The following is a 180,343-nucleotide window of genomic DNA, read 5'->3' as shown; positions in this document are numbered from 1 at the left end:
AAACTCGAAGCTATAAAAACGCATAAATCAAAGAAATATGCATCACAGCGTCCAAGCAGGCATCAATCAAACCCAGGCTAAACCCAGATCAAAACCAATCCCTAACAACCCGTTTCCACAGGCCGCCAGAACGCCGCCAACATATCCCTTCCATTCCATATTCTATTGTCAAAGAACAACTTCTAATCCCATCCACCCCAGAAGGGCCAAAGAAACTAGCAGATCATCCCCACCAGGTCAAGAACCTCAGCCCGGCGGTGAAGAGCGATCTACACCCCACCCCATACACCGTCAACACAGGAGTTCAAAAAAAATCAAAAAAATTGCTCAGGCAGGAAAAATATCCCGGAAAACCGCCATTCCTGATTTAGAGCCATCCAGACCGGCGGGGCCCGTCCTACCCTGCGAAGAGTGATTTTGCATCACCGCCGCCTTTCATGTTCTTACTCCACCGCCCTATCTGACAGGTGCCGGCCGCTTTCACGCGGCCTTCTTCATCCAAATCGAAACCGATAAAGCAGGCTCCATCTCCTCGTGTCCGCCGCCTCACCGATCCAAGCCTCCCCCAACGAACGACGCGGCCTTCGGCGCGCCTTCCGCAATCTGGGGGTTTTGCTTGGCGGAAGGGCCCTCAATGCTCCGCTCAGTCTGCTGCATGCTTCCCTCGCCATCCACCTGCTGGGCGGTTACGGCTTCGGCCTGGTGGTCATGCTTTACGCCTTCGCCCGCACCATCGGCGATCTGGTGGATTTTCAGTCATGGCAGACCCTGCTGCAGTATGGCTTTCATCCCTTGGGCGACAGGGATCTGCCACGCTTCCATCGCGTCCTGCGCTTCAGTCTGATCCTGGATCTGATCGGAGGCATCGCGGGCTGCGTGATCGCTGTCATCGCCAGCCTGACGATGGGACAGATCCTGGGCTGGCCGCCGGTCCTGCACCCTATCGGCACATTCTACAGCCTGACCCCCCTGTTCATGGCCGCCGCCACACCGACGGGCGTGCTACGCATCCTCAATCGCTTCGATCTGCTGGCCCTGCAGGGCAGCACGGCGACGCTCGTGCGTCTACTTGGAACATTGGCCCTGCCGGTGATCGGCCCCTCTTTCGAGCATCTGGCACTGGTCTGGATGCTGGCCGAGATCCTGTCCTTTACGCTGCTGTTCGGCCTGGCATGGCACGAACTGCACAAGAGGGAACTGATGGCCGGCTTCTGGACAGGGATGGCAGACATCATCCCGGATCTGATGAAAGGCAGAATCGCCGTCGATTTTCCCGGGATCTGGCGCTTTGCCTTCATCACCAATGCCAACGCCACCCTGTCACTGGTCTTCAGCCATGTGACGACGCTGATCGTCGGCAGCGTGCTGGGCCCCGTCAGCGCGGGCTATTATCGTATTGCCAGCCAGATCGCCGCCGGCATCGCCAAGCCCGGAACGATGATGCAGCAGACCCTCTATCCCGAAATGGCCTCCCTATGGCGGGAGGGCGCGACCGAACGGATGTACCGTCTGGCATGGCAGTCCAGTCTGGCAGCGGGAGGGATCGGATGCCTGCTGATGGCCTTTGCGCTCCTGCTGGGGCGCCTACTGTTGGGGCTGGTAATAGGCACACAGGATCAGGCAGCCGTCAGCATTATGCTGTGGATGCTCGGTGCCGAGATCGTGGCGATTTGCGGCCTGCCGCTGGAGCCGTTGCTGATGACATTCCGCCGCGCGGGCGCCGTTGTGATCGCACGCTGTGTGGATGTCGTTTTCTTCCTGCCGATTCTGATGATTCTGATCCATTTCTATGGACTGGAAGGCGTAGGCCCAGCCAATGTCGGCGGAGCGATTGTCCTGGTTCTCATGCAACTGGCCATGGCGTTGCATGCACGCCGAACGCTGACGCCCAACACCGCCTCCCCGAGCGCGTCCAATCCGGGGCCGGCCTGATCCCAATGCGCATCGTCTTTCCCTATATCGCCCAGCCCCACCAAATCGCCCATTCCCTGCCAGTCGCTATGGAAATCGCGCGCCGATATCCGGAGATCGCGGTCCATATCGCTTGCCTGACCGACGAGCAGGAAGCCTATATACGGCGCCTGGCCAGCCTCTATCCGGACTCGCAGGTCGCTTATGAACGGCTGACCCTGCCCGGACCGTTACGACGACAATTGACCCGTCGCGGGCCCAGCGTCCTGACCAAGCTGGCAACCCTGCTTTTCAACAAGAATTATTTCGAGACATTTCAGGCGATTGTCGTTCCCGAGCGCACATCCCTCTATCTGCGCAGGATCGGGCTACGCGCACCCCGCCTGATCTGGACCCGACACGGAGCCGGAGACCGCGCGGTGGGCTTTGCCCGGGATGTCCGACATTTCGATTTTATCCTGATGGCAGGAAGAAAGCTGGAAAATCGCCTTCTGACCCAGGGCTCGCTGCGCCCCGGACATTACGTCACAGGGGTCTATGCCAAATTCGATCTCGTGCGCCTGATGCATAGCAACGCCCCACCATTGTTTGGCAACAGGCGCCCGACAGTTCTCTATAATCCGCATTTCAATCCCAAGCTGACATCATGGTATAAGTTGGGCACTCAAGTTCTGGACTATTTTGCCAATCAGGACCGATACAATCTTGTTTTCGCGCCGCATTACCGGCTGTTTGACGCACATCGCGACAAAGCTGCGAGCATCCTGCGCGCCTATGAGGGAATACCGCACATGCTCATCGATCCGGGCAGCACCAAGAGCGTCGACATGACCTATACCATGGGTGCCGACCTCTATCTGGGCGATGTCAGCAGCCAGGTGGCCGAATTTCTGATCAACCCGCGTCCCTGCCTGTTTCTTGACGCGCATGAGACGAAATGGCACGACAATCCCGACTATCTGTTCTGGTCCCTGGGGCCGGTGATCGACACGGCGGCCAGCCTCGGTCAGGCTCTGGATGGCGCCGTCGCCGGGCACCCGGATTTCCTTGACCGGCAGAAATCGTATATACGCGAGACCTTCGGCCTGGCGGATATCGGGCCAACAGCGCCGATTGGCGCGGATGCCATCGTAGAATTCCTCCGAAAGGCGCATTCATGAACGCCTTCGCCATCGCTTTGAACCTGCCTTGATTACATGCTCCAGGTGGAAGATTCGTTACCTGAAATGACACTCTCTCCGACTCCGACAGATTCTGGTCAGACGCGACGCCTCGGCGATTTTGCCACGTTTCCGGAAGCTCTGGATTACGCTGCCCTCGGGGAAGCGGGATTCAACGTCTATTCCGGCCGTGGCCAACTGCTGGAGTCCCTCCCCTACCGAACACTGCGCGAACAGGCGCTGGATGTCGCACGACGGCTGCTGACACTGGGGCTGCGCCCGGGTGAGCGGGTGGCAATCGTCGCGGAAAGCGATGGTGATTTCGCCCGAATCTTTTTCGGCTGCCAATATGCAGGGCTGGTACCGGCGCCGCTGCCGCTGCCAGTCGCGTTCGGCGGACGCGAAGGCTATGTGACAACCCTGCGCGGCATGATCGAGAGCGCCGGCGCCGTCGCCGTCATCGTGCCCGACATCATTGCCGGCTGGACGGGCGAAATCGTCGAAGGCTTCGATCTGCGTTTCGGCGGGCGTCCAGCCGACCTGATGGCCCTGCCGGTCGGCCCGGTCGCGCTGCCGACCGTCTCCCCCGACGATCTGTCCTATCTCCAATTCTCCTCGGGCAGCACCCGCTTTCCGATGGGGGTCGCCGTCACCCAGCAATCAGGCATGGCAAACGCCCGCGCAATCGCTCGCGACGGCCTGAAGGTCCGCGAAACCGGCGACCGGTGCGTGTCGTGGCTGCCACTGTATCATGATATGGGCCTCGTCGGCTTCTTCCTCACGCCGGTCACCTGCCAGTTGACCGTCGATATGCTGCCAACGCGCGAGTTTGCCCGTCGTCCCCATGTCTGGCTGGATCTGATCAGCCGCAATCGCGGCACCATTTCCTACAGCCCCTCCTTCGGTTTCGAACTGTGCGCGCGCCGTGCTTCGACGGTCACGCTCGAACTGTCGTGCTGGCGTGTCGCGGGAATCGGTGGCGACATGATCCGTCACCATATCCTCGAGGAATTTGCCGAACGCTTCGCGGCGTCCGGATTCGACGGACGGGCGTTCACCGCCAGCTACGGCATGGCCGAGGCCACGCTGGCCATCAGCTTCGTGCCGCTCCATACTGGCATCCAGACCGATACGGTCGATCTGCGTTTCCTGGAGACGCAAGGTGTGGCACGCCCCTCAAACGACCCCTCGCATGCTCTGAGAACATTCACCCTATGCGGCAAGGTTCTGCCCGAGCATGAGCTGGAGGTTCGCGACCCTGCGGGGCGGCCTCTGCCGGACCGCAAGGTCGGCACCATTTTCGTCCGTGGCCCCAGCCTCATGCGCGGCTATTTCAACCAGCCCCAGGAAACCCAGCGCGTTCTGGATGCCAGCGGCTGGCTGAATACCGGCGATCTCGGTTACATGATCGACGGGCAGGTGGTCGTGACCGGCCGCGCCAAGGATCTGATCATCATCAATGGCCGCAATATCTGGCCGCAGGACCTGGAATGGTCCGCCGAGACCGAAATCGGCGCCCTGCGCAGCCGCGATGTCGCCGTCTTCTCGATCGATCAGGAGAAGGGCGAAAAGGTCGTGGCCCTGATCCAGTGCCGCGCGTCCACCCCCGAGGCCCGCGAAACCCTGCGCAATGAAGCCGCCAGCCTGTTCCGCCGCCAGCATGGGGTCGATGTCTCCGTGATCCTGATCCCACCCCATACGCTGCCGCAGACTTCGTCGGGCAAGCTGACCCGCGCACGGGCCAAGGCCATGCTGCTGTCGGGCGCTTTCGATTCGGTCAGCGAGACCGCATCGGTCGCATGATCCGCTGGGGCCTGCCCCGCGACAGGCCCCAGCTTCAATACTGGCCAATCGACCGGATTTCGATATAAGGACATCCTCTTTGTTGAGAGGGGGCGCAAGCAGTCCGCCAGACTGCCCCGCTCCCCGATATGGCAGGCGGGGTTCGGGCACGTCACACGGGGACGGCTCCCGCAATAAGGATGCATTTATAATGAGTGAAACGGTCGCGGACGTCTCTGCCCTGATCATCCAGACGCTGCTGGCGAATCCCAAGGTTCCCCGCGACATCAGCGGCAGCAGCAAGATCGTCGAGGATTTGGCCTTCGATTCACTCGCGGTCATGAATTTCGTAATGGAAATCGAGGATTCCCTCGACGTATCCGTTCCGCTCGACCGGCTTGCCGACATTCGCACCATCGACGACCTGGCCAACTGCATCGTGTCGCTGAAGCAGGGCGACTGACTCCATGTCGATCTTCACCAAATACGAGCCGCTGGCCCGTTCGCTGGCGGCCGTGACCAATGGCGGAGGCCGCAACCCGTTTTCCGTCGTGATCGACCACCCCGTGTCCTCGACCGTGGGCGTGATCGAAGGGCGTGAGACCCTGCTGTTCGGCACCAACAATTACCTGGGCCTCAGCCAGAGCGAAGCGGCGATCGATGCCGCGATCGACACACTGCGTACCCATGGGGTCGGCACCACCGGATCGCGCATCGCCAATGGCACCCAAGGCCTGCACCGCCAGTTGGAAGAGCGTATCGCCGCCTTCTTCCGCCGTCGGCATTGCATGGTATTCTCGACGGGCTACCAGGCGAATCTGGGCATGATCTCGGCCCTGGCCGGCAAGGACGATTATCTGCTGCTGGATGCCGACAGCCACGCCAGCATCTATGACGGCAGCCGGCTCAGCCAGGCGCAGGTCATCCGTTTCCGCCATAACGACCCCGAGGATTTGCACAAGCGCCTGCGCCGCCTGGACGGCACACCGGGCGCCAAGCTGATCGTCGTCGAAGGCATCTACTCAATGATGGGCGACGTGGTGCCGATGGCCGAGTTCGCGGCAGTGAAGCGCGAAACCGGCGCCTGGCTGCTGGCGGACGAGGCCCATTCCGTGGGTGTCATGGGCGAACACGGGCGCGGCGTCGCCGAAGCCTGCGGGGTCGAGGACGATGTCGATTTCGTCGTCGGCACCTTCTCCAAGAGCCTGGGTACGGTCGGCGGCTACTGCGTTTCGGACCAGGACGGGCTGGACCTGATCCGGCTATGCTCACGGCCCTATATGTTCACCGCGTCGCTTCCGCCGGACGTCATCGCCGCCACCATGGCAGCGTTGAGCGAGCTGGAGCAGCAGCCTGAGCTGCGGCACAGGCTGATGGACAATGCCCGCCGCCTGCATGCCGGCCTGAACGCGATCGGCCTGCGTACCGGTCCGCAGGCCAGCCCCGTCGTATCGGTGGTTCTGGACGAGGTCGCCCAGGCGGTACAGTTCTGGAACCGGCTCCTGGATCTGGGCGTGTATGTCAATCTCAGCCTGCCGCCCGCAACCCCCGATCAGCACCCGCTGCTGCGCACCTCGGTGATGGCGACGCATGACGCGGCGCAGATCGACCAGGCCATCGAAATCTTCGCTACGGTGGCCCGCGAAATAGGAGCCGGTCACTAAACGCCCAGCCCCGCACCCGTCGTCCTCAGGCGACGGGGAAGCCCCCGACGCTCTTCAGCGCCGGAATATCCCAGCCCCTTTCAGCCGCCAGAGCAGCCGGGGCAGACAGATCAGCGGATGTCTGGCCTCGAACGGGGTCAGCGCAAGGTCGAACCCACTATGCCGGCGCACCTTCCAGGCGATGTAGCGCGCCCCGCCGGCGAAGGTGAAGGCGGCCTTGAACAGACGTGCCGCATTCAACGGGCGCCCCAGATCGGCCCGAATCCGCCATTGGCGACCCGCCCGTGCGCGCGCGTCGGTCGATACTGCCGGACACAGCATGTCGCCCTCCCGCACGAACGAAAGGCCGGACGCAGCCCAGGCGGCCGGCAGCAGCACGTCGAAGCGCGCCCCCAGATCACCGGCCAGCAGCGTGGTGGGACGATCCCCCCCTTCGACCCGCAATTCCGCAGCATAGGTCCGGCGGAACAGGCTTTCCCAATAGGCCTGCGCCGTTCCGCTCTCAGGGCCTAGCAGAGCCGCCCACCAGGCGGCCACAGCCACGGCGCGGATCAGGCAGCCCAGGATCGCGTCGGCCGCCGCCGCGTCGCGCACCCAGACCAGTCGCACCGGCTGGCAGAAGCGTGCCCAGATCGTGGTGTCCAGATTGCCGCGCGCCGTCAGCGCCCGGAACTGCGCGACGGTCAGGATGGCGACCTTGGCCCGGACATATCGGCCATCGATGGTGCGCTCATGATATTCCACATTGGGCGGCAACAGCGCATTCGCCTCGCGCGCCGCCCTGCTGCGCGGCCAGTCCGCCTGCCGATCCAGCACGACGTAGAAATCGAGAATGCCCTCCGGGTCCACCTGCCGCAGGCCAGATCCATAGAACAGCACCCCCAGTACCGGCGCATCCCCGACCAGTTCGCCGACAAAAGCCGTCACCGCCGGTTCCACCGGCCGAACCAGCTCGTCCGTCAGGATACGGGCGACCCGCCCGGCGGCGAAAAGATCGTATCGCACGTCATCCATGGGGATCAGGCATTCCGGATAAAATCGAAAGCCGGCCCCGCCGACAGATAGGTCTGCCCATCCGGACCGGAATCCAGGATTTCGCCATCCAACACAAAGTCGCCTTCCAGTTTCAGGGCCAGACGATCGGTACGGCCACGCCGGTAGGATGGCGAATGATCCAGCCATGCGGCGGACTGCCCGCGCAGTAACGACCATGTCGCGGAAAGCAGATGTTCGGGAAAGGCTGCGACGCTGAGATAAGACAGGCCATGCCCCTCGCGCGACGCAAAAGGCCACATGCCTCCGGGCAGGCATGCCAGCGTGGAGGCGAGGAACAGGAAACTGTCCGCCATCCGCGACACCTCGTCCCCGACCGCAAGCGTCACGGGATCGCCGGCCAGCCATTTACGGCGGGTCGAGCGGAAAACAAGCCGCCCCAGCGAGGACGCGATCGCGACCCCGACCGCGAGATCATGCGAAAAGCGGTTCAGGATGACCGGCCGATGGGCGATACGGATTCCGCGCGTGAAGGCCGCTGCACCATGAAACATCCCCAGCACGGCCGGACGCGCCGGATCGGACCAGCGAACGGCCAGCACGTCGCGCCGCAGGACGCGGCGTCGCAGGGCGCCTTCGCCGGCCAGGACGCTCAATCGTTCAAGCGCCACCTTGCCACGCAGACCGAACCCCACATCGGCAGCGATCAGATTGGTATTCCCCGACGGCAGCACGGCAAGTGCGGGCAACGCGTCCGCCGGATAGCATTGATGAATGGCGGACATGACATCGCTGACAGTGCCATCCCCCCCGTCGATCGCAATCACCCCGACCTCCCGTCGGGCCAGTTCGGTCACGATCTCGACCAGGGCAGGCTTGGACGCCGAATGGAAGAACAGCGGCCCCAACGCCTGGGACGCACGCCGACGGAACGAGCCGTCTTCACGGCCATTGCGGCGGCTGCGCGGGTTGTGAATCAGGGCGAACCGCTCGCTCACTCCCTATCGACCTTTCTCTCTGGCACCGACATTCTCAGGGTCATAAGCCGCGTTCCCGGCATTATTGCAAGATCGTGAACCCCCGCGGGACATGGAGGCCGACGACAGTGCGGAGGAAACCGTGAACGATATTACCCTGGCCCATCTGTCCGATCTGCACCTTGCGCACGATGGATTGCGGTTTCCGACCTGGGCCCTGCTGAACAAGCGCATGACCAGCCAGCTCTCCTGGCGGCGAAAGCGCCGTTTCCTGCATGTCGACACCGTTCTGGAATCCCTGGTCACCGATATCCGCGCCATGACACCGGATGCCGTGGCCCTGACGGGGGACCTCACCAATCTGGGCCTCGCGGTGGAATGCCGCCGGGCGGCTTCATGGGTGTCGGCGCGCCTGCCCCAGCAGACGGCGATCATCCCCGGCAATCACGACATGCTGGTGCGCGCGCCCTGGGGCACCACGCTGGGGCTCTGGAAACCCTGGATGGCGGCCCGGCCGGATGATTTTCCCTTTGTCCGACGGATCGGCCCGCTCGCGCTGATCGGCGTCAATTCCGCCTGCCCCACCCCCTGGTTTTCCGCCGCCGGGCGGATCGGGGCGGCGCAGGCCACCCGCCTGACCGACATACTGCATGAAACCGGCCGCGAGGGCGCCTTCCGCGTGGTCATGATCCATCATCCACCGGTTCCCGGCATCGTGTCCCGCCGCAAGGCACTGCTGGATGGCGGCCTGTTCGCCACCGCCATTGCCCGGGCGGGGGCCGAACTGGTCCTGCACGGCCACAGCCATCGCTCCGGCCTGTCCTCCCTACCCGGCCCCACGGCGACGGTGCCGGTGCTGGGGATCGCCTCGGCCTCGATGCTGGCCCGGGGCCAGGAACGCATGGCCGCATGGCACCATATCCGCATCGCCCGCACCGGGCGCGGCTATGCCGCCGAAATCCGCCGCCGGCTGGTCGTACCGGGCCTGCCGGTCCAGGAACTGCCGCCCTGGCGCTTCGATGTCTATCGCCTCCCCTAGGCGATGCTTGTATGTGTGGGCCGACATGATGCGCGCGCCTCGCCCTTCCGCCTTGCTGCAAAGGATCACGCCGGGAACCCTCGACCGTTATCTGGTGCGGCAAATGGCACCGCCTTTCCTGATCTCGCTGGCCGTGGTGATGACAGCGCTGCTGCTGGAACGGCTGCTGGTCCTTCTGAACGTACTGGCAGCGGATGGCGGCACGCTCAAGATCTTCGCCGGGCTCCTGGCCGACCTCATCCCCCATTATCTGGGCCTGGCCCTGCCGGCAGCGATCTGCGTCAGCGTCTTTTCGGTCGTTCGGCGGATGAGCCAGAACAACGAGATCGACGCCCTGATGGCCAGCGGCATCTCGCTGCTGCGGATCGCGCGCCCCTTCGTCATGGTGGGCTCGGTCATGGGCCTGGTGGGGTTCAGCCTCTATGGCTTCATCCAGCCTTATGCCCGCTACGATTTCCGGCAGGCGATGTATTTCGCCGCCCATGCGGGCTGGGCCCCCCATTTGCAAAGCGGGATGTTCGCAACCCCCGCCGACACGTTGATGCTGACTGCGGACCGGGTCGACGGGGCCGGCACGCGCCTGCACCACGTCTTCATCCGCGACCGGAGCAGCGGGCTGGAACGCGACATTTCCGCCGAGAGCGGAACCTTGCGGATCGCCGACGACCGGACCTCGGTCCGGCTCGACCTGGCGCATGGCATCATCGTCACCGACCGGCAGGACACAGCACCGACCCTGGTGCAGTTCGACACCACCACGCGTATCTTCCAGACCGTCTCGCAGGCCCACACCTTCCGCTGCCGCGGCAATGACGAGCGGGAACTGACCCTGCTCGAACTGCTGCGGGGCGTGCATACCGGCGATCCGGCAATCCGCCGGCCCCATCTGGTGGCCGAACTCCATTTCCGCCTCGCCCGCGCCCTGGCCATTCCCTTCATCCCGATCCTGGCCTGTGCACTCGCGGGCGTGGCCAAGCGCCAGCGGCGCAATCTGGGGCTGGCCATCGCCGCCATCAGCCTGGTCGGCTTCGATCACGCGCTGCAACTGGGGCTGAGCCTGGTCGCCAGCCGCTCGATGTCGCCCTGGCTCGTCATATGGGGGCCATTCTCCCTGTTCTGCGGCGCCTGCGTCTGGCTGATCATGCACCGGGCCGGATCGGCGGGGAGTGGCCGGATCTGGCGACGCCCCTTCACCCGGCTGTCGGCCAGCCCCTCACCATGAGGACGCCGTCCCCCTCGCCGACGCGCAACGTACTGATCGGCTACCTGACGCGCGAACTGGTCGGACGAATCCTGACGACGGCGGCCATCCTGCTGGCGCTGATGGAGATCCTGGCGCTGCTGGAACAATTGACGCCGATCCTGGAACGGCACCAGGGCGCGCGCGGCATCGGCTATTTCATGATGCTGCACGCCCCCATGCTGGTGGGCGGCATCCTGCCGCTGGCAGTGCTGATCGGCTCTCTGGTCCTGCTGGTACAGATGACGACCGGCAGCGAGATCGCGATCCTGCGTGCCGCCGGCCTCACCACCCCCGGCCTGACCCGCCTGATGCTGCCCGCGATCATCGCACTGGGCGTGGCCGGGGCCCTGGTCGATGACCAGATCACGCCGCGCTCGGAACTGGCGCTGGCAAGCTGGTGGAACCGCACCGATCCCCATCCCGAAACCGGGCACGGCTTCTGGTTCCGCGCCGGTACGACACTGGCCGATATCGGCTATGTCGCCCATGGCGGCACCACCGTCACCCATGTCGACCTGTATCAGCGGGGGCCGAACGGCCGCCTGCTCCGCACCGTTCATCTCGACACACTTCGCTATGCGGACGGTACATGGACCGACAATGGCGGACGCAGCCTGGAGCCGACCGGCGCCACCGTCCGTACGGCCACGCTGTCCCCCGCACCAGCGCTGGCGCATGGCTGGCCTGCCAGGATTCGCCCCGCCGACATGATCCGGCTGTCGATGGACACGCCCCCACTTTCGGCCGCCACCATCATCGCGATCCTGCGCGGCCGCATGCCCGCGTCCCAGCCGTCGGCGGCCCTCCGCACTGCACTGCTGGCACGGGTGCTCACACCCTTCAGCTTCGCGGTAATGCTGTTATTGGCCTTGCCGGTGGTCTATATCCCACCACGAAGCGGAACACGCAGCTGGCTGCCGGTCTGGTGCCTGGGGGCCGGCCTGCTGTTCGTGGTCTTCCAGGGCATGCTGCGGGCACTGGGCAACGCCGGCACGCTGCCCGCCCCGGCGGCAACCCTGCCCGGCATCGTGATCTTCACGCTCGCCGTCTGTGCCCTGGTGTTGAGGATTGAAGAGAGATGATCGGCACGACCTTACACAACACGAATCTTCGCACCGGCCGAAGCTTCGACCTGGGGAAAATGAATCTCCGCCAGTTGTGGATCGCCTACCTCACTTATCCGACGATCCTGCTTTATATCGTTCTGGCCGTGATCAGCTTCGTGGTCCTGGCGCGGCAGTTCCCCGGCATCGGGCCGACCCTGGTCGCCGCCGGTGCCGTCGTCGCGGTCTACCCGCTGGCGTGGTACATGATCCACCGCTTCATCCTGCACGGCCGCTTCCTCTATCGGATGAAATGGACGGCCACGCTGTGGAAGCGCATCCATTTCGACCATCATCAGGACCCGCATCTGCTGGATGTGCTGTTCGGCTCACCGCTGAATACCATCCCCACCATCGCCATCATCACCCTGCCGATCGGCTACCTGATCGGCCATGTCGGCGGCGCCGCGGCGGCAATGGGCACCGGGCTGGTCATCACCTGCATCTATGAATTCTTCCATTGCATCCAGCACCTGAACTACAAGCCGCGGATGCGCTGGATTCAGAAGATGAAGCAGCGCCATGTCCTGCATCACTTCCATGACGAGGACGGCAATTACGGCATCACCAGCTTCGTCGTCGACCGCGTCTTCGGCACCTATTACGTAGATGCCCGCGCCCGGCCGCGCAGCGCGCATGTCTTCAACCTGGGCTACGATCTGGAAGAAGCCGGCCGCTATCCCTGGGTGATGGAACAGACCGGCGCGCCACCGCGCGACCGGCCGGACGGGGCGACACCGCAGCGGAACGCAGCGTGACGTCCGATACCCCGCCGGTCGCCCCCCTGACCGTCCTGGTCCTCGCCGGCACCCGCGCCGGCGCCGAGGATCCGATGGCCAGCGCCGCCAACGTGTCGCACAAGGCGATCTTGCCCGTGGCCGGCCGGCCGATGATCGCGCGGGTGCTCGACGCGCTCGCCGCCAGCCCCCGCGTCGGCCGCATCGTCATCAGTATCGAAACCCCCGGCATTCTGGCGGGCCTCATGCTGGAGCATGCGGTGGATTTCCTGCCGCCCGCCGCCGGCCCCAGCGCCAGCGTGATGGAGGCCCTGCGCACGCTCGGCACCCCGCTGCTGGTCACCACCGCCGACCATGCGCTGTTGCGCCCGGAATGGATCGACGCCTTCCTCGACTCCGTCGACGCACAGTGCGACATGGCTGCCGCCGTCGCCATGGAGGCCGATATCGCGCGCGACGTCCCAGGCACGAAACGTACGATGATCCGTCTGGCCGATGGCGCCTTTTCCGGCTGCAACCTGTTCCTATTCCGCACGCCGGCGTCGATCGGCGTGGTGCAGCTGTGGCAGCGGATCGAGCAGGAACGCAAACGGCCGCTGCGCATGGCGCACCTGCTGGGGATCGGCACCCTGCTGCGCTACGTGACTGGCGGCCTGACCCGCGCGGCCCTGTGCGCAAGGGTCGGCAGCCTGAGCCAGGCCTCGGTCAAACTTATCGCCCTGCCCGACGGCCGTGCCGCCGTAGATGTCGACAAACCCGCCGACCTGCTCCTAGTGGAATCCCTGCTCCGGAAATCCCCCGAATGAAGGGCGCCTCTCTGTTCTTTTTTGAAAAAAAGAACCAAAAAACTTTTGATTCCTTAAGGGAAATCCTGCGGGCATCGTCACAAACCAAACGAATAAAAGTCTTTTTGCTTCTTTTTCTTCAGAAAAAGAAGAAAGAGACCGCACGGTTCGCATAACTCCATGCGCATCGCCTACATCATCAACTCACTGGAGGGCGGCGGCGCTGCCTTCCCAGTGCCCGACATCACCGGCGTCCTGCGCCGCGCCGGGCACGAGGTGGCCATCTTCGCGCTGCTCCGCCGCGACGGCCGCGCCCTGGCGGCGATGCAGGCAGCCGGCCTCCCGGTCGAAATCTGTCCCGAAGGACGACGCGACCACCTGGCAGCCCTGCGCTGGCTGGACCGCCAGATCGGAGACTGGCACCCCGACCTGATCTGGACGTCCCTGACCCGGGCCACCGTGATGGGACAGATGGTGGGGCTGAAGCGCCGCCTCCCCGTCGTCAGTTGGCAGCACTCCGCCGGCCTAAGTCCCGCCAACACCCGCTTGCTGCGCAGCCTGCGGGGACTGAGCCGGATCTGGGTCGCCGATTCCAGCTGCGTGCTGGATTTCATGCGCCACCGGCTGCGGATTCCGGCAAACCGCGCCGCATTGTGGCCAATCTTCCGCGCCGATCCCACCTGCCCGCCCGCCCGCGCCTGGCAAGCCGGCGAAATCGTACGGATCGGCTCGCTGGGTCGGCTGCATCCGGTCAAGGGCTATGACGTACTGTGTCACGCCCTGGCGCTGCTGAAGAACGACCTGTCCCTGCCACCTTTTCAGGTCACCATCGCCGGTGAAGGCGACGCACGCCCCCAACTCGAAAGTCTGATCCGGGAACACGGCCTGACCACGCTACGCCTGGCAGGATTCACCAGCGCGGTGGCCGACTTCCTGTCCAGCCAGCACGGCTACGTCCAGCCCTCATTGCATGAAGGGCTGTGCATCGGCGTGCATCAGGCCATGCAGGCGGGCCTGGCCCCCATCGCCTCCGCGGTCGGCGAGATCCGCTACACCGTGCAGGACGGCGTGTCCGGACTGCTGGTTCCCCCCGCCGATCCCACCGCCCTGGCCGAGGCCCTGGCAAGGATGCTGCGCCAGCCCCACGCCATGGCCACCATGGGCCAGGCCGCACGAACCCACGTGCTGGACCTGTTCGCCCCCGAACGGTTCGACGCCGCCGGCGAGGCAATCCTGGCACGAATCACGGCTCCTCGGCGCGACTGAGGCTCCTATCGGCCCTTGCCGATCCTCCGCCGGCTCAGACGAGCCAGTTCGATCGCGATCCGGCGCGGCGAGCGGCTGATACGCTTCGCATCCACCAGCGTCACATCCCCGGCTGCAGACAAGGTATGCAGCCCATCGGTATAGGGCTTCCAATCCGCCGCCGCGACGATGGGTGCGCCGGCCCGGGCGGCAAAGTGCTGCGGCCCCAGTTCGGTGATCGTCAGGGGCACGATCGCCCCGCCATACGTGCCCGTGCAATCCTGGGTCGGCAGCACCACCCGCCCATCGACCAGGATCGGCGTGCCCCCCGGCCGCGCACTCCGACGATCCCGCCGCACCGGATTGCCGGGATGCAGATGCCACGGGCCGCGCAGCGTATCGGCCCAGGCGACATGCAGCAGGCTCTGCTTGTCTTCCGCCGACCCGCTGGAGGGGCTGTAGAACATCCACCACCTGCCATCGATCCGCACCGGCGAGGCATCGATCGCCGCTTCGGGAAAGGCGAAATCGGGGACCTTCTCCCATCGATCGGGAAAGGAGACGGCGCGATACAATGTCAGCCGACCGGACCGATAGGCTTCGGGCAGCAGATAGATCTCATCCCCCTCCGCGACCACCACCGGATAGGACAGATGCCACGGCTCGGACAGCGCCGACCGTGCATCCAGAAGATTCATGGACCGATCGAAGACGAAGACGTCGATCCGCCCGATCCGGTCGCGATAGTCATAGGCCTCGGCAAACAGATACAGCCTATCATCCCGCCACAACCCGAACGGATCGGCCAGAAAACGGAACGGGCCGGGGTCCGGCAGCCAGGTCACCGGCAACCCGTCAACGCCGCCACGCGCCAGGATTTCGGGCAACGCGCAGGGCAGAATGCCCGTCCGCCAGATATCGGTGCGCAGGATGCCCATGCCGCTCCCCATGCTGCAAGGCCACCCCATGACGGCCGCCGAGCGGTCTATCCCATCAGGCCGCATTCGCAAACCTCGGCGACCGTGACGCGCCGACCTACCCGTGGCATGGTGCGCAGGATGCCCATCGACCCCGTCCAGAACCAGATCGCCATCCGCCGCGCGGTCAATCATCTCTGCGGCCAGATGGGCTGGGCGGCACTGAACGAACTGGTCCTGCCGGATGGACGCCGGGCGGATGTCATGGCCCTGCGGCCCGATAACGGATTCGTCTGCATCGAAATCAAATCCGGCCCCCGCGACTTCCTGACCGACAGGAAATGGGCCAGCTACCGCGATTGGTGCGACCAGCTTTTCTTCGCCGTCGATCGCACTTTCCCCATCTCCCTGCTGCCCGAGGCGACCGGGATCATGGTCGCCGACACCGATACCATCCCCGACGGCCTGAACGTGATCGCCGAAGCCGCCATCCTGCGGCCACCGGCCACGACTGCCCTGCCCTCCGCACGGCGACGGAAGCTGACATGGCTGTTCGCCACCCAGGCGGCCGCACGGCTGGCCCGTCTGGACGACCCCGCCATCACCACGGCCCTGCGGACGGCGCTGCGGGCCGAATGATCGCGCTCCGCCCCATCCAACCACCCCTGAAAGGTTTCCCGATGTCCGATGCCGCCATCCTGTGCCGGTTCGAGGCCGCGCGCTCCATCGTCCGCGACGCGGCCGATCTGGCCATGGCGATGCGCCCGCCGCCGGGCGGCCCCTCGGGCAAGCAGAAGAGCGCCCAGGACTGGCTGACCGAAGCCGATGGCGCGGTCGAGGCCCTGATTTCCGAACGGATCGGCGCCCTGTTCCCCGAGGACGGCTTCCAGGGCGAGGAAGAAGGACGCACCCGTACCGGCCAGTTACGCTGGGTGGTCGACCCCATCGACGGCACATCCAACTACGCGCGCGGCCGTCCGCGCTGGTGCGTCTCGCTGGGCCTGATGGATGGCGACCAGCCGGTCGCCGGCATCATCCATGCCCCGGCCCTGAACGAGATCTATACCGCCGTGCGGGGCCACGGCGCCTTCCTCAACGGCCGGCCGATCCAGGCCTCGCCGGTGACGGATACAAGGTCCGCGATGGTCGAGATGGGATGGAGCAACAAGGTCCCGGACGGCGTCTATGCGGCCAAGATGGCCGCGATCCTGGAACTGGGCGCCATGCCCCGCTCCGGCGGCTCCGGCGCGCTGGCCCTGGCCGATGTCGCGTGTGGCCGACAGGACGGCTATCTGGAAATGGTCATCAATCTGTGGGACGTCGCGGCGGCGCTGGTCATGCTGGAGGAAGCCGGGGCCCGCTTCTCCCCCTTCCTGCGGGATGGCGGGCTGGACGGCGGCATCACCCTGCTTGCGACGGCACCCGGAATCGCCGACGATCTGGCCGCGGCGCTTGCAGTACCGCTGGACTGATCGACTGCCGCCAGCCATGGTTACGCCATAAAAATCCGGCAGAAGTGGGCGTGGGTCGGTGGCCCACCGCACGCCCAGCCGAACATACGGAGCATGCCCTTGCGAGACGGTCTTTCCCGCACAACCCTGGCCCTGGCGGCCATTGCGCTGGCACTGCCGGCGGCGCCGGCCCTGGCTGCGGGCGAACGGCAGCAGGCCCTGGTTGACCGCGCCACCCTGACGGTGCGCGAGATGTTCAACGGCGCCGGCCCGAACAGCAAGATCACCCGCTACATGACCCAGGCCCGCGCGGTGATGGTCTGCCCGTCCATCTTCCGCATGTCGATCGGCTTCGGCGGTGCGGGCGGCGGCTGCGCCCTGCTGTCGCGCGACGCCAGGGGATCGTGGTCCGATCCTGCCTTCTACACGCTCAGCTCGGCCAATGTCGGAATCCAGCTCGGCATGCAGGATTCCCAGATGATGTTCTTCGTCATGACCGATCGCGGCCTGCAGGCGCTGCTGGACAGCCAGTTCCAGTTCGGCGCCAACGCCGCCGCGTCCTTCGCGACGATGGGGTCCGGCATCGAAAGCGGCACGGCGGGCGAGCGCAATACCGACATCATGGCCTTGCAGAAATCCAAGGGCCTGTTTGCCGGCGCGGCGCTGGGCGGTTCGAAACTGACGGTCAACAGCGGCGCAAATCGCGCTTATTACAACCAGATCGTCGGCCCCGAGGACATCGTCGTCTCGATGCGGGTCAACAATCCCGGTGCCGACCCCCTGCGCGCCGCGCTGAGCGAAGTGCAGGCCAGGGCCACCGCCGGCGCGCCGTCCATGTCGCCTCCGGCCTATGCCCAGCCCGGCGCGGGCGAGCCGTCACAGGTCAATGTCCCTGCATCCGGCCCCGTCAGCAGCCAGCCTCTTTCACCCCCCTGAAGTCACTTGCCCGGAGCCTGGCGGGCGCGCCAGGCTCCGACATTGCGATTATGCTCCGCCAGACTGCTGGCGAAGGCATGCCCCCCGCTCCCATCGGCCACAAAATACAGCGCATCGCTCTCGGCGGGATGCGCCACCGCATCCAGTGACGCCCGACCGGGCGAGCAGATCGGTCCGGCCGGCAGGCCCGGCAGCGTGTACGTGTTGTAGGCACCCGGCGCTTCCAGTTCGGCCCGCGTCAGGGCATGGCCCAGCGGCCCGGCGCCCCGATTGATCCCATAAACCACGGTCGGATCGGATTGCAGCCGCATGCCAAGGCGCAGCCGGTTGATGAAGACGCGGGCCACCAACGGGCGCTCGCCCGCAATCGCGGTCTCACGCTCCACCATCGAGGCGAGGACAAGCAACGTCCGCCGATCGGGAATTTCCGGCACGGGCGCCCGATCACGCCAGACCGCATCCAGCGCCGCCTCCATCGCCGCCTGCATTCGCCCCAGCAGGACAGCGCGCGGCGTTCCCCATTCATAATCGTAAGTCTGCGGCAGGACAGCACCCTCGGCCGGCGGCGAAAGCGGCGGGCCAGCCAGCACCGGCGCGCGGTCGATCAGTTCCGCCACCTGAAGGGCGGAAAGGCCCTCGGCCACCGTCAGCCAATGCACCACCGGCTTGCCATGGCGCAGCACGAGCAGCACGTCGCGAAGCGAAGCATGGGCCGGAAACTCCAGTTCCGCCGCATGCAGGACACCATCATGACGCGTAAGATGAACGGCCACGCGAAACAGCAGGCTGCCGACACGGCCCGGCGCGATCACGCCTTCATGCTGCAAGGTTGCCGCCGTACTGGTCAGGCCGCCACGGGGAATGACCACCGCGCGGGATTCGGGCGCCGGTCCAGGCGCGCCATATTGCCACCATCCCCAGGCGGCAATGCCCCCGCCTGCCGCGCAGATTACCAGCAGCAGACTCAGGCTGAAAATCAGAAGACGCTTGAGCATGATGCTCTTCTTCCGCGTCACGATGCCAAAGACAAGAACCCCGGACGCGGATCAGGCCGGCAGCCCGATCCGTCTGTCCGGGCCAGACCGGCCCGGGAGCAGGTCAGACGCCGCGTACAATGATGCTGGCGTTGGTGCCACCGAAGCCGAAGCTGTTCGACAGGGCAATGTCGATCTGGCGGCGCTGGGCTTCATGCGCCACCCGGTCGATCACGCTTTCAGTGGACGGATTGTCCAGGTTCAGCGTCGGCGGCGCGACATTGTCGCGGATCGCCAGGATCGAGAAAATCGCTTCGACGGCGCCGGCAGCACCCAGCAGATGACCGATGGCCGATTTGGTCGACGACATCGCAACCTGGCTCGCGGCGTCACCGAACAGACGCTCGACCGCCTGCAATTCCAGATCGTCCGCCATGGTCGACGTCCCATGGGCGTTCACATAGCCGATGTCGGAGACCGCAATACCGGCGCTGCGCACAGCCGACTGCATGGCGCGATACGCACCCTCATGCCCTTCGGCCGGCGCGGTGATGTGGTAGGCGTCGCCGGACATGCCATATCCGATGATCTCGCCATAGATCTTGGCGCCGCGCGCCTTCGCGTGCTCGTATTCTTCCAGCACCACGATGCCGGCACCTTCGCCCATGACGAAGCCGTCGCGATCACGGTCCCAGGGGCGCGAGGCCTTTTCCGGCGCGTCATTGAACGCGGTGGACAGCGCACGCGCCGAACTGAAGCCCGCAATTCCCAACGGGCAGACAGCCGCTTCGGCACCGCCCGCGACCATCACGTCGGCATCACCGAGCATGATCAGACGCGACGCATCGCCGATCGCATGCACACCGGTGGCGCACGCGGTCACGACCGAATGGTTGGGGCCCTTGAAGCCGTATTTGATCGAAACATGGCCGGAGACCAGGTTGATCAGCGCCGACGGAATGAAGAAGGGCGACAGGCGGCGGGCCCGTCCCTCATGCACCGTGATCGACGCATCATAAATCGTCTGCAGGCCACCGATGCCCGAACCGATCATCACGCCGGTCCGGCACCGATCTTCCTCGGATTCGGGCTTCCACCCGGAATCCTCGACCGCCTCGGTCGCCGCGACAAGGCCCAGATGGATGAAGCGATCCATCTTCTTCTGGTCCTTGACCGGGACCCAGTCGGACAGGGTCAGGCCGCCCGCCTCGGTCGGCCCCCCCGGCACCTCGCCGGCGACATGCGCCGGCAGGTCCGATGGATCGAACGAGGCGATGCGGCCGATCCCGCTTTCGCCGGCGATCAGGCGCGACCAGTTATGTTCGAGCCCGAGCCCGAGCGGGCTGACAATGCCCATACCGGTAACAACAACGCGTCGATGTCCCGACGCTCCTCCGGCAGATTGTATCAACCCGCACCGCTCCCTGATCACAAAATCCGACGTTCGGTAATAGCAGCCTCAGGCGGCCTTCTGCTTCTCGATGTAGTCGATCGCGTCCTTCACGGTGGCGATCTTCTCAGCCGCATCTTCCGGGATCTCGACGCTGAAAGCCTCTTCGAAGGCCATCACCAGTTCGACCGTGTCCAGGCTGTCCGCGCCCAGATCGTCGATGAAGGAGGCCTCCGGCGTGACCTTGCTTTCCTCGACACCGAGGTGCTCGACCACAATCTTCTTAACCTTGTCAGCGATTTCGCTCATCTGTCTTCGCTTCCTGTCTGCCCCAATGAGATACGGGCGGTTCGAAATTCATTCGTCCTGTCTGACGTCCCGCGAAGCGGAACCGCCGGAACATGCCCAGCCCGCTTCCGGACGAAGCAGCGGCGGATTAGCACGGTTCCCCGGCAATAGCCAAGGCGGCGGATCTTCTTTCCGTCACAATCCGCTGCCAAACCCCGAAACCGGCCCCGCAAAATCGGATTGTTGTCCGCCATATCCCTGCCTGCGTCCAGCGGAATCAGCGTGCTCCCCCGGCGATCAGGGCATCGCCATCCCGCCGTTGACGTTCAGCGTCGTGCCCGTGATCCAGCCGGCCTCGTCCGACGTCAGATAGGCGACGGCGGCAGCAATATCCTCGGGCTTTCCCATGCGACCCAGCGGAATGCCGCCCAGCAGCTTCTCGCGCTGCCCTTCCGAGAGCACATCGGTCATCGCGGTCTGGACGAAGCCCGGCGCCACGACATTGACGGTCACGCCGCGCGACCCGGCTTCCTGCGCCAGGGACTTGGTCATGCCGATCATGCCCGCCTTGGCCGCCGCATAATTCGCCTGGCCGGCATTGCCGGTCACACCGACGATCGAGGCGATGCTGACGATTCGCCCGGCCCGGCGGCGCAGCATGCCCTTCAGCACGGCGCGGCACAGGCGGAAGGGCGCCGCCAGGTCCACCTCGAGGACGCGGTTCCAGTCCTCGTCCTTCATGCGAATCGCCAGCCCGTCACGCGTCAGGCCGGCATTGTTGACCAGGATGTCCAGCGGCGCGCCGGCCGCGACCTCGGCGGCCGACACCAGCGCATCGGCCGCGGCCGGGTCGGACAGGTCGGCCGGGCACACATGGACCCGCTCGCCATCGGGCGCGATCTCGGCCGCCACCGCGGCCAGCACGGCCTCACGCGTACCGGAAAGCACCACCCGCGCCCCCTGGGCATGCAGGGTCCGCGCAATCGCGGCGCCGATCCCCCCCGATGCGCCCGTCACCAGCGCGGTCTTGCCATCCAACCTGAACATCAGCCCGTCCTTGCCTGAAAAACCACTCATCACAGCCTCGCCGTCAGAGAGACGCGAGGAACGCCTCGATATCCGCCGGGGTGCCGACCGAGCGTGTCGCCGCTTCGGGTGCGATGCGCCGGACCAGCCCCGACAGGACCTTGCCGGCCCCCAGTTCCACGAAACTGTCGACGCCCATCGCCGTCATGGCCTCGACACTCTCGCGCCAGCGCACGGTGCCCGTCACCTGGCGCACCAGCAGGTCGCGAATCGCCTGCGGGTCGGTCACCTTCGCCGCCGAGACATTGGCCACCAGCGGCACCACCGGCGCGGCGATCTCGGCCCGTTCCAGCGCCTCACCCATCGCATCGGCCGCCGGCGCCATCAGCGAGCAATGGAACGGCGCCGAAACCGGCAGCACCACCGCCCGCTTCACCCCGCGCGCCTTGGCGACCGCGATCGCGCGCTCGATGGCCGTCGCCCGGCCCGAAATGACGATCTGCCCGCCGCCATTATCATTGGCGACCTCGATGATCTCGCTCCGGTCCGGCTCGCCCTCCACGCGCAGGATCGCGGCCTCGGCGCAGATCGCACGCGCCTGCTCAAGGTCCACACCAATCAGCGCGGCCATGCCGCCTTCGCCCGCCGGCACCGCCTTCTGCATCGCCGTGCCGCGCAGGCGCAGCAGGCGCGCCGTCTGGGCAATCCCCAGCGACCTCGCCGCCGCCAATGCCGAATACTCACCCAGCGAATGACCGGCCACCAGCGCGGCCGCGCGCTTCAGCTCCAGCCCGCCTTCCTTCTCCAGCACCCGCAGCACCGCCAACGACACCGCCATCAGGGCAGGCTGCGTATTTTCAGTGCGGGTCAGTTCCTCCATCGGCCCTTCGAACATCAGGGTCGAGAGCTTCTGCTCCAGCGCGTCATCGACTTCCTCGAACACCTCGCGCGCCGGTGCGAAGGCAGCGGCCAGTTCGGCCCCCATCCCAACGGACTGGCTACCCTGACCGGGGAAGATGAAGGCGTGAACGGTCATGCTGTCCTCATTATCCAAAAGAAATCTCGCGTTCCGGTCCGCGAGATGCCGACAGGACGCGGCGCCTGTCAATCGCGGGGCACGCCATCCCGGCGACGGCACAGCAGCAGCAAGGCATCCCACGGCAGGGCCGGGACCTCGCGCAGGCGCCAGAACCACCGGCGCGCCAGCCGCCGGGCGGCCGGCACGGGCGGCGGCGGCACCCGCACCACCCGCCAACCGGCCAACCGCATCAGCACCAGGCAACGCGGCAGGTGGTACGCGCTGCTGGCAACCGCAACGGGGCCGCGATAGCCCCGCGCCCGCAGCAGCGCGGAACAGGCCAGCACCGAATCCAGCGTATCGCGCGCCGTCGCCTCGATCATGATCGCCGTGTCCGGAATACCCGCCCGACGCAGCAGGTCCGCCATCACGGGCGCCTCGGCCGGGCGCCCATCCAGGCTGCCGCCGGTCGGCACGAACAGCGGCGCCGCGCACATCCGCCCGAAGGCGACCGCGGCCGCCACCCGGCGACGCAATGTCGGCGTGGGCGTACCATCGGGACGCACCGCCGCCCCGAAGATCACGATGGCGAACGGCGCATCCGGCCGCCCGGTCACGGCGGTGCCTGAAGCAGAAGCCGGTTCAGCCCCGCGAAAGTGGCAAACATCGTCCGCCAGACCTGCCGGAACTGATCGGCTTCCACGCCCCGATTGTCCAGAATCGCCATCAGGTCCCCAATCGTGCGCCTGCCATCGATCAGTGGCAGCAGCCCGCGCGATTGCGACGGTACCGGCACCAGCACCACATGGCCGCCCAGACGAACCGGCAGGCGGTTATCCGGCCGCATAAGCCGTGAAAGGGCGAACCCGTCCCCGCCATGCAGAACCGGCACAGCATCCCGGTCCATCGGATCGGCCCGCCGCACCCAATCCCCCACCCGGCGGACATAAGCCACATGGAACGCCCGCTCCCCCGCCCGCGATTCGGTCAGACAGGCCCGGGCGCGATCAGGCTGGAAATCAAGGTCGGTACAAAAGGCTGGCTCAGCATCCAGCAGCGCGGGGTCATATTCCAGCGGCGCCATCAGGCAGACTGGCGCCAATCCGACCGCCGCCAGCAGGTCGAACAGCCCCGCGACATCGTAGCCGCCACCACGCCCATCCGGCGCGGCGACCGCGATCCGCATCCCCCCGCCGGGCGCCAGCAGGCCGGCCAGGGCTCCCAGTCGTGCCCGCGGGTCCGCATCCGCGCTCAGGTCGCAGTCGATATAGTCATGAACAGAATGCGCGGGCTGCGCGCCGGGCGCGAGAAAGGCAACCGCACCGGGCCGTCCTCCGGCACCGAATGCCTCGGCCAGCCGGGCCGCAACGGCGGCGTCGCCCCCGGCAACCAGCACGCACAACGGGCATGAACGCGGCCGTATGGCCCCGAACAGCCAGTAATCGGCTTCGCTCAGGTCGCCGGCCGTTCCAATGGTCAGATAATCAGCATGCTCCATGGCCCTAGCGGGGCAGAAGCTTTCCGCGCTGCCAGGCCTCAGCCGCCTCGTCGGTGCTCATGCCGTCGCAGCGAACGGCATATTCCAGCGCGCTCACCACCTTGTGGCCCAGCATCAGCTCGTCCAGCTCGTCCAGCAGGTCGGAATCCAGTTCCGCGCGTGCCTCCCGGCGCACCAGCATCCGGGCGGCCTGCTCGCCGGCCAGCACGTTCCTGGGGTCCTCCAGCGGCCGCAGCCGGCCGCCATGATGCAGGAAATGCGGCTGCCACAAGGGCAGGATCGACGCCTCGCCGGCTTCGATCGCCTTTGCCGCGTGCTGATAGGCTTCCTCATCGGGACGGGCCTCGATGGTAAAGCCGCGCTCCGTCAGCCCATAGGCCCCAACGCCGAGCCGAACCCGTTCGAGAGCCGATTCCGGCGCCACGATATTGCGATTGACCACCCCGTCATCGCGTCCCAGATCGGCAATCGAGGCCACATCCGGCGCGCACCCTTCGGGCATGAACCAGCCGAAGACGGGCTTGTACAACTCACCCAGCACATCCATGCCCAGCGACGGGTCCAACCACCGGGCATCGACATCGGGCAGCCATGCGGACACGAACAGGTCGATCCCGCCCGCCTTCATCGCGGCCGTCAGTTCGTCCTGGCTGCCGGTGACATATTCGACCTCCAGGTCATAGGCTTCCAGCACACGCACCACCGCCGCCGCGGCTGCCGCATGCAGGATGGTTTCCGGATGGCCAAGCGTCACCGTCGTCATCGCACCTCTCCCCGATCACGAGGTGGTTCCAGCAGGTGGCACCCGTTTGCGCAAGGGGCGGAACGCCAAAAAACCGTCCCTGCATGCCCCCTGCTCCCGGCGTGCGAGGCTCCCCGCCGTTACCAGATCTTCACCCGGTCCTCGGGCTTCAGATACAGCGTGTCGCCCGGCTTGACGTTCCAGGCCTTGTACCAGGCATCGATATTGTGCATGGGGATATTGACCCGCGCCTGCGGCGGCGAGTGCGGGTCCGTCATCACCCGCTGGCGAACGGTGTCGTCACGCAGCTTCTGCCGCCAGACCTGCGCCCAGCCCAGGAACACGCGCTGGTCCCCCGTCAGGCCGCCGATCACCGGGGCCGGCTTGCCGTGCAGCGAGGCATGATAGGCATCCAGCGCCAGGGTCAGGCCGCCAAGATCGGCGATGTTCTCGCCCATCGTCAGCTTGCCATTCACATGCGCGCCCGGCAGCACCTCAAACGCGTCGTACTGCTTGCCGAAGCGATCGGCCAGCTTGTTGAAGCGGGCCTCGTCGTCCTTGGTCCACCATTCCTTCAGGCGGCCCAGATAGTCGAACTTGCGCCCCTCATCGTCGAAGGAATGCGTCATCTCGTGGCCGATCACACCGCCGATCGCACCATAATTGATCGCCGGGTCAGCCTTGGGGTTGAAGAAGGGCGGCTGCAGGATCGCGGCCGGGAACACAACCTCGTTGAACAGCGGGTTGTTGTAGGCATTGACCGTCTGCGGGGTCATGTCCCACTCGTCCCGATCGACCCGGTGGCCCAGATGGCCCAGCCAGTAGCGCCATTCGAAGCCCACGGCGCGCCCGGCATTGCCATAGGCATCCCCCTGCTTGACGACGAGCGTCGCATAATCCCGCCAGCGCTTGGGATAGCCGATCTGGATGGTGAAATGGTCCAGCTTCTGCACAGCGGCCGCACGCGTCTGCGGGCCCATCCACGCATTATGCTGCAACCGCACGCGGAAGGTCGCCTTCAGCTCGGTGGTCAGCGACTCCATCATCTGCCGGTATTCCGGCGGGAAATAACGCGCGACATAGGTCTGGCCCAGCGCCATGCCCATCGCATTGCCGGTGGCGGTCACGCCGCGCTTCCACCGGTCGGGCAATTGCGGCTGGCCACCCAGCGTCTTGTCGTTGAAGTCGAACGACGCCTGGACGAACGCCTTGGGCAGGTAGTGCGCGGCATTGTCCACCAGATGGAAGGCCAGCCAGGCCCGCAGCGTATCCAGGGGCGTTTCCGACGCAATGCGGGCCTCGCCGATAATGGCATCAGGTTCGCCGACGATCAGCGTGCCCGATTTCACGATCGTCTCGGGCAGTTCGGCGCCGGTCAGATAGGCCGTCCAGTCGAAGCCCGGCGCACGCTTGGCCAGGTCGACGACCGTGATCGGGTTATAGATCTTGTCGGGGTCGCGCAGGTCCTGCCGCGCCCAGTGGACCTGCGCCAGCCGCGTTTCGAATGCCACGATGGCCTGGGCCTGCCGCGCGGCATCCGGCCAGCCGATCAGGGTCAGGGCCTGCTGGACATAGGCCTGGTAGGCGGTCTTCTTCGCCGCCAGCTCAGGCTTCAGATAATAATCCCGATCCGGCATGCCCAGGCCCGCCTGGTCCAGCATCAGCGCGTAGACGGTCGGGTCCTTGGCGTCCGGCTGGATACCCAGCCCGAACAGCGAATACTGGAATCCCGTCTGGGCGCGTCCCAGCAGGGCGGCGAAGGCTGTCCGGTCGCTCACCGCGCGCACGGCATCCAGATCCGACGCCAGCGGCCGGGTCCCCAGGGCTTCGATCCCCTTCTCGTCCATGAAGGTCGCGTAGAAGGTGCCCAGCTTCTGGTCGACCGTCGCGGGCTCGGCCACCGGATGGGCCGACAGGTCGTTCAGAATGCCCTGCACACGCTTGCGCGACAGTTCGTGCAGCATGTTGAACGGCCCATAGGCCGTCATGTCGGGCGGGATGACGATGTCGTGCACCGCCTGGCCGTTGGCGTAGCCGAAGAAATTGTTGCCCGGCGCGATCGACAGATCCCGTCCGGCCACGTCGAAGCCCCAGGCGCCATAGGACGGCGCGTCGACCCCGTCGGCCACCTTCGCCGCCACGGCCTGCTCGGCCGCCCGCGCCCCGCCACCCCAACTCGCCGCCGTCAGCAGCGCGACGCCGCACAACCATGCGCGCCGCGCCGAACCGCTCCGCCCATATCGCCTGGAATCCGACATCCCGTTTCCCTTAATTCTATTACGAACGGGATACAGTATGATGGTTTATTTGCGGTGCCCAGCCCGCGATCCAGCGGTTTTCACAGGCTCCGGCGGACGCGCCAGCGCCGCCACGCGATAATCGAACGTCATGACGCCAGCCAGGTACGGCGCTGCGAAGGCCTTGAAGGCATCATGCGCGGGATCGAAGAATCCCGGCTGGGTCACGACCGGACGACCGACATAATAATTCCGGTCCCCTTCCGAGCGGAAACTGACCAGGAACCCCATCTGGTACCCCTCATCCACGCCCTCGCCACTGTTCTGAAAACCGGTCTCGATCGATTCAACCACCGGCCGACCGTCGGGACGGCGGGAATCGGCCGCCAGCTCCAGGAAACGCCGGGCGATCTCGGCCTTCTGAAACGGCGTCACGTCCTTGAGAAAGCGGAACAGCACCACATGCCGGATCAGGGCCGGCCGAAAGGCGGGCGCGGTAAACGCGGCAACGCCGACCTGGGCCAGGTCCTGCTGCACCGCGACAGCGGCGGCATCGGGGGGCGGCGGCGCTGCGGGCGACGTCGCGATCGGCAGGGAATAAGGCTGGGCCAGCGCGGCCCCCGCCGGGCATAATACCGCCGCGGTCAGGCCGAGGCTCGCGGCCGCGATCATTTTGCGCACCAACATCGTCACTCCCTCCAGGTTCCCGTCCCCGTCAGGCCAAGGCCGCCTGACGCGCGAATTTCTTCTGCCGTATGCGGATCAGATGATACATGCCCCGCGCGACCAGTTCATGCACCCAGCCATGCGGCGCGATCCCGATGGTCTTCAGGACCATGCCGGTGACGCGCACGGTGTGCCTGGGCTGATAATAGCGCATTGCCCGCGCCATATAAGCCGCAATGCATCGGCCATGGTCGTAGGGCATGCCGGCCGGCTCGTTGGTGGTGTGGTAGGCCGAGGCCAGCTCGTCGTCCTCGCTCTCCGTCACCCGGCCCAGCGCGATACGCATACGCTGCCACACGCCCAGCTTCTCGCGCTTCAGGTAACGGTTCATGTGGTCGTAGAACAGCTTGAAATGCCTGTATTCGTCCGCTGCGATCTGCCGGCAGATCGCCTTCAGCAGCGGCTCCTCCGTGGCATCGGCCAGCGCGGTATAGAAGGACGACGTCCCGGTCTCCACCATGCAGCGCGCAATCAGTTCCCCGGTGCGCGACCCGCGAATGGACCGATCGACCTCCAGCTCCAGCTTGTACGATTTGCGGTAGCGTTCGAACGCCTGCGGATAATCCCATGACGGATCGGCCAGCATCGCCCACCGCCCCAGGGCGTCGCCATGCTGCACTTCCTCGATCGCCCAATTGTCCGCCGCCTCGCGGAAGGCCGGGTCATCGAAGAACACATTGTTCAGATAGAGCGCGTAATCCACGCCGTTCCGCTCAACGACCGATGCCGCCTTGACCAGCTGGACGATGTCGGGATCGACACGGGCCGGATCGAAACTGTCCCAATCCATCTGCTCAATGCGCCAGTGTTTCATCGTGCTCCGTCTTTCATGCCATCATGCCCCGTTTCCCTCTCTCCCGCCCTTCCGTGCAGAAGGGCATATACGAAGCCTGAACAAGTCCTTTTCAGCCTGGGAGATGGCATAAACCGTCCGATTATGCCATGCAGACGATAGTCGGCGCATACGCGACCGGCACACCGCCCGGCCTCCCCCTGGCGCAATGACAACAAACGCGGATCATAACCGTATGAACATACATGAATATCAGGCGAAAGCCCTGTTGAAGGGATTCGGCATGCCCGTGCTGGACGGGCGGGTCGTCCGTTCACCCGACGAGGCCCTGGTGGCTGCCCGCACGATCGGCGGCCCGATCGTGGTCGTCAAGGCGCAGATCCATGCCGGCGGCCGTGGCGCCGGCCATTTCGCCGACGATCCCGGCGGCAAGGGCGGCGTCCGCCTGGCCCGCACCCCCGACGATGCGCAGCAGGCCGCCGTCGCGATGCTGGACAGCACCCTCATCACCCGCCAGACCGGCCCAGCCGGACGCGTCGTCCGCCGCCTCTATATCGAGGCCGGCTGCGAGATCGCGCGCGAACTCTATCTCTCCCTGCTGGTCGATCGCGCCACCGGCCGCATCGTCATCGTCGCGTCGCAGGATGGCGGCATGGCGATCGAGGACGTCGCCGCCGCCACGCCCGAACGCATCCTGAAGGAATCAATCGACCCCGCCACCGGCCTGTCCGACTACCAGGCCCGCACCCTCGCGGCCCGGCTGGACCTGCATGGCCGCTCGATCCGCGCCTTCACCACCGTGCTGCGCGCGGCCTACGAGGCCTTCGTGTCGCTGGACGCCGCGATCGTCGAGATCAATCCGCTGGTCGTCACCGGCTCGGGCGATCTGGTGGCGCTCGACGCCAAGATGAGCTTCGACGACAACGCCCTGTTCCGCCATCCGGAACTGGAGGAACTGCGCGACGAGAACGAGGAAGACCCCCGCGAGCGCGAGGCCGCGCGCCACGGGCTGGCCTATGTCGGGCTGGACGGCACCATCGGCTGCATGGTCAACGGGGCCGGCCTGGCCATGGCGACCATGGACATCATCAAGATGGAGGGCGAGGAACCGGCCAACTTCCTCGATGTCGGCGGGGGCGCCTCGCGCGAGCGGGTGGCGGCGGCGTTCCGCATCGTGTTGTCCGACCAGAAGGTGCGCGGCATCCTGGTGAACATCTTCGGCGGCATCATGCGCTGCGACATCATCGCCGAAGCCATCGTCGCCGCCTCGCACGAGACGGGCCTGCGCGTGCCGCTGGTGGTCCGCCTGGCCGGCACCAATGTCGAGCAAGGCGAAGAAATCCTGTCCCGCTCCGGCCTGAAGATCATCCCGGCCAGCGACCTGGGCGATGCGGCCCGCAAGATCGTTTCCGCCGTGCGCGCGGAAGGAGTCGCCTGATGTCCATTCTGGTCCATAGCGATACGCGCGTCATCACCCAGGGCTTCACCGGCGCCCAGGGCACCTTCCATTCCGAACAGGCCCTGGCCTACGGCACCAGACTGGTCGGCGGCGTCACCCCCGGCCGGGGCGGCGAGACCCATCTCGGCCTGCCGGTCTTCGATACGGTGGCCCAGGCCTGCACGGCCACGCGGGTCGATGCCAGCGTCATCTACGTGCCGCCCGCCGGCGCCGCCGATGCGATCCTCGAGGCAATCGCCGCCGGCGTGCCCCTGATCGTCTGCATCACCGAAGGCATTCCGGTGCTGGACATGGTGCGTGTGCAGCAGGTGCTGCACCGGTCCGACAGCCTGCTGATCGGCCCCAACTGCCCCGGCATCATCACCCCCGGCGAATGCAAGATCGGCATCATGCCCGGCGCGATCCACCGCCCCGGCAAGGTGGGCATCGTCTCGCGCTCCGGCACCCTGACCTACGAGGCGGTGGCCCAGACCACAGCGGTCGGGCTGGGGCAGAGCACCTGCGTCGGCATCGGCGGCGACCCGGTCAAGGGGATGGATTTCACCGACGTGCTGGAACGCTTCATCGCGGACCCCGACACCGATTCGATCATCATGATCGGCGAGATCGGCGGCACGTCGGAAATCGACGGCGCCACCCTGATCCGCGACAGCGGAACCCGCAAGCCGGTCGTGGGCTTCATCGCCGGTGCCACGGCCCCGCCGGGGCGCCGCATGGGCCATGCCGGCGCGGTCATCACCGGCGGGCACGAAACGGCGGCCGCCAAGATCGAGGCCCTGCGCGACGCCGGCATCCACGTCTCCGCCAGCCCGGCCCTGCTGGGTCAGACCCTGCTGGACGTGCTGACGGGCCGCGCCTGACACACCCCCCGGTCCGCCCCTCGGGGCGGACCGATCAGGCCTCCCGGCCCCGGCGAACGGCAATCCGCCCGCCTTCCGAGAAATAACGGAAAATCGCGTCCAACTGGCCGTCCAGCATGGCCCGCCCCGCATGAATGGCAGCCCCCCGCCGGGCAACCGCGTGCAGTATCGGCGTGATCTCCGGCGTCATGATCACCTCGGCTACCAGAACACCCGGCCCGATCTGCTCCGGATCGAAAGGCAAGGGATCGTCCTCCCGCAGACCGAGCGAGGTCGCATTGACGACCAGATCATGTCCTCCGACATGCTCCCCGATCACGACCTCCAGATCCGGAAACCGCAATCTCAGCCGCTCGTGAAGCGCCAGAAGCCGTTCCCGCGAACGGTTGATCAGGGTCAGCTTCGCAGGCTGCCGTTCGGCCAGTGCCACCGCAATCGCGCTGGCCGCCCCGCCGGCCCCCACGATGCAGATCCGTCGCCCGGCCACCGAGTGCCCGGCAGCAGCCAGTCCGACGACAAAGCCCTCGCCATCCAGCATGTCCCCCGCGAATGCATCCTCGCCGACACGGCGCATGACATTGACGGCCCCCGCCAGCCTGGCACGGGGCGTCAGATCCCGGCACAGCGCGATCGCGGACATCTTGTGCGGAACCGTAACCACCATCCCCTGAAAATTCCCGACGCGCGACAGGCTCGCCAGACAGCGCGCCAGATCCGTCCCCGGAACGTCAAACGGCACCATGACCGCATCAAGCCCGTTGCGTTCGAAGAGAGCATTCATCGCCTGAGGCGTGCGGGCATGCGCGACCGGATGCCCCACCAGGCCGAAAAGCTTCGTTGCCCCACCAATCATCGTCCGCCCTCCGGACATTCTTCACGCAAGGAACATCAGATATTCAGACACCGATCCATCCGGCCAGAAAAGCCAGTCACATTTTCCGCATTCGACCCGACGCCGAGACCAGAACAGCACATCGTCATCGCGATAATGGCGCGCGCTGCCGGCAATCCAACACGCTTCGCACCTGCATTTCACCTGAAAGAGCGGGCCCTGCCGCCGAGGTCGCCTAAATCCCCGAAGCAGCCAGATCTACCAATCCGAACCGCATTTCTGCACTGAGGGGACACGCGGCTAAAGAGAATGGAAGCCAGTAAAGATCTATTTTGTCACGGAGCGGATAGCTGCACCTGTGCCAGACGAATATGCGCCTCACCAAGCTCACCCTTGCGGATCATATTCTTCACTGTCGCCACGGATACGGCAGGCGACTTCATCTTGGAGCGCGGATTCGTCTCGTTGTCGTCCTCGATAAAGGCATTGGTTGACGGATCGAGATAGCCATAGGCACAGAGATATGGGTTACGCACATCGGCCATGACGGCTACGACATGATAACGCGTCCTCCCGACCCAGTCCTCGGCGATCGAGCTCTGATCGACTCCAGGGTAGTTAAAAGTCACCCCGATGGAATGGAAATAATCAAAAATACCACCCATGAGAGCGTTTACCAGACGCATTTTCTTCGGATTGAATTCAAACCCGTAGTAAAAATAGTCCTGATAGATCGTTTTTTCTTTTGGGAGAGAATTTTTATTAACCAATCCCAGGATGCTCTGCATCGTGGAGGGGGTGGGCTTTACCCTGAGCGGCCGATCACGGAAAATCATGGCACCCCGATGGTTGTAAAAGATCGGGATAATAATGTGTCTCGGATCATTACTCATAGAATCGCCTCCCAGGATACGAAATATCAGACTTTTCCCATCCCGGGCAATGGCCTGATCCCTAAGGATATCTTCGCTGACCGGCCTGTGAAGTGTAAAGAGAGCAATGAGAGGCAACGCCTTTCCATCGGCACGCGCCTGAAACGAATCACCCGTCTTGTGGCCCTGCGAATTGCCCTCCCCGACCCGCTCGCCCATCCCTTGACGCTCCGCCGACGGCCTTATATTCAACATTCGGTGATTTAATGTGCGCGAGGGAGCGCCCGCATGCAGCAGGATAAGACGGCGGGCACCTCCTTCCTCACGGAGCGCGGCGTGCGATTCAGCGTCCATCGCTACGAATATGATCCCGCCGGCACCCTGATCGGCATGCAGGCCGCCTCCGCCATCGGCGAAGATCCCTCATTCGTCTTCAAGACCCTGATGGTGCGGGTCGACCGCGAAAAACCCGTGTGCCTGATCGTTCCCGCCGCCGGCAAGGTCAATCTCAAGCAGGTCGCAGCCCTGTTCGGCGGCCGCAATGCCCGCATGATCCCGGCGGCCGAGGCCGAGGAATTGACCGGTTTCCAGGTCGGCGGCATCAGCCCGTTCGGCCAGAAAACGCAGGTGCCGGTGGTGATCGACGCCGCCGCGTCCAGCAAGGACTATATCTACGTCAATGCCGGCGCGCGGGGCCTGGTCGTCAAGATCGCGCCGGACGATGCGCGCAGTGCGGTCGACGCCACCCTTGCGCCGATTTCCTCGCCGCAGGCCGGCTGGAAAAGCAACTGAAAAGGATCAGCCAGAATGCGCGTGACGATCGAAACATTGACAGGCGAGCGCATCATTCCGGTTCTTCCGAATCTCGCCCGCCTGCGCATCGGCGTCTTCCGCGACTGGCCCTATCTGTATGACGGAGACGTAGCCTACGAGGAAAAATACCTCCAATTCTATGTCCGCAGCGAAGGGGCAGCCGTCATCATCGCCCGCGACGGCGACAGCGTGGTCGGCGCCTCCACCTGCCTGCCGATGCGGGACGAACAGGAGGCCATTCGCGCGCCTTTCGAAACACGCGGCCTGTGCGCGGACGATTTCTTCTATTTCGGCGAGTCCGTGCTTCTCGATGCCTATCGCGGTCAGGGGCTGGGCGTACGCTTCTTCGAAGAGCGCGAACGCCACGCGCTGGCGACGAGCCTGGCCAGTTTCGCGACCTTCTGCTCGGTGCGCCGCCCGGACGATCATCCGGCCCGACCGCCTGGCGCCACAACGCTGCACGCCTTCTGGGCCCGCCGCGGCTTCCGCCCCCTGCCCGGCGTGACGTGCGAACTGGACTGGAAAGAGCCGGGCCACGCCGACGAAACACCCCACACGCTCGATTTCTTCATCAAACCGCTTCGCGGCACGCCGATCCCCGCCAGCCTCGAAACGCAGGAGCATGATGCATGAACAAACCAATCCGACTGGGCGTGCTGGCCTGGGAAGTCGCACGCAATCACACGATCGAGGATTACGCCCGCCATCTGGACGCCCTGGTGGCAGAAGCCGCACCGCACGCCGACCTGCTGCTGATGCCGGAATATTCCTGCATGGAAGCCGCCGCCGCACTGACCGACCGACCCGATCCGGCGGCGGAACTGGAGGCCGTCTGCCGGTACAGCGACGCCATCCTGAACATCATGCGCGAAACGGCGCAGCGCCATAAGGTCTGGCTGATGCCCGGCACCCTCCCCCGGCCGGAGGCCGCAGGCGTGCGCAACCGCGCTCCCCTCATCGCCCCGGACGGCCAGGTCGCGTTCCAGGACAAACACGTCATGACCCGGTTCGAGAACGAATCCTGGGGTGTCCGCGCGGGCAATCCGCCCGGCGTGTTCGAAACCCCGTGGGGCCTGATCGGCACCTCGGTCTGCTATGATTCGGAATTCCCGATGCTGGCACGCGCCCAGATCGAGGCCGAGGCATGGCTGATCCTGGTGCCCACCTGCACCGATTCCATGCACGGCTTCAACCGGGTGCGGATTTCGGCGCAGGCCCGCGCGCTGGAAAACCAGTGCTTCGTCGCGGTCTCGCCGACCGTGGGCGACGCGCCCTGGCTGGCCACGCTGGACGAGAACCATGGCTGTGCCGGGGTTTACGGCCCGGTCGATCGCGGTTTCCCGGCCGACGGCATCATGGCGGAAGGCAGGCTGGACCAGGGCGGGTGGATCTTCATCACGCTCGATCCGGCCACGCTGGACGCGGTGCGCGAAAACGGCGCCGTGCGCAATTGCCGCGACTGGCCGGTCACGGTTCCCGTCGCCCGCCGCATCCCCTTCTCGACCTAGGAAAGAAAACCCATGTCAGCCGAACAGACCCAGGCGCTGATCCGCGCCTATTACGACGCCTTCAATCGCGAGGATATCCCGGCCGTCCTCGACCTGCTGACCGAGGATGTCGTCCATGACATCAACCAGGGCGGGCAGGAAATCGGCCGTCCGCAATTCGAGACCTTCCTGCGGCACATGGAAGGATTCTATCGCGAGGAGTCGAAGGATCTCGTGATCATGACGACACCGGACGGCACGCGCGCCGCGGCAGAATTCGTCGTCCATGGCGCCTATCTGAAGACCGAACAGGGCCTGCCCCCGGCAACAGGCCAGACCTACGCCCTGCCGGTCGGTGCCTTCTTCGTAATCCGGGGCGGCAAGATCGCGCGCGTCACCAACTACTACAATCTTCCATTGTGGACGAAACAGATCAACGCGGCACCCTGATCGTCCCAGCCTGACGGCGTTACCGCGCCCTCTCAGGCCGCCAGTACCATCGGCAACACGTCCGAGATCAGCCGGCGCGACAATTCCGCCTCGTCCCCCTTCGAAAGCCCCCGCCGGCGCATCATCAGCAACGGCAGCATCACGGCCCCCATGACCATCATCAGGGTCAGTTCGGGCGATCCGTCATGGCGCAGCAACCCGTCCGCCCGGGCCTCCTGCAACAAAGGCAGCATCGCGTCCTGATAGGGTTCCCAGATTTCACGCACGATATATTCCTGCCGCTCCCCGGGCAGGCTCATCTCGTCGGAGAGAAATTTCGCCAGTTCGGGAATATCGCAATTGGCCGTGATGAAACGCGTCAGCCCTTCGCGCACCCGTTCTTCGGTGGGCCCCGATGCGCCATGCAATTCCTCGATCGACCGGCGCGCCGCGGCCAGGCGCAGCGCAATCTCGTCCACCACCGCTTTCCACAGGGCGAATTTCGAGCCGAAATGATGGGAAATCAGCGCGGGATCGACGCCCGCCTCCTCCGCGATCTCCCGCAGCCCCGTTCCGTCATAGCCCTTCCGCGAGAATCCATGCAGGGCCGCGCCGAGCATGGCGTCGCGCGCCGCGGGCGTTCCCTTCGCCGGGCGTCCCCTGCGTCGACTGAGCGGAGTATGATGGAACGGCACCAGATCGTCCTTGTTCAGTGTCGAGCCGTCCACCCTAGCACCGCCGGAGCGAGCTTTCTATTCGTTAGCCCAGGAAAACGGGGCATAGCCACGGGCCGCCCCACTTGTTCAACGGTCAACGATTTTTTTCCGCAAGGCCCTGCCTGCCTCCTGGACGATCGAAACAAGCCCCGACAAACCGACATGGGTGACATACCCCCCGCTTCTGTGGCACAGCGTTGTCCCTTCGAGGCTGTTTCAAAAGCCCCGCTGGCGGCGGCCTGACGGCGATTTCCTGCGCTTCGGGGCGCGCGGCCATCAAGGCCGCTCCGCTTCGATGCCTGAAAACCACCGCCCGCTCACCAGCGGGGCTTTTGAAACAGCCTCCTATCGCCAACAGTCCAGGAACCCGCCCGATGCCCGATGGTCTCATGCCGGCCGCATCGCCCGCTTTCGCCGATCCGTCCCTTCCGCCGGTCCGCACCGACTGGACGCGCGACGAAATCGCGGCGCTGATCGCCCTGCCCTTCCCCGAACTGCTGTTCCGGGCCCAGAGCGTGCACCGCGCCCGCTTCGACCCCACCGAGGTGCAGATCTCCACCCTGCTCTCGATCAAGACCGGCGGCTGCCCGGAAGATTGCGCCTATTGCCCGCAGAGCGCGATGCACGAGGATGGCGGCGTCAAGGCCAGCCGCCTGATGGCGGTGGAAGCCGTGCTGAAGGAAGCCCGCGCCGCGCGCGATGCCGGGGCCGCGCGTTTCTGCATGGGCGCCGCCTGGCGCTCGCCCAAGGATCATGATCTCGAGACTGTCTGCGCCATGGTCGAGGGCGTGAAGGCCCTGGGCCTGGAAAGCTGCGTCACCCTGGGCATGCTCGACGCCCGTCAGGCCCAGCGCCTGCGCGATGCCGGGCTGGACTACTACAACCATAATCTCGACACCTCGCCCGAGCATTACGGCAACATCATCTCCACCCGCACCTATCAGGACCGGCTGGACACGCTGTCCAATGTCCGTGACGCCGGGATCAATGTCTGCTGCGGCGGCATCGTCGGCATGGGCGAGGACGAAAGCGACCGCGCCGGCCTGATCGCCAGCCTGGCCAGCCTGCCCAAACACCCCGAGAGCGTGCCGATCAACCTGCTGGTGCGCGTGGCCGGCACCCCGCTGGCCGAGGCGGAGGCGGTCGACCCGATCGATTTCGTGCGCATCATCGCCGCCGCCCGCATCGCCATGCCCGCCAGCCGCGTCCGCCTGGCCGCCGGGCGCGAGGACATGACGGACGAAGCCCAGACCCTGTGCTTCCTGGCCGGCGCCAACTCGATCTTCTACGGCGAAAAGCTGCTGACCACCCCCAACCCCGAAGCCAGCCGCGATGCCCGCCTGCTGGCCCGCCTGGGCATGCACACCAGCCTCGTCCAGGCCTGACAGGCCGGGCCGCCGACGATCACCGATCGACCGGCGGCTCCCTGACAATCACGGGCGCATTGCGCACCGGAAAATTCACGGATCGGGCGATAAAGCACAGGCCATGGGCCTTCTCATGCAGCGCCCTGGCCTGCTCCACATCCGACCCGGCCGAAACCGTCACCCGGGGGCGCAACGTGACGGAGGTGAATTGCCCGCCCCCGTCCGCCTCTTCGATCATGCAGCCTTCCGCATCGTCTTCATACGCCGTCACCACGATACCGGCCTGCGCGCATAGGCCCAGAAACCACAGCTTGTGGCAGGCGGACAGCGACGCGACCAGCAACTCCTCCGGATTCCACCGGCCGGCATCGCCCCGAAAAGCAGGATCGGACGATCCCGCAATGACAGGCTTGCCCTCCGCGACGATGTCGTGGGCACGTTCATATCCACGATAATTCTGCGTTCCAGCACCGGTATTGCCGGTCCAGCGCACCGTGACCGCGTAGCGATGCGTCTTGTCCGCCATATGACGTGTCCCTTCATGCCCCTCGAAAACCGTCCGCATCCCTATCATGCACCCCCTGTCGTCACACGCAGCCATTCCGGCCCGACGCAGGACGAACCACCTGCCACCCCCTGCGCACATCGCACGACCAGCGCGGTACCATGATTTAACGCTTGCGTCCGGGCACCGCCTGTCCGACATCACCCCCATGGCCTATATGATCAAGGAGATGTTCGCGACCCTCCAGGGTGAGGGCGCGTATGCCGGCCGCGCCGCCGTGTTCTGCCGTTTCGCCGGATGCAATCTCTGGTCGGGGCGGGAGGCCGATCGCGCGGGCGCGACCTGTCGTTTCTGCGACACCGATTTCGTCGGCACCGACGGCGAAGGCGGCGGCCGTTTCGCCGATGCCGCCTCCCTGGCCGACGCCATCGCCGCAACCTGGGCCGCACCGGGCCGCGACCACGCCTTCGTCGTCTTCACAGGCGGCGAGCCGCTGCTCCAACTCGATGCAAAGCTGATCGCGGCGGTACACGCACGCGGCTTCGAAATCGCCATCGAGACCAACGGCACCCTGGCCGCCCCCGAGGGCATCGACTGGATCTGCGTCAGCCCCAAGGAAGGTGCCGCGCTGGTCCAGCGCAGCGGCCACGAACTGAAACTGGTCTACCCCCAGCCCGGCCTGCTGCCCGAAGCGGTGGCCGATCTGGACTTCCAGCAATTCTGGCTCCAGCCGATGGACGGCCCCGACCAGGCCCGCAATACCCAGCAGGCCGTCGCCTATTGCCGCACCCACCCACGCTGGCGCCTGTCCCTGCAGACCCACAAGCTGATCGGGATTCCCTGATATGGCCGCAACGCTGACCCCCGCCGACCCGAAACAGGAAAGCGCGATCGTGCTGTTCTCCGGCGGCCAGGATTCCGCGACCTGCCTGGCCTGGGCGCTGTCGCGCTTCGGCCGGGTCGAAACACTGGGCTTCGCCTACGGCCAGCGCCACGCGGTGGAACTGGAATGCCGCGACACGCTGCGCGCGGGCATGGCCGCGCACGATCCCGCCTGGGCGGCCCGGCTGGGCGAGGACCATACGCTGGCGCTCGACGCGCTGGGCGCGGTCTCCGACACCGCGCTGACCCGCGACGCCGCCATCACGATGAACGAGAACGGCCTGCCCAGCACCTTCGTGCCCGGCCGCAACCTCATCTTCCTGACCTTCGCCGCCGCCCTGGCCGCCCGCCGCGGCGCACGCCACATCATCGGCGGCATGTGCGAGACCGATTATTCCGGCTACCCCGACTGCCGCGACGACACGATCAAGGCCATGCAGGTGGCGCTGAATCTCGGCATGGCCAGCCGGCTGGTCCTGCATACGCCGCTGATGTGGATCGACAAGGCCGATACCTGGCGCCTGGCCGAAAGCCTGGGCGGCCCCGATCTGGTCGCGCTGATCAACCGCGAGAGCCATAGCTGCTATCTGGGCACGCGCGAGACGATGCACCCATGGGGCCATGGCTGCGGCACCTGCCCCGCCTGCGACCTGCGCCGCGTCGGGTGGGAGCGCTACATGGCGGGTCGCGCCGATGCTTGATCTGGTCTTCACCCGCCGCTTCTCGATGGGCCACCGGCTGATCCACGGCGCCAGCGAAAGCTGCGCCCTGCCGCACGGCCACAACGAATTCGTCACCGTGCGCCTGCGCCCTACCGCGCCCCGCCCGCTGGACGGGTCCGGCAACATGGTCGTCTCCTTCCAGCGCGCCAAGTCGCGCTGGCACCGCTTCGTGGACGAACGGCTGGATCATGCCCTGCAACTGGCCGAGGACGACCCGCTGCTGGCCTGGTTCCGCGCGCACGAGCCCGAACGCGCCCGCCGCATCGTCGTCACTCCCGGCGACCCGACCACCGAACTGATGGCCTGCCTGATGATGGCCAAGCTGAACGCGCTGCTGGACGACGATGGCGGCCTGCTGCGCTGCGCGGAGATCACCTTGCAGGAAACCCCGACCAACACCGTCCGCTACGAGGGCGACCCGCTGGAAGCGCTCCCCACCCCGCGCCCCGCGACCAACTGCTGGTGGCGGCGCGCCGACGACAGTATTGCCGATGTCTGAAGCACCGATGGCCGCATCACCCCTCACCGGTTTCGCCCGCTACCGCGCCGAATGGCTGGCCAATCCGGTGCGCGAAATCCTGGCCGGCATGGTCGGCACCTTCGCCCTGATCCCCGAAGTCATCGCCTTCTCCTTCGCCGCCGGCGTGGACCCGGAGGTCGGGCTTTACGCATCGTTCGTCATCAGCGTCGTCATCGCCATCGCCGGCGGCCGCCCGGCCATGATCTCCGGCGCCGCCGGCTCGGTCGCACTGGTGGCGGCGGCGCTGGTGCGCGCGCACGGCGTGCAATATCTGCTGGCCGCCACCCTGCTGGCCGGCCTGTTGCAGATGCTGGCCGGCGCGGCGCGGCTGCACCTGCTGATGCGCTACGTCTCCCGCCCGGTCCGCACCGGCTTCGTCAACGCGCTGGCCATCCTGATCTTCTCGGCGCAACTGCCGCACATGCTCCATGTGACATGGCACACCTACGCCATGATCGCGCTGGGCCTAGCCATCATCTATGGCGTGCCACGCCTCTTCAGCGCCATCCCCTCCCCCCTGATCTGCATCCTGGCACTCACGACCGTCGCCACGATATGGCCGATGCCCCTGCATACGGTGGCCGATCTGGGCCGCCTGCCCGACAGCCTGCCGCATCTGGTCTGGCCGCTTGTGCCGCTATCCCTGTCCACGCTGGAAACCATCCTGCCCTTTGCCGCCGCCATGGCGATGGTCGGCCTGCTGGAATCGATGATGACCGCCAGCGTGGTGGACGACATGACCGAAACCCACAGCAGCAAGCGCACCGAATGCGTCGGGCTCGGGCTGGCCAATGTCGCCGTCGGCCTGTTCGGCGGCATCGCCGGCTGCGGCATGATCGGCCAGACGGTGGGCAATCTGCGCTATGGCGGGCGCGGGCGGCTCTCGACCTTCGTCGCCGGGGCGTTCCTGCTGCTGCTGATGGTGGCGCTGCGGCCGTGGGTGGCCCGGGTGCCGGTCGCCGCCCTGGTGGCGATCATGATCATGGTCTCAGCCAGCACCTTCTCCTGGTCGTCGCTGCGCGACCTGCGCACCCACCCGCGCGGGGCCAGCCTGGTCATGCTGGCAACCGTGGCGGTGGTGGTGGCAACCCACAATCTGGCGGCGGGCGTGCTGGTGGGCGTGCTGCTCAGCGGCCTGTTTTTCGCCGCCAGCGTCTCACGTCTGGTCACGGTCGAAACGCGCTACGACGCCGCCAGCGACACCCGCACCTACAGCGTGACGGGCCAGATCTTCTTCGCCTCGGCCGACCTGTTCGCCGAGGGGTTCGACACGCGCGACACCGCCCGCCACATCCGCATCGACCTGCGCCACGCCCATTTCTGGGACATCACGGCCGTCGGCACCCTGCGCGACATCGTCGCACGCATGGAAAGCCATGGCCTGACCGTCGAACTTCTGGGCCTCAACAGCGCCAGCGCCACCCTGATCGATCGCCATTCAGATCTCAACGTCGCGCCCCAGACCTGAGAAGTAGGCTGTGAATGCGGGCTGGCCGCACCCGCTCACCAGCCCACATTTCCAGCCCGGTTCCGTGAGGCACCACACGCCTCAGATCGGCGGCGCCGGCTCCGCAAACGGGTCCGGCGCCCCGGCGACAACCGGCGCGCTGGCCGATTGCGCGTGCTGGCTCTGCGCGGCCTGAAGCGACAGAGCCGCAGCCCCACCGGAATCGCCTGCCTGCCCCGCCGCGCGGGCGGCCAGGGTCAGCGCCCGCGCCATGCCGCGATAATCCACAAGCTGCCGCCGCAGATCGGCGGCATGAACAGCCAATTCCTGCGCCGCCGCCGGCTCCTGCGCCAGCCTCAGCCGGGCCTGCAATTCATCCTCGTCCGCCTGCCATTTCGCCGCCACGGGGCGCACATGCGCCAGATGCGCCACCGCCTGCGCCAGCGTCGCCCTGTCGCCCCTCGCGTCCGCGATCAACCCGGTCAGCAGGCTGGCCTGCTCGGCAACCGCCGGATCGGGGCTCGCCATCGCACCGGCGGCCAGCGGCGCCGCCTCATCGTCCCGCGACAGGCGATGCAGGGCGGCCGCCTGCGTCAGGTCCAACCCGGCATCGGCCCCCTGACGCCCCCGCACCGCCAATGCGGCCCGCGTGGCCGCAATGGTGGACAGCGCATCAGCCGGGCGACCCTGCGCCAGTTGCACCACCGCCAGATTATACCCCGCATCGCCGATCGCCCCGGCATCGTCCCGCGCCAGCGCGCGCGTGCCTGCCAGCCGGTACTGGGCTTCCGCCACCGTCAGCCGCTCCAGCCCTGCCGACTGATGCCCCGCATCCATCGCCTGATCCAGAACGGTATCGCCAGCCGGCGCCACCTTGCCGCCTCCGCACCCGGCCAGCACCGGCATGGCCAGCACCAACAGTAGGGCGGCCCGCCCGCATCCACCCATCATGGCGCGATCCTCCCGGCCGGCAGGCGGTTCGAGGGCGGCGCTTTCGCCCCGCCGCCGCCCAGCAGCCACAGGCCGCGTAGCTGGTCGGTCAGTTTCTGCAGGCTGGCAGCCGTCGTCTGCGCCTGCGTCAGCAACACCGGCAGTTCGGCCGATGTCTCCTGCAGGTTGCGGGTGATCGCGGGCATGCTCGGGCTGGCCTTGCGCAGATCGGCGGACATGGCGCGGACATTGGCCATGCTGGCATCGGCCTTCGCCATGACCCCCGACAATTGCCGCTCGATCGGCGTCAGCCGCGTAACGGCCTCGTTCAGCGACGCAACCAGCGTCTCGGCCTGCCGAATCAGCTTGTCGTCGGTCATCAACTGTCCGGCGGTGCCCTTCCCGGCATGCAGGTCCGTAACCGTGGCATCCAGCATCGACATCATATGCTGCGAACTGTCCAGCACCGGCAGGACGCGCGCACGGATATCGGCAAAGGTCTGGGTGATCATGTCGGCCGGATTGGGCGCGGGATGCGCGGTCAGCACCGCGTAATGCCAGTCCATCGGCTGGCCCGCGCCGCGTGTGATGTCGATATAGTTCGCCCCAGCCACCACGAACCGCTTGCGGATGGTGGCAGTGCTGTCGCGGCGGATGAAAGGCTCGATATCCGGATCGATATCCGCAATCGCATACATGCCGCCCGTCGGGTTGATGCGGATGCGCCGGATGGTGCCGGCGCGAATGCCCACCACCTCGACATCGTCGCCCGGCGACAGGCCGCTGACGCCGCCATCGGGCAGGACGATCTGCAACCGCCCGGCCGGCGTCAGCCAGTTATGCAGGATGCCCGCCTCGATCACGGCGGCCGAACAGATCACCAGCGCCAGCAGAACCAGCAGACCGACCCATTCGTCGGCATACCGCACGCGCACCAGTTGCCGTGTCAGGCCCTTCACTTGATCCTTGGCCATCAGACCCCCCGCACCGGGAAAAGACCTTCATCGAGAAGGCGCAGATGAACATTCACCGCCGGCCGATAGTCGGCCCAGGTCGCCGCATGGCGCGCGAACCACATCACGGCCGCGCCCCGGTCCCGGGCCGCCGTGATCGCCTCCAGAAATGCCACCGTCGCGTCCGGCGGCAGCATGTCGGAGATGTCTTCCAGCACCAGCAGGTCGGGCCGGCCGAGAAAGGCCCGCACACAGGCCGCCCGGGCCAGATCGGCCGCCGACAGGCGCCCCGGACCGGTCAAGGGCAGGCCGGGAAAACCGAATGCCATGCCCAGCCTCATCGCATCCGCCACCACATCGTCGGTCGGACGGGTGGTATGATGCAATTGCTGGAGAATGATGTTCTGGTGCGTACCGAACAGGTCCAGCCATGACCCGCGCCGGGTGATCCGCCCGATTCGTCCGCGCAGGGCATAAAGCTGCCGATCCCCCAGTTCGGTCCAGTCCAGCCCCATGAACCGCACGCTGCCCGACGCCAGGGCGATCATGCCGCTGCACAGGTCGGCAAACAGCGTAGCCCGCGCGAAATCCCGGCATTCGATGACGGCGCAATCGCCGGGCATCAGCCGCAGATCGACCGGCACCGGAGCCATGCCGCTCTCGTCGAACGAAGGCTGGGCGGCACGAATATCCAGGACGGGTCCATCTTGCGCCATGGCTCAGCCCCCCATGCTGAACAGGATATTGACGACCAGCACCGTCATGATCCCCCGCGCGAAACCACGCGGCATCAGGGTCGCGATCGTATCCTCAGCATCCACCAGCAGCCCGGTCATGCAGGCCCCCAACCCGACGAAGAATCCGACCAGGATGAATTTCAGCGGAATGACCAGGAAATCCCACGACGACATCGCCATCAGCACATTGGCGAAGAACGTCCACACCGAGGTCGTGATCACACCCGCCGAGTGAGTAATGATGAAGCCCATCAGCAGCGATATGGTGGCGAACAGTATACCCAGCGTGAAGCCGCCGACCATGAACGCGCAGGTACGCGGCAGCACCAGCAGCAGGAACGGGTCCATGCCCTGCGCCTGCAACGCGCGGATCTGTCCCCCCAACGTCAGGATGCCGATCTCCGTCAGGACCAGCATGCCGCTGCGCCCCAGCAGGATGATTCCCACCAGCACCGGCGCGATCTCGCGTACCAGCACCGACACCAGAATCGACCCGGTCATCTGCGCCATGCCGGCAAAGCCCAGCCAATAAACCGCCTGCCACACCACCATCAGCCCGGTCAGCGTGGCGGTGATCAGCGTACTGAGTAATCCGCCAGCCACCACTTGGCGCAGACACAGGCGGAATTCCTCACGCACTGTCCGCCGCCAGGAATTGGGGCGCATGCTCTCGCGCACCACCCCCCAGGCCGCGCCCACCAGCGCCAGCACGAACCGCACCTGATGGCGCGTCAGACGGCCAACCCACGCCAGCACAGGACGTACGCGCGCCAGGATCGACATCAGCCGGCCCAGCCGACCGTCCGGCGGGCTGTCCCCCGGCGCGTCGGATGGTACCGGCGCGGCCGTCATCGCCGCCCCGCCAGCACGTACGTGCGCGTCATGCCCGCATGCGGCACGAAGAAACGCCCCCGCTCACGGAACAGGAACCGCCCGCGCAGGACCTGATAGACCTCCTCCGACACCTGGATGGTGCCGACATCAGGCGCGCCCTGGGCCATCATCTCGGCCATGCCGATGGCATCGCCCCACAGGTTGAAAACCTTCGGGTCCTCGCCCAGCAGGCCGCCGAAAACCGGTCCGACATCGATCCCCATGCGAAAGACCGGGTCCAGATCCGCGCGCGACAGGATCGACAGCGACGCCTCGCGCATCACCAGCGCCGCATTCGCCATCCGTTCGGCGGCACCGGGATCGGGCGTGTGCGAACAGCCCGCCACGCAGACCAGCCGGTGACCCAGCATCTTGATCGAATACAGGCCATAATCCCGCGCCACGGTCTGAAGCTGGACCGCCAGCGCCTCGACCAGCGCGATGATCCGCGCCGGATCGGCCCGCGAGGAGGTGATGATGTCGGCAAAGGTAATCACCATCACCGCCACGGCCGGAAACAGCCCTTCCACCACGCCACCCTGCCCATCATGCCGGGTGCTGCCCGGCGGGATCAGGAACCCGTCGCCCAGCGAATGCTCGGCTTCCTCGGCCGGCGGCGCGGCCAGCTCTTCGGCTGCCGCCGCCACGGCGCTGTAATGCTGGGCGGAGAATCGCGCCGCCACGATGCCCGCGATCATGGCCACGAAATGCGACACCAGCCCGGCACGCGGCGCATCCTCCAGCGTGATCATCCCGACCGGCCCCGAGGCCCCCAGGATCGGCACCAGGAACAGGCTGCGACTGCCGAAAGCCCGCATGAACAGCCGATGAAAACTGACCGTCCGCTCATCGGCCCCTGCATCGGGCACCGTGATCGCATCACCATGCGCCACCAGGTCGAAGAAGGCCTGAAGATCGTTGCGCGACAGTTCGAAACCGCCCGAATGGGCGTCATGACGCGAATCGTAGGAATCGACGCACAGCAGCGTGGCCCCGTCATGCATCAGGCGCCACACCGACGCCCGCCGGGCCGACGCCATCTCCGCCAGCCCGCGCGTCAGGATCAGCGCCTCGTCGGTCGGGTCGAACAACGCCGGATAGCTGGCCACCGTGCGGAGCATCTGGCTTTCACGCCCCGAGACCGCGCGCAGTCCCTCCAGCTCCGCCGACACGCGATCGGTCCGCCGCCCCTGGCGGAACAGCAACGCCCCCAGCACGGCCGCAAGGGCGACGATCAACAGCGAGAACATCAAATTCTGCCGGCCGTCCACCATCGCGAAATTCGCAAAATCGCTTTCCGGCGCAACCAGGATCAACACCCATTTCTTCGCCGTCGACGGCAGGGGCGCCGCCATGGTGACGAAATTGCGCTTGCGGTTGCGGATCGAATGCGGACCATAGCCCTGCACACGATAGACATCGAACGCCTGCGCCAGCACCGGATAGGTCGTGGGGTCGAGCACCATCTTCGCCGGGTCCCAGTTCGCCTTCTTCGCCACGTCCAGCATGTGCCGGCCGGCCAGAAGATGCCCGTCCTGGTCGAGGATCAGCGCATGGCCGCTCTTGCCGATCTGCAGGGAATCCAGAAAATTCGTCAGCTCGTTCATCGACAGGTTGACGGCAAAGACGAACCGGCGGCCATCCTGCCCCTGATAGGCGATCGAGGCCGTAATGATCATCTGGCCCGTCTGGGTGATCAGATAGGGCGCCGACCAGTACAGCTTGCCGGATTCGGTCGCGCCCCTGAACCAGTCGCGGGTTCGCGGGTCGTAATCGCCCGTGGGATTGCTCTCATTGCGCAGCACCTCGCCCTTCTCGTCGTGGAACTGATGGACGAACTGCGCCCCCGCTCCCTCGCCGGTCAGTTGCGTCGTCTCCAGCCCCTTGCCCTTGGGGTCGCGCTCGATCAGGTCGAAATGCCCGTCGGAATCGGCCAGATAGAAGGAATGGACCTGCGGCACATGCCGCAGCATGCTGCCGCCATAGGAATTGAAGATCTTGATGATCGCCGTCTGCGACCCATGCTCCAGCATGTCGCGCGCGATCACCGTCCCCGCCGTGGCCGGGCCCAGATAATCGCCCACCTCCTGCGCGATATAATTCTGCTCGCTGACCAGCAGGTCGTGGGTCAGCGCCAGCGCGCCGGATCGGATCGATCGGTACGAATGCAGTCCGATCCCGCCGATGACCGCAACCACCAGCACGACGCCGAAGATGGGAACACCGACATGCAGCAGAAAGCGCCTGACCTGGTCCGAGCGGGCATCGGCAGGGTCCACGATTTCGTCAGCGTTCAACGATCTCTTCCCGGTCTGTTGGCCCAGAGCGCACGACGGTTGCCTCACGAGGATAGGGTACCGTCACCGTAAAAACCAACCCGCCAGATGCGTGCCTGCCATCCACGGTCAAGCGGACCAGATCGGCTCCTTGATCTTTTCCAGAAAACGGCTGTGCGCGGCCAGTTCCTCGGGTGACGGCACGATCGGCCGGGGCGTGCGGCCAGTCACGCGCTCGTAGCTGTGCGCGGCCGGGCCACCTCCCCCATCCTCGACCATCAGGCCCAGCCCGCGCTGCCGGCCGCCCATCAGTTCCAGATAGACCTCGGCCAGCAGGCGGCAATCGAGCAGCGCATTATGCGTGGTGCGCGCCGACAGATCGATCGAGAAACGCCGGCACAGCGCGTCCAGGCTGTTGGGCAGGCCGGGATAGCGCTCGCGCGCGATATCCAGCGTATCGACCATCCGGTCCAGCGACAGCACCGGCCGTCCGGCACGCTCCAGCTCCGCGTTCAGGAAGCCGAAATCGAAACGCGCATTATGCGCGATCATCTCGTCCGGGCCGATAAAAGTCAAGAATTCGTCTGCGATTTCATGAAACCGTGGCTTGCCCTCCAGATCCGCCAGCGTAAAGCCGTGAACCTTCGTCGCCTCCTCCGGAATGTCCCGCTCCGGATGGATCAGCACCCGGAAATGCTCCCCGGTCGGCAGATCGTCGATCAGCTCCAGCGCAGCGATCTCGATCACCCGATCCCCTTTTCTGGGGTCCAGACCTGTGGTTTCGGTATCGAACAGGATCGATCGCTTCATGACGTTTTTCCTTCCGCGCGCAGCCGCATTCCATCTTCCGCGCGCAGCCGCGCGACCAGCCGCCGCACCCGGCGAATCGTATCATTCCGCGACAGGCCGGTGCAGATCACATCGTCCGCCCGGCGCCTCTTCTCCCGGTCGGGCATCTGGCGCGCGATCACCGCCGCCACCTCGGCCGGCCCCATGCCCCGCCGCTTGGCCACCCGATAGGCCTGCACCTCCGGCGGTGCCGAGACCACGGCCACCCGGTCGCACAACCGGTCGCCCCCGGTTTCGAACAGCAACGGCACATCCAGCACCGCCCAGGAATGACCCGCCCGCCGCGCCCGCGCCAGAAAACGGTCGCGCTCCTGGCGCACCATGGGATGAATGATGCGCTCCAGCCCCTTCAGGACCGCCCGATCGGCAACGGCCGCGCGCCGCAGCACCGCGCGATCCAGCACCCCATCCCGCACCGATCCGGGCACCAGGCGCCCGATCGCCGGCAACGCCCTGCCACCGGGCGCCTGCAACGCATGAACCGCCGCATCGGCATCGAACACCGGAAAGCCGGCTCGCCGCAGCATCCGCGCCACCGTCGACTTGCCCATCCCGATCCCGCCCGTCAGGCCGAGGATACGCATCGTCACCGCGCGAGGTCGGCGTCGAACAGCGCCTGGATATCGGCATCGACCTCCGGATCGACACCGAACCAGCATTTGAAGCCCAGCCGCGCCTGATGCAGCAGCATGCCGGTACCGTCCACAATCCGCAGCCCCCGCGCCGCCGCGGCGGTCAGCAGCGGCGTCATGCGCGGCACATAAACAATGTCCGACACCACCATGTCATCCGGCGCACGCGTCAGGTCGGGCGCAAACACATCACCCGGCCCGCCATGCATGCCCAGCGACGTGGTGTTCACCAGCAGCGCATGACCCGGCAGATGATCCGTCCAACCCGCCCAGTCGATGACCGAAATCGGCGCCGGCCCCTCTGCCGACAGCGCCTCGGCCAGCGCCACGGCCCGGGCGGTGGTGCGATTGGCGACCGAGACCGCCACGCCACGATCCAGCAGGCTGGCGGCGACCGCCCGCGCGGCCCCCCCGGCCCCCAGCAGCAGCACCGGCCCGCGCGTCACATCCACGCCCTTCGCCTCCAGGCTGCCAACAAACCCGTCGCCATCGGTCGAATGGGCTTCGATCGTCCCATCCTGCGCAAAGACCAGCGTATTGACCGAACCGGAGCGCACGGCCGAGCGATGCAGCCGGTCGGCAATCGCGAACGCCGCCTCCTTGTGCGGAATGGTCACGTTCGCACCCCGGAACCCGGCGGCACGCAGACCATGCACCGCGACGTCGAACGCCCCCGGCCGCACCGGCAACGGCACATAGGCACCGTCGATGCCATACCGGGCCAGCCAGAAATTATGCAGCAGCGGCGAGCGCGAATGGGCCACTGGCCAGCCGATCACCCCGGCCAGCCCCGTCGTCCCGCGAATCGTCAGCCGGCCGGGCTCAACCCGCGCCGAAGAAGAAGCATCCACCACGTTATTCATGCCGCACTCACGCCGTGTATCGCGCCCAGGCCAGCGGCAGCAGCCGCGCCAGCCGATCCGCCCATTCGCGCTGTCCTGCCGCATCGGCCACCAGATCCTGCCGGATCTCCAGTTCCACATGCGGCAGGCCACGCGCCTCGCCATGGAACGGCACCGTATGGTCGCTGGTATCGGTCAGCGCATAGGGCTCGTTGTCGCCGACCAGCAGACCAGGCTCCCGGTCCAACAGATCCTTCAGGATCAGCCCAAAGCGCGGACCATGATTATGCAGAATGCCCGCATGCCAGCGCCGCGCGATCCCATCCATCTCGGGCGTAAAACTGTGCAGCGACACCAGCACCGTCGGCTGCCCCTCTGCCTGCCGCGCATCCAGTTCCTCGGTGATCCGCGCGTGATAGGGCCGGAAGATCCCCTCAACCCGCTCCGTCACCGCCGCCGCATCCAGCTCCGCATTGCCCGGCACCAGCGTCCCGTCGCTGATCCGCACGATCGAGGTCGGGTGCCCCGGCGCGCGATTGCAGTCGATCACCAGGCGTGAATAGACCTGCTCGACCAGAATCGTCTCCAGCCGCTCAGCCAGCAGACGCCCCATCCCGGCCATGCCGATATCCCAGGCGATATGCCGGTCCCATTCAGCAGCCGGCACGCCCAGATCGCCCAGCCGGGCCGGCACCGCGCGTCCGGCATGGTCGCTGACCAGAACGAAGGGCGACAGGCCCGTCCGGCCATGCACCCACACCGGCCGCGGATCGTCCGCGCCCAGCAGCGGCCCGTCCTGTCGCATCGTCTCGTCCCTCACTTGATCATCCAGCCCCGGCCGGTTCTACCCCGCGTCCCGCCATCACGAAAGGAGTCGTGCCTCACCTACCGGCCGCCAGCCCGCGCACGCGGTCCGGCGTCGATGTCGGGTCCCAGCGCACCGGGCCGACGACCCGCGCAACCTCGCGCCCCGCCTGGTCGATTACCAGCGTCACCGGCACCCCGTCCTCGCGCAGAGCGGTTGGAATCTGCATATGCGGATCACATAGCACCGGCAGGTCGGCGATCGCATGAGTGCGATAGAATCGCCGCACCAGTTCCGTCCCCCCATGGTCGATCGAGACCGGCAGCACCGCGATATCCCCCTCGGGCGCCATCTGTCGCGCCAGCGCGGCCAGCGCCGGCATCTCCGCGACGCAGGGCTGGCACCAGGTGGCCCACAGATTCAGGACCACGATCCGGCCATGCCAATCGGCCAGATGCCGCGTGGCTCCGGCTTCATCCAGAAAGGTCAGGTCCGGCAGCGCGCGCGGCGCGGTCGCGCGATGCTGCGGCAGGTCCACCGGCTCCGGCCCTTCCGCCCGCGCCGGCGGCGCAAGGATGGAATTGCACCCGAGCCATGCGGCCAGTAGGGTGCCGCCATCCGCGAGCAACGCTCGCCGACCGACGGTTTTCGACAGGATCTGGGGCATGGCATGTCTGTGAACGAAGAACATGCGACCGACAATGACTCCGCACGGGCGAATGTCCAGTGGGGTGGTCGGTTCGCGGGTGGCCCCTCGGCCATCATGCAGGACATCAACGCCTCGATCGGCTTCGACAAGGCCCTGTGGCGGCAGGATATCGCAGGCTCGCTGGCCCACGCCGCAATGCTGGCCAAAACCGGTATCATCAGCACCGAAGACGAGGCCGAAATCCGTCACGGCCTGACCGGAATCGGCGAGGAGATCGCAGCCGGCCAGTTCGATTTCAGCCCCCGGCTGGAAGACATCCACATGAATATCGAGGCCCGCCTGTCCGACCGGATCGGCGAGGCCGGCAAGCGCCTGCACACCGCGCGCTCGCGCAACGACCAGGTGGCCACCGATTTCCGCCTCTGGGTCCGCGACGCCATCGACGGGCTGGACGGGCAGATCGCCTCCCTCATGCGCGCCCTGTCCCGCCGCGCCCGCGAACACGCCGCCGACCCCATGCCCGGCTTCACCCATCTGCAGACCGCCCAACCCGTCACCTTCGGCCATCATCTGATGGCCTATGTAGAAATGCTGGCCCGCGATCGCGGCCGCCTGGCCGACACCCGCCGCCGCCTGAACGAATGCCCGCTCGGCTCCGCGGCCCTGGCCGGCACCTCCTTCCCGATCGACCGGCGGATGACGGCGCAGGCGCTGGGCTTCGACCGCCCGACCGCCAATTCACTCGACGCCGTGTCCGACCGCGATTTCGCGCTGGAATATCTCTCGGCCCTGTCGATCATGGCCATGCACCTGTCACGCCTGTCCGAGGAAATCGTGATCTGGTGCTCGGCGCCGTTCGCCTTCATCCGCCTGTCCGACGCCTTCACCACCGGCTCGTCGATCATGCCGCAGAAGCGCAACCCGGACGCGGCGGAACTGGTGCGCGCCAAGATCGGCCGCGTCACGGGCGCGCTGGTCGGGCTACTGACGGTCATGAAGGGCCTGCCGCTGGCCTATGCCAAGGACATGCAGGAAGACAAGGAACCCGTCTTCGCCGCCACCGACGCCGCCGCCCTGTCGCTGGCCGCCTGCGACGGCATGATCCGCGACCTCAAGCCCAATACCGAGCGCATGCGCGCCTATGCCGGCTCCGGCTTCTCCACCGCCACCGACCTCGCGGACTGGCTGGTGCGGGTGCTCAAACTGCCCTTCCGCACCGCCCACCACGTCACCGGCCGCCTGGTGGCACTGGCCGAAAGCCGCGGCGTGGACCTCTCGGACCTCTCCCTAGCCGACATGCAGGCCGAAGAGCCCGGCATCACGCAGGACATTTTCTCGGTCCTCACCGTCGAGGCCTCGCTCGCCTCGCGCACCAGCGAGGGCGGCACCGCACCCGACAATGTCCGCGCCCAGGCCGAACGCTGGCGGGCCGCCTTAGGCGATACGCCATGATCCGGCGCATGGTACGTCCCGTCGGCACCATGCTGGGCCTCGCCCTGCTGCTGACGGGCCTCGCGGCCTGCGGCAAGAAGGGCTCGCCCTCCGCCCCCGGCCCGGCCTCGCATATGACGTATCCCCGCACCTACCCCATGCCCGACTGAATTTGTGTGTGGAAACGCGCGCTGGTGGCGATCCGGCGCGTGTTTCCTGTGCTTCGGTGCTCACGGCCATCAAGGCCACTCCGCTCCGATGCTCGGAAACGCACGCCGGCCGCGGCCCTTCGGGCCGCTCTCGCTCACCAGCCCACGTTTCCCCACACAAATTTGCGAGCCTCACGCCAACCGATGACGATCTGGCGTTCGCGGCCTGTTGGCCGCTCCGCTTCGATGCGTTTCAGAACGGTTTCAGCAGGCGGTCCAGATATTCCAGTTCCTCGCGCGGGCGGGTGCGGTCGGAATCGCGGCGGCGTAGTTCCTGCTCGATCTCGCGGGCCCGCTCGCGCGATACGGCGTCGGGCACATGGGTGTCGGCATCCATGCCTTCCTTGCCCTCACCCGTCCGCCGGCCCAGCGGGTCGCGATCACCCTTCTGGTCTTCCTGCGCACTCTCCCCGGATTCGTCGCCCTCGCCCGGCTTGCCGCCACCCGAACCGTTCGAGAAGCCCGGCAGGAAGCTGGCCATCCCACCGCCGCCCGATCCCTTCATGGCCTGACGCATCTGCTGGTCGCCCTTCTGCAGATCGGCCAGAGCCTTGCGCTGTGCCGCTGCGGCCGCCGCATCGTCGCCACCAGCCAGGGCCGTGCGCGCGTTCTTGATCGACTGCCCCGCATCGGCAAAGCCCGACGGCGCATCCTTCCCCGTCAGCCCCTTGAATTCACGCCCCAGTTCGTCCAGCGCCCGCCCCAGCGCGCGCTGCACGGTCCGGTCGTCCCGTCGCGCCGTCTCGTCACCCGGTGCGTCGCCGCCATGCCGATCCGGGCCGGCCGATGGCGGGCCACCAGCCCCCTCCGCCGAAGCGCTTCCCTGCGGCGGGGGCGGACCACCCGGCTGACCGTCATGCCCGGACTGCTCGTCCTGCATGCCCGGCAATGGCCGCAGGCCAAGACGCCGCATCAATTCGGCCGCCGGCATCGTCGCCAGATCACCATCCGAATCCGGCGCCTCTTCCTCCTGCCGCGCGCGCCGCTCGGCTTCGGCCTTCTCGCGGGCGCGCTGCTCGCGGTCCAGGCGTGCCTGGCTGTGATCCAGCAACCCGGACTGGCGGCCAATCAGGTCCCGCAGCGCCTCCTGCTGTTCGGCGGCCTGCTGGCGCGCCATCATCTGGGCGGCCAGATTCGCCAGATCCTGTGGCGAGGCCGTGCGCATATGTTCCAGCATGTCTTCCATACGCTGCATCATCTGCATCGCATCGGCAGACCGGCCGTTCTTCGCCGCATCCTGCATCTGCTGCATCATCTTCGACAGCGCCCGGTCCCCATCCTGGGTCATCCCCGGCAGATCCGGGATGGCGGTATGCGATTGCAGCGCCTGCTGGGCCAGCGCCTGCATCCGGCGGGAAATCGCCTGACGCAACGCCTCCATCCGCCGCTGCAATTCACTCTGCTCGGCGGGCGACTGGCCCTGCGCGCCCAGTGCCCGCATGCGGTTCAACTGCGCGGTCACGGCATCCTGCGCCGCGCGCACATCCAGCGCCGCCTGCGCACCGGCCCGCCCGCCATGCCGGATATCCTCGATCTCCAGCGCCAGATACCACAGCCGCGACACCACCTGATCAAGCGCCGCGTGGGGCTCCACATCGGTGCTTTCCAGCATGTCGGCGGCCGATGCCAGGTTCAGCAACATACCCTCATCGGCCTGGAACGGATCAGGCATCTCGCCCAGCGCCGCCAGATCGGCGGCACCATCGGCCGGTTCCTCGCGCCCCAGCGCCAGCCGGCGCCTGATATCCAGCACCGCCTTCGCCACCGGGCTCGTGAACTTGCGCGCGCCGAGACGGAACCGCGCCACCGGGCTCGTACCCGGCTGCCCGCTGGTGCTGGTCGCCACCAGCCGGCCCACAACCTCCTCGCCGGCCCACGGATCAGCCGACAGATCGGGCGTGGCAACGCCGGTCGCATCACGCGGCTGGCCATCAAGCGGAATCGGCACGCTCAATACCCGCGTGGCCGCCGCTCCCTTGCCCTGTTGCGCCAACCGCAGCTCGGCGTGCAACGACGCGATGCCATAGGCCTGCTTCGCGGCATAAGGCAGCCGCGTGCGCCATTCGCCCGGCGGGGCTCCGGGCCGCGCACCCCACGCAATCGTCGGCGCCGCATCGGGCAGAACCGTGACAGTCCAGTCGCTGAAGGTCCGCCCCCGCCCGCGCAGGGCCAGCGTCGCGCTGCCCAGCAGCCTGACCTCCGCCGACCAGCTTCCCGGCCCCAGCGCACGGAACCGGTCATCTGCTACCGCAGGCCCCGACGCCATCGCGGCCACACGCAAGCTCGGCCGCCCCCGCAGATCCGTCACGCTGACGCTCAGCACCGATCCCTGCGGCACCGTCGCCCGACCGGTGCCCTCATCCAGAAATACCGGCGCGCCGGGCGCATAGGCCGGCGGCGTGATCCAGGCCTGAATATGCGGCCGCGCCGCACCCGGATCGTCCAGCCCCGGCCAGAAGGCAGCCGCCAGCCGTCCCGGCGCCTCCGGTCCGGCCCAGCCCAGCGCCGCCAGCAGCGCGACCGGAAGAACGATGCCCAGACGCCACGGATCATGCGCCCCCGCCCACAAGCGCGGCCACCCGGCGCGCAACCGCCCTATGGTCAGCCCCGTGCGCCACAGATGCGCAGCCCACAATCCCGCCTGTTCCGCCCCGCCAACTGCCGGATGGTCGGCCAGCGTCTGCAGCGGACGATGGGCAAGGCCGGACGCACGCTCGATCCGCCGGTCGATGTCATCCGGCGTCGGGCCCGTCACCCGCCGCCCCCGCCAGACGATCCACCCCACACAGGCACCGGCCAGCAGGACCAGAATCGTCCCGCGCGACAGGTCGGACAGAGTCTGCGGCACCCCCAGCAGACCCGCGATCACATAGGCAACCAACATCCCCAGCACCGGCAGCAGGACAGGCCGGATCGCCTCGATCCACAGGACGAGCCGCGCCCGATGCCGCGCCGCCGCCAGACGGACCGCAAACGGCACGATGGAAGCCGCCGGCGCCCCGTCGTCCCGCAGGGATGTGGACCCGCCTGCCATACCGGGCTCAGCCGCCCGCCGGAACGGGCGTCACCCAGTCGGGAATCCGGTCCGCCGCCCACAGGCTCTCGACCGGCTGGCGTTCGCGGATCACCGACCACCGCCCGCCATCGACCAGCACCTGCGCCGCCAGCGGCCGGCCGTTATAGGTGGAGCTCATGACCGCGCCATACGCCCCGGTATCCAGCAGCGCGACCCGCGCCCCCTCGTCCAGACGCGGCAGAACCCGCCCATCCGCAAAGGAATCCGCACTCTCGCAAACCGGCCCGACCACATTCACCGCCTCCACGGGCCGCGTCGCATCGCGGGCCGAAACCGGCAGAATGCCATGCCAGGCCTCATAGAGGCTGGGGCGCATCAGATCGTTCATCGCCGCGTCCAGAATCAGGAAGGATGGCAACCCATCCTCACCCGCCTTGCGCAAGATCACCCGCGACAGCAGCAGCCCGGCCGGCCCCGCCAGCCAGCGCCCCGGCTCGATGGCCAGCCGCACGTCCAGATCGCCCAGTTCGGCGCGGATCGCGCCGGCCAATGCCTCCGGCGCCCCTTCGGCCTCATCGCGATAGCAGATGCCCAGGCCCCCGCCGCAATCCACCAGACTGACCGGCAGACCACGCGCCCGCACCGTGCGCACCAGCTCCGCCACCCGGGCAAACGCGGCCCGATAGGGCGCCATCGCGACGATCTGGCTGCCGATATGCACCGAGAACCCCAGCGGCTTCAGCCCCGGCAGCCCCGCCGCACGTTCATACAGCGCGGCAGCGCGGGCGTAAGCGATGCCGAACTTGTTGGTCGACAGCCCGGTGGTGATCTTTTCATGCGTGCCGGCATCCACGTCCGGATTCACCCGCAGCGTGATCGGCGCCACCCGGCCCGACGACGCGGCGACGTCGGAGAGAATGTCCAGCTCCTCGGCACTCTCAACCGCGATATGGCCAATCCCCTCGGCCAGGGCCAGCGCCATTTCCTCGCGCGTCTTGCCGACACCCGAAAAGACGATCCGCGCCGCCGGCACCCCGGCCGCGCGGGCCCGGCGCAACTCGCCGCCACTGACCACGTCGGCGCCGGCCCCTTCCGCCGCCAGAATGCGCAGCACGGCCAGATGATCGTTCGCCTTCACCGCGAAATGGATCGACGGCGCCAGCCCCGCACCGCGCATCGCATTCTCCAGCAGGCGATAGCGCGCCCGCAGGGTCCCCGCCCCCATCACCCAGGTCGGGGTGCCGACCGCGTCGGCGATCGCGTTCAACGGCACGTCCTCCAGCACCAGGCCGTCAAGGGCGTGCATCGACAGATGCGGTCGCGCGGCCAGCAGGTCGGCGACGGTCGGGTCCTGCTCGGCAGGCGAAGAAGGGCAATCCAGCATGCACCGAGAATACCGGGACGGCGCCCCGGTTCCAAGCGCCACAGGCCCCCGATGCTGTTCTTTCGCCATACGATCCGATAGAGCATTCATCAGGCTGGACAAACCCAGGGAGGCCGCCATGTCCGACGACAAGCTGATCGACGCCGCGATCGCCGTTCGCAACAACGCCTACGCCCCCTATTCGCGCTTTCTGGTCGGCGCCGCGCTGCACGACGCCGACGGGCGCCTCTTCGTCGGCTGCAATACCGAGAACGCCGCCTACCCCCAAGGCATCTGCGCCGAAGGCGGAGCCATCTCGGCCATGGTGGCGGCCGGCGGCCGGCGCATCGCCGACCTCGTCATCTGCGGCGGGGGCGACCGCGCCTGCGCGCCCTGCGGCGGCTGCCGCCAGAAAATCCGCGAATTCGGCACCCCGGACCTGAGAATCCGCATGGTCGGGCCGGAAGGCGATGTCCTGCTGGTCCGCACGCTGGCCGACCTGCTCCCCGACGCCTTCGGCCCCGAGGATCTCGACGCGGCCTGAACCGGCCAAAGCCTGCCAGATCGGCACCAGCCCGATCAGAGCCGACGCTCGGCCCTTCTCTCCCCCGCGATATCGGCCGAGGCCGCCAGCCCCCAGCCGACCATCAGGAAGATCCAGCCCGCCGTCCGTACGGTGAACAGCGCGCTGCTCGAGGCCAGCGGCCACAGCATCACGCAGCATGCCACGCACAGCATCGCCTGCTGCGGCGCCTGTGCCGGCGACAGGGCACGGATCATCCGCCACAGCCAGCATGCCACCATCGCCAGGAAACAGGCCAGCCCGGCCAACCCCGCCGTAGTGGCAACCTCCAGATAGATATTGTGCGGATGGATGTTGCACCCCAGCGCAACATCGCGGGTCGGGAACGTATGGCCGAACAGCACAAGGTCACGGACATAGGCCGGGTCGGCACATGCCCCCCTGAACCCATCCACCCCCACGCCCAGCCAGGGATGCCGGTCCAGCATGACCCCGGCGCGGATATAGATCTGCCCATACGGGCTGTCGGAAAAATGCCGCATCTGGTCCATGAAATGCACCACGAGCTTGGCATAGGCAGGCGGCGACAGCACAGGCAGCAATGCCAGCCCCACGGCCCCGACCAGCCCGGCAGCCAGGACCGGCCAGCGCAGCCGACGGATCAGCACGGCCATGACGGCCAGCCCCAGGCCGAATAGCAGCGCGGGCATGCGCTGGCCGATCAGGATCATCGTCAGCGTCAGGAACATGATCAGGCCGATCCCCGCCAGCCGCGCGCGCCACGATGACGCTTCCAGCCAGCGCGTGGCGAACACCATCAGCCCCGGAAAGACGACCATCAGCAGGGCCGCCCCCGCGCGGGGCTTGTAGAACGGCCCGGTCAGCGCGCCATCCACCCAGCGCGGATAGCCCCACAGATTGGTCCCCAGCAGATATTGCTGCCAGCATTCCACGACCAGCCACAGGGCCGCCAGCGTCACCGACACGCCCAGCCAGCGTCGCGCGTCACCATCGCGCAGCACCCAGCGTTCCAGCGCCACGCAGAACAGGAAGAACCGCCCCAGCACGACGGCCTCGGCAACCGCATGGCCGGTGCCATGCATCACCGACGACAGGATGGCCAGCGCCCAGAATGCCAGGGCAAACACCGGCCATCCACGCCACCAGCCACGATCCCGGGCGCGCAGGCAGTGCAGAAGAAACAACACCGCGATACAGGACATGAATCCGTCGCTGATCGCCCGTCCCCGCAACTGAAAGAACGGCAGCGTCAGGGTCATCGCCAGAGCGATCCCCCGCATCACACCATCGGGCACGCCCCAGCGCCCGCTTACCTTTTCAACCATCATCCACACATAACGCCGCTTGCCAGTCCAGGCTTCCCCATACAGGCGCGGGCGCATTCCTGGCGATCAGACTCTCCGGCACGAATTGTTTCAGAGCCTGACCGAAAATGCACCCTGGCGGCGATCCGACGTGCGTTCCTGCGCTTCGGGGCTCATGGCCGGCAGGGCCGCTCCGATGCTCAAAAACACACGCCGGGCGCGGCCCTGCCGGCCGTTCTCAATCGACCGGCGCCTCGCGGCTGGTCAGGCGGCGTACCCAACTATCGGCATGGGGATTGCCATAATGGAACAAGGCGGTGGCCCGGATCTGGTCGCGATCGCAGGGTTCGTTCGCATGCACCGACCGGTATCCCCAGAAGAAATAGACATTCCCCGGCTTCATGCGAAGCCGAGTGAACCGCAGACGGCCGGATGTGGCACCCCATCTCAGGACGATCTGCGTCAGGCGGTTATCCAGCAGGACCTTGTCGAGCAGATTGGCCAGATAGGTCTTTCTGATGCCGCGCAGGTTGGGAAACATGATCAGGTCGCCCGCCTTGCCCACCGACGGCATCAGGATCGGCACCAATGCGGTAATGACGTACGAATCGTAATGGAAGAAATAGGCATGCTTCTCACCGGTTTTGCCCGAGAGACCGCGCAGAACCTGGTAGAACGGCACATCCGGACCCACTCGGCCCGTTCCCATCCGGTAGATCGTCCGGCAGGCACGGTTGAATTCCGGCGACAGGGACAACGCCTCCAGCATGGTGCCGCTGACGGCTCCCCGGCCCGTGAGCGCCACATATTCGCCGCCCACACCGGCAATCTTCCCGGCAACAAAATCCTGCAGGGCCGCCAGACGCGCAGGGTCGATGCAATCGTAAGCCACACCAAAGCCGTTCCGGTGCATGTCCTCGACAATGCGTGCCAGCACACTGTCCGGCAAATAGGGAAAGACCGGCTCGGCCAGCGTCTCCCCGACCCCGGCTGGTGCCGTTTCGGGAAGCGTTAGTCCGATATCCTCCATTTCGAAAGCAACAGTCGCAGTCTCATCCCGGCTGATAGCCGCTGCCTCATCGCTGTTCATTGTTTCTTCTCCGGAACGCGGAGATGATGAACGATATGAAATAATCCCGGTTTCAGGGAAACGATCCGCATCCGCACGACGCCAGCCGGATTCGGAGGGCGGACACGACGGACCACCATCGCAGGAAAATCGTCCAGACCATTCCAGATAAAGAATACAGCCTCTCGCAACCTGTCCCGCAGCCCAGGCCGCGCGTTCACATTCCGCCGCAAATCTCACAAGATTGTGATCACCAACGACCGAGCCTACCGGACACCTGGCCAGTCGCAGCAAGCAGAAAGGCAATGCTTCTCCCGCTTGAGACGATGAACCCGTCGAAACGTTAGTGCCCGGGAGGCAAGAGTGGCCGAACCGGAATGTTAAGTATTGTAACACTGTATCAAGTCGTTACTTGAACAGACACAACTCTCCCTTATTGAATCACTACAAATATTTGATGGAGGCGTCGCCTCACAGCACGAACAGGTTGGGACCTTGTTCATGTAGCCGCCCGAGCAAAGCCCTCTTTTACTGCTTCCGGCGCATGCTCCCTGTCCAGCTTCCCGACCATGTTCCGACATATGGAGACATTTTCATGCTCTTTTCTCTTTCCTGTCGCTCCTGACAGTAATGCCGCAATGGAACGATCCGGCGTGGCAGAACGCATGGCAGGCAGTCTTGCCGCATCTGTCGAAAGACGATCGCGTTCTGGTACCCGACGGCCATTGGCCCTCAACCGAAGTCGCCGACATGCGAACCTATCGGTATGTCATAGACATCGGCGATGCCACGGTCCTCTTTCTTTACAAAGGGCGGATGTCGGGCATTTCTCCCACTGTTCTGAAGAAAATCTACAATACGTGGCCACCGATTTACGCCAATGATGTTTTTACCTGCTTCAAGCGACGCAGATCACCGGCCCTGCTGCCCCATTTCCTGAGTCGGGAACGCCGGCAGGATCGGGAACGCCGACGTGCGGCGCATTATCGGCCCGTCAGCGAGTTCCTGAATGCGCGAAAACTCAAGCGATGCCGGAACACCACTTTCTTCGTGCATATTCCCAAAACGGCAGGCACGACCATCTGGGAGGGCAATCGGCAACCAGGTGCCTGCCAAGCTCTATTGCGAAAATTATGAGGCGTTTAACCGCCATCCACCACAGGCACGCAATTTCGACCTGATCGGCGGCCACATCTCCCTGCCGATCCTCGCACGCGCGGCGGCGCCTGAAGATCGTTTCGCCGCCCTGCTCCGCGATCCCATTACCCGCTTCCGCTCGGCATTCCTGCATTGCAGGCGTTCAGACGAGGACCCGGAGACGTTCACCAGCGCGATGCGCCTGATGCGGGAGCGGCCTCTGGCGGAATTCCTCTCGGACCCCGGTGCGCCGATGGAAATCTGCCAGCAGACAATCGTGCTGGGTTTCGCGTTCGACAGGATCTACGGCCCAGAAGTGGAGCAGGATATCTTCGATCGCGCCCGACTCGCTCTCGAACAGGAGGGGAATGTCTTCGGGACAACACGCCGGCTGCCCCATTTCATCGACACGATGTGGGCACGGCTGCGACTGCCGCCTCTCGGCGCCGCCCCCGGGTCCCGCAACGCCTGCGACATCACGGCCCAGGCCCGCGATATCGAAGAATTCGAGGCGTCGCTGCCTCAAATCCGCACAATGATCACGATGGAACAGGCCCTGTATGACATCGTCGCCGGGCAGGAAATCCCGTAACGCGTCTCGACGCAGAGGCGCACGGCGTCTCTCGCCCACGAGCCTGATAAATCATATGTTTTTGGAAGTGTTGGCGGAGGGGATGGGATTCGAACCCACGGTACGGCTTGACACCGTACAACGGTTTAGCAAACCGCCGCCTTCAGCCACTCGGCCACCCCTCCGCCGAGGAGCGTGTTTGTTAACACGGCGTTTGCAGCGCTGCTTGTAGACCGTCACCGCAGCGCCGTCAAACCCCAAACTGCTACCTCTCCAGCGATTACAGCACTTTCTTCAGGGCTTCGTTCACCAGCGCCGGATTGCCCTTGCCAGCCATCGCCTTCATGACCTGACCGACGAAGAAGCCGAACAGCTTGTCCTTGCCGCTGCGATATTCCGCAAGCTTGTCAGGGTTCTTGTCCAGCACCGCCTGCACGGCGGCGTCGATCGCGCCGGTATCGGTGACCTGCCGCAGCCCCTTGCGCTCGACGATCTCCGCCGCCGATTCGCCGCTCTCCAGCATTTCCTCGAACACGTCCTTGGCGATCTTGCCGTTGATCGTGCCGTCGGTGATCAGGTCCAGCATGCCGCCCAACGCGTCGGCGCTGATCGGGCTGTCCTGGATCGTGCGGCCGGTACGGTTGAGCGCCGCGAAGAAATCGCCGATCACCCAGTTCGCCGCCAGGCGCGGATCGCGGCCGCGCGCCACCGTCTCATAGAAATCGGCGGTCGCCTGTTCGGCCACCAGCACCCCGGCATCATAGCGCGGGATACCATACTCGTCCTGGAAACGCTGGCGCTTCGCATCCGGCAGTTCCGGCAGATGCGCGGCCAGATCCTGCACCCACGCCTCCTCGATCACCAACGGCAGCAGGTCCGGATCGGGGAAATAGCGGTAATCGTGCGCATCTTCCTTGCTGCGCAGCGACCGGGTCTCGGAACGCGCCGGGTCGAACAGGCGCGTCTCCTGATCGACCGAGCCACCGCTTTCCCAGATCTCCACCTGCCGCACGGCCTCGACCTCGATCGCCTGCATGACATAGCGGATCGAGTTGACGTTCTTGATCTCGCAACGCGTGCGGAACGGCTCGCCGGCCTTGCGGACCGACACGTTCACGTCGGCACGCATCGAGCCTTCTTCCATGTTGCCGTCGCAGGTGCCCAGATAGCGCAGGATCATGCGCAGCTTGCGCAGATAGGCCCCGGCTTCCTCCGGCGAGCGGATATCCGGCTCACTGACGATTTCCATCAGCGCCACACCCGCCCGGTTCAGGTCGATGAACGAGCGCGCCGGGTCCTGATCATGCATCGACTTGCCGGCATCCTGTTCCAGATGCAGGCGGGTGATGCCGATCATGCGGGTCGAACCATCGGCCAGTTCGATCTCAATCGCGCCCTCGCCGATGATCGGATGCGTGAACTGGCTGATCTGGTAGCCCGTCGGCAGGTCCGCGTAGAAATAATTCTTGCGGTCGAACCGGCTTTCCAGATTCACCCGCGCCTTCAGCCCCAGACCGGTACGCACGGCCTGCGCCACGCATTCACGGTTGATGACCGGCAGCATGCCCGGAAACCCGGCATCGACCAGGCTGACATGCGTGTTCGGCTCACCACCATAGGAAGCCGAGGCGCCGGAGAACAGCTTGGACTGGCTGATGACCTGGGCATGGACTTCCAGCCCCACCACCAGTTCCCACGGGCCGTCGCGCCCTTCGATCAGATAGGTCATCACACCACCTCCGCGCGCACGGCCGGACGATGCGTGAAGCCCGCCGCCCGCTCCAGGGCGCTGGCCGCCGCGAAAACCGATTCCTCGTCGAACGAACGGCCGATCACCTGCAGGCCCAACGGCAGGCCGGACGCGCTCAACCCGGCGGGCACCGACATCGCCGGCACACCGGCCATGCTGGCCGGCACGGTAAACACGTCGTTCAGATACATCTGCACCGGATCATCCATCTTCTCGCCCTGCGCGAAGGCGGGCGACGGCGCGGTCGGCGTCAGCAGCACGTCTACCGTCTGGAACGCGTTCTCGAAATCCTTGCGGATCAGGTTCCGCACCTTCTGCGCCCGCAGATAATAAGCGTCGTAATAGCCGGCCGACAGCACATAGGTCCCCATCAGGATACGGCGCCGGACCTCGGCCCCGAACCCTTCCCGCCGGGTCGCTTCATACAGCTCGTCCAGCGACGCACCGGGAACGCGGCGGCCGAAGCGCACACCGTCATAGCGCGCGAGGTTCGACGAACATTCCGCCGGCGCGACGATATAATAGGTTGCCAGACCATATTTCGTGTAGGGCAGCGAGACCTCGACAATCTCGCATCCCGCGTCGCGCAGCCAGGCAATACCCTGCTCCCACGCCACCTCGATTTCGGCGGGCATGCCGGCCACTCGGTATTCGGCGGGAATACCCACCTTCATACCCTTCAGCGACCGGCCGCAGGCGGCGCGATAATCCGGCACCGCGATATCCACGCTGGTGCTGTCGCGCGTGTCGAAGCCCGCCATCGATTGCAGCAGGATGGCACAATCCTCGACCGTGCGCGCCATCGGCCCGGCCTGATCCAGCGAACTGGCGAAGGCAATCGTCCCCCAGCGACTGCACCGCCCATAGGTCGGCTTGATCCCCGCGATACCGCAATAGGACGCAGGCTGGCGGATCGACCCGCCCGTGTCGGTACCGGTCGCGCCCATGGCCAGCCGCGCGGCCACCGCCGCCGCCGATCCGCCGGACGACCCGCCGGGAACCAGCACGGTCTCCGCATCCCCAGCCCGCTTCCACGGATTTTCCACGGAACCGAAGGCCGAGGTGATGTTGGCCGAGCCCATGGCGAACTCGTCCAGGTTGGTCTTGCCGACAAAAACCGCGCCATCGGCCAGCAGGTTCGCCGTCACCGTGCTTTCATAGGGCGGGACGAATTCTTCCAGCATCCGGCTGGCCGCCGTGGTCCGCACGCCGTCGGTGCAGAACAGATCCTTGATCCCCAGCGGAATCCCGGTCAGCGCCGGCGCATCCCCGCCGCCGGCCAGAATCGCATCGGCGCGCCGTGCGGCGTCCAGCGCCTGCTCCGACGTCACGGTGATAAAGGCATTCAGCCGGCCATTCAGCCGGTCGATGGCGGCGACATGGGCACCCACCAGTTCCTCGGCGGAGAATTCGCGGCGACGCAGCCCCCCCTGGGCCGCGGCGATCGTGAGTTCGGTCAGCATCATTCCACCACCTTCGGCACGGTATAGTACGGCCCCGCCGCATCGGGGGCATTCGACAGCACGGCCTCGCGCGCGTCGCCATCGGTCACCACATCCTCGCGCATGCGCAGGGCGGCATGCCCGGTGCCGACCATCGGTTCGACATTGTCGATATCGACTTCGTTCAATTGCTCGATCCAGCCGAGAATGCCGTTCAGTTCCCGCTGAAGGGCGGGCAGGTCGGACTCATCGATACCGATCCGTGCCAATCTGGCGATACGTCGGACCGTCGCGGGGTCAAGCGACATGAAGCACAACTTTCCATTATCATCTGGGGGGAATATCCTGCCGGTCAGGACACCGCGCGGACCATAGACCCAGACCATGCCCCTGTTCAACATGCACCAGATCCGCACCCATCTGGGTCGCGGCCAACGCCTGCTGGGCATCGATCCCGGCCAGAAGACGATCGGCCTGGCCCTGTCGGACCCGCTGCTGATGCTGGCCTCGTCCTACGGCACGCTGAAACGCGGCAAACTGTCCGTCATCGCCGCCGAAATCGGCCGGATCGCAGCGCGCGAAGAGGTCGGGGGCCTGGTCTGCGGCCTGCCGCTGTCGATGGATGGCAGCTTCGGCCCGGCCGCACAGGCGGCCCATGACTGGATGCTGAACCTGTCAGACCTGGTCGGCCTGCCCGCCGCGATGTGGGACGAGCGCCTGTCCTCCAGCGCCGTCAACCGCATGCTGATCCAGGACGCCGACCTCACCCGCCAGCGTCGTGCCGAACTGGTGGACAAGCTGGCCGCCGCCTACATGCTCCAGGCAGCGCTGGACGCCTCGGCCACACGGCCGGAAACCGTCTGAACAATCGGCCTGCCGGGCGGGCCGCTACGCGGCACGCTCACCCGGCGGACCATCTGTTCAAATGGTCTTCAGCAATTTCAAGAAAGGGAGCCCGAAGGATGGTGGGCGCAACAGGGATTGAACCTGTGACCCCTACCATGTCAAGGTAGTGCTCTACCGCTGAGCTATGCGCCCATCCGTTCGGTGAACAGGCTTCTAGCCGGGCAACCGGCGTTGCGCAACCCATCCGTACGGAAAAAATGACGAGCCGGTGACCGTTTCCAGCAACACATTAAAAAACAAGGATAATATCCTTCCCTTCGCGCCGGATAACCCTACGTGATGCAAATGGAATCGCGGGTGGCCCCCGGGTCAAATCCTGGATCAGACCCACCCCCGGCCACGCCTCTCCCTTTCATGGTGGTACCGCCCACGGTTGCCGACGTGCCGCTGGTCGTCGCCTCGCCCCATTCGGGACATGAATACCCGCAGGAATTCCTCGCGCTGTCGCGGCTGGACCGCCCGGCCCTGCGCCGCAGCGAGGATTTTTGTGTCGATGCCCTGCTGACCGGCGCACCCGGCGTGGGCGCGCATATGCTCCACGCCACCTTTCCGCGCATCTATTGCGACGTGAATCGCGATTCGGACGAACTCGACCCCACGATGTTCACCGAGTCCCTGCCCCCCAACCATACGAGCATCACCCCAAGAGTGCGTGCCGGCCTGGGCGTCATTCCCCGCATTTCGGCATCAGGCACCCCGATCTATCGCACCCGCCTGCCGCTCCGCGAGGCCACGGACCGAATCGCCCGCTTCTGGCGCCCCTATCACAACGCTCTGTCGGCACTGATCGAAGCCCAGATCGCAGCACACGGGGTCTGCGTGCTGGTCGATTGCCATTCAATGCCCGGCGCCGGATTGCGGGCCTACGACATGCCCGATTTCGTGCTGGGAGATGCGTGGGGATCGTCCTGCGCGCCTGGCATCACCGAGGCGACCGAGGCCTGTCTGCGATCCTATGGGTTCAGGACCAACCGCAACGCCCCCTATGCCGGGGGATATGTCACCCGGCATTATGGCAGGCCGGCCACGGGACGACACGCCTTGCAGATCGAAATCAGCCGCGCACTCTATATGGATGAGAACAAGCTGACGCCGAACGCCGGATTCAGCGATATCCGCACCGTCATGACCGCCCTGCTGCGCGCGCTGGCCGACATTGCCACCAACCTGGCTCGCACGTCCGCAGTCCGGGCCACCTGACGCGACAAGGGCGCGCCTGCCCGCAGAACGATTTTTCAGGCTGCCGGAGGCGCGCCGCCCGGCGTCTGATGATCCACCGCCGCCGGCAGAAACTGCGCCAGTGCCGGCAGGATCGTCGCCGCCGGCAGGCCCGTCTTGTCGACCAGGGCCTGCACCTGCTGGTTCGAGAGAATCGAACGCAGCTCATCCGGAGAGACCGGCAGGTTCTGGCCATTGCCGATCCACGACCGGACCTTGTCCCCCAGCCCTGCCTGTTCGGCCTGGGCAAGCAAGGTCGAAATGCCGCTGGGCGAGGTCAGGTCGGCCAGATGCTGATGCACCGTGTCGGTCAGGCCCGTGCTGTCCGCCAGTTCCGTCAGCTTGTTCACCAGTCCGTCAAAGAATCCCGCCATGATCCACCTTCAATGCTGATTGCTTCAGTAAGCGCCGATCATAAGGGATCGACCAAGGTGCCCGGACAAAAAAAAGACGGTGCCGAAGCACCGCCAAGTTTAGGGAGGAAACGTCCAAGAAGCAGCTGTTCAAACGAAACGCTGCAACGTGATTTTGATGACTCAAATCACTTTTAAGTGTCAAGAGAAATCGCGACAGCACACGCGCGGCCAGGGCCGGCTGCGCCGCGACGCAGCAACGATATTCGATAGATAAAGACAGGATTTAAATGGGATTTTCCCGGTCGGATGGTGGGTGCGACAGGGATTGAACCTGTGACCCCCGCCGTGTGAAGGCGATGCTCTACCGCTGAGCTACGCACCCATCCGTGCCCGGTGGGGACCTCTTAATCGATCTCCCTCCGGGCTGCAAGATACCCCGTCACACATTCTTCAAAAGCCGAACATATGGTCCAGCGAGAAGGCGCCATCGGCCCGCATGACACCGTGATAGCCGAACAGCCGGCACGTGACGTCGCGGATCATGACATATCCGCCCATGCCGGCACGCTCGATGGCCGCCGCGCCGAACAGCCGATGCGGCCAGACCATCGTCGATCCCGAACAGGCGATTTCCAGATCCACCTTCGCGACCATCCGCCCCCGCCCGTCATGCAGGCTGAGCATGGTCTGCGACCACGGGCGCCAGGCGGCCGACGCCGGATAGATCAGGCAGCAGAACGCCTCGCCCAACCCGTTCCCGCCCTTCAGGAACAGGCGCGTGGTCAGCCCCGGCGGCGGCCCGGAATAGGATTGCGGCTCGCCCCGATAGGTCATCACGGTATTGAAGATATGGGCCCCGAAACTGGTCTCGGCCGCATTCCCGCCCTGCCGCGCCGTAAAACGGATCAGCGCATGCAGCCAGCCATCGGCCTCACCCCCATCGCGGAAATCATAGACCAGTTCCCCATGCCCCTCCGGCACACCCAATTCCGCCACATCCTGCGCCAGATCATGGTCGCGCGGCAGGCAGCCCAGGAATTTCCGGCCGGTCAGCCGCCCTTGGGCGTCGAAACAATCCAGACGCAGCGGCAATGTCACCTGCGATTCGGCCATCGGCGACGGCTGGATGACGGTGCGGAAGCGCTCGGGGTCCAGAATCGGGAACGGCAACAGATAGCCTCGCCCCAGGCTGGCCGGCAGGTCGGCGATTCCCGGATCGGGGCGCAGATCCGCACGCTCCACGTTCAGGTGGGCAATGCGCGTCCGCGCGGCATGCGTCACCTCATAGCGCGGGCGCACCAGATACCGCCCCGACCGCAACTCGATCTGCGCCGGCCAGCGCAGCTCCGGCAGGCAGTCGGCAACAGGGATCGCCACGGTCTCATAGGGACCAATCCCACGCAGAATCGGCACCCGCCGCTCATCCCCCATGCGATTGAGCGACATCGCACCAGGCGGGATCGGCACCGCGTGGCTGTTCTGCACCCACAGCACGACCTCATCGCCCTCATCCGGCGCCGGCAGGTTGGCATACCGGTCCGACGGCCAGGCATTGGCATCATGCGTGACCGACAGGCTCCGATTATCGCCGGTGCCGTAGGTATCCAGCGCATATTTCACCACATCATGCCCGGCCACGCCGATCGCATGCACAAACAACTGCCCGACAAAGGGCGGCAGGCCAAAACGCTCGCGCACCTCGCGGCTGTCGATCACGATGGCACTCTCGCCGTCGGGCACACGCTCTTCCCAACTGGCCAGCACCTCGCCCCCGGCGCCGAACAGCCGCAGCCACAACCTCACCTCCGACGCGCCATAGCGCGCCCAGTAATTCGCCGTGACCAGACGGGTCGACAATCCATCCGCGTCGCGGAAGAAGGCATGGTTGGTCGCGAAATTCAGCCGGTCGAGATAGCGCCCAGGCACGGTCAGCAGCGTATCGGGCAACCGCACACCATCCAGCACGAAGACCCGCGCGCCGTCGGGCAGCAGATGCGCGATCCGGTCGCGCACGCGCGCGCCGTCGAAACTCACGGCCAGCACCGCCCCCACCGATGCACGCGGCAGATCCACCAGCGCCCGCGCCGGACCGGCCGCCGTGGGCTGGCCGACGCGCTGCGTATCATGGACATACACACCCTCGATCGCGCCCAGTCCGGACACGCCGCCCGCGCCGCCGGGGCACAGCGCCAGCACCATGGCGAACATGCCCTCGGGATCGTACACCGCCACCGGCCCGGCCGCGCGGACCGAAGCCGCCAGCCCCGCCAGCGCCTCGGCCGCCAGCGGATGGGCCAGCGCCTTGTAGAGAACATTGCCGCCCGCCTGGGCGTCATAGGTATGGATGTCCAGCATAGGGAATCCATACCGCATAATCCCGCGCCCAGAAATCATGCCGTTTGGCAGAAAGTGTCAGCGCAGCCCCAACCGGCGGCACATGCTCTCCGCCACCTCGATCGTGTCGTCCAGCGGCGTCACCGGCCAGTCTTCCATCCGCCCCGCGAAGCGGCGAATGCGCCCGGCAGCAGCCAGTTCGCGCAGGAACAGCCCGATCCGCCGGGAACGTCCCGGCAAATCCACAACCATCACCGGCGCCGTGCCCGCCACGGCCTCGGACACCATCGAGACACTGTCCTGCGTCACCACCACGGCATCGGCACAGGCCAGCAATCCCAGATAGGGATTGTCACCCTGCATGTCCCACACCCACCCGCCCAGAGGCGACAGCGCCTCACGGACGATCCGGCACACGCCCTCGCCGGTTCGCCGAGACGGCGTCACCGCCACCCCGACCCCATCCGCGCGCATCATTTCCGCCAGTTGCCCGGCCAGACGCGCCGCCACCACCTCGTCCAGCCGGAACCGCCCGTTCGATCCCCCCAGCAGCACGGCCACCAGCGGGCGCGGCAGATGCGCCAGACGCGGCTGCCATTCCGCCCGCGCCGCCGCCAGCCGCTCGGACGAGACGCCATGCAGCGCGGTACGTGACAGCAACACATTGGGGCCGCTGATTTCATCATGCCGATTGGCGACCACCAGATCGAACCGATCCAGCCGCATGCGCGGATTCTGGATCTGCACCACCCGCCGCGCACGGTCCCGCAACGCGGCCCCCACCGCCCCTCCGGTTCCGCCGACGCTGAAGACCAGCCCCGCCGCCCCGGCATCCAGCGGAAGCGGATCGATGGCACGCAACGGCGCCGGCCACCACGCGGCGGGCATCCGGCCCCACAGCCCCCGCGCCCGCACCGGGCAGAAAAACGGGTCCAGCCCCGCACGTGCCGCCAGCCCGAAAGCCTGCGACCGCATCCCGGCCAGATCTTCCGCCACGACCGCCACCGCGCGATCTCCATGAGGCAGAACAGATGGGGTATCGCGCATGCTCATCGCGCCATCTGCCGTCCATCCCCGCCGACCGTCAATGCCACCGCCCGGCTGCCGAACATTCGCTTTCTTCCCCCCGGCCGCCACACACGGTATCCCCTCATACGATGACCAACGTTCCACCCCCTGCCGACACGCCCAGCCCTGACGCCCCCTCTTTCGCACAGCTGGGCCTGCAACCGCGTATCCTGGCCAATGTCGCCCGCGCCGGCTACGCCACCCCCTCGCCGATCCAGGCCCTGGCGATCCCGCCGATCCTGGCCGGAAAGGACATCGAGGCCCTGTCGCGCACCGGCAGCGGCAAGACCGCCGCCTTTGCCCTGCCGCTGGTCCAGAGGCTGCTCGCCGCCCCCCGCCCCGCGACGGACGACCAAAAGGCACCGCAGGAAGGGGTGCCGGGCGTGGTGCGAACGCTGATCCTCTCGCCCACCCGCGAACTGGCCAGCCAGACCGCGAATGCCATCCGCACCTGCGCCCATGGCTGCCAGTTGATGATCGGGCTGGCGATCGGCGGCGTGCCCAAGGACCGCCAGACCCGTACCCTGCGTGGAGGCGCCGACATCCTGGTCGCCACCCCCGGCCGCCTGCTGGATCACCTGACCGACGGCACGATCGCCCTGGACGAGACCACCTGCCTGGTCCTGGATGAGGCAGACAGAATGCTGGAACTGGGCTTCGTCGAAGATATCCAGACCATCGCCGAGCGCCTGCCGACCCGGCACCAGACCCTGCTGTTTTCCGCCACCATGCCGCCCGCCGTCGCCACCCTGGCCCGCCGGCTGCTGCACAGGCCGCTGCACGTCGCCCCGCCGGAGGCCACATCCCCGCCGCCCCGCATCCGCCAGCAGGTCGCCTTCGTCGCGGCCGCACGCAAGAACGCCACCCTGATCGCGCTGCTGAAGCGCGACACGCCGGACAGGGTCATGGTGTTCACCCGCACCAAACAGGCCAGCGACAGCGTGGCCCGCGCGCTGGAATCCGCCGGCCTGTCGGCGGCGGCCCTGCATGGCGACCATAGCCAGGCCCGGCGCGACCGCACGCTCGCCACCTTCCGGCGCGGCACGCTGCGGGTGCTGGTCGCGACCGACGTGATGGCACGCGGCATCGATATCGAAGATGTGACGCTGGTGGTGAATTTCGACATTCCCGAGCAGCCCGAGACCTATATCCACCGGATCGGCCGCACGGCCCGCGCCGGGCGGCGCGGCACCGCCCTGTCGCTGTGCGCGCCGGAGGAACGGCAGTTGCTGCGCGAAATCGAACGGCAGACCAGCGCCAGGATCACGGCTATCGATCCATCCTGAGCGCCCCACGGCATTGCAGGTCCGGCGCGACGCTATAAAATCGTCTCCATGACCTGTCCGACCGCTCCCATGGTGCATGACGATGGCCTGTCCGGCACTCTTACGCCGGACGCGCGACGCGGGTCGCCGCCGCGCGGAGGCTGACGGGATGAGCTGCGGCACAGGCTCCCGCCCGGGCTCTTCGCCACGCGTGCGTGCGCGCCCGAAATTTCTCGAGACCCTGCCACCCCCGCCCCAGGCCCTGCCCACTTTCGCGCAGGAAATCGCCCCGCCCGACCTGTCGCCGTGGCTGACCGATCATTGCGGCATTCCCGGCGTGGTGCATCACGAGGCCACCCGCCCCGGCCCCCACGTCGTGCTGACGGCGCTGGTCCACGGCAACGAGTTCGCCGGCGCCATCGTGCTGGACCGGCTGCTGCGCGAGCAGGTCCGGCCGGCATGCGGCCGCCTGTCCCTGATCTTCGCGAACCTGGAAGCCTTCGCCCGCTTCACGCCCGACAACCCGGTCGCCTCGCGCTTCATCGAGGAAGACATGAACCGGGTCTGGAACCGGCAGATCCTCTCCAGCCCGCGCCATTCGGTGGAGCTGGACCGGGCACGCGCGATCCTGCCGGTGATCGAAACCGCCGATATCCTGATGGACCTGCATTCGATGCTCTGGCCCGGCGCCCCGCTGATCCTGGCCGGTGCAACCGAGAGCGGCCGCCGCCTGTCGACGATGATCGGCGACCCGCCCCTGGTGGTCTCGGACCACGGCCACCAGGCCGGCCCGCGCCTGATCGACTATGAACGTTTTTCCGACCCCGCCAGCCCGTACGCCGCCTGCCTGCTGGAAGCCGGCGCCCACTGGGCGGCCCACACGGTCGAGACGACGGACAGCGCGGTGCGCGCGCTGCTGCGGCATTGCGGATTGCTGCCCGCCGACACGGCGCCGCCGGCCGCCATATGCCGGCACCTGGTGGTCACCGATATCGTGACGGCACAGACACCTTGCTTCCGCTTCGTCAGGCCTTTCGAGGGGGGAGAAGTGATCCGCCGCCGGGGCACCCTGCTGGCCCAGGACGGCCCGGACGAGATCCGCACCCCCTACCCGGACTGCATGCTGGTGATGCCCAATCTGCGCCCCAGCCGCGGACAAACCGCCGTCCGCCTGGCCCAGACAGTTCCCATCCGGCCATAAGCCGCCTCCCGACAACCGCCGTTCGGCAGGAATTCCTAAAGGTTGGGCTATCGACCGGCGGGATAAAAGCGCAAACCAAAAAGAACACAACGAGACAGACCACAAAATAAATGAATTTTAGTTTTAAATATTCAGCTTTCCCAACGTCGAGCCGATATGCAAAATCAAGAGTGAAAATTTTATTCACAAGACATCGTATATAATTTTTTAGTGTTATGGAGTTTGCCGTGAAACGACCCTCGTCGACCCGACGCCGCTTCATGGGGGGCCTCCTGGGGTCCGCATCCTTCTGGCTTTACAGCGATCATGAGGTCTGGGCCGATGCTCTGACCGCCGTCGACGCCGGTCCCTACACACCCCGCTATTTCAACCAGGAGGAATGGCGCTTTCTGAATGCGGCCTGCGAGCGGATCTTTCCGACGGACGCACACGGTCCCGGCGCGCGCAGCCTCGGCGCGCCCGAATTCATCGACCGTCAGATGGACACGCCCTACGGACACGGAAAACTGTGGTACATGTCAGGACCTTTCCTGAATGCGCCGGAAAATCTCGGCTATCAGCTTTCCCTCCCCCCACGCGACATCTATCGGCAGGGCATCGCGGCCGCCGACGCCTATGCCCGTCAGCACCATGACGGCCGCAGCTTTGCCGACCTTGACGCATCCGCCCAGACTGCTGTGCTGAAAGATCTGGAACATAGCGAAATGCCGCTCGGCTCCGTTCCGGCGCACTTTTTCTTCGAACAGTTGCGCCAGAACACGCTCGAAGGCGTTTTTTCCGATCCGCTCCATGGCGGCAACAAGGGTCTTGCAGGCTGGACGCTGCTCGGCTTCCCCGGCGCCCGTGCGGATTTCATGGATTGGGTCAACCAGCAAGGTGCTCCCTACCCGTTTGGCCCCGTCTCGATCTCCGGCGAAACGGCCTAAGGATTTTTCATTATGAACGCAAGGAAGACCGACGCGATCGTTATCGGCGCAGGTTGGGCCGGCTCGATTCTCGCCAAGGAACTGACCGAAGCGGGCCTCTCGGTCACCGTCCTGGAACGTGGGGATGATCGCGCAACGGCGGTGGAGGGCGATTATCCCAGTTCCATCGACGAACTCAGGGGCGCTATCCGCCATCGCCTGTTTCAGAACCTGTCACAGACAACCGTCACCATTCGCAATACAGTCGGACAGGTGGCGGTGCCCTATCGTCGCCTCGCCGCCTTCCTGCCCGGCGAAGGCGTCGGCGGGGCCGGACTTCACTGGTCCGGGGTCCATTTTCGCGTCGCACCGGACGATCTCGCCCTGCGGACCAACGTCATCGCCCGATATGGCAAGAGCTTCATTCCCGAAGGCATGAACCTTCAGGATTACGACGTGACATATGAAGAACTGGAACCCTTCTTCGACAAGGCGGAGAAGGTCTTCGGCACGTCGGGCGAGCCCTACACCATCCAGGGAAAGATCGCGGGCAAGGGCAATCCCTTCGCACCCGACCGGTCAGACGCCTTTCCCCTACCCGCGATGAAAGACGTCTATTCCGCAAGCCTTTTCAAGACCGCCGCGGCCAATGTCGGCTATCACCCTTATTCCCTGCCTGCGGCCAATGCCTCGGCCCCGTACACGAACCCCTATGGCGTGCAGATGGGGCCCTGCAATTTCTGCGGATATTGCAGCGGGTATGATTGCTACATGTATTCCAAGGCATCCCCCAACGTGAATATCCTGCCCTCACTGCGCCAGGACCCGAAATTCACGCTGATCACCAAAGCCCATGTCCTCAAGGTCAACCTCGACAGCGAGAAGAAAAAGGCGACGGGCGTCACCTATCTGGACCTGCAAACCAGACAGCAGGTCGAACTGGAGGCCGATCTCGTCATCGTCAGCGCCTTCCAGTTCCATAATGTTCATCTCATGCTGCTGTCCGGGATCGGCCAGCCTTACGACCCGGTCGCCAATACCGGAACCGTGGGACGGAATTTCGTCTACCAGACGATCACGACATCCCGCGCCTGGCTCCCCTCCACGCACTATACCAATCAGTTCATCGGCGCCGGCGGCGCCGGCGTCGCCATCGACGATTTCAACAGCATGAATTTCGATCACGGCCCGCTCGGTTTCGTGGGCGGCTCACCCGTCTGGGTCAATCAGGCTGGTGCGAAGCCGATTGCCGCCGCCATCGGCGGCCCAGGCGGCAAGGCGCCGGCCTGGGGCGAAGGCTACAAGGACGCGATGGTGGAGACATACCGCCATTCGCTCACAATCGACGCGCACGGCAGCAACATGGCGTACCGCGACGTCTATCTGGACCTCGATCCGACCTATACGGACGCCTACGGGCAGCCTCTGCTCAGGATGACGTTCACGTGGAAAGACAACGATATCCGCATGAACCAATATGTCGTCAGCAAGATCGAGCCCATCATGAAGGCAATGGGGGCAACGCGCTATTCCCTCGAGAAACTGGCGACGGACCAGCTCTTCGATACGCGCCGCTATCAGACGACCCATCTGGGTGGCGGCGCCGTCATGGGCGCCGATCCACAGACGAGTGCCGTCAACCGCTATCTCCAGAGCTGGGATGTCCCGAACGTCTTCGTCATCGGCGCCAGCGCGTTCCCCCAGGGCATGGGGTACAACCCCACCGGCATGGTCGCGGCACTGGCCTATTGGTCGGCCCATCACATCCGTACGACCTATCTGAAAAACCCCGGCCCCATGGTGCGGGCATGACATACCGCGTGTTCTCGCGCGCGACGGTTCTCGGCACCGCCGCCCTTCTCATGCTTGGTCACCTGCCGCAGGCACACGCGGACAATGCGGAAGACCTGATCACCAGGGGACGCTACATCGCCGACGCTTCCGACTGTAGCGCATGCCACACCGTCAAAGGCGGCCGCCCGTTCGCGGGCGGAATGGCATTCAAACTGCCGACGGGGTCGATCTATTCGTCCAATATCACACCGGACCCGGCCCACGGCATCGGCGGCTGGTCCGAGGCGGAGTTTTCCCGCGCCGTGCGTGAAGGGACCCGTCAAAATGGGGCAAGTCTTTACCCGGCAATGCCCTTCCCCTCCTACGCCCGCATGAGCGACAGCGATATTCACGCGCTCTACGCCTATTTCATGAAAGGCGTGCAGCCCGTCGCCGAGGCGCCTCCTGCCAGCGACATTCCATGGCCCCTGTCGATGCGCTGGCCGATGTCACTCTGGAGGGCCGCATTCGCCCCCTCCGTCCCGTCCGCGCAGAAAGACGTCACGCGCCCATTCCCGGACCCCGCCATCGCCCGAGGCGCCTATCTGGTGGAAGGGCCAGGCCATTGCGGCGCCTGCCATTCTCCGCGCGGAGTCGCCCTGCAGGAGAAAGCCCTGTCCGGCAGCGGGGGCCCCCTCTTCCTGTCAGGCGGTGCGCCGATCGACGGTTTCGTTCCGACAAGCCTCCGCCAGGATCAGCGAACCGGCCTGGCGTCCTGGTCGGAAGACGACATCGTGGCGTTCCTGTCCACCGGACGGAACCGGAAGGGTGAAGCGTTCGGAGGCATGACGGACGCCATCTCCCACGGCACGCAGCATCTCAGCCAGGAGGACCTGCACGCCATGGCCCGATACCTCCTCTCCCTCGACCCCGGCCATCCCACCGCAACGGCCTGGCATTACGACCCGGCGGCCGCGGCGGCGTTGCAGCGGGGTGACACCACGGCCCAGGGGGCCAAATTATATGTCGATCATTGTGCCGCCTGTCACCGCACGGACGGCCGCGGCTACGCACCGGCCTTTCCTCCGCTTGCGGGCAACCCCGTGGTCATGAGCGACAAGCCGGATTCCCTGGTCCATGTCGTTCAAAGCGGCGCGGCACTCCCCGGCATGGCCAAGGCACCTTCGGCATTCGTCATGCCGGCATATGGCCGGATGCTGAGCACACAGCAGATTGCCGACGTCGTGACGTTCATTCGCGGGGCCTGGGGCAACAATGCCTCACCGGTCGATGCGGCGACCGTCGCCGGCCTGGAGAAATCGGCGCCACGCCCTGTCCTTCAGGACAAGCCCGCTCCCCTGAACTGAAACGCCGGCAAACACCGTCGTTCCCGGCATCTATGGCCAGCAGGGCCTCCACGCGCACCGAATCGCAACCCAGCGCGCGTGGACGGATGGAAGATCAGCGATAGATCGGGAAGCGGGCGCAGAGCGCCTTCACCTTCTCATGCACCGCCTGCTCGGTCGCGGGGCATCCCTCGTCGCCCTTCTCGGCCACGGCGGTCAGAACCTCGTCGATCATCACGCCGATCGCGCGGAATTCCTCGACACCGAACCCGCGCGCGGTGGCGGCCGGGCTGCCGAGACGAATGCCCGACGTCACCGCCGGCTTCTCCGGGTCGAACGGCACCGCGTTCTTGTTCGCCGTGATCCCGGCGCGCTCCAGGGCACGCTCGGCGGCGCGGCCGGTCACCTTCTTGGGGCGCAGATCGACCAGCAGCAGATGGCTGTCGGTGCCGCCGGTCACGATGTCGAAGCCCCGCGCCAGCAGCGTCTCGGCCAGCACGTTGGCATTCGCCGCCACCGCTTCCTGATAGGTGCGGAATTCAGGCTGCAGAGCCTCGCCGAACGCCACCGCCTTGGCCGCGATGACATGCATCAGCGGTCCACCCTGCAGGCCAGGAAACACCGCCGAATTGATCTTCTTGGCCAGGTCGGCATCGTTGGTCAGGATCAGCCCGCCGCGCGGACCGCGCAGCGTCTTGTGCGTGGTGCTGGTCACGACATGGGCGTGCGGCAGCGGCGAGGGATACAGGCCGGCGGCCACCAGCCCCGCGAAATGGGCCATGTCGACCATCAGGAAGGCCCCGACCTCATCCGCGATGGCGCGGAAGCGCGCGAAATCGATCACGCGCGGATAGGCAGATCCCCCCGCCACGATCAGCTTCGGCCGCTCGGCGCGGGCCAGGCGCTCCATCTCCTCATAATCCAGCAGGCCGTCCTCGCGGCGGACGCCATACTGCACGGCATTGAACCACTTGCCCGAATAATTCGGCGCCGCCCCATGCGTCAGATGGCCACCGGCCGCCAGGCTCATGCCCAGGATGGTGTCGCCGGGGCTGACCAGCGCCATGAAGGCGGCCTGGTTGGCATTGGCGCCGGAATGCGGCTGCACATTGGCGAACCCGGCCCCGAACAGCGTCTTCACCCGCTCGATCGCCAGGGCCTCGACCTTGTCCACCTCGACGCAGCCGCCATAATAGCGGCGGCCCGGATAACCCTCGGCATATTTGTTGGTCAGGACGCTGCCCTGGGCGTCCAGCACGGCCTGCGAGACCATGTTCTCGCTGGCGATCAGCTCGATCCCGTCACGCTGCCGCTCCAGCTCGCCCGTGATCATCCCGGCCACCGCCGGATCGCGTTCGGAAAGGGAAGCGCGGAAATAGGACTGCAACCCGCTCTGGCTCAACTGGTCCGGCATCGTTATAATCTCCAAACTTTCATGCAACGCTTCAGCCCGTCCCCCAGAAGAGTTCCAGTGGCCCCTGTCCGCACGTCATTGATCCGCGCGTCATTGCAATTTTGCGCATTCTAGCGTCTCCACGCCGGAGAGGCCACACGCCGAATAGCCGATACCCGCCTGCCGGTCGCGCCGCGACCCGGTTTGTTCCCGTCCGACATTCCCTTATCAGGAGACGCCCTGCATGGCGCAGCCGCCCGTCACTCGTTCCAGCTCGAGCCTGCTACGCCGCAAACGAATCGAAATTCCGTCCGATACGCAGGGCCTGCGGCGGGTCCTCGGCCCGGCCAGCCTGATCGCGCTGGGAATCGGCTGCACCATCGGCGCCGGCCTGTTCTCACTCACCGGCATCGCCGCGTCGGAGAATGCGGGCCCCGCCGTGGTGCTGTCCTATATCGTCGCCGCCATCGCCTGCGGCTTCGCCGGGCTGTGCTACAGCGAACTGGCCAGCATGATCCCCATCGCCGGCAGCGCCTACAGCTATGCCTACATGGCGCTGGGCGAGGTCGTGGCCTGGATCATCGGCTGGGACCTGGTGCTGGAATATGCCGTCGGCGCCGCCGCCGTGTCGGTCAGCTGGTCACGGTACGTCGCGTCGTTGTTGGGCAGTTGGGGGATTTCGCTTCCACCCAGGCTGCTGGCCTCGCCCTTCGAAACCGTCGCGCTGCCCGACGGCAGCCACGTGGCGGGGCTGATGAACCTGCCGGCGGCCTTCATCATCTGCGTCGTCTCGGCGCTGCTGATCCGGGGCGTGTCCGAATCGGCGCGGGTCAATGCCGTCATCGTGGTGGTGAAGCTGGCGATCATCGTCGCCGTCGTCGCGTTCGGCGTCCCCTATATCAAGACGGCGAACTACATCCCCTTCATTCCGGACAATACCGGCACCTTCGGCCATTTCGGCTTCTCGGGCATCATGCGCGCGGCCGGCACCATCTTCTTCGCCTATGTAGGCTTCGACGCCGTCTCCACCGCGGCGCAGGAAGCCCGCAATCCCGGGCGCGACATGCCGATCGGTATCCTGGGCAGCCTGCTGATCTGCACGATCGCCTATGTCCTGTTCTCGCTCGTGCTGACAGGGCTGGTGAACTACAAGGACATGCTGGGCGACGCGGCACCGGTTGCCACCGCGATCGACCAGACCCCCTTCGCGTGGCTGAAGCTGGCGGTGAAGTTCGGCATCATCTGCGGCTTCACCTCGGTCCTGCTGGTCCTGCTGCTGGGCCAGAGCCGCGTCTTCTACGCCATGTCGCGTGACGGGCTGCTGCCGCGCCTGTTCGCCTCCATCCACCCGCGGTGGCGCACGCCGTGGTATTCCAACCTGCTGTTCATGGTCCTGACCGGCGCGCTCGCGGCGTTCCTGCCCATCGACCAGCTCGCCCACATGACCTCGATCGGCACCCTGCTGGCCTTCGTCATCGTCTGTATCGGCGTCATGTTCCTGCGCCGCAGCGCCCCGGACATGGAGCGCCGCTTCCGTGTGCCCGGCGGTCCGACCATCCCCATCCTCGGCATCGTCTGCTGCACGGCGGTCATGCTGTCGCTGGACGGGCTGACCTGGATCCGGCTGGCGGTCTGGCTGGTCATCGGCATGGCGATCTATTTCGGCTACAGCCGGCGCAACAGCCACCTGGCCCAGGATAGCTGACCCGGCGGCGGGCGCGGGGGCATATCGGCCCCCGCCCCGCGCGTCTGGCCACGCTGGTGAACGCGTTCCATAATATGCCGGTCATTTCCGGAGACCGCATCATGACGCTCGGCCAGTTTCCCACCACCCGCCTGCGCCGCAACCGCCAGGACCCGTTTACCCGCCGCCTGGTCGCCGAGACGAAACTGACGGTCGACAACCTGATCTGGCCGATCTTCGTCATGGAAGGCACCGATAGCCAGACCGACGTGGCGTCGATGCCCGGCGTGCGCCGCGTGACGCTGGACCGGCTGGCCGCCCATGTCGAACCGGCGGCGAAGCTGGACATCCCGGCCCTCGCCCTGTTCCCCATCACCCCCACCAGCCAGCGTGACGAAAAAGGGTCCGAGGCCGTCAATCCGGACAATCTGATGTGTCGCGCCGCCCGCCTGCTGAAGCGCGAATTCCCCGAAATGGGCCTGATCGGCGACGTGGCGCTGGACCCCTATACCGACCACGGCCATGACGGGCTGATCCGCGACGGCTACGTCGTCAATGACGAATCCGTCGATGTGCTGTCGCGACAGGCGGTCAACCAGGCGGCGGCGGGCATCGACATCATCGCCCCCTCCGACATGATGGACGGCCGCATCGGCGCTATCCGGCGCGACCTGGACACCCAAGGCCTGGTCGGCACGCGGATCATGTCCTACGCCGCCAAATATGCCAGCGCCTTCTACGGCCCGTTCCGCGACGCCCTGGGCTCGGGCGGCCTGCTGAAAGGCGACAAGAAGACCTATCAGATGGACCCGGCCAACAGCGACGAGGCCCTGCGCGAAGTAGCGCTCGACCTGGCCGAAGGCGCGGACATGGTGATGGTCAAGCCGGGCATGCCCTATCTGGACGTCATCCGCCGCGTCCACGAGCGCTTCGCCGTACCCACCTTCGCCTACCAGGTGTCGGGCGAATATGCGATGCTGACCGCCGCCATGGAAAATGGCTGGCTGGACCCCGAACGCACGATGCTGGAGAGCCTGCTGGCCTTCCGCCGCGCGGGTGCCAGCGGCGTGCTGACCTATTTCGCGGTCGAGGCCGCCCGCCGCCTGCGCGACGGCTGACCCACCAGGGGCCGCCAGCAGGCCCCCGTCATGCACACGTCACAAATCGTCATCCTCATGGCGGTTTGTGATGCAAGCCGGTTCCTTTGCCGTTACCATCGGTTCGGACCGCTGCCTCGTGACGCTTCAGGTTATGTACGGGGCGCGTTGTCATCCCCGGCCCGTATGGGGCGCTGAAGCCAGTCGAGGAGGCGTATGACCTATACATCGCCGCGTCGTCCGCAGCTTTTCTACACGACCGCTCCCATGCCATGCCCCTATGTTTCCGGCCGCATGGAACGCAAGGTCGTGACCGATATCGGCGGCCCGGACGCCGAACGGCTGCACAACCGCCTGTCCCGCGCCGGGTTCCGGCGCAGCCACACCATCGCCTATGCCCCGGTCTGTCCGTCGTGCAATGCCTGCGTGCCCATCCGGGTCCCGGTTGCCACGTTCAGCCCCGACCGAACGCAACGCCGCACCCTGCGCCGCAACGCGACGATCGAAGGGTTCGAAGTCCCGGCCCACGCCACGACCGAGCAGTTCGTGCTGTTCCAGCGCTACCAGTTCGCCCGCCATGCGGAAGGCGACATGGCGGCGATGAATTTCTACGATTACCGTGCGATGATCGAGGACACGCCCGTCGATACGGCGATGGTCGAATTCCGCACCCCGGAAGACCAGCTTGTCTGCGTCAGCCTGATCGACCGGCTGGATGACGGGCTGTCGGCGGTCTACAGCTTCTACGACCCCGGCATGGAAGAGCATTCGCTGGGATCATACGCCATCATGCACCTGATCACGTATGCCGGGCGCCTGGGCCTGCCCTATCTCTATCTGGGCTACTGGATTCGCGACAGCGCCAAGATGGCCTATAAATCCCGCTTCCGCCCGGCGGAAATCCTGCATCACGGCAGTTGGACGGCGCTCGACCCCGCCAACCTGCCCGCCAATGGCGGCAGCGCGACCCGCTTCCCGATCGGCCTGCCGGAATAGCGGGACGCCTACGCCCGGCCTTATGCCTTCGGACGAGGTTTACGCGTCGCCCAAGCGGGCGCCGCACGGCCGACATCGGCCCGCTTGCCCAGATAATCGCGGAAATCGGCAAAAGCGCGCACCCGTGCCGGATCGGGCCACGCCACGCCATCCGTCGATGACAGGATGCACGCGTCCAGCAGCCCGCCATCCTTGTATTTCTGCAGCGCCACGCCCAGGCCGCGCGCCATTTCCGGCAATTGCGCCACCGGGAAGACCAGCATGCGGTGATTCTGGCCCAGCACCACCACATGATCGCCCTCGACCGGCAGGCAGATGCGCGCGCTCTCGTCGTCCTTCAGGTTCAGCACCTGCCGCCCGGTGCGCTTTTCCGCCACCATGTCCTCGTCGCGGACCACAAGGCCGCGCCCGGCGCTGGACGCCAGCAGATGCCGCCCGCCCTCGCGCACCGGGAACACCGCGATCACGTCCTCGTCGTTCGACAGATCGGCCAGCAGGCGGATCGGCTGGCCGTCGCCCCGCCCACGCGGCAGGTCGGCGGCCCGCACCGTAAAGGCCCGGCCATCGGTAGCGAAGAAGCACAGCCGGTCGGTGGACTGGCATTCCACCGCCAGGCGGAACTTGTCCCCCTCCTTGAATTTCTGCGCCGCCGGATCGACCGCATGACCCTTGACCGTCTTGACCCACCCGTTGGCCGACAGGATCAGTGTCAGAGGCTCGCGCTCCACGGCTTCGACCACCGACACGTCGATGGCACGCGGCGGGGCCGCCAGCTCGGTGCGCCGCGTGCCCAGCTTGCCACTGCCGAACGCCTTGCGGATCTCCTTGATTTCCCCGGCAATCGTCTTCCAGCGCAGGGTCTCGCTCTCCAGCAGGGCATTCAGGCCCGCACGCTCGGCGGTCAGGTCGGCATGTTCCTTGCGGATCTCGATCTCCTCCAGCCGGCGCAGGCTGCGCAGCCGCATGTTCAGGATCGAATCCGCCTGCAATTCGGTCAGCGAGAACGTCGCCATCAGCCCGGCCTTGGCATCATCCTCCTCGCGAATGATGCGGATCACCTCGTCGAGGTTGAGATAGACCGCAAGGAAACCGTCCAGGATCTCCAGCCGGCGATCCACCGCCTGCAACCGGTGGCGGCTGCGCCGCTGCAACACCTCGTGCCGATGGTCCAGCCATGCCTGCAGCACCTCGCGCAGATCGCGCACGCCGGGCACCCGGTCGGCCCCCAGCACGTTCATGTTCAGGCCGAACCGGCTTTCCAGCGGCGTGGCGCGGAACAGCGTCTCCATCAGCACTTCGGGCTCGACGCCGCGCGATTTCGGCTCCAACACCAGGCGGATGTCGGTGGTGCTCTCATCGCGGATATCGCCCAGAAGCGGCAGCTTCTTCTGTTCCATCAGGTCGGCGATCAGCTCGATCAGGCGCGATTTCTGCACCTGATACGGAATTTCCGTCACCACGATCTGCCAGGTGCCGAACCGCCCCTGCTCCACCGCCCAGCGGGCACGGATGCGGATGCTGCCGCGCCCGGTCTCATAGGCCTGCAACAGCGTCACCCGATCCTCGACGATGACACCGCCGGTCGGGAAATCGGGGCCCGGCATCAATTCCATCAGGTCGGCCACGCTGGAATCGGGCTTACGGACCAGCAGCATCGCCGCGTCACAGATCTCACCGACATTATGGGGCGGAATATTGGTGGCCATGCCCACCGCGATTCCCGCCGCGCCATTGGCCAGCAGGTTCGGAAAGGCCGCCGGCATGACGACCGGTTCCTCTTCCTCGCCATCATAGGTCGGGCGGAAATCGACCGAATCCTCGTCGATTCCCTGCAACAGCGCACGGGCAACCTCGGTCATCCGCGCCTCGGTGTACCGCATGGCCGCCGCGTTATCGCCGTCGATCGAACCGAAATTCCCCTGCCCTTCGACCAGCGGGTACCGCACGGCGAAATCCTGCGCCAGCCGCACCAGCGCCTCATAGACCGAGGCATCGCCATGCGGATGGTATTTACCGATCACGTCGCCGACGACGCGGGCGCATTTCTTGAACCCGGAAGTCGGGTCCAGACGCAATTGCCGCATCGCGTAGATCATCCGCCGATGCACCGGCTTCAGCCCGTCGCGCACGTCGGGCAGCGACCGCGACATGATGGTGGACATCGCATAGGCCAGGTAGCGCTCGCTCAACGCTTCCGCGAGGGGGGTTTCCTCGATATGGCCACTGGTTTCCACTGACATGCGCACTCCTCCTGTCCGGAGGAACAGATAGAGAAAACGCAGGATTTGTCCATCGCGCGGATCGACGGCAAATGGGCGCTCAGCCCGGCGCCGCCATCGCCCCGATCATGTCCGCCAGCCGCAATCGCGCAGCGGGCAGCGGCCGGTGATGCTGGCCGAAGGCATCGCGCGCCAGGAAATGCCCCGTCAGCCGCAATCCATCCTGCCAGTCGGTGCTGGTGCCGGGATCGGCCTCGTCCAGAAACAGGGGCGGCAGGCGCAGCAGCCGTGGCCGCCACGTGCCGGCCCCCGCGTCGCTGACGGCCCGCCCGGTGCGAGGCGACACCCAGGCCAGCCCGTCCGTCGCCCCCGTCACCGCGCAGGCCGACAGATCGAGCCCATAGCCCAGATCGCCCAGCAGGCAGGCCTCCCACCGCAGCAGCGCCGCCATGCCGTTCCACGCCGCCATCTCGGGGTCCAGGCTGATCAGGGCAAAGAAGCGGGTCAGAAGATGAAAGATGCGCGGATGCGGCTCGCGTTCCGGCAGGCTGCCATCGGCCACCGCACAGACCGAGGCCAGCATGGCCAGCGCCAGCGGGGCGGACATCACCCGGGCCGCCGACCCATGCACCAGTTCGCCGGAGAGATTGCCCAACTGTTCGGGCAAACGGCCGCGCCATACGGCCCGGACCAGATTGCCGGGCTGCCACAACGCCCGCCCGGCGCGCGCGGCACCGCCGCGCGACAGACCGTGGAACAATCCATGCTCCTCGGTCAGCAGATGAACGATGGCGCTGCTCTCGCCATACGGGGCGGCAGACAGCACAAGGGCGGGCGCCTCCCATTCCATCAGGAAGGCCCCGCCCCGTTCATGCCGCCTGCCGGGCGCCGATCAGCCGCCGGCGGCCTTCGCGACTTCGGCCGCGAAGTCGTTCTCTTCCTTCTCGATGCCTTCGCCGAGCTGGAAGCGCTCGAAGCCGTTCAGCTTCGCCCCGGCCTTCTCGACGACCTTGCGCACGCGGCTTTCGCCGTCATGCACCCACACCTGCTCCAGAAGAACGACTTCCTCGTAGAACTTGCGGATACGGCCATCGACCATCTTCTCGATGATCGCCTCGGGCTTGCCCGACGCACGCGCCTGCTCGACCAGCACCGCGCGCTCACGCTCCAGCGCGGCCGGATCGACACTGTCGATATCCAGCGCGGCCGGACGGGTCGCGGCCACATGCATGCCGATCTGGCGGCCCAGAATCTCCAGCGCCTCGCTCTCCGACGGAGCCTCGATGGCGGCCAGGACGCCGATCTTGCCCAGGCCCGGACGGACGGCCGAGTGGATGTAGCTGGCGACGACGCCCGACGGCACGCTCAGCACGCGGGCGCGGCGGATCGACATGTTCTCGCCGATGGTCGCGATCAGATGCGTCAGTTCCTCGGCAACCGTGCGGCCGCTCTCGAGCACGACTTCCTTGATCTTCTCCAGATCCTCGCCGGCCGTCAGCGCGGCCTTGGCCACGGCCTCGACGAAGCCCTGGAAGCTCTCGTTGCGGGCAACGAAATCGGTCTCGGCGTTCACTTCGACGATGGCGGCGCGGTTCGGAGCCGAAGCCACGGCAACCAGGCCCTCGGCCGTGACACGGCCCGACTTCTTCGCCGCGGCGGCCAGACCCTTCTTGCGCAGCCAGTCGATGGCCGCTTCGATCTCGCCAGCGGCCTCGTTCAGGGCCTTCTTGCAATCCATCATGCCGGCGCCGGTCTTCTCACGAAGTTCCTTCACCAGGGCCGCGGTAATCTCCGCCATATCCGTCTCTCCTCAAGGCAGGGGCGCGCCCTGCCTTCCGGCCGGACGCGCCCGCGCTTTCATCATCATCAAGACCCCGTCCCGTGGATGGGCCGGGGTCCCTTCAGTCGATCCGCCGGGATCAGACCGCCGGGGCGGTCTCGGCTTCCGCTGCCGCCACTTCGGCGGCGGTGTCGATCGGCAGTTCCTCGGCAGCGCCGAAATCCTCGCCCGACGCGCCCAGCTCGGCGGAAATGCCGTCCAGCACCGCGCCCGACACCAACTCGCAATACAGCGCGATGGCGCGGATGGCGTCATCGTTGCCCGGGATCGGGAAGGTCACGCCACGCGGGTCGGAATTGCTGTCCAGGATCGCCACGACCGGAATGCCCAGCTTGTTGGCTTCCTCGACCGCCAGCTTCTCCTTGTTCGTGTCGATCACGAACAGGATGTCCGGCAGGCCGCCCATTTCCTTGATGCCACCCAGCGAACGCTCCAGCTTCTCGCGGTTGCGGGTGATGTCCAGGATTTCCTTCTTCGTCAGGCCGTGCGTGTCGCCGCTCAGCATGTCGTCGATCTGGCGCAGGCGCTTGATCGAACCGGTGATGGTCTTCCAGTTCGTCAGCATACCGCCCAGCCAGCGGTGGTTGACGTAATACTGGCCGGAGCGCTTCGCGGCTTCGGCGATCTGGTCGGCGGCGGCGCGCTTGGTGCCGACGAACAGGACGCGGCCGCCACCGGCGACGGTGTCACGGATCGCCTTCAGGGCGCGGTCCAGCATCGGAACGGTCTGCTGCAGGTCGATGATATGGACCTGGTTGCGCACGCCGAACAGGAACGGCGCCATGCGCGGGTTCCAGCGACGGGTGTGGTGTCCGAAATGGACGCCGGCTTCCAGCAGTTGGCGCATGGTGAAATCGGGCATAGCCATGGCGGCTGAATCCTTAATCTTCTGGTTGTTCCTCCGCGAGGCCCCGGTCCCACAGGGGGACACCAGAGGAATTGCCTCGCGTGCGAATTGCCGGTGTTTCCACCGACGGGCGTCCTATGGCCATTTTCGCCGCGGAATGCAAGCCGCGCGTGGCGGAAAACCGCCGTCAGGCCGCCAGCAGCGGCCTTTTGAAGCCCTTAGGCCTGCTCCACGCGCGCGACACCCGCCACCGCCCGGATCGCCTGCGCCATGCGCGGCGTCACGCGATAGGCGCCCCGCAACGTCACCTCGACATCCCGCGTCTCGGCCACCGACGGCAACAGCACGACCTTGCCGCGCCCCCCCCTGCTGTCGGACAGGATGTCATGGATCGGCGGCACCGCATCCTCGCGGTCGAACCAGATGCGCAGTTCCGCCGCCGCGTCGGCCGCCGCCTGTTCCAGCGAGACCACATCGCTGGCGGTGATACGCAGCGCCTCGCCATCCAGCCGCAGATCCGCCGTCACCAGGATGGCGGTCCCGGCGGTCAGGATCTCACGGGTGCGCGACAGAACCTCGGAAAACAGCGTGACCTCGCACCCGCCGCTGGAATCGGACAGGCGAACCCACGCCATCTTGCTGCCGGTGCGCGTCGGCCGCTCCTTGCGGTCGACCACGCACCCCGCGATCTTCACGCGGGTCAGCCCGGCCTGGGCTGCCGCCTCCAGCCCCGTGGCCCGCACCGCCCCCAGCCGGCGCAGCAACGGCCCATAGGAATCCAGCGGATGCGCCGTCAGATGAAAGCCGATGGCTTCCGCCTCCATCCCCAGCCGCTCGAATTCCGGCCAGTCGGCCACGTCGGGCAGGCGCAGCGGCTCGGGCGCCGCCGCAGCACCCCCGCCGCCAAACAGGCCGATCTGCCCGCTGGCCGCTTCCTCCGCCTGCGCGTTCGCGCGGCGCAGCACGGTTTCCGAAGCCGCCGCAACCAGATGCCGGTTAGGGGTGATGGTATCGAAGGCCCCGGCCTTGGCCAGGTTTTCGATCTGCATCTTGTTCAACTGCCGCGGATCGACCCGCGCCGCCATGTCGGCCAGGTCAGCAAACGGGCGCCCCCCGCGCGACGCCACCAGCGCCTCCATCGCCGAAAACCCGACCTTCTTCACCGCCGCCAGGGCATAGCGAATGCCCAGCCGCCCGTCCGCCAGGCGCTCGACGGTAAAATCCGGGCCCGAGGCGTTGATGTCGGGCGGCAGCACCGGAATGCCCAGCCGCTCGGCCTCCTGCCGCAGGGCCGCCAGCTTGTCGGTCTTTTCCCGCGCCAGCGACATGCACGCCGCCAGGAAGGGCACCGGATGGTTCGCCTTCATCCACGCCGTCTGGTACGACACCAGCGCATAAGCGGCGGCATGGGATTTATTGAACCCGTAATCCGCGAACTTGGCCATCAGGTCGAAGACCTCGACCGCCTTGTCATGGTCGATGCCGCGCCCCACCGCGCCCTCGGTGAAGATCTCGCGCTGCTTATCCATTTCGGCGCGGATCTTCTTGCCCATCGCACGGCGCAGCAGGTCGGCGCCGCCCAGGCTGTAGCCCGCCATCTTCTGGGCGATCTGCATCACCTGTTCCTGGTAGACCATGATGCCGTAGGTCTCTTCCAGGATCGAGCGGATCTCCTCATGCGGCGGCTCCCACGCCTCGCCATGCTTGCGGCGGCAATAATCCGGGATATTGGCCATCGGCCCCGGCCGATACAGCGCCACCGCCGCGATCAGATCCTCCAGCCGCGTTGGGCGCATCTGCTTCAGGACGTCGCGCATGCCAGCGCCTTCGAACTGGAACACGCCGCCGGTATCGCCCCGCGCCAGCATCTCGTAGGTCAGCGCATCGTCCAGCGGCAGGGCAGACAATTCCACCGTCTCCCCCAGCCCCTTGAGGAACTGCACGGCGCGCTGAAGAATCGTCAGCGTGGTCAGGCCCAGGAAGTCGAACTTCACCAGCCCCGCCTGCTCGACGAACTTCATGTTGTACTGCGTCACCAGCATGTCGCTCTTGGGGTCGCGATAGAGCGGCACCAGTTCGACAAGCTGGCGGTCGCCGATCACCACGCCGGCCGCATGGGTGCTGGCATGCCGATACAGGCCCTCAAGCTGCTGGCCGATCTCCAGCAGGCGACGGATCGCCTCGTCGTCGTCGCGCATCTCCTGCAACCGGGGCTCGCCCTCGATCGCCTGCTTCAGGGTCACGGGCTTGGCCGGGTTGTTCGGAATCAGTTCCGCCACCTTGTTGACCATGCCGAACGGCAGGCCCAGCACACGGCCCACATCGCGCACCGCCGCCCGCGCCTGCAATTTTCCGAAGGTGATGATCTGCGCCACCCGGTCGGGACCATATTCCCCCCGCACGTAGCGGATCACCTCGTCCCGCCGGTCCTGGCAGAAATCGATATCGAAATCGGGCATCGACACGCGTTCCGGGTTCAGGAACCGCTCGAACAGCAGGTTGAAGGGAATCGGATCGATATCGGTAATCGTCAGCGCCCAGGCAGCCAGCGACCCCGCACCCGATCCACGCCCCGGCCCCACCGGAATGTCATGCGCCTTCGCCCACTGGATAAAGTCGGCAACGATCATGAAATAGCCGGGGAAGCCCATCTTCGCGATGATGTCGAGTTCGAAGGTCAGCCGGTCGCGATAGACCTGCCGGGTCCCGTCATCCATCGTCATGCGCGAAAGGCGATCTTCCAGCCCCTCGGCCGCCATCGCGCGCAGCGTTTCCTCTTCGGTCGATCCCGGCTGCACCTTGGGGCATACCGGCAGCAGCGGCTTGCGCGTCTCGACCCGCACCGCACAGCGCCGGGCGATGGCCAGCGTGTTGTCGCAGGCCTCCGGCAGGTCGGCGAACAGTTCGCGCATCATCTCGGGCGGCTTGAACCAATGTTCCGGCGTCACCCGCCAGCGGTCGCGCTCGGCGATCGTGCGCCCCTGCGCGATGCACAGCAGCGCATCATGCGCCTCGTACATCCCCGGATTAGGGAAGAAACATTCATTGGTCGCCACCAGCGGCAGCCCCAGCCGGTCGGCCAGTGCGATCATGCCCGGCTCCACCGCCTGCTCGACCGGCAGGCCATGGCGATGCAACTCCACCGCCAGCCGGTCGCCGAACGCCTCGCGCAACGTTTCCAGCCACCGCGCGGCCTCGGCCTGCTGCCCATCGGCCAGCAGGCGAAACAGCGGCCCCCGCGTGCCCCCGGTCAGCAGGATCAAGCCTTCGGCGCGCGCACACAGCGTCTCCAGCGGTACCGTCGGCTCGGCAGTATCGCCCTGCAGGAACCCTTGCGAGGACAGATATTGCAGGTTCATCAACCCGATATCGTCCTGCGCCAGCAACACCACCGGCTCCGCCGGCAGGCCGGGCTTGTCCCCGCGCGGCGGCAGGCCGATCTGGCAGCCGATGATCGGCTGCACGCCCTTGCCCGAGCAATATTGCGAGAATTCAAGCGCGCCGAACAGATTGCCCGTATCGGTGATCGCCACCGCCGGCATCCGCATGTCCTTCGCCAGCCCGGCGATATCCGGCACCCGGATCGCCCCCTGGCTGAGCGAATAGGCGGAATGGACACGAAGATGGACGAAATCGGCGTAGGACATGCCGGGAATTCTATCACAGGGTCCTTCGTTCTTTTTTGAAAAAAAGAACCAAAAAACTTCTGATCCATTCAGCAGCTTTGCGCTTGCACGTTACGATACCCTGAACGAATCAAAAGTCTTTTTGCTTCTTTTCCTTCAGAAAAAGAAGAGACCCTTTCCCCCGCCTAGGAACCCAGATCCACTAACTGCCCGTCGCGCAAAGTGACAACGCGGTCCATCCGCGCCGCCAGTTCCTCGTTATGCGTGGCAATCAGCGCCGCCACCCCCTGCCCCCGAACCATGTGCAGCAATTCATCGAACACGGCCTCGGACGTCTTCACGTCCAGATTCCCCGTCGGTTCATCCGCCAGCAGGATTCCCGGCCGATTGGCCAGGGCCCGCGCAATCGCCACACGCTGCTTCTCGCCCCCCGACAGGCGCCCCGGCAGATGGTCCAGCCGATGCGCCAGCCCGAACGAGCCCAGCAGCGCCTCCGCCCGCACCCGCGCATCGGCCCGGCGTACGCCCGCGATCAGTTGCGGCAACACCACATTCTCAAGCGCCGTGAATTCCGGCAGCAGATGATGCGCCTGATAGACAAAGCCGATCATGCGCCGACGGATCGCGGTCCGTTCCAGATCCCCCAGCCGCCCGGCATCCTGCCCGCCAACGATAACCTGGCCCGCATCGGGCGATTCCAGCAGCCCCGCCAGATGCAGCAGGGTCGATTTGCCCGTGCCGGACGGCGCAACCAGCGCCACGATCTCGCCGGCCCGCAGGCTCAGATCCACACCCCGCAGCACGTCCAGCCGCTCGTCGCCACTGCGAAAGGTGCGGCGCACATCACGCAGCACCAGCGGCATATCGGATGCGTCATTCATGGCGCAGGGCCTCCACCGGATCAGTCCGCGCCGCGCGCCAGGATGGATAGAGCGTCGCCAGCAGCGACAGCACCAGCGCCATGCCGATCACCTCGAACACCTGCGGCCAGACCAGCTTCGCGGGCAGGCGCTCCAGGTAATAGATTTCCGGATTGAACAGGTTGGTCCCGGTCAGCGATTGCAGGAACTGGCGGATACGCTCGATATTCAGACAGAACACGATCCCGATGACGGTGCCGATCGCCGTCCCCGTCACCCCGACCGAAGCCCCGCACATCAGGAAGATGCGCATGATCGCCCCGCGCGTGGCGCCGATGGTGCGCAGCACCGCAATATCCCCGGTCTTGTCCTTCACCATCATGATCAGCGACGAGATCACATTGAACGCTGCCACCAGCACGATCAGCGTCAGGATCAGGAACAGCACGTTCTGTTCCACCTGCACCGCACCGAAGAACGCATTGTTGCTCTGTGTCCAGTCCAGCACCCGCACGCGCGGATCGGCGACCACCGCCTGCTCGATCGCCTGACGCACCGGCCGCACATTCGTCGGGTCCCGCGTCATCACCTGGATCTGCGTCACCTGCGCAGGCATCTCGAAATAGATCTGCGCCGCCGCCAGCGGCAGGAACACATAGCCCACATTATAATCGTTCATGCCGGCATCGAAGATGCCGACCACATGATAGGCACGGATGCGCGGCATGGTGCCGAACGGCGTCGCCGCCCCGTTGGGCGAGATCAGCGTGATCTTCGACCCCACCGACAGGCCCGCCCGTTCCGCCAGCGTCACGCCGATGATGATCGCGTCATTGCCGACAAACTTGTCCAGCGACCCGGCAACCAGCGAATCGCTGACCTCATGCAGGTCCCGCAGCCCCTGCATGGTCATGCCCCGCACCATGCCGCCGGCGTTGTACGAGCCCGAATTGAGCAGCGCCTGCCCCTCGATCAGCGGCGTGGCGGTCACCACGCCGGGCACCTGGCGCACGGTCGCCGCCAGATCGTCATAATCCCCGATGGTCCGGCTCACGCCGAACAGGCTCAGATCACCGTTCAGGCCCAGGATCCGTCCCATCAGGTCGGCCTTGAACCCGTTCATCACCGACATGACGATGATCAGCGTCGCCACACCCAGCGCGATGCCGACCAGCGAGAAGATGGCGATGACCGATACGAACCGCTCGCCCTTGCGAGCCCGCAGATACCGGCCGGCAACCGCCCGTTCGAACGGACCGAACATGGATCAGCCCCCGAGGATACGCGTCAGGGCCTCATCCACCGGCAGCTCGACGCGCGTACCGTCGGCGCGACGCTTCAGTTCCACCACCCCATCCTTGGCACCGCGCGGGCCGACGATGACCTGCCAGGGATGGCCCATCAGGTCGGCATCGGCAAACTTCACGCCCGCACGCTCGCCCCGGTCGTCGTAGAGGAAATTCTCCGGCGAGGCCGCATAGATCTTCTCGCAGATCGCATCGCAGGTGGCGTCGCCCGATTTCAGGTTCAGGATCGCGGCACGGAACGGCGCCACGCTGTCGGGCCAGATGATGCCGTTCTCGTCATGGCTGGCCTCGATGATCGCGGCCACCAGACGCGAAACGCCAATCCCGTAAGATCCCATTTCCGGATAGAGCGGCGCGCCGTCCGGCCCGCTGACGGTGATCTCCATCGATTCGGTATATTTGCGGCCGAAATGGAAGATATGACCGACCTCGATGCCCCGCCCCTCGCGCCGGCGCTCGTCCGGCACATTTGCCCAGGCGGCCTCGTCATGCTTCTCGTCCGTCGCGGCATAGAACGAGGTCATGCGGGTGAAGAACGCGTCCAGCGACTCCCGGTCGTCGATATCCACCGGCTCCGACAGCCAGTCCTGCGCCTCGAACGCGCTGTCGAAGAAGACGCCGCTTTCGCCGGTCGGCGCCAGGATCAGGAATTCATGGCTCAACTCGCCGCCGATCGGCCCGGTATCGGCCACCATCGGGATCGCCTTGACGCCCAGCCGCTGGAAGGTGCGCAGATAGGCCAGCATCATCCGCCGGTAGGAATCGACCGCCGAGGCATAATCGATGTCGAAGCTGTAGGCGTCCTTCATCAGGAACTCGCGCCCACGCATCACGCCGAAGCGGGGCCGCACCTCGTCACGGAACTTCCACTGGATATGGTAAAGCGCCTGCGGCAGTTCCTTGTAGGATTTGATCACCTGCCCGAACAGATCGGTGATCATCTCCTCGTTGGTCGGTCCGTAGAGCAGCTCGCGCTCATGCCGGTCCTGAATGCGCAACATTTCCGGTCCGTAGGCGTCATAGCGGCCCGACCGCTTCCACAATTCGGCCGACTGGACGGTCGGCATCAGCAGTTCCTGCGCCCCGATCGCATCCTGCTCCTCGCGCACGATGCGCGAAATGTTCTGCAGCACGCGCCAACCCGCCGGCAACCAGGCATAGATCCCCGCCGCCGTCTGGCGGATCAGCCCGGCCCGCAACATCAGCCGGTGGGAAATGACCTGCGCCTCGGCAGGATTCTCCTTGAGAGTGGGCAGGAAGCCGCGCGACAGACGCATACCGTTATCAACCTCGAAAGACCGGCGCAGCGCCGGATGGTTCGTTATTCAGGACAAGACGAATACGCCAGAATCCGCGCCGCCGCCATGTCCGGCAACACGGCGCGCGCCGGAATGGACAACACCCAACTGTGAAGGGCCGGAGCCGCCCCAACCCGTGACATGCCGGGTCAGGGCTCATAAAGTGCGGCCACCCAATCCGGAGAAACGCCGGGTTTAGGGAAAAAACGTCCGGGGCCGGCAGGAAGGACGACGCACCTTTCTGCCGCAACCCTCCCGGTCTCCCCTCTTTGGGGGCGCCTCTTCCGAAGAGGCCTAGACCCGCAACAGATGGACGTCGACCAGCGGCCGCTTCTGCAGTTTCCGCCCCAGCGCACGGCGCAGCGCCGTTTTCGCCGCCTCGCGGAACGTATTGTCGTCCCGGCGCAGCTCGTCAGGGATCTCATCCAGCGCATTGCCGAATTCTTCGGTCAGGCGGCTGGTCTCGGGGTCCTCGGGGTCCAGCAGTCCGGGCGCGCTCACCTTCGGGTCGCCGATCAGATAGCCCTCGTCATCCACCGCAAAGCTGCCCATCACGATGCCGTTGAACAGCATGCGCCGGCGCGCCGCCAGCACGCCGCCATTCATCGGCAGCAGCCGCCCGCCATCCAGCACCAGCCGGCCGGTCGGCGCGGTATCCACCACCTCGACCGCACCCGGCGCCAGGTTCAGGATGTCACCATCCTCCAGCAGGATCGGCAGCACACCCTTTTCGCGGGCGATCGCGGCATTGGCCGTCAGGTGGCGCCATTCACCATGCACCGGCACCGCAAAGCGCGGCCGCACCAGGTCGAACAGTCGCCGCACGTCGCCGCCCGTGGCATGGCCGGACACATGCACCAGATGGTCACGGTCGGTCAGCACGCGCACGCCGCGACGCGTCAGATTGTCCTGCACCTGCATGACCGCCTGCTCGTTGCCCGGGATCATGCGGCTGCTGTAGATGACCGTATCCCCCTCACCCAGCGAGATGTTGGGGTGGCTGTCGCTGGCGATACGCGACAGGGCCGAACGCGGCTCGCCCTGGCTGCCGGTGATGATCATCACCACTTCATCGTCGGGCAGCGAATTGGCTTCCTGCTCGGACAGAAAGGGCGGCACATCGGCCAGATAGCCGCATTCCCGCGCCGACACATCCAGATTGCGCAGCGAACGCCCAACGATCACCACCGACCGGCCGGCCGCCTGCGCCGCCTTGGCAATGGTCTCGATGCGCGCCACGTTGCTGGCAAAGCAGGTCACGGCGATGCGCCCGCTCAGCGAGGCGATCAGGTCGGTCATGCTCCGCCGCACGTCGGATTCCGACGCCGACGGCCCCTGCGTCATCACATTGGTGCTGTCGCAGACCATGGCCAGCACGCCCTCGTCGCCCAGCGCCTCAAACGCCGCAACATCGGTGGGCGGGCCCACCATCGGCTGGGGGTCGAATTTCCAGTCGCCGGTATGCACGATAATGCCATGGGGGGTGCGCAGCACCACCGCCTGCGCCTCGGGCACCGAATGCGTCACCGGGATGAAACGCAGGTCGAACGGCCCGACATTGAAGGCGCCGCCCGGAGCGATGACATGGATCTTCACCTGCTGGGTCAGATGCGCCTCGCTCAGCTTGCGGCGCAGCACCGAGGCGGCAAAAGGCGTGGCATAGATCGGGCAGCCCAGACGCGGCCACAGATGGGCGACCGCCCCCAGATGGTCCTCATGCGCGTGGGTAATGACCAGCCCGGCCAGATCGTTCTTGCGCTCGACGATGAAGACCGGGTCCGGCATCAGGATCTCGGCTTCCGGCGTGTCGTTGCCGGAAAAGCCGATCCCACAATCGATGGCCAGCCAGGTGGACCCCAGCCGGTAGAGATTCAGATTCATGCCGATCTCGCCCGTTCCGCCCAGAGGCAGAAAGGCCAGACCATCATTGGTGTCGTTCATAACCTATCCTTTTGTACCAACACGAATCATGACGGGAAAACAGTCCCTTCATGGGAATATGCATATCGGGATGGTCCGCATGGCCTGCGATGGGCCTGCCGACATCTCTCCCTTTGTGGACAGCAATCCTGTCCATCAGACTCCAACGCCCCTCCTGGGGGCAATCCCGCCGCGTCCGGCCGCGCGGTCCCATGAGATCGGAGCCGGGAATCACTCTTCCCGCTCGACGATCATCAGACCCGTGCGACCCTAAAACCCAGACCGGCTGTCAGGTTCCCGTGCCGCCCGACGCCCCGGCGGCATCGCGGTCCAGCAGCAGGATCTCGCCGGTCGAAATCCGTTTCAGCCCGTCGGCGCAGTGCAGCAGGAGCATCCCCTGCTCGTCCAGGCCGACGAATGAACCTTCTACCTGCCCGCTTTCGCCGCGCACCACAAGTCTGGTGCCCGGCGGGTGGGCGCGCTCCAGCCATGCCGCGCGCAGCAAAGCAAAGCCCTCCGCGCGCCACACCGCCTGCCAGCGGTCCAGTTCGGCGCAGATCGCACGGGCCACGATCTCGGGGTCCGGGGCCGTTCCATAGGCGGCGACGCAGGCCAGGCTCCGTCCGGCAATCGCGGGCACGGCCCGCAGATTGGCCCCGAACCCGATGACCAGCCAGCGTCCCGTGGCATCGCTCCCACGCTCGATCAGGATGCCGGCGGTCTTGCATCCCGCCAGCAGCAGGTCATTGGGCCATTTCAGCCGCAACTGCGCCGGATCGTGAATCCACGGCAGGATCGCCCCGTGAAAGGCCAGGCTGGCCACAAACGGCCACAGCCCCACCGCGCCATCCGCCTCGGCGGGACGCAGCAGGACCGAGAATGCCAGATTGCCGCCCGGGTCCTGCCAGTCGCGGCCCCGACTACCCCGGCCGCTGGTCTGGCGGCGGGCCATGACCGCCAGTCCGGCCTCCGCTCCCTCGCCAGCCCGCGCGATACAATGATCGGAGGTCGAGCCCAGCTCGTCATGGATCTCGAGGCGCCAGGCGGTCGCACCCGGCGCCAACCCCACCGTCACCTGAACAGGGCCTGCGCCGCTGCCTGAGCCGCGGTCGAAACCGGACCCAGCACGATCAGGAACCCGGCCGTCGCAACCCCCATCCCAACCGAGACGAAGGACAGCGACAGCGGCCGCCGGTCGAGCGGCGCCGCCGCCTCATCGAAGAACATCACCTTGATGATGCGCACATAATAATAGGCACCGATCACGCTGCTGACGACACCAACCGCCGCCAACCCGAACAGATGGGCGTTGATCGCGGCATAGAACACCATCAGCTTGCCGAAGAACCCGGCCAGCGGCGGCGCTCCCGCCATGCTGAACATGAAGATCGCCATGGCGGTGGCCAGCCCCGGATCGGTACGGCCCAGGCCGGCCAGGTCGACAATCCCGGTCACCGCGCGCCCCTTGCGGCGCATGGCGATGATCACGGCAAAGGCCCCGACATTCATGAGCAGATAGGTGGTCAGATAGACCAGCGTGCCGCGCATGCCCTCTTCGGTCCCGGCCGACAGGCCCATCAGCGCATAGCCCATATGGCCGATCGAGGAATAAGCCATCAGTCGCTTGATATCGGTCTGCGGAATGGCGGCCAGCGACCCGAACAGCATCGAGACGATCGCAATGGCCTCGACCAGGATCTGCCATTGCGGCGCGACATGGCCGAACGGCCCCGCCATCACCCGCAGCAGCAGCGCAAAGGCCGCGATCTTCGGCGCGCCGGCCATGAAGGCGGTCACCGGGGTCGGCGCGCCCTGATACACATCAGGCGTCCACATATGGAATGGCACCGCCGACAGCTTGAAGGTCAGCCCCGCCAGCATGAACACAATGCCGATCATCAACCCCATCGGCACGGCGGAGGTGGCGCTGAGCGCCGTCTGGATGGCGCCATATTCCATGGTGCCGGCAAAGCCATAGACCAGCGCCGAACCATAGAGCAGCAGGCCCGAGGCCAGCGACCCGAGCACGAAATATTTCAGCCCCGCCTCGGCGCCCCGCACATCGTCCCGCGCGAAGGCGCAGAGGATGTAGATGGCCAGCGACGACAGCTCCAACCCGATGAACAGAGTCATCAGATTACCCGACGACGCCATCATCATGGTGCCCAGCGTCGAGAACAGCAGCAGGACCGGGAATTCGAACCGCTCCACCTTCAGGTCCCGCGCGTAGCCCACGGTCAGCATCGTCGCCAGCGCCCCGCCTGCCAGGCTGAGCAGCTTCATGAAGCGGGCAAAGCTGTCATTGATGAAGATGTGGTTGTAGCCGGTCCCGTCCGGCGACATCACGACCAGGAACGCGGTCAGGACGAAGGCGCCGATCGTCAGCATGGAGCAGGCGAGGAACGGCTGCCCCTTCTTCTGCACCACCCCGAAGACGAGGATCGCGAGGCCGCACAGTGCCAGGACGATTTCCGGCAGAGCAAGTGTCCAGTTCATCGGTTCAAACCCGTTCCCGGAGATCAGTGGAAGACCAGCAGGGTGGAGACGAGCACCACCAGGCCGATCAGCATCGTGAAGGCATAGATCGCGATCGAACCGGTCTGGGTCCGCACCGCCTGGGCGGCGGTTCCCGCCGTCATCCGGGCCAGACCGTGGGGAATCCCCTCGATCACCCCTTCATCCGCGCCTTTCCACAGCAGGTTGGCCAACGCCCGATACGGCCGGACGAACAGATGGTCATACAGCTCGTCGAAATACCATTTGTTCAGCAGGAACAGGTAGATCGGCCGCAAACTGGTCGCCAGCGACACCGGAATGGCGGGGCTGGCCACGTAGCACAGGTAAGCGACCAGAATACCCAGCACACCGGCAATGGTCGGCACCAGCGCAATCAGTTCCGGCGTCTGTTCCAGCGTCGCGATGATGGTATTGCCCGGCGCATTCACGATCGCCCCGTTCCAGAAGGCCGCCTGGCCCTCGCCGACATAGTACGGCGCCAGCAGCAGCCCGGCCAGCACCGCGCCCACCCCCAGCAGAACCAGCGGCAGCGTCATCCAGGCCGGGCTTTCATGCGCCCCCTCATGCAGATGCGCATCGCGCGGCGCGCCATGGAAGACCAGGAAGATCAGGCGCCAGCTATACAGCGCGGTAATGAAGGCCGTGACGCAGCCCAGCGTCCAGCCATAGAAGCCGAGGCTGCTATGGGCCATCCACGTGGCTTCCAGGATCGCGTCCTTGGACCAATAACCGGCGAAGGGGAAGATGCCGGCCAGGGCCAGGCTGCCCACCCACATCGCGCCATAGGTCAGCGGGATCTTCTTCCACAGCCCGCCCATGCGGAACATGTTCTGCTCATCATGCACGGCATGGATCACCGAGCCCGCGCCCAGGAACAGCAGTGCCTTGAAGAAGGCATGCGTCGTCAGATGAAACATCGACGCCTGATAGGCCCCGGCCCCGACGGCCATGAACATGTAGCCAAGCTGCGAACAGGTCGAATAGGCGATCGTGCGCTTGATATCCGGCTGCACCAGCCCGACCGTGGCGGCAAAGAAGCAGGTCGTCGCCCCGATAAAGAGGATGAAGGCCTTGGTGTCGGGCGCGAATTCCACCAGCGGCGACATGCGCGCCATCAGGAACACGCCGGCGGTCACCATGGTCGCGGCATGGATCAGGGCCGAGACCGGTGTCGGGCCTTCCATCGCATCCGGCAGCCAGGTGTGCAGGAAAAGCTGCGCCGACTTGCCCATCGCACCGATGAACAGCAGCAGGCAGATCGTCTCGTAGATCCGGTGCGTGCCGAACAGCGTATAGGTGTCGTCGCCATGCGCCGGCACCAGCGCGAAGATATTGTCGTAGGTCACCGAGCCGAATTCGACGAACAGCAGCGCGATACCGACCATGAAAAACAGATCGGCCACGCGATTGACCACAAAGGCCTTGATCGCGGCGGCGCAGGCGCTGGGCCGGTCGTACCAGTAGCCAATCAGCAGATAGCTGGCCAAACCCACGCCTTCCCAGCCGAAGAAGAGCTGGATCAGGTCGTTCGACGTCACCAGCATCAGCATGGCGAAGGTGAAGAGCGAGAGATACGAAAAGAACCGATAGGTCGGGGTCGTCTCATGCCCCATGTAACCGATGCTGTAGATATGCACGAGGGCCGAAACCGCCGTGACCATGGCGACCATCGACAGCGACAGCGTATCCAGCCGCAGCGTCCAGGCGGCATGGAAACTGCCGGCACGGATCCAGTCCGCCAATTGCACCACGACCGGCATGCCCCCGGCATGCATCGCGGTGAACAGCGCCCCGCTGCCGCACAGGGCCGCGATCACCATGACGGACGTGGTCAGCGCCTTGGCCGGCCCGTCGCCCATCATCCGCCCGAACAGTCCCGCCACCATGCAGGCGAACAGGGGTCCGAGGACCGCGATCTCGAAAAGGGTAGATGCCGTTTGCATGGCCCGCTCAGCCCTTCATCATGGTGATGTCTTCGACCTCGATCGAACCGCGATTGCGGAAATAGACCGTCACGATCGCCAGCCCGATGGCGGATTCAGCCGCCGCGATGGTCAGGACGAACAGGGTGAAGACCTGCCCGGACAGATCGCCGAGCGCGGAAGAAAACGCGACGAAATTCAAATTCGCCGACAGCAGGATCAACTCGATCGACATCAGGATGATGATGACGTTCTTGCGGTTCAGGAAAATGCCGAACACACCCAGAACCAGCAGGATGGCACTGACCGTCAGATAGGGCCCGATGCCGATGCTTCCCAGTCCGCCGGTCATTGCGGCAGCCCTCCATGATTGTCGGTGCCGTGCCCGCCCTGCGCGGTCTTATCGACCGGCTTGCCCTGAGGCACGGGCTCTTCCGTCACCCCGTACGATCCCGGAACCGACGCGATGTAGTAGGAATGTTCCGGCCGGCGGAAGCCGCCATTGGCCGCCACGCCCTGCCCCAGGGGCACGGTCATCATGGCCAGCGTATCCGCCGCCGTGCGTTCGTGCTGGCGATCGATATTCTGCCGCCGCCCCATCGGCCGTTCGCGCAGCGTCAGCACAATGGCGCCGATCATCGCCACCAGCAGCACCAGGCCGCACGCTTCGAACAGGAAGACGTAATGCGTATACAGCACGTCACCCAGCGCCGCGGTATTGGTCCGCCCCGGCGCCGCCACCACATGCGGGACCGAGGCGATATCCTGTGCGACCTGCCAGTGGCTGAACGCCAGCGCCAGTTCGGCCAGCAGCACCAGCCCCACCGCCGCCCCGAAGGGCGCATAACGCTGCAATCCTTCCCGCATCTGCGCGAAGCGGACATCGAGCATCATCACGACGAACAGGAACAGCACCGCGACGGCGCCGACATAGACGATGACCAGGATCATCGCGAGAAATTCGGCCCCCGCGACCAGGAACAGACCCGCGGCATTGAAAAAGGCCAGGATCAGGAACAGTACGGAGTGAACGGGATTACGCGCGCTGACCACCATTCCGGCCGACAGGACCAGTACCGTCGCGAACACGTAGAAGACGATTTGGGTCATCATCGGTGACCTTCCTGCCGCATGGCTCTTTTCTCCCGCTGCCTCACTGGCTCGGCCTCTCCCTCAACGATAGGGCGCATCGAGTTCCAGCCGTCGTGCCAGGACACTTTCCCAGCGGTCGCCGTTGGCGAGCAGCTTGTCCTTGTTGTACATGAGTTCCTCGCGCGTCTCGGTCGCGAACTCGTAATTCGGCCCCTCGACGATCGCATCGACCGGGCAGGCTTCCTCGCACAGGCCGCAATAGATGCATTTCGTCATGTCGATGTCGTAGCGCGTGGTGCGCCGCGACCCGTCATCGCGCGGTTCGGATTCGATCGTGATCGCCTCCGCCGGGCAGGTCGCCTCGCACAGCTTGCAGGCAATGCAGCGTTCCTCGCCGTTCGGATAGCGGCGCAGCGCATGCTCGCCACGGAAACGCGGCGAGAGCGGCCCCTTTTCGTACGGATAGTTGATCGTCACCTTCGGTTTGAAGAAGGCCCGCAGCGTCGCCCCCATGCCGGCCACCAATTCGGCCAGCAGGAAGGAACGGACCGTTCGGTCAAGAGTGCCCATCAGCTCGCTCCTCCCTGGGGCAACAGCCCGGTGGCCAGCAGGAAGCCCGCCGTCAGCACCATCCACACCAGCGAGAGCGGGAGGAACACTTTCCATCCCAGCCGCATCAGCTGGTCGTAGCGGTAGCGCGGGAATGTCGCGCGCACCCAGATGAAGACGAACAGGCAGAACAGGATTTTAGCAATCAGCCACAGCGGCCCCGGTATCCAGGTAAAGGGCGCGATCCCGATCGGCGGCAGCCAGCCACCAAGGAACAGGATGCTGACCATCCCCGACATCAGGAACATGTTGGCATATTCGCCGAGGAAGAAGAGGCCGAAGGCCAGCGCCGAATATTCGACGAAGAAGCCGGCCACCAGTTCACTCTCGCCCTCGGGCAGGTCGAACGGCGCGCGGTTGGTTTCCGCCAGCGCCGAGATGAAGAAGATGATGAACATCGGGAACATCGGCAGGCAGAACCAGACATGGCGCTGCGCCAGCACGATGTCGTTCAGGTTCAGGCTGCCCACCGCCAACAGCACCGACACGATCACCAGACCGATCGACACCTCGTACGACACCATCTGCGCCGCCGCGCGAAGGCCGCCGAGAAAGGCGTATTTCGAATTCGACGCCCAACCCGCGATCAGCACGCCATAGACACCCAGCGACGAGATCGCGAGCAGATAGAGCACCCCGACATTGATGTTCGCGATCGCCCAGCCATCATTGGTGGGAATGACCGCCCAGGCGGTCATGGCCAGCGAAAAGGTCAGGAACGGCGCGAACAGGAACAGGAAACGGTTGGCACCGGACGGGATCACGGTTTCCTTGGTGATCATCTTGATTGCGTCGGCAAAGGCCTGCAGCACGCCGAACGGGCCGTTGACGTTCGGCCCCTTGCGCAGCTGCATCGCCGCCATGACCTTGCGCTCGGCCAGCGTCAGATAGGCCACGCCCAGCAGAAGCGGCACCAGAACGGCCAGCGCCTCGAGAACCGTCAGGATCACCTGGCCGATCATTGTGTGCAGAAAGAAATGCGCCACGTCGCCTTACTCCGCCGCCACGGTCCGGGGATGGACATAGATCCGCGAACACTCACCCATCGTCGGGCTGGCCCGGCAGATCGGATCCGTCTGATAATAATCGTCGAAGACCGGTCGGAACGGCGCCGACGACACCGCCCCGGCGCCCGTCGGCCCCGGCAGCGCCGACACGTCCACCGCATCCAGCCCGCCGATCACCCGGAACACCGGATTGACCGTCGCCAGCCGCTCGCGCAGCACCTCCACCGTGTCATAGGGCAGCGTATGCCCCACAACCTCGGAGAACGCGCGCAGGATGCGCCAGTCCTCGCGCGCATCGCCGGGCGGCATGACCGCCCGGAACGACCGCTGGACCCGCCCTTCGGTATTCACATAAGTGCCCGATTTCTCGGCATAGCTCGCGCCGGGCAGGATCACATCCGCCCGCGCCGCCGCCGCATCGCCATGATGGCCCTGATAGATGACGAAGGTCTGCGGCCCGATCTGCGCGGTATGGAACTCGTCCGCCCCCAGCAACCACAGCACGTCGACGCCGCCGCTCATCATCCCGGCGGCGCTGCGTCCACCCTTGCCCGGCACCAGCCCCAGATCCAGCCCGGCGACCCGGCTGGCCGTGCGATGCAGGACATTGAAGCCGTTCCACCCAGCCCCGATCGCACCCGTCTCGGCCGCCAGCGACCAGGCCGAAGCCAGGATCGCCCGCGCATCCGGCCGCGTCAGCGCGCCATGCCCGACGATGATCATCGGCTTCTTCGCCGCCTTCAGCACCTCGGCGAAAGGATGCGTGCCATCCCGCAGCGCGGCCAGCACCTCCGGCCCCTCGCCCAGCAATTCCGTCTTATAGGTCGGGTCGGCCGTCGGCGCGCCGACCAGCCCGATCGGGAACCCACCCCGGCCCGCCGCCAGGAAGCGCTTGCGAATCCGCGCATTCAGCACCGGCGCTTCCTGCCGGGGGATCGAGCCCACGATCAGCAGCGCGTCGGCATCCTCGATCCCGGCAATGGTGGTGCCGAACGTGTAATAGGCCCGGTGCGACAGATCGTAATCCGCGCCGTCCTGGCGGCAGTCGATATTGGGCGAACCCAGCGCCGTCATCAGGTCCTTCAGCGCCAGCATGCTCTCGGCATCGCACAGATCACCGGCAATCGCCCCGATCCGATCCCCCGGCACGCCGTCCAGCCGGCGACCGATGGCCACGAACGCATCCTGCCAGGAAACAGCCTGCAACTTGCCATGGACCCGCACCCAGGGCCGATCCAGCCGGCGATGCTTCAGCCCATCGACCGAGAACCGCCCCTTGTCCGCCAGCCATTCCTCGTTTACCGCGTCATTGACGCGCGGCACAGCCCGCAGCACGGCGGTGCCGCGCACATGCAGGCTGATATTGGTGCCCACCGCATCGCTGACATCGATCGAGTCCGTCCGCTTCAACTCCCACGGCCGGGCGGTAAAGGCATAGGGCTTGGAGGTCAGGGCGCCCACCGGGCAGATGTCGATCAGGTTGCCCGACAGTTCCGAGGTCAGCGCCTTCTCGACGTAATTGGTGACTTCCATGTTCTCGCCGCGCGAGACCGCACCCAGTTCGGGCACCCCCGCGATCTCGGTCGCAAAGCGGATGCAGCGCGTGCACTGGATGCAGCGCGTCATCACCGTCTTGACCAGCGGGCCGAGATATTTGTCCTTCACCGCGCGCTTGGCTTCCTGATAGCGCGAGTGATCGGCACCATAGCCGAACGCCTGATCCTGCAGGTCGCATTCGCCACCCTGATCGCAGATCGGGCAATCCAGCGGATGGTTGATCAGCAGGAACTCCATCACCGCCCGCCGCGCCTTGCGCACGATCTCGGTGTCGGTCAGGATTTCCATCCCTTCCGCCACCGGAAAACCGCAGGAGGCCACCGGCTTCGGCGCCCGCACCACCTGCACCAGACACATGCGGCAATTGCCCGCGACCGACAGACGTTCATGGAAACAGAAGCGCGGAATTTCCTTGCCAGCCGCCTCGCACGCCTGCAGCGCGCTGGACCCGCTGGGAACGTCGACCACGATCCCGTCGACGGTTACTTTCACCATCGCCCTTACTCCGCCGCCACAGGAATGCCGAGCGGCACCTGCGTGATCCGCCCACCGCCATGGGCCGCCTTGTAGGCCGTGATCCGCTCTTCCATCACCGGCCGGAAATGCCGGATCAGCCCCTGGATCGGCCACGCGGCCGCGTCACCCAGGGCGCAGATCGTGTGCCCCTCGACCTGGCGCGTCACCTGTTCGAGCATGTCGATTTCCTCGATTTCCGCCCGCCCCTCGACCATCCGGTTCATGACCCGCATCATCCAGCCGGTGCCCTCGCGGCACGGCGTGCACTGGCCGCAGCTCTCATGCTTGAAGAATTGCGAGAACCGGGCGATCGCCTTGATGATGTCGGTCGATTTGTCCATCACGATCATGCAGGCAGTGCCCAGGCCCGAGCGCTCGGCGCGCAGGCTGTCGTAATCCATCAGCACCGTTTCGCAGATCGACGCCGGCAACACCGGCACCGAACACCCGCCGGGGATCACCGCCAGCAGATTGTCCCAGCCGCCGCGCACCCCGCCGCCATGCTTTTCGATGATTTCCTTCAGCGGCACGCCCAGCTCTTCCTCGAACACGCAGGGCGTGTTCACATGGCCCGAAATGGCCATCAGCTTGGTGCCCGCATTGTTCGGCCGCCCCAGCGCCGAGAACCACGAGGCCCCGCGCCGCAGGATGGTGGACGACACCGCGATGCTCTCGACATTGTTGACCGTCGTCGGGCAGCCATACAGGCCCATCGCCGCCGGAAAGGGCGGCTTCATGCGCGGCTGCCCCTTCTTGCCTTCCAGGCTTTCCAGCAGCGCAGTTTCCTCGCCGCAGATATAGGCGCCGGCACCGCGATGAATGTAGAAATCGAAATCCCAGCCCGATCCGGCAGCATTCTTGCCGATCAGCCCGGCCGCATAGGCCTCGTCGATCGCAATCTGCAGATGGCGCGCCTCATTGAAGAACTCGCCACGGATATAAATATAAGCCGCATGCGCCCCCATCGCGAACGACGCAATCAGCGCACTTTCGATCAGCTTGTGCGGCTCGTGCCGCAGGATTTCGCGGTCCTTGCAGGTCCCCGGTTCGGACTCGTCGCCATTGATGACCAGGTAATGCGGGCGTCCGTCCGAGTTTTTCGGCATGAACGACCATTTGACACCGGTCGGAAAGCCAGCCCCACCCCGGCCACGCAGGCCGGAGCCCTTCATCTCGTTGACGATGGCATCCCGGCCACGCGCCAGGATCTCGGCGGTGCCGTCCCAGTCGCCGCGCTGGCGCGCCCCGGCCAGGCGCCAGTCATTCTGACCATACAGGTTGGTGAAGATCCGGTCTTTATCCTGAAGCATTGCCGTCTCTCCCGCTCAGCCCTGATCTGCCGGACTATCCGCCAGCGTCTTGCGCCCACCTTCCGGCGCCGAGTTCACCCGGTCGATCATCGGTCCCGGTGTCGGGCGTTCGCCACGACGCAGCGCCTCGATCAGCTCGATCGTGCGCGGCCCGTCCAGATCTTCGTAGAAATCATCATCGACCTGCAGGATCGGCGCATTGGCGCAGGCGCCCAGGCACTCCACCTCGGTCAGGGTAAACAGCCCGTCGGCGCTCGACTGGCCGAAACCCGAAATCCCGGTCGCCGTCTTGCAGGCCGCAACCACATCGTCCGACCCACGCAGCCAGCACGAGGTCGTGGTGCAGACCTGAAGATGATACCGCCCGATCGGCTTGGTATTGAACATCAGGTAGAAGGTCGCCACCTCATAGACACGGATCGGCGCAACCTCCAGCCGGCGCGCGATCTCGTCCATCGCCACGCGCGGCACCCAGGCGCTGCCCGTCTGCCGGCCCATCTGCTTCTGCACGACATACAGAAGCGGGAGCGTGCCGCTGGCCTTACGCTCGGGCGGATATTTGGCCAGGATCGCCGCGATCTGCTCTTCGCTCTCGGCATCGAAGGCGAAGGAGTCGGGCTGTTCGATCTGATCGATGGGGGAATGAGCGGACATCTCTGTCACCTGTCTATCTCGCCGAACACCAGGTCCAGCGACCCGATGATCGCGACCGCGTCGGCCAGCATGTGGCGGCGCGACATCTCGTCGATCGCCTGCAGATGGGCAAAGCCCGTGGGCCGGATCTTGCACCGGTAGGGCCGATTGCTGCCGTCCGCGACCAGGTAGACCCCGAACTCGCCCTTGGGGCTTTCGACCGAAGTATAGGTCGCGCCCGGCGGCACGTGGTACCCTTCGGTGAACAGCTTGAAATGATGGATCAGCGCTTCCATCGACCGCTTCATCTCCCGGCGCGGCGGCGGGGTGATCTTGTGGTCCTGAATCTTGACCGGCCCCGGCTTGATCTGCGCCAGACACTGCTCGACGATCTTCACGCTCTCGCGCATCTCCGCCACACGCACCAGATAGCGGTCGTAACAGTCGCCCTGGCGCGTGACGGGGATGTTGAACGTCACCTTGTCGTAATTGTCATATGGTTGCGCCCGGCGCAGATCCCACGGCACGCCCGATGCGCGCAGGCAGGGGCCGCTGAACCCCCAGGCCAGCGCCTGCTCGGTGGTGAACACGCCGATCCCGACCGTCCGCTGCTTCCAGATCCGGTTGTTGGTCAGCAGCGTTTCCAGATCGTCGATCCAGCGCGGGAACTGCCTCGCCCACTCCGCGATCCGCTCTTCCAGTCCCGCCGGCAGGTCGCGCGCGACCCCACCCGGGCGGAAATAATTGGCATGGAAGCGCGCGCCCGACGCCGCCTCGTAGAATTCGATCAGCTTCTCGCGCTCTTCATACCCCCACAGCGCGGGAGTCAGCGCGCCGCAGTCGAGCCCGAACGAGGTCAGGTTCAGGATATGGTTCAGGATGCGCGTCATTTCGGCGAACATCACGCGAATCCATTTCGCGCGGTCGGGGATCTCGATCCCCAGCAGCTTCTCCGTCGCCAGCGCGAAAGCCTGTTCCTCGCACATCGGCGAGACATAATCGAGCCGATCGAAATACGGCAACGCCTTGGGATAGGTCTTGTATTCGATCAGCTTTTCGGTGCCGCGATGCAGCAGCCCGATATGCGGAATGGCGCGGGCGACGACTTCGCCTTCCATCTCCAGCACCAGGCGCAGCACGCCATGGGCCGACGGATGCTGCGGGCCGAAATTCAGGGCGTGGGAATCGATCTCCACGGTCCGGATTTCCGCCTTGGCGGCCGCGTCAGCCGACAGCAGCTCTTCCGGAATATCCTCGTGAAGGACAATGTCGCTCATCGTCCGCTCTCCCTCACCTTGCGCGCCCTCGCCATATGTCTGGATGGTCCCGTCATCGCGGCAATTTCAGTCCCTGGCGGGATTCATGCGCCTTCTCGTCGCCCGGCAGGGTCAGGATGCCCTCCCATGGCGATTCGAAATCGAAATTGCGGAAATCCTGCGTCAGCTTCACCGGCTCGTAGACCACCTGACGGCGATCCTCGTCGTACCGCATCTCGACATAGCCGGTCAGCGGGAAGTCCTTGCGCAGCGGATGCCCCTCGAACCCGTAATCGGTCAGGATACGGCGCAGATCCGGCTGGCCCGAGAACAGGACCCCGAACAGGTCGTAGCACTCGCGCTCCCACCACGTGGCACAGGGCCACAGATGATGCACCGACGGCACCGGATTGGTCTCATCCGTGGTCACAATGACGCGAATCCGGTGGTTACGCGTCACCGACAGCAGATTGTAGACAACCTCGAATCGCTCCGCCCGCGCCGGATAATCGACACCGCACAGATCCATCAGCTGTTCGCAGGCATAGCGCGGATCGTCGCGCAGCAGCCCCATCAGCGCCAGCAACCGGTCGCGGCTGGTCCGCACGACCAGTTCGCCATCCTCGATCGCGGCGGAATGGATACCCGGCACGCTCGTCGACAGCGCGAAGGCCAAAGACCCCAGCGCGCCACGCGACTGGGCCTGCTGGGTCGTCAGTTCGGTGCCCGGTTCAGCCACGGAGAATCGTCCCTGTCCTGCGGATTTTCTTCTGCAGTTGCAGAATGCCGTAGATCAGCGCCTCGGCCGTCGGCGGGCAGCCGGGAACGTACACGTCCACCGGCACGATCCGATCGCATCCGCGCACCACGGAATAGGAATAATGGTAATAGCCGCCACCATTGGCGCAGGACCCCATCGAGATCACCCAGCGCGGCTCGGCCATCTGATCGTAGACCCGGCGCAGGGCCGGCGCCATCTTGTTGGTCAGGGTCCCGGCCACGATCATCACGTCCGACTGGCGCGGCGACCCCCGCGGAATGATGCCCATCCGGTCCAGATCATAGCGCGGCATGTAGGCGTGGATCATTTCCACCGCGCAACACGCCAACCCGAAGGACATCGGCCACAGACTGCCGGTGCGGCCCCAATTGACCAGCTTGTCGAGGTTGGCGACGACGAACCCCTTCTCGGTGATCTCGCCGGTAATACCCTTGATGACGGCATCCTGCTCCGGCCCCGGGGGCAGCATGTCGCGGTTCCAGGCGATCGCGCCCTGCCCGTCACCTGTCGCATCAGCGATACTCATGCCTCGTCTCCCTCCCCTCGCTCAATCCCGGTCCGGCTCAATCCCAGTCCAGGGCGCCCTTGCACCATTCATAGATGAACCCCACCGTCAGGATGCCCAGGAACCCCATCATCGACAGAAAGCCGAACAGGCCGATCCGCGACAGGCTGACCGCCCAGGGGAACAGGAAGGCAACCTCCAGATCGAAAATGATGAACAGGATCGCCACCAGATAGAACCGGACATCGAAACGATGCCTGGCATCGTCGAATGCCTCGAACCCGCATTCATAGGCCGAGACCTTCTCGGCATAGGGCTTCTGATGACCGAAGAGCAGGGAGCTTCCCAGCATCGCGCCGGCGATCACGACCGCCAGGACACCGAAAACCAGAACTGGAAAATAATCCGCAAGAACGGAATTCATGGCGCGTCTCCCTGACTGATGGCACGCTTGCCGCGGGCGTCATGACGAACAGGGCGTCGTCATGGTCAGGAGGTTAGACCCATCGTCCGGACGCGACCAGACCGCGACGCGCCATCGGGGGATGAACATTCCCGTGATGATGAATACGCTACGCGGATATGCGCGTTAGGGACGACCTGTCTTTTGTCGGACCAAAATATTGGGAGCCGGACCAGATCCGATTATTGGGAAGATGCACCTTTAACAGGTGCCATATGGTCGATCATTATTAAACATGAAACGACCGTGGCGCGAGTGACGGGGCTCGAACCCGCGACCTCCGGCGTGACAGGCCGGCGCTCTAACCAACTGAGCTACACCCGCGAAGGCGTGAGGCGGTGTTTAACCATGCAGCCGGGACGCGTCAACCAGACGATTGTCATTTTGTCCGGTATCCCGACGAAGCAGGACAGTCATCCGGCACCGGGCCGGCATAATGGTGGGCGATGACGGGATCGAACCGCCGACCCTCTCGGTGTAAACGAGACGCTCTACCGCTGAGCTAATCGCCCCAGAACAAGGCTGGCCCGTCAGGGCCAGCCGGGGAGCAGGCGGACAGGCCGCCTGCTCCGGTCACATCAGCGCGTGATCAGCTCACGGCTTCCTTCAGGTTCTTGCCCGGCTTGAAGCGAACCGAGGTCGAAGCCGGAATGTCGATTTCCTCGCCGGTGCGGGGATTGCGGCCCTTGGCCGCCTTGCGGGTCGCCGTCACGAAGGTCCCGAAGCCCACCAGACGGACCTCCTGCTTCTTCGACAGGGCCTTCTCGATCGCACTGAACACGGCGTCGACCACTTCGCCAGCCTTCGCCTTGGGCAGATCGGCATCATCGGCCACAGCGGCGACGAGTTCCTGCTTGTTAAGTGGCTTCTCCATTTTACGCCTTTCTTTCTCTGTGCACGCGCCGGAACCGAGCTCTCGCCAACGCCGCATTGGCCCGCACTATGCAGCCGTTTTTTGCCGCGTCAACCGAGCACGCCGCCCGGATCAGCCGAAAATCCGGCCAAACCGGGGGGTTGGTGCCATTTTGACACAATCAATGCGGTGTCAATGCGGCAGGGACGCAGCAGCCATTCCCGTTGCAGGGGCCGGATTGGCAACCGCGTCTTCCGACTCCTGGCTCCATTCGATCGGCTCGGGGCGCCGGGCCAGGGCCTGGCCGATGACGTCATCGACATGAGAGACGGGAATGACGCGCAGACCCTTCTTCACCGTGTCGGGGATATCGACCAGGTCCTTCTCATTGTCCTTGGGGATGAAGACCGTCTTGATGCCCGCCCGGTGGGCGGCCAGCAGCTTCTCCTTCAGCCCGCCGATCGCCAGCACGCGGCCGCGTAGCGTGATCTCACCCGTCATCGCCACGTCGCGCCGCACCGGAATGCCGGTCAGCACGCTGACCAGCGACGTCGCCATCGCAATGCCGGCCGAAGGCCCATCCTTCGGAGTCGCCCCCTCGGGCACATGCACATGCAGGTCGCGCTTCTCGAACAGGGTCGGCTTGATGCCGAAGGTCACGGCCCGGCTGCGGACATAGGACAGGGCCGCCGCAACACTCTCCTGCATCACGTCGCCCAGCTTGCCCGTCTGCTTGATCGCGCCCTTGCCCGGCACCATCACGCTCTCGATGGTCAGGATCTCGCCCCCGACCTCGGTCCACGCCAGGCCGGTCACGACGCCGACCATGTCCTCGGCCTCGGTCTCGCCGTAGCGGAACCGCTTCACGCCCGCGTATTTTTCCAGGTTCTTGCGGGTGATCGCCACCTTCTTGGCCTTGCCGGTCACGATCTCGCGCACCGCCTTGCGGGCCAGGGTCGCAATCTCGCGCTCCAGGTTCCGCACGCCGGCCTCACGCGTGTAACTCCGCACCAGTTCACGCAGCGCATCGTCGCTGACCGACCATTCGTCCGCCTTCAGGCTGTGCGCTTCCGCCTGCTTGTTCAGCAGGTGGCGCTTGGCGATCTCGACCTTCTCGTCCTCGGTGTAGCCCGACAGGCGGATGATCTCCATGCGGTCCAGCAGCGGCTGGGGCATGTTCAGGCTGTTGGCGGTGGTGACGAACATCACATCCGACAGGTCGTAATCGACCTCCAGATAATGGTCGGCGAAGGTCCCGTTCTGCTCCGGGTCCAGCACCTCCAGCAGTGCCGAAGACGGATCACCGCGCCAGTCGGCCCCCAGCTTGTCGATCTCGTCCAGCAGGAAGAGCGGATTGGAGGCCTTCGCCTTCTTCATCCCCTGGATGATCTTGCCGGGCATCGAGCCGATATAGGTCCGCCGGTGGCCGCGAATCTCGGCCTCGTCACGCACGCCGCCCAGCGACATGCGCACATAATGGCGCCCCGTCGCCTTGGCGATCGACCGCGCCAGCGAGGTCTTGCCCACGCCCGGCGGTCCAACGAGGCAGAGAATCGGCCCCTTGACCTTCTGCGCCCGGCTCTGGACCGCCAGATATTCCAGGATGCGCTCCTTGACCTTCTCCAGCCCGTAATGGTCCGTATCGAGCACCTTCTCGGCCTCGGTCAGGTCGCGGCGCACCTTGGACCGCTTCTTCCACGGCAGGCTCAGGATCCAGTCCAGATAATTGCGCACCACCGTCGACTCGGCCGACATCGGGCTCATGGCACGCAGTTTCTTCAGCTCCCCCATGGCCTTGTCGCGGGCTTCCTTGGGCAGGCGGGCCTTGGCGATCTTTTCCTCAAGCTCGGCGGTCTCGTCCCGACCTTCCTCGCCCTCGCCCAGTTCCTTCTGGATCGCCTTCAGCTGCTCGTTCAGATAGTACTCGCGCTGCGTCTTCTCCATCTGCCGCTTGACGCGGTTGCGGATGCGCTTTTCCACCTGCAGGACGCCGATCTCGGCCTCCATATGCGCAAACACACGCTCCAGCCGGGCATTGACGCCGGGGATCTCCAGGATCTCCTGCTTCTCGGCGATCTTCAGGTTCAGATGGCTGGCGATCGTGTCGGCCAGCTTCGACAGATCCTCGATCTGGTTCAGCGAAACCAGGACCTCGGGCGCGATCTTCTTGTTCAGCTTGATATATTGCTCGAACTGCGAGACCACGGTGCGCCCCAGCGCCTCGCCCTCGTTATCGGCCGCTGGCTCCTCGGTCACCGGCGTGATCTCGGCCTCGAAATGCCCGTCGATATCGTGCAGCGCGGTAATCCGCGCCCGGCGCACCCCCTCGACCAGCACCTTCACCGTGCCGTCGGGCAGCTTCAGCAGCTGCAGGATCGTCGAAACCGTGCCGTAGCGATAGATATCGTCCGCCGACGGATCGTCCTGCGACGCGTTCTTCTGCGCGACCAGCAGGATCTGCTTGTCATGCTTGGTCACCGCTTCCAGCGCCCGGACCGATTTCTCGCGCCCGACGAACAGCGGCACGATCATGTGCGGAAAGACGACGATATCGCGCAGCGGCAGCACCGCCATCGTCTCGGAATCGGCAATCCCCACCCCTTCCACATCGGAGTCGGCGGCGGTCAGGGGCAGATCCTGGTTCTCGTCCGCCGCGGAGCCGCTCTCGGGACGATCAGAATCGGGTCGGATGGATTTGGGCATATCGTGTGACCTCCTGAAGGACGATCGCGGGTGGGCGCCCATTCGCGGCACGCCCCGCCCGGTGTGTCGCTGACGCGATCACGGATAATATCATGTCGTCATTCGGGGCCGCCACGGCAAGACCCCGGACGATGGGGAAACGCCGCCCGCATGGGGCACCGCCCCCGATGCGGGACGGCAGTCCCGGAGAAAAGGCCAGGGCGAACAGTCGGTCAGGCCGACTGTTCAGCGGGCTTTTCCTTGCCATAGACATAGACCGGGCTGGTCTTGTTCTCGGCGACCTCCTTGTTGATCACCACTTCCTCCACGTTCTCCAGCCCGGGCAGGTCGAACATGGTGGACAGCAGGATACTCTCCATGATCGCACGCAGGCCGCGCGCGCCGGTGCGCCGGGCGATCGCCCGCAGCGCCACCTGCTTCAGCGCATCCTCGGTAAAGGTCAGCTTGACCCCTTCCATCTGGAACAGGCGGGCATACTGCTTCACCAGCGCGTTCTTCGGCTTGGTCAGGATCTCGATCAGCGCCGCCTCGTCCAGATCCTCCAGCGTCGCCACCACCGGCAGACGGCCGATGAACTCCGGGATCAGGCCGAATTTCAGCAGATCCTCAGGCTCGACGTCGCGCAGGATCGCACCCGTCCGCCGCTCGTCGGGCGACTGGACATCCGCGCCGAAGCCGATGCCAGACCCCTTGCCGCGCGCACCGATGATCTTGTCCAGCCCGGCAAAGGCACCGCCGCAGATGAACAGCATGTTGGTGGTGTCCACCTGCAGGAATTCCTGCTGCGGATGCTTGCGCCCGCCCTGCGGCGGGACGGAAGCCACCGTCCCTTCCATGATCTTCAGCAGCGCCTGCTGCACACCCTCGCCGCTGACATCGCGCGTGATCGACGGATTGTCGGACTTGCGCGAGATCTTGTCGATTTCGTCGATATAGACGATGCCCCGCTGCGCCCGCTCGACATTATAGTCGGCAGCCTGGAGCAGCTTGAGGATGATGTTCTCGACATCCTCGCCGACATAGCCCGCCTCGGTCAGCGTGGTCGCGTCGGCCATGGTGAAGGGCACGTCGAGAATCCGCGCCAGCGTCTGCGCCAGCAGCGTCTTGCCCGATCCGGTCGGCCCGACCAGCAGGATGTTCGACTTCGCGATTTCGACGTCGTTGTTCTTCTGGCTGTGGGCCAGGCGCTTGTAATGGTTATGGACCGCGACCGACAGCACCTTCTTCGCGTGGAACTGCCCGATCACATAATCGTCCAGAACCTTGCAGATCTCCTTGGGAGTCGGCACGCCATCGCGCGACTTCACCAGATGCGTCTTATGCTCCTCACGGATGATATCCATGCAGAGTTCGACGCATTCGTCACAGATGAAGACAGTCGGACCAGCGATCAGCTTCCGGACCTCATGCTGCGACTTGCCGCAGAACGAGCAATACAAGGTGTTCTTGGAATCGCTGGACTTGTTATTCATAACCGCTCCTACCCCCGGAATGCCAGGCCGCGTACTGCCCGGACCGGGGTCGAAAATCTTGACTCAGGACAGGCCTTCCATCAAGCCCGCCCAAGCCGGCGGGTTGCGCCGAACAGAAAAAAGCGCCCCCACCCCTCATGCCCCGGATCTGAAGCCCGAAGACTTCAGATCAAAAACATTAAATAAATCAATATATCGGTGTCAGGCCTCAGCTTTTGGCCGCAACCGTCGTCGCATGATTGCGCACCACCTCGTCCACAATGCCGAAGGCCAGGGCCTCGTCAGCCGACATGTAGCTGTCGCGCTCCAGCTTGCGTTCGATCTCTTCGAGCGTCTGGCCGGTATGGGTTTCGTAGATCTCGTTCAGGCGCTGGCGGATCGTCAGGATCTCCCGCGCCTGGATCTCGATGTCGCTGGCCTGCCCCTGCGCCCCGCCCGAAGGCTGATGCACCATGACCCGCGCGTTCGGCAGGGCGAAGCGCCGCCCCTTCTCGCCACCCGCCAGCAGCAGCGACCCCATCGAGGCCGCCTGGCCGATGCACACCGTGCTCACCGGGCTGCGGATGTACTGCATGGTGTCATAGATGGCCAGGCCGGCCGACACCACGCCACCCGGGCTGTTGATGTAGAACGAGATCTCCTTGGTCGGATTCACGCTCTCGAGATACAGGAGCTGCGCCGACACCAGGGCGGCCACCTGATCGTAGACCGGTCCGGTCAGGAAGATGATCCGTTCCTGCAACAGGCGGGAATAGATATCGAAAGCCCGCTCCCCGCGTGAGGTCTGCTCGACCACCATGGGTACTAGGGCGTTGCTGAAGATCTCCACGGGATCCCGATCCCTCATAGTCTCATTCCCGTTCCTGAAAACGCGAAGACCCGACTCACCACCCCCGGCGGCGCCTGAGCGTCCATCGGGGAAGGTGGCCGGGTCGTTCCCCGGTTACCTCACACAAGATAGAGATAAACCGAGCGGATACCACCCCACCGCCATCATTTCGCGGCGATAAAAGCGATGGGGTGCCGATGGCGGGATACCGGACCGATCAGAGATCGGCGGGCGGGATCTCGGCCAGTTCCTCGGGCGTCACGTCCTTGTCGGTCACGGTGGCCAGCTCGATCACATAATCGACGACCTTGTTTTCAAAGATCGGGCCACGCAGGCTCTCGGCCGCCTGGGGGTTCTTGCGGAAGAAGTCGAACACCGCCTGTTCCTGGCCCTGATAGCGCATGGCCTCGGCCCGGATCGCCTGCAGCATCTCGTCCTGCGAGACCGTGATGGCGTTCGCACGGCCGATCTCGGCCAGCAGCAGGCCCAGCTTCACCCGGCGCTCGGCAATCTTGCGATAGTCGGCCCGCAGGGTTTCCTCGTCCTTGCCCTCGTCTTCCTCGTCGAGCTGCCCTTCCTTGCGGTCGGCCTCGACGCGCTGCCAGATCTGGCCGAACTCGGCATCGACCATGCCCTGCGGCGCCTCGAAATCGGTCTTCTCGGCCAGGGCATCCAGCAGCTCGCGCTTGATGCGCAGGCGCGACAGCTGCTCGTATTCCTGCTCGACCTGCTTCGTGATCAGCTCGCGGACCTTCTCCAGCCCCTCGAAGCCCATCTTCTTGGCCAGCTCGTCGTCGATCTCGACATCGACCGGGCGCTTCAGCCCCTTGGCCTTGATGTCGAAGGTCGCTTCCTTGCCCGCCAGGTTCTCAGCCGAATAATCGGCCGGGAAGGTAACGGTGATCACCTTCTCCTCGCCCGGCGACAGGCCCTCGATCTGCTCGGCGAAACCGGGGATGAAGCCCGCGCCGCCGATCTCGACATTCACGTCGTCGGCGGTGCCGCCTTCGAACGGCACACCGTCCAGCTTGCCCACGAAATCGACGACCACGATATCACCCTGCGCGGCCGGACGGATCTCTTCGACCGTCACGAAGTTGCGCTGGCGGCTCGCAATGTCCTTCAGGGCCTTGTCGACCGTCTCGGCATCGGCCGTCGCCTTCAGGCGCGTCAGGGCCAGGTCCGACAGATCGGGCTGCGCGATCTCGGGCAGCACTTCCATCTCGACCTTGAATTCCAGGTCCGTCTTCCCGTCCGGCTCGGCGCCGGAAACCAGGTCGACTCGCGGCTGCAGCGCCGGGCGCAGGTTGCGTTCCTCCAGCAGCGCACGGGTGGCGTCGCTGACGGCCTGCTCCAGCACTTCACCCTGCACGGCGGCGCCATAGCGCTGCTTGATCAGGCTCATGGGCACCTTGCCGGGACGGAAACCCGGCAGATTCATGGACTGCCCCACTTCCTTCAGGCGGGCGGTCCGCTTGCTCTCCAGTTCGCCGGCGGGCACCGTGACGGTGAAGCCGCGCTTCAGGCCGTCGGAAAGCGTTTCAGTAACCTGCATCTGCCAGGCCATCCTCTCGGTCAGAACTTCCAAAGAACGCACGAGTCCACCCGGGACGGCGACATCCGCACGCAAAAGCAGCCGGCACGAGCGGCGGCCGCACGCGCGCCACCCCCCACACCAATTCAATCAGTGCCTAGTGCTCTTCCGATGCCGGAAGGCGCAAGCGCATTCCGGCATCGGAAGAGCACTAGAATCAATATGCTAGCGGCCTGCTGATCCGAAAAATTCTCGCAAGAACCTCTCGGGCAGGACACTGGCCGGGCTGGTGCGGGCGGAGGGACTTGAACCCCCACGACTTGCGCCACCAGAACCTAAATCTGGCGTGTCTGCCAATTCCACCACGCCCGCATCGGCGCCCGGCCTCCAAGCGCGCGGCTTTAGCGCACGCCGCCTGATCCGGCAAGCCGACAATGGCGCGAGTCCGCGCTCCGGCGCGCCCGCACGCCCAACGCCACCGCCTCAGCCCGTGCCGCGCCCAGATGCTGGTCGAATTGTTCGGCCACCGGCCAGGGCCCCGCGCGCATCCCGGCCTCGCCGTGGATCCACACACCGGCGCAGGCCGCATGCCACGGCTCCATCCCCGCCGCCAGCAGGGCGGCAATGATTCCGGTCAGCGTATCGCCCGAACCGGCGGTGGCCAGCGCCGGCGTGGCATGGGCGTTGATCGCCGCCCGGCCGTCGGGCGACGCGATCACGGTATCCGGCCCCTTCAGCACCACCACGGCCCCGATCCGGCGCGCCGCGGCCCGCGCCGCATCCAGCCGCCCGGCCGCGGGCGCCCCGAAGACCCGGGCGAACTCCCCCTCATGCGGCGTGATGACCCCCACCCCGGCCAGACGCTCCGGCTGCCCCGCGGCCCAGGCGAACGCCCCGGCATCGGCCAGCACCGTCCGCCCCGCCCCCAGCAACGCGGGCAGCACCCGGCCCACCTCCTCTTCCGTCAGGCCCGGCCCGCACACCCACACCGTCCGGCGCCGATCCTCCAGCAGGCAGGACAGATCGCCGTCATCCACCACCAGCCCGGGTTCGGTCATTCTATACAGCCCCGCCGCCGGGCCGGCCGCCAGCCGCACCAGTCCCGCCCCCGCCATGCGTGCCGCGCCGGCGGCCAGCCGCGCCGCGCCGGGCATCGTGCCGCCCCCGCAGATGCTGACCACGCCGCGCGCATATTTGTGACTGTCCACCGTCTGGCCCGGCACCTGCCACAATCCCGGCTCGTTGCGCCAGGTACGGACCGGCACCGCGTCCCACACCGTATCGGGCATGCCGATATCGGCAACCACCAGCCGCCCCAGCTTCTCGCGCCCCGGCAGCAGCAGATGGCCGGGCTTGGCCCGCACGAAGGTCACGGTCATTTCCGCCGAAGGCGCATAGCCAAGGACCAGCCCGGTCGCGCCATCGATGCCGCTGGGCATATCCACCGCCACCACCCGCCGGGCCGCCGCCAGCACCGATGCCAGTTCCGGGTCGATCGCACGACTCAGCCCGGCGCCGAACACCGCATCGATCACAAGGTCAGCCCGCGCAACCTCTTCCGCCGTAAAAGCCACGCGCGGCCCACACCATTCGGCGGCAGCACTCGCCGCATCACCACCCGGCCGAGGCGGCGCCAGGCTCGCCACGGCCACCGGCCAGCCGGCCTGCGCCAGGCGCCGCGCCGCGACATAGCCATCCCCGCCATTATTCCCCGGCCCGCACAGCACCAGCACCCGGCACGGCGCGACATGGCGCATCACGGTACGCGCCACCGCCCGGCCGGCATGCTCCATCAGGTCGCGCACCGGCACCGTCCGGCTGCCCGCCTTGTCGATCAGGGCCATCTCGGCCGGGTCAGGCAACAGCAGCGCGTTCGACGCCTGAAGCGGCAGCTGGTCCATCGGACAATCTCCTCCGGTCAAGGGCGGCCTCTCGCGGGCGCCGCTCGCGCACCGCCGTCTTGCGCGCCGGGGCGGAATTGGCGATCAAGCATACCTCGACGTCCGCGTCCCGTCACGCGGGCCATCCCTTACCCCTGGCCGGGAGCTGACATGACCTCCTCGATCCTCTGGAGCCTCGTGCTCGCGATCCACCTGCTCGGCATGACCGCCTGGGTCGGCGGCATGGTTTACGCCGTGTTCGTCCTGCGCCCCAGCCTGGGGCTGCTGGATGCAACCCAGCGCGCGTCGGTCCACCTGCAGACCCTCACCCGCTTCTTCCGCCTCGTCTGGCACACAATGCCCACCGTCCTGGTCACCGGCTGGCTGATGATCCTGCACGAGGGCGGTTTCGCCACCATCCCGTGGCAGGTGAACGTGATGCAGTTGCTGGGCCTGGCCATGGCGGCCGTGTTCGCACGGATCTATTTCGGCCCGTTCCAGAAGGCCCGCCGCGCCATCCGCCCCCAGCCCGCCCTGTTCGACACCATCCGCTCGCTGGTAACGATCAATATCGGCCTGGGCGTTCTCACCATTCTATCCGCCGCCATGGCCCGCGGCCTGTAGGCTGGCGCGGCAGCGCCGCTCCTGGCGATCCGACGCGCGTTTCCTGCGCTTCGGTGCTCTCGGCCATCAAGGCCGCTCCGCTCCGATGCTCGGAAACACACGACGGGCGCGGCCCTGACGGGCCGCTCTCGCTCAGGATCGACGCCGCCGCACCAGCCTACCCCCGCCCCCTCCGGCACTTCTACAAAACAGGTAACGGCGCCGCGCCCATGGTGGTGATTCGGCCGGCGTTGAGGATCGATGCCGAGTTGATCAGCGACAGGTGCGAGAACGCCTGCGGGAAGTTCCCCACCTGCCGCCCGGTGGTGGCGTCATATTCCTCCGCCAGCAGGCCCAGGTCGCTGCACAACGCCAGCAGCCGGTTGAACAGGGCATGGGCCTCTTCCATCCGCCCCTGGGCGACATAAGCGTTCACCAGCCAGAACGAGCAGGCAATGAACGCCCCTTCGTCCCCGGTCACCCCCTCGATCACCCGATCAGGCAGATAGCGGCGGACGAATCCATGCTCGTCCAGCAATTCGCGCTCGATCGCCGCGATGGTGCCGCTCACGCGCGGATCATCTGCGGGCAGAAAGCCCACGACCGGGATCAGCAGCAATCCCGCATCCAGTCCCGTGCCGCCGAAATACTGGACAAAGCAGTTCTTGTCCGCGTTGAACCCCTCCCGGCACACCGTGTCATGAATATCCTGCCGCAGAGCCTTCCATTCCTCCAGCGGCGCCTCCAGCCCGTATTTCTCGACATCGCGAATCGCCCGGTCGAACGCCAGCCAGCACGAGATCTTGGACACGGTGAACTGGCGCCGTCCCCCGCGAACCTCCCACATCCCCTCGTCCGGCTCCTTCCAGATCGTCGCCAGATGCTGCAACAACCCCACCTGCAGCCGCCAGCCGTCGGTAATCGCGCACAGGCGCGTCTGCCGGGCCACATGCAGCGCCGCAATGGCCTCGCCATACACGTCGAGCTGAAGCTGACCGGCCGCCGCATTGCCCACCCGCACCGGCTTCGACGCCTCATAGCCCGGCAGCCAGCCGGCCTCCCATTCATTCAGCAGCCGCTCGCCGGCGATCCCGTACATGATCTGCACCTGGTCGGGGCTGCCGGCGACGGCCGCCTGCAGCCAGTCACGCCACGCCATCGCCTCCTCGAAATAACCGCCGGCCATGATCGCGATCAGCGTCAGCGAGGCATCGCGCAGCCAGCAATAGCGATAATCCCAGTTGCGCCCGCCCCCCAGTTCCTCGGGCAGCGAGGTGGTCGGCGCCGCGACGATTCCCCCCGTGGGCTGGTAGATCAGCGCCTTGAGCGTCAGCAGCGAGCGCCGCACCATGGCCGCATGCTCACCCTGATAGGTGCAGCGCCCGATCCAGTCCGACCAGAACTGTTCCGTCCGGTGCAACGCCGCCAGCGCGTCGATCGGCTGGGACAGCGCGCCGTGCGAATCCATATAGGTCAGCACGAAGGGCACCTGATCGCCCTCGGACACGATGAAGCGCGATACGGTATGGCGATCCTCGCCATGCAGCGCGACCGGACAGCGCAGCACGCAGCGCGACGGCCCGGCGATGGCACTGATGCCCATATTGTCCGGCAGGCGCGTGACCCACGGCACCGACAGCCCGTAATCGAACCGCATCACCAGCCAGTTGAGGATCGGCACCGCCCCGCGCCGCCCCTCGACGATCCGGATCAGGGTCGGCTCGGCAGCGCCGATGGCCATGAAATCCAGGATCGCGACCACACCGGTATGGGTCTCGAACACCGTTTCCAGCACCATGCCATGGTTACGATACGACCGTGTCACGGTAATCGGCGTGCCGCCCCGCTCCTCGTCCGGCGCCAACTGCCAATGTCCGTTCTCGCCGTCGCCCAGCAAGGCGGCAAAACAGGCCGGACTGTCGAAGCGCGGCCAGCAGAGCCAGTCAATCGACCCGTTCCGCCCCACCAGGGCGCAGCTGCGCCCGTCGCCGATCAGGCCATAATCCTCGATTTTCAACGGCGTGACTGTGACCACGGTTCCTCCAGAGACAAGACGCCAGAGACATGACACCCAACACAACGCGGCGCCGGAAGGCTGCCCCGCCCTCCCCGATGCTCCGCGCTTGATTTTCGTCCCATTTCTCGATACGGACAGTCACGCGGAATCGGAGGATTCGCCTTCATTTTCGCAAGGCCCTGCTTCGTCGCAGGAAAACAGGCCGAAAAAAGCCTGCCCAACCACATCGTGGCGGAATGGACGGGACCACACCACTGACACGTTCGAGAGAATTTTGAGCCCCAAGACGAATGCCTCCGCTTCGGCCGAACATGACGCCGAAGTCCATCCCGTCTCCATTGTTCCGCCTGACACGGACGCCGGTTCTCCCGGTGGCGAGCCGTCCGCTTCCGGTGCCGTGGATCTCCCGGCCGAGCAGGCTGACGCTGCCCCGCAGCCCCTCTTTTCCGATCTTGGCCTGTCCGAGCCGATCCAGCGCGCCATCGACGAAGCCGGCTACCGCCATCCCACGCCGATTCAGGCCCAGGCCATCCCATATGTGCTGATGGGCCGCGACGTGCTGGGCGTGGCGCAGACCGGCACCGGCAAGACCGCCTCCTTCACCCTGCCGATGCTCGAGATCCTCTCGGGTTCCCGGGCGCGGGCCCGCATGCCCCGCTCGCTGATCCTGGAGCCGACGCGCGAGCTGGCGCTGCAGGTGGCCGAGAATTTCGTCAAATACGGCAAATACCTCAAGCTGAACCACGCGCTGCTGATCGGCGGCGAAAGCATGGCCGAACAGAAGGACGTGCTGAACCGCGGCGTCGACGTGCTGATCGCGACTCCGGGCCGGCTGATCGACCTGTTCGAGCGCGGTGGCCTGCTGCTGACGCAAACCCGCCTGCTGGTGATCGACGAAGCCGACCGCATGCTCGACATGGGGTTCATCCCCGATATCGAGAAAATCGTCGGCATGCTGTCCCCGCTGCGGCAGACACTGTTCTTCTCGGCCACCATGGCGCCGGAAATCCGGCGCCTGGCGGACATGTTCCTGCAGAACCCCAAGGAAATCACCGTCAGCCGCCCGTCCTCGGTCGCCACGACCATCGAGGCCGGCCTGGTCGTGGTCGACGAGGAAGACAAGCGGCGCGTCCTGCGTCAGATGCTGCGCAGTGAAGCGGTGCAGAACGCCATCGTCTTCTGCAACCGCAAGCGCGATGTCGACGTGCTGTACAAATCGCTGGTCAAGCACGGCTTCTCGGCCGGCGCGCTGCATGGCGACCTGCCGCAGTCGGTCCGGTTTTCGACGCTCGAGCGCTTCAAGGCCGGCGATCTCAAGATTCTGGTCTGCTCCGACGTCGCGGCACGCGGAATCGATATCGGCGGCCTGTCGCACGTCTTCAATTTCGACCTGCCGTTCCATGCCGAGGATTACGTGCACCGGATCGGCCGCACCGGCCGCGCCGGCCGCACCGGCCACGCCTACAGCCTGGCCTCCCCGCATGACCGGGGCCTGGCCGAGGCGATCGAAACGCTGACCGGCCACCCGATTCCCCGCCTGGCGGTCGAAGGCGTGACCCAGCTCGAATGGTCCGAGGAAGAACGCCCCCGTGGGGGCAAGGGTCGCGGACGCGGCCGGGAGAAGGACGACCGTCGCGGCGGCAAGCCCGCCCGTCCGGCCGCCCCCGCTGCCGCCACACCGGTCGAGCCTCCCCCCGCGCGCGAAGCCACGGCCGCACCGCCTCCGCCGCCGCCCGCGCGCAAGCCCCCCCAGCATCGCCACCCGCGGGAGCGCGAACTGGAAGACACCGCGCAGGCAAACGGCAGCGCCGTTCTGGGCTTCGGCGCGGAAATCCCCGCCTTCATGCTGCTGCCGCGCCGCCAGTTCAGCATCACGCCCTCGGCCGACGACGAGAGCACGCATACGGCCGACGGACTGGCCTGACAGCCTGGCCGGGCATGCGCGTCGATGACGATCCGACGCGCATGCCCGGCCGCTCCCGCCCACCAGCCCACAATCAGGCTCCAGGCCCCCGGCGTCCTGATTGGCGCACGCCGGTCGGGACAGCGTGGATAGAAAACCGATGAACACCGAAATCGATATCAGCGCGCTCGGCGTGGACGGGGATGGCATTGCCCGCATGCCGGACGGCGAGCGCCTGTTCGTCCCCGGCGCCCTGGCCGGCGAGCGCGTCAGCGTCCAGCAGGTCGATGCCCGCTCGGCCCATCTCCTGTCCGTGCTGCGCCCCAGCCCGGACCGGGTCGCGCCGCCCTGCCCCCTGTTCGGCCAATGCGGCGGCTGTGCCATCCAGCATTTGTCCCTGCCGGCCGCACTGGACTGGAAGACCGAAACGGTCGTCCATGCCCTGGAACGGGCCGGCTTTGCCGATCCCCTCGTCACCGCACGGTTCCAGAGCCCGCCCGCCTCGCGCCGGCGCGTCGATCTGGCAATCCGCCGCCGGCCCGACGGCGTAGCCATCGGGCTGCACGCACGGCGCGGCGACGTGGTCGACCTCACGACCTGCTCGATCCTCGCCCCCGCATTGTTCGCCCTGCTGCCCGCATTGCGTGACGTGGCCCGCTCGCTGGGCGCGCTGCGGCAGAGCGGCGACGTGCTGATCAACCTGCTCGATTCGGGGCCGGACCTGCTGCTGGCAACCGACGGACCGCTGGAGCCGAGCGACCGCGCCAAACTGGCGGAATTCGCGCGCAGCCAGCGCATCCCCCGCATCGCCTGGCGCCGCGCCGGCACCACCGACACGCCGGAAACCGCCGCCCAGACCGGCCCGGTGCACCACCTCTTCTCGGGCATCGCCGTCGCCCCGCCGCCCGGCGCCTTCCTCCAGCCCAGCAGCGCGGGCGAAGCCGCCATCATCGCGGCCGTCCTGGCCGCACTGCCGCGCAAGCTGGGCCGCCGCGACGCGATCATCGAACTCTATGCGGGCTGCGGAACCCTCTCCTTCGCCCTCAGCGAGAAGGCCCGGGTCCTGGCCTTCGAAGGCCACCCTGACGCCGTCGCGTCCCTGCGCCGCGCCACCAGCGGCACCCGTGTCGTGGCCGAGCAGCGCGACCTGAACCGCCAGCCGGTCATGGCCCGCCAGATCGCCGAGGCCGGCGCCATCGTCCTCGACCCGCCCTACATGGGCGCCGGCGCCCAGATGGCGCAGATCGTCGACGGCCGGCCGCAGCGGATCATCTATGTCAGTTGCAACCCCCAGGCCCTGTCTCGCGACGCCGCCGGGCTGAAGGCGGCAGGATACACGCTGGACGGCGTGACGATCATCGACCAGTTCCTGTGGTCGACCGAGGTCGAAGCCGTCTGCACCTTCACCGCCCCGCCGGCACCCCGCCGACGGACCCGATAAATCCTGTCCGGAACAATCGGCGGGCGCCGCCCTGCCGGCCCCGCCGCGCGATCCGATAGAGACGAGGGCGCCCACGGAACGAGGATCGAGGAATGCGCTTCAGGTTCGGGCTCGCCCTTCTCGCCTGGCTGTTCATGCTCTCTCCGGCATGGGCGGAAGAGATCTCCGTTCGCGGGACGGTTCATCCCGTCGTGGTATCGAATCTCCGCCGCATGCAGGACACGATGGATGCCATCGCCCTGAAGGACGGCCAGCCAAGCGGCCTTCATCTCCATGTCGCGGCACGTCTGGAGCCTGGGGACCGTCCCCCCGAAGACGCCCATCTCTTTCTCGACACGAAGCGGGGCCCTGTTTCCCTGTTTCCCGAAGCCGGCAATGAACTTGTTCCGCCCCTCGACGAGGCCCTGGCGGCGGAAAATCCCAACGTCGTGGCAGCCCTGTCCCCGAACCAGGAAATCAGGTTCCAGGCAACGGCAAGCGTGGACCGGTTTCCGGCCAACCGCTTCACAGGCCAGGACGCGCGCACCTGGCTATCGACGCTTGACCGCCAGATTAGCCACAAGACCGGCTTCCTCCTGTCGGCCTTCGTCCCCGCCACGAAGAGCCTCACCGTCACGCTGCCACCCCGATCGGAATTTTCCGTGACGGAAAACAAAAAGATATTCAGCCTGGTCCGGAATCAGGCCGACAGGCCCTATGCCTTCACCTTCCAGCCCCGCCTCTATCCCGCCGAAGCCGTGTTCAGCAGCACAAGACCGATCTCCGGCATCGCGATGGTTTTTCCGGTTCCGTTCAGTCCCTGGAAGCGAACGGAATAAACCCATCCAGCCACCTGGACAGGCGTAAACGGAGGGCAGTGCGCGTCACTCGACTTGGCTGCTCCAAGCCCGCATTTTACCACGGTGCCGGCCGCCTTGCCGGCACGGGCAGCATCGCAGCCAGGCCCCTCGCGACCGGGCATGCCACGATCCGTTCCGATGCCATCGCGGTGCGCGTATTGACCGACCCCATGACAGGGTGCGCGACGGGCGTGGAATATGCCGACCGCCGGACATGCGCGCGTCACGTCGTACGGGCGCGTGCCGGTGTCCTCTGCGCGTCGCCCATCGAAAGCGTGCGCCTGCTCCTCAATTCCCGTTCGGCCCTGCATCCGCATGGTCTGGGAAACAACACCGGACAACTCGGCCGCTATTTCATGGACCAATGCTCCGTCCTCATGCACGGAAGATGGCCGGCCCGGGCCGTGGCGGGAGAGGCAGCGCCGCTGCCCACCCATCCCTTCCATGGCGTCACCGGAGGGTTCTACATTCCGCGCTATGCCAATATCGGGAATATCGCGAACCCGTCCTTCCAGCGCGGCTACAGCTATCAAGGGTCCATCGGCCGCCGCGACGGAGAGGATGCGGAGGGCATGATCGATATGTGCCCCTTCCCCATATCCGCTGCGCGGTGCACGAAAACGAGCGCGCGATGCTGCACCGGCAGATCAGCGACGGCATCGAGATGATCGAATCCCGCGGCGGCAAGGTAAAACTCTGGGGCTCGCCTCTCGGCCTGGCGACGTTGGGGGACAGGCATTCGCGACCGAGCCCCGAATCAAGCGATGGCTGATGCGATACATGTTCCCCAAGAGTATGGTCATGGGCGCCGCCGTCCATGAAAGCGGCGGCGCGCGCATGGGGACGAACCCCGCCGATTCGGTCCTCAACAGCTACGGACAATGCTGGGAGGCACCCAACCTCCTCGTAACGGATGCGTCGAGTTTTCCAACCGGCGGCACATTGGGCACGACGCTGACGGTCATGGCGGTGACAATGCGGGCCTGCGCGCACCTGGCAGACCGGTTGAAATCCGGGCAGATCTGACAATCACAGGAAATACGCGTTCAATGCGCGGACTTCCTCGGTCTGACTGCCCGGGCTTGGAGCGCGGTCCTCCGAACCTCTTCGCCGCGCCCCAATCGCCCGGATCCCGCTCCCTCACAGAGCGAGGAGTTTTCTCACCGCCGGCTCGATTGCGACCATCAGCCCCGCAGGCGGCAGGTTCACGCCCGCGAAGGAACCGGAGACATCGGCGGAACCATTGATGGCGGCATCTTCCTGATCGAAAATCGCCTTCTCGGGCGCCGAGAGCGTCCGTCCGCCATCCAGCGCCTTCAGCCCCGCCGCGGCGATGACCGCCAGATGGCGGGACGTCACCAGCGCGTCGGACAGGCCACGGACCTGCGCCACCGGCGCAAAGGCCGCATCATTGTCGCGCCAGGTCACAAGCTGCCGCCGCAGGGCCGGGACCACGCTGTGGTCTCCCGCCACATAGCGCGCCACCAGCGTCGAGAACCGCTGCGCCTGTACCGGATCGGGCGACGCGATTTCCCCGATTTCATCCAGCCTGTGGCCGTGGCGCCCCACATAGCGGTTCATGTTGTAGTTGCGCAGCGGAACCGTGGCACTCGCCAGCACCATCACCGGATCGACCGTGCCCGTCGAAAGCCGGGCCGCCATGCGCCACCTATTCGCCTCGCCCTGCAATCCCGTGATCTGAAGTTCGGAATTCACCACGGCGAGGCGCCGATACATATCGTCGACATCCCGCACCTCGGCAGGCGACCAGAACCGTTCCGCGATCGCGGCGGCGCGCGGCCAGATCCGCGCGTCGAGCATCTCGTCGGTCACGAGTTCCGCCCATAGCGGCGCCTCGCCACCCAGCACGAAGGATTTCTGCTCCTCGGTCAACGGCGGTGGCGCGGGCTCCTTCAGGAAGGCAGCGACCAGATCGGGGCGCGAGCCCTTCTTCAGCATTTTGTCGGCCTGCTCACGGGTAATCCCGTTCGCGGTCAGATCGTAGGGGTCGACCAGATAATGCTGCCCCGCCGGCTGAAGCAGATCGAGATAATATCCGGCGGAAACGATGACGGGATGATGGGCTTCGGTGGCCGAGCCGATGAATTTCGAACCGCGCCAGACATCGACCACCACGTCGGACGGAATGGCCGCCTCGCTGACCTCGTCCCACCCGACCATGATCTTGCCCTGGCTGGCCAGAACCTTCTGCACCTGGGCGGTAAACGCCGCCTGCAGCGCCTGCGGCGTCGCATAGCCATGGTCTTTCATCCAGGCCACGATCTTCGGATTCTTCATCCATTCGTCGGGATCGACCTCGTCGCCGCCGGAATGGAAATAGGCATCGGGAAACAGGCGGCCCATTTCACCGTAGAGCCGGCGCACAAGGCGCAGCGTCGCCGGCAGGGTCGGATCGAGCGCGGCCGTATTCTTGTTCTTCGGCTCCGGATTGACCGGGCTTTGCGCCGCCAGCTCCGGATGGGCCAGCAGCAGGGCCAGGGCATGGCCCGGCACGTCGAATTCGGGCACGATCCGGATGCCCCGATCCGCCGCATAGGCCACCAGATCCCGGATCTGGGCCTGGGTGTAATACTGGCCGTGCGATCCCTTCGCCGTCAGCTCCGGCAACACATGGCTCTCCACCCGGAAGCCGGTGCCGTCACTGAGATGCAGGTGCAGAACATCGAGTTTCAGCATCTCCATCGCATCGATCTGGCGCTTGATGGTCTCGACCGTCACGAAGTGGCGCGAGGTATCGATCATGATCCCGCGCCAGGCGAAACGGGGATGATCGGCAATGGTCGCGAAATCGACTTTCGGGCCGTTTTCGTCCCGCCCGATCAATTGCACGAGGGTCGCCAGACCGTGCATCACGCCATCGGGGCCGTCGGCCGTCAGCGTGGCGCCATCGGGGCCGACCACCAGCCGGTAATCCTCCTTCGCCCGCGTGGTCAGCCAGCCCGCATCCTGCCCGGCCTCGATCCGCACCGGAACCGGCGCAACCTTGGGGTCCACGGGGCGATCGGCCGCGGGCATCACCCGTCCGGCAAGCGCGTCGGCACGGCGCAGGAAGCGCCCGGCCGCAGCCTGCAGCATCGCGGAAGGCGGATGGCTCCACGACACGACGAAGCCCTCGGACAGCGGAAGCGCACCACCGGGGAAGGCAACCGAAGAGGGAAGCGGCATCAGTGCGGGAGCAGGAGCTACAGGCTCCGGCGCCGCCGGCTGTTCGCCCGAGGGCGTCGCGCAGGCCGAAAGGGCCATCGTCGCGGCAAGCAGCGAAGACCCGACAAGGGCCGCGCGCGCGGTCGAAAACTTCATGCTCATCCTCTCCTGGAACAATCCCCGGACATCGTCGCGACACGGCCTGCCTGGTCCAGGACCTGCCGAATCGCTTCGACCACCGCAGCATCGGTCGGTACCGGATTGTCGCCAAAACCGGCATTCCGCGCATCCTGGGCTCGCGGCGGATCGCCACGGCGGCAGGAGCCGTGAATTTCTTTGACCCCGGTGGCCGCGACAAGTGCCGCGGCCGAAGCCGGCGCGACGCCGCCACCGGCCATGACGGCAATGCGTCCATCGGCCCGATCGACCAGACGGCGCAGCCTCTCGCGCCCCTCCCAGGCGGTGGTACCCCCACCCGAGGTCAGGATACGTTCGAACCCCAGACCGACCGCGATCTCCAGCGCCGCGTCCGGGTCCGTGGCCTGGTCGAAGGCGCGATGCAGCGTGGCACGGGACAGGCCGCAGGCGCGGGCATGGTCGAGCAGCCGGCGCAGCATGGCCTCGTCAAGCCGCCCATCCGCCAGACAAGCGCCCAGTACGATACCGGACAGGCCAGCCTGCGCCAGGGCGGCGATATCGCCGCGCATGACCGCCTCCTCGTCCGGAGAAAATACAAAATCGCCAGGACGGGGCCGGATCATCGTAAAGACCGGGCACGGCGCACGGGCGGCAATCGCCACCAGCCCCGCCGAAGGCGTCAGTCCGCCCAGCATCAGCGCGGAACAAAGCTCGACCCGGTCGGCACCGCCCTCCACGGCCGCCGCCAGGCCATCAGCCCCATCGACGCAGACTTCCAGCAGGATGGAGCGCGCGTGCATCACCGTCCTGCCGATTGCGCCGACTGAATCGCGACGAGTTCCGCATCATGCCGCATCTGCCATTCGATCGCGTCGCGCTGGGCCAGGCCCGAAGCCGCCGCCGGGTCGAGCAGGACCAGGCAATCGGGATGGAATTGCAGCGCGGAACCCGGCACCGCCGCACTGACCGGCCCCTCGATCGCACGCGCCGCGATCGCGGCCTTGCGCGCACCGGTCACGACCATCAGCGTCTTGCGGGCCTCCAGGATCGTGCCCGTCCCCATCGTGATGGCCCGCGTCGGCACACGCGACAGGTCGCCGCCGAACATCCCGGCATTCTGCGCCAGGGTCGCTTGCGCCAGGGTGACGACGCGGGTGCGGCTGGCAAGCGACGACAAGGGCTCGTTGAAACCGATATGTCCGTTCTCGCCCAGGCCGAGAAGCTGCAGATCGATCCCGCCGGCCTGTGCGATACGCGCCTCGTATCCGGCGGCCTCGGCATCGGCATCAGGCGCCGCGCCATTGGGAACATGGCTCCGCTCCGGAGCAAGATCGACATGCGCAAACAGGTGCGCACGCATATAATGGCGATAGGACTGGGCATGGCCGCCCGACAGGCCGACATACTCGTCGAGATTGAAGGTCGTGACAGCACCGAAATCGACACCATCCGCACGGGCAGTCCCGACCAGCAGGCGGTAGATCGCCTCCATGGTCCGCCCTGTCGCCAGCCCCAGGACGGAATCCGGCCTGCCGCGCACCTGATCGGCCAGCAGCCGCGCCGCCAGTTCAGCAACATGGGCAGGATCGGGACAGATGATGACCTTCACCGCGTTTCGCTCCTTCCCATGGCCAGATCCGGCCGTCGCCTCCCCGCGCGCAGCGCGACGATCCATCCGCCGATGAAGACATAGGATGGAACGGCCAACACCATGAAAGAAGGCGTCGTGCCCAGCGTCGGGACAAGATGCACGAAAACCTGCGGCAGCACCGCCCCGCCGGAATAGGCCATGATCAGGAACGAAGTCGTCCTCCCCCCCTCGGGGCCACCTTCGGCAAGCACGATGGGGAAAAGCGCCGGCAGGATCATCGCATTGGCAAATCCCAGCAGCGCCACACAGAAGACCGGCAGCACGCCCGGTGCCACCATCGCCACCATGCACAGCAGGATTCCACCGACACAGGACAGCAGCATATAGCGTTCCTGGTCAACGACACGCGGCACGAGGACCATGCCTGCCAGATAACCGGCCATCATCGCGGCAAGGGTCAACGCCGTCAGATATTTCGTCACGTCCAGCGACAGGCCGAAGGAGCGGCCATAGAGCCCGATGGCATCCCCGGCCATGACCTCCACCCCGACATACAGGAACATGGCAAAGGCGCCGGTCACCAGCCATCCCGGCTGGGCCGCCCCACGATCGCGGGCGCGCGGCGCGGCAGTCTCCATGGCAATGTCGGGCAGCCTGGCACGCGCGGTAAAGACCGCCAGCAGCAGCAGCAAGCCAGCCATGGCCGCATAGGGTGCATGAACGGCGTGGGTAAAGGCCGCCAGCGTCGCCTCGCGGGCGGGGCCGGGCGGCGTGCGCGCGATATCGGCCGCCACACCCCCGACATTCGGCATGACGATGACCGCGAAAAGCGCAGGTGCCACGATACCGGCGAATTTGTTGGCGATCCCCATGATCGCGATGCGCTGGGCAGCACGATCATGCCCCCCCAGCAGGCTGACATAAGGGTTGATCGTAATCTGCAGCAACGACAATCCGGCGCCGATCACCGTCAGGCCGCTGAGCGCACCGACATACCATCGTGCATTGACGCACTCCCCGAACAGCGCGGTCCCTGCCGCCATCACGACCAGGGCGATGGACAGGCCGCGCCGCAGCCCGATCCGCCGCGTCAGCGCCGTCGCAGGCAGCGGAAAGATGAAATAGGCGAGGTAGAAACAGACGGGCACCAGAAACGCCGAGACATCATCCAGATTGAAAGCAACCTGGACGAACGTGATCAGCGGGCCATTCAGCCAGGTCACGAAACCGATGCTGAAGAACAGGGTGGCCATGATCAGGATGGGGCGCCAGCCATAGGCCCCGGCGGGGCTGCGTGCCGCGAGACCGGCTACCCACGACCATCCATTGAATCCCCCGGCCGGTGAAGACACCGGCCGGGGCGAAAGATCCGATCCGTCCTGCACCGTCAGAACCCGGTGGACAGCGAAACCACGGCGGCAAACACGCCGCCGACATAATAGACGGGCCCGCCGCCGGTGGCGATCTGACCGGTCGAGGTCACGTGCGGATGGGCGTTCGCGGTGTAGCTGGAGCCGGAGACATAGTGATTGTCGCCGAGATTGGTCAGGTTGAGCTGGATCTGCGGGTGCTTCATCGGCCCGATGCCCTTCATCCGATAACCCAGCGCCAGGTTCGACGTAATGTAGGACGGCATTTTCTCGTCATTCATGAAGGTCGTGTACTGGGTATCGACATAGCGCAGGTCGAAATTGCCGAAGAAGGTGCCGTCATCGTAATTCAGGCCGATGGCGCCGGTGAATTTCGGCGCTGCCACCGCGACCTTTCCAGCCGTCGGCAGCGAGCCCATCCCGGTGTTGAAATCATTGTCGAAGGTCGAATGCAGGAACTGGCCCGAGACATACGGGCTGAAATGATGCCAGCGCGCCAGCCCCACTTCCGCCTGGACGCCGCGCGAGGTCTGGCCGCCGATATTGATCGGGGACGCAACCATCTGGTTGGTGCCGGGAATATAGCCCGTCGAGGTCACCTGATGGTTGGTCATGTTGATGTTGAACAGCGACATCGAGAAATTATAGAGACTGCCCTGGTGGCGATAACCGATTTCCTCGCTGATCGAATATTCGGGCTTGAGGGTCTGCGGCTGCATCACCGCGTGCGACGAATTCGGGTCGAAGATCTGCGAATAGGCCTCGACCGAGGCCGGAGCCCGGAATGCCGTCGTCCCGTTGAGGAAGATCTGGTCGTGGGGCGTGATCTTGTAACTCGCCGAGAATTGCGGCAGCGGTTCGAAGTAGTTGCCCTGCATCTTGTACGGGTCCGCCCCGGGGATCAGGTTCGTTCCCTGACGCGAGACCATGGCGACGCGGAAGCCCGCGCTGAGGGTCAGCCTGTCGTTCAGCAGCCGCTGCGTATCGGCGATGAACAGCGTGTTGACCTGCTGCATGAAATTCAGATCGTACCCGGACAGGATATGCCCGTTCACGCGGATCGGGGTGCCCGACCAGCCGCTGCCATCGGCATTGACCGGCAGGAAATCCGACAGTTCCTCATGGGTGGTATAGGCGTACCACCAGCCGAAGGAGAACGTGTTGCTCTTGCTGATCCGCCAGTCGGCCGACATGTTCAGCCCGCCCGTCTTCTGGTTCCACGGATCGCGGCCCACGGTCAGGATGCTGCCATTGACGACGGTTCCGCCCGAAAGCTGGCCATATTGCTGCGTTCCGTAATACCCGCCGACCGCCGGAATGTTTTCGCCGCCCAGGGACGGACCGAACTGATGGACGTAGTAAGGCGTCACATGCAGCTTCAACCGGTCCGTCAGCGTGAAGTTCATCGGCATCACGAGAAGCTGCTGGTTCAGATTCTGGTTAGCCAGCTTGTAGTAACGCGCGTCGCCCGGAGTGAAATTCGGGTCGTAGGAGAATCCGACGCCATATTGCTTCCATTGCGCCATGGTGGGCGCCCGCCAGGAGGTCGCTTCCTGACGGTTGTAGGAGAATATGGCGGCGATATTGTTACCGTCCCCCCACTCCTTCACGAATTTGGTATCGAGATGATAGCGCATGAAGCCACCGGGACCGCGCGCGCCATTATCGTAGCCGGTATGGGAGAAGGACAGGAAGCCGCGCACGCCGGAATTGCCGATGTCACCCGTATCGAACCGCAGGAATTCCTTGTTGAAACTATAGGAACCGCCGGCAAGGTCGGCAAATCCGCCCATATGGTGCGACGGGTTGATCGCCGATGCCGTGATCTGCCCGCCCACGGCGTTGTAGAACGGCGCGTTCAGGTCCGGCGCCCCCTGCGAGATCGTGACGGAACCAAGATTCTCGGTATCGACCAGCGTCGCCGTATAGGGCGCGTAATTGATCGGGTCCGCCAGCGGCGCACCTTCGAACAGATAGCCGAACTGGGTTTCATTCAAGCCACGAACCTGAAGATGGTCCCCGGTGGTGCCGAACGGGTCCTGGCTGCTCACCGTCACGCCGGGAAGATCGGCGATCAAAGACGTGATGTTGGATGACGGCCCCTGTTTGGCGATGAAATCACGCGTGATGCCGCTCTGCGAACGCGGCGCGGATTGCGGCGGCATCAGCCCGCCACCCGGCGTACGGTTGGTAATGCCGGTCGCCGCCACGGCATGGTTGGTGACCGAGATTTCTTCTGATGACCGGGTGAACTGCCCCAGGACGGACGAACTGAGATCATCGCCGCCGGATGACCCGTTCCGGGCCGCCGGCGCGCTCGCCGTGGTCTTCCGGTCCTGGCCGGTGGCCGTCTTTTTCGTCTGGGCGTGCGCGGCTGCCGCGGCAAGACCGGTCAACGCAACGCAGGAGAGGGAAAGCTGGCGGAATGAGATGCGCATGGTGACAACTCCACGACCCGGCTGACGGTGAATAGTTTTTATCATTGCTCTTCAGAAACAAGCTCGCAAACGGGTTTTTAATGCGCAACAGGAATTTAATCCGGGTGACTTAATTCGAACTTAAAACAAAGTGTTTTCGTTCTCCATCCGCAAAACTGTTGCGGGAATGACACAATCTCGCCGGCCACACAGGCCGTTCAAACGCCGTCCGGGCCGAAAATGAAGTAGCGCGCCGCAAGGCTTGCGGCGCCGCAGGCAAAGCTGTCGGGCTCAAAATCCCGGAACTGGATCATACCCCGCGAAACCGGGCGCCGCAGGATGTGGGACTCGGTCTCGCGTTGCAGGGCATGGCCATAGATCCCGTCACGCAGGTTGGGGTCCAGCATCACCACGACATGGCTCGGATCGATCAGCTGGATCAGATGGGCGGTGGCAAGTCCCATCGAGGCGCCGGCATGATGCAGGATCGACAGCGCCTCGGGGTGCGCACCGGCCGCCAGCCGGGCCAATTCGGCGATCTCTCCGGGCAGCCCCGCCCGCCGGGCGGCATTGCCGATTGCCAGAAGCGAGGCCACGGTCTCCAGGCAGCCGCGATTGCCACAGCGACACGGCAGGGCATGGGCCATGTCCGTCACGATCGGCGCGTGCGACATTTCCCCCGCCCCGCCGGCATAACCGCGCAGAAGCCGCCCATTGACGATGTTCGCGCAACCGATGCCGTTGCTGATAAAGATCACGCTGAAATCGGGGCTGCTTCGCAAGGCTCCGAACAATTGCTCGCCCAGGATCAGGGCATTCGCATCGTTCTCGATCCAGGTCGGCAGGCCGGTCCGCTTCGACAGCACCCCCCCGATATCGACATCGCGCCAGCCCAGGGCGGCACATGCCAGGCAGGTCTGACGATCGTTGGCCACAAAACCCGGAAGAGCCGTGCCAACGCCCGAAACCTTGGCCGACCGAAGCCCCTTCCGCAGGTGCGTGATCGCATCGCACAAGGACGACACGCATGTTTCCAGATCGGCATGACGCGGCAGTTCCATGCGGTCATGCACGGTCCCATGCAGGTCGGTCAGCACCACGATTGCCGGATCGTCCTGCAGGGAAATGCCGATGAACCACGCCGCTTCCGCCCGCACGGCAAGCGGCACCGAAGGCCGCCCGCTGCCATGAACCGGCGTCTGCTCGCACAGGATTTCCTGCTTCAGCAGATCGCGCACCAGGCTGGACACGGCGGCCTTGCTCATGCCCAGGCGCAAGGCGAGTTCGCTCCGGCTCTCCGGTCCATTGCGACTGAGGCTGCTCAGAATCAGATAATGTCCGGTGGAGAGCATGCTGAGAGGTCCCTGAAGGAATCGCCGGTCAATAGTTCATATTATGAACTATGTTGACGGGATAGGGAAATGCCTGTTTACAAAAAGGGCCTATAAACATGGTCGGGGTAGACGGGCCTGCCTGTCGTCCGGGCGGGCAATCTCAGTGTGGAACCTTCATGATTCTTTGCGCAGATATTGGTGGATCGTTCATCGATTTCGCGGTGGTTCACCCCGATGGACGGACCGAACACCGCCGCTCCGTTCCGACACCGCTTGATAACGCCCCCGCCTTCATCGGCGCACTTGTCGCGCTCTGCGCGCCCTGGCCCGACATGCCGCTGCACATCGCCATTGCGGGCGTGGAATGTCCCGATACCGGCATCATCCGCGCGGCAAACATTCCCTGCGTGCAGTCCCTGCCACTCGCCGCCCATCTCCACCGCGAAACCGGTCGCGCGGTCCGGATCGCCAATGATGCGGATTGTTTTGCACTGGCCGAGGCCCATTTCGGCATCGCCAGGGGGCATCGCAATGTCTTCGGCGTGATTCTCGGTACGGGAATCGGTGGCGGTTTCGTCCTCGATGGCCGGATCGTGCCAGGCCTGGGCGGCGTGACGGGCGAATGGGGGCATGCGCCGGTTGTCATCCCCCCTCCTGCCCCCCTTGATCAGGAGGCAGCCGAGACCCTGGTCCCGCTCTTTCGCTGCGGCTGCGGCATCTCGGGGTGTCTCGACACGATCGCGGGCGCCCGCGCGCTGGAACGGCTGCATCTCTGGGCGGGCGGCACGCCGCAGACCAGCCGGGCGATCCTCGAAGCCTGGCAGACAGGCGATCGCCAAGCCGGCAGGACGCTCGATATCTGGCTGTCTTATATGGGCGCCGGCCTGGCCCATGTGATCAACGTCACCGGCAGCACCATCGTCCCGGTCGCCGGCGGCCTGAGCAACGCCCACGCCCTGGTCGACGCGCTGGATGAGGCCGTCCGCGCCCGCATCCTGACCACCACGTCCGGCCCGCTGCTCAAGCGCGCGGCGCTAGGGGCCGATGCCGGCCTGCTCGGCGCGGCCTGCCTCGGGCTGGATATCCGCGCGCAGGAGTGAGAGATCGCCCCGGGGCTCGGATGACAGAATGACGCGTATCAGATCGCCAATCAGAGAAAACGCCGCCTCACACGTCAGACGTGAAAGCTCTCGCCGCAGCCGCAGCGGCCCTTCTCGTTGGGATTGTTGAAGGTAAAGCCGGATTCGAGCTGCTTGACCTCGTAGTCCATCGTCGTGCCGATCAGGAACAGCGTGGCCTTGCGATCGACCAGCACCGTCACGCCCTTGTCGGTCACGATCTCATCGCCCGGCCCGGCCGCCTCGACAAAGCTCATATCGTAGGCGTGGCCAGAACACCCCTTGGTCGAAATCGCAATCCGCAGCAACTGCCCGGCATGGGCCGTAGCATACAATGCCCGCAGCCGATCGGCCGCGCGGTCGGACAGCGCCATCAGGGGCGGCAGCGCCCGCCGGGTCGGAGCGGACGATGCAGCCGTCGCGTTGCTGGAAACAGTCATTGGCAATCTCCCGATCCCGGCGGGCATGGCATCCCGCCGCGACGTGTCAGAACATGTTCAAGCTCAGGCGGGCATCGTCGCTCATGCGCGACATGTCCCATGGCGGGTCCCAGACGATCTCGACCGTCGCCTCGGTCACACCTGGGACGGCGCGAACCGCCTCCTGCACCTGGGCCGGCAGTTCCTGCGCGCTGGGGCAGTTAGGGGCCGTCAGCGTCATTTCAATGCGCACCGTGCCGTCACGATGCAGGTCGATCGCGTAGATCAGGCCTAACTCATAGATATTCACCGGAATTTCCGGATCGTAGACCGACGCGATCGCCGCGATCACGGCCTCCTCGTCGGGCACCGCCGCCGCACCGTCCGCCGCAGGCTCCCCGTCGGGCGTCCAGCCTTCCACCGCGGGGCTATCCCCAGCCGCAGGCGCGTCGAACGAGAAGGCGTGCCCCTCGGCTCCGTTTCCAGTCTCTTCCATCGCGGCCATCCTGTCGGTCTGAACCATCATTCCCGCCTCATCCGTCCCTCGTCTCACCCGCCGGCGTTCCCGCAGGCGCCTCGATCAACGCCGCCTCCAGCGCCGACCATGCCAGGGTCGCGCAGCGGATGCGCGACCGGTGCCGGTGCAGGGGCGCGAAGACCCTCAATTCCGGGCAGGAATCGCCATCCTGCCCGGTTTGCAGCAGGGCGGTAAAATCCCGCCCCATGGCCGCGGCCCCGCTCCTGTCCTGCCCCGCCACCAGCCCGGCCATCATGTCGGCCGAAGCCAGGCAGATCGCACATCCGCGCGTCTGGTGACGAACCGTCCCGATCCGCCCGTCCGCATCCAGCCAGACACCGATCCGCACCCGGTCGCCGCACATCGGGTTCGTACCCTCGCCCCGGCCGGCCGCGCCTTCCAGCGGGCCGGCATGGACGGGCGCACGCGCCCGTTCGATCACCTGCCGCTGATAGAGCCCGTCCTGATCCATCGGCCCGTGCCCGCTCCCGCCTCAGACGAAGAAGCTGCGGATCTGCGTCAGCGTCGATGCCAGCGCATCCACGTCCTCGCGCGTCGTATAGAGCGCGAAGCTGGCACGGGCGGTGGCGGACAGGCCCAGGCGCCGCATCAGCGGCTCCGCGCAATGATGCCCGGCCCGCACCGCGATCCCGTTACGGTCCAGCAGGGTCGCGATGTCATGCGGATGCACATCGTCCATCGTGAACGAAATCACGCCCCCACGCTCCGCAGGCGCCCCCACGACGCGCAGGCCCGGCACCTCGGCCAGGCGCGGCAACGCATAATCCACCAGCGCCGTCTCATGCGCCGCAATGGCATCATACCCGATCGCTTCGATATAGCTGATGGCCGCGCCCAGCCCGATCGTCTCGATGATCGCAGGCGTGCCGGCCTCGAATTTATGCGGCACGGTGGCCCAGGTGGAGCGCTCGAAACTCACCGAGGAAATCATGTCCCCGCCACCCAGGAACGGCGGCATCGCCTCCAGCAGATCCCGCCGCCCCCACAGCACGCCGATCCCGGTGGGACCATACAGCTTGTGGCCGGTGAAGGTGTAGAAATCGGCATCGAGCGCCTGCACATCGACCCGCCGATGCACGACGAACTGGCTGCCGTCGAACAGCACGCGCGCCCCCGCCGCATGGGCGATATCGGCAATCTGCCGCGCTGGCGTCACGGTACCCAGCACGTTCGACATGTGGGTGACGGCCACCAGCGCCACCTTGCCGTCCGCCACCAGCCGCTCCAGCGCGTCCAGCGCGATGTCGCCCTCATCGGTAATCGGCGCCACGCGCAGTTCGATGCCCGTCCGGTCCCGCAGCATCTGCCACGGCACCAGATTGGCATGGTGCTCCATCTCCGAGATCACCACCGCCTGCCCCGGCCGCATCAGGCTGCCGAAGGAATGGGCGACCAGATTGATCGCCTCGGTGCTGTTGCGGGTAAAGATCACCTCTTCCCGCGCCGTGGCACCGATCAGCCCCGCCACCTGGTCACGCACCGCCTCATAGGCATCGGTGGTGCGCTCGCTCATCCAGTGCAGGCCGCGATGGATGTTGGCGTACTGCGTGCGCATGGTGTCGCCCATCGCATCGATCACCTGGACCGGCTTCTGCGCCGAGGCGGCACTGTCCAGAAAAACCAGCGGGCGCCCATGCACCGTCTCGCCCAGGATCGGGAAGTCGGCACGCCGGTCGCGCAGCGCGTCGATAGGGTCGGTCATCACGGAAGGCGAGACATCCATGTTACGCGTCCTTTCGGGTCCACCAGGTCTCGACCGCGCGGTTCAGCACCGCCCGCAGGGCCTCGTCCCCCATCAGTTCCACCGCGTCGTGCAGGAACGCCTTGACCAGAATGGCCCGGGCCTCTTCCCCCGCCACGCCACGGCTGCGCAGGTAGAACAGTTGGTCGGCATCCAGCGCCCCCACGGTCGCGCCATGGCTGCACCGCACGTCGTCGGCATAGATTTCCAGTTCCGGCTTCGCGTCGATCTCGGCATGGTCCGACAGCAGCAGGGCCTGATTCATCTGGTAGCCATCGGTCTTCTGCGCAACACGCTCCACCAGGATCTTCCCCTGGAAGACGCCCCTGGCATGGCCCGCCAGCACGTTCTTCACCGTCTGGCGCGAATTGCACGAGGGCGCGGCATGGGTGATCACGCTGGTCAGGTCTGCAATCTGCCGCCCGTCCAGCAACTGCGCGCCGTTGACATGCACGATGCCACCCTCGGCATTCAGCCGCGCATGAACCTCATGCCGCGCCAGGGCCGCGCCCAGCGTCAGTGTGAAACTGTCATAGGACGCATCGGCCCCGACCTCGGCATGAACCACCGCCAGATGCCGGGCAGCCGGGTCCTCGGTCTGCAACTTCGCGTGGATCAGATGGCCGCCCTTGGCAACCGCAACATCCAGCACCGGATTGTTCAGATAATCGCCACGCCCGACCGACAGATCCAGCACCGACAGCCGCGCCCCGGCCCCCAGCACGATACGATGCCTTGGATGAACCGACAGCGCCACGCCATCGGGCGCAACCACGACCGACAGCAGCACCATCCGCCCGGCATCGACGCCAGATGCCACCGTCAGCGTCAGCCCGTCTTCAGCCAACAGGGCATTCAGCGCGCTGGCAACATCGTCATGCGCCGTCAGGTCCGCGCCGGCAGCAAACCGCGTGACCGACACCCCATCCGGCAGGCGCGACAGGTCCGGCGCAAAACGCCCGTTGACCATGACGGCGCGCGGCAGATCGGCATCCAGATCATAAGCCCGCACGGCATCGGCCAGCAGCGTATCGACCGCCGCCTCGTCCGCCTGCACAGGCGCCCCGGCAAAGGGAATGTCCGCCAGCGTCCGCAGCGAGGTATATTTCCACGCCTCGACACCCGAGCGCGGCAGGCCCGTCTTACGCAGCAGGTCGGCCGCCTGCGCGCGCGTGGCGTTCCCGTCCCCGCCCGTATAGCGGTTCAGGAACGCGGCGGCGCTGACGCCGACGGGAGCAATCGCGTTCACGCGGCCTCCGCCAGGAAACGGGCATAGCCCTGGGCCTCGAGCTGCTTGGCCAGTTCCGGCCCGCCGCTATGGATGATGCGCCCGCGCGCCATCACATGGATGCGGTCCGGCACGATGTAATCCAGCAGCCGCTGATGATGGGTAATGACCAGCGCCGAGAAATCCGGCGCGCGCAGCGAATTCACGCCTTCGGCCACGATGCGCAGCGCATCGATGTCCAGCCCGCTATCGGTCTCGTCCAGAATGGCGAAGGACGGGTTCAGCATGCGCATCTGCAGCACTTCGTTGCGCTTCTTCTCACCACCCGAAAAGCCGACATTCACATTGCGCTTCAGCATGTCGTCGGACATCGACAGATGCTTCGTCTCCTGCCGCACCGCCTTCAGGAAGGCCACCGCATCCAGCTCGTCCTGCCCACGGGCACGGCGCACCGCATTCACGGCCGTGCGCAGGAAGTTCGCGTTATTGACGCCCGGCAGTTCGACCGGCGCCTGAAAAGCCAGGAACAGACCCAGCGCCGCGCGCTCTTCCGGCTCCAGCGCCAGCAGATCCTGACCCTTGAAGGTCGCGCTGCCCGCCGTCACCTCGTAATCCTCGCGCCCGGCCAGCACGTAGGAGAGCGTGGACTTGCCAGACCCGTTCGGGCCCATGATGGCATGGACCTCGCCGGCCGGAATCTCCAGATCGACGCCGCGCAGGATTTCCTTGTCCGCGCCGTTATCCGAAATCTTGGCGCACAGGCCGGCAATCCGCAAAAACTCGTTGCTCACGTCACTCATCTCCGTTCAGCCGACGCTGCCTTCAAGGCTGATCTGCAGCAATTTCTGGGCCTCGACCGCGAATTCCATCGGCAGCTCCTTCAACACGTCCTTGCAGAAGCCATTCACGATCAGCCCGACCGCATCTTCCTCGGACAGGCCGCGCTGGCGGCAATAGAACAGCTGGTCTTCCGAAATCTTCGAGGTCGTCGCCTCATGCTCGATCTTCGCCGACAGGTTGCGGCTTTCGATATAGGGCACGGTATGCGCACCGCACTGATCGCCGATCAGCAGGCTGTCGCACTGCGTGAAATTCCGCGCGCCGGCGGCCTTGGGCATCATCCGCACCAACCCGCGATAGGTACTGTCGGAATGGCCGGCGCTGATGGTCTTGGCGATGATCGTCGAGCGCGTATTCCGCCCCAGATGGATCATCTTGGTCCCGGTATCGGCCTGCTGGTGGTTGTTGGTCACCGCGACCGAATAGAACTCACCCACCGCGCCGTCGCCCTGCAGGATGCAGGAGGGGTATTTCCAGGTAATGGCCGACCCGGTCTCGACCTGCGTCCACGAGATCTTGGACCGGTCGCCCCGGCACGCGCCGCGCTTGGTCACGAAATTATAGATCCCGCCGCGCCCCTGCTCGTCGCCCGGATACCAGTTCTGCACCGTCGAATATTTGATCGACGCATCGTCCATCGCCACCAGCTCGACCACCGCCGCATGCAGCTGGTTCTCGTCGCGCATCGGCGCCGTGCAGCCTTCCAGGTACGAGACCGACGCCCCGTCCTCGACCACAATCAGCGTGCGTTCGAACTGCCCGGTATTGCGCGCATTGATGCGGAAATAGGTCGACAGCTCCATCGGGCAACGCACGCCCTTGGGCACATACACAAACGACCCGTCGGTGAAGACGGCCGAATTCAGCGCCGCATAGAAATTGTCGGCCACCGGCACCACGCTGCCCAGATAGCGGCGCACCAGCTCGGGATGCTCGCGCACCGCCTCGGAAATCGGGCAGAAGATCACGCCCGCCTTGGCCAGGGTCTCGCGGAAGGTGGTCACCACCGACACGCTGTCGAACACCGCATCCACGGCAACCGGCGGCCGCGCAACCTCGCCTTCCGGCAGTTCCACGCCGGCCAGCAGCGCCTGCTCATGCAGCGGAATGCCCAGCTTCTCGTAGGTGCGCAGCAGTTCCGGATCGACCTCTTCCAGCGATTTCGGCCCCGCCTTCTTCTTCGGCGCGGCATAGTAATGCGCGTCCTGGAAATCGATCGGCGGATGGCTGACCTTGGCCCAACTCGGCTCGGTCATGCCCAGCCAGGCCTGGAACGCCTTCAGCCGCCATTCCAGCAGCCATTCCGGCTCCTGCTTGCGGTGCGAGATCAGGCGGATCGTATCCTCGGTCAGGCCCTTGGGGGCCATATCCATCTCGATCTCGGTCTCAAAGCCCCATTTATAGGTGGACTGGCCCAGGCTCTCGACCGCATCGCGGGTTTCGGCAATCGCTGGCATGTCTTCCTGCTCCCTCAGACTGCGGCGGCCGGGCCGGCAGCGGATATGTCATGGGCCGCGCACGCGGCCCCCGGTCCCCGCACGGCTTGCCCGCGGGTCTGCATGTCGGCCAGCGTGATCGAGGACAAGGCCCCCCGGATCGCGTCATTGACCGCATCCCACTGCCCGCACAGGCCGCACAGGGTGCGCGCGTCGCACTCCCCGCCATCGACGCACGCCGTCAGCGAGATCGGCCCGTCCACGGCGGTGATGACCCGTGCCACCGAAATTTCGTTCAGCGGCAGCGCCAGACGGTATCCCCCACGCGCGCCGCGCAGGGAAATCACCAGTTCGTCGGCCGCCAGGATCTTCAGCACCTTGGCCACGGTGGGTTCGGGAATCCCCGTGGCCTGCGACAGCGCCGGCGACGTCGTCACCTCGTCCTGCTGCGCCAGGCGCACCAGGGCAACGACGGCATAGTCGGTCAGCTTCGACAGTCTCAGCACCCGCCCCCTCCTTTTCGTCCCTGGATTGCGGCCCGCCGCATAGCGGACCAATTCAGTACTGATTTACGATCCAGATGATGCCCCACGGCGCCAGCGTCAAGTGCAAACCACGCACGCCGGGCCGCCAGGGCCGCATGGCAAAGGCCGATCATCCCACCTGCGCTCCGAAAACCAGGTATAGCGCCAGCGACAGCACGGCCCCGGCCAGAAAGCCGACCAACGTGCCGTTCAGCCGCACGAACTGCAGATCCTTGCCCACCCGCAATTCCAGCCGCGAGACCAGCATGTCGGTATCCCAGCCCGCCACCACCCCGGCAATGAAGCGCGACAGCCGCTCGCGCACAAAGGGCAGGCTGCCCAGGATCATGCGCCGTGCCCACCCGACCACGCGCTCACGCAGGGCCTGGTCGGTGCGCATCTGGTCCGCCAGCCGCTGAAGCGTGTCCCGCACGATCGACGCAGCCCAGCCATCGGGACAGGCCATGTCGGCCTCGATCATCTGCCGCATCCGGCGCCAGACATCCCCGCCCCAGTCGCGAATGCTGTCATGGGTCATCACACCCGCGATCGCACCCGTGATCTCGCGGCGCCGCTCGGGGTCGGTCTCGATCCGGTCGATCTCGCCCCGCACCCAGGTCGTAAACCCCTCGCGCAGCTCCGAATTCTGCGGATCGATCCGATCCAGTTCCTGATTGACCGCGATCAGAACCTTGGTCGCGATCGAGCCGCCGATGGCCCAGCCCAGAATCCGCCCGCCCTGCTCGCGCACGCGGTCCTCGATCATGGCGCGCAGCGAATCTTCCTTGGCTTTCAGCCCGTCCTTCATCCGCGCCAGCAGAAACGACAGGACTTCCTGATGCCGATCCCCTTCCACCAGGGCCCGCAGGGTCCGCGCCACCACCGGCGCCACCTCCTCTCCCCCCAGAATCAGCGGCAGCATCCGCGCCACAGCCGATCCGGCCCGCCCGTCCTCCAGCCGCGCCATCACCGCGGGCGCGGCGCCGGCCAGCGTGCGGCACACTGTCTGGGCGGTCGCCGGGTCGTCCAGCAGCCCGGCCACGATTCCCGGCAGGTCGATCCGCTCAAGTGCCGCGGCCACATCGGCCTCGGTAAAGACATGCGTCGCTACGAAGCGGCCCAGCGCCTCGCCCAGGCGCGCCTTCTGCGCGGGCAGGATGGCGGTATGGGGAATCGGCAGGCCCATCGGCCGCCGGAACAGGGCGGTCACCGCGAACCAGTCCGCCAGTCCGCCCACCACCCCCGCCTTGGCGCCCGCGCGCAGCACGTCGAGCCACAGCGCATCGGCCACCAGGCCGGCGGCCGGCGCGGCGTAGGCCGCCACGGTCACCGCCCCCATGCCGGCCAGCAGGCCGCCGGCCGCGCGGCGATATCGGCGCAATGTCCGCCAGGCGGCCCGATCCGCGTCGGACCTGGCATTTTCCGCATCGGGGCTCGTATTCATCCCCCGCTCGATACCACTCCGCACGCACGGACCCAAGCGCCGCCCGCGCGACCCGCTGTCCCGCCAGGGGCACGCCGACCGAAATTCGGCGTGATCCGCCCCGCGAGACATTGCGATGGGAACGCGAACATGAAACGCTGCCGGGGCGTGACGCACGGATGACTACGGAAAAGACAGGCCAGCTAATGACCGACACCTCCATCAGCGATGCGGCGGAAATGCTGCTCGACCTCGCACGGCAATCGGTCACGGGGGCCGAAGACCTGTCCGCGGGCAATCCCATCATCACGCTGGCCCGCCGAATCGGCCGGCGCCTGACCGCCGGCACGCTGACCACCGACATGCTCGACGGCGTGATACGTCATCTGCGCGACGACGCCTTTCGCAACCGGGCCGCGCGCCTGGGCAGCTATGTCGACGGCACCGACGATTCGCGGATCGCGACCCGCCTGCGCGACGTCGCCCGCACGGTGGCCAGCGCACCAGGGCCGGACGGCACGCCGCCCACCTTCGGCGCCTTCCGCAAGACCGTGGAACGCTCCCGCTTCGCGGCCGTCTTCACCGCCCACCCGACCTTCGCCCTGGCCAATCCGGTCTACGACCTGCTGGCAACGATGGCCTCTTCCGACGCCACGCCCCCCGCCGCCCTGCCGGAGCTTGAAACCCACCGCCGCGCCGCCCCGCCGACCCTGGAGGAGGAATTCGCCCTCGCCTCGGCCGCGATCCTGCGCGGCCGCGACGCGGTGGACCGGCTGACCGGCGCCCTGCTGGCCGAAGCCCGCGCCCGCTGGCCGCATGAATGGTCGGTCCTCAGCCCCCGCCCGGTGATCCTGACCAGTTGGGTCGGCTACGACACGGACGGGCGCACCGATATCGGCTGGTGGGACACCATCCGCCTGCGGCTACGCATGAAGAAGCTGCAACTGGAACGGCTGCACGCGCAGATCGCCCCCCTGCTGCCGCCGGCCCAGGATCTGCATGCGCAGGTCGAACGCGCGCTGGACGCCGTGACCGCGCAGATCGAAGCCTGCCCGGTCGGCACCAGTGTTCAGCCCGAAGCCGTGGCCGCCTTCGCCGCCGTGCTGATCGGCCGCAGTGACGAGGCGATCCCGGCAGCCAGCCAGTTGGCCGCCTTGTTCCAGGAGGCCATCGACTCCGCTCCGCCCGACGACCGGATGGCCCTGTCCGTCGCCCGGGCCGGATTGCTGGCCCATGGCATGGGCGCCGCCCACACCCATGTGCGGCTGAATTCGACCCAGATCCACAATGTCGCCCGCCAGCGGCTGGGGATCGAGGACAACCCGGAAAACCCGTCACAGCGCCGCGCGCTGCTGACGCACATCAACGACGCGCTGGAAGAAGCCCAGCCGGTCGAGATCGATTTCGGATCGCTACTGGTCGAGCAGGCCACCGCCGCCCGCCTGATGATGACGGTGCGCCAGATCGTCCGCCATATCGACCATGAGAGCCCGGTCCGCTTCCTGATCGCCGAGACCGAGAGCGGCTACACGCTGCTGGCCGCCCTCTGGCTGGCCCGCATTTTCGGCATCGCCGACCAGGTCGAGATCTCGCCGCTCTTCGAAACGCAGGAGGCGCTGGAAAACGGCGCCCATATCGTCGAAGAGGCCCTGCGCTCCCCCCACTGGCGCGACTATCTGCGCCGCACCGGGCGGATGAGCCTGCAATTCGGCTATTCGGATTCCGGCCGCTATGTCGGGCAGCTCGCCGCCACCTACCTGATCGAACGCCTGCGGCTGAAGATCTGCGACCTCCTGCGGCGCTGGGACCTGACGGAGGTCGAGGTCATCCTGTTCGACACCCATGGCGAGAGCATCGGCCGCGGCGCCCACCCGTTCCGCCTGGCCGACCGGCTCGACTATCTGTCGCCGCCGCAGGCACGCGCCATCTTCGCCGATGCCGGCCTGCATATCCGCGAGGAAACCGCCTTCCAAGGCGGCGACGGCTACCTGCTGTTCGGCACCAAGGCCCTGGCCGACGCCACCGTCAGCATCATCGCCGAACATGCCTTCGCCCACGCGCCCCGCGACCGCGACCCGGTCTATGACGAGCCCGATTTTTCCGCCGATTTCTTCTCGACCATCGGCGCGGGCATGGCGGCCCTGGTCGAGGACCCGGGCTATGCCGCCCTGCTGGGCGCCTTCGGCCCCTCGCTGATCGACAAGACCGGATCGCGCCCCTCGGCCCGGCAGAGCGATGCCGGCGCCGCCACCACGCGCATCAGCCATCCCAGCCAGTTGCGCGCCATCCCCAACAATGCGATCCTCCAGCAGCTCGGCTGGTGCGCCAACACCATCCAGGGGCTGGGCACCGCCTCCGCCCGCCACCCCGAAACGTTCGAGGAATTCCTCGACCGCAGCCCGCGCTTTCGCCGCGCGCTGGATTTCGCGGCCCACGCCCTGGCCCATTCCGACGACATGGTGCTGCGCGCCGTGATCTACATGCTGGACCCGGATATGTGGCTGAACCGCGCAACGGCCGAGACCGACCCGGCCCGGCGCGACGCCTATCTGGCCCTGATGCAGGGGCTGGAGCGGCTGAATTTCTGGGCCAGCACCCAGGCCATGTTCCGCCGCATCCAGTCCGACCACCTGGCCCTGCGCCGCGCCTGGGCACAGGCCCCCACCATGGGCACCGAGGAAAAGCTCCTGCACGCCATCCGCATCGCCATGATCGAGCAGCTCTGGCTGCTGTCGACGCGCATCCCCTATTTCTCGCCGCGCAACGCCTTCTCGCGGGAAGCATTGACGACGCGCGTGCTGTGCCTGGAAATCCCGGCAGCCCTGCGTGAGTTGGACCAGGTCTTCCCCTCGGTCACGCGCAGCGGGCTCGAACTGGATTATCACGAGGACCACAGCCCCCGCTCCGAGGGGGCCTATGTCCGCGAACATGCCGAAATCTTCGCGCCCATGCTGCGCCTGTTCAATCTGCTGCGCGAAACCAGCGTCGCGGTAATGCATCATGTCGGAGCCTTCGGCTGAGTATTTCGCGCGACTCCCGCCCACGCCCCTCCTGGCAGGTCCGCGAACCGCCGCCGCCCACGGGCCGCCCCCTGCAGGCGGCGGCGCACCTGCCGGGGCTGCGGCGCGTCGTCGCCCCCAATCCCGGCCCCATGACCGGGCATGGCACCAATAGCTGGCTGGTCGATCACCCCGGCGGCACGGCCATCATCGACCCGGGCTCGGACCACCCTGCCCATCTCGAAGCCCTCCTCGCAGCGGCTGGCGGGCGGATCACGCATATCCTGCTGACCCACACCCACCGCGACCATCTGACCGGCGCCCGTCCGCTGGGCCAGATGGCGGGCGCACCGGTCTGCGGCTTCCGCCATAGCGCGGTCCCCTCCTTCACGCCCGACATCGCGCTCGATGACGGGTCGGTCGTGGCGGGGCTGACGGCCCTGCACACGCCGGGCCATGCGACCGACCATCTGTGCTTCCTGACGGCGGACGGGATCGTCTTCACCGGCGATCACATCATGGGCTGGTCGACGACCATGGTCCCGCCCGCGCCCGATGGATCGGTGCGCCAGTTCCTCGACGGTCTGGTCCGCATCGATGCCCTGGCACCGTCCCTGCTGCTGCCGGCCCACGGGCCGCCGATCCCGACACCCGAATCCTGCATCCGGGCCCTGATCGCGCATCGCCTGTCGCGCGAGGAAAGGATCCTCGCCGCCCTGCACCAGGGTCCCGCGACGCTCGAAGAGATGATGCGGCGTGTCTACCGCGCCATACCGGCCACACTGCGCCGGGCGGCGGAGCTGAATCTGCTGGCGCATCTGGAAAAATTACGTGATGACGATCGCGCCATTCACGATCGCGCTGGCTGGCGCGCCACCACCGCCCACGGAGAGCCCCCGCCTTCCCAGGCCCCGGCCCGCCCGTGCCCCTGATGAACCGGAGGAACCGTTGACCACACGCCTGTCCCTGCTGCTGTCCGCGTCGCTCATCTGCCTGGGCCTGTCGCCGGCCCGCGCCGCCATCGACCATCCCGACACGGCCCATGCTGACACCACGCACGCCGCCCACCCTGCACAGCCCATCGAACGGACCAGCAGCGGCACGATCACGATCGACGGCAAACCCGTCGCCTACCAGGCCGTGGCCGGCACGCTGGTGGTCCATCCCCATGGATGGGACGATTCCGACGAAACCGTCCAGCACCAGACCCCGGGCAGCGACGCCCATGCCATCGACGGCAATCCCGATGCCACGGCATCGATGTTCTATGTCGCCTATTTCCGCAAGGACAGCCGGGCGGAATCCCGCCCCGTCACCTTCATCTATAATGGCGGACCGGGCTCGTCCACGGTGTGGCTGCATATGGGCGCCTTCGGCCCGCGCCGCGTGGTGACGAACGACGACACCCACACCCCCGCCAGCCCCTACCGGCTGATCGACAACCCGCAGAGCCTGCTGGACGTCACCGACCTGGTGTTCGTCGACGCGCCGGGCACCGGCTTCGGCCGCATCAACGGCAAGGACAAGGAAAAGCTGTTCTGGGGCGTCGATGCCGACGGCCAGGCCTTTACCAGCTTCGTCACCCAGTTCCTGGCGAAATATGGCCGCTACAACTCGCCGAAATACCTGTTCGGCGAAAGCTACGGCACCATGCGCTCGGCCGTCCTGGTCAACGATCTGCAAAATCAGGAAAACATCGATTTCAACGGCGTGATCCTGCTGTCGCAGATCCTCAGCTACGACAACAGTGTGGACGAACCGGCGCTGAACCCCGGCATGGACGAGCCGTTCGTGCTGGCCCTGCCGACCTATGCCGCGACGGCCTGGTATCATCACAAGCTGCCGCAGCAGCCCGCGGATCTCAAAACCTTCCTGGCCGAGGTCGAGCATTTCGCCAGCACCGATTATCTGGCGGCATTGCAGCAGGGCGCAGGGCTGCCCGACGCCGACCGGACACGGATCGTCGAGCGCCTGCATGCCTATACCGGCCTGCCCGCAGACTATATCCGCCGTGCCGAGTTGCGCATCGACGGCGGCGAATTCTCCAAGACCCTGCAATCGGATGACGGCATGACGACCGGCCGGCTGGATACCCGCTTCTCCGGCCCCGCGCTGGACCCGCTGAGCGAGGAAGCCGGATACGACCCGCAATCGACCGCCATCAGCTCGGCCTATGTGTCACTGTTCAACGACTATGTGCGCAAGACGCTGAATTACGGCGACGGCCTGACCTACCGTCCGGAAATCGACATCCAGCACTGGAACTTCCACCACGCCGCCGGCGGCCCCGAAGCGACGGAATCCGACGGCCCGGCCAACGTGATGCCCGACCTCGCCCAGGCGATGAAGACCAACCCGACGCTGAAGATCATGCTCAACGCCGGCTATTTCGACCTGGCGACCCCGTATTACGAGGGGATCTACGAAATGCGCCACCTGCCGATCCCGGCCGCCTTGCAGAAGAATATCGAATTCCGCCAGTACCAGTCAGGCCACATGGTCTACGCCAACATCCCGGCCCTGACCGAACTGCACGACAATATCGCCGACTTCATCCGCCGCACCGACAACCAGCCGGCGGCAGGATCGACCACGCCGTAAGACAGGCGATTTTCATTGACGCCAGCCGGCCACGTCGTAAATTCGTGGCCGGTTCGGCGCGACCCGCCGCCTGCGGCCCCACCGGTCACGGTGAACGCGTCTTCGTTCCGCCCCCCGCTCCTGTTCGGGCGCGCCCGTCAGCAGTACAGATCCTGCTTCCGACTGTTCGTAGGCAAAGCGGCTCTACAAACTTCCTCAACTGACGACCAGTGCCGCCATCATGTATAACCCGGCATCGCCCTTGCCGAGGCCGCGCAGAATCTCACGCTTTTCATGCAGCAGAAGGCTGCGCCGCCTGGTTTCGTAGCGCAGGATCTGTGTCGTATGGTCGATCAGGCTGGCAATGCAGATGGTCTGCGCCTCGGCCGAAGCCCGGGCCAGTTGCGCGTGATCGACCGCTCCCGGCAGGTCGTCGGCCAGGCAATGAGGCAACATCGCCGCCATATCCACCAGAGACGCCACCTCCGGCCCGAAGACCGAGGCGATTTCCTCCAGCGTCACCGGCGTATCCTCTAGCACATCATGCAACCATGCCGCCGCCACAACTTCTGGCCGGGCCCCGGTCCCGGCAACCAGTTCGGCGACGCGCATCGGGTGGGCAATAAACGGCTCGTCGGTATAAGGCAGGCGCTGACCGGTCGCGGCATGGATCGATGTCGCAAAGATTGCCGCGCGCCTTACCAGATCCGTCACCCGTCGGCCCTCCCCGCCACATATCCCCGCCTGAAGCCGACTGGAACTGCGCACTGGCGGCGATCCGACATACGTTTCCAATCAGGCTCTTAATGCCCGGACATATCATCGGGTTCCCATCACGGGCCGATCATCGGGTATCCCCGGGGGGCAAGCCCCCGGGGGCCGGCGTCAGTGGGTGCGAACCGCGACAACCTCGATTTCCACCAGCCAGCCGGGATTGGCCAGATGGGCAACTTCAAATGCCGAGCGGGTCGGCAGCTTCGGCTGGGCCGGCGTACCGTAGAACTCGGTGTAGGCCTTCATCATCCCCGGAAAGTCGATCTTGCCCAGCTTGGGGTCGGCGACCATGTAGATGTGCATGTTGACGACATCGCCCATGGTCAGCTTCAGCTTGGCCAGTTCGCCCTGGATGCGGGTCAGCGCGCCGCGCACCTGGGTCTCCGTGTCGCCATAGGCGGCCAGCGTCTTCGGATCGGCCGTCTTGTCGACCGGCGGCGCACCCATGCCGCTCAGATAGATGGTCGTGGCACCGGGCGGCACCTCGATCGCGGTGGAGATCGGGAAATGACCGGCCGGATCGCTATGCCGGACCACATCGGCCGCCCCGGCGGCGGAGACCGCTCCGCCGGCCAGGACAGAAGCCAGCGCGGCGATGCGGAATGTCTTGAAAATCGTCATGTCCCTGTCAATCCTCTTCGGAGCTGATGGTCGGATGCTGGGCCGCGACATCCGACGGCTTCACCATGTCGGTGTAATGATTGCCGAAATGGGTGCGAATATAATTCACCACGTCCGCGACCTGCTGATCGGTCAGCATGCCGGAAAACCACGGCATGCCGCCGAAACCGTTCAGCACGACATAGACAGGGTAGTCCGCGCTGGCCAGCTTGGCATTTCCGGCCAGCGCCGGGAAACGGGCGCCAGCCCCTTCGGCGCCCTTGGCATCGGGCATGTGGCAGCTCTGGCAGACATGCTTGTAGACGTCGGCGCCGTCCTTCAACGGCTGCATCTTGCCCACGACGGCACTGGCACTGTCGGCCCGCGCCTGCGGGGCAAGAAACGCGCCGGCCGCCAGGCCGGCCAGAAGCAGAAATACGGACCGCATCAGGCAGCTCCCTGCGCGTGTTTATGCAGACGGGTGATGGCATCCAGCGACGACAGAATGGCGCCTTCCTGCCAGCAGCCGATATGCGACGCATGCTCGCCGGCCAGCACGATCCGGTTGTCGATGTCGCACAGTGCCTTGTAATGGGTCTTGCGCGCCTGTTCCGACCACATGGAACAGCAGCCGAGGGTCCAGGGCATGCGGCTCCACGCCATCGACACGCCGGTGCGGAACTCCTTGCGGTAGTTGGCATGAATGACCTGGCCCTGCGCCAGGCCGTGCTCCAGCCGCTCGGCCGGGGTCATGCCGGCGAAATCATACGCCGCCGGCCCGAACATGTAGCCGCCCAGCAGAACCGCCGGCCCGTCCGAGAAATAGCCATGGCTGGGGTACGAGATCTGGCTAATCGGCTGGTCGGTGAAGCTGATGCCGCCATAGATCTGGTCGTCCTGTTCCCAGAACCGGCGCTTGAATTCCAGCCCCAGCTTGACCGATGACGCATAGGGCACCGCCGCGATCGCCGCCTTCATCGGGCCGCTGACCTGCACGTCCAGCTGCGACAGCACCGGCAGCGGAATCGTGCAGACGCAATAATCCGCCTCGGCCTGCCGCACCGCGCCGCCATGGGACATGTCGTTGTAAGTGACCGTCACATGACGATCGTCCTGATGAATCGCCGTCACCTTGCAGTTCAACGTGATCAGGTCATGCACCTGGCGGTTGAAGCCCTTGCCGATCTGGTCCATGCCGCCCACCGGCTGGAACATCGTCGTCTGCATGTCCAGCCGCTCATGGAACGCCATCCACTGCCACAGGCCCGACCGCATGACGTCGTCCCGCGCAAACAGGTCGGACGGCACGGGCGCACCATCCAGCCCGCCACCCTGCGGCTTGGCGAAGCCACGGCGCAGCGAGCTGATCGCCCCCTTGCGATAGGCCCCATCGGCCGTCAGCCCACCCCAGCCGCGCATTGCCGAGACGACATGCGCGCGCTCGTCGGGCGAGATCACTTCATCCAGCTTGTGCTGGTCGATGGCCTTGGCCAGCAGCTCCGCCGTAAAGCCCGTGAAATCCGCCGCGTAATCGCGGTAGCGGACGGGCTTGCCGTCGAATACGTCGCTGGAATGCAACCAGGAATTGTGATTCAGCTCGACAAACGGTTCCAGCTCGACGCCGAAAGTCTTGCAGTAATGCAGCAGCCCCTGGTGATGATAGGGAATCCGCCACGGGCCGGGATTGATATAGTTTCCCGACGCAAACTGCACCTTCTGCACAGCCCCGCCCAGTTCGGTCAGCGTGTCCCCGCCCCGCAGCGAGATGTTGCGGCCGCCGGCACGGTCCTGGAATTCCAGGATCTGGACCTGATACCCGGCCTTGCGCAGTTCATACGCCGCCAGCATGCCCGCCAGGCCGGCGCCCAGCACCAGGACCTTCGTGCCGGGCTTGCCGCCCGTCAGCGCGGGCGCACCCTTGAAATCCGTTCCCGCGGCATGACCCAGACTCGTCATGGCCTGGTACAGGGCAGCGCTGCCCCCCAGGATACCGATTCGTGTCAGCATCTGGCGGCGGGTGGCCACCGGACGCCGAAAAGCATTTGTCATCAAGTTTCCCCAGCAGACAGGACAGAAAGCCTTACCATTCAAGGACGTTCCCCGGGCGGCGCGGCCGTCCGGGGGGCAGAAACACCAAGCCAGTTATAGGGGTCTGCCCCATATGAGCAATGACATGATCCCCCTGTCGTAACGATTTGTTAAGCATCCTCCACGCCCTTGCGGCGAAAAATCATTTGTTTCCCAGACCTTTCCGGCCTCGAAAAAAAATCGTCCGCAGCAAGGCGTGATTTGAATACAACTTTGAAACAAAAAAAATCGTTACAATACGTCCATGAAACCATATAGGTCAGGAATCCTGCCGTATAATCGGCGGCATGAGGTCCGGCGGCATCGGGCTGACATAGGGGCGCTCGGCCAGCCGCGCGGCATGGTCCCGCCGGGCCTGCGCCAGCAGCTCGGGATCGGACAGCACATCCACCGCCGTCGCCGCCATCACCTTGGCGACATGGACCATGCCCTTGTGGGCGACCGACGATTTACCCTGCGCCGTCATCTGCCACGAATGCAGCGCCGTACCGATGGCACAGGTCGCACCGAACGCCTGGACGGTCGGCACCGTCCAGCTGACATCCCCCACATCGGTCGACCCCAGCAGAATCGGCCCGACCGGCGACGGATAAGGCAGCACGACATCGCACAGCGGCCGGTCGGTCGAGGGCGGCAACCCCACCTGGCGGAATGCCGCCACGATGTCCTCCTGCGTGAAGGTCTTCTGCATCTCCCGGCCGAAGGCGCGGTCCGCCGCGTCAAAGGGCGGCGGACCCAGCCGTTCCAGATTCGCCTGCATCGCCGCTTCCAGTGGCGGATTCGGCAGCAGATTCGCCATGCCGCTGACCACTTCGCATTCGACCCGGGTTTCGGTCATCATCGCGGCCCCCTCGGCCACGCGGCGCACGCGCTCGGCCAGGGCCAGCATGTCATCCAGCTCCGCCGCGCGGACGGTATAGCGGATGACCACCCGCGATTGGACCACATTGGGCGCGGCCCCCCCTGCGTCCTGATAGGCGTAATGGATGCGCGAACTCGGCAGCATATGCTCGCGCAGGTAGTTCACCCCGATATTCATCAACTCCGCCGCGTCCAGCGCCGAGCGGCCCAGATGGGGCGCGGCGGCGGCATGGGCCGAGCGCCCGATGAAGGTGAAATCCAGGCGCATGTTGGCCAGCGCCGCTGGCGGAAAGACTGTGGCGAAAGCATAAGGATGCCAGGAAATCGCAACGTCGACGTCGTCGAACACGCCGGCCCGCACCATGAAGCCCTTGCCGGCACCACCTTCCTCGGCCGGGCAGCCATAATAGCGCACCCGCCCCGGCATCCCGGTCTCGGCCAGCCAGTCCTTCAGCGCCGTCGCCGCCAGAAGCGACGCCGAACCCAGCAGATTATGCCCGCAGGCATGCCCGTTGCCGTCGCCGGCCAGGGGCTGGTGTTCCATCACCCCCGCCTGCTGGCTCAGGCCCGGCAGCGCGTCATATTCGCCCAGAAAGGCAATCACCGGCCCGCCTTCCCCGGCCTCGCCCATGATCGCGGTCGGCAACCCCGCCACATCGCGGGTCACCCGAAAACCTTCCTGCTCCAGGGCCGCGTCATGCAGCGCGACCGAGCGGAATTCACCGAAATTCAGCTCCGGCACCGACCATACGGCGTCGCTCAACGCGATCAGCGGCGCCTTGCGCGCCTCGACACATTCCCAGATCCGCGCGCTGTTTCGCATCGCCCGTTCCCAACCCATCCATCCGTGATGGAGGAGTCATAGCCCATAACGACACCACCCCACCATGGTCCCGTCGGGGGGAGGCGCGCTCAGTCCCGCAGATCGAGCACCTTGCGCCCGTGCACGTTGCCGGTCTCGAGATCGGCGAAGATCTGGTTGATGTTCTCCAGCCGATCGGGCTCGATGACCGTCTTGACCTTGCCGTCGGCGAAGAAGGACAAGGCTTCGATCATGTCCAGCCGCGTGCCGACGATCGAACCGCGCACCGTGGTCCCGGCCATCACCATGTCGAAGATGGAAATCGGGAATTCCCCCGGCGGCAGACCGTTCAGCACGATCGTCCCGCCCCGCCGGGCAAAGCCCATCGCCTGCGCGAAGGCCGAGCGCGAGACCGCCGTGACCAGCGTGCCATGCGCGCCGCCCACCTGCGACTGGATATAGGGCGCAGGATCGACCGAACGCGCATTCACGGTCAGCGCCGCCCCCAGCACCTTGGCCGTCTGCAGCTTCTCGTCGTCGATATCGATGGCAATGACGTTCAGGCCCATGGCAACGCCATACTGCACCGCCATCTGGCCCAGCCCGCCAACCCCTGACACCGCGACCCACTGGCCGGGCCTTGTGTCGGTCATCTTCAGGCCCTTGTAGACCGTCAGCCCGGCGCACAGCACCGGCGCGACCTGCAACGGGTCGATATTCTTCGGCAGATGCGCCACGTAATTCGGGTCGGCCACCACATATTCGGCAAAGCACCCGTTGACGGTATAGCCGGTATCATCCTGCGTCGGGCACAGCGTCTCCCACCCGCCCAGGCAGTGCTCGCAATGGCCGCAGGCCGAATACAGCCACGGCACGCCGACCACATCGCCTTTCTTCACCCATTTGACGGCACTTCCCACGGCCACCACATGCCCGACGCCCTCATGTCCCGGCACAAAGGGCGGCTTCGGCTTCACGGGCCAGTCGCCACGGGCGGCATGCAGGTCGGTGTGGCACACACCGCACGCATCCAGCCGGACCAGGATCTGATCGGGGCGGATGGTCGGAATATCCAGTTCCTCGATCGTCAGTGGCTTGCCGAATTCACGGACGACGGCAGCCTTCATCTTTCCGGTCATGCTCGTTCCTCGCATTGCATGGGGCGGCGCACGGGGCGCCTTGTCGGTCATGCTAGCCCGCCCGCGGCCGGGGGGACGTGATCTACGTCAACACCGCTGCTTCAGCCCGGGCCCGCACCTATCATCAAGAATTCACACTCTTCCGCTTCCGTTCCATTCTGGCCAACGACCGGACGACGCCTTATAGAACGAGGGCCGACCGCCGGGGCCGCCGCCGGACGGCAATGGCCCGGGGGAGATCGTCCCGCACGATCGGTTCACCCCTGCTCCGGCCACCAAACCGACATCAGCAGGATACGCGCCCGGTATGACTCACCCCCATCCTGTCCGCCTCGCCAGCGCGCTGGTGGCCCTGCTGGCCACCACGCCCGCCATGGCCGCCCCCCGGCAGAGCGCACCGGCGACAGAGACCGCAACACCGATCAGGCACCTGATCGTCGTGTATGACGAGAACGTCTCGTTCGACCATTACTTCGCCACCTATCCGCAGGCCGCCAACCCGCCCGGCGAACCCGCCTTCACGGCGCGGCCCGACACGCCGGCCGTCAATACGCTGGTCACGGCGGGGCTGCTGACCAGCAACCCCAATGCCGGCCCCGCCAACGGCCCCGACGCCAGCCTGCCCTTCCGCCTGGACCGCACCCAGGCCGCCACCGCCGACCAGAACCACGCCTACACCGCCGAACAGAAGGCCTATCATGGCGGCAAGGCCGACCTGTTCCCCCTCCATACCGGGCGCGGCACCCCCGGCGGCGTGGGCGCCTTCGCCACGCGCGGCCAGGTGATGGGCTATTTCGATGGCAACACCGTCACCGCCCTATGGCAATACGCCCAGCATTTCGCCATGAGCGACGCCACCTATACCGACACGTACGGCCCCTCCACCCCCGGCGCGCTGGAAGTGGTCTCCGGCCAGACCGGCGGCATGCAGATCGTCAAGACCTCGCAGAAACCGGCCACCAGACACGCCGCCACCCCCTATATCGCCGACGGCCAGGGCGGCTGGACGATGATCAACGACATCGACCCGGCCTATGATGTCTGCTCGGTGCCCGGCAACCAGGTCACGATGCGCGGGCGCAATGTCGGCGACCTGCTGAACCAGGCCGGCATCACCTGGGGCGGCTTCATGGGCGGCTTTGACCTGGGCACGCGCAACCCGAACGGCACGACCGGATGCGCCCGCTCCACCCCCTCGCCCGTGGTCGGCGAGACGATCACCGACTACATCCCCCACCATAACTGGTTCCAGTATTTCCCCAGCACCGCCAACCCGACCCATGCCCGCCCGGCTTCGGTCGCATCCATCGGCCACACCTTCGCCGCCGACGGCGTCACGCGCGATCCGGCCAATCATGAATATGATTTGCGCGACTTCACCACCGCCCTGCGCGCGGGCAACCTGCCTGCCGTCTCGTTCCTCAAGCTCCCAGCCTATCAGGATGGCCATGCCGGCTATTCCGACCCGCTGGACGAACAGCAGGGCCTGGTCCAGATCGTCAACATGGTGCAGCAGCGGCCGGAATGGCGCGACACCGCCATCATCATCGCCTGGGACGATTCCGATGGCTGGTACGACCACGCCTTCGTCCCCCCCACCCGTTCTTCGAGCGATCCGGAGGCCGACCAACTGGACGGCCCGGGCCGCTGCGGCAGCGCCCCCCGCCCGATGGGCGTCGATGGCCGCCCCGTCAACGGCCGCTGCGGCCCCGGCACCCGCATCCCGCTGCTGGTCGTCTCGCCATGGGCAAAGACCAACCATGTCAGCCACGTCCTGCTGACCCAAAGCTCAGTCGCCCGCTTCATCGAGGATAACTGGCTGCACGGCGCGCGTCTGGGCGGCGGCTCCTTCGACGCCGACGCCGCCGACCTGCGCGACCTGTTCGATTTCACCCAGCCGCCTCGGATCGGCCGCCTGCTGCTGAATCCTCGGACCGGCGAGCCGGTTGCGCGTTAGGAACATGGAGTATGCAGGGCTCTGCCCTGCACCCGGAAGGGGACAGTCGTCCCCTTCACCCCTGGGGTTATGGGCATCGCCGGTTTCGGGAAATATCTCGATATTCACCAATGATTTTTAAGATATTCGCATTCCTGGCGCTTCTGGCCACACCGGCTCTCGCCGCCGGAGCGCCATCGGCCGCCTGCCTGCCGGCGCCCAACGGCAGCAACCCCTGCCCCGTCACGCTGCATCGCCCACCCGTCGCCCCGCTCTCGGCAATGGCGCAAGTGGGGCGCAGCCTGTTCCACGATCCCGCCCTGTCCGGATCGGGGCGGCAATCCTGCGCCTCCTGCCACGACCCCGCCCATCATTACGCACCCGCGGGCTCTGCCGCCGTGGCGCTGGGCGGCACCAGCCTGACACGCGACGGACTGCGCGCGGTCCCGACCCTGACCTATCTGGAAACCCGCCCCGGCTTCAGCATCGGTCCCGATGACGCCGAAACCGAATCCGCCGCCACACCGTCGACCACCGCCATCGGCCCCCACGGCGCCAAGACCGCGCAGAACACCACCGCCTCCGCCACCAATCTGGTCCCTCAGGGCGGCCTGTTCTGGGACGGCCGCGCCGATACCCTGCAACAGCAGGCCGACGGCCCCCTCTTCAATCCCGACGAAATGGCCTCCAGCCGCGCCGTCGTCCTGGCCCGCCTGACGCACGGCCCCTACGCCCCCATGCTGCGCCGCCTGGGCGGCCCCGCCGTCGCCAGTTCGGACAATCTGCTGCTCTCCGAAGCCCTGTTCGCCATCGCGCGCTATCAGATCGAGGACCCGTCCTTCCACCCCTATGCCAGCCCGTTCGACGATTGGCTGGAAGGCCACCGCCGCATGACGCCCGCCCAGCGCCGGGGCTACCTGCTGTTCAACGACCCGGCAAAGGGCAATTGCGCGGCCTGCCACCCGGACCGTCCAGGCCCAGACGGCACGCCCCCGCTCCTGACCGACCATCAGTTCGAGGCGCTGGGCGTTCCGCGCAACCGCGCCCTGTCCGCCAATCGCGACCCTTCATTCCACGATCTGGGCCTCTGCGGGCCGGTCCGCACCGACATGGCAACCCGCGCCGACATGTGCGGCCTGTTCATCACACCGACCTTGCGCAACAGCGCCACCAGACATGCCTTTTTCCATAATGGCGTCTATCGCACACTGGACCAGGTTCTGGATTTCTACATGCTGCGCGACACCACCCCCGACCGGATCTACCCCAGGGGTACCGACGGCCAGGTCCTGCGATATGACGACCTGCCGCCCCCCTACCGCCCCAATCTCGACGTCACGGATGCCCCCTTCGACCGCCACCCGGGCGACGCACCGGCCCTGACCCCGCGTGAACGGCAGGACATCATCGCCTTCCTGCACATGCTGACCGATCGGCCGGCACGCTGAGGGCCAACCCTGTCACAGGCGCGTGTGTTATTCTATCGTCCGTTCCATCGCCCCACGAACAGAGAGACCGGCCATGAGTCCGATTACCCGCCTGCAACCCGAAACCCGCCTGTGCGGCGCAACGATCCATAACGGGCTGGTCTATCTGGCCGGACAGGTCGCCGATGATCCGTCGCAGGATGCCGCAGTGCAGATGACCGATATCCTGCACCAGGTCGATGCCCTTCTGGCCGAAGCCGGCACGGACAAGAGCCGCCTGCTGTCGGTCCAGATCTTCCTGGCCGACATGGACGATCTGGCGGACATGAACCGCGCCTGGGACAAATGGCTGGACCACGGCAACAAACCGGCCCGCGCGACCGTCGAAGCCCGTCTGGCCGACCCGGCCTGGCGCGTCGAGTTGACCGGTATCGCGGCATTGCCCTGAGCCGCGCGGGCTCCAAGGGGCTCTGCCCCTTGGAGCCCGGCAAGGCGGGGCTGAAGGCCCCGCCCTTAGCGTCAATCAGTCGACGCGCTGAACCCAGCCATAGGGGTCCGGGCGCTGACCGCGCTGAATGCCGATCAGCGCATCACGCAGCCCTTCGGTCACCGGATCGGCCCCATTGCCGGCACCGATCACGATCTCCCCGCGCTGCCCACGGAAACGGCCGATCGAGGTCACCACCGCCGCCGTGCCGCAGGCAAAGGCCTCCACCAGGCGTCCGCTGGCCGCGTCCTCATAGCATTGCTCGATGCTGTAGCGTTCCTCGCGCACCGTCAGCCCCTTGTCGCGCGCCAGCGTCAGCAGCGCATCACGGGTGATACCGGGCAGGATCGTGCCCCCCAGCGGCGGCGTGACCAGCGTGCCGTCATCCATCACGAAGAAGATGTTCATGCCACCCATCTCCTCGATCCACCGATGCTCGGCGGCATCCAGGAACAGCACCTGGTCGCAATTCTGCGCCTTCGCCTCGCGCTGGGCCAGCAGGCTGGCAGCATAATTGCCGCCGCACTTGGCCGCACCCGTGCCACCGGGGGCCGCGCGCGTATAATCCTCGGACACCCACACCGACACCGCACCGCCGCTGAAATACGCGCCAACGGGCGAGGCGATGACGATGAACAGATATTCCGACGAGGGCTTCACGCCCAGAAAGGCTTCATTCGCGATCATGAAGGGCCGCAGATACAGGCTGGCGCTCTCCCCCGACGGAATCCAGTCGCGATCGACCTTCACCAGTTCGCGCACCGCCTCCAGGAACAGCGCCTCGGGCACCTCCGCCATCGCCATGCGCTCGGCCGACTGGCGGAAGCGGCGGGCATTGGCATCGGGGCGGAACATCACCACGCCGCCATCGGCAGCGCGATAGGCCTTCATGCCCTCGAAGATCTCCTGCGCGTAATGCAGCACCGCAGCAGCCGGATCGAGCGCGATCGGCGCCCGCGCCTCGATCGTCGGATTATGCCAGCCCTGCCCTTCCTTGTAGCGGATCACCGCCATGTGGTCGGTAAAGACGCGGCCGAACCCCGGATTGGCCAGCAGTTCCACACGCTGTGCGACCGATACCGGCGCGGGGTGCGGAATATGCGTGAAACGGAATTGATCGGCGCTATCCATGATCCTGCTCTCTCACGACGAAACGCTCCGTGCCGCATGCACGACGCAACAGGCACGCGCCCCACGGCACGTCCCGACCGGCCAGAGTCCCCAGATCAAGCGGCGCGTCAAGTCCGCGCCCCACGCATCAGGCCCGCGAGCGGTTACGACAGGCTCGCCGCCACATGCCGGCCAATCCCCGCGAACACATCGGCAAACTGCGCATCGGTCGGATTACCGCCACGCGTATAGACGACCATGATCACCGGCCCACCCGTCCCGGGCCACCCGATGGCGATATCACCGGCAATATCCCTGCCGTTATTCCCCGTCTTGTCCCCCACGACCCAATCGCCGGGCAGTCCCGCGCGCAGCCGGTTCTTTCCGGTCTGGCAATTGACCAGCCAACTCTTCAGCGTGGCGCGCGACCCGTCCGACAGCACGTCGCCCAGGACAAGCCGCCGCGCGATCCCGGCCATCGCCAGGGGGGTCGTCGTGTTGCGCACACCCCCCAGCGGTGTGCGGTTGAGATAGGGCTCGATATCGTCAAGGCGCGTCACATCGTCGCCAATCGCCCGCCAGAAACGCGTCAACGCAGCCGGACCGCCGACACGCGCCAGCAGCTTGTTGGCGCAGACATTGTCGCTGAATTCGACCGCCCCGGCGCACATCTCGCGCACCGACAGGGCCCCCCGGCCCAGATTCGCCTTTGCGACCGGGGCATACATCGTCCCCATGTCCGCAGCCGTAAAGGCGATGACCTCATCCAAATCCGCCGTGCCCTGGTCGACACGCGCCAGCATGCACGCCGCCAGCGACGCCTTGAACGTGCTGCACATGACGAACCGTTCGTTCTGCCGCCAGGAAAATGTCTTTCCGCTGGAGACATTCGCGGCAAAAACGCCAGCCCGCCCACCGGTCGCCTGCTCATACGCCGCAATCGGACCGGGCGCCGGCGTCCGCGCGGAAGCCGGAGAAACGAACAGGGCCGAAGCAGATTGAAGAAAAGCGCGGCGTTGCATACGTGTCACCCCGTCAGGTCCGGCCCTTATCGCAGCGCAAATCCCAGCACATCCAGCGCCTCACGCAGTCGGTCGCGTCCGCTCAGCGATTGCGGACCGGCGACGCGGCGCAGCATGACGTCCGACCACGCACGGGGCGCCAGCCCCTGCTCGCACTGAAAAGCCTCGTCGGCCCCGTCATACCGGCCGATCGCCTCACCCTCGCCTGCGATATCGTAACGCTCGCGATGCAGCACGACCGATTGCGGCAGGCGCGGCTTGATCGCGGCGGGCCGGTCCGGGTCCGGATGGCCGACGCACATGCCAAAGACCGCCATGCAGCGATCCGGCAGCCCCAGTTCGCGCGCCACCTGTTCGGGATGGTTGCGCAGCCCCCCAATATAGACGATCCCCAGCCCCTGGGCTTCCAGAAAGGCGGCGGCATTCTGCGCCGCCAGCGTCGCATCGACGACGCCCACAAGAAAGGTTTCCAGATAATCCAGCCCTTCGGTGGCATGGGCCCGGGCCTCACCCATCCGCGCCAGCCGCGACAGATCGACCAGCCACGCCAGAAACAGCGGGGCCTGGCGAATATGCGCCTGCCCACCTGCCAGTTCCGCCAGCCGCCCGCGCCGCTCGGCATCCTTGACCGCCACCACGCTCCACACCTGAAGGTTCGACGAAGTCGAAGCCGACTGGGCAGCCGCCACCGCCCCGTCCAGCACGCTCTCCGGGACCGGATCGGGCCGATAGGCCCGCACCGAACGATGCGCCATCAGATGGCGGAGCATCGCCTCGTCCGGCAGGCCGCCCGGCGCCATTCCCGCGCGGTAACGCGCCGCCCACAGCGCCGCCAGACTGGCAGCGTCAGACAGCATAGTCGCGGATCGTCACGAATCGGGTGTCCAGATAGGCATCCAGCGCCTCGCTGCCGCCTTCCGAGCCGTAGCCGGAATCACCAATCCCCCCGAACGGCACTTCCGGCAGCGCCAGCCCCAGATGATTGACCGTCAGCATCCCGGCCCGCACCTCATCGCGCAGGCGGGCGGCCGTGGGGGCGGCACCGGTAAAGGCATAGGCCGCCAGCCCGTATGGCAGGCGATTGGCCTCGGCCAGCGCCTCGTCCAGCGTATCGAACGGGTTCATCAGCGCCACCGGGCCGAACGGTTCCTCGTTCATGATGCGCATGTCGGTGCTCAACTCGGTCAGCACCGTCGGCGCGAAGAAATAGCCGGCATTGCCGATCCGCTGCCCGCCGGTCACGATCTTCGCCCCCTTGGCCGTCGCATCGCCGATCAGGCTTTCCATCGCATCCACCCGCCGGACATTGGCCAGCGGGCCCATTCTTGTATCGGGCTGCAACCCGTCGCCCACCCGAATCTCCTTGGCCACGGCAGCGAACCGCTCCACGAACCGGCCGAAAACCGGACGTTCCACCAGAAAACGGGTGGGCGAGACGCAGACCTGCCCGGCATTACGGAACTTCGCCGCCGCCAGCGTCGCCGCCGCATGGTCGATATCGGCATCGGCGCAGATAATGGCCGGCCCATGGCCGCCCAGTTCCATCGTCGCGCGCTTCATGTGCGACCCGGCCAGCGCGGCCAGCATCTTGCCCACCGCAGTCGAGCCCGTGAACGTCACCTTGCGGATCGCCGGATGGGCGATCAGCGTCTCCGAGATCTCCGACGGCGTGCCATAGACCAGCCCGATCACCCCCGCCGGCACCCCGGCATCGGCAAAGGCCCGGATCAGCGCGGCCGGCGAGGCCGGCGTTTCCTCGGCGGCCTTGACGATGATCGAACAGCCGGTCGCCAGCGCTGCGCCGACCTTGCGCACCACCTGATTGACCGGGAAATTCCAGGGCGAGAACGCCGCCACCGGCCCGACCGGGCTGCGGATCACCGCCTGGCTCACCCCCACGGCCCGCGACGGGATCAGCCGTCCATAGGCCCGGCGCCCTTCCTCGGCCAGCCAGTCGATCGTATCCGCCGCCCCCAGCAATTCCGTCCGTGCTTCGGCCAGCGGCTTGCCCTGTTCCTGGGTCAGGACCGGAGCAATCTCGTCCACGCGCCCCCGCAGCAGCGTCGCCGCCTGACGCATGATCCGATAGCGCTCGAACACCGACATGCGGCTCCAGAGCGCGAAACCGCGTTCGGCAGCCGCCACGGCGGCAGCCAGGTCGGGCTGGCCGGCATGGGCCACGCGCCCGATCACCTGCTCGGTCGCGGGGTTGACGACGTCGATAAACCGCCCGTCCCGCGCCGCGGTCCACTGGCCGTCGATAAACAGCAAGGTATCCGGATAAGACGACATGTCAGGGGGCCTCCAACAATTGGACGAATTGGCGCGGGAGCTTGCAGCATCCGCCCCCGCCGGTCAAAGGGCCTGCATTGGACATCCCGCCGGCAGCCTACCGTCCGGCCCACGCCTCGCGGATGGCGGCCCGCCCCCATCCCGGCGGCAGGGCCAGCGCCCAGTCCAGCGCCTGTCCCGCCTGCACGCTGTTGCGGCGGATATAATCACGATTGTCGGGAAACAGCACGCTGCGCCATTCGGTCAACAGCACGCGCAAGGCCAGCCGTGCCACGACCAGATCGAACAGCAAGTCGATTTCCGCCGGCTCCGGCACCATCACCGTCGCAAACCCCGCCAGCATCGCCGTCACTCCGGCCAGCGGGTCACGACCACTCCCCATCTGGTAGGACGCGGCAACCGCCAGATCATTGATGCGCGGGGCGAACACCGCATCGCCGAAATCGACAATTCCCGCCACCCGCTCGGCATCGTCGGCGGCCACCAGCAGGTTCGATCCGTTCAGATCATTATGGATCGGCTGCCGGGGCAACGCATCCACCAGCGGACGCACCCGCCCCCGAAACATGTCGAGAAACCCCGCCATCGCCCGCCGGCGCGCCGGCTGCGGCACATGGGGCAGCAATCCGCCCAGAGCATCCACCTGAAGCGAATCCCACAGGACGGCCCGCGCCTGCTCGGGCGGGGCCATGCCCTGCAACGCTCGCGCCATCAGCCCGACCGCCCGCCCCGTACCATGCGCCAGACGTGGCGAGCCGGCACGCCCGCCCATCGGCACACCGTCCACCCACCCGACCATGCGCGCCATCAACCCTTCCGCGCCCGGCATCGTCAGGATGGCGATGCCATCCCCGCCCAGGGCAGGAACGATCCCGGCCAGTCCGATCTCGGTCACCGCTCCGGCCAGACGCTCCATGACGCGCGAGACAAACGCCGCATCCTCTTCCGTCTCGCTCGCGTTCATGATTTTCAGCACCGTCCGGCGGCCGTTCCCGTCGCACAGCAGGAAATTGGCATCGCGCTCCCCCGGCAGGGCAGTCGCGGACACCTCCATGCCATAGACGCTCCGCGCGATCTCGCGCGCCTGCTCCAGACTGATGTCAGGGCGGGCACGGCAGAACTGGGCAAAAGCCCCCTCCAGACCGGGCGGCACCTCATCCGTCCTTGCCATCAGGCTTTCAGACATGCTGGCCGCCATTGATGTGTATCTCGGCCCCATTGATATAGGACGAGGCCGGGGAACACAGGAAATAGATCGTCTCGGCAACCTCGCGCGGCGCCCCCAGCCGCTTCATCGGCACGTCCGACGCCACAAGCTGGTCCGTCCCCGGCGACAGGATCGCGGTCGAGATCTCGCCGGGCGCAATCGCGTTCACGCGCACGTTCCGCTGCCCCAGCTCATGCGCCATTTCCCGGGTCAGCGCCGCCAGTCCAGCCTTGGACACCGCATAGGCCGCGCCGGCAAAAGGATGAACGCGCGATCCCACGATCGAGGTCACATTGACGACCGAGCCGGCGGCAGCCTCCAGCTCCGGCGCCAGCGCCCGCACCAGCAGCGCGATCGAGACCAGATTGACGTTCAGCACGCTGCTCCATACCGACAGGTCGCTGTCCAGCACGCCCAGCCGCCCCCCATCCGGTCCCTTGGGCGAAATGCCGGCATTGTTGACCAGCGCATGCAGCCGGCCGTCCGGCAGACGGGCCCGCACATCTTCCGCCAGCCGCTCGATGCCCGACAGGTCGCTCAGGTCGGCGGTAATATGGCTCATGCGCGCGGCAGGCCATGCGCAGGCCGGGTCGAATGGCTGTCGGGATACGGTCAGGATGCGCCATCCCCGTTCCTGGAACAGCTTGACCGTCGCATGACCGATCCCCCGGCTGGCACCGGTCAAAAGCATGATCGGCTGATGATCCGCCACCTTCGTTCCCTCCGCTGATCGCGGAAGGATCATGGGCCGTCTCCATCCCCCCGGACAAGGGCCATGGCATGCGGATCGGCACAGGCGTGACCGGGGAGCCGGTCAGCCCCTCTCAGGCGGCAGCGATTTCCAGCGCCCGACGGGCCATGGCCAGCGCCCCCTCGCGGCTGGCCGCACCGCAGATAAAGCGTGCCGGATGGGCAAAGACCGTGTCGGCAATCCCCGAGACCTCGGCCAGCGCCCGGCCTTCCAGCCCGCCCCAGGCCTCCGGCAGCGGCACGCGCTGCCCGAACTCACCGCGCGCCGGCGGCACGGCCTTGACGTTCCACTGGCCGCCACCGGCCGGCGAGACGACATAGACGACCGGCAGCTCGCGCTCGAAAATCACCTTCTCGGCCGGCATGCCGGTCTCCAGCACCAGAATGCGCTTGTCGTCGGCCTGCTCGTAGGCCCCCAGCACGCGATCCGTGGCCTTCAGGCTGGCCCGCGCCCGATCGACGACGCCGACCAGATACCGGCCGACAATCGCGGCCGCGTCCGCGAAGGCCGACATCTCGCGCCTTCCGGCCTCTTCAACGCCATAACGTTCGGCGGTGTCCCACGGCGCGCCGCAGGTCGACACGATTTCCGCCAGCGACAGCCGGCCCATCTTCGCCACGCCATTATCGTCCTGGTCGACGGGGATGATCAGTGCCTTGTCGACGGCCTGCCAGATGGCGGCTTCCATCGCCTCCTCCACGGGCTCATCCAGGATGTTGCGGATCGCCGCCAGGCCGTAATCCTTCCACAGCAGCCCCGCCGCGCTATACGGCGTGCCGTCCTCGCGCAGCGGCTTGTTCTTCATGTGGTGATCGTACCGCCCGGCGGCGGGGTCGTACACGCCACCGACATCGAACACGATATCCGCGGCCTGGATCTGCCCCGGCACGCGCGAGCGTACGAATGTCAGCCGGTCATCCGGCTGCGCGCCCAGAACCCGCGCCCGCAGGTCGCCCCGCGGCGCAAGCGCATAATGAAGGATGACGTAACCCAGCGTCTCGTCAGCATGAAAATTGCCCGAATGGGTCAGCGCCCTGACGGGCGCCGCCTCATGACCGAGACCGATGGGTGTATGTTCCGTCATATTCTTAAGGACCTGCCGACATTCAGGGGGGATCGTTTCAAGCGCCCCTCATGCCGTACCGGCCGACGCGACACAACACGCCTTCACCGCGCCGCAGGGCTGAACGGGCGGGGTGGATTGACACATATACCCGCCAGACACCTATGCTGGCAGAATGCAGGAAACCAACGAGGATATTCAGCCTGGCCATGGCAATGCCGCATCAGGCTGCCCGTCCCCGGGCGCGCCCCCCGCCGCCATCGCCAATGCCATCCAGTACGCCACCACATGCCTCACCCAGGTTCCGGATCATCCGGAAGCCTTGCTGCTCATGGGCACGATCCATACGTGGCAGGGAGAGTTCGCACAGGCTGTCCCCTTCCTGCAACGCGCCACGACCCTGATGCCCGGCAATGCAGAAGCCTTCAACACGCTCGGCCTGGCATTGCACAAATCGGGAAGAATAGAGGAAGCGATCCGCAGCTTCTGCAAGGCGATCGACCTGCGGCCTGACTTCCCCAGCGCGCTGACACGATTGAAACAGGCCCTGGCCGCCCGCAGTCACGACAAGAACGCGATCGAACAATATCGCGCCACACTGGCAGCCGAAGCCAGCGCCGAGGAGATCGCCCGCCATCGCGCGGCCCTGGTGGCCGACACAACGGATGTGTCCGCCCTCAACGGCCTGGGCAAGGCCTTATGGGCGATCGGACAGCGCGAGGAGGCCGTCGAACAGTTCCGCACCGCACTGACATACACGCCAGCCTGTGCGGAGACGGCACGCAATCTGGTCCAGGTTCTGGTCGAGCTCGAACGCATCGAGGACGCGATCACCTGCTATCGCTCCGTTCTCGAACAGGACCCGAGCCTTTATGCCATCCATGCCGGAACAGGAACGCTGCTGCGAAAAGCCGGACGCCATGCCGAAGCACGGCACCATCTGGAACAGGCCTGCGCGCTGCAGCCCGACGAAGCGCCGGTCCATGCCGTCCTGGCCCTGGTCCTTCAGGAGCTCGGGCGGATCGATACCGCGCTCGCTCACCTGCGCCAGGCAGTCGCCCTGGCACCGGATGAGCCGAATTATTATCTGGGCCTGACACGCCTGACGAAGCTGACGCCCGATGACCCCGCCCTGCCGGCCATGCTGGCGCTTGTCGAACGTGAAGACGCATTCGACGAGACCAGGAGAACGAACCTTCATTTCGCGCTCGGCAAGGCCCTGGCCGATATCGGTCAACATCGTGCGTCGTTCGACCATCTTCTGAAGGCAAACGCCATCCGGCGCCGCGCCGTCCCCTATGACGAAAAACGGGTCGCCAGTGCCGCGAGGGCAGTCCGCGAACATTTCACGCCCGAAGCCATGGCAGCGACCGCCGGGACCGGGCATCCCTCCTCCCGCCCGGTCTTCATCGTCGGCATGCCGCGATCAGGATCGACACTGGTCGAACAGATACTGGCGAGCCATCCGGACGTTTATGGTGCCGGCGAGGTCAGCACATTGACCGACACGCTGCAGGACGCGGCCAGACGCTTTCCGGCCTGGGCGCTGGGTACCTCCCTGGCCTGCCTGAGCGAGCAGGACCGGCATGCCATCGCAGAGGACTATCTGCATCGGCTGGACAGGCTGGCGACCGACTGGACGGGCGCCCATCCCCCCGCCCGCATTTCGAACAAGATGCTGGATAATTTCTTCCATATCGGAATCATTCGGCAATTATGGCGCAATGCGCGCATCATCCACACATTTCGTGATCCGATCGATACGTGCCTGTCCTGTTTCTCGATTGCCTTCGACAATCTGGATTTCACGTTCGATCTGGGCGAACTCGGCCGCTATCACCGCCAATATCAGGAACAGATGGCCCATTGGCGGCAGGTCCTGCCGGCCGACACGATACTGGACGTCCGCTACGAAGACGTCGTCGCGGATTTCGCGGCCAACGCACGCCGTATCATCGCCTATTGCGGCCTGCCATGGAACGATGCTTGCCTGCGCTTTCACGAAACCCAACGCCTGGTAAAGACATCGAGCGCAGCACAGGTCCGCAAACCGCTCTATCGCAATGCCGTGGGGCGTTGGCGCCCCGATGACGAAACATTGCGGCCCCTTCTGGATGGTCTTGAAGGTCGCCCATGAAAGGCCGGCGGGAACCGGAACGCGCCTCCCGACAGATCATGAAAAAATCAGTGAAATTCCTGGCCTGAGAAAAGCCCGCCTCCCCTTTCGCGCTCCGCGACGGCAACATGACCGTCCGCACGGCACAGAAGCGGCCCAAGATCGAAACGCGAAAAATCCTGGATGGCAAGCTCGATTGTCGAACGGTGGCCGTGGCAGATCGCGATAAGCGCAATCATCGCCACGACCAGGCCACGAACCGCCTGCATGGAGATGGCAGACGGCGGCTCGGCAAGGCGGCGAAACAGGCCGACCATCACCACACCCAACCCGCCGCCCAGCAGCACCTCCGTGATTGTGTGGGCGCCGAGCGCGACGCGCGACCATCCCAGCACGCAGGCGATCACGACAGCCGCCCCGACCACGACCGGCGTCCGGATCCGCAGCATGGCCAGTAGGCAGCCATAGACCATCGTGCCGGCCATCGTATGCCCGCTGGGACTGTACAGCATCCGGTCCGGTGCCGGGCCGCAGGCCTCCAGCCCCAGTTTCAGGACCAGGGTCAGCGCCGCCCCGCCACCCATCACCACCGCCCAGGCCCATGCCGGGCGCCAGAGACGCAGCGACAGAAGGGCGACGAACACCAGCGCCTCGACCGGAAGAAGGACATCCTGGTCGGCGAGGTCGGTCAGGAAACGCGTCAGCACTGCGTCGCCACGCCCCTGCGCGCGTCTCGGGCCCGATAGAGATGATAAGACAGCAGCGTCTTGGCATCGCTACGCCCGATGCGGGGAATGTCATCCAGTTCGACCACATGCAGCCGGATCGATTCATGTTCGGCCGCATTTCCGGTCCGCCGTCCGTCCAGCGCCCGCATCGCCGCCTCGCCGATCTCCAGGTCCACGGCATAGAGCGTGATCGCTTCGTCGCAGCCGCCGGGCGACAGCCATACCGTCGTCAGCTCCACCATCTGGTCGGCGGATACGGCCAGGTCGGTGCCGACTTCCTCGGCCAGTTCGCGCAAGGCGGTGCTGACCAGCCTCCCGCCCTCCAGCATCCCGGCCGGCAGCGCCAGCAGGTCGGGACAGGCCACGGGCAGGCGCGGCTCGCGGGTCAGGATGGTCCGCGCCGCGTGGCCGGGGCAATGCAGCACCACTAGGACCGAGACCGAATCCCCACGCAACAGCGCGGCGCCCGGCACCTTCCGCCCATCATGCCACGCATCGGCGTCGACCAGGATGAACCCCACCCGCGTCCCGAAAAAGACCACATCCCGCACCACGACACGGCGCAGGTCGAAGCGCGCGGCGGCCTGCTCCAGCCAGCGGCGGAAATGCGGGGCCGCCCGCACGTCGGGCCACCGATCCTCCGGCACACCGGCCGAAAATGCGATCGGGATGTGATCGACCGGCACCATGCGGCTGCCTCCTCCAGAACGGGTCGCGACGTTGCGTGCGCCTGCCTGCCGGAATCCGATTCGTCCGACCGTCTTCCCCGACTTCGCCCACAGGATTGTCCCCATTTCTGTGGATAAATCCAGAGGGCGGCCCGGATCACGGGCTACTCGCCCGCCAGTCGATGCTCGACCTCGCGCCAGAGATGCACGTAGCGCTGCGTATCGAACCGGGGCTTGATGAACATGCGCCGGACCGCGTCGATGCCGGTGGGCGTGAAATAGGCGCGCGGCGGCTCCTCGCCGGCCGCCACCCGCAACAGGCCGCGCGCGACCAGATCGCGGATCGACGCCGGAATGCGCGGCTGGCCCACCTGCGGCCCGCTTTTCCATGTCGGCAGGATAATGCCCTCCGACAGCGAGGGATTGCTGCCGGAATAGGTCCCGAAAGACCAGCGGATGAACCGTTCCTCGGAACGGGTCAGGCCTGTATCGACCATTGGGATGCACTCGCGTTCTTGTTTTTTTTATATGCTTGCACCGGCCGCCTTTTTGGCGGGCCGGACCCCAGTTTCGAGGTCTATATGACCCAAACGCAAGACATTCTTTTCCAAATGATGCGCAAACCCGGCTCTTGACAAAGCATATGGAACGCGGGCCGTCTGCCCGCCCCATCAACGCCCCAGCGAACCAAGCCCCGTCATGCCCGTATCCCCTGCCCCGTCCCGTACCGCCAGCCTGACATGGAAGGACCTGCGCACGCTCGCCCTTGCCGCGCTGGGCGGGGCACTGGAATTCTATGATTTCGTCATCTTCGCCTATTTCGCGAAGATCATCGCCCAGCATTTCTTCCCCGCCAGCCAGCCCGACTGGCTGCGCCAGACCGAGACCTTCGGCCTGTTCGGGGCCGGCTACCTGGCCCGGCCGCTGGGCGGCGTGATCATGGCCCATTTCGGCGACCTGCACGGGCGCAAGAAAATGTTCGCCTTCAGCGTGCTGCTGATGGCCGCCCCCACCCTGCTGATGGGCCTGCTGCCCGGTTTCGACATGCTGGGGGTCGGCGCGCCGCTGGCGCTGCTGCTGCTGCGCATGGCCCAGGGGGCCGCCATCGGCGGCGAGGCACCGGGCGGCTGGGTCTTCGTCGCGGAACATGCCAGCGCCCGGCATACCGGCCTGGCCTGCGGCCTGCTGACCGGCGGGCTGACGGCCGGCATGCTGATCGGCTCGCTGGTCGCACTGGGGCTGAATGCGGCCCTCTCCCCCACAGCGATCGCGGATTGGGGGTGGCGGCTGCCGTTCATCCTGGGCGGCGTGTTCGGGCTGATCGCCATGCGCCTGCGCCGCTGGCTGCACGAAACCCCGGTCTTCGCTGAAATGCAGGCCAGCGACACGCTGGCGCGGCAGGCCCCGCTGCTGGCGGTGCTGCGCGCCAGCCGCCGCGCCATCATCCTGTCGGTGATCGGCACCTGGACGCTGACCGCCGCCATCGTCGTCCTGCTGCTCATGATGCCCGCCCTGCTGCAGAGCCTGCACGGTTTCTCCGCCACCAGCACCATGCAGGCCAGCCTGATCGCCACGCTGACCATCACCATCGCCGCCGTGGCGATCGGGGCGGCGACCGACCGCTGGGGCCTGCGCGGCGTCATCCCGCCGGTCATCGCCCTGCTGGTCGCCGGCGCCTGGGGGCTGTATGCGGTGGCCCCGGCCCATCCGTCATGGTTCCCGGCACTGGCCGCCCTGGCGGGGATCGGCGCCGGCTATGTCAGCCTGGTGCCGATCGCGATGGTGCGGGCCTTCCCCCCGGCGATCCGCTTCTCCGGCCTGTCCTTCTCCTACAACCTCTCCTACGCGGTCTTCGGCGGCCTGACACCGGCCTGCGTCTCGGCCTTGGTGGGGCACGATCCGCGCGCCCCCGCATTGTACGTGATCGCCACGGCCCTGGCGGGCGGCGCCGCGTTGTGGGCCATGCCCGACGTCACGACCCCGCGCCCGTCACCCGACCCCGCCCTTCCGCTCGCCGGGCAGGACGCCACACGGATATAATGGACGACCTCGCCTGTCCGTGCTTAAGAACGACATGGCAAGCATCTCTCCCGACCTGATCGCCCGCCGCATTCGCCAGGGCAGCGGCCAGGAACCACCGGATCTGGTCGTCCGCGACGTCCGGCTGTTCGATCTGGTGACCGGCGCGCTGATCGACACCGATATCGCAATCTGCGGCGACACCATCGTCGGCACTCTGGACCGGTACGACGGCCCCAATGTGCTCGACGGGCGCGGCCGCATCGTCGTGCCCGGCTTCATCGACACCCACCTGCATGTCGAATCCTCGCTGGTCACACCCTTCGAGTTCGAACGCTGCGTGCTCCCGCACGGCGTCACGACCGCGATCTGCGATCCGCACGAAATGGCAAACGTGCTGGGCGTACCGGCACTGCGCTATTTCCTCGACGCCGCCAGCCGCATGGTGATGGACCTGCGGGTCAATCTGTCGAGCTGCGTCCCCTCCTCGCCGGTCGAAACCTCGGGCGCCGTCCTGATGGCGGACGACCTGACGCCATTGATGAACCACCCCAAGGTCATCGGCCTGGCGGAATTCATGAACATGCCCGGCGTGCTGTCCGGCGCGCCCGACTGCATGGACAAGCTGGCCGCCTTCGCCGGCCGCCATATCGACGGCCACGCGCCGCTGATGCGCGGCAAGAAGCTGAACGGCTACCTGTCGGGCGGCATCTCGACCGATCACGAGGCCACCCGCGCCGACGAGGCCCTGGAGAAGATCCGCAAGGGCATGATCGTGCTGATCCGCGAAGGCTCGGTCTGCAAGGATCTGGCGGCGCTGGCCCCGCTGCTGACGGTCGAAACCTCGCCGTTCCTCGCCTTCTGCACCGACGACCGCAACCCGCTGGAAATCGCGCATGAAGGCCATATCGACTTCCTGATCCGCAGCGCCATCGCGCGCGGCGTGCCGCCCCTGGCCGCCTACCGCGCCGCCAGCCTCACGGCAGCACGCGCCTTCGGTCTGACCGATCGCGGCATGCTGGCACCGGGCAAACGCGCCGACATCGTCTTCCTCGACGATCTGGAACGCTGCACGGTCTCGGACGTGCTGGCCGGCGGCCGGCCGATCGCACCGGCGCTGGACCAGCGCCAGCCCATCGCCGCCCCCGGGCGCAACAGCGTCCTCCTGAACCGGCCGGCAACAGCGGACGATTTCATGGTACCCGGCAGCGGCACCGCCCGCCCGGTCATGGGCATCATCCCCGGCCAGATCATCACCGAGTTCCTGACCCTCGACCTGCCCGAAGCGGACGGCCAAACACTCCCCGACATCCCCCGCGACATCGCCAAGGTCGCGGTCGTGGCGCGGCACGGGCTGAACGGCAATATCGGCCGGGGCTTCGTGCGCGGCTTCGGGCTGCGCGACGGGGCACTGGCGTCCTCGGTCGGGCATGACGCGCATAATATCTGCGTCGTCGGCGTCGATGATGCGGACATGGCAATGGCGGTCAACCGCCTGGCCGAAATCGGCGGCGGCTTCGTGATCGTCGAGAACAGAGCGATCCGCGCCGAACTGCCCCTGCCGATCGCCGGCCTGATGAGCGACGCACCTTTCGAGACCGTGCGCACGCAACTGGAAATCCTGCGCGCCGCAACGCGGGACATGGGCGTGACGCTGGAAGAACCATTCCTGCAACTGGCCTTCCTGCCCCTGCCGGTGGTGCCGCACCTGAAAATCACCGATCACGGGCTGGTCGATGTCGGCCGGATGGCAGTCATCGGCTGAATCCAAAGCAGGCCCGACTACCCCACCATCGGTGGCTCGCGCGAAATTGACGCCGCCCGGCAGTCCCCGTTTTCGGGGGACTGCCGAGACCAGCCTTGCCGTCCGGCTGCCCCCAGCCCCGAAAAACGCGCACAGGGCTTGCCAGCACCGCCTTTTTTCAAACAGCCTCCGACGACCATGTTCTGACCCCTCGATCGGACGCCCTCATGCCCTTTGCTCCGGCGGATGCCGGCACGTTCATCACCCGCGCCAGCCCGGCCTATCGGCGCGCCGGACTGGCCCTGTTCCTGGCGGGCTTCGCCACCTTCTCGCTGCTCTATTGCGTGCAGCCGCTGCTGCCGGCCTTCTCCAGCCAGTTCGCCATCGGCGCCGCCAGCAGTTCGCTCTCCCTCTCGCTCTCCACCAGCGCGCTCGCCATCGCCATCCTGCTCGCCGCCGCCCTGTCCGAGCGCATCGGCCGGTGCGAGATCATGACCCTGTCCATGATCCTGTCGGCGCTGCTGAACATCGTCGCCGCCTGGGCACCGGTCTGGCCGGCCCTGCTGGCGGCCCGCATGGCCGAGGGCTTCGTGCTGGGCGGCGTGCCGGCGGTGGCGATGACCTACCTGGCCGAGGAGATCCATCCCGGCGAACTGGGCCTGGCCATGGGCCTGTATGTCGCCGGCACCGCCTTCGGCGGCATGATCGGCCGGGTCGGCACCGGCATCCTGACCGACGCGCTGTCCTGGCGCGCCGCCATGACCATCATCGGCGCCGCCGGACTGCTCGCCGCACTGGGCTTCCTGGCGCTGCTGCCGCCCTCGCGCAATTTCGTCCGCCGGCCGGGGCTGAGCACCCGTCACCATGCCGAGGCCTGGGCACGCCATCTGCGGGACCCGGCGCTGCCGGCACTCTACGCCATTGGCTTCACGGTGATGGGCACGTTCGTCACCATCTTCAACTATGCCGGCTACCGGCTGATGGCCCCGCCCTATAATCTGGACCAGACCAGGCTGGGCCTGATCTTTTCGGTCTATGTGTTCGGCATCGTGTCCTCGTCGGTCGCGGGCGCGCTGTCCGACCGCATGGGGCGCGGACGCGTGCTCACGGCCGGCATCCTGATCATGGCCGCCGGCATCGTGCTGACCCTGGCGCCCGCCCTGCCAATCATCTTCCTCGGCATCGTATTCCTCACGATCGGCTTCTTCACCGCCCACGCCATCGCCAGCGGCTGGGTGGGGCGCCTGGCGCGCACCGACCGCGGGCATGCAACCTCGCTCTATCTGCTGGCCTATTATCTGGGCTCCAGCATCGCCGGGTCGGTCGGCGGCTGGTGGTGGTCCGGCTTGGGATGGAACGGGGTCGCCAGCTTCACGCTCCTGCTGCTGGGCGCGGCACTGGCCGCCGCCGCATGGCTGCGCCGGGTAGCCCGGTCCTGACGAGGGAAAACGCATGACAGCCTATGTTGCCCTGCTGCGGGCGGTAAATGTCGGCGGCACCGGAAAACTGCCGATGACCACCCTGGCCGAACTCTGCACGGCGGCCGGGCTCGCGCGCGTGCAAACCTATATCGCCAGCGGCAACGTCGTCTTCCACAGCGACAGACCCGAAGAACATGTGCGGACAGCGCTCGAGGACCGGCTACAGGATTATTGCGGCAAGCGCGTGGGCGTGATCGTCCGAACCGCGTCCGAAATCGCGGATGTTGTGGCACGCAACCCGTTCCGCGACATGCCGGGCAATCGCGTCATGGCCCTGTTCGTCGACACCCCCCTGCCGGCCGATCCCATGGACGGCGTCACGGGCATGAAAGACGAACAGATCCGCCTGGGACCACGCGCATTGTTCGTCTTCTACCCCAACGGCATGGCGACAACCCGCCTGCGCATCCTCAGCGAAAAGACCGGAACCGCGCGCAACATGAACACGGTCGCCAGACTGGCAGAGATGGCGGCCGCCCTGGAGTAATGAGCGCCCGCCAGTCCTTACGCGGATTGGGCGTTCCGCACCTTCAGAGCAAACAGCGCCACCAGATAAACCAGCAGCCCGCCCACGGACAGCAGGGCTCCACCCATGCCAAGCGCGCCATAGCCGAATTGATGGGCCAGCAGCACGCTGCCCAGCACGGCGCCGAGCGCGTTCGCGATATTGAACGCGGAATGGTTGAGCGACGCGGCCAGGGTCTGCGCGTTGCCGGCAAAATCCATCAATCGCGTCTGCAATGCCGGCCCCAGCGCATTGAAGAAGGTCGGCACCAGAAAGACATCGGCCATCAGGCCGATGCGGCTGTGCAGGACGAACGGCAGGACCAGCATGGTGGCAATACTGCCGACCAGCGCGACCAGCACGGCCGCATTCAGGTTGCGGTCGACAATCCAGGCCCCGACATTCGCGCCCGCCAGCATGCCCGCGCCCCAGACCACCATATAGACCATGACCATCCATTCCGGGACCTGCGTCACATTATGCAGGATGCTGGTCAGGAAGGTGTAGAGCGTGAACATGCCGCCAAAGCCGATGGCCGCCGTCAGCAGCGTCAGCAGGACCTGCGCATTGGCCAGCCCCTGCAACTCCCCCAGCGGCGTCACGGCACGATCAGGCTTGTCCGCCGGAATATACCGCAACACGCCCAGCAGGGTCACGGCCCCCGCCAGCCCGATCACGGCATAGGCCACCCGCCAGCCGAGATGATCGGCGGCGAAGGTCGAAAACGGCGCCCCGATCAGCGTCGCGATCGCAATGCCCGACAGCACCCGGCCAACCGCCCAGCCCCGCCGCGAGCGATCGACCATCGAGGCGCCGATCAGCGCCGAAATCCCGAACAACGCGCCATGCGGCAAGCCGGCGATAAAGCGCGCACCATCGACCAGGGCCGGGGTCGGCATCAGGATGCTCAGAAAATTCCCGCAGCAGAAAAAGACGAACAGCGCCAGCAGAAGCTCCCGACGTGACAGGCGGGCACCGAGAATGGTGAAGAGCGGCGCGCCGACCACCACCCCCAGCGCATAGGCCGTAATGGCATAGCCGGCCTGGGATTCCGACACATGGAGCGACGAGGCGAACTGGGGCAGCATCCCCATGATCGCAAACTCGCCGGTTCCGACAACGAATGTGCCGAATGTCAGCGTCAGGAAAGCCAGGGCCGCGCCATGCGGCGGCGGGATTCGGGCAATGCCGTGCCCGTCCGGAATCATCTCTGTCGACATCGGATCAGTCCAGGATTCTGGTATATTTTACGAAAAGGCAGCCAGGGCGACACGGGCAATGGCGATATCGTCTTCCGTACTGGCGCCGGAAACGCCGATGCCGCCGATTACGCCCCCGCTCCCGTCGCGTATGGTCAGCCCGCCGCCAAAGCTGGTCAGGCCACCATTGGTCTGCTCCAGGGAATAGGCCCCTCCGCCCGGGCAGGCAACCAGGGCGAAATCCGCGCTGTCCATATGGAACAGCGCGGCGGTCTTGGCCTTCTTGTTGCAAACGTCGATGCAGCCGAGCGCGAGTCCATCCATGCGCAGGAAGGCAACCGGGTAAGCCGCCGCGTCCACAATGGACACGCACACAACGACGCCCAGCCGCTCCGCCTCCGCACGGGCTGCGGAGAGCATGTGGGTGGCAGATGAAAGCTGCATGAAAAAGACCTCTGATCCTGTCAGGAAAACGTGCCGGCACTGTAATCCAGACAGGCCCGCAAGGAACGGTCCCATCCCATAAATACGAATTTATTCAATATCGTTGAACTTCCACGCCCACCAGACCATGACCCGTGTCCCCGGGCCCCGGCCGGTTCTCAGGCCACCAGCGTCATCATCGTCCAACTCAGCTCAACCAGCCGCCGCCGGGGCAGCCTGTCGGCCGGGCCGGTAATGCTGATACCCGCCTGCACCAGCCCGTGGTCCCGCCACGGCACGGCCAGGCAGTTCCATCCGGGCCGGGAGGCTTCGAGATCGAGCGCATAACCCCTGGTCCTGACCTGTTCGATCTGGGACAGGAACGCCGCGCTCAGGTTCCTGCCCTGCGAC

The 180,343-nt window shown here is 66.0% G+C and carries 161 protein-coding genes and 6 tRNA genes (1 of these 167 running past the window's edge); 58 read left to right on the top strand and 109 right to left on the bottom strand.

What is annotated here, in order from left to right:
- Nucleotides 1-534 precede the first annotated feature (534 nt).
- The 5 genes from HLH35_RS09390 to spt all read left to right on the top strand — a co-directional run bounded on the left by HLH35_RS09390 (nucleotide 535) and on the right by spt (nucleotide 6,517).
- Entirely contained in the window at nucleotides 535-1,932 is a 1,398-nt protein-coding gene (locus tag HLH35_RS09390; protein ID WP_338029323.1) for a lipopolysaccharide biosynthesis protein, read from the top strand.
- Between the two features lie 5 nt (nucleotides 1,933-1,937).
- A complete protein-coding gene (locus HLH35_RS09385) occupies nucleotides 1,938-3,071 on the top strand; it encodes a sensor domain-containing protein (protein WP_182978881.1) in 1,134 nt (377 codons plus the stop codon).
- 66 nt (nucleotides 3,072-3,137) lie between these two features.
- Nucleotides 3,138-4,874, top strand: coding sequence for a fatty acyl-AMP ligase (locus HLH35_RS09380; protein ID WP_182978880.1), 1,737 nt, complete (start codon nucleotides 3,138-3,140; stop codon nucleotides 4,872-4,874).
- 190 nt (nucleotides 4,875-5,064) lie between these two features.
- Nucleotides 5,065-5,316 (top strand): acyl carrier protein, encoded by a 252-nt coding sequence (locus HLH35_RS09375; protein ID WP_182950899.1) that lies wholly within the window; start codon nucleotides 5,065-5,067, stop codon nucleotides 5,314-5,316.
- 4 nt (nucleotides 5,317-5,320) lie between these two features.
- Nucleotides 5,321-6,517, top strand: coding sequence for a serine palmitoyltransferase (gene spt, locus HLH35_RS09370; RefSeq protein ID WP_182978879.1), 1,197 nt, complete (start codon nucleotides 5,321-5,323; stop codon nucleotides 6,515-6,517).
- Nucleotides 6,518-6,571: 54 nt separating this feature from the next.
- Here spt and HLH35_RS09365 read toward each other — a convergent pair whose 3' ends face one another.
- Nucleotides 6,572-7,531, bottom strand: a complete 960-nt coding sequence (locus HLH35_RS09365) for a hypothetical protein (protein ID WP_182963973.1) — start codon at nucleotides 7,529-7,531, stop codon at nucleotides 6,572-6,574.
- Nucleotides 7,532-7,536: 5 nt separating this feature from the next.
- Complete coding sequence (locus tag HLH35_RS09360) at nucleotides 7,537-8,508, bottom strand: diacylglycerol kinase family protein (RefSeq protein WP_182978878.1); 972 nt, start codon at nucleotides 8,506-8,508, stop codon at nucleotides 7,537-7,539.
- A gap of 121 nt (nucleotides 8,509-8,629) precedes the next feature.
- Between HLH35_RS09360 and HLH35_RS09355 the strand changes: the two genes are divergently transcribed.
- The 6 genes from HLH35_RS09355 to HLH35_RS09330 all read left to right on the top strand — a co-directional run bounded on the left by HLH35_RS09355 (nucleotide 8,630) and on the right by HLH35_RS09330 (nucleotide 14,660).
- Entirely contained in the window at nucleotides 8,630-9,526 is an 897-nt protein-coding gene (locus HLH35_RS09355) for a metallophosphoesterase family protein (RefSeq protein ID WP_338029322.1), read from the top strand.
- Between the two features lie 25 nt (nucleotides 9,527-9,551).
- Complete coding sequence (locus HLH35_RS09350) at nucleotides 9,552-10,748, top strand: LptF/LptG family permease (RefSeq protein WP_182978876.1); 1,197 nt, start codon at nucleotides 9,552-9,554, stop codon at nucleotides 10,746-10,748.
- Nucleotides 10,745-11,851, top strand: a complete 1,107-nt coding sequence (locus tag HLH35_RS09345) for an LptF/LptG family permease (RefSeq protein WP_182978875.1) — start codon at nucleotides 10,745-10,747, stop codon at nucleotides 11,849-11,851. The genes HLH35_RS09350 and HLH35_RS09345 overlap by 4 nt, the downstream gene beginning before the upstream one ends.
- Nucleotides 11,848-12,630, top strand: coding sequence for a sterol desaturase family protein (locus tag HLH35_RS09340; protein WP_182978874.1), 783 nt, complete (start codon nucleotides 11,848-11,850; stop codon nucleotides 12,628-12,630). Before HLH35_RS09345 ends, HLH35_RS09340 begins: the two co-directional genes overlap by 4 nt.
- A 74-nt stretch (nucleotides 12,631-12,704) precedes the next feature.
- Nucleotides 12,705-13,415, top strand: a complete 711-nt coding sequence (locus HLH35_RS09335) for an NTP transferase domain-containing protein (protein WP_182978903.1) — start codon at nucleotides 12,705-12,707, stop codon at nucleotides 13,413-13,415.
- A gap of 159 nt (nucleotides 13,416-13,574) precedes the next feature.
- Entirely contained in the window at nucleotides 13,575-14,660 is a 1,086-nt protein-coding gene (locus HLH35_RS09330) for a glycosyltransferase family 4 protein (RefSeq protein WP_182978873.1), read from the top strand.
- A gap of 5 nt (nucleotides 14,661-14,665) precedes the next feature.
- Here the strand turns inward: HLH35_RS09330 and HLH35_RS09325 are convergent, their stop codons facing one another.
- Nucleotides 14,666-15,577 carry a glucosamine inositolphosphorylceramide transferase family protein gene (locus tag HLH35_RS09325; RefSeq protein WP_182978872.1) on the bottom strand — a complete coding sequence of 304 codons (912 nt, stop codon included), beginning with the start codon at nucleotides 15,575-15,577 and terminating at the stop codon, nucleotides 14,666-14,668.
- Between the two features lie 120 nt (nucleotides 15,578-15,697).
- On the opposite strand from HLH35_RS09325, the gene HLH35_RS09320 reads away from it, so the two are divergent.
- The 3 genes from HLH35_RS09320 (at nucleotide 15,698) to HLH35_RS09310 (ending at nucleotide 17,943) form a co-directional block, all read left to right on the top strand.
- Nucleotides 15,698-16,195 (top strand): MmcB family DNA repair protein, encoded by a 498-nt coding sequence (locus HLH35_RS09320; RefSeq protein ID WP_182978871.1) that lies wholly within the window; start codon nucleotides 15,698-15,700, stop codon nucleotides 16,193-16,195.
- A 41-nt stretch (nucleotides 16,196-16,236) separates the two neighbouring features.
- Entirely contained in the window at nucleotides 16,237-17,028 is a 792-nt protein-coding gene (locus HLH35_RS09315; RefSeq protein ID WP_182978870.1) for an inositol monophosphatase family protein, read from the top strand.
- 93 nt (nucleotides 17,029-17,121) lie between these two features.
- Entirely contained in the window at nucleotides 17,122-17,943 is an 822-nt protein-coding gene (locus tag HLH35_RS09310) for a lipid-binding SYLF domain-containing protein (protein ID WP_182978869.1), read from the top strand.
- 2 nt (nucleotides 17,944-17,945) lie between these two features.
- On the opposite strand, the gene mltG is transcribed toward HLH35_RS09310, so the two are convergent.
- The 11 genes from mltG to HLH35_RS09255 all read right to left on the bottom strand — a co-directional run bounded on the left by mltG (nucleotide 17,946) and on the right by HLH35_RS09255 (nucleotide 28,656).
- Nucleotides 17,946-18,938, bottom strand: coding sequence for an endolytic transglycosylase MltG (gene mltG, locus HLH35_RS09305; protein ID WP_182978868.1), 993 nt, complete (start codon nucleotides 18,936-18,938; stop codon nucleotides 17,946-17,948).
- A gap of 103 nt (nucleotides 18,939-19,041) precedes the next feature.
- Nucleotides 19,042-20,328 carry a beta-ketoacyl-ACP synthase II gene (fabF, locus tag HLH35_RS09300; RefSeq protein ID WP_182978867.1) on the bottom strand — a complete coding sequence of 429 codons (1,287 nt, stop codon included), beginning with the start codon at nucleotides 20,326-20,328 and terminating at the stop codon, nucleotides 19,042-19,044.
- A 48-nt stretch (nucleotides 20,329-20,376) separates the two neighbouring features.
- On the bottom strand, nucleotides 20,377-20,616 hold the full coding sequence (locus HLH35_RS09295; protein WP_012227163.1) for an acyl carrier protein: 240 nt from the start codon (nucleotides 20,614-20,616) through the stop codon (nucleotides 20,377-20,379).
- A gap of 276 nt (nucleotides 20,617-20,892) precedes the next feature.
- Complete coding sequence (gene fabG, locus HLH35_RS09290; RefSeq protein WP_182978902.1) at nucleotides 20,893-21,642, bottom strand: 3-oxoacyl-[acyl-carrier-protein] reductase; 750 nt, start codon at nucleotides 21,640-21,642, stop codon at nucleotides 20,893-20,895.
- Nucleotides 21,643-21,685: 43 nt separating this feature from the next.
- Nucleotides 21,686-22,657, bottom strand: coding sequence for an ACP S-malonyltransferase (gene fabD / locus HLH35_RS09285; RefSeq protein WP_182978866.1), 972 nt, complete (start codon nucleotides 22,655-22,657; stop codon nucleotides 21,686-21,688).
- A gap of 68 nt (nucleotides 22,658-22,725) precedes the next feature.
- Nucleotides 22,726-23,256, bottom strand: a complete 531-nt coding sequence (locus HLH35_RS09280) for an ElyC/SanA/YdcF family protein (protein WP_182978865.1) — start codon at nucleotides 23,254-23,256, stop codon at nucleotides 22,726-22,728.
- Nucleotides 23,253-24,137 carry a hypothetical protein gene (locus tag HLH35_RS09275; protein ID WP_182978864.1) on the bottom strand — a complete coding sequence of 295 codons (885 nt, stop codon included), beginning with the start codon at nucleotides 24,135-24,137 and terminating at the stop codon, nucleotides 23,253-23,255. Before HLH35_RS09275 ends, HLH35_RS09280 begins: the two co-directional genes overlap by 4 nt.
- A 4-nt stretch (nucleotides 24,138-24,141) precedes the next feature.
- Entirely contained in the window at nucleotides 24,142-24,900 is a 759-nt protein-coding gene (locus HLH35_RS09270) for a glycine betaine ABC transporter substrate-binding protein (RefSeq protein WP_182978863.1), read from the bottom strand.
- 119 nt (nucleotides 24,901-25,019) lie between these two features.
- On the bottom strand, nucleotides 25,020-27,137 hold the full coding sequence (locus tag HLH35_RS09265) for a M13 family metallopeptidase (RefSeq protein WP_182978862.1): 2,118 nt from the start codon (nucleotides 27,135-27,137) through the stop codon (nucleotides 25,020-25,022).
- Between the two features lie 45 nt (nucleotides 27,138-27,182).
- Nucleotides 27,183-27,803 (bottom strand): Dabb family protein, encoded by a 621-nt coding sequence (locus HLH35_RS09260; RefSeq protein WP_182978861.1) that lies wholly within the window; start codon nucleotides 27,801-27,803, stop codon nucleotides 27,183-27,185.
- A 28-nt stretch (nucleotides 27,804-27,831) separates the two neighbouring features.
- Nucleotides 27,832-28,656 carry an acyl-ACP desaturase gene (locus HLH35_RS09255; RefSeq protein ID WP_182978860.1) on the bottom strand — a complete coding sequence of 275 codons (825 nt, stop codon included), beginning with the start codon at nucleotides 28,654-28,656 and terminating at the stop codon, nucleotides 27,832-27,834.
- A gap of 214 nt (nucleotides 28,657-28,870) precedes the next feature.
- On the opposite strand from HLH35_RS09255, the gene sucC reads away from it, so the two are divergent.
- Complete coding sequence (sucC, locus tag HLH35_RS09250) at nucleotides 28,871-30,073, top strand: ADP-forming succinate--CoA ligase subunit beta (protein WP_182978859.1); 1,203 nt, start codon at nucleotides 28,871-28,873, stop codon at nucleotides 30,071-30,073.
- Nucleotides 30,073-30,954 (top strand): succinate--CoA ligase subunit alpha, encoded by an 882-nt coding sequence (sucD, locus tag HLH35_RS09245; RefSeq protein WP_182978858.1) that lies wholly within the window; start codon nucleotides 30,073-30,075, stop codon nucleotides 30,952-30,954. The genes sucC and sucD overlap by 1 nt, the downstream gene beginning before the upstream one ends.
- Nucleotides 30,955-30,988: 34 nt before the next feature.
- Here sucD and HLH35_RS09240 read toward each other — a convergent pair whose 3' ends face one another.
- Complete coding sequence (locus HLH35_RS09240; RefSeq protein ID WP_182978857.1) at nucleotides 30,989-31,807, bottom strand: shikimate dehydrogenase family protein; 819 nt, start codon at nucleotides 31,805-31,807, stop codon at nucleotides 30,989-30,991.
- 314 nt (nucleotides 31,808-32,121) lie between these two features.
- Nucleotides 32,122-32,877 (bottom strand): hypothetical protein, encoded by a 756-nt coding sequence (locus HLH35_RS09235; protein ID WP_182978856.1) that lies wholly within the window; start codon nucleotides 32,875-32,877, stop codon nucleotides 32,122-32,124.
- A 69-nt stretch (nucleotides 32,878-32,946) separates the two neighbouring features.
- Here HLH35_RS09235 and ybaK point away from each other — a divergent pair, with 69 nt between their 5' ends.
- The 4 genes from ybaK to HLH35_RS09215 are packed head-to-tail and all read left to right on the top strand — an operon-like array spanning nucleotide 32,947 to nucleotide 35,408.
- A complete protein-coding gene (gene ybaK / locus HLH35_RS09230) occupies nucleotides 32,947-33,450 on the top strand; it encodes a Cys-tRNA(Pro) deacylase (protein WP_182978855.1) in 504 nt (167 codons plus the stop codon).
- A 15-nt stretch (nucleotides 33,451-33,465) separates the two neighbouring features.
- Nucleotides 33,466-34,104: a GNAT family N-acetyltransferase gene (locus tag HLH35_RS09225; RefSeq protein ID WP_182978854.1), complete on the top strand. Its 639-nt coding sequence runs from the start codon at nucleotides 33,466-33,468 to the stop codon at nucleotides 34,102-34,104.
- Complete coding sequence (locus HLH35_RS09220) at nucleotides 34,101-34,979, top strand: carbon-nitrogen hydrolase family protein (protein WP_182978853.1); 879 nt, start codon at nucleotides 34,101-34,103, stop codon at nucleotides 34,977-34,979. Before HLH35_RS09225 ends, HLH35_RS09220 begins: the two co-directional genes overlap by 4 nt.
- Before the next feature lie 12 nt (nucleotides 34,980-34,991).
- A complete protein-coding gene (locus tag HLH35_RS09215; protein ID WP_182978852.1) occupies nucleotides 34,992-35,408 on the top strand; it encodes a ketosteroid isomerase-related protein in 417 nt (138 codons plus the stop codon).
- Nucleotides 35,409-35,440: 32 nt separating this feature from the next.
- Here HLH35_RS09215 and HLH35_RS20200 read toward each other — a convergent pair whose 3' ends face one another.
- The gene (locus HLH35_RS20200) at nucleotides 35,441-36,115 is read right to left on the bottom strand and encodes a TetR/AcrR family transcriptional regulator (RefSeq protein WP_338029321.1); all 675 of its coding nucleotides are present in this window, start codon (nucleotides 36,113-36,115) and stop codon (nucleotides 35,441-35,443) included.
- Between the two features lie 362 nt (nucleotides 36,116-36,477).
- On the opposite strand from HLH35_RS20200, the gene bioB reads away from it, so the two are divergent.
- Nucleotides 36,478-37,488, top strand: a complete 1,011-nt coding sequence (gene bioB / locus HLH35_RS09205) for a biotin synthase BioB (RefSeq protein WP_182964002.1) — start codon at nucleotides 36,478-36,480, stop codon at nucleotides 37,486-37,488.
- Between the two features lie 19 nt (nucleotides 37,489-37,507).
- Here bioB and HLH35_RS09200 read toward each other — a convergent pair whose 3' ends face one another.
- Complete coding sequence (locus HLH35_RS09200) at nucleotides 37,508-37,996, bottom strand: OsmC family protein (RefSeq protein ID WP_182978851.1); 489 nt, start codon at nucleotides 37,994-37,996, stop codon at nucleotides 37,508-37,510.
- Between the two features lie 187 nt (nucleotides 37,997-38,183).
- Between HLH35_RS09200 and queE the strand changes: the two genes are divergently transcribed.
- From queE to HLH35_RS09180, 4 genes are read left to right on the top strand one after another with little or no spacing between them, the layout of a single operon-like run.
- A complete protein-coding gene (gene queE, locus HLH35_RS09195; RefSeq protein ID WP_182978850.1) occupies nucleotides 38,184-38,819 on the top strand; it encodes a 7-carboxy-7-deazaguanine synthase in 636 nt (211 codons plus the stop codon).
- Nucleotide 38,820: 1 nt separating this feature from the next.
- Nucleotides 38,821-39,558 carry a 7-cyano-7-deazaguanine synthase QueC gene (gene queC, locus HLH35_RS09190; RefSeq protein ID WP_182978849.1) on the top strand — a complete coding sequence of 246 codons (738 nt, stop codon included), beginning with the start codon at nucleotides 38,821-38,823 and terminating at the stop codon, nucleotides 39,556-39,558.
- Nucleotides 39,551-40,078 (top strand): 6-pyruvoyl trahydropterin synthase family protein, encoded by a 528-nt coding sequence (locus HLH35_RS09185; protein WP_182964006.1) that lies wholly within the window; start codon nucleotides 39,551-39,553, stop codon nucleotides 40,076-40,078. The genes queC and HLH35_RS09185 overlap by 8 nt, the downstream gene beginning before the upstream one ends.
- Entirely contained in the window at nucleotides 40,071-41,567 is a 1,497-nt protein-coding gene (locus HLH35_RS09180; RefSeq protein ID WP_408870109.1) for a SulP family inorganic anion transporter, read from the top strand. The genes HLH35_RS09185 and HLH35_RS09180 overlap by 8 nt, the downstream gene beginning before the upstream one ends.
- 81 nt (nucleotides 41,568-41,648) lie before the next feature.
- Here the strand turns inward: HLH35_RS09180 and HLH35_RS09175 are convergent, their stop codons facing one another.
- The 10 genes from HLH35_RS09175 to HLH35_RS09130 all read right to left on the bottom strand — a co-directional run bounded on the left by HLH35_RS09175 (nucleotide 41,649) and on the right by HLH35_RS09130 (nucleotide 51,110).
- The gene (locus HLH35_RS09175) at nucleotides 41,649-42,497 is read right to left on the bottom strand and encodes a hypothetical protein (RefSeq protein WP_246384969.1); all 849 of its coding nucleotides are present in this window, start codon (nucleotides 42,495-42,497) and stop codon (nucleotides 41,649-41,651) included.
- Nucleotides 42,494-43,450 carry an MlaD family protein gene (locus tag HLH35_RS09170; protein WP_182978848.1) on the bottom strand — a complete coding sequence of 319 codons (957 nt, stop codon included), beginning with the start codon at nucleotides 43,448-43,450 and terminating at the stop codon, nucleotides 42,494-42,496. Before HLH35_RS09170 ends, HLH35_RS09175 begins: the two co-directional genes overlap by 4 nt.
- On the bottom strand, nucleotides 43,450-44,145 hold the full coding sequence (locus HLH35_RS09165; protein WP_182978847.1) for an ABC transporter ATP-binding protein: 696 nt from the start codon (nucleotides 44,143-44,145) through the stop codon (nucleotides 43,450-43,452). Before HLH35_RS09165 ends, HLH35_RS09170 begins: the two co-directional genes overlap by 1 nt.
- A gap of 3 nt (nucleotides 44,146-44,148) precedes the next feature.
- Nucleotides 44,149-45,018 carry an MlaE family ABC transporter permease gene (locus HLH35_RS09160; protein WP_182978846.1) on the bottom strand — a complete coding sequence of 290 codons (870 nt, stop codon included), beginning with the start codon at nucleotides 45,016-45,018 and terminating at the stop codon, nucleotides 44,149-44,151.
- Nucleotides 45,015-47,336, bottom strand: a complete 2,322-nt coding sequence (locus HLH35_RS09155) for an adenylate/guanylate cyclase domain-containing protein (protein WP_182978845.1) — start codon at nucleotides 47,334-47,336, stop codon at nucleotides 45,015-45,017. Before HLH35_RS09155 ends, HLH35_RS09160 begins: the two co-directional genes overlap by 4 nt.
- 108 nt (nucleotides 47,337-47,444) lie before the next feature.
- A complete protein-coding gene (gene dnaQ, locus HLH35_RS09150; RefSeq protein WP_182978844.1) occupies nucleotides 47,445-48,125 on the bottom strand; it encodes a DNA polymerase III subunit epsilon in 681 nt (226 codons plus the stop codon).
- A complete protein-coding gene (coaE, locus tag HLH35_RS09145) occupies nucleotides 48,122-48,748 on the bottom strand; it encodes a dephospho-CoA kinase (RefSeq protein ID WP_182978899.1) in 627 nt (208 codons plus the stop codon). Before coaE ends, dnaQ begins: the two co-directional genes overlap by 4 nt.
- A 2-nt stretch (nucleotides 48,749-48,750) precedes the next feature.
- Nucleotides 48,751-49,659, bottom strand: a complete 909-nt coding sequence (locus HLH35_RS09140) for a shikimate dehydrogenase (RefSeq protein ID WP_182978843.1) — start codon at nucleotides 49,657-49,659, stop codon at nucleotides 48,751-48,753.
- Nucleotides 49,660-49,666: 7 nt separating this feature from the next.
- Nucleotides 49,667-50,443 carry an N-formylglutamate amidohydrolase gene (locus HLH35_RS09135; RefSeq protein WP_182978898.1) on the bottom strand — a complete coding sequence of 259 codons (777 nt, stop codon included), beginning with the start codon at nucleotides 50,441-50,443 and terminating at the stop codon, nucleotides 49,667-49,669.
- A 76-nt stretch (nucleotides 50,444-50,519) separates the two neighbouring features.
- On the bottom strand, nucleotides 50,520-51,110 hold the full coding sequence (locus HLH35_RS09130; RefSeq protein WP_182978842.1) for a TlpA family protein disulfide reductase: 591 nt from the start codon (nucleotides 51,108-51,110) through the stop codon (nucleotides 50,520-50,522).
- Nucleotides 51,111-51,113: 3 nt separating this feature from the next.
- On the opposite strand from HLH35_RS09130, the gene argH reads away from it, so the two are divergent.
- Nucleotides 51,114-52,544, top strand: coding sequence for an argininosuccinate lyase (argH, locus tag HLH35_RS09125; protein ID WP_182978841.1), 1,431 nt, complete (start codon nucleotides 51,114-51,116; stop codon nucleotides 52,542-52,544).
- Nucleotides 52,545-52,552: 8 nt separating this feature from the next.
- A complete protein-coding gene (locus tag HLH35_RS09120; RefSeq protein WP_182978840.1) occupies nucleotides 52,553-52,693 on the top strand; it encodes a hypothetical protein in 141 nt (46 codons plus the stop codon).
- A gap of 232 nt (nucleotides 52,694-52,925) precedes the next feature.
- Here the strand turns inward: HLH35_RS09120 and HLH35_RS09115 are convergent, their stop codons facing one another.
- Complete coding sequence (locus HLH35_RS09115) at nucleotides 52,926-55,766, bottom strand: DUF4175 domain-containing protein (RefSeq protein WP_182978839.1); 2,841 nt, start codon at nucleotides 55,764-55,766, stop codon at nucleotides 52,926-52,928.
- Nucleotides 55,767-55,773: 7 nt separating this feature from the next.
- Nucleotides 55,774-57,132, bottom strand: a complete 1,359-nt coding sequence (lysA, locus tag HLH35_RS09110; protein ID WP_182978838.1) for a diaminopimelate decarboxylase — start codon at nucleotides 57,130-57,132, stop codon at nucleotides 55,774-55,776.
- A gap of 118 nt (nucleotides 57,133-57,250) precedes the next feature.
- Here lysA and HLH35_RS09105 point away from each other — a divergent pair, with 118 nt between their 5' ends.
- Entirely contained in the window at nucleotides 57,251-57,655 is a 405-nt protein-coding gene (locus HLH35_RS09105) for a cytidine deaminase (RefSeq protein WP_220790605.1), read from the top strand.
- 35 nt (nucleotides 57,656-57,690) lie between these two features.
- Here HLH35_RS09105 and HLH35_RS09100 read toward each other — a convergent pair whose 3' ends face one another.
- Entirely contained in the window at nucleotides 57,691-58,983 is a 1,293-nt protein-coding gene (locus tag HLH35_RS09100) for an O-antigen ligase family protein (protein WP_182978836.1), read from the bottom strand.
- Nucleotides 58,984-59,197: 214 nt separating this feature from the next.
- Complete coding sequence (locus HLH35_RS09095; protein WP_246384968.1) at nucleotides 59,198-60,049, bottom strand: hypothetical protein; 852 nt, start codon at nucleotides 60,047-60,049, stop codon at nucleotides 59,198-59,200.
- A 609-nt stretch (nucleotides 60,050-60,658) separates the two neighbouring features.
- Between HLH35_RS09095 and HLH35_RS09090 the strand changes: the two genes are divergently transcribed.
- Together HLH35_RS09090 and HLH35_RS09085 are read left to right on the top strand one after the other, a co-directional pair.
- A complete protein-coding gene (locus HLH35_RS09090) occupies nucleotides 60,659-61,165 on the top strand; it encodes a hypothetical protein (protein ID WP_182978835.1) in 507 nt (168 codons plus the stop codon).
- Entirely contained in the window at nucleotides 61,134-61,757 is a 624-nt protein-coding gene (locus HLH35_RS09085; protein ID WP_182978834.1) for a hypothetical protein, read from the top strand. Before HLH35_RS09090 ends, HLH35_RS09085 begins: the two co-directional genes overlap by 32 nt.
- A gap of 71 nt (nucleotides 61,758-61,828) precedes the next feature.
- Here HLH35_RS09085 and HLH35_RS09080 read toward each other — a convergent pair.
- The 4 genes from HLH35_RS09080 to gatC all read right to left on the bottom strand — a co-directional run bounded on the left by HLH35_RS09080 (nucleotide 61,829) and on the right by gatC (nucleotide 65,236).
- Nucleotides 61,829-61,921, bottom strand: a tRNA-Ser gene (locus HLH35_RS09080).
- 95 nt (nucleotides 61,922-62,016) lie between these two features.
- Nucleotides 62,017-63,465 (bottom strand): Asp-tRNA(Asn)/Glu-tRNA(Gln) amidotransferase subunit GatB, encoded by a 1,449-nt coding sequence (gene gatB / locus HLH35_RS09075; RefSeq protein ID WP_182978833.1) that lies wholly within the window; start codon nucleotides 63,463-63,465, stop codon nucleotides 62,017-62,019.
- Complete coding sequence (gene gatA, locus HLH35_RS09070) at nucleotides 63,465-64,952, bottom strand: Asp-tRNA(Asn)/Glu-tRNA(Gln) amidotransferase subunit GatA (RefSeq protein ID WP_182978832.1); 1,488 nt, start codon at nucleotides 64,950-64,952, stop codon at nucleotides 63,465-63,467. The genes gatB and gatA overlap by 1 nt, the downstream gene beginning before the upstream one ends.
- The gene (gene gatC, locus HLH35_RS09065) at nucleotides 64,949-65,236 is read right to left on the bottom strand and encodes an Asp-tRNA(Asn)/Glu-tRNA(Gln) amidotransferase subunit GatC (protein WP_182978831.1); all 288 of its coding nucleotides are present in this window, start codon (nucleotides 65,234-65,236) and stop codon (nucleotides 64,949-64,951) included. Before gatC ends, gatA begins: the two co-directional genes overlap by 4 nt.
- 76 nt (nucleotides 65,237-65,312) lie before the next feature.
- Here gatC and ruvX point away from each other — a divergent pair, with 76 nt between their 5' ends.
- Complete coding sequence (gene ruvX / locus HLH35_RS09060) at nucleotides 65,313-65,792, top strand: Holliday junction resolvase RuvX (RefSeq protein WP_182978830.1); 480 nt, start codon at nucleotides 65,313-65,315, stop codon at nucleotides 65,790-65,792.
- A 99-nt stretch (nucleotides 65,793-65,891) separates the two neighbouring features.
- Here ruvX and HLH35_RS09055 read toward each other — a convergent pair.
- Nucleotides 65,892-65,966: transfer RNA gene (locus HLH35_RS09055), tRNA-Val, on the bottom strand.
- A gap of 222 nt (nucleotides 65,967-66,188) precedes the next feature.
- Between HLH35_RS09055 and HLH35_RS09050 the strand changes: the two genes are divergently transcribed.
- Nucleotides 66,189-67,034, top strand: a complete 846-nt coding sequence (locus HLH35_RS09050; RefSeq protein WP_246384967.1) for an N-formylglutamate amidohydrolase — start codon at nucleotides 66,189-66,191, stop codon at nucleotides 67,032-67,034.
- Between the two features lie 35 nt (nucleotides 67,035-67,069).
- Here HLH35_RS09050 and HLH35_RS09045 read toward each other — a convergent pair whose 3' ends face one another.
- From HLH35_RS09045 to HLH35_RS09030, 4 genes are all read right to left on the bottom strand, one after another.
- Nucleotides 67,070-67,426, bottom strand: a complete 357-nt coding sequence (locus HLH35_RS09045) for a YidB family protein (RefSeq protein WP_182978829.1) — start codon at nucleotides 67,424-67,426, stop codon at nucleotides 67,070-67,072.
- Between the two features lie 289 nt (nucleotides 67,427-67,715).
- Nucleotides 67,716-67,790: transfer RNA gene (locus tag HLH35_RS09040), tRNA-Val, on the bottom strand.
- Between the two features lie 68 nt (nucleotides 67,791-67,858).
- A complete protein-coding gene (locus tag HLH35_RS09035) occupies nucleotides 67,859-69,763 on the bottom strand; it encodes a hypothetical protein (protein WP_182978828.1) in 1,905 nt (634 codons plus the stop codon).
- Nucleotides 69,764-69,820: 57 nt separating this feature from the next.
- Nucleotides 69,821-70,795, bottom strand: coding sequence for a mitochondrial fission ELM1 family protein (locus HLH35_RS09030; protein ID WP_182978827.1), 975 nt, complete (start codon nucleotides 70,793-70,795; stop codon nucleotides 69,821-69,823).
- 104 nt (nucleotides 70,796-70,899) lie between these two features.
- On the opposite strand from HLH35_RS09030, the gene HLH35_RS09025 reads away from it, so the two are divergent.
- From HLH35_RS09025 to HLH35_RS09005, 5 genes are all read left to right on the top strand, one after another.
- Nucleotides 70,900-72,096 carry a DEAD/DEAH box helicase gene (locus HLH35_RS09025; protein ID WP_182978826.1) on the top strand — a complete coding sequence of 399 codons (1,197 nt, stop codon included), beginning with the start codon at nucleotides 70,900-70,902 and terminating at the stop codon, nucleotides 72,094-72,096.
- A gap of 148 nt (nucleotides 72,097-72,244) precedes the next feature.
- Complete coding sequence (locus HLH35_RS09020; RefSeq protein ID WP_182978825.1) at nucleotides 72,245-73,276, top strand: M14 family metallopeptidase; 1,032 nt, start codon at nucleotides 72,245-72,247, stop codon at nucleotides 73,274-73,276.
- A 215-nt stretch (nucleotides 73,277-73,491) separates the two neighbouring features.
- Nucleotides 73,492-74,202 (top strand): gluconate 2-dehydrogenase subunit 3 family protein, encoded by a 711-nt coding sequence (locus HLH35_RS09015; RefSeq protein ID WP_182978824.1) that lies wholly within the window; start codon nucleotides 73,492-73,494, stop codon nucleotides 74,200-74,202.
- Nucleotides 74,203-74,214: 12 nt separating this feature from the next.
- On the top strand, nucleotides 74,215-75,993 hold the full coding sequence (locus tag HLH35_RS09010) for a GMC family oxidoreductase (protein ID WP_182978823.1): 1,779 nt from the start codon (nucleotides 74,215-74,217) through the stop codon (nucleotides 75,991-75,993).
- Nucleotides 75,994-76,043: 50 nt separating this feature from the next.
- Nucleotides 76,044-77,321: a c-type cytochrome gene (locus HLH35_RS09005; RefSeq protein WP_182978895.1), complete on the top strand. Its 1,278-nt coding sequence runs from the start codon at nucleotides 76,044-76,046 to the stop codon at nucleotides 77,319-77,321.
- Nucleotides 77,322-77,415: 94 nt separating this feature from the next.
- Here HLH35_RS09005 and glyA read toward each other — a convergent pair whose 3' ends face one another.
- Nucleotides 77,416-78,714, bottom strand: a complete 1,299-nt coding sequence (gene glyA, locus HLH35_RS09000; RefSeq protein WP_182978822.1) for a serine hydroxymethyltransferase — start codon at nucleotides 78,712-78,714, stop codon at nucleotides 77,416-77,418.
- A gap of 223 nt (nucleotides 78,715-78,937) precedes the next feature.
- Between glyA and HLH35_RS08995 the strand changes: the two genes are divergently transcribed.
- From HLH35_RS08995 to HLH35_RS08985, 3 genes are all read left to right on the top strand, one after another.
- Entirely contained in the window at nucleotides 78,938-80,398 is a 1,461-nt protein-coding gene (locus tag HLH35_RS08995) for an amino acid permease (protein WP_182978821.1), read from the top strand.
- Nucleotides 80,399-80,499: 101 nt separating this feature from the next.
- Nucleotides 80,500-81,495 (top strand): porphobilinogen synthase, encoded by a 996-nt coding sequence (gene hemB, locus HLH35_RS08990; RefSeq protein WP_182978820.1) that lies wholly within the window; start codon nucleotides 80,500-80,502, stop codon nucleotides 81,493-81,495.
- Nucleotides 81,496-81,690: 195 nt separating this feature from the next.
- Nucleotides 81,691-82,470 (top strand): arginyltransferase, encoded by a 780-nt coding sequence (locus HLH35_RS08985; RefSeq protein WP_182978819.1) that lies wholly within the window; start codon nucleotides 81,691-81,693, stop codon nucleotides 82,468-82,470.
- Nucleotides 82,471-82,490: 20 nt separating this feature from the next.
- Here HLH35_RS08985 and parC read toward each other — a convergent pair whose 3' ends face one another.
- From parC to HLH35_RS08825, 32 genes are all read right to left on the bottom strand, one after another.
- Nucleotides 82,491-84,710: a DNA topoisomerase IV subunit A gene (parC, locus tag HLH35_RS08980; RefSeq protein ID WP_182978818.1), complete on the bottom strand. Its 2,220-nt coding sequence runs from the start codon at nucleotides 84,708-84,710 to the stop codon at nucleotides 82,491-82,493.
- A gap of 79 nt (nucleotides 84,711-84,789) precedes the next feature.
- Nucleotides 84,790-85,539, bottom strand: coding sequence for a DNA repair protein RecO (recO, locus tag HLH35_RS08975; RefSeq protein ID WP_182978817.1), 750 nt, complete (start codon nucleotides 85,537-85,539; stop codon nucleotides 84,790-84,792).
- A gap of 42 nt (nucleotides 85,540-85,581) precedes the next feature.
- Entirely contained in the window at nucleotides 85,582-86,487 is a 906-nt protein-coding gene (gene tsf, locus HLH35_RS08970; protein ID WP_182978816.1) for a translation elongation factor Ts, read from the bottom strand.
- Nucleotides 86,488-86,608: 121 nt separating this feature from the next.
- A complete protein-coding gene (rpsB, locus tag HLH35_RS08965) occupies nucleotides 86,609-87,397 on the bottom strand; it encodes a 30S ribosomal protein S2 (protein ID WP_182964058.1) in 789 nt (262 codons plus the stop codon).
- Between the two features lie 197 nt (nucleotides 87,398-87,594).
- Nucleotides 87,595-91,023 (bottom strand): DNA polymerase III subunit alpha, encoded by a 3,429-nt coding sequence (dnaE, locus tag HLH35_RS08960; protein WP_182978815.1) that lies wholly within the window; start codon nucleotides 91,021-91,023, stop codon nucleotides 87,595-87,597.
- Between the two features lie 164 nt (nucleotides 91,024-91,187).
- Nucleotides 91,188-91,883 carry an ABC transporter ATP-binding protein gene (locus tag HLH35_RS08955; RefSeq protein ID WP_182978814.1) on the bottom strand — a complete coding sequence of 232 codons (696 nt, stop codon included), beginning with the start codon at nucleotides 91,881-91,883 and terminating at the stop codon, nucleotides 91,188-91,190.
- On the bottom strand, nucleotides 91,876-93,126 hold the full coding sequence (locus tag HLH35_RS08950; RefSeq protein ID WP_182978813.1) for a lipoprotein-releasing ABC transporter permease subunit: 1,251 nt from the start codon (nucleotides 93,124-93,126) through the stop codon (nucleotides 91,876-91,878). Before HLH35_RS08950 ends, HLH35_RS08955 begins: the two co-directional genes overlap by 8 nt.
- A 3-nt stretch (nucleotides 93,127-93,129) precedes the next feature.
- Nucleotides 93,130-94,446: a proline--tRNA ligase gene (proS, locus tag HLH35_RS08945; protein ID WP_182978812.1), complete on the bottom strand. Its 1,317-nt coding sequence runs from the start codon at nucleotides 94,444-94,446 to the stop codon at nucleotides 93,130-93,132.
- Nucleotides 94,447-94,761: 315 nt separating this feature from the next.
- The gene (locus tag HLH35_RS08940; RefSeq protein WP_182978811.1) at nucleotides 94,762-96,408 is read right to left on the bottom strand and encodes a ribonuclease J; all 1,647 of its coding nucleotides are present in this window, start codon (nucleotides 96,406-96,408) and stop codon (nucleotides 94,762-94,764) included.
- A 268-nt stretch (nucleotides 96,409-96,676) separates the two neighbouring features.
- On the bottom strand, nucleotides 96,677-97,462 hold the full coding sequence (locus tag HLH35_RS08935; RefSeq protein WP_338029320.1) for a biotin--[acetyl-CoA-carboxylase] ligase: 786 nt from the start codon (nucleotides 97,460-97,462) through the stop codon (nucleotides 96,677-96,679).
- Nucleotides 97,459-98,883 (bottom strand): NADH-quinone oxidoreductase subunit NuoN, encoded by a 1,425-nt coding sequence (gene nuoN, locus HLH35_RS08930; RefSeq protein WP_182978810.1) that lies wholly within the window; start codon nucleotides 98,881-98,883, stop codon nucleotides 97,459-97,461. Before nuoN ends, HLH35_RS08935 begins: the two co-directional genes overlap by 4 nt.
- Nucleotides 98,884-98,906: 23 nt before the next feature.
- Entirely contained in the window at nucleotides 98,907-100,847 is a 1,941-nt protein-coding gene (nuoL, locus tag HLH35_RS08925) for an NADH-quinone oxidoreductase subunit L (protein WP_182978809.1), read from the bottom strand.
- A 7-nt stretch (nucleotides 100,848-100,854) separates the two neighbouring features.
- Nucleotides 100,855-101,178, bottom strand: coding sequence for an NADH-quinone oxidoreductase subunit NuoK (gene nuoK, locus HLH35_RS08920; protein ID WP_012227311.1), 324 nt, complete (start codon nucleotides 101,176-101,178; stop codon nucleotides 100,855-100,857).
- Nucleotides 101,175-101,939, bottom strand: a complete 765-nt coding sequence (locus HLH35_RS08915; RefSeq protein ID WP_182978808.1) for an NADH-quinone oxidoreductase subunit J — start codon at nucleotides 101,937-101,939, stop codon at nucleotides 101,175-101,177. The genes nuoK and HLH35_RS08915 overlap by 4 nt, the downstream gene beginning before the upstream one ends.
- Before the next feature lie 60 nt (nucleotides 101,940-101,999).
- Complete coding sequence (gene nuoI, locus HLH35_RS08910; RefSeq protein ID WP_182949729.1) at nucleotides 102,000-102,488, bottom strand: NADH-quinone oxidoreductase subunit NuoI; 489 nt, start codon at nucleotides 102,486-102,488, stop codon at nucleotides 102,000-102,002.
- Nucleotides 102,488-103,513, bottom strand: a complete 1,026-nt coding sequence (gene nuoH / locus HLH35_RS08905) for an NADH-quinone oxidoreductase subunit NuoH (protein ID WP_182949730.1) — start codon at nucleotides 103,511-103,513, stop codon at nucleotides 102,488-102,490. The genes nuoI and nuoH overlap by 1 nt, the downstream gene beginning before the upstream one ends.
- 6 nt (nucleotides 103,514-103,519) lie before the next feature.
- A complete protein-coding gene (gene nuoG, locus HLH35_RS08900; protein WP_182978807.1) occupies nucleotides 103,520-105,586 on the bottom strand; it encodes an NADH-quinone oxidoreductase subunit NuoG in 2,067 nt (688 codons plus the stop codon).
- Between the two features lie 5 nt (nucleotides 105,587-105,591).
- Nucleotides 105,592-106,917 carry an NADH-quinone oxidoreductase subunit NuoF gene (nuoF, locus tag HLH35_RS08895; protein ID WP_182978806.1) on the bottom strand — a complete coding sequence of 442 codons (1,326 nt, stop codon included), beginning with the start codon at nucleotides 106,915-106,917 and terminating at the stop codon, nucleotides 105,592-105,594.
- Nucleotides 106,918-106,932: 15 nt separating this feature from the next.
- Entirely contained in the window at nucleotides 106,933-107,571 is a 639-nt protein-coding gene (locus HLH35_RS08890; RefSeq protein WP_182978805.1) for a complex I 24 kDa subunit family protein, read from the bottom strand.
- Between the two features lie 5 nt (nucleotides 107,572-107,576).
- Complete coding sequence (locus HLH35_RS08885; RefSeq protein ID WP_182964072.1) at nucleotides 107,577-108,827, bottom strand: NADH-quinone oxidoreductase subunit D; 1,251 nt, start codon at nucleotides 108,825-108,827, stop codon at nucleotides 107,577-107,579.
- A 52-nt stretch (nucleotides 108,828-108,879) separates the two neighbouring features.
- Nucleotides 108,880-109,491 (bottom strand): NADH-quinone oxidoreductase subunit C, encoded by a 612-nt coding sequence (locus HLH35_RS08880; protein ID WP_408870113.1) that lies wholly within the window; start codon nucleotides 109,489-109,491, stop codon nucleotides 108,880-108,882.
- A gap of 46 nt (nucleotides 109,492-109,537) precedes the next feature.
- On the bottom strand, nucleotides 109,538-110,113 hold the full coding sequence (locus HLH35_RS08875; RefSeq protein ID WP_182964074.1) for a NuoB/complex I 20 kDa subunit family protein: 576 nt from the start codon (nucleotides 110,111-110,113) through the stop codon (nucleotides 109,538-109,540).
- Between the two features lie 37 nt (nucleotides 110,114-110,150).
- Nucleotides 110,151-110,516 carry an NADH-quinone oxidoreductase subunit A gene (locus tag HLH35_RS08870; RefSeq protein WP_182964075.1) on the bottom strand — a complete coding sequence of 122 codons (366 nt, stop codon included), beginning with the start codon at nucleotides 110,514-110,516 and terminating at the stop codon, nucleotides 110,151-110,153.
- 286 nt (nucleotides 110,517-110,802) lie between these two features.
- Nucleotides 110,803-110,879 (bottom strand) — tRNA-Asp (locus HLH35_RS08865).
- 113 nt (nucleotides 110,880-110,992) lie between these two features.
- A tRNA-Val gene (locus HLH35_RS08860) sits at nucleotides 110,993-111,067 on the bottom strand.
- A gap of 77 nt (nucleotides 111,068-111,144) precedes the next feature.
- A complete protein-coding gene (locus HLH35_RS08855; RefSeq protein WP_012227333.1) occupies nucleotides 111,145-111,429 on the bottom strand; it encodes an HU family DNA-binding protein in 285 nt (94 codons plus the stop codon).
- Nucleotides 111,430-111,600: 171 nt separating this feature from the next.
- The gene (lon, locus tag HLH35_RS08850) at nucleotides 111,601-114,111 is read right to left on the bottom strand and encodes an endopeptidase La (protein WP_182978803.1); all 2,511 of its coding nucleotides are present in this window, start codon (nucleotides 114,109-114,111) and stop codon (nucleotides 111,601-111,603) included.
- A 212-nt stretch (nucleotides 114,112-114,323) separates the two neighbouring features.
- Nucleotides 114,324-115,583: an ATP-dependent Clp protease ATP-binding subunit ClpX gene (gene clpX, locus HLH35_RS08845; protein ID WP_114727217.1), complete on the bottom strand. Its 1,260-nt coding sequence runs from the start codon at nucleotides 115,581-115,583 to the stop codon at nucleotides 114,324-114,326.
- A 208-nt stretch (nucleotides 115,584-115,791) separates the two neighbouring features.
- Nucleotides 115,792-116,430 carry an ATP-dependent Clp protease proteolytic subunit gene (locus tag HLH35_RS08840; RefSeq protein ID WP_182964078.1) on the bottom strand — a complete coding sequence of 213 codons (639 nt, stop codon included), beginning with the start codon at nucleotides 116,428-116,430 and terminating at the stop codon, nucleotides 115,792-115,794.
- Between the two features lie 199 nt (nucleotides 116,431-116,629).
- Nucleotides 116,630-117,967 (bottom strand): trigger factor, encoded by a 1,338-nt coding sequence (gene tig, locus HLH35_RS08835; protein ID WP_182978802.1) that lies wholly within the window; start codon nucleotides 117,965-117,967, stop codon nucleotides 116,630-116,632.
- A gap of 266 nt (nucleotides 117,968-118,233) precedes the next feature.
- A tRNA-Leu gene (locus tag HLH35_RS08830) sits at nucleotides 118,234-118,318 on the bottom strand.
- Between the two features lie 29 nt (nucleotides 118,319-118,347).
- Entirely contained in the window at nucleotides 118,348-119,847 is a 1,500-nt protein-coding gene (locus tag HLH35_RS08825) for an NAD(P)H-hydrate dehydratase (RefSeq protein WP_182978801.1), read from the bottom strand.
- A 150-nt stretch (nucleotides 119,848-119,997) separates the two neighbouring features.
- On the opposite strand from HLH35_RS08825, the gene HLH35_RS08820 reads away from it, so the two are divergent.
- Nucleotides 119,998-120,450 carry a CopD family protein gene (locus HLH35_RS08820; protein WP_182978800.1) on the top strand — a complete coding sequence of 151 codons (453 nt, stop codon included), beginning with the start codon at nucleotides 119,998-120,000 and terminating at the stop codon, nucleotides 120,448-120,450.
- Nucleotides 120,451-120,631: 181 nt separating this feature from the next.
- Here HLH35_RS08820 and HLH35_RS08815 read toward each other — a convergent pair whose 3' ends face one another.
- The gene (locus HLH35_RS08815; protein ID WP_182978799.1) at nucleotides 120,632-122,464 is read right to left on the bottom strand and encodes a glycoside hydrolase family 15 protein; all 1,833 of its coding nucleotides are present in this window, start codon (nucleotides 122,462-122,464) and stop codon (nucleotides 120,632-120,634) included.
- 319 nt (nucleotides 122,465-122,783) lie between these two features.
- Here HLH35_RS08815 and HLH35_RS08810 point away from each other — a divergent pair, with 319 nt between their 5' ends.
- From HLH35_RS08810 to HLH35_RS19895, 5 genes are all read left to right on the top strand, one after another.
- On the top strand, nucleotides 122,784-124,370 hold the full coding sequence (locus tag HLH35_RS08810) for a DEAD/DEAH box helicase (protein ID WP_408870112.1): 1,587 nt from the start codon (nucleotides 122,784-122,786) through the stop codon (nucleotides 124,368-124,370).
- 139 nt (nucleotides 124,371-124,509) lie between these two features.
- A complete protein-coding gene (locus tag HLH35_RS08805) occupies nucleotides 124,510-125,790 on the top strand; it encodes a class I SAM-dependent RNA methyltransferase (RefSeq protein WP_182978797.1) in 1,281 nt (426 codons plus the stop codon).
- 92 nt (nucleotides 125,791-125,882) lie between these two features.
- On the top strand, nucleotides 125,883-126,608 hold the full coding sequence (locus HLH35_RS08800; protein WP_182978796.1) for a hypothetical protein: 726 nt from the start codon (nucleotides 125,883-125,885) through the stop codon (nucleotides 126,606-126,608).
- A 38-nt stretch (nucleotides 126,609-126,646) separates the two neighbouring features.
- Entirely contained in the window at nucleotides 126,647-127,297 is a 651-nt protein-coding gene (locus HLH35_RS19900; protein WP_246384966.1) for a hypothetical protein, read from the top strand.
- A 112-nt stretch (nucleotides 127,298-127,409) separates the two neighbouring features.
- Nucleotides 127,410-127,655, top strand: a complete 246-nt coding sequence (locus HLH35_RS19895) for a GMC oxidoreductase (protein WP_246384965.1) — start codon at nucleotides 127,410-127,412, stop codon at nucleotides 127,653-127,655.
- Nucleotides 127,656-127,769: 114 nt separating this feature from the next.
- Here the strand turns inward: HLH35_RS19895 and HLH35_RS08790 are convergent, their stop codons facing one another.
- The 6 genes from HLH35_RS08790 to HLH35_RS08765 all read right to left on the bottom strand — a co-directional run bounded on the left by HLH35_RS08790 (nucleotide 127,770) and on the right by HLH35_RS08765 (nucleotide 136,662).
- Nucleotides 127,770-129,950 (bottom strand): beta-N-acetylhexosaminidase, encoded by a 2,181-nt coding sequence (locus tag HLH35_RS08790; RefSeq protein ID WP_246384964.1) that lies wholly within the window; start codon nucleotides 129,948-129,950, stop codon nucleotides 127,770-127,772.
- Nucleotides 129,951-129,952: 2 nt separating this feature from the next.
- Nucleotides 129,953-130,732 carry a copper homeostasis protein CutC gene (locus HLH35_RS08785; RefSeq protein ID WP_182978795.1) on the bottom strand — a complete coding sequence of 260 codons (780 nt, stop codon included), beginning with the start codon at nucleotides 130,730-130,732 and terminating at the stop codon, nucleotides 129,953-129,955.
- Complete coding sequence (nagB, locus tag HLH35_RS08780; RefSeq protein WP_182978794.1) at nucleotides 130,732-131,541, bottom strand: glucosamine-6-phosphate deaminase; 810 nt, start codon at nucleotides 131,539-131,541, stop codon at nucleotides 130,732-130,734. The genes HLH35_RS08785 and nagB overlap by 1 nt, the downstream gene beginning before the upstream one ends.
- The gene (gene gluP / locus HLH35_RS08775; protein ID WP_456305636.1) at nucleotides 131,538-132,875 is read right to left on the bottom strand and encodes a glucose/galactose MFS transporter; all 1,338 of its coding nucleotides are present in this window, start codon (nucleotides 132,873-132,875) and stop codon (nucleotides 131,538-131,540) included. Before gluP ends, nagB begins: the two co-directional genes overlap by 4 nt.
- Before the next feature lie 35 nt (nucleotides 132,876-132,910).
- Nucleotides 132,911-135,331: a TonB-dependent receptor gene (locus HLH35_RS08770; protein ID WP_182978793.1), complete on the bottom strand. Its 2,421-nt coding sequence runs from the start codon at nucleotides 135,329-135,331 to the stop codon at nucleotides 132,911-132,913.
- 197 nt (nucleotides 135,332-135,528) lie between these two features.
- Nucleotides 135,529-136,662 carry an ROK family transcriptional regulator gene (locus HLH35_RS08765; RefSeq protein ID WP_182978792.1) on the bottom strand — a complete coding sequence of 378 codons (1,134 nt, stop codon included), beginning with the start codon at nucleotides 136,660-136,662 and terminating at the stop codon, nucleotides 135,529-135,531.
- Nucleotides 136,663-136,820: 158 nt separating this feature from the next.
- Between HLH35_RS08765 and HLH35_RS08760 the strand changes: the two genes are divergently transcribed.
- Nucleotides 136,821-137,744 carry an ROK family protein gene (locus HLH35_RS08760; RefSeq protein ID WP_182978791.1) on the top strand — a complete coding sequence of 308 codons (924 nt, stop codon included), beginning with the start codon at nucleotides 136,821-136,823 and terminating at the stop codon, nucleotides 137,742-137,744.
- 74 nt (nucleotides 137,745-137,818) lie between these two features.
- Here HLH35_RS08760 and HLH35_RS08755 read toward each other — a convergent pair whose 3' ends face one another.
- The 9 genes from HLH35_RS08755 to HLH35_RS08715 all read right to left on the bottom strand — a co-directional run bounded on the left by HLH35_RS08755 (nucleotide 137,819) and on the right by HLH35_RS08715 (nucleotide 145,932).
- Nucleotides 137,819-138,202, bottom strand: a complete 384-nt coding sequence (locus tag HLH35_RS08755; protein ID WP_182978790.1) for a HesB/IscA family protein — start codon at nucleotides 138,200-138,202, stop codon at nucleotides 137,819-137,821.
- A 46-nt stretch (nucleotides 138,203-138,248) separates the two neighbouring features.
- Complete coding sequence (locus tag HLH35_RS08750) at nucleotides 138,249-138,686, bottom strand: SUF system Fe-S cluster assembly protein (RefSeq protein WP_408870111.1); 438 nt, start codon at nucleotides 138,684-138,686, stop codon at nucleotides 138,249-138,251.
- A 28-nt stretch (nucleotides 138,687-138,714) separates the two neighbouring features.
- The gene (gene sufU / locus HLH35_RS08745) at nucleotides 138,715-139,170 is read right to left on the bottom strand and encodes a Fe-S cluster assembly sulfur transfer protein SufU (protein ID WP_182978788.1); all 456 of its coding nucleotides are present in this window, start codon (nucleotides 139,168-139,170) and stop codon (nucleotides 138,715-138,717) included.
- A 21-nt stretch (nucleotides 139,171-139,191) separates the two neighbouring features.
- Nucleotides 139,192-140,442 (bottom strand): cysteine desulfurase, encoded by a 1,251-nt coding sequence (locus HLH35_RS08740; protein WP_182978787.1) that lies wholly within the window; start codon nucleotides 140,440-140,442, stop codon nucleotides 139,192-139,194.
- A gap of 1 nt (nucleotide 140,443) precedes the next feature.
- Nucleotides 140,444-141,709 carry a Fe-S cluster assembly protein SufD gene (gene sufD / locus HLH35_RS08735; protein WP_182978786.1) on the bottom strand — a complete coding sequence of 422 codons (1,266 nt, stop codon included), beginning with the start codon at nucleotides 141,707-141,709 and terminating at the stop codon, nucleotides 140,444-140,446.
- Nucleotides 141,706-142,488, bottom strand: a complete 783-nt coding sequence (gene sufC / locus HLH35_RS08730) for a Fe-S cluster assembly ATPase SufC (protein WP_182964100.1) — start codon at nucleotides 142,486-142,488, stop codon at nucleotides 141,706-141,708. The genes sufD and sufC overlap by 4 nt, the downstream gene beginning before the upstream one ends.
- A 6-nt stretch (nucleotides 142,489-142,494) precedes the next feature.
- Complete coding sequence (sufB, locus tag HLH35_RS08725) at nucleotides 142,495-143,985, bottom strand: Fe-S cluster assembly protein SufB (protein WP_182978785.1); 1,491 nt, start codon at nucleotides 143,983-143,985, stop codon at nucleotides 142,495-142,497.
- 14 nt (nucleotides 143,986-143,999) lie between these two features.
- Complete coding sequence (locus HLH35_RS08720) at nucleotides 144,000-144,470, bottom strand: SUF system Fe-S cluster assembly regulator (protein WP_182978784.1); 471 nt, start codon at nucleotides 144,468-144,470, stop codon at nucleotides 144,000-144,002.
- Between the two features lie 148 nt (nucleotides 144,471-144,618).
- Nucleotides 144,619-145,932: a DUF445 domain-containing protein gene (locus HLH35_RS08715; RefSeq protein ID WP_182978783.1), complete on the bottom strand. Its 1,314-nt coding sequence runs from the start codon at nucleotides 145,930-145,932 to the stop codon at nucleotides 144,619-144,621.
- A gap of 185 nt (nucleotides 145,933-146,117) precedes the next feature.
- Between HLH35_RS08715 and HLH35_RS08710 the strand changes: the two genes are divergently transcribed.
- From HLH35_RS08710 to HLH35_RS08700, 3 genes are all read left to right on the top strand, one after another.
- Complete coding sequence (locus HLH35_RS08710; protein WP_182978782.1) at nucleotides 146,118-148,931, top strand: phosphoenolpyruvate carboxylase; 2,814 nt, start codon at nucleotides 146,118-146,120, stop codon at nucleotides 148,929-148,931.
- Between the two features lie 131 nt (nucleotides 148,932-149,062).
- Nucleotides 149,063-149,842 (top strand): MBL fold metallo-hydrolase, encoded by a 780-nt coding sequence (locus HLH35_RS08705; RefSeq protein WP_246384963.1) that lies wholly within the window; start codon nucleotides 149,063-149,065, stop codon nucleotides 149,840-149,842.
- 16 nt (nucleotides 149,843-149,858) lie between these two features.
- On the top strand, nucleotides 149,859-151,511 hold the full coding sequence (locus HLH35_RS08700) for a S10 family peptidase (protein WP_182978781.1): 1,653 nt from the start codon (nucleotides 149,859-149,861) through the stop codon (nucleotides 151,509-151,511).
- A gap of 195 nt (nucleotides 151,512-151,706) precedes the next feature.
- On the opposite strand, the gene HLH35_RS08695 is transcribed toward HLH35_RS08700, so the two are convergent.
- The 6 genes from HLH35_RS08695 to adhP all read right to left on the bottom strand — a co-directional run bounded on the left by HLH35_RS08695 (nucleotide 151,707) and on the right by adhP (nucleotide 157,754).
- Complete coding sequence (locus HLH35_RS08695) at nucleotides 151,707-152,204, bottom strand: HD domain-containing protein (protein WP_182978780.1); 498 nt, start codon at nucleotides 152,202-152,204, stop codon at nucleotides 151,707-151,709.
- A 171-nt stretch (nucleotides 152,205-152,375) separates the two neighbouring features.
- Nucleotides 152,376-152,885 carry a RidA family protein gene (locus tag HLH35_RS08690; protein ID WP_182978779.1) on the bottom strand — a complete coding sequence of 170 codons (510 nt, stop codon included), beginning with the start codon at nucleotides 152,883-152,885 and terminating at the stop codon, nucleotides 152,376-152,378.
- A 7-nt stretch (nucleotides 152,886-152,892) separates the two neighbouring features.
- Nucleotides 152,893-153,312: a c-type cytochrome gene (locus HLH35_RS08685; protein WP_182978778.1), complete on the bottom strand. Its 420-nt coding sequence runs from the start codon at nucleotides 153,310-153,312 to the stop codon at nucleotides 152,893-152,895.
- A complete protein-coding gene (locus tag HLH35_RS08680; protein ID WP_182978777.1) occupies nucleotides 153,312-154,913 on the bottom strand; it encodes a flavin monoamine oxidase family protein in 1,602 nt (533 codons plus the stop codon). The genes HLH35_RS08685 and HLH35_RS08680 overlap by 1 nt, the downstream gene beginning before the upstream one ends.
- A gap of 298 nt (nucleotides 154,914-155,211) precedes the next feature.
- Nucleotides 155,212-156,636: a M20 family metallopeptidase gene (locus tag HLH35_RS08675; protein ID WP_182978776.1), complete on the bottom strand. Its 1,425-nt coding sequence runs from the start codon at nucleotides 156,634-156,636 to the stop codon at nucleotides 155,212-155,214.
- A gap of 89 nt (nucleotides 156,637-156,725) precedes the next feature.
- Entirely contained in the window at nucleotides 156,726-157,754 is a 1,029-nt protein-coding gene (adhP, locus tag HLH35_RS08670; protein WP_182978775.1) for an alcohol dehydrogenase AdhP, read from the bottom strand.
- A 307-nt stretch (nucleotides 157,755-158,061) separates the two neighbouring features.
- Between adhP and HLH35_RS08665 the strand changes: the two genes are divergently transcribed.
- The 3 genes from HLH35_RS08665 (at nucleotide 158,062) to HLH35_RS08655 (ending at nucleotide 161,565) form a co-directional block, all read left to right on the top strand.
- Entirely contained in the window at nucleotides 158,062-159,711 is a 1,650-nt protein-coding gene (locus tag HLH35_RS08665; RefSeq protein ID WP_182978774.1) for a phospholipase C, read from the top strand.
- Nucleotides 159,712-159,821: 110 nt separating this feature from the next.
- Complete coding sequence (locus HLH35_RS08660) at nucleotides 159,822-161,138, top strand: cytochrome c peroxidase (RefSeq protein ID WP_182978773.1); 1,317 nt, start codon at nucleotides 159,822-159,824, stop codon at nucleotides 161,136-161,138.
- A 73-nt stretch (nucleotides 161,139-161,211) separates the two neighbouring features.
- On the top strand, nucleotides 161,212-161,565 hold the full coding sequence (locus tag HLH35_RS08655; protein WP_182978772.1) for a RidA family protein: 354 nt from the start codon (nucleotides 161,212-161,214) through the stop codon (nucleotides 161,563-161,565).
- A gap of 75 nt (nucleotides 161,566-161,640) precedes the next feature.
- Here the strand turns inward: HLH35_RS08655 and HLH35_RS08650 are convergent, their stop codons facing one another.
- The 7 genes from HLH35_RS08650 to HLH35_RS08620 all read right to left on the bottom strand — a co-directional run bounded on the left by HLH35_RS08650 (nucleotide 161,641) and on the right by HLH35_RS08620 (nucleotide 169,070).
- Nucleotides 161,641-162,735 carry a branched-chain amino acid aminotransferase gene (locus tag HLH35_RS08650; RefSeq protein ID WP_182978771.1) on the bottom strand — a complete coding sequence of 365 codons (1,095 nt, stop codon included), beginning with the start codon at nucleotides 162,733-162,735 and terminating at the stop codon, nucleotides 161,641-161,643.
- A gap of 143 nt (nucleotides 162,736-162,878) precedes the next feature.
- Complete coding sequence (gene bla, locus HLH35_RS08645; RefSeq protein WP_338029324.1) at nucleotides 162,879-163,655, bottom strand: class A beta-lactamase; 777 nt, start codon at nucleotides 163,653-163,655, stop codon at nucleotides 162,879-162,881.
- Between the two features lie 107 nt (nucleotides 163,656-163,762).
- Entirely contained in the window at nucleotides 163,763-164,593 is an 831-nt protein-coding gene (locus HLH35_RS08640; protein WP_182978769.1) for a nitroreductase family protein, read from the bottom strand.
- Nucleotides 164,583-166,028: an NAD-dependent succinate-semialdehyde dehydrogenase gene (locus HLH35_RS08635; protein ID WP_182978768.1), complete on the bottom strand. Its 1,446-nt coding sequence runs from the start codon at nucleotides 166,026-166,028 to the stop codon at nucleotides 164,583-164,585. The genes HLH35_RS08640 and HLH35_RS08635 overlap by 11 nt, the downstream gene beginning before the upstream one ends.
- A 97-nt stretch (nucleotides 166,029-166,125) precedes the next feature.
- Nucleotides 166,126-167,199 carry a phosphotransferase gene (locus HLH35_RS08630; RefSeq protein ID WP_182978767.1) on the bottom strand — a complete coding sequence of 358 codons (1,074 nt, stop codon included), beginning with the start codon at nucleotides 167,197-167,199 and terminating at the stop codon, nucleotides 166,126-166,128.
- Between the two features lie 7 nt (nucleotides 167,200-167,206).
- Nucleotides 167,207-167,980, bottom strand: a complete 774-nt coding sequence (locus tag HLH35_RS08625) for an SDR family NAD(P)-dependent oxidoreductase (protein WP_220790602.1) — start codon at nucleotides 167,978-167,980, stop codon at nucleotides 167,207-167,209.
- A gap of 79 nt (nucleotides 167,981-168,059) precedes the next feature.
- Entirely contained in the window at nucleotides 168,060-169,070 is a 1,011-nt protein-coding gene (locus HLH35_RS08620) for an MYG1 family protein (protein WP_182978766.1), read from the bottom strand.
- A 154-nt stretch (nucleotides 169,071-169,224) separates the two neighbouring features.
- Between HLH35_RS08620 and HLH35_RS08615 the strand changes: the two genes are divergently transcribed.
- Nucleotides 169,225-171,186 carry a tetratricopeptide repeat-containing sulfotransferase family protein gene (locus HLH35_RS08615; RefSeq protein WP_182978765.1) on the top strand — a complete coding sequence of 654 codons (1,962 nt, stop codon included), beginning with the start codon at nucleotides 169,225-169,227 and terminating at the stop codon, nucleotides 171,184-171,186.
- Nucleotides 171,187-171,233: 47 nt separating this feature from the next.
- Here the strand turns inward: HLH35_RS08615 and HLH35_RS08610 are convergent, their stop codons facing one another.
- From HLH35_RS08610 to HLH35_RS08600, 3 genes are all read right to left on the bottom strand, one after another.
- On the bottom strand, nucleotides 171,234-171,872 hold the full coding sequence (locus HLH35_RS08610) for a phosphatase PAP2 family protein (RefSeq protein ID WP_338029319.1): 639 nt from the start codon (nucleotides 171,870-171,872) through the stop codon (nucleotides 171,234-171,236).
- A complete protein-coding gene (locus HLH35_RS08605) occupies nucleotides 171,866-172,582 on the bottom strand; it encodes an NUDIX domain-containing protein (RefSeq protein ID WP_182978764.1) in 717 nt (238 codons plus the stop codon). Before HLH35_RS08605 ends, HLH35_RS08610 begins: the two co-directional genes overlap by 7 nt.
- Before the next feature lie 143 nt (nucleotides 172,583-172,725).
- A complete protein-coding gene (locus tag HLH35_RS08600; RefSeq protein ID WP_182978763.1) occupies nucleotides 172,726-173,058 on the bottom strand; it encodes a hypothetical protein in 333 nt (110 codons plus the stop codon).
- A 202-nt stretch (nucleotides 173,059-173,260) separates the two neighbouring features.
- On the opposite strand from HLH35_RS08600, the gene HLH35_RS08595 reads away from it, so the two are divergent.
- From HLH35_RS08595 to HLH35_RS08580, 4 genes are all read left to right on the top strand, one after another.
- Nucleotides 173,261-174,601: an MFS transporter gene (locus tag HLH35_RS08595; protein ID WP_182978762.1), complete on the top strand. Its 1,341-nt coding sequence runs from the start codon at nucleotides 173,261-173,263 to the stop codon at nucleotides 174,599-174,601.
- Between the two features lie 34 nt (nucleotides 174,602-174,635).
- On the top strand, nucleotides 174,636-176,345 hold the full coding sequence (ade, locus tag HLH35_RS08590; RefSeq protein WP_182978761.1) for an adenine deaminase: 1,710 nt from the start codon (nucleotides 174,636-174,638) through the stop codon (nucleotides 176,343-176,345).
- 206 nt (nucleotides 176,346-176,551) lie between these two features.
- A complete protein-coding gene (locus HLH35_RS08585; protein ID WP_182978760.1) occupies nucleotides 176,552-177,763 on the top strand; it encodes an MFS transporter in 1,212 nt (403 codons plus the stop codon).
- 13 nt (nucleotides 177,764-177,776) lie between these two features.
- On the top strand, nucleotides 177,777-178,292 hold the full coding sequence (locus HLH35_RS08580; RefSeq protein WP_182978759.1) for a DUF1697 domain-containing protein: 516 nt from the start codon (nucleotides 177,777-177,779) through the stop codon (nucleotides 178,290-178,292).
- 17 nt (nucleotides 178,293-178,309) lie between these two features.
- On the opposite strand, the gene HLH35_RS08575 is transcribed toward HLH35_RS08580, so the two are convergent.
- The 3 genes from HLH35_RS08575 to HLH35_RS20300 all read right to left on the bottom strand — a co-directional run.
- Nucleotides 178,310-179,530 (bottom strand): MFS transporter, encoded by a 1,221-nt coding sequence (locus tag HLH35_RS08575; RefSeq protein ID WP_182978758.1) that lies wholly within the window; start codon nucleotides 179,528-179,530, stop codon nucleotides 178,310-178,312.
- 27 nt (nucleotides 179,531-179,557) lie between these two features.
- Nucleotides 179,558-179,953 carry a GlcG/HbpS family heme-binding protein gene (locus HLH35_RS08570; protein WP_182978757.1) on the bottom strand — a complete coding sequence of 132 codons (396 nt, stop codon included), beginning with the start codon at nucleotides 179,951-179,953 and terminating at the stop codon, nucleotides 179,558-179,560.
- Nucleotides 179,954-180,111: 158 nt separating this feature from the next.
- Nucleotides 180,112-180,343: the final stretch of an IclR family transcriptional regulator domain-containing protein gene (locus HLH35_RS20300; protein WP_182978756.1), read on the bottom strand. Its footprint extends 461 nt past the window's final position; the window shows 232 of its 693 coding nt (coding positions 462-693); its start codon lies off the right edge, out of view; its stop codon occupies nucleotides 180,112-180,114.

Source organism: Gluconacetobacter asukensis, from assembly GCF_014174375.1.
GTDB classification, from domain to species: Bacteria; Pseudomonadota; Alphaproteobacteria; order Acetobacterales; family Acetobacteraceae; genus Gluconacetobacter; species Gluconacetobacter asukensis.
The sequence above is the reverse complement of the archived record's forward strand: the minus strand, read 5'-3'. Positions and strand labels throughout refer to the sequence as shown.

What these genes read in the sequence shown, in the direction of transcription:
- HLH35_RS09385 (WP_182978881.1), top strand. Translation starts at nt 1,938, where the DNA reads ATGCGCATCGTCTTTCCCTATATCGCCCAGCCCCACCAAATCGCCCAT.
- HLH35_RS09380 (WP_182978880.1), top strand. Translation starts at nt 3,138, where the DNA reads ATGACACTCTCTCCGACTCCGACAGATTCTGGTCAGACGCGACGCCTC.
- HLH35_RS09375 (WP_182950899.1), top strand. Translation starts at nt 5,065, where the DNA reads ATGAGTGAAACGGTCGCGGACGTCTCTGCCCTGATCATCCAGACGCTG.
- spt (WP_182978879.1), top strand. Translation starts at nt 5,321, where the DNA reads ATGTCGATCTTCACCAAATACGAGCCGCTGGCCCGTTCGCTGGCGGCC.
- HLH35_RS09365 (WP_182963973.1), bottom strand. Translation starts at nt 7,531, where the DNA reads ATGGATGACGTGCGATACGATCTTTTCGCCGCCGGGCGGGTCGCCCGT.
- HLH35_RS09350 (WP_182978876.1), top strand. Translation starts at nt 9,552, where the DNA reads ATGATGCGCGCGCCTCGCCCTTCCGCCTTGCTGCAAAGGATCACGCCG.
- HLH35_RS09345 (WP_182978875.1), top strand. Translation starts at nt 10,745, where the DNA reads ATGAGGACGCCGTCCCCCTCGCCGACGCGCAACGTACTGATCGGCTAC.
- HLH35_RS09340 (WP_182978874.1), top strand. Translation starts at nt 11,848, where the DNA reads ATGATCGGCACGACCTTACACAACACGAATCTTCGCACCGGCCGAAGC.
- HLH35_RS09335 (WP_182978903.1), top strand. Translation starts at nt 12,705, where the DNA reads ATGGCCAGCGCCGCCAACGTGTCGCACAAGGCGATCTTGCCCGTGGCC.
- HLH35_RS09330 (WP_182978873.1), top strand. Translation starts at nt 13,575, where the DNA reads ATGCGCATCGCCTACATCATCAACTCACTGGAGGGCGGCGGCGCTGCC.
- HLH35_RS09325 (WP_182978872.1), bottom strand. Translation starts at nt 15,577, where the DNA reads ATGGGCATCCTGCGCACCGATATCTGGCGGACGGGCATTCTGCCCTGC.
- HLH35_RS09320 (WP_182978871.1), top strand. Translation starts at nt 15,698, where the DNA reads ATGCCCATCGACCCCGTCCAGAACCAGATCGCCATCCGCCGCGCGGTC.
- HLH35_RS09315 (WP_182978870.1), top strand. Translation starts at nt 16,237, where the DNA reads ATGTCCGATGCCGCCATCCTGTGCCGGTTCGAGGCCGCGCGCTCCATC.
- HLH35_RS09310 (WP_182978869.1), top strand. Translation starts at nt 17,122, where the DNA reads ATGCCCTTGCGAGACGGTCTTTCCCGCACAACCCTGGCCCTGGCGGCC.
- mltG (WP_182978868.1), bottom strand. Translation starts at nt 18,938, where the DNA reads ATGCTCAAGCGTCTTCTGATTTTCAGCCTGAGTCTGCTGCTGGTAATC.
- HLH35_RS09295 (WP_012227163.1), bottom strand. Translation starts at nt 20,616, where the DNA reads ATGAGCGAAATCGCTGACAAGGTTAAGAAGATTGTGGTCGAGCACCTC.
- fabG (WP_182978902.1), bottom strand. Translation starts at nt 21,642, where the DNA reads ATGTTCAGGTTGGATGGCAAGACCGCGCTGGTGACGGGCGCATCGGGG.
- fabD (WP_182978866.1), bottom strand. Translation starts at nt 22,657, where the DNA reads ATGACCGTTCACGCCTTCATCTTCCCCGGTCAGGGTAGCCAGTCCGTT.
- HLH35_RS09275 (WP_182978864.1), bottom strand. Translation starts at nt 24,137, where the DNA reads ATGGAGCATGCTGATTATCTGACCATTGGAACGGCCGGCGACCTGAGC.
- HLH35_RS09270 (WP_182978863.1), bottom strand. Translation starts at nt 24,900, where the DNA reads ATGACGACGGTGACGCTTGGCCATCCGGAAACCATCCTGCATGCGGCA.
- HLH35_RS09265 (WP_182978862.1), bottom strand. Translation starts at nt 27,137, where the DNA reads ATGTCGGATTCCAGGCGATATGGGCGGAGCGGTTCGGCGCGGCGCGCA.
- HLH35_RS09260 (WP_182978861.1), bottom strand. Translation starts at nt 27,803, where the DNA reads ATGTTGGTGCGCAAAATGATCGCGGCCGCGAGCCTCGGCCTGACCGCG.
- HLH35_RS09255 (WP_182978860.1), bottom strand. Translation starts at nt 28,656, where the DNA reads ATGAAACACTGGCGCATTGAGCAGATGGATTGGGACAGTTTCGATCCG.
- sucC (WP_182978859.1), top strand. Translation starts at nt 28,871, where the DNA reads ATGAACATACATGAATATCAGGCGAAAGCCCTGTTGAAGGGATTCGGC.
- sucD (WP_182978858.1), top strand. Translation starts at nt 30,073, where the DNA reads ATGTCCATTCTGGTCCATAGCGATACGCGCGTCATCACCCAGGGCTTC.
- HLH35_RS09240 (WP_182978857.1), bottom strand. Translation starts at nt 31,807, where the DNA reads ATGATTGGTGGGGCAACGAAGCTTTTCGGCCTGGTGGGGCATCCGGTC.
- HLH35_RS09235 (WP_182978856.1), bottom strand. Translation starts at nt 32,877, where the DNA reads ATGGGCGAGCGGGTCGGGGAGGGCAATTCGCAGGGCCACAAGACGGGT.
- ybaK (WP_182978855.1), top strand. Translation starts at nt 32,947, where the DNA reads ATGCAGCAGGATAAGACGGCGGGCACCTCCTTCCTCACGGAGCGCGGC.
- HLH35_RS09225 (WP_182978854.1), top strand. Translation starts at nt 33,466, where the DNA reads ATGCGCGTGACGATCGAAACATTGACAGGCGAGCGCATCATTCCGGTT.
- HLH35_RS09220 (WP_182978853.1), top strand. Translation starts at nt 34,101, where the DNA reads ATGAACAAACCAATCCGACTGGGCGTGCTGGCCTGGGAAGTCGCACGC.
- HLH35_RS09215 (WP_182978852.1), top strand. Translation starts at nt 34,992, where the DNA reads ATGTCAGCCGAACAGACCCAGGCGCTGATCCGCGCCTATTACGACGCC.
- bioB (WP_182964002.1), top strand. Translation starts at nt 36,478, where the DNA reads ATGCCCGATGGTCTCATGCCGGCCGCATCGCCCGCTTTCGCCGATCCG.
- HLH35_RS09200 (WP_182978851.1), bottom strand. Translation starts at nt 37,996, where the DNA reads ATGGCGGACAAGACGCATCGCTACGCGGTCACGGTGCGCTGGACCGGC.
- queE (WP_182978850.1), top strand. Translation starts at nt 38,184, where the DNA reads ATGGCCTATATGATCAAGGAGATGTTCGCGACCCTCCAGGGTGAGGGC.
- queC (WP_182978849.1), top strand. Translation starts at nt 38,821, where the DNA reads ATGGCCGCAACGCTGACCCCCGCCGACCCGAAACAGGAAAGCGCGATC.
- HLH35_RS09185 (WP_182964006.1), top strand. Translation starts at nt 39,551, where the DNA reads ATGCTTGATCTGGTCTTCACCCGCCGCTTCTCGATGGGCCACCGGCTG.
- HLH35_RS09180 (WP_408870109.1), top strand. Translation starts at nt 40,071, where the DNA reads ATGTCTGAAGCACCGATGGCCGCATCACCCCTCACCGGTTTCGCCCGC.
- HLH35_RS09175 (WP_246384969.1), bottom strand. Translation starts at nt 42,497, where the DNA reads ATGATGGGTGGATGCGGGCGGGCCGCCCTACTGTTGGTGCTGGCCATG.
- HLH35_RS09170 (WP_182978848.1), bottom strand. Translation starts at nt 43,450, where the DNA reads ATGGCCAAGGATCAAGTGAAGGGCCTGACACGGCAACTGGTGCGCGTG.
- HLH35_RS09165 (WP_182978847.1), bottom strand. Translation starts at nt 44,145, where the DNA reads ATGGCGCAAGATGGACCCGTCCTGGATATTCGTGCCGCCCAGCCTTCG.
- HLH35_RS09160 (WP_182978846.1), bottom strand. Translation starts at nt 45,018, where the DNA reads ATGACGGCCGCGCCGGTACCATCCGACGCGCCGGGGGACAGCCCGCCG.
- dnaQ (WP_182978844.1), bottom strand. Translation starts at nt 48,125, where the DNA reads ATGAAGCGATCGATCCTGTTCGATACCGAAACCACAGGTCTGGACCCC.
- coaE (WP_182978899.1), bottom strand. Translation starts at nt 48,748, where the DNA reads ATGCGTATCCTCGGCCTGACGGGCGGGATCGGGATGGGCAAGTCGACG.
- HLH35_RS09140 (WP_182978843.1), bottom strand. Translation starts at nt 49,659, where the DNA reads ATGAATAACGTGGTGGATGCTTCTTCTTCGGCGCGGGTTGAGCCCGGC.
- HLH35_RS09135 (WP_182978898.1), bottom strand. Translation starts at nt 50,443, where the DNA reads ATGCGACAGGACGGGCCGCTGCTGGGCGCGGACGATCCGCGGCCGGTG.
- HLH35_RS09130 (WP_182978842.1), bottom strand. Translation starts at nt 51,110, where the DNA reads ATGCCCCAGATCCTGTCGAAAACCGTCGGTCGGCGAGCGTTGCTCGCG.
- argH (WP_182978841.1), top strand. Translation starts at nt 51,114, where the DNA reads ATGTCTGTGAACGAAGAACATGCGACCGACAATGACTCCGCACGGGCG.
- HLH35_RS09120 (WP_182978840.1), top strand. Translation starts at nt 52,553, where the DNA reads ATGGTACGTCCCGTCGGCACCATGCTGGGCCTCGCCCTGCTGCTGACG.
- HLH35_RS09115 (WP_182978839.1), bottom strand. Translation starts at nt 55,766, where the DNA reads ATGGCAGGCGGGTCCACATCCCTGCGGGACGACGGGGCGCCGGCGGCT.
- lysA (WP_182978838.1), bottom strand. Translation starts at nt 57,132, where the DNA reads ATGCTGGATTGCCCTTCTTCGCCTGCCGAGCAGGACCCGACCGTCGCC.
- HLH35_RS09105 (WP_220790605.1), top strand. Translation starts at nt 57,251, where the DNA reads ATGTCCGACGACAAGCTGATCGACGCCGCGATCGCCGTTCGCAACAAC.
- HLH35_RS09100 (WP_182978836.1), bottom strand. Translation starts at nt 58,983, where the DNA reads ATGATGGTTGAAAAGGTAAGCGGGCGCTGGGGCGTGCCCGATGGTGTG.
- HLH35_RS09095 (WP_246384968.1), bottom strand. Translation starts at nt 60,049, where the DNA reads ATGAACAGCGATGAGGCAGCGGCTATCAGCCGGGATGAGACTGCGACT.
- HLH35_RS09090 (WP_182978835.1), top strand. Translation starts at nt 60,659, where the DNA reads ATGCCGCAATGGAACGATCCGGCGTGGCAGAACGCATGGCAGGCAGTC.
- gatB (WP_182978833.1), bottom strand. Translation starts at nt 63,465, where the DNA reads ATGACCTATCTGATCGAAGGGCGCGACGGCCCGTGGGAACTGGTGGTG.
- gatA (WP_182978832.1), bottom strand. Translation starts at nt 64,952, where the DNA reads ATGATGCTGACCGAACTCACGATCGCCGCGGCCCAGGGGGGGCTGCGT.
- gatC (WP_182978831.1), bottom strand. Translation starts at nt 65,236, where the DNA reads ATGTCGCTTGACCCCGCGACGGTCCGACGTATCGCCAGATTGGCACGG.
- ruvX (WP_182978830.1), top strand. Translation starts at nt 65,313, where the DNA reads ATGCCCCTGTTCAACATGCACCAGATCCGCACCCATCTGGGTCGCGGC.
- HLH35_RS09050 (WP_246384967.1), top strand. Translation starts at nt 66,189, where the DNA reads ATGGTGGTACCGCCCACGGTTGCCGACGTGCCGCTGGTCGTCGCCTCG.
- HLH35_RS09045 (WP_182978829.1), bottom strand. Translation starts at nt 67,426, where the DNA reads ATGGCGGGATTCTTTGACGGACTGGTGAACAAGCTGACGGAACTGGCG.
- HLH35_RS09035 (WP_182978828.1), bottom strand. Translation starts at nt 69,763, where the DNA reads ATGCTGGACATCCATACCTATGACGCCCAGGCGGGCGGCAATGTTCTC.
- HLH35_RS09030 (WP_182978827.1), bottom strand. Translation starts at nt 70,795, where the DNA reads ATGAGCATGCGCGATACCCCATCTGTTCTGCCTCATGGAGATCGCGCG.
- HLH35_RS09025 (WP_182978826.1), top strand. Translation starts at nt 70,900, where the DNA reads ATGACCAACGTTCCACCCCCTGCCGACACGCCCAGCCCTGACGCCCCC.
- HLH35_RS09020 (WP_182978825.1), top strand. Translation starts at nt 72,245, where the DNA reads ATGAGCTGCGGCACAGGCTCCCGCCCGGGCTCTTCGCCACGCGTGCGT.
- HLH35_RS09015 (WP_182978824.1), top strand. Translation starts at nt 73,492, where the DNA reads ATGGAGTTTGCCGTGAAACGACCCTCGTCGACCCGACGCCGCTTCATG.
- HLH35_RS09010 (WP_182978823.1), top strand. Translation starts at nt 74,215, where the DNA reads ATGAACGCAAGGAAGACCGACGCGATCGTTATCGGCGCAGGTTGGGCC.
- HLH35_RS09005 (WP_182978895.1), top strand. Translation starts at nt 76,044, where the DNA reads ATGCTTGGTCACCTGCCGCAGGCACACGCGGACAATGCGGAAGACCTG.
- glyA (WP_182978822.1), bottom strand. Translation starts at nt 78,714, where the DNA reads ATGCCGGACCAGTTGAGCCAGAGCGGGTTGCAGTCCTATTTCCGCGCT.
- HLH35_RS08995 (WP_182978821.1), top strand. Translation starts at nt 78,938, where the DNA reads ATGGCGCAGCCGCCCGTCACTCGTTCCAGCTCGAGCCTGCTACGCCGC.
- hemB (WP_182978820.1), top strand. Translation starts at nt 80,500, where the DNA reads ATGACGCTCGGCCAGTTTCCCACCACCCGCCTGCGCCGCAACCGCCAG.
- HLH35_RS08985 (WP_182978819.1), top strand. Translation starts at nt 81,691, where the DNA reads ATGACCTATACATCGCCGCGTCGTCCGCAGCTTTTCTACACGACCGCT.
- parC (WP_182978818.1), bottom strand. Translation starts at nt 84,710, where the DNA reads ATGTCAGTGGAAACCAGTGGCCATATCGAGGAAACCCCCCTCGCGGAA.
- recO (WP_182978817.1), bottom strand. Translation starts at nt 85,539, where the DNA reads ATGGAATGGGAGGCGCCCGCCCTTGTGCTGTCTGCCGCCCCGTATGGC.
- tsf (WP_182978816.1), bottom strand. Translation starts at nt 86,487, where the DNA reads ATGGCGGAGATTACCGCGGCCCTGGTGAAGGAACTTCGTGAGAAGACC.
- rpsB (WP_182964058.1), bottom strand. Translation starts at nt 87,397, where the DNA reads ATGGCTATGCCCGATTTCACCATGCGCCAACTGCTGGAAGCCGGCGTC.
- dnaE (WP_182978815.1), bottom strand. Translation starts at nt 91,023, where the DNA reads ATGTCCTACGCCGATTTCGTCCATCTTCGTGTCCATTCCGCCTATTCG.
- HLH35_RS08955 (WP_182978814.1), bottom strand. Translation starts at nt 91,883, where the DNA reads ATGAATGACGCATCCGATATGCCGCTGGTGCTGCGTGATGTGCGCCGC.
- HLH35_RS08950 (WP_182978813.1), bottom strand. Translation starts at nt 93,126, where the DNA reads ATGTTCGGTCCGTTCGAACGGGCGGTTGCCGGCCGGTATCTGCGGGCT.
- proS (WP_182978812.1), bottom strand. Translation starts at nt 94,446, where the DNA reads ATGCGTCTGTCGCGCGGCTTCCTGCCCACTCTCAAGGAGAATCCTGCC.
- HLH35_RS08940 (WP_182978811.1), bottom strand. Translation starts at nt 96,408, where the DNA reads ATGAACGACACCAATGATGGTCTGGCCTTTCTGCCTCTGGGCGGAACG.
- nuoN (WP_182978810.1), bottom strand. Translation starts at nt 98,883, where the DNA reads ATGAACTGGACACTTGCTCTGCCGGAAATCGTCCTGGCACTGTGCGGC.
- nuoL (WP_182978809.1), bottom strand. Translation starts at nt 100,847, where the DNA reads ATGCAAACGGCATCTACCCTTTTCGAGATCGCGGTCCTCGGACCCCTG.
- nuoK (WP_012227311.1), bottom strand. Translation starts at nt 101,178, where the DNA reads ATGACCGGCGGACTGGGAAGCATCGGCATCGGGCCCTATCTGACGGTC.
- HLH35_RS08915 (WP_182978808.1), bottom strand. Translation starts at nt 101,939, where the DNA reads ATGATGACCCAAATCGTCTTCTACGTGTTCGCGACGGTACTGGTCCTG.
- nuoI (WP_182949729.1), bottom strand. Translation starts at nt 102,488, where the DNA reads ATGGGCACTCTTGACCGAACGGTCCGTTCCTTCCTGCTGGCCGAATTG.
- nuoG (WP_182978807.1), bottom strand. Translation starts at nt 105,586, where the DNA reads ATGGTGAAAGTAACCGTCGACGGGATCGTGGTCGACGTTCCCAGCGGG.
- nuoF (WP_182978806.1), bottom strand. Translation starts at nt 106,917, where the DNA reads ATGCTTCAGGATAAAGACCGGATCTTCACCAACCTGTATGGTCAGAAT.
- HLH35_RS08890 (WP_182978805.1), bottom strand. Translation starts at nt 107,571, where the DNA reads ATGTCCGCTCATTCCCCCATCGATCAGATCGAACAGCCCGACTCCTTC.
- HLH35_RS08885 (WP_182964072.1), bottom strand. Translation starts at nt 108,827, where the DNA reads ATGAGCGACATTGTCCTTCACGAGGATATTCCGGAAGAGCTGCTGTCG.
- HLH35_RS08875 (WP_182964074.1), bottom strand. Translation starts at nt 110,113, where the DNA reads ATGAGTATCGCTGATGCGACAGGTGACGGGCAGGGCGCGATCGCCTGG.
- HLH35_RS08870 (WP_182964075.1), bottom strand. Translation starts at nt 110,516, where the DNA reads ATGAATTCCGTTCTTGCGGATTATTTTCCAGTTCTGGTTTTCGGTGTC.
- HLH35_RS08855 (WP_012227333.1), bottom strand. Translation starts at nt 111,429, where the DNA reads ATGGAGAAGCCACTTAACAAGCAGGAACTCGTCGCCGCTGTGGCCGAT.
- lon (WP_182978803.1), bottom strand. Translation starts at nt 114,111, where the DNA reads ATGCCCAAATCCATCCGACCCGATTCTGATCGTCCCGAGAGCGGCTCC.
- clpX (WP_114727217.1), bottom strand. Translation starts at nt 115,583, where the DNA reads ATGAATAACAAGTCCAGCGATTCCAAGAACACCTTGTATTGCTCGTTC.
- HLH35_RS08840 (WP_182964078.1), bottom strand. Translation starts at nt 116,430, where the DNA reads ATGAGGGATCGGGATCCCGTGGAGATCTTCAGCAACGCCCTAGTACCC.
- tig (WP_182978802.1), bottom strand. Translation starts at nt 117,967, where the DNA reads ATGCAGGTTACTGAAACGCTTTCCGACGGCCTGAAGCGCGGCTTCACC.
- HLH35_RS08825 (WP_182978801.1), bottom strand. Translation starts at nt 119,847, where the DNA reads ATGGACCAGCTGCCGCTTCAGGCGTCGAACGCGCTGCTGTTGCCTGAC.
- HLH35_RS08820 (WP_182978800.1), top strand. Translation starts at nt 119,998, where the DNA reads ATGACCTCCTCGATCCTCTGGAGCCTCGTGCTCGCGATCCACCTGCTC.
- HLH35_RS08805 (WP_182978797.1), top strand. Translation starts at nt 124,510, where the DNA reads ATGAACACCGAAATCGATATCAGCGCGCTCGGCGTGGACGGGGATGGC.
- HLH35_RS08800 (WP_182978796.1), top strand. Translation starts at nt 125,883, where the DNA reads ATGCGCTTCAGGTTCGGGCTCGCCCTTCTCGCCTGGCTGTTCATGCTC.
- HLH35_RS19895 (WP_246384965.1), top strand. Translation starts at nt 127,410, where the DNA reads ATGTTCCCCAAGAGTATGGTCATGGGCGCCGCCGTCCATGAAAGCGGC.
- HLH35_RS08790 (WP_246384964.1), bottom strand. Translation starts at nt 129,950, where the DNA reads ATGAAGTTTTCGACCGCGCGCGCGGCCCTTGTCGGGTCTTCGCTGCTT.
- HLH35_RS08785 (WP_182978795.1), bottom strand. Translation starts at nt 130,732, where the DNA reads ATGCACGCGCGCTCCATCCTGCTGGAAGTCTGCGTCGATGGGGCTGAT.
- HLH35_RS08770 (WP_182978793.1), bottom strand. Translation starts at nt 135,331, where the DNA reads ATGCGCATCTCATTCCGCCAGCTTTCCCTCTCCTGCGTTGCGTTGACC.
- HLH35_RS08765 (WP_182978792.1), bottom strand. Translation starts at nt 136,662, where the DNA reads ATGCTCTCCACCGGACATTATCTGATTCTGAGCAGCCTCAGTCGCAAT.
- HLH35_RS08760 (WP_182978791.1), top strand. Translation starts at nt 136,821, where the DNA reads ATGATTCTTTGCGCAGATATTGGTGGATCGTTCATCGATTTCGCGGTG.
- HLH35_RS08755 (WP_182978790.1), bottom strand. Translation starts at nt 138,202, where the DNA reads ATGACTGTTTCCAGCAACGCGACGGCTGCATCGTCCGCTCCGACCCGG.
- HLH35_RS08750 (WP_408870111.1), bottom strand. Translation starts at nt 138,686, where the DNA reads ATGGCCGCGATGGAAGAGACTGGAAACGGAGCCGAGGGGCACGCCTTC.
- sufU (WP_182978788.1), bottom strand. Translation starts at nt 139,170, where the DNA reads ATGGATCAGGACGGGCTCTATCAGCGGCAGGTGATCGAACGGGCGCGT.
- HLH35_RS08740 (WP_182978787.1), bottom strand. Translation starts at nt 140,442, where the DNA reads ATGGATGTCTCGCCTTCCGTGATGACCGACCCTATCGACGCGCTGCGC.
- sufC (WP_182964100.1), bottom strand. Translation starts at nt 142,488, where the DNA reads ATGAGTGACGTGAGCAACGAGTTTTTGCGGATTGCCGGCCTGTGCGCC.
- sufB (WP_182978785.1), bottom strand. Translation starts at nt 143,985, where the DNA reads ATGCCAGCGATTGCCGAAACCCGCGATGCGGTCGAGAGCCTGGGCCAG.
- HLH35_RS08715 (WP_182978783.1), bottom strand. Translation starts at nt 145,932, where the DNA reads ATGAATACGAGCCCCGATGCGGAAAATGCCAGGTCCGACGCGGATCGG.
- HLH35_RS08710 (WP_182978782.1), top strand. Translation starts at nt 146,118, where the DNA reads ATGACCGACACCTCCATCAGCGATGCGGCGGAAATGCTGCTCGACCTC.
- HLH35_RS08705 (WP_246384963.1), top strand. Translation starts at nt 149,063, where the DNA reads ATGACCGGGCATGGCACCAATAGCTGGCTGGTCGATCACCCCGGCGGC.
- HLH35_RS08690 (WP_182978779.1), bottom strand. Translation starts at nt 152,885, where the DNA reads ATGACGATTTTCAAGACATTCCGCATCGCCGCGCTGGCTTCTGTCCTG.
- HLH35_RS08685 (WP_182978778.1), bottom strand. Translation starts at nt 153,312, where the DNA reads ATGCGGTCCGTATTTCTGCTTCTGGCCGGCCTGGCGGCCGGCGCGTTT.
- HLH35_RS08680 (WP_182978777.1), bottom strand. Translation starts at nt 154,913, where the DNA reads ATGACAAATGCTTTTCGGCGTCCGGTGGCCACCCGCCGCCAGATGCTG.
- HLH35_RS08675 (WP_182978776.1), bottom strand. Translation starts at nt 156,636, where the DNA reads ATGCGAAACAGCGCGCGGATCTGGGAATGTGTCGAGGCGCGCAAGGCG.
- adhP (WP_182978775.1), bottom strand. Translation starts at nt 157,754, where the DNA reads ATGACCGGAAAGATGAAGGCTGCCGTCGTCCGTGAATTCGGCAAGCCA.
- HLH35_RS08665 (WP_182978774.1), top strand. Translation starts at nt 158,062, where the DNA reads ATGACTCACCCCCATCCTGTCCGCCTCGCCAGCGCGCTGGTGGCCCTG.
- HLH35_RS08660 (WP_182978773.1), top strand. Translation starts at nt 159,822, where the DNA reads ATGATTTTTAAGATATTCGCATTCCTGGCGCTTCTGGCCACACCGGCT.
- HLH35_RS08655 (WP_182978772.1), top strand. Translation starts at nt 161,212, where the DNA reads ATGAGTCCGATTACCCGCCTGCAACCCGAAACCCGCCTGTGCGGCGCA.
- HLH35_RS08650 (WP_182978771.1), bottom strand. Translation starts at nt 162,735, where the DNA reads ATGGATAGCGCCGATCAATTCCGTTTCACGCATATTCCGCACCCCGCG.
- HLH35_RS08640 (WP_182978769.1), bottom strand. Translation starts at nt 164,593, where the DNA reads ATGCTGTCTGACGCTGCCAGTCTGGCGGCGCTGTGGGCGGCGCGTTAC.
- HLH35_RS08635 (WP_182978768.1), bottom strand. Translation starts at nt 166,028, where the DNA reads ATGTCGTCTTATCCGGATACCTTGCTGTTTATCGACGGCCAGTGGACC.
- HLH35_RS08630 (WP_182978767.1), bottom strand. Translation starts at nt 167,199, where the DNA reads ATGGCAAGGACGGATGAGGTGCCGCCCGGTCTGGAGGGGGCTTTTGCC.
- HLH35_RS08625 (WP_220790602.1), bottom strand. Translation starts at nt 167,980, where the DNA reads ATGATCCTTCCGCGATCAGCGGAGGGAACGAAGGTGGCGGATCATCAG.
- HLH35_RS08620 (WP_182978766.1), bottom strand. Translation starts at nt 169,070, where the DNA reads ATGACGGAACATACACCCATCGGTCTCGGTCATGAGGCGGCGCCCGTC.
- HLH35_RS08615 (WP_182978765.1), top strand. Translation starts at nt 169,225, where the DNA reads ATGCAGGAAACCAACGAGGATATTCAGCCTGGCCATGGCAATGCCGCA.
- HLH35_RS08605 (WP_182978764.1), bottom strand. Translation starts at nt 172,582, where the DNA reads ATGGTGCCGGTCGATCACATCCCGATCGCATTTTCGGCCGGTGTGCCG.
- HLH35_RS08600 (WP_182978763.1), bottom strand. Translation starts at nt 173,058, where the DNA reads ATGGTCGATACAGGCCTGACCCGTTCCGAGGAACGGTTCATCCGCTGG.
- HLH35_RS08595 (WP_182978762.1), top strand. Translation starts at nt 173,261, where the DNA reads ATGCCCGTATCCCCTGCCCCGTCCCGTACCGCCAGCCTGACATGGAAG.
- ade (WP_182978761.1), top strand. Translation starts at nt 174,636, where the DNA reads ATGGCAAGCATCTCTCCCGACCTGATCGCCCGCCGCATTCGCCAGGGC.
- HLH35_RS08585 (WP_182978760.1), top strand. Translation starts at nt 176,552, where the DNA reads ATGCCCTTTGCTCCGGCGGATGCCGGCACGTTCATCACCCGCGCCAGC.
- HLH35_RS08580 (WP_182978759.1), top strand. Translation starts at nt 177,777, where the DNA reads ATGACAGCCTATGTTGCCCTGCTGCGGGCGGTAAATGTCGGCGGCACC.
- HLH35_RS08575 (WP_182978758.1), bottom strand. Translation starts at nt 179,530, where the DNA reads ATGTCGACAGAGATGATTCCGGACGGGCACGGCATTGCCCGAATCCCG.
- HLH35_RS08570 (WP_182978757.1), bottom strand. Translation starts at nt 179,953, where the DNA reads ATGCAGCTTTCATCTGCCACCCACATGCTCTCCGCAGCCCGTGCGGAG.